Annotated in this window: 177 protein-coding genes, 6 tRNA genes, 3 rRNA genes, 3 pseudogenes and 2 riboswitches (2 of these 191 cut by a window edge); of the genes and pseudogenes, 87 read left to right on the top strand and 102 right to left on the bottom strand. The window is 43.7% G+C overall.

The genetic code is table 11. The features are described from left to right. Together Q5H80_RS18940 and Q5H80_RS18945 are read right to left on the bottom strand one after the other, a co-directional pair. Positions 1-1,106 carry the 5' portion of a hypothetical protein gene (locus Q5H80_RS18940; protein WP_304569636.1) on the bottom strand. It extends 613 nt beyond the left edge of the window, so only the first 1,106 of its 1,719 coding nucleotides appear in the window; it begins with the start codon at positions 1,104-1,106; its stop codon lies off the left edge, out of view. An 836-nt stretch (positions 1,107-1,942) separates the two neighbouring features. Then, a complete protein-coding gene (locus Q5H80_RS18945) occupies positions 1,943-11,971 on the bottom strand; it encodes a tandem large repeat (protein WP_304569637.1) in 10,029 nt (3,342 codons plus the stop codon). 258 nt (positions 11,972-12,229) lie between these two features. Here Q5H80_RS18945 and Q5H80_RS18950 point away from each other — a divergent pair, with 258 nt between their 5' ends. After that, entirely contained in the window at positions 12,230-13,189 is a 960-nt protein-coding gene (locus Q5H80_RS18950; RefSeq protein ID WP_304569638.1) for a peptidoglycan DD-metalloendopeptidase family protein, read from the top strand. A gap of 139 nt (positions 13,190-13,328) precedes the next feature. Here the strand turns inward: Q5H80_RS18950 and Q5H80_RS18955 are convergent. Together Q5H80_RS18955 and Q5H80_RS18960 are read right to left on the bottom strand one after the other, a co-directional pair. After that, positions 13,329-13,522 (bottom strand): annotated as a pseudogene (locus tag Q5H80_RS18955) (hypothetical protein); the annotation flags it as partial. A 74-nt stretch (positions 13,523-13,596) separates the two neighbouring features. Beyond that, positions 13,597-16,209: a molybdopterin oxidoreductase family protein gene (locus Q5H80_RS18960; protein ID WP_304569639.1), complete on the bottom strand. Its 2,613-nt coding sequence runs from the start codon at positions 16,207-16,209 to the stop codon at positions 13,597-13,599. Between the two features lie 471 nt (positions 16,210-16,680). Here Q5H80_RS18960 and nirB point away from each other — a divergent pair, with 471 nt between their 5' ends. The 4 genes from nirB to Q5H80_RS18980 all read left to right on the top strand — a co-directional run bounded on the left by nirB (position 16,681) and on the right by Q5H80_RS18980 (position 23,319). Continuing rightward, entirely contained in the window at positions 16,681-19,263 is a 2,583-nt protein-coding gene (gene nirB, locus Q5H80_RS18965; RefSeq protein WP_304569640.1) for a nitrite reductase large subunit NirB, read from the top strand. Between the two features lie 140 nt (positions 19,264-19,403). Next, positions 19,404-19,748, top strand: coding sequence for a nitrite reductase small subunit NirD (nirD, locus tag Q5H80_RS18970; RefSeq protein ID WP_060981505.1), 345 nt, complete (start codon positions 19,404-19,406; stop codon positions 19,746-19,748). Between the two features lie 142 nt (positions 19,749-19,890). Beyond that, positions 19,891-21,360: a NarK family nitrate/nitrite MFS transporter gene (locus tag Q5H80_RS18975; RefSeq protein ID WP_304569641.1), complete on the top strand. Its 1,470-nt coding sequence runs from the start codon at positions 19,891-19,893 to the stop codon at positions 21,358-21,360. Positions 21,361-21,528: 168 nt separating this feature from the next. Beyond that, entirely contained in the window at positions 21,529-23,319 is a 1,791-nt protein-coding gene (locus Q5H80_RS18980) for a bifunctional protein-serine/threonine kinase/phosphatase (RefSeq protein WP_304569642.1), read from the top strand. Between the two features lie 24 nt (positions 23,320-23,343). Here Q5H80_RS18980 and cra read toward each other — a convergent pair whose 3' ends face one another. Continuing rightward, positions 23,344-24,348: a catabolite repressor/activator gene (gene cra, locus Q5H80_RS18985; RefSeq protein WP_304569643.1), complete on the bottom strand. Its 1,005-nt coding sequence runs from the start codon at positions 24,346-24,348 to the stop codon at positions 23,344-23,346. 373 nt (positions 24,349-24,721) lie between these two features. On the opposite strand from cra, the gene fruB reads away from it, so the two are divergent. Genes fruB through fruA form a run of 3 tightly spaced genes read left to right on the top strand, consistent with a single transcriptional unit; the run spans position 24,722 to position 28,618 of the window. Beyond that, positions 24,722-25,855 (top strand): fused PTS fructose transporter subunit IIA/HPr protein, encoded by a 1,134-nt coding sequence (gene fruB / locus Q5H80_RS18990; RefSeq protein WP_304569644.1) that lies wholly within the window; start codon positions 24,722-24,724, stop codon positions 25,853-25,855. 9 nt (positions 25,856-25,864) lie between these two features. Continuing rightward, on the top strand, positions 25,865-26,842 hold the full coding sequence (gene pfkB, locus Q5H80_RS18995) for a 1-phosphofructokinase (protein WP_304569645.1): 978 nt from the start codon (positions 25,865-25,867) through the stop codon (positions 26,840-26,842). Positions 26,843-26,857: 15 nt separating this feature from the next. After that, on the top strand, positions 26,858-28,618 hold the full coding sequence (gene fruA / locus Q5H80_RS19000) for a PTS fructose transporter subunit IIBC (RefSeq protein WP_304569646.1): 1,761 nt from the start codon (positions 26,858-26,860) through the stop codon (positions 28,616-28,618). A gap of 101 nt (positions 28,619-28,719) precedes the next feature. On the opposite strand, the gene Q5H80_RS19005 is transcribed toward fruA, so the two are convergent. The 4 genes from Q5H80_RS19005 to Q5H80_RS19020 all read right to left on the bottom strand — a co-directional run bounded on the left by Q5H80_RS19005 (position 28,720) and on the right by Q5H80_RS19020 (position 34,972). Continuing rightward, the gene (locus tag Q5H80_RS19005; protein WP_304570780.1) at positions 28,720-29,652 is read right to left on the bottom strand and encodes a helix-turn-helix transcriptional regulator; all 933 of its coding nucleotides are present in this window, start codon (positions 29,650-29,652) and stop codon (positions 28,720-28,722) included. Between the two features lie 97 nt (positions 29,653-29,749). Next, positions 29,750-32,923, bottom strand: a complete 3,174-nt coding sequence (locus Q5H80_RS19010) for an efflux RND transporter permease subunit (protein WP_304569647.1) — start codon at positions 32,921-32,923, stop codon at positions 29,750-29,752. Then, a complete protein-coding gene (locus tag Q5H80_RS19015; protein WP_304569648.1) occupies positions 32,920-34,095 on the bottom strand; it encodes an efflux RND transporter periplasmic adaptor subunit in 1,176 nt (391 codons plus the stop codon). The genes Q5H80_RS19010 and Q5H80_RS19015 overlap by 4 nt, the downstream gene beginning before the upstream one ends. Further along, entirely contained in the window at positions 34,085-34,972 is an 888-nt protein-coding gene (locus Q5H80_RS19020) for an ABC transporter six-transmembrane domain-containing protein (protein WP_304569649.1), read from the bottom strand. Before Q5H80_RS19020 ends, Q5H80_RS19015 begins: the two co-directional genes overlap by 11 nt. A gap of 180 nt (positions 34,973-35,152) precedes the next feature. On the opposite strand from Q5H80_RS19020, the gene Q5H80_RS19025 reads away from it, so the two are divergent. The 5 genes from Q5H80_RS19025 to Q5H80_RS19045 all read left to right on the top strand — a co-directional run bounded on the left by Q5H80_RS19025 (position 35,153) and on the right by Q5H80_RS19045 (position 38,908). Further along, positions 35,153-35,773, top strand: a complete 621-nt coding sequence (locus tag Q5H80_RS19025) for a hypothetical protein (RefSeq protein WP_304569650.1) — start codon at positions 35,153-35,155, stop codon at positions 35,771-35,773. A gap of 11 nt (positions 35,774-35,784) precedes the next feature. Continuing rightward, on the top strand, positions 35,785-36,696 hold the full coding sequence (locus Q5H80_RS19030; RefSeq protein WP_304569651.1) for a sterol desaturase family protein: 912 nt from the start codon (positions 35,785-35,787) through the stop codon (positions 36,694-36,696). Between the two features lie 8 nt (positions 36,697-36,704). Beyond that, positions 36,705-37,379 (top strand): response regulator transcription factor, encoded by a 675-nt coding sequence (locus tag Q5H80_RS19035; protein WP_304569652.1) that lies wholly within the window; start codon positions 36,705-36,707, stop codon positions 37,377-37,379. Then, the gene (locus Q5H80_RS19040) at positions 37,376-38,668 is read left to right on the top strand and encodes a sensor histidine kinase KdpD (protein ID WP_304569653.1); all 1,293 of its coding nucleotides are present in this window, start codon (positions 37,376-37,378) and stop codon (positions 38,666-38,668) included. Before Q5H80_RS19035 ends, Q5H80_RS19040 begins: the two co-directional genes overlap by 4 nt. A gap of 87 nt (positions 38,669-38,755) precedes the next feature. Next, positions 38,756-38,908, top strand: a complete 153-nt coding sequence (locus Q5H80_RS19045) for a hypothetical protein (protein ID WP_304569654.1) — start codon at positions 38,756-38,758, stop codon at positions 38,906-38,908. A gap of 108 nt (positions 38,909-39,016) precedes the next feature. Here the strand turns inward: Q5H80_RS19045 and Q5H80_RS19050 are convergent, their stop codons facing one another. The 3 genes from Q5H80_RS19050 to yghU form a co-directional block, all read right to left on the bottom strand. Further along, positions 39,017-39,340: a DOPA 4,5-dioxygenase family protein gene (locus Q5H80_RS19050; RefSeq protein WP_048660369.1), complete on the bottom strand. Its 324-nt coding sequence runs from the start codon at positions 39,338-39,340 to the stop codon at positions 39,017-39,019. Positions 39,341-39,558: 218 nt separating this feature from the next. Continuing rightward, complete coding sequence (locus Q5H80_RS19055; RefSeq protein WP_304569655.1) at positions 39,559-40,785, bottom strand: NAD(P)/FAD-dependent oxidoreductase; 1,227 nt, start codon at positions 40,783-40,785, stop codon at positions 39,559-39,561. A 199-nt stretch (positions 40,786-40,984) separates the two neighbouring features. Further along, positions 40,985-41,842: a glutathione-dependent disulfide-bond oxidoreductase gene (gene yghU, locus Q5H80_RS19060; protein WP_304569656.1), complete on the bottom strand. Its 858-nt coding sequence runs from the start codon at positions 41,840-41,842 to the stop codon at positions 40,985-40,987. 275 nt (positions 41,843-42,117) lie between these two features. On the opposite strand from yghU, the gene Q5H80_RS19065 reads away from it, so the two are divergent. Further along, positions 42,118-42,462: a YajD family HNH nuclease gene (locus Q5H80_RS19065; RefSeq protein WP_304569657.1), complete on the top strand. Its 345-nt coding sequence runs from the start codon at positions 42,118-42,120 to the stop codon at positions 42,460-42,462. A gap of 180 nt (positions 42,463-42,642) precedes the next feature. Here Q5H80_RS19065 and Q5H80_RS19070 read toward each other — a convergent pair whose 3' ends face one another. After that, positions 42,643-43,023 carry a hypothetical protein gene (locus Q5H80_RS19070; RefSeq protein WP_012600906.1) on the bottom strand — a complete coding sequence of 127 codons (381 nt, stop codon included), beginning with the start codon at positions 43,021-43,023 and terminating at the stop codon, positions 42,643-42,645. A 594-nt stretch (positions 43,024-43,617) separates the two neighbouring features. On the opposite strand from Q5H80_RS19070, the gene Q5H80_RS19075 reads away from it, so the two are divergent. The 3 genes and pseudogenes from Q5H80_RS19075 (at position 43,618) to Q5H80_RS19085 (ending at position 47,534) form a co-directional block, all read left to right on the top strand. Continuing rightward, positions 43,618-44,856 carry an OFA family MFS transporter gene (locus Q5H80_RS19075; protein WP_304569658.1) on the top strand — a complete coding sequence of 413 codons (1,239 nt, stop codon included), beginning with the start codon at positions 43,618-43,620 and terminating at the stop codon, positions 44,854-44,856. Between the two features lie 55 nt (positions 44,857-44,911). Then, positions 44,912-45,083: pseudogene (locus Q5H80_RS19080) on the top strand (VRR-NUC domain-containing protein); the annotation flags it as partial. A 96-nt stretch (positions 45,084-45,179) separates the two neighbouring features. After that, positions 45,180-47,534 (top strand): fatty acid cis/trans isomerase, encoded by a 2,355-nt coding sequence (locus tag Q5H80_RS19085; protein ID WP_304569659.1) that lies wholly within the window; start codon positions 45,180-45,182, stop codon positions 47,532-47,534. A gap of 215 nt (positions 47,535-47,749) precedes the next feature. On the opposite strand, the gene torS is transcribed toward Q5H80_RS19085, so the two are convergent. Then, complete coding sequence (gene torS, locus Q5H80_RS19090; protein ID WP_304569660.1) at positions 47,750-50,761, bottom strand: TMAO reductase system sensor histidine kinase/response regulator TorS; 3,012 nt, start codon at positions 50,759-50,761, stop codon at positions 47,750-47,752. 92 nt (positions 50,762-50,853) lie between these two features. Between torS and torT the strand changes: the two genes are divergently transcribed. Both torT and Q5H80_RS19100 read left to right on the top strand, forming a co-directional pair. Continuing rightward, positions 50,854-51,882 (top strand): TMAO reductase system periplasmic protein TorT, encoded by a 1,029-nt coding sequence (gene torT, locus Q5H80_RS19095; RefSeq protein WP_304569661.1) that lies wholly within the window; start codon positions 50,854-50,856, stop codon positions 51,880-51,882. A gap of 60 nt (positions 51,883-51,942) precedes the next feature. After that, the gene (locus Q5H80_RS19100; RefSeq protein WP_009844869.1) at positions 51,943-52,398 is read left to right on the top strand and encodes a methylglyoxal synthase; all 456 of its coding nucleotides are present in this window, start codon (positions 51,943-51,945) and stop codon (positions 52,396-52,398) included. A gap of 185 nt (positions 52,399-52,583) precedes the next feature. On the opposite strand, the gene Q5H80_RS19105 is transcribed toward Q5H80_RS19100, so the two are convergent. Next, positions 52,584-54,146 (bottom strand): PAS domain-containing methyl-accepting chemotaxis protein, encoded by a 1,563-nt coding sequence (locus Q5H80_RS19105; RefSeq protein ID WP_304569662.1) that lies wholly within the window; start codon positions 54,144-54,146, stop codon positions 52,584-52,586. A 208-nt stretch (positions 54,147-54,354) separates the two neighbouring features. Next, a complete protein-coding gene (locus Q5H80_RS19110) occupies positions 54,355-54,822 on the bottom strand; it encodes an Lrp/AsnC family transcriptional regulator (protein ID WP_012600913.1) in 468 nt (155 codons plus the stop codon). A 151-nt stretch (positions 54,823-54,973) separates the two neighbouring features. On the opposite strand from Q5H80_RS19110, the gene Q5H80_RS19115 reads away from it, so the two are divergent. The 3 genes from Q5H80_RS19115 (at position 54,974) to Q5H80_RS19125 (ending at position 59,627) form a co-directional block, all read left to right on the top strand. Next, complete coding sequence (locus Q5H80_RS19115) at positions 54,974-55,939, top strand: hypothetical protein (RefSeq protein ID WP_304569663.1); 966 nt, start codon at positions 54,974-54,976, stop codon at positions 55,937-55,939. A 557-nt stretch (positions 55,940-56,496) separates the two neighbouring features. Continuing rightward, positions 56,497-56,823, top strand: a complete 327-nt coding sequence (locus Q5H80_RS19120; protein WP_304570781.1) for a hypothetical protein — start codon at positions 56,497-56,499, stop codon at positions 56,821-56,823. A 47-nt stretch (positions 56,824-56,870) separates the two neighbouring features. Then, a complete protein-coding gene (locus tag Q5H80_RS19125; RefSeq protein ID WP_304569664.1) occupies positions 56,871-59,627 on the top strand; it encodes an immune inhibitor A domain-containing protein in 2,757 nt (918 codons plus the stop codon). A gap of 213 nt (positions 59,628-59,840) precedes the next feature. Here Q5H80_RS19125 and Q5H80_RS19130 read toward each other — a convergent pair whose 3' ends face one another. Continuing rightward, positions 59,841-61,016: an MFS transporter gene (locus tag Q5H80_RS19130; RefSeq protein ID WP_304569665.1), complete on the bottom strand. Its 1,176-nt coding sequence runs from the start codon at positions 61,014-61,016 to the stop codon at positions 59,841-59,843. Positions 61,017-61,237: 221 nt separating this feature from the next. On the opposite strand from Q5H80_RS19130, the gene Q5H80_RS19135 reads away from it, so the two are divergent. Continuing rightward, a complete protein-coding gene (locus Q5H80_RS19135; RefSeq protein WP_304569666.1) occupies positions 61,238-62,128 on the top strand; it encodes a LysR family transcriptional regulator in 891 nt (296 codons plus the stop codon). 94 nt (positions 62,129-62,222) lie between these two features. On the opposite strand, the gene Q5H80_RS19140 is transcribed toward Q5H80_RS19135, so the two are convergent. From Q5H80_RS19140 to Q5H80_RS19165, 6 genes are all read right to left on the bottom strand, one after another. Continuing rightward, entirely contained in the window at positions 62,223-67,148 is a 4,926-nt protein-coding gene (locus Q5H80_RS19140) for a transporter substrate-binding domain-containing protein (protein WP_304569667.1), read from the bottom strand. After that, the gene (locus Q5H80_RS19145; RefSeq protein WP_304569668.1) at positions 67,141-68,166 is read right to left on the bottom strand and encodes a two-component system response regulator; all 1,026 of its coding nucleotides are present in this window, start codon (positions 68,164-68,166) and stop codon (positions 67,141-67,143) included. The genes Q5H80_RS19140 and Q5H80_RS19145 overlap by 8 nt, the downstream gene beginning before the upstream one ends. Before the next feature lie 319 nt (positions 68,167-68,485). Beyond that, positions 68,486-69,250 (bottom strand): ABC transporter ATP-binding protein, encoded by a 765-nt coding sequence (locus tag Q5H80_RS19150; protein ID WP_304569669.1) that lies wholly within the window; start codon positions 69,248-69,250, stop codon positions 68,486-68,488. 12 nt (positions 69,251-69,262) lie between these two features. Next, complete coding sequence (locus Q5H80_RS19155) at positions 69,263-70,213, bottom strand: iron chelate uptake ABC transporter family permease subunit (RefSeq protein ID WP_304569670.1); 951 nt, start codon at positions 70,211-70,213, stop codon at positions 69,263-69,265. Then, positions 70,206-71,159: an ABC transporter permease gene (locus Q5H80_RS19160; protein WP_304569671.1), complete on the bottom strand. Its 954-nt coding sequence runs from the start codon at positions 71,157-71,159 to the stop codon at positions 70,206-70,208. The genes Q5H80_RS19155 and Q5H80_RS19160 overlap by 8 nt, the downstream gene beginning before the upstream one ends. Before the next feature lie 99 nt (positions 71,160-71,258). Next, positions 71,259-72,191 (bottom strand): siderophore ABC transporter substrate-binding protein, encoded by a 933-nt coding sequence (locus Q5H80_RS19165; protein ID WP_304569672.1) that lies wholly within the window; start codon positions 72,189-72,191, stop codon positions 71,259-71,261. A gap of 969 nt (positions 72,192-73,160) precedes the next feature. Here Q5H80_RS19165 and Q5H80_RS19170 point away from each other — a divergent pair. Further along, the gene (locus tag Q5H80_RS19170) at positions 73,161-73,370 is read left to right on the top strand and encodes a hypothetical protein (protein ID WP_004731601.1); all 210 of its coding nucleotides are present in this window, start codon (positions 73,161-73,163) and stop codon (positions 73,368-73,370) included. Between the two features lie 230 nt (positions 73,371-73,600). Here the strand turns inward: Q5H80_RS19170 and Q5H80_RS19175 are convergent, their stop codons facing one another. Both Q5H80_RS19175 and Q5H80_RS19180 read right to left on the bottom strand, forming a co-directional pair. Beyond that, positions 73,601-74,194, bottom strand: a complete 594-nt coding sequence (locus Q5H80_RS19175) for a hypothetical protein (protein ID WP_304569673.1) — start codon at positions 74,192-74,194, stop codon at positions 73,601-73,603. A gap of 473 nt (positions 74,195-74,667) precedes the next feature. Then, positions 74,668-75,105, bottom strand: a complete 438-nt coding sequence (locus Q5H80_RS19180) for a PACE efflux transporter (protein WP_304569674.1) — start codon at positions 75,103-75,105, stop codon at positions 74,668-74,670. Positions 75,106-75,244: 139 nt separating this feature from the next. On the opposite strand from Q5H80_RS19180, the gene Q5H80_RS19185 reads away from it, so the two are divergent. Further along, a complete protein-coding gene (locus tag Q5H80_RS19185; RefSeq protein WP_304569675.1) occupies positions 75,245-76,147 on the top strand; it encodes a LysR family transcriptional regulator in 903 nt (300 codons plus the stop codon). A gap of 419 nt (positions 76,148-76,566) precedes the next feature. Then, positions 76,567-76,911, top strand: a complete 345-nt coding sequence (locus tag Q5H80_RS19190; protein WP_065104613.1) for a thiamine-phosphate diphosphorylase — start codon at positions 76,567-76,569, stop codon at positions 76,909-76,911. A gap of 128 nt (positions 76,912-77,039) precedes the next feature. Here Q5H80_RS19190 and thiE read toward each other — a convergent pair whose 3' ends face one another. Further along, positions 77,040-77,657, bottom strand: coding sequence for a thiamine phosphate synthase (gene thiE, locus Q5H80_RS19195; RefSeq protein ID WP_304569676.1), 618 nt, complete (start codon positions 77,655-77,657; stop codon positions 77,040-77,042). A gap of 259 nt (positions 77,658-77,916) precedes the next feature. Here thiE and Q5H80_RS19200 point away from each other — a divergent pair, with 259 nt between their 5' ends. Continuing rightward, complete coding sequence (locus tag Q5H80_RS19200) at positions 77,917-79,860, top strand: methyl-accepting chemotaxis protein (RefSeq protein ID WP_304569677.1); 1,944 nt, start codon at positions 77,917-77,919, stop codon at positions 79,858-79,860. Between the two features lie 135 nt (positions 79,861-79,995). On the opposite strand, the gene thiM is transcribed toward Q5H80_RS19200, so the two are convergent. The 11 genes from thiM to Q5H80_RS19255 all read right to left on the bottom strand — a co-directional run bounded on the left by thiM (position 79,996) and on the right by Q5H80_RS19255 (position 90,190). Continuing rightward, positions 79,996-80,781, bottom strand: a complete 786-nt coding sequence (gene thiM / locus Q5H80_RS19205; RefSeq protein ID WP_304569678.1) for a hydroxyethylthiazole kinase — start codon at positions 80,779-80,781, stop codon at positions 79,996-79,998. A 70-nt stretch (positions 80,782-80,851) separates the two neighbouring features. Continuing rightward, positions 80,852-81,520: a thiaminase II gene (gene tenA, locus Q5H80_RS19210; protein ID WP_304569679.1), complete on the bottom strand. Its 669-nt coding sequence runs from the start codon at positions 81,518-81,520 to the stop codon at positions 80,852-80,854. Positions 81,521-81,528: 8 nt separating this feature from the next. Beyond that, the gene (locus Q5H80_RS19215) at positions 81,529-82,485 is read right to left on the bottom strand and encodes an ABC transporter substrate-binding protein (protein WP_304569680.1); all 957 of its coding nucleotides are present in this window, start codon (positions 82,483-82,485) and stop codon (positions 81,529-81,531) included. Positions 82,486-82,576: 91 nt separating this feature from the next. Next, positions 82,577-83,392, bottom strand: coding sequence for an ABC transporter permease (locus Q5H80_RS19220; RefSeq protein ID WP_304569681.1), 816 nt, complete (start codon positions 83,390-83,392; stop codon positions 82,577-82,579). Then, positions 83,385-84,164, bottom strand: coding sequence for an ABC transporter ATP-binding protein (locus Q5H80_RS19225; protein ID WP_304569682.1), 780 nt, complete (start codon positions 84,162-84,164; stop codon positions 83,385-83,387). The genes Q5H80_RS19220 and Q5H80_RS19225 overlap by 8 nt, the downstream gene beginning before the upstream one ends. After that, positions 84,154-85,047, bottom strand: a complete 894-nt coding sequence (thiD, locus tag Q5H80_RS19230; RefSeq protein ID WP_304569683.1) for a bifunctional hydroxymethylpyrimidine kinase/phosphomethylpyrimidine kinase — start codon at positions 85,045-85,047, stop codon at positions 84,154-84,156. The genes Q5H80_RS19225 and thiD overlap by 11 nt, the downstream gene beginning before the upstream one ends. A 97-nt stretch (positions 85,048-85,144) precedes the next feature. Beyond that, positions 85,145-85,256, bottom strand: a riboswitch (TPP riboswitch). Between the two features lie 98 nt (positions 85,257-85,354). Beyond that, a complete protein-coding gene (locus Q5H80_RS19235) occupies positions 85,355-86,272 on the bottom strand; it encodes a DMT family transporter (RefSeq protein ID WP_304569684.1) in 918 nt (305 codons plus the stop codon). Between the two features lie 85 nt (positions 86,273-86,357). Then, positions 86,358-87,086, bottom strand: coding sequence for an AraC family transcriptional regulator (locus Q5H80_RS19240; protein ID WP_304569685.1), 729 nt, complete (start codon positions 87,084-87,086; stop codon positions 86,358-86,360). A gap of 174 nt (positions 87,087-87,260) precedes the next feature. Then, positions 87,261-88,289, bottom strand: coding sequence for a DUF4382 domain-containing protein (locus Q5H80_RS19245; RefSeq protein ID WP_304569686.1), 1,029 nt, complete (start codon positions 88,287-88,289; stop codon positions 87,261-87,263). Between the two features lie 422 nt (positions 88,290-88,711). Then, positions 88,712-88,963 carry a DUF2999 family protein gene (locus Q5H80_RS19250; RefSeq protein ID WP_004731647.1) on the bottom strand — a complete coding sequence of 84 codons (252 nt, stop codon included), beginning with the start codon at positions 88,961-88,963 and terminating at the stop codon, positions 88,712-88,714. Between the two features lie 129 nt (positions 88,964-89,092). Next, positions 89,093-90,190 carry an ElyC/SanA/YdcF family protein gene (locus tag Q5H80_RS19255; protein WP_304569691.1) on the bottom strand — a complete coding sequence of 366 codons (1,098 nt, stop codon included), beginning with the start codon at positions 90,188-90,190 and terminating at the stop codon, positions 89,093-89,095. 496 nt (positions 90,191-90,686) lie between these two features. Here Q5H80_RS19255 and Q5H80_RS19260 point away from each other — a divergent pair, with 496 nt between their 5' ends. From Q5H80_RS19260 to Q5H80_RS19270, 3 genes are all read left to right on the top strand, one after another. Continuing rightward, positions 90,687-91,361: a glutathione S-transferase family protein gene (locus Q5H80_RS19260; RefSeq protein ID WP_304569692.1), complete on the top strand. Its 675-nt coding sequence runs from the start codon at positions 90,687-90,689 to the stop codon at positions 91,359-91,361. A gap of 356 nt (positions 91,362-91,717) precedes the next feature. Next, the gene (locus Q5H80_RS19265) at positions 91,718-92,941 is read left to right on the top strand and encodes a hypothetical protein (RefSeq protein WP_304569693.1); all 1,224 of its coding nucleotides are present in this window, start codon (positions 91,718-91,720) and stop codon (positions 92,939-92,941) included. Beyond that, the gene (locus tag Q5H80_RS19270; protein ID WP_304569694.1) at positions 92,938-93,384 is read left to right on the top strand and encodes a DUF2079 domain-containing protein; all 447 of its coding nucleotides are present in this window, start codon (positions 92,938-92,940) and stop codon (positions 93,382-93,384) included. Before Q5H80_RS19265 ends, Q5H80_RS19270 begins: the two co-directional genes overlap by 4 nt. An 87-nt stretch (positions 93,385-93,471) precedes the next feature. Here Q5H80_RS19270 and Q5H80_RS19275 read toward each other — a convergent pair whose 3' ends face one another. From Q5H80_RS19275 to Q5H80_RS19295, 5 genes are all read right to left on the bottom strand, one after another. After that, a complete protein-coding gene (locus Q5H80_RS19275; protein ID WP_102280676.1) occupies positions 93,472-94,515 on the bottom strand; it encodes a GMP reductase in 1,044 nt (347 codons plus the stop codon). Positions 94,516-95,401: 886 nt separating this feature from the next. After that, positions 95,402-95,839 (bottom strand): PAS domain-containing protein, encoded by a 438-nt coding sequence (locus tag Q5H80_RS19280; RefSeq protein ID WP_304569696.1) that lies wholly within the window; start codon positions 95,837-95,839, stop codon positions 95,402-95,404. A gap of 1 nt (position 95,840) precedes the next feature. Next, the gene (locus tag Q5H80_RS19285) at positions 95,841-96,845 is read right to left on the bottom strand and encodes a response regulator (RefSeq protein WP_304569698.1); all 1,005 of its coding nucleotides are present in this window, start codon (positions 96,843-96,845) and stop codon (positions 95,841-95,843) included. A 382-nt stretch (positions 96,846-97,227) separates the two neighbouring features. Beyond that, positions 97,228-97,473 carry a hypothetical protein gene (locus Q5H80_RS19290; RefSeq protein ID WP_009844815.1) on the bottom strand — a complete coding sequence of 82 codons (246 nt, stop codon included), beginning with the start codon at positions 97,471-97,473 and terminating at the stop codon, positions 97,228-97,230. 221 nt (positions 97,474-97,694) lie between these two features. Then, positions 97,695-99,047, bottom strand: a complete 1,353-nt coding sequence (locus Q5H80_RS19295) for an MATE family efflux transporter (RefSeq protein ID WP_304569701.1) — start codon at positions 99,045-99,047, stop codon at positions 97,695-97,697. A 100-nt stretch (positions 99,048-99,147) separates the two neighbouring features. Here Q5H80_RS19295 and Q5H80_RS19300 point away from each other — a divergent pair, with 100 nt between their 5' ends. Both Q5H80_RS19300 and Q5H80_RS19305 read left to right on the top strand, forming a co-directional pair. Next, positions 99,148-100,158, top strand: a complete 1,011-nt coding sequence (locus Q5H80_RS19300; protein ID WP_304569703.1) for a LysR family transcriptional regulator — start codon at positions 99,148-99,150, stop codon at positions 100,156-100,158. Between the two features lie 42 nt (positions 100,159-100,200). Beyond that, positions 100,201-101,100, top strand: coding sequence for a DMT family transporter (locus Q5H80_RS19305; RefSeq protein ID WP_304569705.1), 900 nt, complete (start codon positions 100,201-100,203; stop codon positions 101,098-101,100). A gap of 226 nt (positions 101,101-101,326) precedes the next feature. On the opposite strand, the gene Q5H80_RS19310 is transcribed toward Q5H80_RS19305, so the two are convergent. The 8 genes from Q5H80_RS19310 to Q5H80_RS19345 all read right to left on the bottom strand — a co-directional run bounded on the left by Q5H80_RS19310 (position 101,327) and on the right by Q5H80_RS19345 (position 110,920). Continuing rightward, a complete protein-coding gene (locus tag Q5H80_RS19310) occupies positions 101,327-101,746 on the bottom strand; it encodes a VOC family protein (protein ID WP_304569707.1) in 420 nt (139 codons plus the stop codon). Between the two features lie 418 nt (positions 101,747-102,164). Further along, positions 102,165-102,551, bottom strand: a complete 387-nt coding sequence (locus Q5H80_RS19315) for a hypothetical protein (protein WP_009844806.1) — start codon at positions 102,549-102,551, stop codon at positions 102,165-102,167. 151 nt (positions 102,552-102,702) lie between these two features. Then, positions 102,703-103,467 (bottom strand): Fe(3+) dicitrate ABC transporter ATP-binding protein FecE, encoded by a 765-nt coding sequence (fecE, locus tag Q5H80_RS19320; protein WP_304569708.1) that lies wholly within the window; start codon positions 103,465-103,467, stop codon positions 102,703-102,705. Positions 103,468-103,469: 2 nt separating this feature from the next. Beyond that, positions 103,470-104,441 carry an iron ABC transporter permease gene (locus Q5H80_RS19325; protein ID WP_304569709.1) on the bottom strand — a complete coding sequence of 324 codons (972 nt, stop codon included), beginning with the start codon at positions 104,439-104,441 and terminating at the stop codon, positions 103,470-103,472. Beyond that, positions 104,441-105,475 carry an iron ABC transporter permease gene (locus Q5H80_RS19330; RefSeq protein WP_304569711.1) on the bottom strand — a complete coding sequence of 345 codons (1,035 nt, stop codon included), beginning with the start codon at positions 105,473-105,475 and terminating at the stop codon, positions 104,441-104,443. The genes Q5H80_RS19325 and Q5H80_RS19330 overlap by 1 nt, the downstream gene beginning before the upstream one ends. After that, positions 105,472-106,449, bottom strand: a complete 978-nt coding sequence (locus Q5H80_RS19335; RefSeq protein WP_304569713.1) for a Fe(3+) dicitrate ABC transporter substrate-binding protein — start codon at positions 106,447-106,449, stop codon at positions 105,472-105,474. The genes Q5H80_RS19330 and Q5H80_RS19335 overlap by 4 nt, the downstream gene beginning before the upstream one ends. Positions 106,450-106,536: 87 nt before the next feature. Beyond that, on the bottom strand, positions 106,537-108,660 hold the full coding sequence (locus Q5H80_RS19340; RefSeq protein ID WP_304569715.1) for a TonB-dependent siderophore receptor: 2,124 nt from the start codon (positions 108,658-108,660) through the stop codon (positions 106,537-106,539). A gap of 223 nt (positions 108,661-108,883) precedes the next feature. After that, positions 108,884-110,920, bottom strand: coding sequence for a TonB-dependent siderophore receptor (locus Q5H80_RS19345; RefSeq protein ID WP_304569717.1), 2,037 nt, complete (start codon positions 110,918-110,920; stop codon positions 108,884-108,886). A gap of 484 nt (positions 110,921-111,404) precedes the next feature. On the opposite strand from Q5H80_RS19345, the gene Q5H80_RS19350 reads away from it, so the two are divergent. Then, positions 111,405-112,043 carry a hypothetical protein gene (locus Q5H80_RS19350; RefSeq protein WP_009844799.1) on the top strand — a complete coding sequence of 213 codons (639 nt, stop codon included), beginning with the start codon at positions 111,405-111,407 and terminating at the stop codon, positions 112,041-112,043. Positions 112,044-112,248: 205 nt separating this feature from the next. Here Q5H80_RS19350 and Q5H80_RS19355 read toward each other — a convergent pair whose 3' ends face one another. Then, complete coding sequence (locus Q5H80_RS19355) at positions 112,249-113,442, bottom strand: acetate/propionate family kinase (RefSeq protein WP_304569720.1); 1,194 nt, start codon at positions 113,440-113,442, stop codon at positions 112,249-112,251. Between the two features lie 731 nt (positions 113,443-114,173). After that, positions 114,174-116,255, bottom strand: a complete 2,082-nt coding sequence (locus tag Q5H80_RS19360; RefSeq protein ID WP_032554996.1) for a DEAD/DEAH box helicase — start codon at positions 116,253-116,255, stop codon at positions 114,174-114,176. Between the two features lie 308 nt (positions 116,256-116,563). Here Q5H80_RS19360 and rnb point away from each other — a divergent pair, with 308 nt between their 5' ends. Both rnb and Q5H80_RS19370 read left to right on the top strand, forming a co-directional pair. Beyond that, positions 116,564-118,570, top strand: coding sequence for an exoribonuclease II (gene rnb / locus Q5H80_RS19365; RefSeq protein ID WP_304569723.1), 2,007 nt, complete (start codon positions 116,564-116,566; stop codon positions 118,568-118,570). A gap of 146 nt (positions 118,571-118,716) precedes the next feature. Next, positions 118,717-119,523, top strand: coding sequence for an AraC family transcriptional regulator (locus Q5H80_RS19370; protein ID WP_304569725.1), 807 nt, complete (start codon positions 118,717-118,719; stop codon positions 119,521-119,523). A gap of 220 nt (positions 119,524-119,743) precedes the next feature. Here Q5H80_RS19370 and Q5H80_RS19375 read toward each other — a convergent pair whose 3' ends face one another. Continuing rightward, a complete protein-coding gene (locus tag Q5H80_RS19375) occupies positions 119,744-120,106 on the bottom strand; it encodes a DUF3024 domain-containing protein (protein WP_012600988.1) in 363 nt (120 codons plus the stop codon). A 275-nt stretch (positions 120,107-120,381) separates the two neighbouring features. Between Q5H80_RS19375 and Q5H80_RS19380 the strand changes: the two genes are divergently transcribed. Continuing rightward, the gene (locus tag Q5H80_RS19380; protein ID WP_304569726.1) at positions 120,382-121,197 is read left to right on the top strand and encodes a phosphate ABC transporter substrate-binding protein; all 816 of its coding nucleotides are present in this window, start codon (positions 120,382-120,384) and stop codon (positions 121,195-121,197) included. A gap of 195 nt (positions 121,198-121,392) precedes the next feature. On the opposite strand, the gene Q5H80_RS19385 is transcribed toward Q5H80_RS19380, so the two are convergent. The 3 genes from Q5H80_RS19385 to Q5H80_RS19395 all read right to left on the bottom strand — a co-directional run bounded on the left by Q5H80_RS19385 (position 121,393) and on the right by Q5H80_RS19395 (position 126,712). After that, complete coding sequence (locus Q5H80_RS19385) at positions 121,393-122,079, bottom strand: MaoC family dehydratase (RefSeq protein WP_009844790.1); 687 nt, start codon at positions 122,077-122,079, stop codon at positions 121,393-121,395. 332 nt (positions 122,080-122,411) lie between these two features. Further along, positions 122,412-125,564: an efflux RND transporter permease subunit gene (locus tag Q5H80_RS19390; protein WP_304569727.1), complete on the bottom strand. Its 3,153-nt coding sequence runs from the start codon at positions 125,562-125,564 to the stop codon at positions 122,412-122,414. An 11-nt stretch (positions 125,565-125,575) separates the two neighbouring features. Then, positions 125,576-126,712 carry an efflux RND transporter periplasmic adaptor subunit gene (locus Q5H80_RS19395; protein ID WP_304569728.1) on the bottom strand — a complete coding sequence of 379 codons (1,137 nt, stop codon included), beginning with the start codon at positions 126,710-126,712 and terminating at the stop codon, positions 125,576-125,578. Positions 126,713-126,971: 259 nt separating this feature from the next. On the opposite strand from Q5H80_RS19395, the gene Q5H80_RS19400 reads away from it, so the two are divergent. After that, positions 126,972-127,415 (top strand): dCMP deaminase family protein, encoded by a 444-nt coding sequence (locus Q5H80_RS19400; RefSeq protein ID WP_004731749.1) that lies wholly within the window; start codon positions 126,972-126,974, stop codon positions 127,413-127,415. Between the two features lie 121 nt (positions 127,416-127,536). On the opposite strand, the gene Q5H80_RS19405 is transcribed toward Q5H80_RS19400, so the two are convergent. The 3 genes from Q5H80_RS19405 to pepT form a co-directional block, all read right to left on the bottom strand. Further along, a complete protein-coding gene (locus Q5H80_RS19405; RefSeq protein WP_304569742.1) occupies positions 127,537-128,379 on the bottom strand; it encodes a mechanosensitive ion channel family protein in 843 nt (280 codons plus the stop codon). A 165-nt stretch (positions 128,380-128,544) separates the two neighbouring features. Then, positions 128,545-129,012 (bottom strand): DM13 domain-containing protein, encoded by a 468-nt coding sequence (locus Q5H80_RS19410; RefSeq protein WP_304569743.1) that lies wholly within the window; start codon positions 129,010-129,012, stop codon positions 128,545-128,547. Between the two features lie 76 nt (positions 129,013-129,088). Beyond that, the gene (gene pepT, locus Q5H80_RS19415; RefSeq protein WP_304569744.1) at positions 129,089-130,321 is read right to left on the bottom strand and encodes a peptidase T; all 1,233 of its coding nucleotides are present in this window, start codon (positions 130,319-130,321) and stop codon (positions 129,089-129,091) included. Between the two features lie 348 nt (positions 130,322-130,669). Between pepT and Q5H80_RS19420 the strand changes: the two genes are divergently transcribed. The 3 genes from Q5H80_RS19420 to Q5H80_RS19430 all read left to right on the top strand — a co-directional run bounded on the left by Q5H80_RS19420 (position 130,670) and on the right by Q5H80_RS19430 (position 133,123). Continuing rightward, complete coding sequence (locus Q5H80_RS19420) at positions 130,670-130,816, top strand: hypothetical protein (protein WP_179946887.1); 147 nt, start codon at positions 130,670-130,672, stop codon at positions 130,814-130,816. 414 nt (positions 130,817-131,230) lie between these two features. Continuing rightward, positions 131,231-132,223 carry an aldo/keto reductase gene (locus Q5H80_RS19425; RefSeq protein WP_304570732.1) on the top strand — a complete coding sequence of 331 codons (993 nt, stop codon included), beginning with the start codon at positions 131,231-131,233 and terminating at the stop codon, positions 132,221-132,223. Between the two features lie 165 nt (positions 132,224-132,388). Beyond that, the gene (locus tag Q5H80_RS19430; RefSeq protein ID WP_304569747.1) at positions 132,389-133,123 is read left to right on the top strand and encodes an RNA methyltransferase; all 735 of its coding nucleotides are present in this window, start codon (positions 132,389-132,391) and stop codon (positions 133,121-133,123) included. Positions 133,124-133,220: 97 nt separating this feature from the next. Here Q5H80_RS19430 and fdxA read toward each other — a convergent pair whose 3' ends face one another. Then, entirely contained in the window at positions 133,221-133,544 is a 324-nt protein-coding gene (fdxA, locus tag Q5H80_RS19435) for a ferredoxin FdxA (RefSeq protein WP_017074827.1), read from the bottom strand. 254 nt (positions 133,545-133,798) lie between these two features. Between fdxA and Q5H80_RS19440 the strand changes: the two genes are divergently transcribed. Then, positions 133,799-135,430 carry an NAD(P)/FAD-dependent oxidoreductase gene (locus Q5H80_RS19440; RefSeq protein ID WP_304569753.1) on the top strand — a complete coding sequence of 544 codons (1,632 nt, stop codon included), beginning with the start codon at positions 133,799-133,801 and terminating at the stop codon, positions 135,428-135,430. A gap of 121 nt (positions 135,431-135,551) precedes the next feature. Here the strand turns inward: Q5H80_RS19440 and Q5H80_RS19445 are convergent, their stop codons facing one another. Both Q5H80_RS19445 and bluB read right to left on the bottom strand, forming a co-directional pair. Then, a complete protein-coding gene (locus tag Q5H80_RS19445) occupies positions 135,552-137,015 on the bottom strand; it encodes a hypothetical protein (protein WP_304569755.1) in 1,464 nt (487 codons plus the stop codon). A gap of 212 nt (positions 137,016-137,227) precedes the next feature. Further along, on the bottom strand, positions 137,228-137,884 hold the full coding sequence (gene bluB, locus Q5H80_RS19450; protein ID WP_304569757.1) for a 5,6-dimethylbenzimidazole synthase: 657 nt from the start codon (positions 137,882-137,884) through the stop codon (positions 137,228-137,230). 167 nt (positions 137,885-138,051) lie between these two features. Here bluB and Q5H80_RS19455 point away from each other — a divergent pair, with 167 nt between their 5' ends. From Q5H80_RS19455 to Q5H80_RS19465, 3 genes are all read left to right on the top strand, one after another. Further along, on the top strand, positions 138,052-139,251 hold the full coding sequence (locus tag Q5H80_RS19455) for a DEAD/DEAH box helicase (RefSeq protein WP_304569758.1): 1,200 nt from the start codon (positions 138,052-138,054) through the stop codon (positions 139,249-139,251). A gap of 109 nt (positions 139,252-139,360) precedes the next feature. Beyond that, on the top strand, positions 139,361-139,765 hold the full coding sequence (locus Q5H80_RS19460) for a PPC domain-containing DNA-binding protein (protein WP_304569759.1): 405 nt from the start codon (positions 139,361-139,363) through the stop codon (positions 139,763-139,765). Positions 139,766-139,831: 66 nt separating this feature from the next. Next, the gene (locus tag Q5H80_RS19465) at positions 139,832-140,455 is read left to right on the top strand and encodes a PolC-type DNA polymerase III (RefSeq protein WP_304569761.1); all 624 of its coding nucleotides are present in this window, start codon (positions 139,832-139,834) and stop codon (positions 140,453-140,455) included. 82 nt (positions 140,456-140,537) lie between these two features. On the opposite strand, the gene Q5H80_RS19470 is transcribed toward Q5H80_RS19465, so the two are convergent. Continuing rightward, positions 140,538-141,374: a DUF6279 family lipoprotein gene (locus tag Q5H80_RS19470; RefSeq protein ID WP_304569762.1), complete on the bottom strand. Its 837-nt coding sequence runs from the start codon at positions 141,372-141,374 to the stop codon at positions 140,538-140,540. A gap of 263 nt (positions 141,375-141,637) precedes the next feature. Here Q5H80_RS19470 and Q5H80_RS19475 point away from each other — a divergent pair, with 263 nt between their 5' ends. Continuing rightward, a complete protein-coding gene (locus Q5H80_RS19475) occupies positions 141,638-141,811 on the top strand; it encodes an RNA helicase (protein WP_304569763.1) in 174 nt (57 codons plus the stop codon). Positions 141,812-141,943: 132 nt separating this feature from the next. Here the strand turns inward: Q5H80_RS19475 and dbpA are convergent, their stop codons facing one another. The 3 genes from dbpA to Q5H80_RS19490 all read right to left on the bottom strand — a co-directional run bounded on the left by dbpA (position 141,944) and on the right by Q5H80_RS19490 (position 145,192). Next, the gene (gene dbpA, locus Q5H80_RS19480) at positions 141,944-143,323 is read right to left on the bottom strand and encodes an ATP-dependent RNA helicase DbpA (protein ID WP_304569766.1); all 1,380 of its coding nucleotides are present in this window, start codon (positions 143,321-143,323) and stop codon (positions 141,944-141,946) included. Positions 143,324-143,472: 149 nt separating this feature from the next. Beyond that, a complete protein-coding gene (locus tag Q5H80_RS19485) occupies positions 143,473-144,381 on the bottom strand; it encodes an aldo/keto reductase family oxidoreductase (protein WP_304569768.1) in 909 nt (302 codons plus the stop codon). 217 nt (positions 144,382-144,598) lie between these two features. Next, entirely contained in the window at positions 144,599-145,192 is a 594-nt protein-coding gene (locus tag Q5H80_RS19490) for a hypothetical protein (protein ID WP_304569769.1), read from the bottom strand. 217 nt (positions 145,193-145,409) lie between these two features. Between Q5H80_RS19490 and Q5H80_RS19495 the strand changes: the two genes are divergently transcribed. Next, a complete protein-coding gene (locus Q5H80_RS19495) occupies positions 145,410-147,257 on the top strand; it encodes a M3 family metallopeptidase (RefSeq protein WP_304569770.1) in 1,848 nt (615 codons plus the stop codon). Between the two features lie 88 nt (positions 147,258-147,345). Here the strand turns inward: Q5H80_RS19495 and Q5H80_RS19500 are convergent, their stop codons facing one another. The 3 genes from Q5H80_RS19500 to Q5H80_RS19510 form a co-directional block, all read right to left on the bottom strand. Then, the gene (locus Q5H80_RS19500) at positions 147,346-147,657 is read right to left on the bottom strand and encodes a hypothetical protein (RefSeq protein WP_304570733.1); all 312 of its coding nucleotides are present in this window, start codon (positions 147,655-147,657) and stop codon (positions 147,346-147,348) included. Positions 147,658-147,845: 188 nt separating this feature from the next. Beyond that, positions 147,846-148,880: a porin gene (locus Q5H80_RS19505; RefSeq protein ID WP_304569771.1), complete on the bottom strand. Its 1,035-nt coding sequence runs from the start codon at positions 148,878-148,880 to the stop codon at positions 147,846-147,848. 155 nt (positions 148,881-149,035) lie between these two features. Continuing rightward, complete coding sequence (locus Q5H80_RS19510) at positions 149,036-149,953, bottom strand: DUF3187 family protein (protein ID WP_304570734.1); 918 nt, start codon at positions 149,951-149,953, stop codon at positions 149,036-149,038. Positions 149,954-150,211: 258 nt separating this feature from the next. On the opposite strand from Q5H80_RS19510, the gene Q5H80_RS19515 reads away from it, so the two are divergent. Next, on the top strand, positions 150,212-151,006 hold the full coding sequence (locus Q5H80_RS19515) for a response regulator transcription factor (RefSeq protein ID WP_304569772.1): 795 nt from the start codon (positions 150,212-150,214) through the stop codon (positions 151,004-151,006). A gap of 40 nt (positions 151,007-151,046) precedes the next feature. Here Q5H80_RS19515 and Q5H80_RS19520 read toward each other — a convergent pair whose 3' ends face one another. Then, the gene (locus Q5H80_RS19520) at positions 151,047-151,880 is read right to left on the bottom strand and encodes a RecX family transcriptional regulator (RefSeq protein WP_304569773.1); all 834 of its coding nucleotides are present in this window, start codon (positions 151,878-151,880) and stop codon (positions 151,047-151,049) included. Between the two features lie 403 nt (positions 151,881-152,283). After that, entirely contained in the window at positions 152,284-153,888 is a 1,605-nt protein-coding gene (locus Q5H80_RS19525; protein ID WP_304569774.1) for a mechanosensitive ion channel family protein, read from the bottom strand. Between the two features lie 252 nt (positions 153,889-154,140). Here Q5H80_RS19525 and Q5H80_RS19530 point away from each other — a divergent pair, with 252 nt between their 5' ends. Further along, positions 154,141-154,389: a hypothetical protein gene (locus Q5H80_RS19530; protein WP_009844760.1), complete on the top strand. Its 249-nt coding sequence runs from the start codon at positions 154,141-154,143 to the stop codon at positions 154,387-154,389. A 504-nt stretch (positions 154,390-154,893) separates the two neighbouring features. Here Q5H80_RS19530 and Q5H80_RS19535 read toward each other — a convergent pair. Next, the gene (locus Q5H80_RS19535) at positions 154,894-155,058 is read right to left on the bottom strand and encodes a hypothetical protein (protein WP_304569775.1); all 165 of its coding nucleotides are present in this window, start codon (positions 155,056-155,058) and stop codon (positions 154,894-154,896) included. A gap of 219 nt (positions 155,059-155,277) precedes the next feature. Between Q5H80_RS19535 and Q5H80_RS19540 the strand changes: the two genes are divergently transcribed. From Q5H80_RS19540 to Q5H80_RS19550, 3 genes are all read left to right on the top strand, one after another. Beyond that, positions 155,278-157,341: a protein-disulfide reductase DsbD gene (locus Q5H80_RS19540; protein ID WP_304570735.1), complete on the top strand. Its 2,064-nt coding sequence runs from the start codon at positions 155,278-155,280 to the stop codon at positions 157,339-157,341. Positions 157,342-157,344: 3 nt separating this feature from the next. Further along, entirely contained in the window at positions 157,345-157,914 is a 570-nt protein-coding gene (locus tag Q5H80_RS19545) for a protein disulfide oxidoreductase (protein WP_304569777.1), read from the top strand. A gap of 122 nt (positions 157,915-158,036) precedes the next feature. Then, positions 158,037-158,765 carry a DsbA family protein gene (locus Q5H80_RS19550; RefSeq protein WP_304569778.1) on the top strand — a complete coding sequence of 243 codons (729 nt, stop codon included), beginning with the start codon at positions 158,037-158,039 and terminating at the stop codon, positions 158,763-158,765. 145 nt (positions 158,766-158,910) lie between these two features. Here Q5H80_RS19550 and Q5H80_RS19555 read toward each other — a convergent pair whose 3' ends face one another. Continuing rightward, the gene (locus tag Q5H80_RS19555) at positions 158,911-160,176 is read right to left on the bottom strand and encodes an HD-GYP domain-containing protein (RefSeq protein WP_304569779.1); all 1,266 of its coding nucleotides are present in this window, start codon (positions 160,174-160,176) and stop codon (positions 158,911-158,913) included. 224 nt (positions 160,177-160,400) lie between these two features. On the opposite strand from Q5H80_RS19555, the gene Q5H80_RS19560 reads away from it, so the two are divergent. Next, positions 160,401-160,946 (top strand): GNAT family N-acetyltransferase, encoded by a 546-nt coding sequence (locus Q5H80_RS19560; RefSeq protein WP_304569780.1) that lies wholly within the window; start codon positions 160,401-160,403, stop codon positions 160,944-160,946. Positions 160,947-161,079: 133 nt separating this feature from the next. On the opposite strand, the gene Q5H80_RS19565 is transcribed toward Q5H80_RS19560, so the two are convergent. After that, positions 161,080-162,429 carry a HAMP domain-containing sensor histidine kinase gene (locus Q5H80_RS19565; protein WP_304569782.1) on the bottom strand — a complete coding sequence of 450 codons (1,350 nt, stop codon included), beginning with the start codon at positions 162,427-162,429 and terminating at the stop codon, positions 161,080-161,082. Next, positions 162,422-163,108, bottom strand: coding sequence for a response regulator transcription factor (locus Q5H80_RS19570; RefSeq protein WP_304569783.1), 687 nt, complete (start codon positions 163,106-163,108; stop codon positions 162,422-162,424). The genes Q5H80_RS19565 and Q5H80_RS19570 overlap by 8 nt, the downstream gene beginning before the upstream one ends. Positions 163,109-163,648: 540 nt before the next feature. Here Q5H80_RS19570 and Q5H80_RS19575 point away from each other — a divergent pair. From Q5H80_RS19575 to Q5H80_RS19620, 10 genes and pseudogenes are all read left to right on the top strand, one after another. Then, complete coding sequence (locus Q5H80_RS19575) at positions 163,649-164,206, top strand: hypothetical protein (RefSeq protein WP_304569785.1); 558 nt, start codon at positions 163,649-163,651, stop codon at positions 164,204-164,206. A gap of 161 nt (positions 164,207-164,367) precedes the next feature. Further along, positions 164,368-166,311, top strand: a complete 1,944-nt coding sequence (locus Q5H80_RS19580) for a bifunctional diguanylate cyclase/phosphodiesterase (protein ID WP_304569786.1) — start codon at positions 164,368-164,370, stop codon at positions 166,309-166,311. 851 nt (positions 166,312-167,162) lie between these two features. After that, a complete protein-coding gene (locus Q5H80_RS19585) occupies positions 167,163-168,905 on the top strand; it encodes an EAL domain-containing protein (protein ID WP_304569788.1) in 1,743 nt (580 codons plus the stop codon). 226 nt (positions 168,906-169,131) lie between these two features. Next, positions 169,132-169,503: a GntR family transcriptional regulator gene (locus tag Q5H80_RS19590; protein WP_304569789.1), complete on the top strand. Its 372-nt coding sequence runs from the start codon at positions 169,132-169,134 to the stop codon at positions 169,501-169,503. After that, a complete protein-coding gene (locus tag Q5H80_RS19595; protein WP_304569790.1) occupies positions 169,500-170,354 on the top strand; it encodes an ABC transporter ATP-binding protein in 855 nt (284 codons plus the stop codon). The genes Q5H80_RS19590 and Q5H80_RS19595 overlap by 4 nt, the downstream gene beginning before the upstream one ends. After that, on the top strand, positions 170,354-171,211 hold the full coding sequence (locus Q5H80_RS19600) for a hypothetical protein (RefSeq protein WP_304569791.1): 858 nt from the start codon (positions 170,354-170,356) through the stop codon (positions 171,209-171,211). Before Q5H80_RS19595 ends, Q5H80_RS19600 begins: the two co-directional genes overlap by 1 nt. A 285-nt stretch (positions 171,212-171,496) precedes the next feature. Continuing rightward, complete coding sequence (locus tag Q5H80_RS19605) at positions 171,497-174,565, top strand: Ig-like domain-containing protein (protein WP_304569792.1); 3,069 nt, start codon at positions 171,497-171,499, stop codon at positions 174,563-174,565. A 932-nt stretch (positions 174,566-175,497) separates the two neighbouring features. Beyond that, positions 175,498-175,785 carry a putative quinol monooxygenase gene (locus tag Q5H80_RS19610; RefSeq protein ID WP_304569793.1) on the top strand — a complete coding sequence of 96 codons (288 nt, stop codon included), beginning with the start codon at positions 175,498-175,500 and terminating at the stop codon, positions 175,783-175,785. Next, positions 175,785-176,338, top strand: a pseudogene (locus tag Q5H80_RS19615) (nucleotidyltransferase family protein). The gene Q5H80_RS19610 and the pseudogene Q5H80_RS19615 overlap by 1 nt, the downstream one beginning before the upstream one ends. A 192-nt stretch (positions 176,339-176,530) precedes the next feature. Next, complete coding sequence (locus Q5H80_RS19620; RefSeq protein ID WP_304569794.1) at positions 176,531-176,989, top strand: bifunctional diaminohydroxyphosphoribosylaminopyrimidine deaminase/5-amino-6-(5-phosphoribosylamino)uracil reductase RibD; 459 nt, start codon at positions 176,531-176,533, stop codon at positions 176,987-176,989. Here Q5H80_RS19620 and Q5H80_RS19625 read toward each other — a convergent pair. Continuing rightward, the gene (locus Q5H80_RS19625) at positions 176,986-177,438 is read right to left on the bottom strand and encodes an NUDIX pyrophosphatase (RefSeq protein ID WP_304569795.1); all 453 of its coding nucleotides are present in this window, start codon (positions 177,436-177,438) and stop codon (positions 176,986-176,988) included. The two genes, Q5H80_RS19620 and Q5H80_RS19625, sit on opposite strands and share 4 nt — an antisense overlap. A gap of 291 nt (positions 177,439-177,729) precedes the next feature. On the opposite strand from Q5H80_RS19625, the gene Q5H80_RS19630 reads away from it, so the two are divergent. The 4 genes from Q5H80_RS19630 (at position 177,730) to Q5H80_RS19645 (ending at position 182,605) form a co-directional block, all read left to right on the top strand. Further along, on the top strand, positions 177,730-179,442 hold the full coding sequence (locus tag Q5H80_RS19630; RefSeq protein WP_304569796.1) for an RluA family pseudouridine synthase: 1,713 nt from the start codon (positions 177,730-177,732) through the stop codon (positions 179,440-179,442). A 157-nt stretch (positions 179,443-179,599) separates the two neighbouring features. Next, positions 179,600-179,980: a hypothetical protein gene (locus Q5H80_RS19635; protein ID WP_065105314.1), complete on the top strand. Its 381-nt coding sequence runs from the start codon at positions 179,600-179,602 to the stop codon at positions 179,978-179,980. A gap of 325 nt (positions 179,981-180,305) precedes the next feature. Further along, positions 180,306-181,466: a multidrug effflux MFS transporter gene (locus Q5H80_RS19640; RefSeq protein WP_304570736.1), complete on the top strand. Its 1,161-nt coding sequence runs from the start codon at positions 180,306-180,308 to the stop codon at positions 181,464-181,466. A 125-nt stretch (positions 181,467-181,591) separates the two neighbouring features. Then, a complete protein-coding gene (locus Q5H80_RS19645) occupies positions 181,592-182,605 on the top strand; it encodes a serine aminopeptidase domain-containing protein (protein ID WP_304569798.1) in 1,014 nt (337 codons plus the stop codon). A gap of 32 nt (positions 182,606-182,637) precedes the next feature. Here Q5H80_RS19645 and Q5H80_RS19650 read toward each other — a convergent pair whose 3' ends face one another. The 4 genes from Q5H80_RS19650 to Q5H80_RS19665 all read right to left on the bottom strand — a co-directional run bounded on the left by Q5H80_RS19650 (position 182,638) and on the right by Q5H80_RS19665 (position 188,131). Further along, positions 182,638-183,693 carry an AraC family transcriptional regulator gene (locus Q5H80_RS19650; RefSeq protein ID WP_304569799.1) on the bottom strand — a complete coding sequence of 352 codons (1,056 nt, stop codon included), beginning with the start codon at positions 183,691-183,693 and terminating at the stop codon, positions 182,638-182,640. Between the two features lie 146 nt (positions 183,694-183,839). Continuing rightward, entirely contained in the window at positions 183,840-185,207 is a 1,368-nt protein-coding gene (locus Q5H80_RS19655) for a Na+/H+ antiporter NhaC family protein (protein WP_304569800.1), read from the bottom strand. Positions 185,208-185,414: 207 nt separating this feature from the next. Further along, positions 185,415-186,179: a hydratase gene (locus tag Q5H80_RS19660; protein WP_304569802.1), complete on the bottom strand. Its 765-nt coding sequence runs from the start codon at positions 186,177-186,179 to the stop codon at positions 185,415-185,417. Positions 186,180-186,346: 167 nt separating this feature from the next. Beyond that, complete coding sequence (locus Q5H80_RS19665) at positions 186,347-188,131, bottom strand: SgrR family transcriptional regulator (RefSeq protein ID WP_304569803.1); 1,785 nt, start codon at positions 188,129-188,131, stop codon at positions 186,347-186,349. A 603-nt stretch (positions 188,132-188,734) separates the two neighbouring features. On the opposite strand from Q5H80_RS19665, the gene rimK reads away from it, so the two are divergent. Together rimK and Q5H80_RS19675 are read left to right on the top strand one after the other, a co-directional pair. Continuing rightward, positions 188,735-189,640, top strand: coding sequence for a 30S ribosomal protein S6--L-glutamate ligase (gene rimK / locus Q5H80_RS19670; protein WP_010428457.1), 906 nt, complete (start codon positions 188,735-188,737; stop codon positions 189,638-189,640). 32 nt (positions 189,641-189,672) lie between these two features. Then, the gene (locus tag Q5H80_RS19675) at positions 189,673-190,101 is read left to right on the top strand and encodes a RimK/LysX family protein (RefSeq protein ID WP_004733090.1); all 429 of its coding nucleotides are present in this window, start codon (positions 189,673-189,675) and stop codon (positions 190,099-190,101) included. Positions 190,102-190,176: 75 nt separating this feature from the next. Here the strand turns inward: Q5H80_RS19675 and Q5H80_RS19680 are convergent, their stop codons facing one another. After that, the gene (locus Q5H80_RS19680) at positions 190,177-190,965 is read right to left on the bottom strand and encodes an MBL fold metallo-hydrolase (protein ID WP_304569807.1); all 789 of its coding nucleotides are present in this window, start codon (positions 190,963-190,965) and stop codon (positions 190,177-190,179) included. A gap of 387 nt (positions 190,966-191,352) precedes the next feature. Here Q5H80_RS19680 and Q5H80_RS19685 point away from each other — a divergent pair, with 387 nt between their 5' ends. The 3 genes from Q5H80_RS19685 (at position 191,353) to Q5H80_RS19695 (ending at position 193,799) form a co-directional block, all read left to right on the top strand. Then, complete coding sequence (locus tag Q5H80_RS19685; RefSeq protein ID WP_017108287.1) at positions 191,353-191,955, top strand: 2OG-Fe(II) oxygenase; 603 nt, start codon at positions 191,353-191,355, stop codon at positions 191,953-191,955. A gap of 205 nt (positions 191,956-192,160) precedes the next feature. Continuing rightward, on the top strand, positions 192,161-192,880 hold the full coding sequence (locus Q5H80_RS19690; protein WP_304569808.1) for a glycerophosphodiester phosphodiesterase family protein: 720 nt from the start codon (positions 192,161-192,163) through the stop codon (positions 192,878-192,880). Positions 192,881-193,061: 181 nt separating this feature from the next. Next, positions 193,062-193,799, top strand: a complete 738-nt coding sequence (locus Q5H80_RS19695) for a sulfite exporter TauE/SafE family protein (protein WP_304569809.1) — start codon at positions 193,062-193,064, stop codon at positions 193,797-193,799. Positions 193,800-193,859: 60 nt separating this feature from the next. Here the strand turns inward: Q5H80_RS19695 and Q5H80_RS19700 are convergent, their stop codons facing one another. The 3 genes from Q5H80_RS19700 to Q5H80_RS19710 form a co-directional block, all read right to left on the bottom strand. Then, positions 193,860-194,633, bottom strand: coding sequence for a murein L,D-transpeptidase family protein (locus Q5H80_RS19700; RefSeq protein ID WP_304569810.1), 774 nt, complete (start codon positions 194,631-194,633; stop codon positions 193,860-193,862). Positions 194,634-194,635: 2 nt separating this feature from the next. Then, the gene (locus Q5H80_RS19705) at positions 194,636-195,118 is read right to left on the bottom strand and encodes a GNAT family N-acetyltransferase (protein WP_304569811.1); all 483 of its coding nucleotides are present in this window, start codon (positions 195,116-195,118) and stop codon (positions 194,636-194,638) included. Between the two features lie 210 nt (positions 195,119-195,328). Continuing rightward, positions 195,329-196,105: a glycosyltransferase family 25 protein gene (locus Q5H80_RS19710; RefSeq protein ID WP_304569812.1), complete on the bottom strand. Its 777-nt coding sequence runs from the start codon at positions 196,103-196,105 to the stop codon at positions 195,329-195,331. A 600-nt stretch (positions 196,106-196,705) separates the two neighbouring features. On the opposite strand from Q5H80_RS19710, the gene Q5H80_RS19715 reads away from it, so the two are divergent. The 3 genes from Q5H80_RS19715 (at position 196,706) to grxB (ending at position 198,955) form a co-directional block, all read left to right on the top strand. Beyond that, complete coding sequence (locus Q5H80_RS19715) at positions 196,706-197,686, top strand: Gfo/Idh/MocA family protein (protein ID WP_304569813.1); 981 nt, start codon at positions 196,706-196,708, stop codon at positions 197,684-197,686. Between the two features lie 163 nt (positions 197,687-197,849). Beyond that, positions 197,850-198,011 carry a hypothetical protein gene (locus Q5H80_RS19720; protein WP_009846296.1) on the top strand — a complete coding sequence of 54 codons (162 nt, stop codon included), beginning with the start codon at positions 197,850-197,852 and terminating at the stop codon, positions 198,009-198,011. A gap of 311 nt (positions 198,012-198,322) precedes the next feature. Beyond that, positions 198,323-198,955 (top strand): glutaredoxin 2, encoded by a 633-nt coding sequence (gene grxB / locus Q5H80_RS19725; protein ID WP_304569816.1) that lies wholly within the window; start codon positions 198,323-198,325, stop codon positions 198,953-198,955. A gap of 103 nt (positions 198,956-199,058) precedes the next feature. On the opposite strand, the gene Q5H80_RS19730 is transcribed toward grxB, so the two are convergent. After that, entirely contained in the window at positions 199,059-199,892 is an 834-nt protein-coding gene (locus Q5H80_RS19730; RefSeq protein ID WP_304569817.1) for a pyruvate, water dikinase regulatory protein, read from the bottom strand. Positions 199,893-200,070: 178 nt separating this feature from the next. On the opposite strand from Q5H80_RS19730, the gene ppsA reads away from it, so the two are divergent. The 6 genes from ppsA (at position 200,071) to Q5H80_RS19760 (ending at position 208,390) form a co-directional block, all read left to right on the top strand. Next, complete coding sequence (gene ppsA, locus Q5H80_RS19735; protein WP_304569818.1) at positions 200,071-202,443, top strand: phosphoenolpyruvate synthase; 2,373 nt, start codon at positions 200,071-200,073, stop codon at positions 202,441-202,443. A gap of 202 nt (positions 202,444-202,645) precedes the next feature. After that, on the top strand, positions 202,646-203,980 hold the full coding sequence (locus Q5H80_RS19740; RefSeq protein WP_304569819.1) for an MATE family efflux transporter: 1,335 nt from the start codon (positions 202,646-202,648) through the stop codon (positions 203,978-203,980). A 492-nt stretch (positions 203,981-204,472) separates the two neighbouring features. Then, positions 204,473-205,138: a transcriptional regulator gene (locus Q5H80_RS19745; RefSeq protein ID WP_304569821.1), complete on the top strand. Its 666-nt coding sequence runs from the start codon at positions 204,473-204,475 to the stop codon at positions 205,136-205,138. A gap of 25 nt (positions 205,139-205,163) precedes the next feature. Further along, positions 205,164-205,547, top strand: coding sequence for a RidA family protein (locus tag Q5H80_RS19750; protein ID WP_304569822.1), 384 nt, complete (start codon positions 205,164-205,166; stop codon positions 205,545-205,547). A gap of 37 nt (positions 205,548-205,584) precedes the next feature. Further along, positions 205,585-206,991, top strand: a complete 1,407-nt coding sequence (locus tag Q5H80_RS19755) for a cation:dicarboxylate symporter family transporter (RefSeq protein ID WP_304569823.1) — start codon at positions 205,585-205,587, stop codon at positions 206,989-206,991. Between the two features lie 76 nt (positions 206,992-207,067). Further along, the gene (locus Q5H80_RS19760) at positions 207,068-208,390 is read left to right on the top strand and encodes a CoA-disulfide reductase (RefSeq protein WP_304569824.1); all 1,323 of its coding nucleotides are present in this window, start codon (positions 207,068-207,070) and stop codon (positions 208,388-208,390) included. Between the two features lie 187 nt (positions 208,391-208,577). Here Q5H80_RS19760 and Q5H80_RS19765 read toward each other — a convergent pair. From Q5H80_RS19765 to Q5H80_RS19810, 10 genes are all read right to left on the bottom strand, one after another. Beyond that, a tRNA-Ser gene (locus tag Q5H80_RS19765) sits at positions 208,578-208,668 on the bottom strand. 104 nt (positions 208,669-208,772) lie between these two features. Next, positions 208,773-208,888: ribosomal RNA gene (rrf, locus tag Q5H80_RS19770) — 5S ribosomal RNA — on the bottom strand. 90 nt (positions 208,889-208,978) lie between these two features. Beyond that, positions 208,979-211,871, bottom strand: a 23S ribosomal RNA gene (locus Q5H80_RS19775). Positions 211,872-212,291: 420 nt separating this feature from the next. Then, positions 212,292-212,367, bottom strand: a tRNA-Val gene (locus Q5H80_RS19780). A gap of 31 nt (positions 212,368-212,398) precedes the next feature. Next, a tRNA-Ala gene (locus Q5H80_RS19785) sits at positions 212,399-212,474 on the bottom strand. A 25-nt stretch (positions 212,475-212,499) separates the two neighbouring features. Then, positions 212,500-212,575: transfer RNA gene (locus tag Q5H80_RS19790), tRNA-Val, on the bottom strand. Between the two features lie 25 nt (positions 212,576-212,600). Then, positions 212,601-212,676: transfer RNA gene (locus tag Q5H80_RS19795), tRNA-Lys, on the bottom strand. Positions 212,677-212,696: 20 nt separating this feature from the next. After that, positions 212,697-212,772: transfer RNA gene (locus tag Q5H80_RS19800), tRNA-Glu, on the bottom strand. A 91-nt stretch (positions 212,773-212,863) separates the two neighbouring features. After that, positions 212,864-214,418, bottom strand: a 16S ribosomal RNA gene (locus Q5H80_RS19805). The 16S, 23S and 5S rRNA genes sit together here with 6 tRNA genes alongside, the layout of an rRNA operon. Before the next feature lie 591 nt (positions 214,419-215,009). Next, on the bottom strand, positions 215,010-215,534 hold the full coding sequence (locus tag Q5H80_RS19810) for a DUF3087 family protein (RefSeq protein WP_304569825.1): 525 nt from the start codon (positions 215,532-215,534) through the stop codon (positions 215,010-215,012). 257 nt (positions 215,535-215,791) lie between these two features. Between Q5H80_RS19810 and trmY the strand changes: the two genes are divergently transcribed. Then, entirely contained in the window at positions 215,792-216,391 is a 600-nt protein-coding gene (trmY, locus tag Q5H80_RS19815) for a tRNA (pseudouridine(54)-N(1))-methyltransferase TrmY (RefSeq protein ID WP_304569827.1), read from the top strand. Positions 216,392-216,469: 78 nt separating this feature from the next. On the opposite strand, the gene Q5H80_RS19820 is transcribed toward trmY, so the two are convergent. From Q5H80_RS19820 to Q5H80_RS19835, 4 genes are all read right to left on the bottom strand, one after another. Further along, positions 216,470-217,543, bottom strand: coding sequence for an HlyD family secretion protein (locus Q5H80_RS19820; protein WP_304569829.1), 1,074 nt, complete (start codon positions 217,541-217,543; stop codon positions 216,470-216,472). After that, a complete protein-coding gene (locus Q5H80_RS19825; protein WP_304570737.1) occupies positions 217,510-218,826 on the bottom strand; it encodes a glycosyltransferase in 1,317 nt (438 codons plus the stop codon). The genes Q5H80_RS19820 and Q5H80_RS19825 overlap by 34 nt, the downstream gene beginning before the upstream one ends. Beyond that, the gene (locus Q5H80_RS19830) at positions 218,813-220,168 is read right to left on the bottom strand and encodes a diguanylate cyclase (RefSeq protein ID WP_304569831.1); all 1,356 of its coding nucleotides are present in this window, start codon (positions 220,166-220,168) and stop codon (positions 218,813-218,815) included. Before Q5H80_RS19830 ends, Q5H80_RS19825 begins: the two co-directional genes overlap by 14 nt. 375 nt (positions 220,169-220,543) lie before the next feature. Beyond that, positions 220,544-221,644 carry a permease gene (locus Q5H80_RS19835; protein WP_304569833.1) on the bottom strand — a complete coding sequence of 367 codons (1,101 nt, stop codon included), beginning with the start codon at positions 221,642-221,644 and terminating at the stop codon, positions 220,544-220,546. Between the two features lie 232 nt (positions 221,645-221,876). Between Q5H80_RS19835 and Q5H80_RS19840 the strand changes: the two genes are divergently transcribed. Both Q5H80_RS19840 and sigZ read left to right on the top strand, forming a co-directional pair. Further along, positions 221,877-222,173, top strand: a complete 297-nt coding sequence (locus Q5H80_RS19840; protein WP_010433077.1) for a helix-turn-helix transcriptional regulator — start codon at positions 221,877-221,879, stop codon at positions 222,171-222,173. Beyond that, positions 222,157-222,756, top strand: coding sequence for an RNA polymerase sigma factor SigZ (gene sigZ, locus Q5H80_RS19845; protein ID WP_304569842.1), 600 nt, complete (start codon positions 222,157-222,159; stop codon positions 222,754-222,756). Before Q5H80_RS19840 ends, sigZ begins: the two co-directional genes overlap by 17 nt. Positions 222,757-222,887: 131 nt before the next feature. Here the strand turns inward: sigZ and Q5H80_RS19850 are convergent, their stop codons facing one another. Both Q5H80_RS19850 and Q5H80_RS21160 read right to left on the bottom strand, forming a co-directional pair. Further along, positions 222,888-223,502, bottom strand: a complete 615-nt coding sequence (locus Q5H80_RS19850) for a YitT family protein (protein WP_017065874.1) — start codon at positions 223,500-223,502, stop codon at positions 222,888-222,890. A gap of 460 nt (positions 223,503-223,962) precedes the next feature. Further along, positions 223,963-224,112 carry a hypothetical protein gene (locus Q5H80_RS21160; RefSeq protein WP_369809719.1) on the bottom strand — a complete coding sequence of 50 codons (150 nt, stop codon included), beginning with the start codon at positions 224,110-224,112 and terminating at the stop codon, positions 223,963-223,965. A gap of 29 nt (positions 224,113-224,141) precedes the next feature. Here Q5H80_RS21160 and Q5H80_RS19860 point away from each other — a divergent pair, with 29 nt between their 5' ends. The 3 genes from Q5H80_RS19860 to Q5H80_RS19870 all read left to right on the top strand — a co-directional run bounded on the left by Q5H80_RS19860 (position 224,142) and on the right by Q5H80_RS19870 (position 228,600). Further along, the gene (locus Q5H80_RS19860; RefSeq protein ID WP_304569854.1) at positions 224,142-225,353 is read left to right on the top strand and encodes an MFS transporter; all 1,212 of its coding nucleotides are present in this window, start codon (positions 224,142-224,144) and stop codon (positions 225,351-225,353) included. Between the two features lie 226 nt (positions 225,354-225,579). Continuing rightward, on the top strand, positions 225,580-226,305 hold the full coding sequence (locus tag Q5H80_RS19865) for a sulfite exporter TauE/SafE family protein (protein WP_304569855.1): 726 nt from the start codon (positions 225,580-225,582) through the stop codon (positions 226,303-226,305). A gap of 390 nt (positions 226,306-226,695) precedes the next feature. Next, a complete protein-coding gene (locus Q5H80_RS19870) occupies positions 226,696-228,600 on the top strand; it encodes a methyl-accepting chemotaxis protein (RefSeq protein WP_304569856.1) in 1,905 nt (634 codons plus the stop codon). Between the two features lie 179 nt (positions 228,601-228,779). On the opposite strand, the gene Q5H80_RS19875 is transcribed toward Q5H80_RS19870, so the two are convergent. After that, complete coding sequence (locus tag Q5H80_RS19875) at positions 228,780-229,526, bottom strand: phosphatase PAP2 family protein (protein WP_304569857.1); 747 nt, start codon at positions 229,524-229,526, stop codon at positions 228,780-228,782. Between the two features lie 383 nt (positions 229,527-229,909). Then, a riboswitch (FMN riboswitch) is annotated at positions 229,910-230,060 on the top strand. A 347-nt stretch (positions 230,061-230,407) separates the two neighbouring features. Here Q5H80_RS19875 and ribB point away from each other — a divergent pair. Further along, positions 230,408-230,686: the 5' end (the start) of a 3,4-dihydroxy-2-butanone-4-phosphate synthase gene (ribB, locus tag Q5H80_RS19880; RefSeq protein ID WP_017054827.1), read on the top strand. It continues 378 nt past the right edge of the window; only the first 279 of its 657 coding nucleotides appear in the window; its start codon is at positions 230,408-230,410; the stop codon falls past the right edge of the window.

A 230,686-nucleotide genomic window follows, 5' to 3' on the forward strand; every position in this document is an offset into this window, starting at 1 on the left:
AATGGACTCAATTCGGTTTGAAGTAATTCTGTGTATGTTTCGCCTTCGTTAGGCCAATCAGCGACCACTACCTCAACTTCTTCTGCAGTAAGACCAAAAACACGGGCGCAAGCATATTCGTCCAACACACCCTCATAGACTTTTTTACCGTCTTGGTACAACTGAAATGCTTCCCCTGACAGAAATGCCTCGGAGTCTTCATCATATAAGCTAATATCGACCGATCTTTGAGGCGAGGACTTAGTGCTTTGGTAGAGTGATAGATCGACATCAGAAAAGCGTCCGTCGTTTTGAACTTGGATTTCTCGCCAAACTTTTGATTGCCAAACGACATTAATATAACCGCGATCAATAGATACATACCCTGAATCACTCTTATGGACTGGAACTACAGGCACCAACACGTTATCCCATTCATCCATCTGAGCTTCTTTATTAACGGGTTGCAGGTCTTCAGCAAGTTTAAGCAAGATTGGCTGAGGCTGGTCGGTACAAGGGATTTTGATATAGAGCGTCTTACCCTCAGCTTTGAGATCTTTAAAGGTCGCTAGGCTACGGTGTTTGTTTTCTGTGTCGGCCTTTCCTACGGTAACTTTTTCTTTTTGACCGTCCGTTTTACCTAACATCAAACATGCCGCATTGCTAGACCACTGCCCGGCAAACTCGACAACGATTTTATGCTCTGGGGAAGGTTCAACCGGCGAGAAGTTATAGTGACGTGCCAAAGGTACATCATCGACAACTTGCTTGTAGTTGGCTTTGTGAACGCGCTCTGAACTGCTATTACTCACCCTATCAACATGTATCTTCAGTTTAGGGAAGCTTGCTAGCTGTTTACTGGTTAATGGACTACGTCGCACATTGAAAGAAAGGCAAACCCAGTTTGCTTTTACGAGTTCTACTCGAGTCGCATTGAGCAGGCTGTGGACATTTTTTTTAGCCGACACAGTAATCTGCTGAAGCAGGTTACTTGGTAATTGAGCCAAGATATCTTTAGGGGTGCGCGCACGCGAAAATAGCCCGATACACTCATCTGGTGTTAAGACATATTGAAGGTCGTTCGTACTGAGGGACGAACTAGATATAAATTTGCAAACTAAGTGCATTTGGATTCTCCACAACCTACAGGTATCAATAGTTGCGGTGATAGTTAAGCTGATAAGACTTAAAAAAACGATTTGGTTAAAGAAATTCTACGCGGAATAATTATAAATTTCAACAAATTAGAAATGATAACACCCCAGACTAAAACACTAGCAAAACAGTCAATTAAACAGGAAAAATAGTCAATTTAACTAGCAAGCTAAAGGAGCAGATAATTACGCATCAACATCACGTAACATTCGTTGCAACACGTTAAAGTCAATGCCAACAAAACCGGAAATACGTATCTAGTGGCGACATATCTTCGAGTTAGACAGCTTGTATAAAGCATTATGTATTGATAATAAAAGAGTAAAAAAAGTGGGAATAAATTCCCACACAAACACAGCTAATAGACAACATGTTTTAATAAACAAATTAGCTAAAAATAGGGGGTAAAATAATTACCCAAAGCAGAACACCACACTAATTACAAAGTGTGATGTGGCTACTATATAGAGTCCCCATCTATTATCAAGATGGTACTTTTATGGGGCTCACATCAAAAAACACTATGCAAAATATCGATAAAATCAGCATTTTGATCACATCACTAGTTATAATAATTATCTTAGTTAAATTTCACCTAAATAATGAATTAATTTGAAAGAAAATATTTCAATAAAAATAGACATTAATTAAAAACAACATTCACACTGAACATTATATCGATATTTGTGGGAAAATTAGAGGCGATAGGGATATCGTACACTTCAATATTTATAGCCTGAGATATGTGTATAAAAAAGGTCTGCTCAACGGGCAGACCTTTTTCTCATTTCTTGTATAACGATTGGCGCTATGCTGCGAATTTTTTATTACAGTCTAACTCAAAAGTTTGATGAAATAGGTTTGGTTTAATAACCGCCGCGGATCTCACGCCCTTATTCAGAGTAAAAACCGATTCAATCACAGCTGCTTCAGCTCCTATCGCTTGATGCGTTGGGTTAAACGTCGCACTCGTTAACGTCGGCGCAGCTTGCGCGAGCGTAAAGTTTGCGCTTTCGGTGACTTGCACGCCTGAAGCGTTGGTGCCCTTCACAATGACGGTGTAAGTGCCGTTCGGTTGATCGCTGATGTCAACGGTACTGCTATTCCAAGCCCCACCGTTGGCGACAGTCGCAGAGCCACTTTTCAGCACCGCATCATTGCCCTGCGCTTTCACTTCTAGGCTAAGTCCTTGACCATCAAAACGCGTCGATGTGCCTGAGAAGGCCAATTTCACGGCATTGCTGCCATCCACACTGCTCACTGGCGTGATGACCAACGTTGGCGTGATAGGCAGAGAATGTGTGCTGTCTTGCGCACCCAAATTACCCGATAAGTCTTGGTAATCTTTCACCACCAAATCAACATTCAGATCAGACGACGCTGGGACCAATACATCCCCTGTCCACACGCGGGCATCCACACTCTTCGCCAGCGAGATGACCGTGCCTCCTAATTCTGCACTGGCCGCTTGCAACGCTTTATCGAACTTAAGGCTAACCGATACGCTTTGACCTATCGCTTGGTGCGTTGGGTTAAACGTCGCGCTCGTTAACGTCGGCATGGCTTGCGCAAGCGTAAAACTTGCGCTTTCGGTGACTTGCACGCCTGAGGCGTTGGTGCCCGTCACAATGACGCTGTAGGTGCCGTTCGGTTGATCGCTGATGTCAACAGTACTGCTGCTCCAAGCCCCACCGTTGGCGACTGTCGCCGAACCACTTTTCAGCACCGCATCATTGCCCTGCGCTTTCACTTCTAGGCTAAGTCCTTGGCCATCAAAACGCGTCGATGTGCCTGAAAATACTAAGCTAGTGGCGTTACTGCCGTCCACGCTGCTCACTGGCGTGATGACCAACGTTGGCGTTATAGGCAGAGAATGTGTGCTGTCTTGCGCACCCACATTACCCGATAAGTCTTGGTAATTTTTCACCACCAAATCAACATTCAGATCAGACGACGCAGGAACCAATACATCCCCTGTCCACACGCGGGCATCCGCGCTTTTCGTCAGCGAGATGACAGTGCCACCTAATTCAGCACTGGCCGCTTGCAACGCTTTATCGAATTTAAGGCTGACCGATACGCTTTGACCTATCGCTTGGTGCGTTGGGTTAAACGTCGCTCTCGTTAACGTCGGCGCTGCTTGCGCGAGCGTAAAGTTTGCGCTTTCGGTGACTTGCACGCCTGAAGCGTTGGTGCCTGTCACAATCACGCTGTAAGTGCCGTTCGGTTGATCGCTGATGTCAACGGTACTGCTGCTCCAAGCCCCACCATTGGCGACAGTCGCCGAGCCACTTTTCAGCACCGCATCACTGCCCTGCGCTTTCACTTCTAGGCTAAGTCCTTGGCCATCAAAACGCGTCGATGTGCCTGAAAATACCAAGCTAGTGGCGTTACTGCCGTCCACGCTGCCTACAGGGGTGATCTCTAACGTTGGCGTAATAGGCAAAGAATGTGTGCTGTCTTGCGCACCCAAATTACCCGATAAGTCTTGGTAATCTTTCACCACCAAATCAACATTCAGATCAGACGACGCAGGAACCAATACATCCCCTGTCCACACGCGGACATCCGCGCTTTTCGTCAGCGAGATGACAGTGCCACCTAATTCAGCACTGGCCGCTTGCAACGCTTTATCGAACTTAAGGCTGATCGATACACTTTGACCTATCGCTTGGTGCGTTGGATTAAACGTCGCGCTCGTTAACGTCGGCATGGCTTGCGCAAGCGTAAAACTTGCGCTTTCGGTGACTTGCACGCCTGAGGCGTTGGTGCCCGTCACAATCACGCTGTAAGTGCCGTTCGGTTGATCGCTGATGTCAACGGTACTGCTGCTCCAAGCCCCACCATTGGCGACAGTCGCCGAGCCACTTTTCAGCACCGCATCATTGCCCTGCGCTTTCACTTCTAGGCTAAGTCCTTGGCCATCAAAACGCGTCGATGTGCCTGAGAAGGCCAAGTTCGCGGCATTGCTGCCATCCACGCTGCTCACTGGCGTGATGACCAACGTTGGCGTAATAGGCAAAGAATGTGTGCTGTCTTGCGCACCCAAATTACCCACTAGATCTTTGTATTTCTCTACAATCAAAGCCACGCTTAATTCATTAGTATCAGGTACTTGAACGTTGCCCTTCCAAACTTTCTTATCAGCCGTAGCAGTGAGTGAGTTGATTTGATTTCCACCCAGCATAGCCGCTACTTCTTGTAATTCCTTATCAAATTCAAGGGCTACTTGTACATCTTTGCCTACTTGCTGATGCATTGGATCAAATGTCACGTTAGACAGGGTTGGCAACACACCCTCAACCCCTAAAACCAAACTATCCCCTGTACCGGGGATAGTGTTTACACTTTGATAGCTATCATCATCTACCCGTATCGTAATGGTTTTGTTCTGTTTTATTGGAGTTATGTAGTCAACAGTCCAAGTTATATTGTCTGTCGTTCTCCAAGAAGCCTGCTTCAAAATCCCGGTATCGTTGCCATCACTGGCGTTCACTTTCAAATCCAAAAATTCAAAATTGTTAACCTCTTCGGTAAAGGTAAACAATAGTGGAATTTCAACGCCACCAGCTAATGGCATTGACGCGGTTGTCGATATCGCGAGTGCTGGAATGCTTGCGGCTGCTACTTTCTGATCTATTAATTTATCAACTTTATGACCAACTAAATCTACCGCTGTTACTTTTAGCGAGTAGTTGCCCGGTGATAACAGATAACGTATCAAGTATGGGTCACCGTCATTGGCGGGTTTTACTATCGACTGAGGATTAACAAGGATACCCGTCCCATTATCTGCAGTCGAAGCGACACTACTTATGTTCTTATCTGAAAGGTATGCTCTAACATTCACATAATATTGACCGTTCACAGGAGTCATCGAATCCTGACGACCAGTTATACTTGTGATAACTGGTGCTTGGTAATCAACAATCGATTCAACCCCTTGAGCATTGTAACTTCGATTGAACATGTCAAAATCAGTGATGGTCCGCCCTATAGAGTCAGTCACCGTTACTTTGTACTTATACGGTAATTGGTCATCAACGCCAAAAGTCATAGTGTCTGAGCCTTTAGCAGACACTATTTTTCCAGTAAAGCTAATCGTGCTACCTGAATTAGGAATCAAATCGATAGAATAGTGCGAAGCCTTTACGTTCGCCCCCTCATTAGACGTAATGTTGAATACCTGGCTGTTATTGGTAAAAACAAGCTTGCCTCCTTGCAAGCTTGATATTCTATCAAAAGCCACTCCAATGGTTGGGGTACTTATATCTATATCGATTGTCTTGTTTTGAGCCCAACCAACATTATCCGTTGCTTCGACATTGACTCGAATTGAGTTTACTCCTTGTAAGTCAGTTTTTGGAAGCTCAAAATAGAGGTGTGAGCTGTCGCCAACGTCATCTTTATCGAAAACATGCTTAGGATTAATCACTGTATACTTAACGCTTGCCAAACCACTGCCATCATCCCAAGCAGAAAATTGAAATCTAATCAGGTTCGCATTATCAGGAGATTGGCTAAGAGTTACAGATCCATCAATATTTGGCTTACTATTATCTACCATTACACTGACTTCATCACTTTTTGACTCACCCCATACATCAATGACTTGAATTCGTGGCTTGATGCTCTGCCCATCAAGCTTATCATCTAATGGAGCGATAAATGTGGAGCAAAAATAACCATTGGCACACGTTGTAAAAGGATAAAATTTTTCCGGGTGATCATTTAAACTGTACGCAGTACCGTACAAGTTCGCGACGACATTTTCAAGATCAGAATTTTTCCTAACCTTGACCTTAAAGTTCATTTCAAGCGTCTCACCTCGAATAATAGAATCTGCAGTAGGACTGCTAATTATGACATCCAAATCACCTTGGGCTGGAAGCAATAATTCTAAAGCATGGTCCGAACCTAAATTTCCAGCAGAGTCAGATAAATTCTTAATAGTGTATAAATGTCGTAACGCCCCCGGAGGAAGAATGTCAGCATACAGCTCTGTATACGTGCACGTCGTTACGTCTGACACTGTACTACAGCTCTTTGGTTCAAAAGGTATATTTAAACGATTTCTCACCAATAAAGGCTTGTTACCATCAATAATATTTACACCAGAAAGATTGTCTTTAAAGCTCAAAGTCAAACTTAACATCTTCTCGCCTTTAGCGTTTAGGCCAACATCATTACCTGTAAATTGATATGTGTTTTGTTCAACCAAAGGCGCTTCGATATCCATCATATTAAAGCTGAATTTACTTACGGTTTCAGTGCCATTTGTTCCGACTGTTTTTGCTATCAAAACAACAGGAGAAACCGACATATTCACATTCGTTTTGACACCACATTTATAGCTCTCTTGTGGGTTAGTAATAACTCCTGAATAAGCATTGTTTGAGCCATCATTAGGCACCCCGTCAGAGGTGTAATTTTCTCTAACCCAACATTCTAGTTTTTTTGCTTTCACATTCCCTACAGGTGCGAATTCAACATTTAAGGTATCCCCCGCAATATGACTTTGAAAATCATTTGGCTTAGCGATTGAAAGCACTACACCCTGACGTTGAACATTGATACTTTCTGATCTTTCAGATGTAGGTCTATCTTGGCCTGAATTATAACGAACGTTGTTATAAACTTTGAATCTCAGCTCATAACTCCCGTCATTTGATAACTCAGCGGATGTTAATCTAGCTTGCCAGAGTCCGTCCTTCTGAGAAAATGAAATTTTGTTGGATTGCTCACCATATTGGTAAGTACCCTCCACCAACGGTATCCCGCTTTGATCTTCAGCATCAATAGTGATAATGACTGGATCATTACGAGTAATTTGGTTCCCTCCACCAGAGGAAATTGGTGTCCCATCTTCATATGTAAAGGTTACCGAATGAATTGTTGGTTCAGAATTCTGAACTTTAACCGCATAATCGACGCTTGTCGTATTCCCCCTAACATCCGAGCCAGCTAACCTTATTGTGCGAACGGCGCTATCGCCATCATTTTGGCCACCTAAAGGAACCTTCATATCTTCACCGACCGAGGTACTTGCATCAGAGGCGTTCTCTTTAAAGGTCCAATACTCTAATGTTGCTTTATTAACACCGTCAGTTGAAGCTGTTCCTCTACCATTTAAATCTTGTGCAGATAGATTGAATATATAGCCCCCCACATAATAGCTGTCAGGATCAAATGCATTAAGTTTTAGCGATGGCCCTTCACGATCCAACAAAATAGCTTTCATTTCCGTTTCAGATTCGAACCCATATTCGTCTACAGCTTTAAGATACAAATTCGCCTTGTTATCGTCGCCAATAACAATGTTCCTACTTAGATTTTCTGCAATTTCAATGTCAAACGGTTGCGTTGGATTTTTAGGGACAATTGAACGTATAGCGGCACCTTGACCTTGCTGCCAGAGCTCAACCTTAGATACGTCGGAATCATCAGATATAGAGTTGAGCTTCACAGTAAAGTGGGAACCAAGAACATAACTTTCACCAGAGTTGTTATCTACCACCCATGGTTCAGCTAATTCGATTACAGGCCCCTTGTTGTCAACTTGAAACTCGAATTCACCGTTATTTGTACCCGATGGATAAGAGCTGTCTGTTGCTGTTACGTAGAATACGTTTTTCTCATTATATTTGAATGCATCTGCCACCAACCTAACTTCTACGTTAGGTTGTGTACCTAATAAATAAGGTTCTGCACTCACCGCAGGTTCTGTTTCGTAATGTTGTAAAGTGAAGCGTCTCCCAGACTCTCGCTTCATATCCACTTCCACCAAACGACCAGGACTTAAGCTCCACGTTATATCTGGAACCCAACTTGAATTTCCGCCTAAATAACTAGCGATTTTAGCCCCATTAACAACCGGACCTTTTGAATCTAGCAAAACGTTAAATTTAGGTGCACTGGGTGTCTGCCGATTAACTCTATTAGACAAATTGTCTTCAGCGTTAACATATACCGCCCAGTTTCCATCTTCGGGACTAATAATTTTGCCCTCAGTACTACACTTATTCCCAGAGCACAGCTTTACCTTAAAATCATTCTCTGTATTACTTGAAAAGTGTGAACTAGCCTCATAATCATGCGTAACACCCGTTACCGAGTTATAGAACGTAAGGCCACGCATATTCAGCTTATCACCAACAATATCGTCAATTTTGAAAGTTAGTTCTTGGACATAATTGGTGTTTAAATAAACACTCTCGTCGATTGGTTGGCCGTTCCCATCGCTAGGAGAAATATACGTTGCTAAGGGAAATTCGTTATCAATGTACAATCTTACTGTGTGAGGAGCGTGTCCATTGTAGCCATAGCTATTTTGATGTTCATCCATAGCACTCGTTATAAGTGCAAATTCAACCATACCTTTGAGATCTGAAGACTCCGTATTAAGGGTAAATAAATACTCTTTTTTATAGTTATCACCACTACCTGACTCTTGAATATTCACATCAATTGGGATTCCCGCATTGGGCTTGTTTTTTTCATACCACATAGTAGAAAAAGAGGGCTGACTACCCGCTTTTACAACAATGCCAGACGGATCTTCCAAGACAACTCGAGAATCAACTACACCAGCCACGTAATGCTTGTTTCCGACCCATGTTTCTCGACCATTTTCGATGTTCAGGGATGGTTTAGGCGGTGATTTGTCAATACTTTCACCCTCGCCCTCAATAACTGATTTGTTATTTAAATCAGGGTTAGCCATTGATATATGGTCGGCGTACCTTTGAGCGAAGTTAGCTTCAACACCATATTTAACAGTCATAATGTCATAATATGACTGTGCTAAATCATGCCGATAAGAATCTGAACTAAATTCATAGGAGTCTAAAACTAGTTTTTTTCCACCACTACCAATGCCATTTGCTAGACCATCATATTGCAAATCATCGTAAATGGCGGAAGCAAAATCAACAGAGCTACTCAAAAGCATATTATGCTTTTGAGTCAGATCGTAAATAGCTTCCACTAAAAATCTGTGTATATAATTATTCGACAATTTTTCTGGAATTGCTCCTTGAAGCATCTCATTCGTTGCGTACGATACAAGAGTTGGGTCAAACCCGAAAAAGGACTGACTACCATCAGCTAGAGCATTTTGGACATCGCCTAAAATTTGGAAAGCAACCTCAGGTGTTTTATTTCCAGCCTCAACTTGATTCCATTGAGAGTCAAACAATCCGGTTTGGTATGCCGATAGTTCAGTAATATAAAATGTCTTGGAGCCATTAAGTTTAAAGTAAGCTCCTAAGTTTGTGCTATTTAAGTCAACTTTCTCTGACTGTGAGTCTGGATTTTTCTGCCATTTATAGTAATAGGGCTGTGTATTACCATCAACACCGATTAAACGTACCCGCATAAAATCGTAGTTCACGACATCAGTTGTCGTATCACATCCTGCAACATCAAGAGCTTTAGTTGCTCCATTGCTTTCTATATGTTGAATCGTGGTGCATCTGCCTAACGAAGTAAATTCACCCTTGGGATTTAACCCCTCTAACAAAACATTAGCGCCAATAAAAGGAGTAACGATCGTCATCGTTGGTAAATCGAAACTGCTTCGAAAATAAACACTTTGTTCAGCGCTTTCATTTTCAGATTCATCAATAGTTTGAATAACTAACTTTTGACTGGTGTTTTCCGACGTTGAATCGAAGTTATCGCCCAATATTTCTTTGACGAAGGGAACATAGTAGATCACTTCATTTACATGGCCGTCTTCATCCAGAATACTCTCATGTGGAATGTTAGCGCTAGAAGCTACAGTATCGGTCACCTTTTGAAGCACGTAATTATTATCATTATTTTGGCTAACGTAATATTTTACAACTAACTTAAGTTTTTCAGCACTAGTACCTAACCCGATATTGCCATTACCATCAGATACCCTTACGCGAATATATGGAATTTTATTTTCTTTTAAGAGATTTATATTGAAATTACTAAAATCAACACTCGGTATTGAACTTAAAATCCCTTTACTAGCGTAAAGGTAATCGATTTTCAGGTATTCACGAGTCGAGTTAACCGACTCTGATGTATACGTATCTTGTGTATATATATCTTCTTTCGTTACTCGCTCACCATCAACACCAACATTCACGTAATTCATTGGGGCATTTTCAGGGTAGCTAATCACTTGTGCTGGTACTTGATCATCACGAGCGACTTCGTGAATCTTCTTACCAACATTACCTTTGCTATCACTCGCTTTAATTAAAAATGTCGTTTGCGTTACAAATTCACTTGTTGAATATTCTTTACTGAATTCACAGGTATATCCTCCACAAGCAACGACTTCATCCAAGCCACCTTTAAATGAAACAGTAACTGATTCAACCAGTTGCGAGCCTTCTTTTACGATGCCTTTAAGTACATATTCTTGGGTACTATTATTTATTGAACTGCTTGAAGTGACTTCAATTACAGGCGCATAATTGTCCCATTTAAACTCGACGTAATGACCTGTATCACGTGTTTTAACTAGCTCATTGCCCAAGACATCTGTGGTATAAAAAGCCAAACGGGCGGCGGTAACATTTGAAATATCAGTTTTAGGGTCAATTTCCACAGCATCGATAGCTTTAGTGTTTACCCTTACTTTTACGCTTGTTTCACGAAGACCCGCCTGAAAGTCATTAAACTCTATAAAACAAAAATCACTACCCGAAGTCGTCTTATCGTCACACTTATGTCCATAAGACCACTCTCCATTCAATTGGTATTCTAGATACGCGGAGATACCTTGAACGCCGATTTCATCATTTATTTTTATATCCAGTCTATCAACCCCTGCCAACACATCGCTGTCTGTTCGAGACACAATAGGAGCTTGGGTATCAATTGCAGTTTCATCACGGGGTGGCAACACACCCTCGATTCCTGTGCTAGTACCAAGGTCGTTAACTTTATTACTGAACTCAACATAGTCGCCTGCGCCCGTGCCCGAAACATTTAAGTTGAGATCATTGACGACAATCAGAACATGCTGAGCTAAATCGTTAGTGTAAATATCACTAGAAACTTTTTGCTGACCAAAGGTTAAAGGGGTTACGCCTCCTGACACTGCACTTATTTCTTGCCCATCTAGAAGACCATCAGCAATCACATCTCGATACTGAATATCCGCTAAATGAATCGAAGTGTAAATATCACTTTGAGTTTCACCGTATTTTTGGATTAGGTCGTTCGCAAATGAAGAATAAGCGGTTAACAAGGCGCCATATTTATGTCCTGATGTAGCAAAGCTACTTTGACCGCCTTTAGTTATGTCAATTGGTTTGGTTTCGTTAACATTGAAACCATACATATCGTTAATGCTATTAATTGATTCAGATATAGCATCAGAATCGGATGCTCCCTTGCCAACCTTATATTTAGTTAAGCCCGATACGATGTTCGTCAAAGGGGTTATCATTAAGCTCTGGTCACCACCTTCCTTGTAGTTAACCATGGCCTCTAAACGGAGTGTCTTTCCGTTACTAGAAGACACCGTATTTTTTGTTAGAGGGTCAGTATAACTGCCTTCTTTTGCTACGATGAAAAGTGGCATCGATGAAGATTCAAATTCAACCTTATAGTCACCAAAGGCATCGGAAGTTGTACTTGCCAGCTTCCTACCTAAGTTTCCATCCTTGTATTCGAACACCTCTATCTTTGCACCACTTACAGGGGCATCATAAACGTTACCCGAGATGCTTCCTGTATTCCTTGCTGGCGGGATGTTATCACCACCACCTTCCCCACCACCACATGCACTTAAGAAAAGCGATGTAACAATAAGGCCTAATGTTGATTTGTGCGTATATTTAGTGAACATAGTATTCTGGCAGAGTATATTTTGTCGCGATTATATTATCGTCTGGAATTTTCTCAACATGACAGAATAACTACTTATAAAGTACAATTTGGCTAAATAAAAAGGTGAAAGGTTTGTTTTTTGTCGGTCTAAAAAAACACCCTACACCTTTAACCAGTCGTTACGAAGGAATTAACTAAAACAACATGATAAAAAAATGAATAAATATTATGATCTAATCCCAACTTTCACCCATTAATTGAATTTTATTGATAGCTTATGTACTTTAAAAGAGAGCGACATTTAAGTCTAAACGCCTTAAAATCCGGTTATCTGATGATTTTAGTTGTCATCCCTATCGCTATATACCTAATTGTAAGCCATTCAAATACTAATAAAAAACAAGCTCCTAACGTAACTAGTTCCGAAAATCGTCCGACTATAATACCTGTTACTACATCTGAAATGGTTTCAGGTGTTGTTGAATATACTTTTATCAGTTCTGTACTATCTTCTGGTTTGACGAATAACGAATTAAAATCACTATTGAGTTTATTAGGAGACAATTTTGACATTATAAAATCAGTTAATAACGGTGATAAGTTCTCAATAAAAACCCAAAATAACGGAATCAATCAAGAATATGTCAGTGCTTTTTACTATTTAGGTAGTGATATAGAGTTTTTCGCAATGAGAGGAGCTGATGATAATATTTACAATGAAAATGGCTATAAATTAAACAATGACTATGTATTCCCTCTTCCTCTGCATTTTCGAGTGAGTTCACCGTTCGATTTAAACAGAAAACACCCAATAACTAACCGTATTACACCACATTTCGGAACAGATTACGCGACCCCTATTGGTACAAAAATTCGTTCACTGTCAGATGGCGTTGTTTTGAAGTCTCGCTATAACCGTTTTGCCGGAAATTACCTAACCATAAAGCATACTGATGGAAACTACGCACGCTACCTGCACCTCTCAGAAAGACATGTTTTGACTGGGGATTTTATAACAAAAGGTCAGATAATCGGTTTGACTGGCAATTCAGGTAGAACAACGGGACCTCACTTACACTTAGAGTTGTCGGTTGCAGGAGTCCCAGTAAACTTTGAACAATATATCAACTCAGAGAAGGGCCATAGCAACCAATTCATATACATAGCTCAAACAGAACATAAACAACTAAAAAGAAAACTTGTTCAATTTATCCAATCAAATCAACCCTCAACATAGGCTTCATCCTGTTATAGCACTTAGTTTCCTTGTTTAGTCGAATCGACCTAATACGATTTAACATTCTAGAAAGACAACCGATTGTTTAAGTTTGACATTTTCAATTGCGAATTATTTTTCTCTGTCGCTGATTTTCGCATCTTTTTGACGGCATTACGTCCTCCATAGGTTTTATGGTTCATATAACGATAACTGTCGTGTAGCAGCAGCGACACCGACTTTGTCAGCTAACTTAAGCGCTTCGACTTTGAATTCATAAGCATGTTTGATTCGTGTTTTCTTGTTGTCATTGTACTCACTTAACTCAGTGCCCCAAACTGCTGGTCCGGACATTGTATTCTCAAATAAAAGCACCGACGTAATTGTCGGCGCTTAACTTTAAGTATGAATAGGTTAGAGGTAGTCAGCTACTTCGCCATAGTACTCAAGAACTCGGCTTCGAACTCTTCATCGGCTACTCGGGTTAGGCATTCCACCAGCCAATCGATGCTTTGATGGTCGAGCTTACTGTTCACTACGAACGCTTGCTTCACACCAAATTGATCCAGCTTGGCAGACCCGTAGTTCTTGAATGACTTATTACCGTGGTAATGGAGTGATTTAATCGCTTCTGTATTGGGTTCAGGCAAGGCATCGAGGGTGTTGGCAAGCTGGATCACCAACTCCATCGGGTTCTTAGATGATGAGATGCGATACAGAAAACCTCCCTCCACTCTTTGGCGAACCCAATAATCAAAGCCACTGCAATCCATCACTTTGTCGCTGACCAATGCGGCTTCACTGCGGTAGCCACACGGCTCTACGACAACAGGTGTGTGTTTGAATTCTGGTTGGCCTGATGCCGCATCGGTATGAGGTAAGATTAAGTCGCACGGTTTGCTGTCTTTAGCGGTCGGTGCATTCCAGTGAATTGGCATGAAGACTTGTTCGCGGCGCATCTCTTTGGTCACTACTAAGCGGGCTTTGCACTCCCCTTGTGCACTGCGCACTTTCACTACAGGATTAATAGTGGCGTGGTTGAAAGCATCTAAGCCAAATTCATCTAAGCCGAACTTTTCTAAACCAAGTGCAGCGACCGTATCTGGGTGCATGGCAACAAAAGGTTCGGGAGTATGTTCACCTAAGCCAGCAGCCAAGCCAGTTCGGCTCATGGTGTGCCATTGATCTCGGATTCGCCCTGTGTTCATGATGAGCGGAAATTCGATACTGGTATCGGCAATCGGCTTATCGTGTTCAACCGCAATAAACTGCGCCTTGCCAGATTCAGTAAAGAACTCGCCATTGGTGAACATGCGCTGTTCAATGATCTCTGGTTGATACTCAAGTACTGGCCACTGCTGTGGAGTCAGCTCGCCATAGCCTTTTTCGTCCAGTTTAGTTAATCCAATTAAGCACAAATCACGCGCTTTGCCCGTTTCATTACCGAGCGCTGTCATCTCGCTATACTCTTTGAAGATCTCGCCTTCGTGGCGGAAGTCAAACTGCTCTTTGAATCCCATTTTTTGCGCGACTTCTTTTAATATCCACCAATCAGGTTTAGCTTCTCCTGGGCTTGGTAATATGCGGCGCTGACGTGAGATTCGACGCTCAGAGTTAGTCACGGTGCCGGACTTTTCACTCCACCCCTGCGCAGGCAACACCACATCAGCCAAACGTGTGGTTTCCGTATCGGCAATGCAGTCCGACACCACCACAAACGGGCACTTTTCTAGTGCGGTTTTGATTTTCTCGCTATCAGGCAAACTCACGACTGGGTTGGTTGCCATGATCCACACAGCTTTTATCTTGCCCTCATTCATGGCATCAAACAGGTCGATCGCTTTCAACCCTGCATGTGTGGCTAAGCTGTCGGTCTGCCAAAATTCGCTCACGGTTTGGTGTGATTGTGGATCACCAAATTCAAAGTGTGCCGCTAAGGTATTGGCTAAGCCGCCTACTTCACGCCCACCCATCGCGTTCGGTTGGCCTGTGACAGAGAATGGTCCCATGCCCGGCTTACCGATTTTGCCAGTCGCTAAGTGGCAGTTAATAATGGCGTTTACCTTGTCGCACCCTTGTGTGGATTGGTTTACACCTTGGGAATAAATAGTCAGTACCTTCTCGTTAGATGCAAACCACTGGTAGAACTGTTCGAGTTGCTGCTCAGTAAGCCCGGTCAGTTTAGGAACGCTTTTGTCGCCGTTATTTGATTCGGTATAGTCTGATTCGGTATAACGGTAATCTGTGGCGGTTCGTATCGCTTCAGTAAAACCTTGGGTGTGTTTTTCAATGTAATCAGAGTCGATTTTGTCGTTGTCATCTAAGTAGGCTAATAAACCATTGAACAGCGCCACGTCTGAGCCTGACTCCAATGCCAAGTGTATGTCAGCAATTTCACAGGTGTCGGTGTAACGCGGGTCTATGACGATCACTTTCATTTCTGGGTTGGCTTGCTTGGCAGCACGTAAGCGCTGGAAAAGAACCGGGTGACACCAAGCGAGGTTTGAGCCAGTGATGACGACCACTTCTGCTTGCTCGAGGTCTTCATAGCAAACTGGTACTGTGTCTGCACCAAATGCACGCTTATGCCCAACCACAGTTGAAGCCATACAAAGGCGAGAATTACTGTCGATATTGCCGCTACCGATGAAGCCTTTCATCAGTTTATTGGCAACATAATAGTCTTCAGTAAGCAGCTGACCAGAAACATAAAACGCGACCGAATCGGCTCCAAATTCTTCGATCGTTTGATTGAATTTGTCTGCGACTAACTGAGTTGCACTGTTCCAATCCAGCTCTTGTTTTTGGTCATTCTGAATATGAGCTGGTTGTGTAAGACGACCTAAAGGCGTGACGGTGTCGCCAAGCGCAATCCCTTTAGTACATAGCTTTCCGTAATTTGACGGGTGGTCTTTATCACCACGTACTTCTAGTTTTCCTAGCGATGTCGGTCTCGCTTCTATTCCGCACCCCACACCGCAATAAGCACAGGTCGATTTTATCCAGCCGCTGTTTGAATCGGTCATCCGTTTCTCGCTCAATTATCCATAATTGTAATAACTTGAACCAAGCAAATAACACGCCACTTAACACCAATTGTCTAACTTGGAAAATTAACCATACAAAACAATAACTTAATAAATAGAGAAATATCAACAATGAATCCAGAAGAACTTAATCAAGATGGAAACTTAATTTTTGCACCACCTTGTAGAAAGTTGCACCACAAATGCTCATTTATGCCAATCTAACAAAAAATCAACACACCACTTTAGGGGTAATTGCGTGCCACCATGGAATTTTAAGAGCTTGAATTTTATATGTTAATTTTTATTTAAATGAACAAATCACAATCTGGCACCCTCCTTGCTCCACTAAAAACCAAGACTTAGAAAAAACATTTTTGTTTTTCTTGATGATTATGAATTGAGTGGAATCTCAACCCGGCATTCACTGCTAACGACTAGAAATTAGATGCTAGTAATGATGAAGCCGAGAATAAGGAATGGATTATGAGCAAGAAGAAAATCGTCGTTGTTGGTAACGGCATGGTTGGACACAAATTTATCGACAACATCCTGCAATCAGAGAGTGATGAGTTTGATGTGATTACTTTTAGCGAAGAGCCAAGGCTAGCGTACGACCGTGTTCAGTTAACCGCTTACTTTAATGGTAAAACCGCTGATGACTTGTCATTAACCAGTGAAGAGTATTACCAAAGCAACGGCGTGAACTACTTGTTGAACCAGAAGGTAGCCAAGCTAGACACAGCTAATCAACAAGTCATCACTGAGAGCGGTCATGTTGAAAGTTACGACAAGCTAATCTTGGCGACGGGCTCTTTCCCTTTTGTTCCTCCTATTCCCGGTAACGACCAAGAACACTGTCACGTTTATCGTACTATCGAAGACTTAGACGCCATCGAGCTTTCAAGCAAGGGCAGCAAATCTGGCGTAGTCATTGGTGGTGGTCTGCTTGGCTTAGAAGCCGCAAACGCAGTCAAAAACCTTGGCTTAGAAACCCATGTGGTTGAATTCGCACCTCGCCTAATGGCCGTTCAATTAGATGACGGTGGCGGTGCCCTACTAAGACGAAAAATTGAAGACCTTGGTGTGCAAGTTCATACCGAGAAAGCCACATCTGAAATAGTGGCAGGTGAAACCTCTCGCTACCGCATGAACTTCGCGGATGGCACCCATTTAGAAACCGATATGATCGTATTCTCTGCAGGTATTCGCCCTCAAGATGAGCTAGCAAGAAGCTCTGATATCGAGATTGGCGAACGTGGCGGTATTGTCATCAACAATCACTGTCAGACCAACATCGATAACGTCTACGCCATTGGTGAATGTGCTCTTTGGGACAACAAGCTCTTCGGCTTAGTGGCACCCGGTTATTCCATGGCAAAAATCGCGGCTTCGCATATTGTCTCTGACGGCACTGACGAGTCTGAATTCACTGGCGCAGACATGAGCACCAAGCTCAAACTGCTTGGTGTCGATGTGGCCAGTATTGGTGAAGTACACGGCAAGACGGAAGGCGCTCAATCGTATACCTATAACGATGAAATCGAACAAGTTTATAAGCGCCTGATCATCTCAGCTGACGGTACAAAGATTGTCGGTGCAGTATTGGTTGGTGATGCAGAAGCCTATGGCTCGCTACTGCAAATCAAGCAAAACGATATGCCACTACCAGAGAACCCATCGGTACTGATTTTACCTAACTTGGCGGATGATTCAGGTTCGGCAATGGGTGTCGAAGCTCTGCCAGACAGTGCTGTGATCTGTTCATGTTTTGATGTGACCAAAGGCGACATTAAAGACGCGGTATCTGCTGGCTGCACCACCATGGCAGCACTGAAAGAAACCACCAATGCCTCAACCGGTTGTGGCGGTTGTTCTGCTCTTGCTAAACAGGTTCTGGATAGTGAGCTAAGTAACCTAGGTGTTGAAGTCTCTAACGATATTTGTGAGCACTTTGCTTATTCTCGCCAAGAACTCACTGACATCATCCGCGTCAACAAAATTAAGACCTTTGATGAGCTGTTAGATTCTCACGGCAACGGTCTAGGTTGTACCGTATGTAAACCAGCGGTCGGTTCAATTTTGGCTTCTTACTGGAATGATTACATCCTCGAAGATCAACACATTGAACTGCAAGACACCAACGACATCTACCTCGGCAACATGCAAAAAGATGGCACCTATTCTGTAGTACCGCGTATTGCTGGCGGTGAAATCACACCAGATAAGTTAATCGTGCTTGGCGAAGTCGCTAAAGAGTTCGACCTGTATACCAAAATCACAGGCGGTCAACGTGTCGACTTGTTTGGCGCACAACTAAACGAACTGCCAATCATCTGGAAAAAGCTGATCGATGCAGGTTTTGAAACTGGCCACGCCTACGGTAAATCGGTTCGTACCGTGAAATCGTGTGTCGGTAGCACTTGGTGCCGATACGGTGTCGACGACAGTGTTGGCTTAGCGATTCGACTTGAGAACCGCTACAAAGGCTTACGCTCGCCACACAAGATCAAGTTTGCGGTTTCTGGCTGTACTCGTGAATGTGCAGAAGCGCAATCGAAAGACATTGGTGTTATCGCAACCGACAAAGGTTGGAACCTCTACATCTGTGGTAACGGCGGTATGCGCCCTCGCCATGCAGACCTATTCGCCACTGATTTGGACGAAACCACACTGCTTCAATACATCGACCGCGTTTTGATGTTCTACACACGCACCGCAGACCGCCTACAACGTACATCGGTATGGATGGAGAACCTTGAAGGCGGCATTGAATACCTCAAGCAAGTCGTGATTGAAGACAAGCTAAATGTTGCTGAAGAACTCGAAGCGGACATCGCACTCAACATCGAGAAATACCAGTGTGAATGGAAAACCACCATTGAAAACCCTGAAAAGATGAAGCGCTTCCAGCACTACATCAACAGTGAAGAAATGGACACTAGCCTGTCATTCATCAAAGAGCGAGAGCAACGTTTTCCTAAGCCAAGTTTGAGTGATTCTTCGAATGCAAAACGCGATGAAAAGCTGACTAAAGCAGACCAAATCGAAGTCACGGAAGTTTCATAAGCCTCATTGACGAGTGAGTGAATCCGTAACAACTAAACCCAATATAGATAGTCGGCAGTGGCGCAGCCCAAGAAAACAGCTGCCGGCTATCACCCTAATTAAATTAATGATTAGTTTTATATTTAGATCAGGAGAAAGTCATGGAAAATTGGACAACCGTATGCAGCACACGCGACCTAACTCCAAACGGGGGGATCTGCGCAAAAGTAGACGACAACCAAGTGGCTATTTTTTACTGCAAACGCAGCGACACGCTTTATGGGCTCTCTAATTTCGACCCTATCGGCAAGGCGAATGTGATGTCACGTGGTATTATTGGCTCACTAAGCGGAGAGCCTTACGTGGCCTCGCCCTTATACAAGCAGCATTACCACTTAGAGACTGGCGAATGTCTAGAGCAACCCGAGCTCAAGCTCGTGAAATTTGAAGTTCGCAAGCTAGGAGAACAAGTTCAAGTTCTCGCGCCGCTTGCTATTGCCAGTTAACTAAACCGCCGACACCATCATGCAAACGCTTATCGGCGTGAGCAATTTCGGCATAGGTTTTAGCCACATTAATGCGTTCGAGTTTCAGAAGTAACGCAGATGCTAAAACCGGGTAATTTTCCAGATTTAAAGGATTTAAACCATGGATAACACTAAGTTTTCGCTGCTTTCATTTACGGGTAAGATGAAAACCTTACACCTAAGTTGGATGGCCTTTTTCATAACCTTTGTTGTGTGGTTCAACTTTGCCCCACTACTGCAAATGGTAAAAACATCACTTGGTCTTTCTACTGAGGAGATCAAAACACTCCTGATTCTCAACGTTGCATTAACCATTCCGGCGCGTGTCGCAATTGGTATGTTGACCGACAGGTATGGCCCAAGATTAGTCTACTCTTCACTACTCGCTGTCTGTTCAATCCCTTGTTTTATGTTTGCTATGGCAGACTCTTTCATTCAAGCGGCGATTGCACGTTTCCTATTAGGTTTCATCGGTGCAGGTTTCGTTGTCGGTATTCGTCTTGTGTCTGAGTGGTTCCCACACAATGAACTGGGTACGGCAGAAGGTATTTACGGCGGCTGGGGTAACTTCGGTTCTGCAGCAGCGGCGTTTACACTTCCAACTCTAGCCCTAGCGTTTGGTGGTGAAGACGGCTGGCGTTATGCGGTCGGTATTACGGGTGTAATGAGCCTATTGTTCTCAGTGGTGTTCTACAAAAACGTATCCGACACACCAAAAGGTTCTACCTACTTCAAGCCTGCTCAAGTAACAGCAATGGAAGTGACATCAAAGGGTGACTTTTTCTTCCTACTTATTATGAAGATCCCAATGTACGCGGCACTGGCTCTGCTGGCTTGGAAACTGTCTCCATCAGGTATTGGCATGTTGTCTGACATGGCGATTTACGCTGTATATGCAAGTTTAGCTGCGCTGTATGTATACGAAGTTTCGCAAGTTTGGAAAGTAAACAAGAACGTATTTAAAGAAGAAGTGCCTGAAATTCACCAATATAAATTCAAGCAAGTCGCAGTGTTAAACGTGTTGTATTTCGCAACCTTTGGCTCAGAACTCGCCGTCGTTTCTATGTTACCGCTATTCTTTTCGGAGACGTTTGAATTAACGCCCGTTCTTGCGGGTATGGTCGCTTCGGCTTATGCCTTCATGAACCTGATGTCTCGCCCAGGTGGCGGTTGGATTTCTGACAAGTTTGGTCGAAAACCAACGCTACTGATTCTAACGGCAGGTTTAGCTGTGGGTTACTTCGCAATGGGTCAGGTAGAGAGCACATGGCCAGTATGGTTAGCGGTTGTTGCGGCAATGGCATGTTCATTCTTCGTACAAGCGGGGGAAGGTGCGGTGTTTGCAACAGTGCCACTGATTAAACGTCGTATGACAGGCCAAATCGCAGGTATGACTGGCGCTTACGGTAACGTTGGTGCGGTGGTTTACCTTACCGTATTGTCATTCGTGAGCTATCAAACATTCTTCTTAGTGATTGCTGCGACAGCGGTTCTTGGCTTTGTGACTCTGTTCTTTATGGAAGAACCAAACGGGCAAATCGCTGAAGTAAACGACGATGGCAGTGTCACGCTGATCAATGTTTCGAGTTAGTCCCAGCACTAATATGAAACACTGAATTATTGAATCGGGAGTGGTACTAAGGTGTGTTTCACCACTTTGGTACTGCGTTCAAAGGCTCTAGGTTCACTAGGGCTTTTGTTCTTCCTAGGATGTTCTCTCAAGGACGTGAGAGAAAACCAATTAAGAAGAAGAGCACTTATGACAATTTCATTCAACCAAGGGCAAGTCGTCACGCCAGAATCTAATAACCAGTTAACGCTCAAGTTTGGTGGTTATTCGAATAAAGGCATCCGTGATGAAAACCAAGACGCCATCATTGTAAAACACCCTAAAACTCGCGCGGAGCAAGAGTTGAAAGGCAGTGTTGCCTGCATAGCAGACGGCGCAAGTTGCAGTGAACACGGCCAGAAAGCCAGCCACACCAGCGTGATGCAGTTTATCGACGACTATTACGCAACGCCACAAAGTTGGAGCATTCAGCGCTCGGCTCAGAAAGTCTTAAAGTCACTCAACTCTTGGCTCTTCAATACCTCTGTTTCTAATATTCATTCCGCACAACAAGTTAACCACAACGCCCTAGTTTCGACTTTCAGCAGCGTGATATTAAAATCAAACACCGCGCATTTATTCCATGTGGGTGACAGCCGTATCTACTTATTAAGAAATGGTGAATTGCGCCAACTGACCCGCGACCATACTCGCAAGAATATGGGGCAGAAGCATTACCTAACACGCGCCTTAGGCATGGACAACCAACTCAACGTTGACTATCAGACACTTCCCATCAAGAAAAACGACTGCTTTATACTGACATCTGATGGCGTACACGAGTTTGTCTCTCCCAACACGTTCAAGGAACATATCGACAAACCCGGCGTTGATTTCGAACACGCTGCACAAACGATCTGTAATACCGCTTTAAGTCACAACAGTTCAGACAACGTAAGCTGCTTGATTGTGCAAGTTAACCACCTACCTAAGCCTTCGCTCATTGAATTCCATGAAAAACTGGCTAAACGTGCCATCCCACCCGCTTTAAAACTCGGGCAAAGTATCGACAACTTTATGGTACTTGATGTGTTGTATGCAGGCACTAGAAGCCATGTGTATCGTGTGATGCAGAAAGAGACACAAACCGAGTTCGTGTTGAAAGTCCCTTCTGTTCAATATCACGATAGTCCTTCGCAACTCCGAGCGTTCTTTAATGAACAATGGGCGGGGCTCTTGCTACACAACAAGAAAATCATGAAGGTTTACCCAACGCCAGAGCACTCGCAATTCTTATATCAAATCTGCGAATGGGTCGAAGGCATCACGCTAAGACAATGGATGTACGATAATCCAAAACCGTCACTAAACGAAGTGCGCGAAATCTTAGAAAAGATCACGCAAGGTATTCGAGTATTACAACGCGCTGACATGGTGCACCGAGACTTAAAGCCCGAGAACATCATGATTCAACGTGATGGTGAGATTAAAATCATCGACCTTGGTGCGGTGCTAGTGAGAGGCCTTGAAGAGGGAGAGCTCACCGACAAGGACGACACACCATTAGGCGCGGTCAATTATATTGCTCCAGAAACCATCAAGCACAATACGGCGACCACAAGTTCAGATTTGTTCTCTATCGCAGTGATCGGCTATGAGATGCTCACGGGTACATTGCCCTACTCTGAGATGACCGCACAATCGCTTAATCAATCTCGTCACCATCGATGGGAATATCAACCGATCACACAAAAGCGGTCTGACTTACCAAGTTGGGTGGATTTGGTGTTACAAAAAGCCTGTGCGGAATCGCCAAGCGAACGTCATCAAGTGTTGGGGGATTTTGTCGCTGACCTTTACACACCGAACCAAAGCTTGGTAAAAAGCAAAGCCAAGCAACCTTTGATAAACCGAAACCCAATCCAGTTTTGGAAAGTGTTGGCCTTGTTGCTCGGCATTGTTGCCATTGTAGAGTTTGGCTTATTGCTTAATTCTAACTAGACCTAAAGTTCTAGCTAACCGCGTTTAGCCTCGTTTTACTAAGCTTCTTGGCACTAACTCAATGCCAGCTTGATAACGTTTAGCTGATGCGTTCAAAGCAAGTGCAAAGGCACTATCGGCAATGACTTCGAATTGCTGTGGTAGCGAGTGGACTTTAAAGGGTAAGAAATCCAATAAGCGGTTATCACCAAAGGTTGCCAGTTTTACTTGCTTGATCAGTTCAGGCTTTTCGACCATTACATCCAGCACACCTTCTAACAAGGTGTAAGACATAGTGACGATCGCATCGGGCACCGTGCCTTTGGCAATCCAACCCTCAAAAATCTCACGTCCTGATTCTCTGTCAAAGTGCTCACCATAACCCACAACCATCGGCTTGTTTTCTGTTAGTCCTATTTGTTGAGTATGTGCTTTGTTTGCTGCTTCAAAACCCAAGTGACGTTCACGTGAAATGTTCAGATCTGGTAGTGCGCCGATTAAGCCAACACTATGAATGCTGTCATCAAGAATCGAGTGAGTCAGTTCAAATGCGGCTTCAAAATCTTCACTGAGTACGCAAGCAAAGTGCTCATCATCTAACGGACGGTCAATTGCGATCACTGGCGTTCCTGAGTTTTGCAGCTTTAAGTAGAACTCGTTGGCGTCTGGCATTGAGCTCGCAACCAGCAAGGCATCAATACGACGACTTACCAAAGCTTCAGCCACTTTTCGTTCGGTTTCAGCATCATCATCAGAACAACCAATCAATATCTGGTAGCCCACTTTGCGTGAATTCTGCTCTATCAATTTTGCCAAACGCGCGTAACTGCTGTTTTCCAGATCCGGAATAATCAAACCAAATGAACGGCTATTACCAGCGCGCAACGACGAAGCGGCGTGGTCTGGACGGTAATTATACTCTTCTACAACCGCCATGACTTTCTGTTGAGTCTTTTCACTGATTCTGTATTTCTGCGCCTTGCCGTTGATGACATAACTGGCCGTGGTTTTCGATACTCCAGCCAATTTAGCAATTTCATCAAGTGTCATATGGGTGACCTGTATTTTGTGCGTAGGATCATATAACCAATGATCTGATCCTCGGATTAGTTGAATTATATGCTGAATCGATTCAGTATAAAAGCTGAAAGGATTCAGCAAAATCTGAAAAGTGACTTCAATCATCCTTTTGAATGGATTGAGCGTCATTTGTTGTGATTCAACTTCTCGTTATTAACGAAACTGAAATTACGACACGCAGCAAAACTATTTTGAAAACCAAAATCGGCTTTGCTGAATTTTTTTACACTGAATGCTGAACCGATTCAGCAAGCATAAGGCAAAGAGTTAAGCTCCATGAATCTTGCTCTAGACTGAATCGTAGCGATACACAAATTCTCAAGCGATACGCTAAAGAGGCACCATGCTTAAATTATCAAAATCTGACATCACTCTTGGTCAAAAGGCCGATGACAAATTCAAAGCAATCCAACACATTGCTGGCGACCTTACCGCGAAAGGCTTAGTTGACTCTGGCTACGTTGAAGGAATGCTGAACCGTGAAAACCAGAACTCTACGTTCCTAGGTAACGGCATCGCGATTCCTCACGGAACGACTGACACTCGCAACCTAGTAAAAAAGACAGGCGTAGCGGTACACCACTTCCCTGAAGGTATTGATTGGGCAGACGGCAACCGTGTTTACGTAGCAATTGGTATTGCAGCTAAATCTGACGAGCACTTAGGCATTCTTAAGCAGCTAACGAAAGTGCTAGCGGCTGACGGTGTTGAAGAGAAATTAAAGCAAGCGAAATCAGAAGACGAAGTCATCGCCCTACTTAACGGCGAAGTTCAGCTAGAAGCAGACCTAGATGCTTCTTTGGTTCAGCTACTGTTCCCTGCAAGCGACATGGTTCAAATGTCGGCAGTTGCAGGCGGCCTACTTAAGAACACAGGTTGCACAGACAACGCATTCGTTGCCGACCTAGTAACAAAAACACCAACTCACCTAGGCCAAGGCCTGTGGTTGTTGGGCAGCGATAAAGGCGTAACTCGCACTGGCGTATCGTTTGTTTCAACAGCAAACCATTGTGAGTATGAAGGCACACCAGTGAAAGCATTGGTCGCATTCGCAGCTTGCAACAGCGCGCACCAATCTATTCTGGCAAACCTAAGCAAGATGGTTTTCGAAGGTAAACAGCAACAACTGTTAACTGCTGACGTTGCACAAGTGATTGGCCTTCTAAAAGGTGAAGCGGTTTCTACAGCTTCTCAAGACGATGACAACTGCGCAGTATTCAAAATCAAAAACGCACACGGCCTACACGCTCGCCCGGGTGCAATGCTGGTAGCAGAAGCGAAGAAATTCGAATCAACTATCCGCGTTTCAAACCTAGATGGTGACGGAAAAGAAGTGAACGCGAAGAGCTTGATGAAAGTGATCGCACTTGGCGTTAAACACGGCCACCAGCTTCAGTTTGTTGCTGAAGGTGAAGATGCAGCACAAGCACTTGAATCGATTGGCAAAGCTATCGCTTCAGGCCTTGGCGAAGGTTAAGGAAGCGATATGTCTGATAAACAAATCAAAGCCGTTACCGTTACGCTAAACCCTGCCCTAGACCTGACTGGCGCTATCGACGCACTTAACGTGGGTTCAGTTAGCTTGGTGAACAAAAGCTCACTGCATGCAGCGGGTAAAGGCGTGAACGTAGCAAAAGTACTTTCAGAGCTTGGTGCTAAAGTCACCGTAACAGGTTTTCTTGGTCGAAATAACGAAGAACCGTTCTGCCAACTGTTCGAACAGATGGGCGCAACTGACCGCTTTATTCGTGTCGACGGCGCAACTCGCATCAACGTGAAGTTAGTAGAAGAAAGTGGTCAAGTTAGCGATATTAACTTCCCTGGAGTAGCGGTAACACCGATTGCCATCGAGCAGTTTGAGCGCACTCTATTTGGGTTAGCTGAAGACCACGAATATTTCGTGATTGCTGGCAGCTTACCTCAAGGCGTTTCACCTATGTTATGCGCATCGTGGATTCAGAAACTTCACGATATGGGCAAGAAAGTATTGTTCGACAGCAGCCGAGATGCACTTAAGGCAGGGCTCGATGCACAACCATGGCTAATCAAGCCAAACGATGAAGAGCTGTCTCAGCTATTCAACGCAGAACTGACCACACGCGACCAATGCCAGCACGCAGGCCAAGCCCTAAGTGAAAAAGGCATCGATAACATCGTGGTATCACTTGGCGCTGAAGGTGTGATGTGGCTTAACCAAGATGAATGGTTACATGCTCAACCACCGCGCATGCAAGTAGTAAGCACAGTAGGTGCAGGTGACACACTAGTCGCAGGCCTATGTTGGGGTCACATGCAACAGATGCCAAAACCAGAACTTATTAAATTCGCAACCGCCCTATCTGCTCTAGCAGTTTCACAGGTAGGCGTGGGCGTAACCAGCCAACAAGAGCTGGATTCAGTACGACAAAATATCCAATTACAGGCGCTTAGTGCTCCAACTAGCCAGTTAGACACAAGTAAATAGGACAAAGGGATTATTATGAATATTACCATCATCACAGCTTGCCCAAGTGGCGTAGCAAACAGCATCATCGCAGCAGGCTTATTAGAGCAAGCTTCAAAAACACTGGGTTGGAACGCCGCTATTGAATGTCAATCTAGCGTATTACCTGACTCTCCAGTATCACAAGACACCATCGACAGCAGCGACGTTGTGGTTATTGCTGCCAACACAAACGTTGATAAAGCGCGTTTTGTCGGCAAAAAAGTGTACCAAGCGACTATTTCTGAATGCACAGCAGATGCAAAAGCATTCCTAGAGAAAGCGGTAGCAGAAGCAACCGTTCTAGATGCTTCTCAAGTTGAAGATTCTATCCAAGTTACTGCCACCTCAACAAACTCTTCTACAACAGCAAGCACAGGCAACAAGAAGATCGTAGCGATTACCGCTTGCCCTACTGGCGTTGCACACACCTTTATGGCAGCTGAGGCACTTGAAGCAGAAGGCAAACGCCTAGGTCATCAGATCAAAGTGGAAACTCGCGGCTCTGTAGGTGCGAAAAACCAACTGACAGACCAAGAAATCGCAGACGCTGATCTTGTTATCATCGCAGCAGACATCGATGTGCCTCTGGATCGCTTTAACGGCAAAGCACTATACAAAACGACAACGGGTCCTGCGCTTAAGAAAACAAAGCAAGAGATGGAAAAAGCGTTCGCTGAAGCTAAGCCATACCAGCACACAGCGTCTTCAAATTCAGCTCCTACTGATGAGAAGAAAGGTGTGTACAAGCACCTAATGACAGGTGTATCTCACATGCTTCCTGTGGTTGTTGCCGGTGGTTTGATCATCGCATTGTCTTTCGTATTTGGTATCGAAGCGTTTAAAGAAGAAGGCACATTAGCAGCAGCATTGATGACTATCGGTGGTGGTTCTGCATTCGCACTGATGATTCCTGTTCTTGCTGGTTTCATTGCATTCTCAATTGCTGACCGTCCGGGTCTGGCTCCAGGTCTAATTGGCGGTATGCTGGCTAGCTCAACAGGCGCAGGTTTCCTAGGTGGTATCGCAGCGGGTTTCATTGCGGGTTACGCAGCGAAATTCATTGCCGACAAGGTTCAACTTCCACAATCGATGGAAGCCCTCAAACCGATTCTGATCATTCCGTTTATCGCGAGTTTGTTCACTGGTTTGGTCATGATTTACATCGTTGGTGGTCCAGTTTCAGGCGTGATGAGCGCAATGACAGACTTCCTGAACAACATGGGAACATCTAATGCGATTCTTCTGGGTGTGATTCTAGGCGCAATGATGTGTTTCGACCTTGGTGGTCCAGTAAACAAAGCGGCTTACACGTTCGGTGTTGGTCTATTGGCTTCACAAACTTACGCACCAATGGCAGCAATCATGGCTGCAGGTATGGTTCCGGCTCTAGGTATGGGTCTTGCGACTTTCCTAGTGAAAGACAAGTTTGAAGCAGGCGAGCGCGAAGCAGGTAAAGCATCATTCGTTCTTGGCCTATGTTTCATCTCTGAAGGTGCAATCCCATTCGCAGCGAAAGACCCAATGCGTGTTATCCCAGCATGTATGGCAGGTGGCGCACTAACTGGTGCTCTATCAATGCTATTCGGTGCACAACTTATGGCTCCACACGGCGGCTTGTTCGTACTACTAATCCCTGGAGCTATCTCTCCCGTTCTTATGTACCTAGTCGCGATTGCAGCGGGTACAGCGGTAACAGGTTTTGGTTACGCAGCTCTTAAAAAGATGAGCAGCTCAAAAGTGGCTGCAGAAGCTTAATCCCCCCAACTCTGTTCAACAGCTAAGCCTGATGAACAGAGGCTCTTGATAAACTGTTCCTTGAAACAGAGCAAAGGCTCCTCATTTGAGGAGCCTTTTTATTATTCGCTATCTTGCGTGGTTAAAACCGGCAACTGAAAGGAGAATGTTACTCCTTCTACATCGTCATCATCTATATGGCAAATCATCTCCACCAAATAGCCGTTCACGTCTAACTGTAAGCCTTGTTGCTTAACCGCATTAAACAACGCTTCTAAAGCCGTGCTGTAAGCGACATCCGACACCAGATAAACATCGCTACACAAGTAGTATCCTTCTGGAATGGTCATATCGTAACGCTCTTTGGCGACTTGCCAGTTGCCGATTTCAGCGTCTATGTCGTCCCACTTGTTTCTCATTTGCTTAATCGGTGTTGTGCCCATGAGTTGTGTCGACTTCTGACCGTACATCTCAAACGCGGTATCCCAGTCAGGATCGTCTAATTTGAGCTTCTGCATTCCGCGCTCTGGATACCAAACCAATTCTGTCGGCATCGACTTAACCAGTTCTTTTTCCATCGAAGACTGCACACCCGGATGCGCCAATCTTTGGATAAAATCGGCCGTTTCCTTTGGGGTCGCGTTGTAACCCATTTCTCGAATGTGCTTTGCGGTCACCCCTAACTCACGCTTGAGCGCCTTGCCTAGCGACTGTGACGATGAGAATCCACAATACTGCGCTATTTCAATGACGCTCCATGGCTCGTCATTGATCAACAGGCTAACAGCAATCTGTAGACGTATTCGACTCAGGTATTGACCCGGCGTTTCATTAAACAGCTCAGTAAACTGACGATGGAAGTGGTATGGCGAAATCGCACTCTCGGTCGCTATCTCTTCCCAAGTACGACGCTCACCCCACTCTTCATGCATTAAGTTAAGCGCATGGCTAAAGCGTTTTTGAAGGTGTTCTGGTAAAGATTCAACCAACGCAATCTCAGGCACCAGTTTAAAACCAGGTACTGAGTGATAGTCAGGCTTGCTCTGTTGCGTCATACGGTCTTTGTTCTCCGGCATAAAAGCTCTTGTATCTGTCGTCTTGATTGAATTCGGTGCTTGGCTTCACTATCGTCTTTGTCCTTTATAAAATCAATCATGAGCGCTCCAAAGTGAGCTGTGCTGATAAATGTGGTTCTTGTTCGACCGGCTCTTTTTCAATTAGATCTTCAACTTGAGGCGGTTTTCGGCAAAACAAACCAAGCAACACAGGTATCAAAATCAGCGTTACCGCAGTGGCGAACAGTTCACCAAACACCAACGACACCGCCGCAGGCTTTAAGTATTGTGCTTGTTCCGCAGTTTCGCTTAGTAACGGCAACAACCCACACACAGTGGTTATCGTGGTTAAGAAGATCGCTCTCAATCGGCTGGTGCCCGCAATCACCAACGCTTTCTGTAATGGCACGCCTTGGCGATATTCAGCATTAAAACGCGTGATCAACACCAACGAGTCGTTAATCACGATCCCCGTCATGGCCATCATTCCGAACATCGAAAGAATGCTGATCGGCAAGTCCATCAAGTAATGACCAAAAATCGCGCCTGCGAATCCAAACGGTATTACCGCCATGATGATCATTGGTTGCCAGTAGGATTTCAAAGGCACTGCCAACAAGATGTAGATCATCAGCAGAGTCAGAATCATTGCTGATTTAAAGCCATCCGACACTTCCCCTATCTCTTCAAACTCGCCACCCGCTTTGATCGTCACACTTGGGTATTGTAGGCGCAGAGATTCAATCGTCTCTTCGAGCTGTTCTAGTGTCTTCTCTGGTGATTGCAGATCTCGGTTTTGCTTCCAATAGAGGTTGATCACTTGCTCTCGGTCACGGCGGTAAACCACTTGCGGCTCTTGCTCGTGACGGAACTCAGCGATATCTCCAATCATTACACTGCCACCGTTCGGCAACATTATAATGGCTTGTTGTAGCTGAGCTAAGGTTCTGCGCTCATCTCTTGGGTATTGCAGCAGCACCTTGGTCTCTTGTCCGTTTTCTAATAGGCGATGAACTTCCCTTTCGCCAAACGCTTCTCCGGCAAGCTGTGCCAGCTTCGCTTGAGTTAATCCAAGCTGCTGACCATATTGATTCAGCACTAAGCGAACTTGTGGTAAACCATCCTGACCATCATCGTAAACATCCGAAACGCCTTTTAAGGACGCTAGGGTATCTGCTAGCTGTTCACTCACACGAGAAGCCAACTCACGATCGTTGGAAGAGATCGTTAAGAATGTGCCACCAGCTGGCTCTTCTGCTGCGCTGAATTTGGCCGAGTAAGCCCCTTCAATTTGCCCAGTACTTTCTCGCCATCGCTTCAGCAGTAAGTTACCCGGCAATAAGCTTAAAGATTCATTAGTAAGTTCGGCAGTGACTTCAATCTCACCATAGCCATCTGACCATGCGAGTAGGTTTACCACGGGCTTTCCTTGTAATGGGTAATCTTCCATTAAGCCCTTCTCAACCTTTGTCATCGCTTGCTCTACTTGCAGCAAAGCTTGGCGCTGCAGTGGCAACGGCGCACCGTCTTCTAACTCAATAACCGCTGTGATGTAACGCCCCGGAATTTCAGGGAACAGAGCACTTCGAATCGCCCCATTTGACCACATGCCATAAGCCAATGAGATGACCGCTACAAACCCAAGCAAAGATGCCACTTTGTAGCCAAGTGCAAACTCCAATACTGGCTTATAGATGTTGAGATTGAACCACTGCAAACCGCCTTGAGCCGCATTCTGAACCTTGGCAAAAATACTGGTAGATGGCTTTTTCACAGAAAGCTGAGCCAAGTGTGACGGTAGAATAAATTTGCTTTCAATCAGTGAGAAGATCAAAGCGAAGATCACCACTGCCGAAAACCCAGCAAGTACTTTAGCTAACTCATTGTTAATCCATAGCATTGGAGAGAACGCTGCGATGGTTGTCAGCACACCAAACACGGTTGCCACCGACACGGAATGCACGCCCTGCCAAGCGGCTGTCTTTCCGTTTATATTAGAGGAGCCGTTTAGCTTTGAAGTACCGGGGTGACCCGCATTGCCAGTCCGTTTGTCGTATATCGCTTCCCCGACGACAACCGCATCATCGACCAACACACCAAGTACCAAGATAAAGCCAAACAAGGTAATGTCGTTGATGCTGTAGTTAAAAAGCTGCATTGCCGCTAGCGTTCCTGTGAGCGCAATCGGTATCCCCATCGCGACCCAAAACGCGAGTCTAATCTCAAGAAATATCCCAAGTAAGATCAATACAATTAGCAAGCCTTGCCAGGCATTTTCACTCAAACGAAACAGCTGTTCTTCAATGTAAGGCGCCATATCAGCCATGGTATTCAGCTCAATATCCGAAGGCAGAATCGCTCGTTGCGCATCCAGTGTTTCGCTGATTGCCTCACTGATTTTAAGCAGGTTATCGGTTTGGCTAGTACTGACTAGTAAAGCGATGGCGTTAGAGCCGTTGTTACGCACGATAGAGCCGCTGTATTGGTAGCCACGGGTTAGCTTGGCGATGTCTCCCAAGTGTATTTTTCCGTTACTTCCCGAAATTACGACAAGCTGATTGAGCTTCTGTAAATCATCGGCATAACCGTCACCACGAATTACCATTCGGCCTTTGTCACTTATTAGCTCACCGCTACGAGACTCAAGTGAACGCTGCTCAACTAAACCTACCAGCTCTTCCAAGCTAAGCCCTAACGCTTTCAGTTGATCTGGGTCTGGCTCGATAACCAACTGAGGCATTCGAGTTCCCCAATTTGATACCTTTGATATTTGAGCGTTCTTCTTCAGCGCTTGTTCGAGCTGCTTAGCGATAGGTTGTAATTCGTCATCGGTTCTTGGACCTGACACCACAACAAACGCAGCTAAGTTGGTAAATTCATTTCGCACCACTTGCGGTCTTTCTGCTTGCACGGGAAAGCCGTTGATAGCGTTAACTTGGTTACGAATGTCATCCAACAGCTTGTCTAAATCTGTACTGCTGGTTTTACGTACCACGACTCGTGACATTCCAGCACTCGACTGGCTGGTGATCTGTTTGATGCCAGCAATCCCGCTGATCGACTCTTCGATTCGTTGAGTCACACTCTCATCGATCTGTTGTGCAGTACCGCCAGGATAAGCCACAGTAATGCTGATTGAGGATGGTGCAATTTGCGGAAACGACTCGACACGCAGCTGACCAAAAGCCAGTACGCCACTGATAACGATCGCCATCATCAACAAATTGGCAGCGACTGGATTATTAATGAACCATTTTGTCATCCAACTCATTGGTTTGATTCCTTAACCTGTGCTGAATCAGATTGGCCAGCGAGCATGGCTTCAGAATGGATTTCATTGAATCTAGGCGCGACTTGTTTACCAATTAACATTGAAGAAAGCGGATATTGCACCACGCGACGAGCCTTATCACTTCGATCATTGAACCGAATATCAAGCTCTTTACTGCCTTGCCCTATAAGCGTTACCGACTCTTTTCGTAAACGATCTTCTGAGTCTAACGTCCACACATACCCGTCTCTCGTCATCGCGCTCAGAGGTACGCTAACTACTTCACCTTGTAGACCAAGGTTAACCACAGCCTGAACCTGCTGATTAGGGAAAAGCCTAGGCTTGTTTTGGTATGGATTTTCAACCGAGAGCACCACTTGCCTTTGACGAGTCACCGAATCGACTTCCGGAGACACATAACGCACTTTCGCGGGCCATTGGTTCCCAGAACGACTCACGACACGAATACTTGGCTTAACCAAGGCAACTTGCACTTGTTGCCAGTGCATTTCAGAGATTGGAAGCTCGATATCAATCGAATCACTGGCGGCTAACTCAAAGGTCACTTGCCCCGCCTCTACCCACTCTCTTGGGCTAATGTGGCGCTTCATGACGACCGCATCAAAAGGCGCGGTGATCACCGACTCTTCCACTAGCTTCTTCGCACTGACATAAGCTTGATTGGCTTGTTGCAGGTTGGCTTTCGCTGCAAGCACTTGGGGTTCTCTGCGCGCAAAGGACGAACTTGTTTTTGGGTTAAGCATTTTTAGAGCGACGGTTTGTTCATGCTTAGCCTGTTTCAATTCCAGCTCCGCTTGCTTTAACGCACTTAACGCTTGCGCCAAGTTCGCATCAACAGCGCTGCTATCTAGCCTCGCCAACACATCGCCCTTATTCACTAATTGTCCCGGTTCGATGCTTTCATTCAGCCATTTTAGTTGCGCACTACTCGAGGCTTTCAGTTGAATTGGCCAACGAGCAGCGGTTAAGCCTAGTACCGTTAACGTCGATTCGTGCTGCGAAGGTGTCACCTCCAATACAGAAACCGGTGCCAGTACTGCTTGTTTCTTCACAGGTTCCGCTGCCTCGGGTTCCAATTCATCGACAACAACCAAGGCGACAAAGATAGCCGCACAACCGACTAACACCGAAAGTGGCTTTTTAAACTTCATAAGGCATCTCCTTGGTAGCCTGTTGGACAGAGGTATGATTGAGTCGCTGACTGATTTCAGTAAGGCGAGAAAGGGTTTGCAGCGTAATTGGCAACATCACTGCAGTTTCAACAAACTCCAATGAATAGGTAACGATAGAGAACACTTGCCCTGCAGTCGGCTCGATAAGCTGACTCACCATCCACAAGTTGCCCACGACTGCGCCAAACAGAACGGTAAAGATCAGTCCGTAAACAATTGCCTCAGTGTCTGAAAGCTTGATTTCACACTGTTTAAGTAGCTCAAAGTGCCAACGAAGCGCAGACAAACGAACACCGCTCAACAGTTGAACCTGCTGTTCAACTTGATCGTTAAATTGGCCATTGAGGCGAGTAAAGGTTCGGTGAAACAAACCATAGATCGCGAGCATCGACAGCCCAGCAAACAACATGCAAAGCGCCAATGACAAATGGAATGCAGAAAGAATCACCACAGTCGCAACAAGCTGCACCACTGCCGTCATCAAAGCGGGTAAATCGTCTTCTAAGAAATCGACTAGCTCACGTGACATGGTGAGTCGAGCATCTTTGGTTGATACAGATAAGCCACGTAGGTTTCGCTCCACGATATTCGCCAGTTTTACACGAATCGCCCCATAGACACGGGTATCGTAGAAACGACGAACAACGCTGAGAATTACCAGTACAAAGAGGATCAGTGCCAGCATCATCAAAGGCTGGAAGCTTTGGTTTAACACGCCGTCGATGGCGTAACCAATAAACAGCGGCAGCAGAATAAGCATCACGTTTTCAGCCAAAACCATTAACCAAGTCGCAGCGACCTTTAATGGGTTAAGCCGAATAATCGTCAGCAGAGAGATGGGATGTTTGAATAGCATTATTGAGCCCATAAATGAATATGGCGTCAGTATTACCAATTCGGCATGGGAAAAAGTGTCCCAGATTGCTGTATTAGAAAATTAGGCGCTAGACTCGCCCAACAACCAACTCGGTTACCTTTTGTTTACCTTGGCTCCTTTACTGTCCTTGATAAGAAAAATGAAAAACAAGGAAAGAGCATGAAATTATTCGCTTCAATACTCACGACTGTCGGTATTACTGGCGCAGTTTGGGGGCTATTACATATTCAACCTGCGATTGCAGATGCATCAACTGAGCAACCAATAGCTCAGTCATCAGTAAGCAAGTCGTCAACAAATAAGTCGTCAATAAGCACGCCATCCATAGATAAGTCAGCAGAGGTAAAACAACAGGCGACTGCAAATACAACTTACCTGCAAGGTTTGAGCAAGACTATCCCTTTAGAGGATGTGCCAGAACTGTGGGTCGATTTCTACCAAAACCTAGAAGCAAATGATGAGGAGATCGCACTGCAACAGAAAGTGGTCGTGATCTATCAGGACATCAGTTCCGACTTCAGCAAGGCTACTGTCACCATTGGCTTCCCAACTAAGCAATCAACATCAAATAAAAACAATCACTTAATCCAAATTCCAAACAAAGCCAAAGGTACGCTTCTACTTAGTAAAGGCGAACATACTGAACAAGAATTAGCACAAGCATGGGAAGGGATCGCGATTCTAAAAGAGGTAGATAAGGTTATCGAGCACCACCAATTGAATCAGCATGGGTTGCCAGATTCTAGCGAGTTATACGTCTATTATAAGAATGATCAGTAAAGGATTTCGTTATGGATTTCACTATGGATAGCATTGGGGGTTTTCTCTCTCAAACGTTTTCAGAAACAAGCATCATCCTTACCGAAACTTGGGTAGATGACAATTTTGTATTGCTTGCTCTCGCTCTATTTATCTTTGAGCTTATCCGCTATGCCTTTAAGAAAAAGCTAAGCTGGAACATGTTGGGAGACAGCGCGACTAACTTTGTCACTCTGTTCTTCTTGTTAGTCACCGTTTTCTTGGTCGGCCTAGCTTATGTCGGTGCGTTCGTTTATGCCTACGAGAATTTTAGCCTGACTCAGCTGCCAATATCCGGCTGGACGATTCTTGGCTGCTTGATCTTGGCGGATCTCGCGTATTACTGGGAACATCGATTCCTACACAGCAACGGCCTAGCATGGGGAACACACTCCGTTCACCATAGCTCGCTTTACTTCAATATATCGGTCGCCTATCGCTTTGGGCCTTTGGATTGGTTCTTCCCGTTCTTTTTCCATTTACCATTAATTATGCTCGGCTTTAATCCGTTTGTAGTACTGATGTGTGAAACCTTTGTGCAGCTATACCAAACGTTATTGCACACCGAAACGGTTAAGCGGTTGCCACGCCCTATCGAAGCTGTGTTCAATACGCCCTCTCACCACAGAGTGCATCACGCGACCAATAAACAATACCTAGATAAAAACTACGCGGGAATATTCATCATTTGGGATCGTATGTTCGGTACGTTCGCCAAAGAAGAGGAAGAAGTCAGATATGGCGTGTTCCCTAGAATCAACTCTGTGAACCCATTTAAGGTATATTTCCACGGCTACGTTAAACTGTGCCAACAGCTATGGCACGCACCAAATTGGAACTACCGGCTACAACTTCTGATTCAGCCACCTATATGGGCTTGGAAACGAGAACGAGAGACAAAGTAAGGACACTTATGAGCATTAACGCCCTGTTGATTGAAGACGACAGTGACTTGGCAGAAGCCATTGCAGACTACATGGAACTCGACGGTTTCGAATTCGACTTTGCCTATAATGGCGCAGCAGGGCTAAACCTCGCCTTAGAAGGACGTTATGACATCATCTTAACGGACATCAACATGCCTAAAATGGATGGGCTCGATGTGTGCCAATCTCTTCGTCAGCAAGGCATTACTACGCCTATTCTCATGTTGACCGCTAGAGACACATTGCAAGATAAGGTCGCCGGTTTCGAAGTGGGTTCAGATGATTACCTAGTGAAACCTTTTGCGATGGAAGAGCTCAAAATGAGATTGATGGCGCTGGTTCGTCGTGCTCAAGGTACGGTGACGACTTTGTCTGTAGCCGATCTCAAATTGGACTTGGATAAGCACCAAGCTATGAGAGACGGCAAACTATTGAAGCTCTCTCCGGTATGTTGGCGAATGCTTATGATGTTAGTGCGAAACAGCCCCAATGTGGTGAGCAAAGCCAAGCTTGAAGAAGCCTGGGAAGACGAGATGCCAAGCTCTGACAGCGTGAAAGCGCACCTGTTTAAACTTCGCCAAGTGGTTGATGCTCCCTTTGATACCAAGCTAATACATACCGTTCATGGTATTGGCGTTGTCTTACATGAGGAGCCGTCATGAAACAGGTAAACATAAATCGAGTCAGCATCAAGCGCGACATCTACCTATATCTATTTGGCATTGTTGTGTTGCTTACCGCCATATACAGCTTAATGGTTTCACAGAGCTATCATATTGGTCTGAACGAATCAGCAAAGTATGGATTCTTGTATGAGCTAGAAGTTGCAGAGCAGCGTTACATTGAGACTGGAGAATTACCCAGCTACCAAAACCCAACCTTTCAAGCCTTTCTAAGCTACTCAGAAGTGCCGACTCGATTTCAACAAGCCTTTGATTGGGATACGTTTGATAACGACGCTATTTATGAACATTACGACTCTCCAGCCAGTAATGAGTCAGGGCAATACCTCTACGCCGCCAAGCATTCAATTTCTGGTACAGACAAATCGCTGTACATCATTTCTGAGTACGATGAGGCGATTTATCTGAAGCTATTCGAGCTCAACCCACCTGAATCCGTAAATCAGATAAACAGTGCCTTTATCGCCATTGGTGTGCTTCTACTCTTGGTGTTCTTGATCATTCGCCTTTTGATACACCGAGTCACGCAACCGATTATTACCCTATCAAAATGGTCAGAATCGCTTGATGTAAACAACACGCAAGGTCTGGCTCAGTTTCGATATCAAGAGATCGACCAATTAGCATCGCAACTTGTTAAAAGTGTACAAGGTGAACGCCAAGCCAATGAACGTGAAAGCTTTTTCTTAAGAGCAGCAAGCCACGAGTTAAGAACACCGATTGCCACCATTTCAGCGAGTGGCGATATGCTGGTTCGATTGTCTGATAGCATTCCAAACAATGGTCAGCGAGCTATCGCACGAATTCAACGTTCCGCCACCAATATGAAAGCCTTGGTGACGACGCTACTGTGGGTGAGCCGTAACAACGAGATAGAAACAAACTATGAGCAGATTGAGCTAACTCCCCTGCTCAATAACATCATCGAAAGCCAGCGTTATCTTCTAAAAAGCAAAGAAGTAGAAATCCATATCAACATTGAGCCTGAAGAACACCCCCTTCCCCGTGAGCTGACCGAAGTCGTTCTGACTAACTTGGTCCGTAATGCATTCCAACATGGCGGAAGCGGGGAGATTCGTATCACCCTGTCACAAGCTCAGTTTGAGGTCACCAACCGTTTAGAGGATGAAAACATAACCCACGACTCTGTACAGCAAACCTCATTTGGCATTGGCCTAGAACTCATTGATCGCATTTGTCAGAACCAAGGGTGGCGATTTACTCATGAAACTCACAGCAACGAGTTCAGCGTTAAAGTGATGCTATAGCGAATTTAGAGACTGGTACTTGATGGTGACCAAATGTTTACCTTCGTTTGGTTATGCTAGTCGCACAATCAAGTTAGGAGTCGTTTTATGGGTACTTGGATTTTAGAAACGCTATTATGGGCTGTAGTAACGGTAGCAGTGTGCGTCGCGATTTGGGGATTTAACTTGCCTAATATTTTAATCGCATTAGGTGTTTCGGTGGCGGTGTCTCTGATACTGGGGAATAGTTGGAGAAGCTAGTTATTCAAAAGGAAGATGGGGGAAAAGTTAGTGAGTTTTGGCACACCCGACAGCAGCTATGTTTATTAAAAACGTTGATTAGCTACAAACTGTCGGGCGCGAATTAAATTAGCTGCTTAGCGTGTCTTCGAATACACCTAGCTCACGGCCAAGCCAAATTGCACGCACTGTATGATCTAGCGTTTCTTCACCACCAGTTACTGGGTGAATAAGCACCGACATATCACCACGCTCTTGCTCAAGCCATTCGACAATGCCTGACTCTTTATTCGCAAAGTGAATCTCAAACATTGGCATCTTATGTGGGCCAACCAAACGCTGTATTAATGGGAAAGTCTCTAACACATCTTTGCGCTCTGAGAGGATTTTCTGACGCAGTGTTTCTGCTTGCTCTGCAAATCGCAGAGGGAAATAGATATGACCGTGGTACATGGCACCATCCTTTAGAATTATGATGTCGCAAGTTTATACCTAAATAGCCTTCAATAGCTAAGTCTAAATATTATAAGCCAGCCAAATCAGCACTCACGATTTTACGCGGTATCGCAGTTGTAGGCTGCCTTTTGCACAAAAGAAAAGCGCCATACATAACCTTATGTATGGCGCTCATTTACTTATCAACCTGAGGGTAAGCCTCAAACCTACCTACGTTAGATCTTTTTACTGTATGGATTTAGTGCGCATTTCAGTCTCTTTAATACGACCAATGCTGTCACACGCCCCCAACTAAACAACACTCGTTGATGTAAACGGAAAATAGTGTCGTAAAGGTTTCGTACAAATCTACCACGCAAAAGTACTCTGTCATTCATAAGTGCACCGACAGCATAGTCATGCCCTACCGCCACTAACATGCCTCCATCGTGGAAAACAAAGGGTTGTAACGCCTTACCTTTGGCTAAATGCTTGAACTGCTGAGCCAAATGACCCGCAGCTTGATTGGCAGCTTGAGCTCTTGGTGGAACAAAAGAACCATCTGGTTGTGGACACTCAGCACTGTCGCCAATCACAAAGATATCGTTGTCATTGGTTGTTCTTAATGTCTGCTCTACAACTAATTGATTAATTCGATTTGTCTCTAAACCGTCTAATTCACTTAGCCAATCCGCACATTTAATACCAGCAGCCCATACTTGCAGATCCGCTGAAATAATCTCGTCTTCTGAAGTAACTAATTCCCCCTCTTCAGCTCTTTGAATTCGAGTCTCAGTTCTAACGTTGATGCCTTGTTTTACCAAAGCTTCATGAACTCGTTTCGACATGCATTCAGGCGCAGCAGGCAACACGCGATCAGAAGCTTCAATCAAAGTAATTTCAAGATTGCCCTCCTGACGATAGCGCTGTAGCTTAGCGCTCACTTTTGCTAGCTCTGCCGCCAGTTCAACGCCCGTTGCACCTGCGCCAACAATTGAAATTTTACGCTGACTGCTTGCTCTCAGTAGAGGGTTGATCTCCTGCCAAGCTTTTTGTGCTTGCCCTGCTGAATCCAGGAATAAGCAGTGCTCACTCACGCCTTCTGTTTTAAAGTCATTGCTAATGGCGCCAACCGCAATAACAAGATAGTCGTAATCCAACTCTTGCGTCGTACCGCTAAAATGAGTCAGCTTGATCACTTTATTAGCTCGCTCTAAGCCGTTCATTGAAGCTTGAACATAGGTGTAGCCATTACAAGATGCATGTTGGAAGTAGCTGACAGCGTCGAGTTCTTCGTCAAACGTTCCCGCTGCAATTTCGTGTAAACGCGGTTTCCAGTAGTGGTGTGACGATGGCTCGACAAGTGTCACATCATAACGTTTATCACGACCTAAGCGCGTAACCAATTCAAGGCCAGCAGCGCCGCCGCCAACCACAACAATCTTTTCTTTCTGTTTCAACATTCGCTTACCCACCATGCCTAACGGCAAAATCTTTCTGATGGAGCGCATTATATTTATAACAAAATTAATGATAATCCCAACTTAAATCAAATCACCTTTACTAATTTGTAATAATAAACTTGGATTGATTAATTGCAGGATCAAAAAAGCGCCACATCCAAAAAGAACATGTGGCGCTTCTGGTTATCTTAAATAAAAACTAAGGCTTTAGTTTCAGCACTTTATCAATATCTTCTGCCGAGTGACGCTCGGGAAGTTGCTCCCACGCTTCGCCCCATGAGCGGTTGATAATGCGACCACGCAGAACGCCTTCGCGTGCTTCTAATTGCTTCGCCCAGCGAACTACATTGGTGTAAGACTCAACTTGTAAGAACTCAGCGGCTTCATATAAGTTGCCCAACACAAGGTTGCCGTACCATGGCCAGATTGCGATATCAGCAATGCTGAACTCTTCGCCCGCAACGAAAGTGCTGTTAGCGAGTTGCTTGTCTAACACGTCTAGTTGACGCTTCGCTTCCATTGCGAAACGGTTAATTGGGTATTCTTGCTTTTCATCAGCGTAAGCGTAGAAATGACCAAAGCCACCACCTAGAAATGGTGCTGAGCCTTGTGCCCAGAACAACCAATTGATAGTTTGCGTTCTCGCTACCCCTTCCTTTGGTAAGAAGTGACCAAATTTTTCAGCTAAGTGCATCAAAATAGATGCCGATTCAAAAACATTAACGTCTTCATCACCAGATTTGTCGACAAGCGCTGGGATTTTAGAGTTTGGATTCACTCCAACAAAGCCAGAAGAGAACTGTTCTGCCTCACCAATATTGATCAAGTACGCATCATATTCAGCTTCTTTAACACCCGCCGCTAACAACTCTTCCAGCAAGATAGTGACTTTTTGACCGTTAGGTGTGCCAAGAGAATACAATTGAAAAGCATGCTCACCAACAGGAAGCTCTTTATCAAACCGAGCGCCAGATTCAGGACTATTGATATTTGCCCACTTGTTACCACCATCAGTATCGTTAACCCAAACTTTTGGCGGTGTGTATTGTTCTGACATGATATTTCCTTATTAATATAGGGTAGCTTTAACTGATATTAGGTCACGCTCCCTTGGTTAAAACCCCTAAATACAATTTCTTTTCAAACTGTTAAGCATGGCTTATTCCAGAAAGACATAACCTGCTTTATGAGATAGCACACGTAAAAGATAAGTGCCCAATCAAACCTAAGCCACATAACGGTTAGTACGGAACATGATTTAGTCACGACATGCCTACAGGTTAAAGAAAGCTGTGATAAAATCGGGAGATTACAATTGATAAGGATTAGGCAATGTCTTCTGATTACACTGGCTCGAGTGCAGCGTACGCTCGCCAAGAGAAAGGCTACCGTGAAAAAGCACTAAAACTGTACCCTTGGGTTTGTGGTAAATGTGCGCGTGAGTTTGTTTACTCAAACCTGCGAGAGCTTACCGTTCACCACGTCGATCACGACCATACAAACAACCCTGAAGATGGCAGCAACTGGGAGCTACTGTGCTTATACTGTCACGATCATGAGCACTCAAAATACACGGATCATGACCGTTATGGCGTGGATGCAAAAGCGAGTTTAGATGATCATCAGTCAGCGACACACAACCCGTTCGCCGATCTCGCTAAAATGATGAAGAAGTAACACGCGTTAAGAACTGCATTTGCTAGATGATAGCTGCAGATAAATCACAAGAAACCCCAGTATGTCACCATACTGGGGTTTCTTTTATCCGCCTTATAGCTAGAGTTCACTCAAGTTAAGGCCAGATCAAAAGAGCCTTCCGAAGAGGGCTCTTTTTTAGAATTCTGTATTAGCTCTGAATTATACAGCTGCTTGTTTGCGTGACTCTTCTACCTGCTTAGCGCGCTTTTTAAGCGTCAACTTATCGCGGTATGCAAACCAAACGTAAGTCACTACGACCAAGAAGAAAAGGTATGACAATGAGAAAATGAACGGCGATTGAATGATATCGTTTGAGATACCCCAAGAAACACCGATAACGGTCACTGCAATTTTTGCAAAAAAGCCACACATCAATAGCATTAATGCCAACTGTGGGAAACGCGTGCTACGGAATGCCAGCCAGTAACAACTACCAACTGCTAATGCCGCAATATAGAAGCCGAATAGGAAAGAGTGAATATGGTCAGCTGCCGCTACACCACCAGAAATTGACATCAATAAAATTAAAAACAGTTTCATAATACTCGCCTCACCATAGGTTGGAAACGCATCCTTTCAAATTTGGAATCTCAGTTTGCGTACTATTTTCCCACTTTTTTTAGGCAACACAACCCCTCAAATTGAACAAAATGTAAGCAAGGGTGCTAATAAAAATTTAAGTTAACAATCATTTAACATACTGTTTTTAATAAACCTCCGTTAACCCTTGTCTCATATAAAAAAAACGTCACTTCAATTTGTTTTGTTACACAAAATTAACCTTAGAAAATATTTAAAATAATTCGTAACTCTGTGATATCCGCACGGGATACGTTGACAATCTGAAATGTGTATCGAAGAACCCCTTAAAAAATAAGCCCGCCACGCTAAAAAGAACAAAACAGAAAGGTATTAGACACAACTTCCAAACCAACAAAAAACAACCCATTAACAACTTTGAGTTTATTTACCAAAAACGGAAAAAGAGATTCCAATCACATTTTTATTGGTTATAATCCGCGCTCTTTTGCGCTATCTGTTGATAAACGCAAACTAATTTTTAAGAAACAATCACAATAACCCGTCTTTAGTTAAGTGGCTCACCACTTACCAACGACAAAACTGAGAATAAAAATGAGCAAGATTGATAAAGCATCACGTATCCTGCTAGCAGGCTTCTGTATCAACCTTTGTCTTGGCATCCTGTATGCTTGGAGTGTATTTAACAAGGCGCTAGTGACTGAAGCTGGTTGGAGTGCTGCTGAAGCATCTTCACCTTACGCTATTGCAACTATCACATTCTCTGTTTGTCTTCTTGTTGCAGGCATCCTACAAGACCGTATGGGTCCACGTAAGATTCTTATCCTTGGTACAGCGCTTACTGGCCTAGGTATGATTGCTTCTGGTTTCGCTACGACTCCTATGATGCTAAACCTAACGTTTGGCGTGATGACAGGTGCTGGTATCGGCTTCGGTTACGCATGTCTTTCTCCATCAGCAATGAAATGGTTCCATTCTTCTAAGAAAGGTATGGTTAACGGTCTAATCGCTGCAGGCTTCGGTCTTGCTGCTATTTACCTAGCACCACTAACTTCTGCGCTAATCGATAGCATGGGTATCCAAACAAGCTTTATGATTCTTGGTGTTGGTGTACTTGCAATCGCAGTACCTCTGGCGGCAACAATCAACAACCCACCAGCGGATTACACGCCAGCTGAGCCTAAAGTAAAAGAAGGCCAAGCACCTAAAGCGGTTAAGAAAACTGAAGACCTAACATGGAAAGTAATGCTGAAGACTCCTCAGTTCTATTCTCTATGGATCATGTACGCATTTGCTGCTTCTGTTGGTCTTATGATCATCGGTAACATCACTACGATTGCTAGCGTTCAAGCGAACCTACCAAACGCGGTTTACCTAGCGTCTATCCTTGCTGTATTCAACTCAGGCGGTCGTGTTGCTGCAGGTATGCTTGCAGATAGAATCGGTGGCGTACGTACTCTACTTCTAGCGTTCATCCTTCAAGGCGCTAACATGGCTCTATTCGCTACGTTCAACTCTGAATTCACGCTAATCATTGGTACGGCTATCGCAGCTGTTGGTTACGGTACGCTTCTAGCAGTATTCCCAACACTAACTGCTGAGTTCTACGGTCTGAAAAACTACGGAACTAACTACGGCGTGCTTTACACTGCATGGGGTATCGGTGGTGCTATCGGTGCTGCGGTTGTTGGTTACTCAATGACGAATGGCGAAGGTTACGGCCTAGCTTACACAATCTCTGCTGCTATGATGGCCGTGTGTATTGTTCTAGCTATCGTGACTAAACCAATCTCAGAAGCGAAAGCAACAGAACTTAAGCAAGCAAGCGCTTAATTCAGTTCTCGATTGATTAAAATCGAAAGAGCTTAACCTTAGGGTTAGGCTCTTTTTGTATCAAGCGACTAACCCATTGACGATAGAAACCACTCCTCAGCTCTCCCCTACTTATATACCTCGACAACTTCAATCGATTGGTCGAACACGCTCAAACACTCTATCCAGATCTGCTGAGTGACGATGAATGCCGTTGGTTGTCTGAATACAAATGTCTTTCGGTTACTCAGTACCATCAAGTTCTTGTCTACAAAACTGTCAGAACATGAGCTTTTTCAATCATTTTCGATATAATTAGAGAAAATGCCTAATCTTTAATACGTATGAATTTGAAAAAACTCTTCATTTTAGCTTTTGTTAGCGTCTTCTCAGGTTGTGCCGTCTACGCGGGGTTGAACTTCGATCAGCTCTTTGGTGAACAACAAGTCCGTGATCGCCAAGCGCCTATTCTTTCATCTCAAGCACAGCATTTCATTGACGAAGTAAAGCCTATCATTGATAACCGCTGTGTAGTTTGCCACGCTTGTTATGATGCACCTTGCCAACTAAAAATGTCTTCAGTTGAGGGCATCGACCGAGGTGCGAGTAAGGCACTCGTTTATCAAGGCACCCGTTTAACCGCCTCAGCCCCTACCCGCTTGTTTGAAGACGCTTTAACCACACAAGAGTGGCGTGATGCGGATTTTCATCCAGTGCTGAACGAGCGTATGCAGAATTCAACGGCTAACCTTGATGCTGGACTTGTTTCTCGTATGTTGATGCAAAAAGAAAATCATCCTTTACCTGATCAGACCCAGCTTGAAGGTTTCGACTTTTCAACCGATCGCGACCAACAGTGTCCAACGATTGAAGAGTACGCTCAATACGAAAGAGATTACCCGACGTGGGGAATGCCTTATGGAATGCCGAACTTAGATAAAACGGAATACGCGACTTTGATGAGCTGGTTGGAAAATGGCGCGTTAATGAACGACCATATTCCACTGAATGATGCGGAACAAGAGCTCGTTGATATCTACGAGCGCTTTCTCAATAAGAACGATAATAAAAGCCAACTTTCAGCACGTTATATCTATGAACATCTGTTTCTATCACACCTCTACTTCTCTGATTTAGCTCAGCCAACACGCTTCTTCACCTTGGTTCGTTCTGCGACGCCTCCAGGTGAAGCGGTTCAACGCATCACGACTCGTCGACCTTATGACGATCCAAAAGTGGATCGGGTTTATTATCGCCTGATTCCAGAGCAAGGCACCATCGTCCACAAAACACACATGCCTTTCGCATTAAATGAAGAACGCCTGAACAATTGGAACACATGGTTTGTTGAGGCTCGTTACGTGGTCAAACAGCTTCCTAGCTACGCCATTGATGTCGCGGCTAATCCAATGACTTCGTTTGAAGCACTGCCGGTGAACTCACGCTTCCATTTCATGTTAGACAATGCGCAGAACACCATCATGGCCTTTATCAAAGGTCCAGTGTGCCGTGGGCAGCTCGCACTTAACGTAATAAATGATCGATTTTGGGTGGTATTCATCGATCCTGACAAAGCGGACCTACCTGAAATCAATCAATTTTACGCCAGCCAAAAGCAAAATCTAAAGCTACCTAGTGAACTAGAAAGCAACGCTGTCCCAGTGACCAGCTGGGTGAGCTACGCGAAACAACAAGCACGATACCTAAATGCGAAATCAGACTTCACTAATAAATGGTTTGAGAGCGGAGTAAACCTAGACACTGACATCATTTGGGATGGTAACGGTACCAACCCTAATGCAGCCCTTACCATCTTTAGACATTTTGATAGCGCTTCAGTTGTTCAAGGCCTGGTTGGCCCACAACCCAAGACAGCGTGGATTCTTGATTACACTCTTCTCGAGCGTATTCATTACCTTCTTGTAGCTGGCTTTGATGTATACGGTAACTTTGGTCATCAACTCATTACTCGTATGTTCATGGACTTCTTACGCCTTGAAGGCGAAAGTAACTTCTTAACCCTTCTTCCTAAAGATGTTCGACATGTTGAACATTCAAGTTGGTATAAAAACCAAAGTGCTCAATTGAGTGACTACTTACAGCGAAACATTGCACCTTTTGATCAGCCAATAAGCGTGGTTTATAAAACAGCCGATCCTAAACGTGAACTGCTTAATATGATCAAAGATAGGCTCACGCCCATCCTCAATAATCGCTTTGATATTGTTGAAACGGGTTTTGGTAAAGAGAGTGAAGCGCTGCTTAAGCAAGTGAATTTGATTAAGGGTGAAGGGTTACGTCATATACCTCAATTAGTAATGATCATGATTGAAGGCAAAAACGGTGAAGAACAGTTGTTTACCATGATTCACAACAACGCTCACAGCAACATTTCAAGCATGTTTAATGAAGAGGATAACCGAGATTACGCCAATGATGACTTAACGCTGGTAAGAGGCGTTGTGGGTAGCTACCCTGCCGCTTATCTGTCATTAACGGAAAGCGAGATACCGACCCTGGTTAAGACACTGCAAAGCTTGAACACAGAAGAAGACTACGTGGCACTACTGGATAAGTTTGCAGTACGACGCAGCTCGCCCGAGTTCTGGCCGTTCAGCGACCGAGTTCATCGTTGGTATCAACAAGATCAACCGATTGAGTTTGGTTTATTGGATTACAACCGCTTTGAAAATAGATAGTAAAAATAGAGTCAGCGAATAGCCTTGCTTATAGCTCTTAAGCTTTATCTATAGCTATTGAGCTTTGGCTTTAAGCCGAGATTACTTTTGAATGGTTAGCCTTTCTTAAAAAACACGGGTATAGACGCGATAAAAAAGTCCTCTGACGAACATTCGCCCAGAGGATTTTTTTGTTTTACTGATTCGGGCGTGTTGAGCAAAATAGACTCACACCATTAAGCGGAAACATATGGAATGAGAGCCTCTAACGAGTCTTTAACCAATTCAGATAAAGCTTGGTCGTTATCTCTGTACCGCAATAGTGGCTCTTCACTTGCTTCAATGCCCTGACACAAGCGGTACAGCGCTGACAGACCTAAGCTACCCGCAGACCCTTTGAGTTTATGCGCCAAAGACTTCACTTCTCGTCCATTATCGGCCTCGCTCGCCTCGGCTAATTCATTCAAGGTAAGATTACTGCTCTCCTCGAACAGCACAACAATCTGTTTCATTTTCTCTAACCCAAGAATCGATAGGTCACTCTCTATCACTTTGGAATCAATCAATTTCACCGGAGCATCTCCTTCATCTTGGGAATTAGTTGTCGTCGTGCGCCTAGCTAAAACATCAGCCATCAGCGTAGAGTGCAGTGGGTCACTGTCACTCTTAATACCGCGATTGTAGTTTTGCTTACAAACAGCATCGTTCGGGTCAGGCTGTGGTAACAACAGTGCTTTACCATCGAGTTGAGTAACGATGAGCTGAGAAAGAGCCTCTTTCTCCAACGGTTTAGGCAAGAAACCATCGAACCCTGATGCTAAATAGCTCTCTACTTCTTCATTGAATACATGCGCCGACACCGCCACCATAGGAGGTATATTTAGCGGCTCAGCCGTGGACGTTTGTTCTAGAATCGCTTTTAGCTGCTGAATCAACTCTACGCCATCACAGTCTGGTAGATTAATGTCTACGAGTGCGATATCGAACGCTTGCTCACTGAATATAGCTCTGGCCTCTTCCCCTGTTGTCGCCATCACAACGTCATGGCCTAGGTTATTCAGAAATCCTTCAGCAACAATGCAGTTAACAGGATTATCTTCAATCAACAGTACTTTGGCACGGATACAAGCTTCAATAATCGGTGCTTTCATTTCAATCTTCTCACCCGCGAACAAAGGTACTGAGAACCAAAATTGGCTCCCTTCACCTTCTTCGGAATGAACCCCAATATCACCGTTCATTGCCTGCATGATACTTTTGCTGATCGCTAGTCCGAGCCCAGTGCCGCCGGTTTTATTGCGACCACTACCGGTTTGGGTGAATGCATCAAACAGACAAGCTTGCTCTTTGCTATCAATGCCAACCCCCGTGTCTGATACTTCAAACATCACTCGATTTTCATCTTCTATATCTAAGCTGATAAAGATATCGACTGAGCCTGTTTCAGTAAACTTAATCGCATTGCCAACCAGATTGTTCAAAATTTGGCTGATTCGTGTTACATCACCACGCCAATAACGTTGCACGTTACTTTCAATATGGAAATCGAAATTAAGTTTCTTCTCAGCAGCACGTCCCTCCATTAGTTGGTAGGTATCTTTAACCATTTGGTAGAGATCAAACGAAGCCGTGCGTATTTCTAAATGCCCCGCTTCTATCTTTGAATAATCAAGCACGTCATTCAAAATGGCGAGAAGATTCTTGCCGCTGCGGTTAATGATATCGGCATAACCCGATTGCAAAGGATCTAGCCCAGTATCTTTAAGTAATCGAGCCGTACCTAACACACCATTCATCGGTGTTCGTATTTCATGACTCATCGTCGCTAGGAAGGCGGACTTAGCACGGCTTGCTTGTTCTGCGGCATTACGAGCCTTAGCGTGATTTTCCACCTCGACATTCAACTTCTCATTGGTTTTTTGCAGCTGATAAGTTCGGTCGGTGACCAATTCTTCTAAGTGCTCTTTATGTTCTTCGAGCTCACGTTTCGCCTTCGCTTCTCCAACGGCAACCACTTGTAGCGCCTGAGCCGTGTTTCTCGCTGTAATAATAGCCTCACCCATATGAGCCAGTTCATCATTCCCTTTAACCGAGATATCGATATTCAGACGCCCCTGAGCGATAGACATCAAAGCTGAAGAGTATTCAGTAAGACGTTTAACCACCGAGATATAAACAACTCGCCACACAATAACGGCAACGATAACCAAGCCAATAACCGAAATCACCGACAACGACCATTGAGCTAGATTTAGCGTGCTAGTCAGCTCATCAACCGCTTTTTTGGTACTTAGATTCGAATCATCGATCAATTGGTTAACCGTTGTATTCAGTTGCGAAAACAGCTCCAGCGTATTTTGCATCAGAAATTCAGATTTTTTGGTGTTCTCATATTGTTCTAGCGATATATCGAACACAACTTGGCGTTTTCTTAATTCTTCAAGAAGCTGAGACATCTGCGCTGAACGAGTCGGATCTTCGACCGCTTTAACACGGCGCGCCATAATTCTTAGATTAGATTCAAACTCAGATTGGATTTGATGAATACGTTCAACGTTAGTAACAGTCTGCGTTTCTTCAATTTGATTAAGCATTTTGTACGCCAACAAATGTAATTCATGCAAGCGTTCAGACAAATCAAGGTCAACCTCAACAAGCGCATCTAAGGCTTGGTAGGCTTTATCAGTTTGCTTGGTTTCTAGTAGATCATAAATGTGCGTAACGTTGGCAACTGCGATGGTGGCCGTGTTCAACACTTGGGTTCGGGTTAGCTGCTCTAGCTCTTCCGCAAGTAGACGCATCTCTTCAACACGAGAAGACAGTTCCTTGTTTAACCAAAGCTTACGTTCAACTGACACGCCCAACTCAGCCAGTGTATTAATAACACTTTGGACATTGTTTTCGAGTTTATTAAGAAGTTGGGAATCAAAGCTGTCGACGCCAAGTTCTTTGATATGCTGAAGAAGCGACTCAAGTTGACCGAACAACATAGTGCCCGCCTCTTTTCTTTCTGCTTCATTTCTCGCATTAGAAAGTGTTTGTACAGACGAAATAATACGGTTACTTAACTCAGACACTTGACGAGCTTCGATCATGGCAGGAAGAGCAGAATCGACGACGTTTCTTTCAGTCTTTGCTACAAAGCTAAAACCAGAAACACCGATCAATGCAGACAATAAAACCAACAGGGCCATCACTAAGAATGAGGCCAGTAGCTTGCGTCCAATACTCGCTGAAGCTAACAACATAAACTCTAAACCTTAAAACGTTCTTCTTTACCCATGCAGAATACGCTATATTTTGCAGTGTTTCTTATCTAAAACCAATAAAACGGCAATTCATGCTATCTAGACCTATAACTTCAAAAATTCTTCTCTCATTACTAGCATCAGTCACCACTGTAGCAAGTGCTAGTGAGCCTTTGAGCCCAATAAAATCGTCAGAAGCCACATCACAAAAAGAAAAAATTTGTGCCATTTATCCGCACTTAAAAGACTCTTATTGGTTATCTGTTAACTACGGAATGGTCTCAGAAGCAGAAAAGCAACAAGTCGAACTTAGAGTTTTGGAAGCTGGCGGTTACCCCAACGTAGCCAAACAGGCCTCACAACTGGTGCTTTGCACGCAATGGGGGGCTGATGCCATTATTTTAGGCACAGTTTCGCCTGACGCTTACCATGAGAACCTGACCAACTGGGTCGGAGCAACCCCTGTGTTTGCCACAGTCAATGAGTTAACCGTCAATAAAGAGCAACAAAGAGTATTAAAAGGCACGGTCGGTGTCGACTGGTATCAAATGGGCTTCCAAGTCGGAGAGTTTTTGTCGAAAAGACATCCAAAAGGGTCAGGAGAAACACCTATCGCCCTATTACTTGGCCCACAAGCAAGCGGTGGCACTAAGCCTGTGGCTCTTGGGTTTTATGATGCAATCAAATCGAGCGATATCAAAATCGCGATCAGCTATTGGGCCGACAACGATAAAGAACTGCAAAGAAACTTGGTACAACAAGTCATCGAACAACCGGATATTCACTATATTGTCGGAAGTGCGGTCGCGATTGAAGCTGCGATAAGTGAACTAAGAGCTGCGGGTAAAACCAAAGACATTGGGTTAATTTCAAGCTACTTAAGTCACGGAATCTACCGCGGCTTGCTTCGTAACAAAGTGCTTTTTGCACCAACAGATAAAATGGTTGAACAAGGTCGCTTGTCGGTAAAGCAAGCCACCAATTACTTGCGTGGTCAACCTTATGAAAAACATAGTGCACCCATGATTGAGGCACTGACACCAGCAACACTCAAAGATCAAATTATCGCTGACTCATTGTCACCTTCTGAGTTTCGCCCGGTATTCAGTGTGAATCCTTAGTGCTATATTGACTAAATAACTCAAAACAATAAAAACGAATCAATCATTTAGGGAACATCCATGCAAAAAACGACGCGTACTATGCCAACGCATAAGAATATCGCTTTGGTCGCTCATGACCATTTCAAACCTGAGCTACTAAGATGGGTCAAAGAGAACAAAGAAAAACTACAAAAGCACTTCCTTTATGCAACGGGCACGACAGGTTCTCTACTCAGTAAAGAAACAGGCTTAGCGATTAAGAGCATGATCAGCGGCCCCATGGGCGGAGATCAGCAACTTGGTGCGCTTATCTCTGAAGGCAAGATCGATATGATGATTTTCTTCTGGGACCCATTGAATGCTGTACCACACGACCCGGACGTAAAAGCACTGCTTCGTATCGCAAGTGTTTGGAACATCCCTGTAGCCACCAACCGCGCTACCGCTAACTTCCTGTTTAACTCTTCACTGCTTGAAGAAGAAGTGATCATTGAGATTCCAGACTACGAAGCATACTTGGCAGAACGCACATAATCACACGTTAAATTAGCCCTTTACTGAACACACTAAAGAGCCTGCATTATGAACTGCCCCCCCAATAGTTGGACACCAATTATTGGGGGCTTTTCTGTTTCTGTCATCTGCTCTTTTGATCCACAAAAAAGCCTTGCTAATTTCGCAAGGCTTTCTCTGATTTTTCATTTTCTAAAATCTAACCGCTATTTTTCTTCGAAGCGCTTCGCTAAATGATAGAACTCATTCACTTGCTCTTTTAGCTCTGTGGAGTGGTCTTTCACGGAATGTGTTGCAACCAAGTTTTGCTCTGCGGTAGAAGCGATAGACTGCATATGCAAGTTTACTTCGCTCGATAATTCACGTTGTTTATGAGCAGAGCTTTCAACAGATTGCATCAGTTCATTCATCGATTGCATTAGGTTTTCAACTTCAGATAAACGCTCTGCGCTTACCTTTGCAACATCACCACACGCGTCTGTTTGGTCTCTGTTCGCCAGAATATCTTTCTGCCAGCTTTCAATCGTCGCCAGCATGGTATCGATGCTCTCTTTAATCTGAACTGTGGCCTTTGACGTTCGCCCAGATAGCGCACGTACTTCGTCGGCAACAACTGCAAAGCCTCGTCCTTGCTCGCCTGCTCTAGCCGCTTCAATCGCAGCGTTAAGTGCCAACAAGTTAGTTTGCTCAGCGATTCCACCAATCTCTTCCATTATCTTGCTCACGCTTTGCGCTTGGTCGCTCAATTGGTAAGTCGTGTGCGTCGCTTTCTCCGCCTGAGATGCCAAGTTTTCAAGGTTACGGTGGGTTTGATCAATGCTCTCTTTAGCACCAGCACAAGTTTGCAAGGTAACATCGACAATTTGGTGAGCTTCTTCTGTACGAGAAGAGACTTCATTGGCAGTCACTTCAACCTCTTCAGTTGCTTCACGCACCTGAAGAATATCTTTTGTCTGCTGATCGAGCGCTTCAGTGACTTGGTATGACGTCGCATTAAGGTTATCAGCTAAATCTTGCAATGGTTTCGCTGAGTCTGTCATACGGCCTAATACAGTGCGGATTCGGGCAGACAGCAGCTTGAGATGAAAATCGGCAACAGAGAACTGACTATTACCTGAATAGACAAGTCGACTGACGCTATCGAATTTAGATTGCAGTTTTTTTAACTGTAATGGAGTATCAATGAGCTCTTGTCGGAAAAGCAATGCGAGAGCAGAAATAGGAAGAAGACTCAATATCCACTGAGATGCTTGCCCTACTTCTACAAGATTTGAAATCAGAGGCGCAGCCAAAGAGCCGAGTAACACTGCGTAACGAACACTGTCACTGATCTGTAGTGACCATTGGCGACCTGACCTCTCTGCTTTCAATAAGCTTTGATAAGCCTTGTCTGCGACTTGTACCCATTCGTTTTTTGGCTTAACACGAACAGACTGATAACCACTTACCTTCCCGCCATCATAAATAGGGGTAACGTAAGCATCAACCCAGTAGTGTCCACCGGATTTAGTCTTGTTTTTTACGATCCCGCGCCAAGCCTTGCCTTGTTTTAGATTCACCCACATATCGGCAAAAGCCGCTTTTGGCATATCATCATGCCTAACAATATTATGGTGTTGCCCTAGTAATTCATCTTGACTGTATTCCGCAATACGGCAAAAAGCGTCATTACTATAAGTAATCACACCTTTAAGGTCGGTAGTCGAGACAAGTTGTTCGTTTTCGCTTAGAAGCGTTTCACGTGATTGAGAAGCTGAACTGACAGTCATTTGGTATTAACTTCGGTTAATTATTATTGTAGCGGAGGAATATATACAATTATTAAAGTTATGACAAAATATGAAAGTAACATTTTGTACAGATGACTAGTATTTATACAAAAATAACCTATGCATGTCACAAAACTCTGAACGCTACGTCTCTTCCCTAACTATTATGCCTTTGATCTAGTTATTCACACCTCTATCTGACTAAAGGTCATGACTCATCTAAGTTAACTGCAGTGGTAAATTTCACGGTTCTCATAGAGACAGAGGTATGGAACTTGCGAATATTCAGATCTTTGCGCAATACTCGCTCAACAAAGTCTTCGTAAGCTTGTATATCTTTCACCGTAACAATCAACATAAAGTCAAAGCTACCTGAGATCTGATAGCACTGAGTGACCTCTGCAGCCTTAGAAATAGAATGGCGAAAAATTTGATAGATATCCCCTCGATCGCGCTCCATTTCAACGGACACGACTAGGGTCATCTTGCTGCCAGTAAGCTCAGGATTAATGATCGAAACATCACCGACTATCACGCCCTCTTGCCTCAATCGTTTCACTCGCTTTAAGCAAGCAGGAGGTGATAGCCCTACGATCTCGGCCAACGATTGATTCGGGATACGGTTATTCTTCTGAAGCTCAATCAATATACTTCTATCTATACGATCTATTTCCATAATTTCTTAAACTAAGATTTTTTGATTGATAATTTCTTACTCTAAGACAATTTAAAAATTATAGGTAACTTTATAGGTTATTTTTGAAATCATAATCACAACAATCGCGGTAAGATCTTTTTATACAACAGAACGAGTTATGGTAGTAACAATGAAATCAACCTATCAATTTTTCAAAGAGCTCCTCAAAGAAATCCTCGATGTCACTTCAACGCTTTTCCGTATCATGATTCCAATCATCATATTGATAAAAGTCATCGAAGAGCTTGGCGGCATAATGATTCTTAGCGAATGGCTAAGCCCTATAATGGAAAGCGTCGGATTACCGAAAGAAATGGGTCTAGTATGGGCAACCACCATACTCACCAACATCTATGCCGGGCTAATTATTCTTATTAATTCCGATGTTCCCTTAACGGTTGCTCAAGCTTCAATTTTAGGCAGCATGATGCTCCTTGCTCACTCATTGCCAATTGAAGGCGCAATTGCCAAAAAAGCAGGTGTTAGCTGGCTGGCTACCCTATCGGTGAGAGTGGGTGGAAGCTTAGTGCTGGCATGGCTACTAAACCTCAGTTATCAATACGGAGACTGGCTCAACTACCTAGCAACCGTGCTTTGGCAACCGGAAGTATCTGGAGACACAAGTTATCTTGGTTGGGCGCTTGAACAGTTCAAGAACTTTGCGGTTATCTTCATGGTAATCTCAGCACTATTACTGTTACTCAAGATCTTAAAGATTCTAGGTATTGAGAAACTCATGGCAGTATTACTGAGACCATTCTTAAGAGTACTGGGAATCAGCAAAGACGCAACGAACCTAACAATAATAGGAATCACGCTTGGCCTTTCGTTTGGTGGCGGCTTGCTGATCAATGAAGCCAAGAAAGGGCATATCTCAGCAAGAGACATATTCACCGCAATCATGTTGCTCAACTTGCTCCACAGTTTAATTGAAGATACGTTGTTGATCCTACTCATCGGGGCCGATTTCTACACGATATTTTGGGGAAGGCTTGTATTCTCGGTGTTGGTTGTCGCTGTGATATCAAACGTCATCAAGCGCATGAATCCAAGCACTTGCGAACGGTATTTTTATCGCGATGTCTCTCAGTCATAAGTAAATCACCAACAAGAATACAAAGAAAAGAACTCAAATACGGGTTCTTTTTTACGACTTGGCACTCCTATCACCTCCGCTATTGTTAAATTTCACGCCCTTGAAACACTGAAAATCATTCTCAACACCCTAATTATTGATATTTCGTGTGAAAATAATTTCAGCACAAGTATTTACTAATAACTCAATTATTAAATGCAATATTCAAACACAGAGAATATAAAATGCATCTTATTACTTATAACTCCATACCTTGTATAAAGTACTCTCAAGATAATAATCACTTCCCAAACAATATTATTAAAATCCAAACTATCAACTATTCATTCAACAAAACCCATTAAATAGCTGATAATAAAATAAATAACGACCATTATTTGATATTAACTTTAAATGTTGAAATCGGAACGAACAATTGCTTGTAATAATTATCCATTTGATTGGTTAATTTTATAAATATATTTTGTTACATAATCAAACTGATGGCTCTTTTGAATATGCTCCTTATAACAGCGCCTCTCACAACCGAGGCTCGCACAGCTAAGATTCTTACAAAAATGCCCATAAAAGCAATGACTTTAATGGTTCTAACTTTGTCATCACTGTCACAGGCTTCCACTATTGAGAACGATGAACTATTGCTGAAGTCATTGATTAAACGAGGTGTTATCTGTTCTGGTTTAACCTATGAGGAAAATCAAGAAGCTTTACGTATCTATCTCAACGCTAAAAAAGCGAAGAGCACTCCGTTTGATTCAAAAAGTAGAAAAGAGACAACCAATACAAAGGAGATCGAAAGTAAAAAAAACACAACAAACACACGTCAGTTAAATAAGACACCACAAGAGTGTATTAGGCCAAACTCGGACAACAGATCCGAATAAGGCAAGTTGATACTGATATCGACATGGAAATATAAAAGGAAAATATAATGAAAATGATGAGAAAAACATTGTTGGCTTCAGCAATGCTTACTCTATTTAGCGTCAGTAGTTATGCAAAAACACCTATTGATTTAGGCGTTGTTAATGAAGACAAACTCATTGAAATGCTAGTTAGACAAGGCTTAGTCGACCAAGATGCAACCGATATGGCAAAGCACGACGCACTTGACCGCTACTTGAAGAATAAAATCAATTCCGGTTTTAAAGGTGACGCTCAATTCGGTAAAAAAGCACTTGAGCAACGAGCGAAAATACTTAAAGCCATAGAAAAAGGATCTGGTGCTAAAAAGACGAGCGTCTTTGCGTTAGAAGTAGGCACCAAGCGTACCGATAAAGTACTCGCTCTGTTAGTCGATTTCCCTGATTTGAACTGGGATAACAACAAACTGACCGAAGAGCACACGCAAATGCTCTACGAGAGCTACAACCCAGAACATTATCAAGAGTTGTTGTTCTCAAATTCAGGCTACACTGGGCCAAATGGCGAGAACCTAATCTCGATGCGCCAATATTACCAAAGTGAATCAGGTGACAGTTACAGTGTTGCTGGTCAAGCTGCGGGTTGGTATCGCGCCTCTAAGCCCGCGTCATTCTATGGTGGCAACTCACCTACCACCGACAACGATCTCAACGCGCAAGAACTGGTTCGCGAAGCACTGAATCAATTGGCTCAAGATCCTAGTATCAACCTAGCCGATTACGATATTGAAGATCGTTACGATTACGACGGTGACGGAAACTTCCGGGAACCCGATGGTGTGATTGATCACCTAATGGTGTTCCACGCATCTGTGGGCGAAGAAGCCGGTGGCGGCGTATTAGGCCCTGATGCGATTTGGTCTCACCGATTCAACCTTGGTCGCACTCATGTACTTAAAGGCACCTCTAGCTCGCTTCCAGACCGCTTTGGTGGCCAATACGCTGCGTTTGATTACACCATTCAACCGATTGATGCCGCAGCTGGTGTATGTGCTCACGAGTATGGCCATGATTTAGGCTTGCCAGACGAGTACGACACGCAATACACAGGCAAGGGTGAACCTGTCTCTTACTGGTCAATCATGTCTTCGGGTAGTTGGGCTGGTCAAATTGGTGGCACACAGCCAACGGCATTCAGCTCTTGGGCAAAACACTTCCTACAGAAGTCGATTGGTGGTCGCTGGGTTAACGATGATCAAATCTCGATTAATGATCTAGAAGACAACCCACAAGTTTACACGCTGTTCCAAACAACGGATAACAGCCGTCCGAACATGATTAAAGTGGATCTTCCAGAAAAACAGATCGAAGGTTTAAAACCGTTTGCTGGTAAGTATTCGTTTCATTCTCAAAAAGGCGATGACCTGAAAAACAGCATGACACGCAAGTTGGTGATTCCAGCCGGTGATTCTGCACTGCTTTCGTTCAAAACTTGGTATGAAATTGAGAAAGACTACGACTTTGCGCGCGTACTCGTGAATGGACAAGCCATTGCCGGCAACATCACCTCAATGGATGACCCATACAATACTGGCCTCGTTCCTGCTATTGGCGGCAAATCTGGCGGGTGGATTGACGCTGAGTTTGACGTTTCACAATGGGTAGGCCAAGAAATAGAGCTTTCGTTTGAGTACATCACCGATGGTGGCTTGGCGATGGAAGGTTTCTATTTGGATAACCTCAGTGTGGTCGTTGATGGTAAAATCACCTCAATAGACGACGGTGAGAGCAACTCCACCTTCGCCCTAAATGGCTACAAACTGAGTAATGGGTTCCACCAAGCGCAACACTACTACCTGTTGCAATGGCGAAGCCACATGGACGTTGATGAAGGCCTAGCCAACATCAAACGCATGGGTCAACTGATCTCATTCGATCCGGGTTTGATCATTTGGTACGTAGACGAGTCGCTGACTGATAACTGGGTAGGCAAACACCCAGGTGAAGGTTGGTTAGGTGTGGTCGATGCCGACCAGAATGCAATGACTTGGGAAAAATCCGGTGAAGTCGCTCAAACTCGTTACCAAGTTCGTGATGCGGCGTTCTCACTCAAAGATCATACTCCAATGCGTCTTGTAAACAGCGACAATGATGTGCTCGAAGATACCAGTTTAGTTGGTAATGCTAGCTTCTCGGATGACCAAAATTACACTTCGCCTCAAGCACCAGACTCAGGACGTATCCTGACGGAGTTTGGTTTAGCGGTCGATATTGTGAATCAGAGTGACAACAACGAATACGGTGTGGTGCGTTTGTCTAAAGTAAGCCGACACAACGTCGCTCCTACTGCGAACTTCGAGCTTAATGTGACTGGCCTGAACGTTTCAGCACGTAACTTCAGCTCAGACCAAGACGGTGAGATCACCAGTTATCTATGGGACTTGGGCAACGGAACTACAAGTAACGAAGTGGCACCAACTTGGTCTTATGTACAGACTGGTGAATACATCGTTAATTTGACTGTTGTCGACGACAAAGGCGCTACTGATTCATTTAGCTCCGTAGTGAGTGTTGAATCTCCAAACGCCCTACCGGAAGCAAGTGCGAAGTACATCCACTTGGGGCGCTGGGTAACCATGTGGTCAACAAGCTCAGACAGTGACGGTCGTATTGTTGATACTGAGTGGGCGCTTCCAAATGGAAAAGTAAAACGAGGTCGCACATTCACTTCTATCTTCCCTTCATACGGGAAACACGAGGTGACCTTGAAGATAATCGATGACCAAGGCGGGATTACGACTAAGACCATTATGGTCGACCTATAAGTCATCGCAGGCTCTATCATGAGGATTTACAAAATAAGCTTAAGTATTGTTGTCACAGGATATAAACCACGACAGCAGTTTTAAGAAAACGTCATTATTTAAGCCATGAGCAAAAGCCCTACCAATTTGGTAGGGCTTTTTATTTTTAGCAGTTCGAGATAATAGCGCTTTAATTCCGGTGACAAATTTGCTGAACCACCATTCGATGAACCATTACACGGGCTGCTTTTGAATTCGTGATTTACGCGCACTGAATGCAAACAACAAAATTACGGCCAAAACGAACGGTAAAACGTAAACGTTAAGGTTTTGCCAACCTACTGTTGACTCCAACCACCCAGACAGTAGCGCCGTGACAGTTACACAACCAAACACAATAAATTCATTGAACGCTTGTGCCTTGGCTTTATTTTGAGCTTGATACGACTGGCTGAATAGGCCAGTTGCAGCGATGAACATAAAGTTCCAACCCACACCAAGTACAACTAAAGCCGCCCTGAAGTGCCAAATTGATACGCCATGGATATTGATGGCAATACTCACCACAAATAACACACCACCCGCAAGGATCATCATTCTTGAACCGAACTTCTCGATGAGGGAACCCGTAAAGAATGCAGGCACAAACATGCCCAATACGTGCCACTCAATCACACCAGCAGCTTTAGTAAAGTCGAACCCACAACCAATCATCGCTAATGGTGTTGCCGTCATCAAAATATTCATTACGGCATAAGCAACCATGGCTGCGAATACAGCACCGATGAAGTTAGGCGCTTTCACAATCACACTGAGAGGATCGGCTTTAGGCGCCTGACTATTAAAAGAGACTTTTGGAAACTGAATGGTTTGTAAGATGAGTAACGCAAGAATGTTCAATCCAATCAAAGAAGCAAAAGCACCAATGTACAAGCCATCTTGCGACCACTGTTGAGACATAATTGCCAAGTTGGGCCCCAGTACCGCGGCTAAAACGCCACCAGCCATAGAGATAGATATCGCTCGATGACAGGCATTTTTATCACACACTTCGATAGCAGCAAATCGATAAAGCGTGCCGAAACCTATGCCTATCCCAAGAAGGAAAGTGGCGAAACAAAACAGATAGAAATGTTGTTGAGATAGCGCGTAAGTGGCAAGGCCAGCCCCTGTAATGCCAACCACATTACCGATACTAAACCCTCGTTTTCGTCCTAACTTACCTGAAATTAAAGACGCAGGAATGGTGGCAGCCATTAAGCCCAAAAACTGCAGTGCAACCGGCAAAGTAATCATGCTGACACTGGGAGCAATCTGCTTACCTATCAAACCAATCACCGAGATCAGTAATATGTTACCCGTCATCAATAAGGCCTGACACAGTGAGAGCAGCCAAACATTTCTATTCATCTTCGTTCCTAAATATGAGCGCAGTTGGTCAATAGACCAAAAATCCAACAACGTCGCAACACTTTGTTACTCATAGGAACTCGACACCGCGGCCAATAGACCAATAGACCAATAGCGGTATATAGCAACACATTGACTTTGATTGGCGTTACTTTAGACATCAGAGTTGAAATTATTATTACTAGAGATAATAATAATTTTTTGTTATTTGGACGCTGGACATGATCAATCCACTTTGGCTCAATACATTTAAAACTCTGGTTGAAGTTGGACATTTCACCCAAACGGCAGAAAAGTTGTACATGACACAGCCTGGAGTCAGCCAACACATCAAGAAGCTTGAACAAGCTTGTAATTGTGACCTGTTATCGAGAGAAAATAAGAGCTTCGAGCTGACCGAACAAGGTCGGATTATGTATCGCTATGCGCTCAAGCTAGAGAAAGACCAAGAAGATCTTTTTGAGTCTCTAAGTTTTGATAATCCTTATGCTGGGCAATGTTACCTATCCTGCTCTGGTTCACTCTCTTTACGCCTGTACCCAAAACTTCTTGAACTACAGCAACAATACCAAGAACTCAGCATTAACTTAGAAGCGGCGCCAAACAAAAAGATATTGAATGACCTACTCCAAGGCACTACCGATATAGGCATTGTGAGGCACTCACCCAACGACAGCTACTACCAAAGCCAAGTCATTGGCAAAGAGGCCTTATGTCTTATCGTCCACCACAGCCTTGCTAACTTAGAGATTACCCCTGACGCGCTGCACAATATCGGCCTCATAGCCCATCCAGACTCTGCTCATTACCTGTCTTTGTATTTTGACCTATGGGGAGATAAAGACTTAGCGAACATCAACATCAATGAAATACCGAAGTCTGGCTACATTAATCAACTTCACCAAATTCTATTACCTGTATCAAAAGGGCTTGGGTTTACCGTGTTACCCGAAGGTGCTGTCGAAAACTTTCCAGACAGAGATAAGCTGCACGTTGTGACACCTAAAGTGAAGGTTGAAGAAACACTGTATTTGGTTCAGAAAAGAAATCGAAAACTTCCGCACCGATACAACACCCTTATCGATCTCATCAAACAACACGTCAGTAACTAATCCGAAACACAGATAAAATTAAAGCCTTTAGCTAGTTCGTTATTTCGCAGCAATAGGTAAAGGCTTTAATGTGGGTGTGATGTTCAAAAGACAGCTACTCAGAAGCGCTCAGAACCTCTTTGGCTCGTTCAAAATCGTAATTATCTAACGCACTTTGGACATCTTTAAGAACTGCTGAATGTGGATACTGTGCCAGTAACTCAGTCACGTATTGGGTTGCATCGTTGTCATAGGCTTCCAGCAGCGAGAGTAGCTTAAGCCTTTGTTCTTCTTTGACCGCAGTTCCCATCGCACTCGCTTCACTCATCACCTCTGCATGTGGCTTAACAATCTTGCTGTCCGTTGCTGCAATGAGATCAACTAACCGCACCTCACCTTCTCTGAGGTCTTGCTCATCACACAAACCGTTGTGAGCTTTATCTTCTAACTCTCCCATTAAATCAGCCAACTGGAGTCCACCAATCGACACTGCCATGCTTTTCAAGGTATGCAAGTTTCTTTCAAGCGTAATCCAATCGTCTTGTGCCAAATTATCAAACGCATCAACCATCATGCTTGGCGCACAACTATGGAACTTCCCAACCAGTTTATTTTGTAGTTCCGAATCATGAAGAGTGAGTTGATCGAACCGCTGCTGAGAAAATACACTGACAGCATCATTGCTATTGGGTTTACTTGTTAGACATTCAAGTTGCTCTGCTTGCTCATCTAACAGAGCCGCCTTTCCTTCCACCATCACCTCCGGCACTATGTATTTGATGATCAAAGAAGTCGCTTTATCGATAATAATCGGCTTGTCTAAGAAGTCCGTTACACCTGCGTCCCTTGCTCTTTGCTTGGCATCGGCAAACACATTGGCAGACATCGCTATAATAGGGATCTGCGTATCAAACTCACGGATCTGACGCGTCGCTTCAAAGCCATCCATAACGGGCATTTGAAGGTCCATTAGAATCATTTCATAGCCATTATTTTTGGCTAGCGCGACGGCTTCTTCTCCGTTCTCAGCCAAGTCAGCATTCAAATTCGTACGCTTGAAAAATGCCAACGCTAAGTCTTGATTTAACTCATTATCTTCTACCAGTAATACCTTTTGCCCCTTAAACTCGATGTGATAATCCAGCTTGAGCTCCTGAGATTTAAAGAGTGCTAGTTCCTCTGCGTCTGACCTAGGCAGAGTGAGAACGAAAGAGAACTCACTCCCCTTACCCAATACACTCGCAACTGAAATTTCACTACCCATGGCTTGCACGAGTTTTTGACTGATATTTAGCCCCAAACCAGTACCTCCGAACTTTCTCGTGGTAGTACTATCTGCCTGACTGAATGCTTGAAAGAGTTTGTGCTTATTCTCTTCTGAAATTCCTATTCCTGTATCTGAAACAACCACCTTCATACTCACAGTGCTATCATTGGATTCGAGATGAATAGCATTCAAAGTCACATGTCCATGCGAAGTGAATTTAACGGCGTTACCTATCAGGTTCAGAATGACCTGAAACAATCTTAATGGGTCACCAATCAACGGAGTGTTTAGCTCTGGATCTATCGACATAGACAATTTAAGTCGCTTCTCAGCCGCTTTGGGTTCCATCAATTCAATGACATCTTGGAAGTTGGTCATTGGGTCAAATGGGATATGATCAATAACAAGCTGTCCCGCCTCTATCTTTGAGAAATCGAGGATGTCATTAATGATGCTTAACAGTGAATGCCCTGAACGGTGCACTTTCTCGATATAGTTTCGAGCAACAGGATTAGATATTTCGCCAATTGCCAAATAAGACAGACCAATTATTGCATTCATTGGCGTTCTAATTTCATGGCTCATATTGGCTAAGAATTCAGATTTCGCTTGGCTTGCAAGATCCGCTCTCTTTTTCTGTTCTTCTAATTGCTCGTTCAGACGCTTCATTTCAGAGATGTCGAATGCCCAAAATAGTGTTGCTATCTCGCCGTCTAACTCGAATAAGTAGTAGCTGACTAAAGCAACGAAACGGGTTCCATCAGATTTTCTAAGCACCAACTCCCGATTTACCACCTTGCCATTGAGCTTGAGCTCCTTATGTACATCATCCCGAACGGATAAAGAGTCATGAATAGAAGCCACATCGATAGAATCAAGATCAAGACCTTCAACCCCAAACAGCTGTTTCGCAGTGTCGTTGGCATAACGAACCTTCTCTTCAAACACAACACTCGCGGCGATAGGAGAGCTGTTAAGCATATTGTAGAGCTGCTCCTGAGCCTTCTTAAGCGCCTCTGTTGCATCATTGGCAATGCTTATTTGTTTCGAGAGTTTTCGATTCCAGAAAACGATAAGTAAAACGATCACCAAAGCAAAACCTGAAATGGTATAAACCAATTCATAGTCGACTCTTTCTATCGCTTTTGGCGCAGCCCACTTCGCCGATATCTTTTGACGTTCTTCAGCAGAAATGCTCTCAATCGCCTTATTCACAATGGAATAAAGCAAAGGTTCAGACTTAATGACGTGTAAGGTTGGAGAAAGGAAAAAATCAAGTCGTCCGATAATTCCGACCTCACGATGACCAAATGAATCAATGAGGTAATTTAGGACTTCAACAGTATCGATCATGCCATCTAGGGTTTTATCATCCAGTCGGTTAAGCCCATCTTCAGTGGATACTACTTTCACCCATTCAACATTCGGGTATTTCTTGATAATCGCGTCGGTATTTGCTGCGTTCTTCAAGATACCGATTTTCCATCCTTCAGCTTCCTCAAGCACCAAGCTACTTATGTCTCGTCTCGATGCAATAGCTAAACGGCTTGAAAACAGGCTCTTGACTGCTTTAACGTTGTCGCCTAACGAACGATTCTCTTGAGCTGCGGAGACCAGTTCTACTTCATGATGGTCAACCAAGCTACGGGGCTCTGACCAACTTGCAACGTCTACATGGTTGATACTTAACCCTGTTTTCTGCTCAATGAGCGTTAGATAATCGTCAACCATACCGATGTATTCACCGGTATTGGATATCGCCTCATAAGGCAACGAGTTCGGATCTATACCTATCCGAACATCCGGATTGTCTTTGATCCACTTCCTCTCTTTTTGGCTTAGATTTAAGATCTCTCCAGTCAAATTACTCGCTTGATAAACATCCGCAATATAGCGTTTCGCCGCATCTCCGAATGAACTAAATTGTTCGACCGATGGAAAATAAACATGGTTCCGCTCTAACGACTGAACATCAAAGTAGAAAGTCATCGAACCAGAATTGGAGCTCCCTCCTTTGGTTTGATAATTTGCCACCTTGGTGACAGACGAAAAATGAGAGGTGTTTTTCTTCTCTCCATATTCATCAACTAGGTTACCGATGTACCAAGATTTGATTGGGCGATTACTATTATCCGCCTGCGCGGTGATCACCTGAAATGAACTGTCCGTATCGAAAATTTTAAACACTTCGGTTAACTCTTCAAAGCGGTCATTGACGATAAAATACGCGGATATTTGCGCTATAATATTTGCTTTTTTAAGCACTTGGCTTAGATCATTCTGAACCTGCATCTCGATAATTTGGCTTAAACCATCATCGGTCTGTTTAAGTTTGTTAATCGCGGCATTGAAGCTGTCTCTGATTTCCTCACTCTTAAAGTCAACATAGATCGGATACTCAACTTTATACTCGTCATGTAACGTTAGCTCTGCCATTTCAATAAAACGAGTATTGGTGATAAACCACTCCAGCACTCTTCGCTCAACCATTAACAGGTCAACATTTTGAGCCCTCAACTGTGAGAATGCTGATTCAAGACCTTCATAATCTTCGACACGAACAATGTCCAACTTACCCTTCAGCACTTCAACAGAATTTTTAATTGGTGAGGTCTCGTCGAACAATAACGCCCCTAGTGACAGGTCGTTCTGGGATTGAAGTTTGAGCTTGCGGCGAGTCAGTGAAACAGGAACAAACTCAACATTAAGAACGTTATCACTTAGGAAATGTGCATTAGGGTCATCAAACTGAACGCCAGAAACAAAGGCAATAGAATTATTGTTATCGATGGCTCTTCTAGCGGCACTAGGAGGAAGAGTGACAACGTCACCCAGCTTATACCCCATATCATTAAGAGCACGTTGAATAATGTCGTGTTCTAGCCCGACCGCAGTGCTGTCTGGATACATATACGGAGGGTTACCAAAGCCAAATACGCCTTTTAATGGCACTCGATAGGGAGAGGTATCTAGCCACTTTGATAGGATCTGGTTCTTATTATTAACGTCAAAGGTTTCAATTTGTTTGTTGATTAACGTCAGTAGTTCTGGTTCGTCAGTTCGAATCACCATCGACGCTTCTAATTTTTTCCAATGCTCCAAAACATAGTTGACCGCTAGATCATGCACGCCAATCTTTTTCGCAAGCTCCATAGTGGTGATCGGTTCACCGACCATGCCTTCAACATCTCCTGCCCCTAACGCACGCACCGCATCAATAACGTTGTCAAAGTCCACTCGTTCAATAGAGCTCAACTGGACGCCAGCTCTTTGTAAGTCTATGTTTTCATTAACCATAGCAATGCGGCGTTTATTATTTTGATCTAGATTCCCATCGAGTTTTTTGTCGATAGGCACTATCACAGCCACCTGATAAGGAATATAGGGATCACTCGCAAGAAAACGCCCACCTTCACTTGGGTCGAACTGCTGGAATGGGAACACGTCGCCTCGCCCGTCTAACAAAGCATCTTTGGCCTTAACGCGTGAGTCCACGCTGATAAATCGAGTATGAACACCAAATCGACTTTCAAGATCTAATGCCCAGTCTTTTATGATCCCAGATACCTTTCCTTCATCATCAATAAATGAGTATGGGTAATGGTCGGTAAGGGTAACAAAGGTAATCGTTGGTTGGTTTTCTAACCACTGATTTAACGTTGCATCGGTCACTTCGCCGGCGTTTGCACTGCGAATGTCCAGTGGCCACACCAATAAGCCAATGACAAGAGATAATACAAAACGATTTAGCGACCACATCAAGCCATCACTCATCTCTAAACTTCTCTTTAATCGCAAGAATCTCGGGCAACTTAAGAAAGAACAGATCGACGATAGTTGGGTCAAAATGTTTGCCTTTTTGTTCCTCAAACAGATTCAGCGCCTCATCGATACTCCAAGCTTTTTTATAAGGGCGCTCTGCGGTCAGGGCATCAAACACATCAGCAACAGCCGCAATTCTTCCAACCAATGGGATATCTTCGCCAGCTATCTGGTTTGGGTAACCACTACCATCCCACTTCTCATGGTGATACTGCGCTACTTGAATGGCGGTACGCATCAGTTTGGAGTCGCTCTGCCTACCAAGAATTTCAACACCGTATTCGACGTGTTTCTGCATGGTATTCCACTCACCGGCATCCAACTTACCAGGCTTTAGCAGCACACTATCGGGAATGCCAATCTTGCCAATATCATGCATTGGTGCTGCATCACGCAACGTCTCGGCATCTTCGTCAGTCATTCCCAAGGCTTTAGCTAGCACTTCACAGTAGTGACTCATGCGCTTAACGTGCATGCCTGTTTCATTGTCTTTAAATTCAGCAGCTCTACCCAATATGTTCAGTGTTTCTAACTTACCGAGATTGATCTCTTGAGTTTTCTCTTTTACCTGACTAAACAACGCGCGTTGTTGGTCATAAAGTGCGATATGCGTTTTCACACGCTGGAGTGCAATAGCAGGGGTTATCGGTTTGGTTAGGTAATCGACAGCACCTAAAGATAACCCTTTCACTTCGGCTTCTGGGCCAATTTTTGCGGTCACAAATATGATTGGTATATGAGCTGTATTTGGCTGGGATTTGAGTTGGCGACATACCTCGTAACCATCGATATCAGGCATCATGATATCGAGGAGAATGAGATCTGGCTGAGGCATCATCTTGGCTATCTTAATTCCAATAGTACCGTTAATTGCGACCTTAACTTGATAGGTGTCTTTGAGTATTGCCGTTAACACATCCAAGTTGCTTGGTGTGTCATCCACAACTAACACTATAGGCTTCTGACTCATTGACACCTCATATAGAAATCAAACAGTTATAACCATAGTGTAGAACGATTTTTAGAGGTTAATCAGAAAAAATAGCAATTGATTTTAGAAAATGAAGAGTAGATCTTCGAGTGACATCAAGCCAACACCAGTTGAAGTATGACCAGTCAACATTACGTCGATTAAGTCATTATAATACAAAGGAAATTATACAGATTACTTTTGAATCCAGACCTTTTATTAACAAAATACAAACTGGCAAAAACAAAAAGAGCTCCTCATTTGGGAGCTCTTTTCATTTCGGTAACTAGGGATTTAAGCAGGCTAGAGACCCTGTAATCTAACGACCTGAATAATACATACAGATTCGAACACCATCAAACTCACGAATCTCAAATGGGATCTCGTAGATCGACTCCATCACTGACTTTTCAACCACTTCAGAAACCTTACCCGACTTAACCACTTTGCCTTTTTTCATCGCGACAATGTTATCTGAATAGCAAGAAGCGAAGTTGATGTCGTGAATTACGATCACTACCGCTTTATTAAATTCATGAGCTAAACGACGCAGCGTCTGCATGATCTCTACAGAGTGCTTGATATCTAGGTTGTTCAGTGGCTCATCCAAGAACACATAGTCGGTATCTTGCGCCACAACCATTGCGATGAACGCCATTTGACGCTGACCGCCACTCAACTCATCAAGGTATTTGTTTTGAATATCGGTAATACCAAGGTGCTCTAGCGCCGTATCAACGATCTTATGATCTTCGTCTTTCAAACGACCTTGTGAATGTGGGAAACGACCAAAACAAACCAATTCGCGAATCGTAAATCGCATATTGATGTTGTTTGACTGTCGTAATACCGCAAGGTGCTTAGCCAACTCTTTGGTATCCCATTCAGCCAGTAGCTTGTCGCCAATAATTACTTCACCGGCATCACTTTCTGTTAAGCGACTCGCCATAGAAAGCAGCGTACTTTTACCCGCACCATTTGGGCCAATAATAGAAGTCACTTCCCCTTTCGGGAACATAGCGCTGGCATCATCCACCACGAGTGATTTGCCATACTTCTTACTTAAACCTGTTAATTTAATCACTACTTACTACCTTTACTGAATTCTGGTGCGTAACAACAAGAACATAAAATACAAACCGCCGACCAAGTTAATGATCACGCTTACTGTGGTTTCAAACGCCATTACTTTTTCGATAAACCATTGGCCTGAAACCAATAGAACGACCGCTAACAAACTGCTTGCGATGATAAGTACACGATGTTGATAAGATTTGAATATCTGACGAGCTAAGCTCACGGTGATTAAACCAAAGAACAGCACAGGGCCAACCAAAGCCGTAGATACCGCGACCATCACTGACACAATCACCAAGGTAATCTGAGTCAGTCGCTTGGTGTTCACGCCCAAGCTTGTCGCGTTATCAACGCCAAGCCAAAGTACATCAAGCTTAGGAGCTAACAGCCACAAACCTAGTAAACTCAGTCCCAATGGAATAAGGCTGAGGTAAACCAGTTCGCCTTTCACATTATTGAAGCTTGCGAACATCACATTCTGCAGCACCGCAAATTCGTTCGGATCAATCAACATCGCAAGGAAGTTCGCTAAGCTCGAGAACACGCTGCCACACACGATGCCAATCAGAAGCAGTGTGAATACGTTATTTCGCTTGCTCTTAAAGTAGAAATGGAACAGAGCAAACGAGAACAAGATCATCACAGTTACAGACATCGAAAAGTTTGCGATTGAATCAATCACCCAAAAGCTGGTACTGCCAAACACAAACAGAAGTACCGTTTGCACCAACATATACAAGCTATCAAAGCCCAGGATGGATGGGGTTAGAATTCGATTATTAGTGATGGTTTGGAACACCAATGACGACGCCGAAATCGCCACCGCCGCCAACACAATCGACAGCAGTTTTGGTAGTCGCAAAGACAAGAAGAACTCGTAGTTATCCCACGTAAGTCCCTGCCCCACAAATACTGCCGCCATACCCAAAGACGCGATAGCCAGAATCGCAATTTTTACTGAATCACGCATTCGACTTGTCTCTCATGATCAGGTAGATAAAAATCAAGCCGCCAAAGACACTGATTACCATTGAGATTGGAATCTCGTAAGGGAAGATAACGATTCGAGCTAACAAGTCGCAGGCCAATACCAAGATCACGCCCCAATAGGCAGTCCAAGGTAGGATCTTCTTCATGTTATCACCCATCATCAGCGACACGATATTCGGCACGATAAGGCCAAGAAATGGGATAACACCAACGATCATCACCACAGAAGAGGCGCAGATAGCAACCAATGCAACACCAATGAAGACGATCTTCTGATAATTGAGTCCGATGTTTTTTGCAAAGCTTTCTCCAATACTTGCCGCACTGAACTGGCTCGCAAAGTAGTATGCCAATACATAAGCAGGAACTGCGAGGTAAAGGATTTCATAGCTGCCTTGCAACACACTCGCAAAGTTCGCCATTGTCCAAGCCGACATGGTTTGCACTAAATCGTATTTGTAAGCAATAAAGGTTGTTAGAGAGGAAATAACGTTGCCATACATGATGCCAATCAAAGGTACCAACACCGCATTCTTGAACTTCAAGTGTTGTAGAAAGCGGACCAATAGCATGGTCCCGAAAACCGCAAACGCGAAAATGAAACCTAAATAGCTCCATTGCGCTGCATTGCCCAGCACCAGAATACCGACTATATACCCAAGCATGGCACAGTCAATCGTGCCCATCGTCGAAGGCGCAGCAAACTTGTTCTGAACAATCTGTTGCATTATCAAGCCTGCAACACTCAAGCCAGCACCAGCAAGCACAATCGCGAATAGTCGAGGGATCCGACTAACAACATAAATAGAGTTGGCGTGTTGGTTGCCATTGAAAAAATCGCTAAAACTAATCTCAGCGACTCCAATCATTAATGACGCAACGCATAACACAACAAGAAATACAGCAGCTGCAATGGGTTTCAACATAGAAGTAATACTAATGGTAGGATCGGGGAGACCGTATAAAAAAGGGAAAAAGGGCTTATAAGAACACTCTTATAAGCCCAAGAATCTGATGATTAGTCACTATTGAATCGTACGTTCAATGTCACCCAACATTCTGTGAATCGCTGTGACGCCACCAGCTACCAGATACCAAGCACTTGAATCAAGGTAAACGATTTTGCCTTGCTGCGCTGCAGGTGTTGCCGCAACCAGTGGGTTATCAAACAGCTCTTGTGCGCGCCCTTCTGACCTACCGATCGCTTTTTCACGGTCAAGCACGTAAAGCACTTCAGGTTTTGCGTCAGCAATGTATTCAAACGAGATTAGATTGCCGTGATTCCCTTTAATCGGAGCCACTGTCGCACTCTTTGACTCCACAAAACCAAAGTCGTCAAAGATGATTGAGAAGCGGCTGCCCTTATTGAACATCGCAATGTTGTTGCCGTTGTTCATTAGCATCATTGCTGAAGTTTCTTCAGACGCGACTTTGTCGTTTACCGCCGTGATAGAAGCTTGAGTATCTTTAATGATCGCTTCTACTTCAGCTTGCTTACCAAAGATATTGCCTAGCACGCGCCAGTTTTGCTGAGCATCAGCCCAGTATTTATCACCGTCAATAGAGAACATGATGGTCGGAGCGATTTTTGCTAGTTGATCGTAAATCTTAAGCATACGGTTTTCGGCAATGATGATGTCAGGCTTCAGCATGTAGATAGCTTCAAAATCAGGTTCATTCAATGATCCCGTATTTGCCGTCGTATCTTTGTACGAAGCTAGGTAGTCAGGCAGCAAGCTGTGAGGTGCGCCAACTGGTTGTACACCAATCTGATCAAGCACATCCAAGCTACCAAAGCCAAGTACCACAACGCGCTGTGGTACTTCGGTAAACTGCGCTGTGCCCTTTACGTGTTCAATGGTGATTGTTTCCGCTTGAGCGATCATTATCAATGATGATGCAAGAGCGATAGCAAGCCCACCCAATAACTGGCGAACTAAATTGATTGTTTTCTTCATGTGTCTTCCTTTGCCATTGGTACAAACCACCACTCATGACAATAAAAGTCACATTACTCATAGATGAGTATGGGGCGTACACAACGGCTAAATAACGATAATTTAAAGTCTGTCATTGCTTTGACAACAAACTTGTAACGCAAGTGAGAATTATTATCAATTATATTTGCGTTAAATTGGCGGCACAACAACTTTATTATTCAGAAACGTAAAAGTGAGTATTCATGTTTTGCGTAGTCAGGAGAGACATTAGGAATCAGAAATAACAAAAAACACGGAGAGGAGAATGCTCATCAATCTAAAGAAAAAAACTGATGGGGGAAAGTGCCCGAAAACCCTGTAATTACAACGCTAAGTCCCAGAGTTACAACGCTAAACCTCCTAATTACAACGCTAAACCTCAGATTTACGAATTGTAATTTACAATGTAAACACTATATATAACAGAGGCTTAATTACCACCAAATTAGCGAAACAAATAAAACCACCAATGACAAAGAATACGAAGCGGTGCAAAGCCAAACATCACTCAGGCATCATGGTAAGTCCCCTGACCTTCGCTCATTTAACCTTCAGTAAGCGATGACAAATCACTCAAAAATATTTTTGAATTTAATTTAAATAGGGTTGTAATTTTAAAAACTAGGCGTATAGTTCGCCACCTGGCTCTAATCTATAGAGCTGTTAATGCTAAAGTAAGTCCAAGTTCCACAAAGACAGTTCTCGATTCCTCGTTACACCATCTCTGCGTCAGCTTTCACCCAGATAGTCATTCAATAGCTTTTAAATTAGATCCCACTACCGTTCTATTCGTCATTTGCTTTCTTTTTAGCGAATTCAAAATAGATCGACTTATTAAATATAAATGTAATAAACACAAGGCACAGTTATGTCACGCAGAACAACACGACAAACCCATTGGTACCAACTATCACGCGAAAAAACAGTCAATAAACTAAAAGGTAATAAATGCTCAAGATTAAAATAGACTTACACAAAGAAGAGATTTCATGGGTCACCGAGATTCGACAGCTCAATAGCGATATACTACACCGCCACATATTGCCCAAGCTACAACATCACAGTTATCTCATCGACTTTGAATTTAATGAACGAGAAAGCATCGGAACTATCGTTTCAGGCAACGGAAACACCCTAGGACATTTCACACTCCTATAGCATTTCCCAAAGGCTACAAAAGAAACACCGTCTAGTCCCAAAGATGTAAAAGATGTCACCCTCAATTCGCTCTAGCAGAACAAAATAGAGTAGAAGTAAAACAGACCAGAAACCTAGCCCTTTTTGCATTTCACACGCGGCTAACGCTAGCTAGGTTATCGTGCTTCTATTTAAAACAACTTATATCGAACTCTGAATCACCAATGCGTCATTATCAGTGCATTCATGGACTAATAAGTTAACGGCATCGACCTTAACTTCTGATCGAGAGTATATAAGTGCTCTGCAGCTTGCATGTGTTGAGGGTAATCACTGAATTTCTCACGATTCTCCTCATTCATCTTACAGGTCTCATCCACCAGCATTAACTTCCAATACAGCTTTGTTGTATGCAGCATCGCCAGTAAAGGTTTGAACACCTCTTTCTCATAAGCTTGAATCAACTCTTCAATCAACTCGTCACGTTCGTCTTCACTTGCGATTGAACCTTCGGTTGCCGACAACACTTTTTGATACTTCAGGTTTTGTTGCAGCTTATCCATAACCGTTTGGTTTTCTTCCGCTAACTCAACAAGCTTCGACTTAATGATATTTACCCAATTCGCTTGGCTCAGTACTGTGTCATCAACACTGTTAAAGTCTTCTCGTATCTGTCGTTCAACATCTTTTTGAGCTTTCTTTAAAACCGCACGCACCTTTTGGAAAGGCAGCTGATATTCCTTACTTAGCTCGATAATCAGTTTATGAAAACCACCATTTGGAAGGTGTAAGTTTTCCTTAAACGTCGCCATTGCAGCTTCTTGCTGTTCGGTAAGGTGAGTCATTCTGTTTCCTATTCTTTATAACTTATGGTGCTGAGCCCGCGATCATACCATTATTAACCTCGTTTTTTCGGTAACTTGTTAGGTTACATCTAAGTACGGACTTAATTTCACTCAACCCTTTATCTTTTGGCTGGTTATTAATCCATATGGCGCTAAATGCTAAAACTGACAATCGAATAAAAACCATACTACACCTGTTCCAACGAAACAGACTTCTAACTTATATAGGTACTAGATGAAAAGGATTGTACTTAAGATTGAGACTGTGCAAGTCGAATACTCACCAAACTCGCGACACATAACGGGATAAGAGATAATCATCGCACGGAAAGCCGATAACGTTGCATCACTAAAAAGCAAAACGCTTCCCGAAGGATCGGTTAAAAGCGTTTTGCGCTTTTTTGAGGGAGTGTTGACGGAGATGAGCTTAGAATGACGAGGTTACTTCTCCCTCGCCACGATTAAGACCACTTTTAGCTCGCTCCAAATTTAACCGCGAAAGATCTGTGCACTAAGAATGCTCGCACATGATCGTAAATCAGATTAAACACAAACGCGTAAATGGTAATAAAAATGGTCACGCCGATGTCCATTAAAAATGCCTGCCAAATCCCCACATCAAGTAAGTAAGCCATCACAGGGATCGTCGCCACCAGCAAGCCTGCCTCAAACAAAACGACATGGAATATTCTCAGCTTAAGTGAACGCTGAGATTTTTCACCCGTAAAGTAGCGATCAAAAATGCGGTTAAAACAGTAATTCCAAATCATCGCGATGGTCGCAACAACTATCATGGTTCCTGATAAGGCATTCACATCATGATCGGTAAATATCGCTAAGCCTATAATTGATAGTGTTACGGCCAAAACTTCGAATAACACTGAGTGAAACACTCTTTCTAAGGTACTCATACATTCCTCTAAATAATCTAGTATGTGTTGGATTAGGTAGGATTATGTCATCCGAAATAATAAGAGAAAGTTAACAGCCATCACGAATAGTGATAACCTAAGCGTTATCACCCTTATTTGATATTGAGCGAGAGATAGCATGTACAGTTTTGAGCAACTAAAAGTCTTCGTCACCGTGTGTGAAAGTGGTTCTTTTTCGGCGGCCGCACGCAAGCTAAAACGCGCTCAATCCGGGGTCAGTCAGTCGATCGCCAACCTAGAAATTGCCATCGACCAAGAGTTGTTCAACAGAGAGAAGAACATCCCCGTTTTAACCTCCACAGGTAAAGCCTTATTGCCTGTCGCTAAGTCGATTCTCGACCAACAAAAGTACTTCGACCAAAAAGTAGAATCGCTGACCCAAGAAGATGAACACGAACTGATCATTGCCATTGATGAGAGCATCATAGATAAGAATTTTATTAAGATAATCAGCTCACTAGCCGATCAATTCCCAATCACACACTTCGATATTATTACCACCTCAACCTTTGATGTTGAGGACCTAGTGAGACGTGGTAAAGCTCAGATTGGTATCATCTACGCGGACGGAGAACTTAAGGTAGACATGGATTTCTTCTTGCTGGGTCAAGCACGTTTTCTTACGGTTAGCTCCGCCACTCACGAACTGAGCCAAATGCCCGTCGTTCAAGACTCAGATCTAAAGCGCTACCGCCAATGTGTGCACCGTAGTTCGAAGCAGCGCGAATTGTGGTTCACCTATGGTATCAGCTCGATGCTTTGGTATGCCAACAACCACAAAACGATCATCGATCTCGTTGAACAGAACGTAGGGTGGGCAAATGTGCCTGAAATGATGGTGATGGAAGGGATTCAGAAAGGTGATCTCGTAGCACTACCAGTGGCACACGAGCATGGTGGTTGGATTACTCCAGTGGGTTGCTTAGTGTCTCGCAGCCATATCAATGGCCCAGTGTTAACAAGTTTACTTGAAAAACTAAAAGGCCACTCATTAGAGAACAATCAGTGGCAAGCCAACTAATCTCCCCCCAATTCTTGAGTTCAGCCTATTTCAGCAACTGAATCGTAAGTCAGTGACGGTGGTGTTTTCTCCAGCACTACCTCATTTCCGCTTTTCGTGCCGATAATTTTCTTTGTCGTGTGGATAAAACACCCTAGTTGATATCCCAAAGTGACATAACTAGTATGCGATCCCAAAGGGTTTGTCTTATCAAACTTATATCGACAAAACCAAATCGCTCTTTAACACCACTGACCCAACTTCAAATCTCCCACATAAGTGCCCCTGCCCTGCAACCACTTGTGACAGCTTCAAATAGATCACTTTTGAATATTGATTCGCATCCAGTTTATGAGCCCTCTTCGAGTGCTTTTTTATATCTAAATGAACCTTTTGGGAAATTTGTCGTGAACGTTTTAGGAAATATTTGCCCTGAGAAAATGGGGAAAGAGCGTAACAAACGAGAGTATGATTTACGCGTACTTAACTGTGTCAGTGAAAGCGAATATGAATCGCGTATGGCAGTTTGGAATAGCTTAACTTTGGTTGCTACTCCGTCTGTTTCAGAAACAAAAGGCTTCATCGATGAGGCTTTCAACAAACTTCAGCAAGATTTGAAAGAAGCGAGCCGCGAGTTGTCGATTAACTACACGGACTTCATTGCAATGGCGCATGAAGAACTCAACTACATTAAGGTGTTTGTTGCTAATAAGACCGCACAATACGGTTGGTATGCCGCAATCGTTCTTATGATCATCGGTACTGTTGCTCTATGCGCTCAGTAAACCAAACTGTGTATTCAATAAATTGTCTTAAAAGCTCAATCGATAGGTCAATTTAGCCTTTCTATGAGCCTGTTGTTTAACTAGAAAACAAATGGTTAACCTCATTTGTTTTCTAGTCTATAACCCCTTCACTCTCCCATTAGAGACAACAGAACTTGCGTCGCTTGTTTTGGATCTTCAGCGTGACATATCGCAGATACCAGTGCTAACCCATGAATACCACTCTCAACTAACTGTGGGATGTTCGATTCGTTAATTCCACCAATACCGACAATCGGTAACTTCGTTGTCTCCAACGCCATTTTAATGCCGTCATAACCCCAATGTTTCTTAAGATTTGTCTTAGTCGGTGTTGCAAAAAGCGCACTGAGGCCAATGTAATCGATCGGCAAACTATCGGCCTCTTGTAGCTGCTGTTCAGTTTCAATTGATAACCCAAGAATCTTATCTGGGCCAATCAACTGACGCGCTAACTGAGCAGGTATATCTGACTGTCCTAAATGTAAGCCGTCAGCATCCACAGCCAACGCAACGTCTACCCGATCGTTAATGATCAGCGGGACACCAGAACCAGCCAAAATCGACTTAACAGCCTGCGCACGTTCAATAAAAGCTCTGACATCTCCATGCTTCTCTCTTACTTGAACCATAGTGACGCCACCAGCGATCGCTTGTTCAACCACGAACTTAAGCGTTTCTAGATCTTGCTGGTCATCAGTAACCAAGTAGAGCTTATAAGGATTCATATCGTACCTTTGGAGTCGGAGTCTAAATTGCGTTGCTACTATTTTACCGACAATTTGCATCATGTGCATGGAAGTTAATAAACAATTAGCTCAATTAAGCATGCTCTAACAAATATGCAACCCATTGAAACGATACTAAAAAACCGGATTTTTTAACGAAAGCGTTACTTATTACACAAACTATTCACTTAAGCCTGCCCAAAACACTGTTTTATGGAATACTTCGCAGTGAAGGAATCAGGTAAATATAGGGATAGTTATGCGCCACCTTTCTATAGCATTTAAGATCAAGCTAGGTTATGCCATCTGCTTGCTCTTTTTCGTCATTTCAGGCTTTGTGAGTTACAAAGGTATCCAAACCTTGTCGAACGGCTTTAGTCAATACAGTGTACTTAGCCAGAAAGCGACACTGTCAGGCAACATTCAAGTGCATTTTCTGCAGATGCGCTTAGCCTCTGAACGTTATTTAAAGTCATTGGATGAGCAATACGAAGTAAATTATCAATCCAGTAAACTCGCGATTGATGATCTTCTGAACAACCTAATTCAAACCACTACCAAAACCGATAGCCTAGCTAGCCTGCAATTAGTGCAAGACAGCGTGGCGGCATTTGACACGGCTTATGGCTCAATGAAACAGAGCCAGCTGCTCATCGACCAATTGGTGAATGTCGAGATGGTCAAACGAGAAACCAACGCACTCAAAGCCGCTCAGAGCTTATTGTATGAGTCTTACAACAACAACGATCCAAACGCGAGCTTGTATGCCGGTATGTTGATGGAGAACTTCCTCGCAGCCAAGATCACTGTACTGAGTTACTCAAACAACAACGACCTAAAAACCTATGAAGCGGGTAAAGATATCTTTGAATACGCGTTGCCGGGTATTGAAGGTGACATTGAGTCTCTCAAATCATCCCCTTACCAAAGCGAGTTGATTGAAGATTTCTCTAACCAGCGTGAAGCGTATGCAAAAGGCTTTGAACAAGTTCATCAGCAGATGATTGAGAACACGCAAAGAACTGCAACGCTTGCCTCGATTGGTGACAGCTTGGCTATCGCGGTCGCGGATGCTCAAAGTATTCTCGAGCAACAAAAGCAAGCACTCACACCAGTACTGCAAGCCAGTGAAAAACGTTCAGTTCAAATCATCTTCTTGCTAACAGGTGTGGCTTTGGTGATTGGCATGACGAGCGCTGTGTTGGTGACTCGCTCGATAACCAAAGGTATCGCACAGGTTAAACAGATCACCAACGAGCTTTCTCAAGGTAACTTAAATGTTGAAGTGAACATTGAGAGCAAGAACGAGATTGGCGAGCTACTAACGAACATGGAGATCACCATTGAATCTCTACGCGATATCGTAGGACAAGTGAACCGCTCTAGTGTGCGTATTGGTGAGATGTCTGAATCACTTAATCAAGTGACCAATAACAGCTCGACCAACGCGACCCAGTTGAACAATGAGATGATCAATATCTCGTCAGCCGCAGATCAGTTGGCTTCTAGCACATCAGAAATTGCTGCAAGTGCTAACCACGCCTCTCAAGTTGCAAACCAAGCCACCGAGAATGTGGCGATGGGACTGAAAGAAGTAGACAAAACACTGCACGAAATTGGCAGTGCCGATGAAAGCATGCAGGTCAGCAGCCAAAAAGTGACTGACCTACACAAAGAGTCGATGAATATTGGTGCCATTCTTGAAGTAATCAAAGGCGTTTCTGAGCAAACTAACCTATTGGCATTGAACGCTGCCATTGAAGCTGCTCGTGCGGGTGAACAAGGTCGCGGATTTGCTGTGGTAGCCGATGAAGTAAGAACGCTCGCTAAGCGTACCCAAGATTCTGCAAGCCAGATTGATGAACTCATCACCTCACTGCAACGTGGCGCTAAAGATGCGTTAGAGTCGATCAAAGAGAGCCACAGCACGGTTTCAGATGCTTCAACTCAGGCACAGCAAGCTTCTCAGAACTTGCATGTGATTAACCAACACATCCAAGATTTGAATCAGGCCAACAGCCAGATCGCAGTATCTGTCGACGAGCAAGATTGCTTAACCAAGTCACTGGGTGAAAACGCGCAAGGTGCAAATACCATCGCGCAGAGCAACCAAGAGTCGGTCAGCAGCATTTCAGGTGCAGCAAGTGACTTAACCGAAGTTGCTCATCACTTAGAGAGCCAAGTGAATCGATTTAGAACCTAGCTGACTTTAAGTCTCTGTTATTTAGAGCCTCGCTTATTAAAAACATAGCGAACACGGTTTATATAATAAGAAAGCCCCTAGCACATTCGTGTTAGGGGCTTTTTAGTGAGCTAAATGCTTATAGCCAGATTGAATCTACTGAACCTTCAAACGTTGGATCAACGTCTCTTCATCCAATTGATATAACTCATCAAGTAAGTTCATTTGCAAGCTACCTGGGCCGCGTGAGTTTTCCGCCGCGATTTCACCAACCACACCCAATACCGCCGCAGCAGCCAAACCACTGTCATCGCCGACAGCCGCGAAAGCGCCCGTCAATGCAGTTAAGGTACAACCCATGCCGGTCACATACGGCATCATTGGGTGCCCGTTGTTTAACGTCACAACACTGTCTTTCGTGACAACGTAATCCGTCTCACCAGAAATCACCACATTCGCACCGTATTCAGCGACTAAGCATTGCGCTGCGCCTAATGCAGCGTCACTGCTATCTAGTGCATCAACGCCTTTGTTCTGTGCTTGCTCACCCGCTAGCGCAATGATCTCAGACGCGTTACCACGAATGATCAACTTATCCGCTAAACGAGCGATTTCACGAGAAGTCTCGGTACGCAGCGTACTTGCGCCACAACCCACAGGGTCAAGCACCACAACCTTGCTATTGGCATTCGCTTGTTCAACCGCGAAAAGCATTCTTGGCGTCCAAACACTGTCTAACGTGCCAATGTTAATCACAAGCGCGCCAGAGAAAGACATCATCTCAGCCAGTTCTTGTTGTGAGTGCGCCATGATAGGCGAAGCGCCAATCGCCAATAATACATTGGCAGTATTGTTCATCACGACGTAGTTGGTGATGTTCACAACCAGTGGTTTTTGCTCTCGTACTGCGCGCAACGATTGGATGATTTGTTCAGTTAACATGGATAAATCCTTATTCGTGAAAGTCGTTTTAAGCCGCTGCAGGTTGGCTAGCGACAAGGTTTAGCCGTGATTACTCATTAAGTGAATTCAGCCCTTGCTGCCAGAAAGCTACTTCCATACGCGTTGCGGTTTTGAAGATATGAACGATGTTCTGACCGCGCTCGCTGTTAATATCAATTTCAGCCAGTAGTTGATTGAAGTATTCCGCGCCCGTTGCCACGCCAGACTGGAATTCTTCACCGCCGTAAAGCTGTAACCAGCTTGCGTATGGGTTGCCTTCCAAAACAGTATCACTGCTTTCTAACAGCGCTTTACCAATCACGGCATAACCGATTGAACACGGAGCCAATGCCGCATATAAGTCGACAAGATCACCCGTCATACCCGCATCTAGAACATAGCGCGTGTAAGCAACTGTACCGAAATCTTCAGGTTCATTTTCCAAATCCGATTCCGTTAATCCCCACTGACCACAGTAAGTCACATGGTGAGAGATTTCAGAATCTAGCAGAGCATGAACACTTGGCAGTGCACGGCGCATATCAGCCAAGGTTTTCGCCTTGTAAATTGCCAATGCATAAGCACGGGCATACTGCTTCAAAAACAGAAAATCTTGCTTCAGGTAATGCAGAAAACACGGCTGAGCGAGAGTGCCGTTTGCCAGAGTTTTAACAAAATCATGCTCGGTGTAGTCTTGCCAATCTTGCTGACAGGCTTGGATTAAGTCTTGGTATTTCATGAGATTCCTTAGTCAAAAGTCGGTACGTAATCTGCGGCTTTTGGTAGTGATTTGATGATACCTTTGTCGAACATGAACTCGGCATAATCGTCGTAACGTTTTAGATCAACAGCTGAAGGGCGAAGTGCAAAACGAGTCAGCGTGTCATTCCATGCGCGTTGGTTAAGTTCGTTATTCAACGTATCTGGTGAATACGCGACAAACTCGCTCCACGAGTCTTGTGGGTGGTTCACGATGTAAGTTGTTGCTTGTTCCAATGCTTTGTTGAACGCTTTGATCGCTTCATCATCGTGCTGCTTTGCGTTCGCCACAAAGATAAGCTCATCGTAAGCAGGAACACCGTGCTCTTCTGGGAAGAACGCTTTAGCTTTAAAGCCTTCAAGGGCTAGCTGGTTAGTTTCGAAATTACGTAAGCCACCCCAAATTGCATCTACCTTGCCTGATGCCAATGAAGACGAAAGTGCCCAACCGACATTGATGGTTTGCACGTCTGTAAACGCAACATTTTCTTGAGCTAGCATGGTGCCTATGGTCGCTTCTTCGTTACCCGCAATCGCAATACCGATCTTTTTGCCTTTCAGATCCGCTAGTGAATCGTTCTTGCCATTATCCAAAACCATCAACGTATTCAGTGGCGTTGCGATAAGAGTAGATGCACGTACGAGAGGTAAACCTGCCGCTACATCCATGGTTAAACTAGGTTGGTAAGTTACCGCTAAATCGACTTTACCGGCAGCAACCAATTTTGCTGGCGTGCTTGGGTCAGCTGGCTCTTGGATGTCAACCTCTAGGCCCTGGTCAGCAAAGTAGCCTCGCTCTTGAGCGATCACTATTGGGCCGTGGTTCGGGTTCACAAACCAATCCAACATCAGTGTCAGTTTCTTTTGTTCAGAATCCGCCAATGCATGGCCTGAAACTAGCGAAGCAAGCAGTGCCACTGCACCTACCAATTTGGTATTTTTCATAGTTAACCTTTCCTTTTGAATATTATTATTGTGTTTGTAGATCTAGTTTTTAACGAGGTGTTGCTTGAGATAGACAACACTGAACGAACCATCACTGGTTCTCCCAAGGGATAGCTTTTTTAAGTAATTTATCTGTAACGAAATAGAGCGAGATAGACAGCACCGCCAAGATGAACAAGGCAGCAAACATCTCATCAATGATCATGCGCGCGTTAGCTTGTAGCATTAGGTAACCTAACCCTTCACTCGAACCAACCCACTCCCCGACGACTGCGCCAATTGGAGCAATAACCACAGCCACACGAATGCCAGATGCCAGTGTTGGCAGCGCAGCAGGTAGTTGGATATAACGCAGTAGTTGCCATTTCGATGCCCCCATCGTCTTAGCGAGATCAAGATAACCTGTTGGTGTATTACGCAGGCCGTCGTAACAACAAGTGGTCACGGGGAAGAAGATTATGATCGCCGCCATGACGACTTTTGAGGCAATGCCATAACCAAGCCACAGCATCAACACTGGCGCGATCGCAAACACAGGAATCGCTTGGCTAGCAATTAAAATAGGCAACAACCAGCGTTTCAGCGGTTCGAACATCAACATCTGCAGGGCGAAAAACAGCCCCATGGATAAACCTAGCAATAGACCAAGTAAGATCTCCTGCGCAGTAACCCAAGTGTGCTTGAGTAACACATCGTAGCGTTCGATTAGCTTGATGAAGACTTCTGCAGGCGCTGGCAGAATGAAGCTTGGCATCTCGAAAATAACCACCACCATTTGCCATAAGCCCAGAATCACAGCACCGCTGATAAGCAAACGCATAACGGGATTCATCTGACTTGGACGTGTAGTAGTAGTCTGCGCGTTGGTTGAACGAGCCACCGCTTCGCTTCGCGTTAGATCACTCATAATCACGCTCCAACTGATCTAAGATGGCTTGTTGTAACTCAGCACATTCACCATCTAACACTCTTGGTGTGAGGGTGTTAGGCACAGACAATGACTGAGCACTCGCAGGCGTGCCTTGCAACACATACAAGTTATCCGCCAAACGCACCGCTTCTTGTGGATCATGAGTGATCAACACAACGGTTTTATCTCTTAACAGTCCACACGCTAAGCTTTGTAGCTTATGCCTTGTTACTGCATCCAGCGCTGAGAAAGGTTCATCCATCAGCACGACTGGCTTGTCTTGCATTAAGGTTCGAGCCAAAGCCACACGTTGACGCATACCACCAGACAATTGATCCGGCATTGCATTCGCGTAATCGGCCAAACCAACCGCTGCTAACAGCTCTAGCGCTTGGTTAGTTTGTGCTGCTTTATCAGAAGCTTGGCTTTGATGCTTATCTGCGGAATTTTGAAAGCGATGGCTCAAACACACATTGTCGATAACCGACAACCACGGCAGTAACAAATCTTGTTGCGCCATGTATGCGATACGATCGGTTAAAGGCAGTTCATCGGACGTTGCCAATGTGCCCTGCCATTCCACCTTGTCATCCAGTAAGCCTGCTAGATAACGCAACACAGTCGTTTTTCCGCAGCCACTTCGACCCAGCAATACCGTCCACTTACCCGCGTTTATACTCAGTGATAGTCCCGATAAGGTGGCATATTCACTATCGCGATAACGCAAGGTGGCATTGCTGAGTTGAACCCCAACCGTATTAACGAACATTACCGTGTCCAGCGAAGAAGTGATTTACAGGGCCGTGGCCTTGACCGACTTGCAACTCATCAGCATGAGCAATCGCGTGAGAAATGTATTGTTTGCCTAGGTCGACAGCTTGCGTAAGCGTGTTGCCTTGAGCCAAGAAAGAAGCAATGGCAGAAGAGAGCGTACAACCCGTACCGTGAGTGTTTTTAGTCGGGAAACGCTTAGCGCTAATCAAGGCAGACGTCGTCGGGAGAATCAGTAGGTCATTACTGTTCTCATCCTTCTCCAAGTGACCGCCTTTTAGTAGGACTGCTTTTGCACCTAAAGCGCGTAGATCTTCAATCATACCCTGCATTTCCGCTTCGCTTTCAGGTACGGCTTTGCCGGTAAGTGCCGCGCCTTCTGGCAAGTTAGGGGTGATAATGTCTGCCAGCGGAATCAGTTCTTGCTTTAGCGTCGTAATAGCAGAGTTTTCTAAGAGAAGATCACCACTTGTCGCGACCATGACAGGGTCAATCACTAGGTGTTTAGGTTGGTACTGCTTAATTTTGTCTGCAACGACGTTGATGATTTGAGAATCAGCCAACATGCCGACTTTTACTGCCACGATATTGAGATCAGTAAAAACCGCATCTAACTGGCTAGCGACATGGTCGAGCGGGATAGGAAAAATGGCTGACACGCCTTGAGTGTTCTGGGAAGTGATAGCGGTAATCACAGAACAAGCGAAACTACCGGTAGCAGACATGGCTTTAATATCAGCTTGGATACCTGCACCGCCGCCACTGTCAGAACCTGCGATAGTCAATACAATCGGAGTGTTCGTTCGAATCGAACCATCAGCAGAGTGCTGTGAAACTGAAGCTTTTGGCGTTAAATCTTTTGAAATAGAACTGTGTGTCATTGTCGCTCCTACTATCTTACAAGACGCAGGAGAACGAACACTGATCGAAGGAGAAGTCGCATTAGGCTCATGAAGGGGCTTCATGGGTGCAGACGTAGATCTAGTGCTTATAGTTCCCTACGCCAGTGTTAACTGAATCAGGTTCAACGGGTCTCGACTAACGATCTCAGCAAACACCAAATAAGGTATATGCCCCCCGACTATTGATAGCGATAATAACAGCACTCTTAAAACTGAGATACTCATTTTATTCAATTATACTAATTACGCATGAATAAATTTCAATTAGGCTCTATAAAACAAATGTTTACAACACTCTTTTAGCTGGCTTCGACTGTATCAACAAGCACAGCACAATCAGAGACATACCTAGCCAGCCTGTAAAAGGAATCAGCTCACCGACAACACAGACGGCAAGCACCGCTGCAACTACCGGTTCAAACAGAGTCAGCAGATTTGCGCTACTCGCTGTGACATGGCGTAAACCAAAACTGAAGGCGACATAACCCAAACACTGCGGAATTAACGTCAGATAACTAATGACTAATACGTTGGTCTGCGAGGAAAACAGGTTATCACCAGTAAACCAGAGCGTTGGCAGCAACAACATCGCACCGAGGCCAAAAATACTGCCCATCGCCGCTTGTGACTTAATCCCTTTATCGATCAGTGCTTTGGTCGCCCAAGAATAAATGGCGTAACACAACCCAGCGAGCAAACCCAAAGCAATACCTAATAGCTTGAGATCATCACCGGATTCATTCGTCGTTGAAGATTCGGAAAACACCAACAGCCCAATACCCACCACACCAATCGCAAAGCTAGTGAGCCAACGTCGGTTGATATTATTTTTTTTGCTGATAAGACACTCTAACAGTGCCGAAAAGAAAGGCGCGGTAGCAATCGAAACGACTGTACCAATCGCAACACCAGATAACTTCATGGATGAATAGAAAGCCAAAGGATAAACCGCCAAAGCCAGTGCACTCACCGCTAGCAATTTCTTGTTCAGCAAAAGCTTGTCGAATGCGGATAGGATCTTTCGAAACGCTAAACCCGCTTGCATTAGGCCACCGACGCCCATAGAGAAAGCACCAATCGCTAATGGGCTGAGATCAGGCGCAAAACTTGCGGCGGTGCCTGTCGTGCCCCATAAAATAGAAGCAAACAAGATAGCTAAAGTGCCCGTTTGGAATTCGTTAACGCGATTGATGGCAAGATTCATTTCTATTACTCAATTTTCAGTTCTGAAATAGATAATAGTGAAGATTGATATAAGTTAGTTTGCCGAAAGGACGCTATTATTGTTTCTAAAGACTTTCTTTCATGGAGCCTAGAAACGCCCTTGGAGACATTCCAAAGTGCTGAGAGAAGCGTCGACTGAACGCAGACACATCAGTATACCCAACGTTTTCAGCGATCAATTGGACAGGCAAATCGGTATGGGTTAACAAGGCTTGAGCTTTCTCCATACGATAGCGAGTGATGTATTTAAGCGCACTGATCCCCAGGCATTCTTTGAAGCGTTTTTTAAATTGAGTGGGACTCAAACAGGCCGTTTCAGCAAGTTGTGAAATGGATAACGGCTGGGTGTAGTTATCCGCAATCAACCTTTGTACCGCACGGATTCGAGGGTCGATGCTCTTGCTGACTTGTTGTTGCTCTAACAGCAGTGAAAACACATCCAAAACTGATGACTCAATGCCACTATCGACCTGATACTCCAGCTGCTTCTCAACAAACAGCAAGAAGCTCATCAAAGGTGGCGTTATCGTGAAAACCGAGAGCTCATGCTCTAACAAGTGCTGCGGCAACTCTGCCATATCTGCGACAATAAACCGCGCGGCTTCATCCGCCTTAAACGCATGCGCTGTGGTTACCGGAATCACCACACATTCTCCCACGGCCACTTTGCCTACATACCCCACCATTTCGATATTAATACTGCCTTGGATCGGCAATACCAATTGATGATGGTCATCATGAGCATGAGTATTAAATTGCTTGGTGTAAGATCGAATGCTTAAGCTAGATTTCATGAGCAACGCCGGAGTACATTTCGCTAGGTTAAAGTAAGAGATACAAAGTTACATTATCACTTCCCTTGAGTCACACTCAATGCTCATCAAATTCATGCTAGCTAGGTAACGTGATCAAAAACGGCCTCCAAATAAGAGGCCGTATTTATTCGAATGCTAAATCACGTTAAAGATTTAAAACGATACTTGGCTGTTCTGACCAATAACTACCTGAACACTATTTTCAACAGCATAGATTACAAAACCATCAGCAACCGGATCGGCATTGTCTTCATCACTGTCATGTTGTGCTGTACAGGTATAGCCTAAAGAGTAAGTACCTGGATCAATGAAGCCCAGAGAAAACTCATAGTTCGTCTGCGCTTTATTCAATGTCACTGACGCTGAAGTGATCGGTTTTTTCTCCGCAGGACCACCAATTGGTGCCATGTCAGCTTTAACGATGTCACCTTCATACAAATAAACCGATTGAACGAAGGTATTGTCATTTGTAGGGTTACAAGCTCCAAAAGTTGTTGTCGCTACAGTACCTTCAATGTTTCCTGTCTCAACCGTATTGATAAGGCTCACAGACGTTCTTTGAATGGTGTAATCAGGGAGACTTGAACTGTTCTTTAAGCCGCGTCGCAGATCGAACTCAACAACAAAATCGTTACTCTGTTGGTTCACATTGAATGAGTTGTTAAAATACAGCACACCAGTGCTATCTTCTTTACCCACACCTTGCGGACACGCACCTTCACCTTTCACAGTTAACTGACGGTTCGTATCATCGTTTTCTATAACGTAAGAAGGTGTTGTTGGGTGGTCACCATCATGGGCAAACACACACAACTTATAACTGCCAACCGGGATGACCTCATTTTTGATCAAAGGAAGTGCATCGCTACCTTGGTAATCCAATAAATTAACACTAAGTGGAATAGGATCCTCACCATCTGGCAATGGGTCACCGTTTTTGTCCACGTAGTTACCGTTTTCGTCCGTTTTATACACGTCATAAACCAATGGCGTACCTCCCTGCCCCGGAAGTAAAGCCACCTTACTGAATGTCACAGTGACGTCTTTCACATTATCAATGGGCGCATCACTTACGCTCAATGTAATGGGTGTCGTGCTGCTTGATGAACCTGAATCACCGCCACAACCAACAAGCCCAGCCAGCACAAGGCTTGCTAAAGCGGTTTCCTTTAAATACTTCATAATCAATTTCCTATAAATCACTGCTCAATAAAGGGCTTATTTGAGTGCCCTCTTATTCTTTTCCTTAATGTGACTCATAGATAAACCGCGCTTATGGCCAAAATCAGTTAGCCCTGTTATTTAAGGCTTTCTTCATCCAAAAACTCTGTTCATCAAGGTGCACATATCAGGTCGCACATAGGTTAATTAAGTCTAGTAAGTAAATTGTCAGTAGTCGCACGTATTTGGCAAGGTTGCTGTCAATTGTGTTGAAATGATCGGTATGTATAGGGTCGGAGAGGATGATTTTAAGTAACTTGATCAAAGTGAATAATCGCCACCAAGATCAAAAAAGGTCGTTAAGACAGCCTATTGCTGAACTTAAACGACCTTTTCATTGAATTTTGATGAAGCTAAGACGATATCAGCTCAGTCAAACTCACTTATTTTTGAAGTTGCTCTTTAGCGGCTTCAACCTTAGAAAAATCTAGGCCAAGCTCTTCAACTGCTTCTTTGATTAGCGCAGGGTTTTGCATTACCTGACCCATCAGCATTTGAAGCTTATCTTGTGGTAAACCAAGTTGGCTGATTGTCGCCATTGCTGCAAGAGGGTTCTCGGTCAACGTTTTGAATAGCTCGCTGATCTGCTCGTCGCTAATATTGTTCTCTTTCAACATTGCTAAAATCGGGTTCATTTTTTTGCCTTTGAAACACTAAATTAAGTAGGAGCACAGCATACCATCTAGCTGTGCTCGATTGTACTAGCAAGTGACGCTTTGGTTTAACGCGAGCTGCGCTTTCTCAAACCCAAATAATGCTTGGGCTTAACGAGATTCCAGTGGGTAAGAGCGGTAGCTCCACATGCCATACGTTCTAAGAGCATCACGGTAGATGCCTAGAAGCTCACCACTGCTCGCTTTCTTAAGATCTTCTAGCGGCTTGTCTGGGTAAGAGACCGTATCGAAGGAAATGCCCTGAGGGCCCGTTTGCCAGCTAGCAATTTCAAACAGAGTTTGACCACGACGAACATGGCTTGCCGAGCTAATAATAGTCGCGTGTTTAATATCATGACGAGCAAGCGCATAGCTACTGAACAAGGCATTACCTACCGTGCTGGTCGCGTAGTTCTCTTCAATGATACGATCTTTGCTTACCCCTTTTTCGATAAGCCAATCCGCCATTAACTTGCCTTCTGTCTTATGGTTCTTAGGCACGCCGCCGGTTAACACGATCATCGCGTCTGGGTTAGCTTTCGACATTGCTAATGTCGTTTCAAGACGTTCAATCAAGATTTCATGCATAGAACCATCAGGGTTAAGCGCGTAACCCAAAGTGACGATGGCACCGTGGTCACTCAACAGTCCCTTATCTGCAGACTCTTTAAGCGGTGTTTCTAACACGCGGTCGACCGTTGCAAAAATACGTTTGATGTCTTCTGCTTTACCTTTGTTCAGGCTTTCCAACTTCTCCATGTGCTTATTCGATTCACTTTCATTGCCTTCAAATCGCTGCCAAACCGCTAGATACGCATGAAGGTCGACATCGTCTGGCGCAACCGTCAGTGCTTGTTCAAACAACTCAATAGCGCGTTCTGCGTTCTTGTTGTAGATCTGAGCGTTCGCAGCCGAGATCAGCAAGTCCGTACGGTAAGGTTCCAGCTTGTACGCTTCTAACAATCGGTTAGTCACAATTTCCATGTTGCTTGGCATTTTAGCCGTGAAGCCCGCGTGAGAAATTCTTGCCGGAGACTTAAACGCCTGCAACGCATCAAGAAGTAATTGGTCGACAACTTGTCGCTTAGTCACCAACTGCGCGTAATCTGCTGAAGCTTGTACTGCGCCATCGTTAGCGGCAAAAGAATAAGGTGTTGCGCCAAAAGCGAGCATGCCACCAAGAGCGAGGGCGATAATGTTCTTTTTCATGGAAAGATCCTGTGTCGTTAAGTGTTCACATCAGATTTGCTCCCCAATGTAAGCCCCCAAGATTAAAAAACCGTGAAGCACACCTGAATCTACAACGTTTATATTCATTTGTTGCATAAGGTATGGCAACAGATCACGATTTTGAACTTACCAATAAGCCTGTGTATTCAGATAATTCTGGTTTAAACCAGTGCTCAACGTTTTGTTGGAATATCTGACTGGGGATTTCATACGCCCTATCCCGCCACAAACCACCCATAACAAATCCGAACTCCACATAAAACAACGTATCAAAGAAGCAACTCTAAGCTAATTTTTTCAACAATTTAAAATTCAACACACTGAATCGCGCGATTTTACCCCTCGTTCAAATAACGAGGTCTTCAACACATAGATTTGGAATGTGAGTCTGCAGATTTTCAAATAACTCAAAACCAATCATTAAACGATCGTTCAAGTGGTGCTTTAATGAATTACCAATACAAGGAGTTACCCCATGCTTAAGTTCTATTTTCACCAAACACCAAACCCAATGAAGATCGCTCTGTTTCTAGAAGAGACAGGCCTAGATTTTGAACTTGTTCCTGTTGATACCTTAAAAGGCGAGCAACACACGCCAGAATATCGTTTAATCAATCCAAATGGCAAAACGCCTGCGATTGAAGACGAAGGACAACGTGTATTCGACTCTAACGCTATCCTACTGTACCTATCTGAGAAAACAGGCAAGCTTGGGGGACAACCAGAAGACAGAGCCGAACTGCTATCTTGGATGATGTTTATCGCGAGCGGCCTTGGCCCTTATTCAGGTCAATCGGTACACTTCCGTCATGCTGCTCCAGCAGGGTTAGATTACGCTGTGAACCGTTACCTACGTGAAGCGCAACGTCACTACGAAGTGCTAGAGAAACATATGGAAGGTCGTGAGTTTATCGTCGGAAATGAGTACACCATTGTCGATGTCGCGGCATGGGGTTGGATTGATAAAGCACCTTTCGTGCTTGGTGAAGAAGGCCTAGAACCTTACCCGAATTTGAAGCGCTGGTTCGATGCAATCAACACTCGCCCAGCTGCACTTCGCGCTCGCGAAACCAGCAAAGACGTTGAATTTAAAACCGAACGTGATGAAGAAGCGAAACGAGCACTGTTTCCTTCGAATTATGCGAAGTAGAAAAATTGAACGTTAATAGTTTAAGTCTCAAATAGAGAGAGCCGTTCACAATGCGGCTCTTCGTTATAAAAATTCAAAATTCATGCATATTGGATTTAAGAACAGCTATGAACGTAGGGTTATAAAAGCATAAAGATCTTAGCTGGAGGCTCCGTTTCATTTTCCCAAACCCTTTATCTACGATTTATGGATTTATACCTAACAAATCCCACATATCAACGAGCCCAATTAGCCCATGAAAGGGATGTGAGATCCTCCTCACTCATAATGATTTAGTTAAAATCACTATTCATTTAGTCTATTTTTTTTTCTTACACCAGTAGAATTTAAAACAAATTAAATCGGGTGTTAAAACAATGAGTGACAAGAAAAGTATTTTTCCAGAAGGTTCAATGGCTCATGAGGCTGAACTAACTAACAGATCAGCGATTAACTCTAATGCTGATGAGGACACATTTTTCCCAAAAACTTCTATGGCTTACCAGAACGAAGTCACAGCATCTCGTATTACACCAGGGATGGGGCAAGGCTTTTTACCACCCTTAAAGAAGTCTGGTTACATGCAGGCAACAACACAACAAAATGCGCCGACTCAAACTGCAAACATCGCCCCAGAAAATATGTATTGGCCTCCATATAATTTTACTGAAGGGGAATACATTAATACTAAGGTACTACCTGACAACACGTTAAGGACGCAATTACAAAAAAATCACACTGAAGTGATGCTTTTGACGTTAGAAGAAGCGTTTAAAGTACTCCAAAGTTGGGGTTGGATGGACACTAAAGATACTTGGAAATCAATCACTACCTCAACCGGAGCGCAAGTGATGATTAATTACGGAGTAAATGGAAAAGATGTTGTGACCACTTCAATGGTCATCGCACAATTTAATATTCATGGTCTAAAAGCTACGAAATTAGGATTAAAGGCTACTTTTGGCATGAAGATGTCAATGTATTTTAACAAAATCGGCACAGAGATGATCAGCCTGTCTGGTTACTCAGGTTTAAGGAGGATACTGACCGGGACAACTTACAGATTAGACAACCCCAAAATAGTACAGCTAGGAATTGGAAAATATGGTCTCGCTAATTCAATTAAATCAGGTACGATTCTAACGTTTTACGTAGCTGCTGGCTTTAGGGTTATTGACTATATATTTAATGATGAGGTTTATTTGACGACTCTTATTGGCTCCTTGGCTACTGATATTGTGAAAATTGGAATAGCTTCGTTAGTGGCTAGTATAGCTGGAGCGATTGCATTAGCAGCAACATCTTTCGTTGCGGCTCATTTAGCCGCAGTGGTAGTTGTTGGCACTCTCGCTGCATTTGCACTTAATGAATTAGATGAACACTATGGAATAACTCCACAGGTTATTGAGTTGTTGGAAAAAGCTCAACAAGAAGCAGTAAAAAAAGGCAGAGAGCTGCAAAGGGAAATAAAGAACGGAATATTAGACACGACTGAAATGCTTATCGAGGGTACTCTAGAAACGGGTAAAAAAGTCATCGAAGCTGAGCTAAAGCGTTTCATCAAAAGATCCATTAACGAGTTAGTTTTTAAACCAATATGAATATAAAACCCTTTGTAAATAAACTTAAAAGAGTTTGCACCCTCGTAGCAGGAGTCATAATTTTTGCGACTATCACTGTGTACGCACTCTATACGGGATGCTTAAATATTTTAGAGTTTGGGCAGCCTATAGGTGAGGTCGAAACATACTCACGATTCAACTTATCCCTTTTTCCTATGGGAATTTTTACACTTGTAATGACCATTATAAGTATTTTCTATATTATTACAGGGGAACGTTGGGAAGACAGATATGGTGGAGTGCTACCATTATCTTCATTAGTATTCGTCGGAATTGCGTTAATTTTAACACTCATGACCCCTTCGATTTACGAGTCAAAGTATGAAGAGGCAGGCCTCAAAGCATGCTCTGGTATTCCAACGTCTTACCTTCCTTTTTTGGGTAAGAAATTTGCCGTTGAACCATCACTTTGCAGAAAATAACGATACGTATTGAGCTGTCTAACAACCACACAAAAAAAGAGCCGCAAAAGCGGCTCTTGATTTTCAAACTATTCGAACTCGTTCAGATTACTCTTTACCGAATACGTTGTTCTCTTGCTCTTGTACACGGATGAAAGTCGTACGCTTAGTTAGCTCTTTAAGCTTTGCTGCGCCTACGTATGTACAAGTTGAACGTACACCGCCAAGGATGTCAGAGATAGTGTTGTGAACTGAACCACGGAACGGAAGTAAAACAGTTTTACCTTCTGCAGCACGGTACTTAGCAACACCACCTGAGTGCTTGTCCATGGCCGACTGTGAAGACATGCCGTAGAACTTCATGTATTGCTTACCGTCTTGCTCTACTACTTCACCGCCTGACTCAGAGTGACCAGCTAGCATGCCGCCTAGCATTACGAAGTCAGCACCGCCGCCGAACGCTTTAGATACGTCACCCGCACATGAACAGCCACCGTCACCGATGATCATGCCGCCAAGGCCGTGTGCTGCGTCGCCACACTCGATGATTGCAGAAAGTTGAGGGTAACCTACACCTGTTTTAACACGAGTAGTACAAACAGAACCAGGGCCGATACCAACCTTAACAATGTCTGCGCCAGCTAGAATTAGCTCTTCAACCATGTCACCCGTTACAACGTTACCTGCAGAGATAACTTTAGTCGGGAATTCAGCACGTACTTTTTGTACGAACTCAACAAGGTGCTCTGAGTAGCCGTTAGCGATATCAATACAGATAAATACAAACTCTTCGCTAAGAGCCATGATTTTCTTAACTTTCTCGAACTCAGCTTCAGACGTACCTGTTGAAACAAATACGTTGTTCAGTGTTTTCTTGTCTGCTGTTTTAGCGAACTCAGCCCACTGCTCTACTGTGTAGTGCTTGTGTACTGCAGTCATAACACCGTGCTCTGCTAGAGCAGCTGCCATTTCAAAGCTTGCTACCGAATCCATGTTCGCTGCAATTACTGGAGTACCAGACCATTGACGACCACTATGCTTGAATGTAAAATCGCGGGTTAACTCAACTTGAGAACGGCTTTTGAGAGTAGAACGCTTCGGGCGGAATAGTACATCTTTGAAGCCTAACTTAAGTTCTTGTTCGATACGCATGATAATTTGTCCTGTAATCATATTACGTGTCGTGCGTTTTCGGTAAGCGTTGGCAGACGCTTTACTGAGTTTCGGACACAAAAAAACCGGAGCGTTGGCAGACGCTCCGGTTTTCAGCATTATAGGTCGTAATTTAGTAACAGCAAGTCTGATATTTCACTTTTTTTTATGCTATCCTCTCGAAGATTCCATACCTGCTAAAACCTCCCTTTCGCTACTTCCCTACTAAATTCTTACTAATTAATAACTTAGCCAAACATTCACGCAAACGCTGTCGGTTTGTTGCGCAATCGTTTTCTTCCATATATCACTCAATACCCACCACGTTACTCAAAACCGCAAAGAAAGTGCCTCGAAATCACATAAAAATCACACTTTTATCCAACAAAAAAATGTCTTTTTTCTTAAATAAATTCGTTTTTTTCCAAAAATTTATTTGTTTTCGAGCAAACCCGGCAATCTCATCACCTTGTCAGTTAGTCCTAACTTGGAAAAGCATGATGTCATTGGTTCAATCTAGAGGTCGATATTCACTTAGTTTCGATAATTCACAGCGAACGTTCTACTAAATCCCACACTAAAGTCGGCACTTTATAAACTACCCACTCTCAAAAACGCGCTGCTTTATTGCATTGTTGTCCATCAGGTTGGATTTATTCAGCAAAGAACTTCGAACAAATTGAATGGGGTAACCTGAAAAACTGCGTAGATACGAGAGTTAGCGTTATTGAGAGTTGGCGGTACATAGACTTAATAGTTCAAAGCCTAAAATGACTGATTTGAAGAGTAGACAACAAAAAATGGCTAAGGTGATTAACCTTAGCCATTTTTATTCGATGTTTTGAATTGTTCTTTACAAGCTATGAGTATCGAATTAAGACAGGTGCTAATTCTTTTGAGAGCCTAACGCTTCTGCGGTCGCATCTTGAATAGACAAGAACAATGACGTGATTTGGCCAGTAGGCGAACGCATCGGGTTTAGCGTCACATTCTGGTACATGAAATCAGCTTGTTGAGTAACAGGGCGAACATTGCGGCACTTGAACAGGTAAGGTCTTTGTGGCCATGTAATAAAGCTGCGACAACCTAAATCATAGACTGGCTTGGTTTTCAGCCTAAACCACTCTTCTGGGATTTCAGGGAATAACTCAAAGATCGACTTACCGATAGCATCATGTGATTGCTTACCGCTATGGTGAGTCATGAAGCCATTCCAAACTTGCACCTCAAAATCGCGATTAATCACCACCAGCCCCATGTCGACGTTCTGAACCATGTCCACCATCCAGTGGAACTGTTCAAATTCAGCAGGAAGATTCAACATATTAAAACTCCTCCATTAGGTAGGCCAATTTATTATCTAGAAGTGGCAAAGATTCATCAACAAACATGAATAGAAGGTCACAACGGATTGAAGTGCCGTCTATGTTATAGCTGACTTCGAAAGTCATCGTTTTCTTGAATGAGCCGCCGGTATTTTCAATAACGGAATCGATTGAGATGTGTTGACCCAGCAACACCGGAGAGCTCTGGAAGAAACGAACTTCTGACTGCTCACCTAACCCATTCAGGAATGAACCCACAAGGATGTTAGATACATCCATCAACAGCTCTAGTTCTTCTAACTGTTCGCTTTCTGTTGGCACCTTCATGAGCTTTTTAAGATCGCTCACACTGGAATCACTCAGCAAGACTAACGCTTCACCTGCAATACCTTCTCCACTAAAGCCTTGGCAAACACCCGACACTTGGTCGTTGTCTGCTAAGTCGCGAAGTGCCATGTGCAATTCACTCACTTCCAAAATATTCACGTTCGGTAGTGGTAAATGGACAAATACATCAAAATGGCGCGCCAGTGCATCGGCGGCGCGGCCGATTGCTACGTTCGCCACTTCCATGTAGATATCGCGTCTACGTAGTATTGGAAGATCTAAAGCGGTAGGGGTAACCACCTGAGGCTGCGTTGGCGGCTCAACAAGTTCACGTAAAATGCCTTTTAACGCTTCTTTATCGATCGGTTTTTGTAAAAACGCTTTAGCACCAAGCTCCATAACCCTCTGCTGCGCTTTTGGCTGGATGTCACCAGAAACAACGACAACTGGTGTGTTATCACCTAAGCGTTGCATCTCTTCCAATGTGCCATAGCCATCTAGCTCTGGCATGGTCAAGTCGAGGAACATCAGTTTAAACTGGTTTTGAGCTAACTCTTCAAGTGCATTAAGCCCATGAACAGCAAAAGTTATATCTGCATTTAGAGAACTAGGCAGTGATCGAGCCATCTGCTTCCTTGCTAATGCAGAATCATCACATATAAGAACTGGGAACGACATAAATGCACCACCGACAAATTAAAGCTAATTTCGAGGAGTGTAACAGATCATTATCGTATCAGGTACGGGGTGAATGAATTTATATGTAGATTATTAGTCAGATTGATGGGAAAAGCGGATATTCGATTATCTCTGATTATTCTTTATGAAAAACAATATGCTACAGAGATAGTAACAAGCCATTTTATAAAGTAATTGCACTATTTCATGAAATGACTGCGGTAATTTATAGAATAACAGCCTTAATAAGTAGCCTATTAAGGCTAGACTTGCCGATTCACGCAACAGCCATACATGTTTGCTCAACTATACGTGTTGATCGCCTACTACGCGTTTATCAGGTTGACGTTTTTATCCGTTTTACATAATGAGTACAAGGGAGCTAAAACTGATATGTAGGCCATAGAATCAGTAATGCGAAACGAATAACCACAGCAAACACCAGTAAAGCGATGCCCAGACGGTACCATTTGTATTCCGCAATATTCATTGGGATACGCTTATAAAACATAGTAATCACGCCTTTCCAATCACTACTGCGTCTTCCGTACTGCATCATGCTCGTCAAAACAAACAGAGCACCAAGTACTAGCATTCCTTTCTCAGCCCAAAACAATCCAACTTCCATTTGTATTTTCCTTGATAAAACGGTGAGCGACTTAAATCATTCTAGCTACCTTTGCTTACGGTTTCTGTAAGACCAAGGTCTAAATTACGAAGTACGCAATTCAGGGCTTATAGCCCATTGTTGGTAATTAGAAACTGGTAACTGATAACTGGTAATTGATAGTTCTCGGTCAGCATTACAAAGTTCAAGGTTCCATGGTAAAGGCGAGCATCACAAGCAGATCACGAATAAACATGAGTCGAGAGATCCGGAGATTTACTGTTCTTTTGAATGACACGCATCAGTTGGATAAGCAGCAGAATACCTGTCACACCTAAACCAACACCGATTCCGCCCCAGATCCCTGCCAATTCAAACTTAGACATCAAATACCAAGCCGCGGGCAAACCAAATACCCAGTAACCAATGGCTGTCATTACGGTTGGCATTGAGACAATCTTCATCCCTCTCAACAGATTAATCGCCAATAACTGCCAAGCGTCTACAATAAAGCACAACGCAACCACCCAAATAACAGAGGCCAATAGCGAAGTCATTGCGCCCGTACCATCGTCTAGCTTGAAGATAGACGCGATCATTTCCGGCCAGAGGATGAACACGGCAGACAAGGCTACGCTCAACACCGACACCAATATAAAGCTTAGAATCGAGGTTCTTTTGATGCCTTCGTAGTTACCCGCACCGAAATCACGGCCAACCAAAATCGCCGCTGCTTGTGAGAAACCGAAATTGAAGTTCCAAGTAAAGCTTAAGCATTGCAGCAGGATTTGGTGCAATGCTAGAGAAGCAATACTGATCGTTCCCGCCATCAGAGTTCCGCCGTATATCAAGCCATGTTCAAGTAACGCAGCGAGCCCAATAGGCAAACCCATCATCAATAAAGGGCTCATTAACTTGATTGAATACTCTTCTGTGTTTAACCAAGGGGCGAACTGCTTAAACTCATCTCGCTTGAATACCCACACCGTGTACCCAACCATCACGATAAAGGCCGCGATAGCCGTACCTAGCCCTAAACCGGTTAAACCCATGTCTAATTGGAAAGTTAAGAAGTAGCTCACTGGCACATTCAGAATTACGGTGATAATAGACATCACCAGAATAGAGCGCACATTACCAAACGCACTGGTTAATCCACGTAGTACCAACAAAATAAGCGAAGGCAGCATCACCCATTTCAAGGCATGCACATATTCCATAGCTAAAGTAATCACTTCTTGGGGCTGTTTTGCTGCCTCTAATACCAACGGAGCAAACCAAAAGCTAGCCATTAAGGTCACACTCAGCACAAATGCCAACATGGTGGCACCTTTAACGGCTAATCTAATTTGTGTGTTACCAAACTCAGGGCGAGCCACTCGCTGACCATAAGCGATCGCAATCAAGTTCGCGACACAACCCACGGTGCTGCTCGCAATAATAAAGATAAAAAAGTAGATAGAGGCGCCTAAGCCACCAGCCGCAAGGGCTGATACACTGATACGCGACATCATCCAAACATCAGTAAGGACTAAAGCCATGGAGATCAGCTGTGAAATGATCAAAGGGAATGCGAGTGTGAGTATTTTTTTCATGAGCGCCTCAGGTAATTTCGCCCAAAATACGATCGATGAGGCTGGCGTTCAATTGATAAATTTGCGACTCTAACATTCCATAAACTCATGCGAACGAATTATGACCCCATATCCTAGCTTGCCATCATCCCATAATGGCTTAAAAGCCTTCGAAGCTGCAGCAAGGCTGATGAGCTTTACTCTGGCCGCCGATGAGCTGCATGTAACACAAAGTGCGATCAGCCGTCAGATTAAACAGCTTGAAGATGAGTTAAACGCATCATTGGTTATTCGTAAGCATCGAGCGATTGAATTAACAGAACAAGGTCACGATTTGTATGTGGCTTTACGTGAAAGCTACGCCAATGTCGAAACGGTTATTGCTTCTTGGGGTGAGCCAAAGCAGAAACGTATTGTGATCAAAGCGACCTTGAGTTTCGCGACGCGCGTACTGATCTCTAAAGTCCGGGAATTAAACGAGCGTTATCAAGATTATGAGATCGTCATTGTGCCTGTGATTGAGGAAGACGAATCGATCAACAGCAGCGAATATGACCTACTGATCTTCCACACGCGCTTCAAAAAACGCTATGACAAGGCACCAAACATCACCTTCTTACGTGAAGAGTTTATGGCGCCGGTCTGTTCTACTAGTTTAACGAATTCTGCCAGCTTAAATAATTCTACCAACTTAACGAATAAAGATACTGACCTCGATTCGATCTTAACCTTACCAAGACTCCACCCGACCTTAGATCATCACGACTGGAAAGTGTGGCTGGCTGATGTCGAGTTCCCACCGAAAAAGCCCGTTAGAAATACCAGTTTCTTGTCTTTGGATATGGCACTCAGTGCTTGCTTGTCAGGTGAAGGCGTCACGGTGACGGATTTACTGTTAGTTTTGCAGGATCTACAACGGGGCTTCTTGTACTGCCCTAAGGATGCAAAGATTCAACACAGTGCTTGGACTTACTTCATGCACCAGCGTACACACACACCTATCATCAATGACCTTATTGAATGGCTGAGGGAAGAGACAGCCAAAGAGATCGAGTTGCTGAAATCACTCGCACAGCAATATCAGTGGTTTGGTGTAATAGAGCAAGACAAAGGCTTTGGTCGACTCTCTTAAATTAAGCTATGATTCCCCTTCCCTCACCCGATTGATATTTTTATGCCTTCTTTCTCTGTTTCAATGATCCCTGTTGGGGTTAGGTTCATGATCCTCTCCGCTTTTGGGTTCGCACTGATGTCTGCTTGTGTGAAATACATCAGCAACTACGGTATACCTGTATTTGAAATTGTTGCAGCAAGGGCATTGGTCTCTTTGATCATCAGCTATATCGATGTGAAACGAAAAGGCATTTCGATCTGGGGTAATAACAAACCACTCTTGTTTGTGCGTGGTGCTGTCGGTACTGCGGCGTTAATGTGTGTTTACTACGCCGTAACCACCTTGCCACTAGCAGAAGCGACCATTCTACAATACGTACATCCCGTGTTTACCGCGTTGCTTGGCGTGTTGTTCTTAAAAGAGCGCGTGCAAAAGTCGACCATGATCTGCATTGCATTCTGCCTCGCGGGATTGCTGGTGATGGTACAACCAAGCATGAACAGTGGCGCAAATAGTGAGTTACCCATGTTCAGCATTATGGTGGCGTTATTGGGCGCGTTTGGTAGCTCAATTGCTTATGTGATTGTGAGAAAGCTTAGCCAAACTGAAGATAGCTCGGTGATCATCTTCTATTTCCCGCTGGTTGCTCTTCCAATCTCAACAGCCCTGATCTGGAACGACTTTGTATGGCCGAGCTTATTCTTAACCATTATGTTGGTTCTAGTCGGGATTTTTACTCAGATAGGCCAATACGGTTTAACCAAGGCGATGCAAACTCAAGCTGCCGGTAAAGCTTCGGCTTACTCATACGTTCAAATCGTATTCTCAGCGCTGTTAGGCGTGTGGATCTTCAATGAGATACCATCAGTTTGGACTTACCTAGGTGGTGGTCTAATTGTCACGGGCGCACTCATTAACGTGTTTGGCAAACAGTTGTTAGTGCCATTCAAGGCTAAGTAGCTAAGTAACCAACTAAGCGACTAAGCAACTAAGCAACTAAGCAACTAAGCAACTAAGCGACTAAGCGACTAAGCGACTAAGCGACTAACAGAGTAAATATCAGTTAGCCAATCAGCTAATAGATCTAAAAGAGCATTGCGGAATATTCCACAATGCCCTTTTCTATAAATGTCCTAGCACGTTTTCATGCTGCTAAATCGCAGTTATTATCTGAAATCGGGCATAATTAGCTCGTGGCATTGCGCAGCTTGGGATCATCACTCAAGTACTCTACAAATTCGATTTCAAAGCCCGCAGGATCCACAAAGTAAACGTTTTTGCGATAAGGTTCGTCGGCGCCGGGTTTGGCTATTGGGAAACCCGCATCAATAAGGCGCTCAATCACGCTTTCGATATTGTGAGTCACATAAGCAAAATGCGCGAGGCCGACAGAATGCCCTGCCAAATATCTATTTTCACCCTCGCCGTGATCGCTCAACGCGATGTATTGGTATTCATCACCAAAATGTAGCCAGTTACGTGGCTTGCCAGACCATTCCCCTTTCCCCTCATCACGTACATACCAATGAGGGAAAGCCGCTTTATAGAAAGTCAGCATCTCTGGGATATCTTTAACCACTAAATTTACATGTTCAAGTTGGATCATTCTTCTCTCCTTAAAGTATTCTCTTAAGCAACGTTGCATATCCTAATACCTAAAGTTAAGTTGAGGTAAAGGACTAATTTGCATTTATTTCGAGAACGTTTTTAGAGCCCAAGTTGTTCTGCTTTGACTGCATACCAACCTTGAGTTTAGACGACCTAATCCAATGTGACTCTCTGCCTTGTATGTATTTAGGTACTCTATCCAAGCCACATCTACCACAAAGTGCCCCAATTAAATGAATATTGTATCTCGGCCTCCTTCGGTAATCGCAATGCAGAGCCTGCGAGTAAGAATAATCAGGGTCGAGATATAAAAAAGGCGCTAACGAACTTCAATCCGCTAACGCCTTTAATCATTTGAACATCACACTGTATTAATGGATGTATCTACATTAATACTAGTACTTTAATACGAGTGCTTAGTTTGACTCTTCTTCAACATCGCAATCAGCACAGCACTGAAGAGCAATTTCATGTTCGAAGGTGATTGTATCTTGGCCTTCTTCTAGAAGTTCTGCTATTTCATCCGCGACTTCTTGCTCATCATCAGCTTCAATTCCGCTCGCTAACTCCTCTTCTGAATAACCGAAGAAATTCAGCAATAGGTACTCGCGAGCTTCGTCTTTGGTACAAACCACATTTGCTGAAAGATCAGGCGTAACTTCACCTTCCGCAAGTGTCTTTGTCACTTGCTCTAGAGCTGTATCTTTCATCGCAGGCGTTAACCAACCAAGATCAGTACTTACTGTCGTTTTTTTACAGTCGAAGCAAGGCAGTTGGTGAAAGTAGTATTGAAAGGTAGTCATAGGTAATTTCTTCTTTAAGTTTGTATAGCGAGATTATGCGCGTTTTATAGCAAAATACTATCTCAATCAACACCAAAGATTGATTCGCTCTGATTATTTTAACCAGATGCACAGCAAACCATACTGACAACTTTAATCACCTGTTATTTGCTTAAATCGCCACACACATCGGCGTATTGGATATAGGGTCACGAAATACGCTCGCTTTGAGATCGAAAACATCATTCAGCAATGTCTCGGTCATCACCTCATCGGGTGTGCCTTCAGCCACTAAACCACCTCTTTCTAAAACGATCAAATGATCGCAGTAACGGCTAGCTTGGTTCAGGTCATGGAGCACAACCACCACCGTTTTTCCCTTTTCATTCATCTGCTGCATCAAGTTCATTAATTCAACTTGGTGAGACATATCAAGATAAGTGGTCGGTTCATCCAACATCACGACATCTGTGTCTTGCGCTATTATCATCGCTATCCATGCTCTTTGACGCTGCCCACCCGACAGTGACTCAATCGGTTTATCAGCAAACTCAAGTACGCCGGTATCACGCATTGCCTGTTCCACAATCGCTTGGTCTTCTTGCCCTAACCTTCCCCAATGGGACACATAAGGAGAACGGCCATATTCAACCAATTTTCGGACCGAAATGCCTTCGGGGCTGACCAATATTTGCGGCAGAAGCGACAACGAACGCGCGAGCACTTTATCACCATAGCTCGACAATGGTTTGTCTTCAAATAACACCTCTCCTGTCACCTGCTTATTGATTCTGACTAACGTCTTTAACAAGGTAGATTTACCACACCCATTGGGCCCAATTAAGGCCGTAATTTTGCCCTTAGGGATGGACACCGAAAGGTTCGGTATGATCATTTGTTTGCCGTACGCGACGGAAAGATTCTGCGTTTTTAGCATGGTTACCAACCTCGATAACGATAGAGAAGAAAGATGAAATAAGGCGCGCCAATGACAGAAGTAAGTACCCCTGCAGGTAATTCAATCGGTGGTTGTAGACCTCTTGCCAAGCCATCGGCACAAGTAACCAGAATCGCGCCAACCAGAGCAGACGCCGGGATTAACAACTTATGATTATGCCCAAACAACAAGCGCGCTAAGTGAGGCGCTAATAAACCCACAAAACTGATCGTTCCAGCCACTGAAACGCTGACACTGGCAAGTAACACTGCGGCCAATAGTGCAAGAGCTTGTATCTGTTTTGGCTTAGTACCCAATGTGGTGGCACTTTCCTCACCAAGCCCCATCACATCCAATCGCCAAGCAAGCCAAAATGCCATTGGCAACAACAAGAGCAATGCTCCCCAAATAAAGGGAACTTGCTGCCAATTTCGTCCCCATAGGCTGCCGGTTAGCCATACCATCGCAGTGTTGATCTCGATAGGGTTAGTAACAAGCAAGAAGTCGATGCAACTCGCCAGAAACGCACTCACTGCAATACCAATCAAGGCCAACTTGGCGGGTGTTGGCCTTGACCACCATGCCAATAGCGCAATCAACCCGGCAGCAATAATGCCACCGAACATCGCCACCACAGGCAGTACGCTAACTGCCGTATTAGGGAACCAAACTAAACTCGCAGTCGCGGCAAGCCCTGCCCCAGCACTAATGCCCATAAGATCAGGCGATGCTAACGGGTTACGTATCACGCCTTGCACTAATACGCCGGATAGCCCCAACCCTGCGCCCACGCTTATCGCGAGTAACATACGTGGTAGCCGATATTGATGGATAACAAAGTCGTCACTGGAAAAGGCGACCAAATGTTCGATGACTTGAGGAATAGAAAGTGACGCTGCACCGACAAACAACCCCGCAGATGCCACTAATATGAGAATCCCTGATAACCAAACTATCTTAGTGTGATGGTGCATTAAGATCTCCTCGTCGCAATCAAAATAAAACAAGGTGTCCCAAGTAGGGCTGTAATAACACCAACGGGCGTTTCAGTCGGGAAAGCAATAGATCGTGACAATGCATCTGACCAAGACACTAATGCTGCACCAGCCATTGCGGAGATAGGAATCAGTAGATGGTAATTATGCCCAACCATGGGCCGAACCAAATGAGGAACCAACAATCCAACAAAACCAATGGGACCTGCGATAGCGACACTGGCACCCGCAAGCAACACGATAGCCAATCCACTCATGAGGCGAGTAAGCCGGATATTACTGCCCAACCCCACAGCCACTTCTTCACCAAGCGCCAATAAGTTAAGGTTACGAGCAAGGCTAACAGCTAGCACCAAACCAATCACTGCTGGCGGCCAAAGCTGTAGCCACTGTCCATCATCCACGCTAGACAATGAACCAGTAAGCCAATGCAGCACGCTATAAGCCATATCATCAGCTAGAATCAGCGCTGCTCGAGTCAACCCAACCAATAAAGCAGTAATGGCGATACCCGCTAGAACCAAACGTAACGGATGAGAACGTTCGGAGAAGAAGCCACCGAGGAGCATCACGGCACCACCGCCTAGCAATGCACCAAGAACGGCATTAAGGATCGGGTTTAGCTCACTAAACACAGGAATGCCTATCGCAGCTAAAGCCATAAAACAGGCTGCGCCAGCGTTAATACCTAGAATTGATGGAGACGCAAGTGGGTTACGTGTTAACCCCTGCATCAATAGCCCTGCAACCGCTAAGCTTGCACCAATCAATAACCCGGCGTGAGCTCTTGGAGCTCTAAGTGTCGCCAATATTTGATGAGTCATATTGCTCTCATCAAACGCAAACCAATAGTGAACTAAGTCACTCAATGTTAGGGAGAAATTCGACCAACCTAGCATAGAGGCCACGTAACCAGACATTGCCAAACACGACACTAAGACCGTATATAACGTGACTCGCCACGACACTATAAGCGAACGTCGCTTACCTTTAGAGAGCAGCATCAAACTCATGAACGATCCAAGATCTGCTCTAGATTTTTCGCCATTTGTTCTGCGGCCAACATGCCTCGATTCAATGACCATAGTGCTGGTGACACTTCTACCACTTGTTGATTCTTCGCGGATGTTAATACATTAAACAGTGGGTTTTTCTGCCAATCATCAACGATATTTGGATCTGAGTAAGCACCAAGAAGCAACCAGTCAGGATTCGTTTTCAACAACAACTCAAAGCTGGTTGGCAAGTACGCCTTGTCTGTCGGCTCCACTATTGGGCTTGCAATACCTAATGTGGTGAGTACACCTCCGGCATAGGAAGCAGGGCTATGTAGCCACATTCCTTTTTCCGACACAACAGCAAATTGGACAGTTTGTTTGAGTGAGAAATGACTTTTAAATTCCACCATAGCTTGTTGATGTTGGTGAATTCTTTGTTCCATTGCCGATTGCTTATCGAGGGCGATACCAACCTTAAGCGCAGATTCCAAATTCTCTTGATAAGTTTCTCCACGGCTTTTGAGCAGCAGAGTTGGTGCGATTCGCTGTAGATCTTGATAAACCGTACGGTGACGCTCTGCATCGGCGATGATCAGATCGGGCTTTAATACCGCAATGGCCTCTAGACTAGGCTGTGAACGCATACCAACCGATTTCCATGGTTGCACTAATTCACGCACCGCCGGAATCACTCGCGAAGCATCATTGTCATCGGCAACGCCGACCGGAGACACGCCTACCGCAGCTAATGCATCGACAAATGAGAACTCCAACACCACAACGCGTTGCGGGGTAGTCGCGATCTCAAACTGACCTTGCTCATCTTGAATGATCCTCGTTTTTGCTGAACTGGAGAATGAGAACAAGCTTAAAGCCAACAAAACTAAGGCTATCGCTATCCTGCTGAATAAAAAATCCCTTTTGAATGACAGCAGTCCGTTCGGCAGCAGCAATTGATTCGAAAATGAAAGTCGAGAGCTGTTTTCCATATTTATTTTTCCTTAAACACTAGAACCGTGAAAGTCGCCAATAATATTGGCGACTTATATTCGTTATTATTTTTAATAAATTACCGATTAGAACTGATAGTTCAGATCCAAAGTGTATGAACGCCCTGGCGCTGGATAGCGGCCAACCGGACTGGTATCAATGCCGCGGAAGTAGTAGTCCTCAGCAAACAAATTGTTCACTGCAACATTCATACGTAACTTACTGTTTTCATCCTTATACAAGTCTGAGCCTAGGTTTAAGTTCCATACCATGTAAGCAGGTACTTTGCCTTTCGCACCCGTTGCATCTTCAGCACTGGTATTGGCATTGTCAGAATAAGACTCACTGAAATAGTAACCAGATAAGGTCGTATCTACCTTGCTAAAGGCGTAAGTCGCATCCCAGCTAAGTTGATGCTCCGATGTGTAAGGAAGTTGCTTACCTTTGTTTGCACCCTCTGCCTCTATCGTCGCATCCAAATAGTTATAACCCGCGCCTAAACTCAGAGCTTGCATAGCCTGCGGAACATAACGACCTGAAAGCTCAATACCTTGATGAAGCGTTTTACCAATATTGTCAAAGGTCTGCGTTCCGCTTTGCCATTGGAGTTGGTCTTCAAAATCAATGCGGTAGAGCGCGACATTAAAGCTAGTTGAATCTTGATTGTAACGAGCACCCAACTCGTAGTTCCATGCTAGCTCACTGCCCTCTTCACCCTTGCCTCGGATGTAAGCGATTTGTGGTGCGCGCAAAGATTTCTGCGCATTGGTGTACCCAACCCATTGCTCAGTTAAATGGTATGCCACGGTTAAGCCCGGCAACCACTCCGTCACTTTGTTGTCTGTACTCTGTGCTGTACCCTTATCATTAAAGGTCATATCAATCGATTCGTAACGAATACCTGGAGTAACCTTTAGCACGTCGTTAAACAGGCCAACTTCGTTGCTGATGTAACCTGCGAATGCATCGGTATTCAAGTTCCAATCACGTGGCACTTTTGTTACTCCGCCAGCAATTGGCGTTTGCGTTAGCTTGTAATCGATATCTTCATTTACATAGCGAGCACCTACAATCAAGTTTTGCGTCACCGTATTACCGTCAAAGTACATCGCTAACTTAGGTTCCACACCATAAACAGCGAACTCACGTGGTGAGGTGCGAATATCTGTTGATGGTAATGCTGGATCAGCCCAGTGACCGCCTGCGCTATTAAAGCCCCATTGGAAGAAACGCTCAGACTGGTGACCGAATGTCAGAACCTCTAACTCTGCGCCATCTGCAATATTCAAATCATGCAAATACTTCAGGCTCCAACGTGTTGATGTGCCTTTGTATTCGTCATATGGTCGCTTCGATTGAGTACGATCTTTCTGGTAATCTTTTGGCGATAAAGCGCCCGGCATTTGGGTGTCGGCATCGTAACGCTGAACGAATGCTTGTAGCTCCTGGGTATCGCTGAGTAACCATTGCAACTTCGCTTGGAAGTTTTTTACATCCGTGTCGGAGTGCTCGCGGAAGCTTTCACCTTTTAGGAAGTTACCTTCTACTTGAAGTGCAAGCGTATCGGTTAACCAACCACCCGTGCGTAGGTAAAAATCGTTAAGCGGTGTATTACCATCTTCAAATACGGTGAAACGATTACTGATTTCCGTTTGCCACTCGTGTGGAATGGGCTTAGTCACCAAGTTGATCACACCACCCACGTTATTTGGCCCGTACTGCACAGCCGCACCACCGCGTACGATATCAATTCGATCCAGCATCGATAGCGTTGCTGGAAAAATAGATTGTCCGGTATGACCATAAGGCGCAAGAGTCAGTGGTACACCATCCATTAGAAATTGAGCATGACCACTGCGGCTCGCTTTCAAGCCACGTACCGAGATGTTAGGTAGAACACCGGTACCGGTTTCATCTTGAACCTTAATGCCAGGTACACTTTGAAATGCTGAATCAATCGAAAGAGCGGCGGTCTTTTTAATTTGTTCGTTAGTTAGAACGGTACGCGCTCCCGGATACTCTTTAACATCCTCTAATTCTGAATTACCGATCAAACTTCCCGTCACTACAACCGTTTCCATGGTCGTCGTTTGCGGATCAGACGCTGCGAATGCACTCATGGAAGTCACTGAAGCGATGGCTGTTGCAAGTACGGTCAAGCGAAGCTTATGTTGCGCGTGGGGTTTACCATCCAAATTCTGGTAAGGCATGAAAATCTCCTAAGTAGGCAAATTAGGGTCAAAGGCTGTGCTTTTAGGTTATGCCAACGCTTTGACCCATTGGGCTAAACGACCTCAAAATGAGGCCAGCTGTTCACTCACTCGTAGCGAACAAATCAAATTTTTTGGAGTTGAAATAGCTCTTAGTCACGTACTAGCTCTTAGAAACGTAATAACGCTTAGAAATTAACGACTCTTAGAGCTGAACTCGCTTTTAGAACTGATAGCCGTAGCTGAGCATGAATTCAGCTGGCGCGCCGTAGCCAATCTGATTAGTGCCCGACTTACCACTGGTTGCCCCAAGAATGTATTTCTCGCCAAGTACGTTATAAGCGTTCGCTTGAACTTTGTGACGACCCGTGGTGTACGCTGCCATTAAGTCAACAGTGGTGTAATCGCCTAATGCGACAGCTTCATTGTTACCCGCGTAGCGGTCCCCTACGTATTTCACACCACCGCCCAAACGCCAGTTTTCGTATAATTGGTAAGTACTCCAGAGTGAGAACAGATGATCAGACACATCATTCGGCTTTTTGCCTGTATCTTTATCTTCTGCATCTAAGTAGCTATAACCAACTGAAATATCCCATAGCTCTGTAATCTGACCGCGAGCTTCCAGTTCAATACCTTGGTGACGTGCTTCAATCTTATTAATAACGTCGCCATTAATATTGGTTTGTGGTTGTTCTTGATCAATTTGGAAAATAGCGGCATTGAGCATCAAGGCGTTATCGAGTAAGTAAGCTTTCGCACCCACTTCTTTTAGATCGGTATGGAAGAATTCAGCCAGTTTAGGGTTGATATAAATACCGGAATAAGGCAATTGCCACGAACGAGCTAAGCTCGCGTATACCGACATATCGTTGTTGATTCGGTAGACCAAACCACCGCGGTAGCTCACTTTGTTATCGTCTAGGTTCTCTTGAGCTTTACCGGCTTTTTGCTGTTCAAGATCCATCGAGTCATAACGCACATTACCTATCACCGATAAATCACCCAAGGTGTAAACATCTTGAAGGTAGATACCCGTCGTCGTCGTTGTGTTATCACGGAAAGGCTTGAAACCCGGATCAGGCGTTGCTCCTACGACAGGGTTATAGATGTGCTTCGGAGGTAAGGTTTTATCGCTTGCTAGCGTTAAATCGATATTGATCTGGTTATAATCCGCACCAATCATCATTTGGTTAGAATCAGTTTCCCACACTAACTCGGATTGCATCGTCGTTGTGGTTCGAGGGTCATAACCGAAATTGTTCACGGTTTGAGAAACTTTATCCCCCGTTACAGTACCTTGACGCGTCCCCTTTTGCTCAAGTTCGATATGATTGTATGCCGCTCGGTTTGTCCATACCCACTCGCTATTCAAGCGCCATTCATAATTAATGCCAACACGCAGGCTATCGGACTCTTGATAATCGTTAGTGCCACCGTAGAAAGAACTCTCAGAGACATCAACAGGTTTGCCATTTTTAGATGGGACACCACGATATGGCACCAGCTCTTGGTGTGCATATTCGACATCTAAGTCAACGGTATGCCCTTCAGCTGGCAGCACTCGAATGGTTGGAGCGATAAAGAAATCATTAGAATCGACATGGTTTACATACGAATCAGCCTGTCGGTGTTCCAGGTTAATACGTCCATTTACCTTATCTGAAAACGCCATTGAGCTATCCACCTGCCCTACAAATTGGCTGTTACTGCCAACACTGCCGTTCACATTGGTAAAATTGTCACCATTCGCTCGTTTGGTGAGTAAGTTAATGATGCCGCCAGCAGAGCCCCTACCATACAGAGCACCTGCAGGGCCTTTTACCACTTCAACACGCTCAATATTGGATAGGCTTCGATACGACTGTAAAGTTCCATCATCACGCATGCCATCGCGATACATGTCATTCAGCGCATCAAAACCACGAATAACGAACTGATCTCGACTGCCTTCACCTAAGGTATTATTGACACCAGCAACACCATCAAGAGCATCCACTAAACGGACCGCACCACGGTCTTCCATCTCTGTTTTAGTGACCACTGATACTGCTTGTGGGACATCTAGCCATTCGACATCCGTTTTAGTACCCGACTGCGGCATATGCTCCGCGTAACCCTCATACTGATGACCAATAACTTGCAGAGTTTCATCCACCGTTACTTCTTCTGAAGCCATTACATTCGACACGGTAGCCACTGTGGTTAATGCACCTCCAATTGCCAAGGCGAGGGGGGTGAAAGCCAATCTAACGTTCATATTCTAATTCCGGTTAAGTTTATAAATCACAACGGACGCGAATAAGAACAAATATCATTTATATTTGCAATATATATTTTCCCGCCCACCCCTCCAGCACGATATGCAACATTGCTATTTACAAAATAATCAATAAAAACAAGACCATAAAAAAACAAACCTCCTAAGACATTGGATAATGTCGTATAAAAGTAGGTAAAAGCGAGGTTCGACGATTGAGAATACTCAGAAAAAAGACTTTTCGAGAGGGAGAAAGACAGCAAATAAATACAGGTTTGAGCAAGGTACGGATGGGATTAATACCCTTTAGTACGGTGTGCCCATTAACTGGTCACACCTCAAAATCAGGTTCAATAATTCAAGTCGACATCACTTAATGGCTAGCAAATATCGAAGTCTTAGATATGTTCATATATGCTTATAAACGAAAGCTTACTTTTACAAGCATTCATACATATCATGAATAATAACAAAGGACTGTTTTATGCCATTGACATTAGATCAAGCTGCTCAGCTAATGAATCGAAATTTAGAACAATTTTTACATCGTTGTCCGCTTTCCATTAGTAGTGCTGGCCAATCAAAAGGAGCACTTACCTTTTATTTATATAGCCTCGGAGATACGGCGCTTGGTATCAATCAAGGTGTTCAAATGCCAGAGATGCGTTTGCGCTTATCTAAAACGGCGCTGTCAAGTAGCGCTAAAGCTCTTCAATGCATCCACATACCGGTATCTCAGTTTGAACAACTTAAGCCTGAGTCCATTTCTAAAGTCACCCACTATGATTCTGCAAACTTCCTTGTTACCACTCAATTAACAGGTTGTACGTTTGCTATTCGCCCGGGGAAAGGAGGCGGGCTTGAGTTTTTGCATGTTCAGCCAAATAGGGACTTTGATGGCGCAAAAATACAGCAAGCGATAAAAAAGGAGTTTCAAGTGTCTTTCGGTAAAGGGAATGGCTCTAACGGTACTACTTATGGGAATAATACCCGGGTTACTGTTTTAGGGGAGAGGAAAAATGGCTTGTGGAAAGTTTATGCACAGTATCAAGACGGCAACGGAAATGTGACTGGAGTTGATTGCATCTACAAAGAACCAAGTTCAGTGGCCTATGTTGACTGACAAGCATAATTAGCAAAGAAGGCATGCCATATTCTCGTCATTTAGCGTTCTCGCAGAAACGGGCATTCAACTAACAAACATTCCCCTCAATAGAGATGATGATTAGCGAGTAGTTACATATAAGTAACCCCGAACAAGAAACTAAAAAGCGAGCCACCAGGGCTCGCTTTCAAATCGTATATGTTAACTTAAACAGTTACTTAAATTACAGAAGTTCTACCGACTGTTGAGCAATCACGAACTCTTCATTGGTTGGAATAACCATTGCTACTGCGTCTAACATCTCTGATTTAGCGATGATACCTTCTGCGCCAAAACGAGCGGCTTCATTACCTGCTATATCTTCAACAAAACCAAGAATCTTAAGGTTGTTTAGGATTTCACGACGAATTGGTAGAGAGTTTTCACCGATACCACCAGTGAAGATGATGCCGTCTAAAGAATCTAGCGTTGCAAGGTAAGAAGCAACGTATTTAGCAACGCGGTAAGTAAACACCTCAAACGCAAGCTTAGCACCTTCATGGCCCTCTTCCATTGCTTCTAAGATGCCACGAGCATCGCTCGTAAGACCAGACACGCCAAGGAAGCCAGACTCCTTGTTTAGAGAGTTAAATACTTGCTCTTGTGACCAACCTTTCTTTAGTAGGTACTCGATGATACCAGGGTCTAAATCACCACAACGTGTGCCCATCATAAGGCCAGAAAGCGGTGTGAAACCCATTGACGTATCAACGCTGTTGCCGTCTTTGATAGCACATACAGATGCACCGTTACCTAGGTGAACGGAGATGAAGCTAGCTTCTTCAACTGGCTTGTTGACCATTTTCGCAGCTTCACGGCTAACGAAGTAGTGACTCGTACCGTGGAAACCGTAACGACGAACACCGAAGTCTGTGTATAGTTCTTTTGCGATTGCACCCGTAAATGCACGTTGTGGCATTGTTTGGTGGAAAGCCGTATCAAATACAGCAAATTGAGGTAGAGAAGGGAAAGCTTCAATCGCAGCGCGGATACCAATAGCACCTGCCGGGTTATGCAGTGGAGCTAGGTCAGATAGGCTCTCAATCTCACTCGTTACTTCTTCAGTAATACGAACCGTTTGAGTGAACTTCTCGCCGCCGTGAACGATACGGTGACCGATAGCCACTATATCAGCAGTGAAGCCTAGCTCTTCCATCAACCCAACCAGTTTGCCAATGGCAATTTTGTGGTGGTTATCTTCACCTTGAATGGCAATTTCAGTTTTCTCGCCTTGATATTTCCAGCTCATACGAGCATCTTCAAGACCAAAACACTCCCCTAAGCCACTCAACACGGCTTCACCAGAAACAGAATCAATAACAGCAAATTTTAGGGATGAACTACCCGAGTTAATAACCAGAACAAACGAATTAGACATTGGATATGGATCCTGTTTCAGTACGAATTGGATGAAGTGTTTACTTCAATTTTAGTTAAGCCCATTATTCAATAATTTTTGAATCTTTCAACTTTTGTTTTGCAAAAAGCACCAAATGAACACAATTAAGTTGATCTGAGTCATTAGTTTATTTATTTCGAGAGCGAAATTAAAAAATAGTTGAATATGACAGTTGGCCAATAAACGAAGTAAAGGACTGCTCACATTAGTTTTTTACTCGATTAAGTTAACTAGAGTGAATCGAAGCAATGCACGTAATCCGCCTAGCCCCCTTCCCTTTTCTCTGCTTATCATTGCCGATAACTTTTTGCTCGACTTCTCAATTGCTCAATGTTTGCATCAAAAAGATCACAAGAGTTGGGAATAGTGAACGACGAAATCCGATCTTCTTTTAATTGCATTCGAGTACAACTCTACGAATAAATGAACTGTAACGTCGCTTAGATAGCCTTCACTCATTGTTTTAGTATCTTGTAGCACGTTATTTCAATATAGACTTAGAACGCGATACAGCTAAGTTAGGCACTAACATTAGATATAGGGACGAAGTTTAGTTGAAGTAAGCTGCCGCATATATAGAACAAACCAAAGCTAAAGTTCAAATAACAGGCACAAAAAAGCCGAGCATTAAGCCCGGCTTTTAAATTCACTGTTTAAGCTATTCGCCTATAAGCACTTGGCTTGTAAGTTTCACTTAAACTAAAGGTTGATTAACCTTCGTTGCGCTCTGGACGACGACCGCGGTTGCCGCCATTGCCTGCTGCGTTGCCATGGCCACGTTCGCCACGGTGGTTACCACGGTGATCACCACCACGGTTACGGTCAAAGCGACGTTCGCCATCACGACCACCAGCAGAGTTACCATCACGTGCACCGTCACGGTTGCCACGGTAGCCACCACGACCGCCATTGCCACCTTCACGGTTACCACCTTCGCGATTACCGCCTTCACGGTTACCACGGTAGCCGCCACCATCACGACCGCCACGACCGCCACCACGGTTGCCATCACGACCACCGCCACCACGACGAGGCTCACGGAAGTCGTTGAAATCAACAACTACAGCGCCAGCTTCTTTTTGACGAATGCGAAGTTTGCTTAGCTTACCAGCAGTTTCAGAGTTCATTGCTTTTGGCAGTTGAACGTAAGTAGAACCTTGGTCTAGTTTGATAGCACCGATAGAACCTTTAGTTAGGCCTAGTTCGTTTGCTAGTGCGCCAACGATGTCTTTAACCTGAACGCCTTGCTCACGGCCAACTTGTAGTTGGTACGTATCCCAATCTTGAGTATTGAAGTTACGACCACCACCGTCACGGCCATTGTCACGATCTTCACGACGCTCTTTGCGACGGTTCTTATCACGCTCGATAGCAGCGATCATTGGGTCTTCGCCAACGTAGAATAGAGGGCTCTTACCTTGCTGACGCTTAAGAAGCATTGCAGCTAGAGTAGCAGCATCAACTTCTAGAGATTCTTGTAGTGTAGAGATCAAACCTGCGAAGTTTTCTAGAGCTTTGCTCTCTTTCTCAGTTTCAAGCTCAGCACCAAGCTTAGCAACACGTGCAGCAGCAACTTCGTCACGTTGTGGAAGTTGGATTTCTTCCATTTGAGACTTAGTTACGCGCTCGATAGTGCGAAGCATACGGATTTGGTTAGTGCGAACTAGTAGGATCGCTTTACCTTTACGTCCAGCACGGCCAGTACGGCCAATACGGTGGATGTAAGATTCAACATCGAATGGGATGTCGTAGTTAAATACGTGAGTGATACGTGGAACATCAAGACCACGTGCTACAACGTCAGTTGCAACTAGGATATCGATAACACCTTGTTTGATGTGATCAACAGTGCGCTCACGTAGAGACTGAGGAATATCACCGTGCAGTGCAGCAGCTTTGAAGCCACGTGCAGATAGCCAATCAGCTAGACGCTCAGTGTCTTGACGAGTACGTACGAATACGATTGACGCGTCAGTTTCTTCAGTTTCAAGAAGACGAGACATTGCTTCGTCTTTTTCTACGCCTTTAACAACCCAGTAATTCTGCGCTACTTTGTCAACGGTGTGGTTAGTACCAGCAACGTCAACTTTAGCCGGGTTACGTAGGTAACGGTCAACAATAGTCTTAACCATTGGAGGCATAGTCGCAGAGAAAAGTACACGTTGTGCAGATTCTGGAGCTTGCTCTAGGATCCAAGTAACGTCATCTACGAAGCCCATTTTTAGCATTTCATCTGCTTCATCAAGAACAAATGTGTGTGCTTCATCTAGGTGTAGACGGTCACGAGTTAGTAAGTCTTTAACACGACCTGGAGTACCAACAACAATGTGAGCACCGCGGCTTAGAGCGCGCATTTGGTCAACAATTGAAGCACCACCGTAGATTTCAAGAACTTTAAGACCTTTGATATCACGGCCTAGGTTTTTGATTTCCGCAGCAACTTGAATCGCTAGCTCACGAGTAGGAGCCATGATGATTGCTTGTGGTTTATGTTGGTTCAGGTTGATTTTGTTAAGTAAAGGCAGAGAGAATGCTGCTGTTTTACCAGTACCAGTCTGTGCTTTACCTAGTGCGTCACGGCCTTCTAGAAGAAGAGGAATAGCTGCTGCTTGGATTGGAGTCGGAGAAACGAAACCCATGCTATCAAGAGCTGAAAGAATGTTTTCGTTTAGGGCTAATTCATTAAATTGAATTACAGATTCGGACATTGGGATCCCACTATATATAAGTAAACAAAAGGTCCCGGGAGCTCTATCAATTCCAATACTGATCCAATCAGATACTGATTCCATTCAGAGTTACGAAGCAGTAATAAAACACTTCAAGCCATTAGGGACGTCTAAGGGAGGCGGATTATTCCTTAAATGCATAAAAAAAGCCAGAAAAAATTGAAATACATCACATATTTTTCGGTTTTACATCAATAATGGCTATCATATCGTCAAAACTTGATGAATATCTCGTCACAGCACCAAACTTCTAGCAAATTGACCTAGTTAAATAAGAGGGCAATTAATTTACGCTCACTTCGCCTTTAAGTAGTAATCAAGCCTCGCAATGATTATAGTGTGCTCAATTGTCCTCGATAGATAAAAGTCAAATGTTTCAAGATAATCCTCTACTCGCTCAACTCAAACAGCAAATCCAAGAAACCCTCCCTAAAAAGGAAGGTACGATCAAAGCCACTGAAAAAGGGTTTGGTTTTCTCGAAGTCGATAGCAAAACTAGCTTCTTCATCCCACCGCCGTACATGAAAAAATGTGTGCACGGTGACAAGGTGATTGCCATCATTCGCACAGAGAAAGAGCGCGAAGTTGCAGAGCCAGAGGAGTTGATTGAACAGGGTCTTACTCGCTTTATTGCACGAGTTAAGCTTTTCAAAGGCCGATTGAACGTTGTTCCAGATCACCCGCAACTGAAAAAACTGCAGCTTAAAGCGAAAGCAAAGAAGGGTTTGAACCCTGAAACGCTTAAAGAAGGCGACTGGGTTGTTGCTCATATCGTTCAACACCCGTTAAAAGGTGACAACGGCTTCTTGGCTCAGATCTCTGAGAAAATCACAGACGCTGACGACAAAATCGCGCCTTGGTGGGTAACGCTAGCGCAAAATGACCTACCAAACAGCGAGCCTGAAGGTATCGATGATTGGAAGATCAACGATGACGCCGATCTTGAACGTGTAGACATGACTCACGTCCCTTTTGTGACTATCGATGGCGAAAGCACAAAAGATATGGACGATGCGCTTTACGCTAAGAAGAAAGAGAACGGTGATTTTGAACTGACTATCGCAATTGCTGACCCTACGGCTTACATCTCTCCAGATGATGCAATGGATAAAGTGGCTCGCGAGCGTGGTTTCACTATTTACCTGCCTGGTCGTAACATCCCAATGTTGCCTCGCGATCTCGCTGACAACTTATGTTCACTAATAGAGAACGAAGTTCGCCCAGCACTTTGCTGCACAGTAACGGTATCTAAAGATGGTGTTATCGGTGATGACATTAACTTCTTCGCTGCAAATATCAAATCTCACGCTCGTCTTGCTTACGACCACGTATCAGACTGGCTAGAAACAGGTTCATCAGAGAAATGGCAACCATCAGAAGAGATCGCTGCGATTGTTTCTGACCTTCACCAATTTGCACAAGCACGTTCAGCATGGCGCTCAACAAACGCTGTAGTGTTCCCAGATCGCCCTGACTACCGCTTTGAACTAAGCGAAGACAACGATGTTGTCGCTATCCACGCGGACATGCGTCGTAGCGCAAACAAGTTGGTTGAAGAGTCTATGATCAGCGCGAACATCTGTGCAGGTCGAGTATTAAAAGAAAGCTTTAACCAAGGTGTCTTTAACTGTCACTCTGGTTTTAAAGCTGAGAAATTAACAGACGTTCTGGAGCTGGTTAACCCAGAAGCCGAAACACCGTTTACAGAGGAGCAGATCATTTCTCTAGAAGGTTTTGCCACTCTGCGCCGTTGGTTAGGCTCTTTAGACAACAGCTACTACGATAACCGAATTCGTAAGTTCCAAGCGTACAGCGAGATCAGCAATGAACCTGCGCCACACTACGCGATGGGCTTAGACATTTACGCGACGTGGACTTCTCCAATTCGTAAATACGGTGACATGATTAACCACCGTATGCTTAAAGCACACATATTAGGCAAAGCGCCGATTCAAACACCAGACGAAACCATTGGTGATGAACTTGCTCTGCACCGCCGCCACCACGGTATGGCTGAGCGTAATGTAGGTGATTGGCTGTATGCTCGCACTCTAGCGAATGCTCCAGCAGAAGAAACTCGTTTCCAAGCCGAGATTTTCGATATTAACCGCGCAGGTATGCGTGTACGTCTACTTGACAATGGTGCAGCGGCGTTTATCCCAGGCTCTCTCATTCTTGATAATAAAGAGAGAATTGAGTGCAATGGTGATATGGGTACTGTATCTATTGATAAAGAAATGGTATACAAACTGGGAGACGTTTTAGAAGTAGTTCTCTCCGAAGTTAATCAGGAAAACCGTAACTTAGTAGCAAAGCCGACTCAAGTTTTTGCGGACTTGCCTAACGAGCCTGAAACGACAAACGAAACCGAAGCTTAAGAGCTTTAACAGCTACGGCTTTCAAGGTCAAAAGGTTCTAAGTTTTACTTCTAAAGGCGCTAATTATTAGCGCCTTTTTTGTAAATGTCTCATGCTTAAACAATACTTAAAAAAGCAATCAATCTACAACGCCAAAGAAGCTCACTATGCCATCAATCACGGTCACTCAATTTAGAAACTTTATTCCCAGGAAACGCGAACGCTACCCCGCCTCTAAAAACGGTATCTTTATGGTATCGAAAGGAAGCATATCTTTTATGCTGCCCAATGGCACCCAAGCCTCGTTAAAAGCGGGAGATTTCACGCTTTACAATTCTGGTCAGATTAAAGACATAACGGTCGACACTGAAAATGGTGAGTTTAGTGCGATTTGCTTAGACTTTGATTTAGCAATTTTCCAAAAGTTCATCAACCAATTCAGCGATCTAGAATCCACTCGAATCCCAGACAAATACATCAAGTTCAATCAAACCGATACTGAAATCTACCAGTTGAAAGAGCTCATCATGTCGCTCGCTAATTCTTCGACTCAGAATGATTACGCTCTGACCCAGCTAGGCTTAGGTTTGCTGTCTTTAATGATCGAGCAGTATCCGGAACTATTAGCGATTATTAGCCGAATTTCTAGATTGACGGTGACACAAAAGGTCATCCATTACATTGAACAGAACATAGAAAATAATATCTCACTCGACACTCTAGCCAGCTATATGGGGATGTCACCAGCCACACTCAAACGCCGTTTATCGGCGGAAGACCTTTCGTTTTCAAACCTCTTGAAGATAAAGCGAATCGCCCACGCAGCCACACAGCTCAGAACATCGAACAAATCGATTACTCAAATTGCTTATGAATCCGGGTTTAAAAGTGCGGCACATTTTAGTACCGCCTTTAAAACCTATCACGGCAAAACACCAAAAGATTTCCGGTCTTTGGTTTCAAAATCTTATTAATACCAATCGTAGTAAATAACTAATCACTTACTCACTGTGATTGGTATAACTACGCAATCTTAATGGCATAATTTGGAGTAACATCCATCGTTTTACTGACGCATATAAGCTTCACTAACATAGACCCTTTTTAGTGACGCAGATAGGTTGCGATGTGTTGAGTTTACAAAAGTCGTTCGTTTTAGGTATCAAGCCCCTCGCAAACATCTCAACAGAATAATCACGACCAGAAGTACGATTTAGGATCTTTTTCTATTTCAGACAAAATAGCATCAAGATCCTTCGATTGTGGTAGGTAGGGATAAGGCCCCCAATTTACTGAGTCGGTTTCTACATCGCCTTCTAGCGGCACCATTACCAACCAACATGATAGTGACTCATCAAAACTAACGCAGGCGATCTCATTTGTGTAATCGCTATGAGATGAGTCGAGCAGATAATGAGCCTGAGAAAACAGCACACCACCCTCACACTCTTCATAAAGGGATTTACCTAACTCGACAGGTAAACTGCGATTTCGAGATGTACAGAGCTTCTCAGCTCCAATTAAAAGACGATTCAGTTCGATATGAATGACGGACATAACACCCCTTGTAATTTCATAGAAACTCCATAGAAATTCTATAGAAACTTCTAAGTAGTGAATTCCTCTACTTAGCTTAGGACTCAACCAACATTTTAGCGAACAAGCGCAAACGAAATACCCGACCAGCTCCCAGAAACGAACCCTGCTTTTGTCAACCCAGCTCGCTTTCACTCATCAAGCTAATAGCGACACATTGAGCGGATAGAGTTTCACAAAATTGTCATATAACCGACCTATCATAGCCGGCAAATGTTATTAACTAGGAGTTGTTTATGTTACGAGTCGCGCTTGCCTCTCTTCTATCCTTAGCCCTGTCTTCTCACGCTGCTTTTGCACAAGAAACCAATATTTCGGGCTCCACTTCGGTATCACGTGTGATGGATGTATTAGCTGAGGAGTACAACAAGACTCACCCTGATAACTATATTGCTGTTCAGGGCATCGGTTCTACAGCGGGTATTACCATGGTCAATAAAGGTGTCGCTGATATTGGTATGAGCTCGCGTTACTTAACTGACCGCGAGCAGGGCGAAAAATTGAAGGTATTTCCAATTGCCTTTGACGGCCTAGCCGTCGTAACTAACCGTTCAAACGGTGTAAGCAACGTTACACGTGAACAGCTATTCGATATATATAAAGGCAAGATCACGAACTGGAAAACCATAGGCGGTGCGGATCAACCTATCGCAGTTGTAACTCGTGAAGCTTCTTCTGGTTCACGTTACAGCTTCGAGAGCTTGCTTGGTTTGACAAAAATCATTAACGACCGTCTAGTGTCTGACATCAACCCAAATAATTTGGTTGTAAACAGCAACAGCATGGTAAAAACGATTGTTAACCATAACCCACACGCAATTGGATTCATCTCTGTTGGCTCTATCGACCACTCGATTAAGGCCATTAACTTTGAAGGCATAGAGCCAACATCAAAGAACATTGCTAACCACAGTTATGAATTGGCTCGCCCGTTCTTATTGCTGCACAAAACTGACTCCGTTTCTGACGAGAGCAAAGATTTCATTAAGTTCGTGAAGTCAAAACATGGGCAAGATCTTATCGAAGAGTACGGCTACACACGTATTAAATAGCGACACGGATATCAAGTAGTTACACACGTATCAAGTCGCTATACGCGCGTTAAGTAAGATAAGTGCTTTTAGTGATGTTATTAGGATACTGATGATATCGTCTTGATAGACACAAACAAAAAGAGAGAGCCTTAAGCTCTCTCTTTTTTTGAATCTATAATCTTCGCTAAAAATAATTCTACTTATAAAAAAGCTCTAGAAGTGAAGTTGAATCACCGAAACAATCACAGCACCAGGGCGACGGATGCCTTCGATTTCTACACGGATTTCACGTTCAATCTCTAAGCCTTTTTTAATTGGCGTTACTTTTGTCAGTGTACTTTTAGCGCGAACGTTACTGCCCGATTTTACAGGGTATGGGAAACGTACTTGGTTAAGACCAATGTTTACAACCATCTTCGCCGTTGGGAATTGAGATTTGTCAGGGTCAACACTGTCTGTCAGCCGAGGAAGCAGAGACAAAGTCAAAAAACCATGTGCAATGGTTGTTTTGAACGGAGAATCTGTTTCAGCCTTAGAGGGCTCAGTATGAATCCACTGCATGTCTTCAGTAACAAGGCCAAACTGGTTGATTCTGTCTTGGCTTACATTGATCCAATCACCAGTATGTATCACTTCACCGATCTGCTGTTCAAGCTCATCAAATACAAGCTGTGCTTCTGGCTTAAGTACGATCTGTGGTTCGACAGGCATCTCTGGTGCATCTTCATTGACAGCAGGTTTATGGTGATCACGAACCCACGCAAAGAAATGACTATTTTGCGTGCGATTCAGAAAGTCTCCCCAGTAATCTCTAAGAGCTGGAGACATCCATTGCATAAACTCTGAGTGTTGCGAAGACACGCTGTCGCCTCGGTGTTTAAATAAATCAATGACTTTCATAAGAACCTCAATGCACAAAATATTTCAATATAACTTGGTAATTTTGAAACACTTCACACTATTGTGCAAATACTTTCGAGCATACAAGTGTTAGCTGAACACCTACATATTCAACAAAAACAAAACCTTAGCAATAAAACACCATTTTATTACAGAGCCTTAATTGGAGTGTTAACTCTACCTTATAATGAAGATTTAATTATATAAACAGATTCTTTATTCACAAGTGGAATAAAAAAGGCTTAGCACAATGCTAAGCCTTCGTTTTTACAAGAAATTAATTACCAAGGAGGAACCTTGTAAAGGGCTCATTCTACAAGACACGAACTTCCCTATTCATCGTCCAGTGGAATCAACTTGGTATTGCCACCGTGTGCCTTCTCACGTTTGCGTTGCACGAATGCATAGAAGCCAGGGATTAGGAACGTACCCGCTAACAACACACATAGCAGACCACCAATCAGAGAAATACCCAGAGAGTTCTGGCTCACGTGACCTGCGCCCGCAGCGAAGATAAGTGGGAAGATGCCCAATATGAATGACCAAGACGTCATGTTCACAGCACGGAAACGCAGCGTACCGCCCTTCACTGCTGCATCTTCGATTGATGCGTCCTTGTCTTCACGCTCCACCTTAGCAAACTCCACAATCAAGATTGCGTTCTTAGCGGCCAAGGCTATCAAGAGAACCAAGCCAATTTGCGCATAGAGGTTCAGCGGTGTACCTGTCAGGTTCAACGCCAAGAAGGAACCCAAGGTTGCAACAGGTACCACTAAGATAATCGCTATAGGGATTGTCCAACTCTCGTACTGAGCCACCATAAACAGGTAGATAAAGATCAGCGCCAATGCGAAAGCAAAGATCGCTTGATTGCCTGCCAAGACCTCTTGGTAAGCCATTCCGGTCCATTCGTACTGGTAACCCTGAGGTAATACTTCTGCGGCTACACGCTCCATTGCAGCAATCGCATCACCACTTGAGTAACCCGGCGCTGGTTGGCCTTGAATCACGGCACTACGGTACATGTTGTAACGCCATGCTACATCCGGCTCGAAGATCTGGTCGTAAGTCACCAATGTGCTTAACGGGATCATCTCGCCATTAGACGAACGTACGTGGAATCGTTGTAGGTCATCCATGCTGCTACGGTGTTCACTGTCAGCTTGCATGGTTACACGGAAGTTCTTACCAAACATGGTGAAGTCATTCACGTACATTGACCCAAGATTGCCTTGTAGCGTTTGGAATATTTCCGACAGCGGAATACCTAGCTGTTGCGCTTTCTCACGATCAATATCGACATAGTAGTGAGGTACATTCGCACGGAAGGTACTGAAGGTATGTGAAATCTCAGGCTGTTTGTTCGCCTCAGCAATCACGTCATTCATTACCATCGCCAGATCAGTGCGGCTACGACCTAATGTATCTTCGAGAACAAACTCAAAACCAGACGCAGCACCCATGCCCGGTACAGCTGGAGGTCCCATTGCAAATACGATCGCTTGAGGCAGTTCTGTTGCTGCTCGACCATTAATACGTTGTGAGATAGCTTGCGCTGAATGTTGACCGTCCAATGCGTTACGCATGTCCCAATCATGGAGCTTGATGAACATCGACGCGCCATTCGAAGCTGAAGCGCCCGTCATGAATGCATAGCCGTTAACCAGTGTCACACCATCAACGCCCGGCTCTTGCTCGACCATCTCTAGCAACTGCTCTGTCACATCTTCTGTACGAGACAGCGATGCCGCATCAGGAAGTTGCACATTGACCAACAAGATGCCTTTATCTTCTTGAGGTACGAAAGCCGTAGACGTGGTTTTCGCGAAGTAAGTTACCGCCGCTAGTGCCACAACAAAGAAGGTAAACAGCAGAACACCCTTTTTCACAAGGAAGCCTGCAATTTGACCATATTTGTTGGTTACTGACTCAAGACCACGGTTAAACGCTTGGTACCAACGTGCTGTGTTACCACCGCCCTGCTTAAGAACCAATGAACACAATGCTGGTGACAGCGTTAGAGCGTTAATAGAAGAGATCACAACCGCAATACAGATGGTCAGAGCGAACTGACGATACATGATGCCGGTAATACCTGGCAGCATCGCTACTGGGATGAATACCGCTAACAGAACCAAGGTTGAGGTAACAATTGGACCCGTTACTTCTTTCATTGCGATAAGCGTTGCTTTTCGCGGTGAAATCGTAGGATCTTTGGCCATCGTAGTATCGACGTTCTCGATAACCAAGATCGCATCGTCTACTACGATACCAATCGCCAAAATCAAACCAAACAAGGTTACTGTATTAATGGTAAAGCCCGTCATCTGCATGACCGCAAAAGTACCAATCAAAGATACCGGAATCGCAACCACAGGAATCAAGGTTGCACGTGCACTGCCCAAGAACAAGTACGTTACTGCGATAACCAGCAAAATTGCTTCGATGAGAGTTTTAACTACGCCTTTAATCGATTCAGCAACGAAGAGTGTGGTGTCATAACTCGCCTCGTAAGCAACGCCTTCAGGGAAATTTTTGCTTAGGTTGTCGAGCATCGCCATGACTGCTTTACCACTTTCCAGCGCATTAGCGTCTGACTGAAGAGACAGCGTTACGATTGAAGCGTCTTGACCACGGTATTTACCGTTACCATCGTAGAACTTTTTACCTAGCTCAACACGTGCAACGTCTTTTAAATAAACCGTTGAACCGTCTTGATTTGCACGAAGCACTACATTCTCAAACTCATCAGCCGTTTCTAATCGGCCTTTTGTTACCAAGTTGAATTGCACTTCTTGCGCGTTGTTATAGGGTGCGGCACCAATACGGCCAGCTGCGACTTGAACGTTCTGTTCTGCCAAGGCGCGATTCACATCAGAGGTGGTTATATTGAGGTTAGCCATTTTTTCAGGATCTAACCAAACACGCATCGCGTATTCACCACCACCCAACACGTTAACTTCACTAATGCCCTTTACACGAGCCAATTGGTCCTTAATGTTCAAGTTCACGTAGTTGATAAGGAATTGGTCGTTGTACTCTCCGTTCGGCGAGTAGAAGTTCAAGACCATCAGCAAGTCAGGAGAACGCTTCTTGACCGTCACACCCACCATTCTTACTTCTTGTGGAAGTTTCGATTCGATCTGAGCAACGCGGTTCTGAACGTTGACCTGAGCCATATCAGCATCAGTACCGACATCAAAGGTCACATTAAGGTTGTATGAACCATCGTTAGCACTTTTAGAAGACATGTAGATCATATCTTCCACGCCATTCACCGACGTCTCTATGGGGTCGGCTATCGCCTGTTCCACCACTTCAGCACTGGCACCCGTGTAGAATGCCGATACACTGACCGATGGTGGGCTAATTTTTGGATATTCGGCCACTGGTAAGATAGCGAGAGAGATCGCCCCCGCCAACGTTAATATTATGGAGATGACAAGGGCAAACTTAGGCCTTTGAATAAAGAAACGACTTAACATAAATAGCCCCCTTACTCAGCTTGTTCAGCAGAAGCTTGAATACGAACAGACATACCATTACGTACACGCTGTAAGCCTTGAGTGATCACTGCGTCGTTCTTCTCTAGACCAGAATGAACGATCACACCACCTTCAACTTGTCGCCCCATCTCAATGTTTCTGCGCTCAGCAACTGGTGCGGCTTCACCTTCAACCAATACCATCACAAAGTCACCTTCTAGGTCGGTTTGAACTGCACGACGCGGAATAGTCACAACATCAATAGATTGCTTTTCACGTAGATCAACGCGAACGTGTTGGCCTGGAAGTAATTGCTGGTTCGGGTTATCAGCAATTGCGCGCATCGCGATCGTACCAGTATTGAGGTTGATACGGTTCCCCAAGAAATCAAGCTGACCTAGATGTTCGAACGCTTCACCATTCTCAAGCATGATCTGAACTTCAACACCTGCAGAGTCGCTACTGCCATCACCTTCAATGCGATCCATACCTAACTCAATCCGCTCACGCTCACTGATGCTGAACGATGCATGGATTGGATCTAGGCTAACCAAGGTGGTTAATACGCCTGAAGACGGTGAAACCAGATCACCCGTGCTCACTTTGCTGTCACTAATTCGTCCAGAGAAAGGCGCAATAATTTTGGTATGAGAAAGCTGAACATTGGCTGCATTGAGCTGTGCTTGACTTGCTTCAAGCTGTGCCTGAGAACCCAATAAGTTTGCTGTTAATGCATCAAATTCCGATTGAGAAATACTGCCCTTAGGGAGAAGGTTCTTACCACGGTTAAAATCAAGTTCGGCTTTTTTAAGATTCGCATTCGCTTGAGCAACAGACGCTTTTGCGCTTGCTACTTCAGCCTCAAATGAAGATGGCTCAATAGAATAAAGTAATTGGTCCTTTTCGACCATTTGACCTTCATTAAAATGACGGCTTTGTAGATAGCCAGAAACTTGCGCTGTGATGGCCGTATCTTCAACGGCTTCAATACGACCGATATACGACTTACTTTGCTGGTGAGAAACAACGCTAACATCCTGTACAGCTACGAGAGGTAAAGGCGCTTGCTTGGAATTTTGAGCATCTTGCCCACATCCAGCAAGAATAAGAGAGCTTGCAAGAGCCGTAAGGATCAACTTTTTACGCATGGTTATACCGTCACTTATTAGTATTTGAACAGCATAAAATTTACGTAACACGCTCGTTACTATTGTCCGAGGAATATCAATTATAGCGAACCAAAGTGTATCAATATGTTAATTGAAACTAAGTGCTTATATAGTAGTTACAAACGCGTTACAATTTCTAAGTAAATCAATCTCTCAGCTTTTGTTCTCTATGGATATTGTCTAACATAATGTATTGTCAGGCAGATAAGCATTCACATTTAATTGTTAAGGAATTCTCATGATTTCAAAATGGGCTAAACGTTTCTATCAAATGGCGGAATTGGTCGGTTCTTGGAGTAAAGATCCTTCAACTCAAGTCGGCGCCGTAATCACTAAGCACAACCGTATTGTTTCCGTTGGTTTTAATGGCTACCCGCATGGCGTGTCTGATAGTGCGGATACTGACGATCGCGAGATGAAATACCTCAAGACACTTCACGCTGAAGAAAATGCAATCTTGTTTGCTAAACGTGATTTAGACAGTTGCGAAGTTTGGGTAACTCACTTCCCTTGTCCGAACTGTGCAGCAAAAATCATCCAAACTGGAATTTCAGCGGTACATTGCCCAGAGCAAAGTGAAGATTTCCTTTCTCGTTGGGGTGATAAGATCAAGATAAGCCAAGATATGTTTGAGCAAGCAGGTGTCGAAGTAGACTGGTTGCCACTCGCTGACCTGGATTAATCATTTACAAATAGCGAGCCCCAAATACAAAAAAGCCGAGAATCGATATATTCGATCTCGGCTTTCTTTTTATTCGGACTTGCTAACTTTTAGCCTTTAGCCTTTAGCCTTTAGAGCAGTATTAGTCACTTGAAGGAAATGCCGCCGCGTAAGCTTCCATGAAGTCCTTGCGAATATCTTGCTCTAGATGAATCGCTTTTTCGGTCGGACAGAAGATCATAAAATGCACTTCTTGCTCACCCGTCGAACTGCTCGTGATATGGATATGAGGCTCAGACCCCGGAAGGTCAACACCAGCGTGCTTTTCGATCACACCGTTATATCGGCGGGCAACATCAATAAACTCTTCACAATGCTCTTCAATTTTCACAATAAGACCCGGCACCATAGGGTATAGGTTTACAAAGTCTTTCACAGTCACAAAAAAGTTATGATAAACGTAGCGCTTCATGAAATTGAGGTTCTTTACCGGATAAGTGAAGAACATGCTATTGGGCAGCGTAGCGGTCTTTCCTGTGAAGTGATATTGCCCATGATATAGGTCGATTTCCTGAATCACAGTCGCCATCAAGTTGTGCTCAATCACCTCACCGCTGATTTTACCCACTTCGATCCAGTCGCCAATTCTAAATGAGCGAGAACTCGCACGTTGAATAGAACCAGTGAAACACAAAATGATCTCTTTAGACGCGACGACTATCGCAACAGCAATAGCCGTAACTGAGAGTGCAAATTCGCTGATTTCGGATTTCCACAACACGAATAACGTCACAACAATAATCGCGAATGTGCCGTTTTTGGTACGTGACATCCAGTTACGTTGGTCTTCACTAAGAAAAGCGACATCACCACGGATTCGAGACAAAGTGATTCGTCGGATTATTAAAATAATGCAGATGATCAGCACACTAAAAATAAACTTATTAGCGAGTAAGAAATCTATTACTTGCCACATCTTTTCCATTACTTATTCCTTTGTATTACAACAATTAAGCTTTATAACGACGAGCATTCAAACAATTAGCCTATACAACGACGAACTTTACAGCGACTGACTCAACCCAATAAACGCATTATGAAAAAACGATCAAAAAACGAGCGCCTTTCATACTTAACTCTGTCTAGGCTATCACTTTATCTTGGCAGAAGTAATAAATTGGCCAAAAGTTTCACACCAAATCACAACGGTATTAAATCGATTAAGATCAGTACCTTTGGGAAGCTCAACCATAAACCGGTCGAATGTTTTCACATCTCCGATTATCAGTAACTCGTTCTTGCTGTCATTGAAAGCTTGCTCGGTTTCAATGAACTTAGGCGAGAGGTAAACCTTATAATCAGGCCCCGGCGCCAATTCACCTTCAAAAGCTATCGCACTTTCAGAGACAGAGACGATGCCTTTTCCCCAGTGTAAGAAGTCACTGTCTTGTCGATCTTTAGTGAACTCACCTGTATAGATAGCCTGCTGACTGATCGCTTCAACAGAACTTGAGGAAGGAGAATCAGGCTCAATCAAGATAGGTAGTGCATAGACACCAAGCCCAAAACCAAAAGCACCCACGGCTAAGTGGGTGCAAAGTAAAACTAACTTTTTCATCGCGTACTCCCTTATGCTTAAAGAGAGTATTAATGAATACTCTCCAAAATACAAAGAGATATCGCGTTTTAGGCGGCTATTTTTGATAGTGAATAGCGGTACGTTGAGACAGTTCGACGATCACTTTTACCGCTTGTTCCATGCCTTGAATGGTAATGAACTCATGAATACCGTGGAAATTGTAGCCGCCAGTGAAGATATTCGGACATGGTAGCCCCATGAAAGATAAGCGAGCACCGTCTGTACCGCCTCGGATTGGTTTAATCATAGGCTCTACATCACACTCAATCATCGCTTGCTTCGCTAACTCGATAATGTGCTGATGCGGTTCAACCATCTCTTTCATGTTGAAATAGCTATCGGTGAGCACCAACTCAACACGACCTTTCTCTAGGCGCTCGTTCAGCTCATCCACTTTCTGTTGCATGAATACCTTACGAGCTTCTACACCCTCACGCTCAAAATCACGGATGATGTAACCCAGTTCAGAACGCGCCACACCCATTTCAGCCGACTTCAGGTGGTAGAAACCTTCATAACCTTCTGTGCACTCGGGTGTCTCTTGCGCTGGCATCATCAATTGGAATTGCGCCGCAATATTCATCGCGTTCACCATTTTGCCTTTTGCGGTACCTGGGTGAACATTTACGCCATGACAGATAACATCGGCACTCGTTGCATTGAAGTTCTCAAATTCCAACTCACCGACTGGACCACCATCAATGGTATACGCCCACTCAGCGCCGAACTTCTCAACATCAAACAAGTTCGCACCACGGCCAATCTCTTCATCCGGAGTGAAACCAATGCAAATGTCGCCATGTTTAATGTCTGGGTTTGATTTAAGGTAAGCAATCGCGCTGATGATCTCAGCGATACCCGCCTTGTTGTCGGCACCCAGTAAAGTCGTGCCATCGGTCGTGATAAGATCATGACCATGCAGAGTATCAAGATCTGGGTATTGGCTTGGGTTTAAGCTTTCACCACTTGTACCTAACTCAATCGTTCCACCTTGGTAATCTTTAATCACTTGCGGTTTCACGTTCGCCCCTGATGCATCAGGAGCGGTATCCATGTGCGCCACAAAGCCAATAGCAGGTACAGGGTAATCGACATTCGACGGCAGTTTCGCCATCAAGTATCCATTTTCATCTAAAGAGACATCAACTAAGTCTAATGCAACCAATTCTAACTTTAAGGCTTCAGCAAAAGTAATTTGCCCCGGTGAACTTGGGCATTGCTGATTAGAAGGATCGGATTTGGTATCAAAAGTAACGTAATTCAGAAAACGTTCTACAAGCTTTTCCATAATTCATCTCACCATGGATTAAGTAATTGATTTACTGACTTAATTATAAATGTAGATAAGTAATTTATTGTTAGGGAATTACCTACATTTAGTCAGTAGCGAGGTTTTTCATCTTACGCCCCTGACCATGTATGTAATTGCTCTAAATCATTATTGTGCGAAATTAGACGAGCTTCCTATACTTGAAACAGAGGGTTTCGTCAGTTCAACATTGCATACGGATGATAAGAGATCGCTTTGTACGCATTCTACGCCCTCCGCTCTCAGCCTAAAAAAAGTACAAAGTGGATGATGATCACTATTTATCCTTGATGCAGAATCTGTCATACGTTACACGGAGACACTGTTATGACGATTAATAAATATTTCATTTTCTCTCCTCAAGCCTCTGAGGAAACGCTCCAACCAGTATTAACTGAGAAAGAAGTTCAAAGGCAGGAAGCTCTAAGACAGGCGCAGACCCAGGGTGGGTTTGATACCAACGCGACCTCGTAACTTGATAATACTCAGTACGTATTTATAGAACCCCTAATAAAGAGCTCTACTTCTCTATGATGTAGAGCTCTTTGTCTATAGACCTTTCTTCTCTATTTCCGATAAGCCCTATCTAGCCTTCAGCCTATTCGAACTCGTTTACTTTCCGACCTTCGCCTCTGTATCTATAGTTACTCGAGTACATCGCCATCTCATTCGTCACGCTGAGAAATGACTCATTAAACTTCCCCAAGCCATACCTTGTCGTGCCATTTTGTGCTAATAATTCATATTCGTTTTCATTCCTCACTCGCCCTCTTTTCAAATACTTTTATGCGAGTACCAGAGAACTTAACCACAGGAATCCCGAATTCAATGGAATATTCAAAACTAGGATGTAGTCAAATTCCCGTTTCCCGAATCTGTCTTGGTAGCATGACTTGGGGGCTGCAAAATACGCAACAGCAAGCCGACCAACAGATCGAATACGCACTAAGCCAAGGTATTAACTTTATTGATACGGCAGAAATGTACGCGGTTCCGCCTTCTCCAGATACCTACGGCAAAACAGAAGCGATTATCGGTAACTGGTTGTCTCGTAACCCGCAACGCCGCCAAGAGTTAATCATTGCGAGTAAAATAGCAGGGCCAGGATTGCCTTGGGTTCGAGATGGCGGGCCAATCACGGGTGAAGCTGTAATTGCAGCGGTTGACGCTTCATTAGCGCGTTTACAAACAGACTATATCGATCTTTACCAACTTCACTGGCCAAACCGAACAACACCACACTTCGGTAAACATTTCCCAAATCAGATTCGTTTCAGCGACATCGACCGAAAGCAGCATGAAGCGGAAATGTTGGAGATCCTTCAAGCATTAGCGAGTTGCATTAAGGCGGGTAAGATTCGTCATGTCGGCCTTTCAGATGACACGACTTGGGGCATTAACACGTACCTTAAGCTGAGTGAAAAGCATGATTTGCCACGCATGGTCTCAATTCAGAATGAATTCAGCCTACTGCACGCGAAAGATTGGCCATATTTGATTGAGAACTGTGTGCATGAAGATGTCGCTTACCTACCATGGTCGCCTTTGGCTGCAGGCATGTTGAGTGGAAAGTACATCGATGGCGCAAGACCGGAAGGCAGCCGTTGGACTTACATGCAACGTAAAGGCATTTTCCGTGACACTGGATCTGCCAATGAAGCGGTTAAAGGCTATGTTGAAGTGGCGAATACTCATGGATTTACTCCGAGCCAACTGGCATTGGCTTGGTGTAATCAAGTCGACGGTGTTACCTCGACCATTATTGGCGCAACCACCATGGAACAGTTAAAAGAGAACGTAGCAGCTTTCAGTAAACCGTTATCAAAAGAGATCCTTACCGATATCAATACCGTCTTTAAGCGCTATCCTGCTCCGTATTAAGCTGTCAGTTCAGCTTAAGTAAATCCTATAAGAGCGTGCTATTTAGTGCGCTTTTCTTTTTTAAGTGGGTTGCTTTTGCTTTTTAGTGGATCGCATTGAGTTATCACGCTTTTGGTTATCCAACCTTTGCTCTATAATGCGCGGGCTTATATCTAGGATAAAAACATGATTTCAAAAAACCAATTAAAACTCCTTCGTGCTTTGGGCCAAAAGAAGCAACGTAAAGCCCACGGCCTGTTTCTAGTTCAAGGTGAAAAGAACGTTCTTGAACTGTTCAATAGTGACTTAGTCGTAAAGAACGTCTTTGCTACTGCTGATTTTCTATCTGAAAATCACGCATCACTGATTGAGTTTGATTGTGTTGAAGCCTCGCTAGACGACCTAACCAAAGCAAGCACTCTAGTAAGTAATAATGCAGCGATTGCTGTGGTTGAAATTCCAAAGGTTGAGTTACCAGATGCGACAGGCTTGATGATTGCGCTTGATGGCGTTTCAGACCCTGGTAACCTAGGTACGATTATTCGCGTGGCAGACTGGTATGGCATTAAGCATATCGTTGCGAGCAGCGATTGCGCAGACCCATACAACCCTAAAACGATCAGTGCAACTATGGGTAGCTTTGGCCGAGTACACGTAAGCCAAACAGACTTACCGGCTTATTTAGAGCAAGCGAACCTACCGGTTTACGGCGCATTTTTGGAAGGCGTAAGTGTTCATAAGACTGAGTTTACTGCCAACGGCATTTTACTAATGGGCAGCGAGTCTCACGGTATTCGTGAACATGCGGCTAAATTCGTGACAGACAAGATTACGATTCCAGCTTTTGGTGGCGCAGAGTCTCTGAATGTAGCAATAGCGACGGGTATTATTCTCGACAACATGCGTCGTCAGCATAGCTAGCTCTCATAAGCTAACGAGCCAGTCGACAGTGCTCAGACATTAAAAAAGGCGTATTGATTAAATCAGTACGCCTTTTTATTTGAGTTCTTTTCAACAATTACTTTTCTAGCATTGCCAACTTATCAGACACACCATTCCACTTTTCAGCGTCATCCATCGGTGCTTTGACTTCAGTTTGTACCGGCCAGATTTCGGCGAGCTCGGCATTCACTTCAATAAAGATCTTTTGATCTTCTGGTAGATCATCTTCTTGGAATATCGCTTGAGCGTCGCATTCAGGTACACACAAACCACAATCAATGCATTCGATTGGGTTGATTACCATGAAATTCGGGCCTTCATGGAACGCATCTGCGGGGCATACCGCCACACAGTCTGTGTATTTACATTGAATACAATTATCGCCTACGACAAATGCCATGATGCTCTGCTCTATAAGTTAGTCAAAATTGAAGAATGGAGGATAATACTCATCCCAAGGCAAAATTCAACATCATACGGCGCTAATATCGTGTCTATTTGCTCCATGTTTCCAAATTAGTATGACAGATAAATCAATTTCTCGTAAAATGCGCGCCATTGTGAGCTTATCGCATCTTTCAACCTCAGCGTTTTCATCAAACTCTGCGTTTAGAAGCGGTCTAGCTAAGACACCTATAAAGACGAGACATCGAAATGATACGTTTAACCGAAATTAAACTCCCTCTAGACCACGAAGAATCAGCCATTCAAGACGCTATTGAAGCGAAACTTGGTATTAACTCTGATCAGGTACTTTCTTTTAATATCTTTAAACGTGGCTACGATGCTCGTAAGAAATCAAAAATCTTACTTATCTACACGCTTGATGTTCTCGTTGAAAACGAAGCTGAGTTGTTAGAGCAATTCATTAGCGACCCGCACGTAAAAGTGACTCCTGACATGGAGTACAAATTCGTGGCTAAAGCGGTTGAGAACCAAACTGAGCGCCCTGTGGTTATCGGTTTTGGCCCTTGTGGTCTATTCGCTGGCCTAGTGCTTGCTCAAATGGGCTTCAACCCAATCATCGTTGAACGTGGTAAAGAAGTTCGTGAACGTACGAAAGATACCTTTGGTTTCTGGCGTAAGCGTACTCTGAACACTGAATCAAACGTACAGTTTGGTGAAGGTGGCGCAGGTACATTCTCTGACGGCAAGCTATACAGCCAAGTAAAAGATCCAAAACACTACGGCCGTAAAGTAATCGAAGAGTTTGTTGCTGCTGGCGCACCAGAAGAAATCCTATACGTAAGTAAGCCACACATCGGTACCTTTAAACTGGTTACCATGATCGAGAAGATGCGTGCTTCTATCATTGAGCTAGGTGGCGAAATCCGCTTCAGCACTCGCGTAGACGACGTTCACATGGAAGACGGTCAAATCACTGGCTTAACGCTTTCTAACGGTGAGGAGATCAAATCTCGTCACGTAGTACTGGCTGTTGGCCACAGTGCTCGTGATACGTTTGAAATGCTGCATGAACGTGGCGTTTACATGGAAGCTAAACCTTTCTCTGTTGGTTTCCGTATCGAACACAAGCAAGCGATGATCGATGAAGCTCGCTTCGGTAAGAACGCAGGCAACCCTATCCTAGGTGCTGCGGACTACAAACTCGTTCACCACTGTAAAAATGGCCGCACTGTATACAGCTTCTGTATGTGCCCAGGTGGTACTGTTGTTGCTGCGACTTCTGAAGAAGGTCGCGTTGTAACTAACGGCATGAGCCAATACTCTCGTGCAGAGCGCAACGCAAACAGTGCAATCGTTGTGGGTATCGACCCAGAGCGTGATTACCCAGGTGATGCGCTAGCAGGTATCCGTTTACAGCGTGAATTAGAAAGTGCAGCTTATGTTCTAGGTGGCGAGAACTACGACGCCCCTGCACAGAAAATCGGTGACTTCCTGAAAGGTCGCGATCCAAGTGCCATCGGTGAAGTACAACCGTCGTTCACGCCGGGTATCCACCTGACTGATATTTCAAAAGCGCTGCCTGATTTTGCTATCGAAGCGATTCGTGAAGCAATCCCAGCGTTCGAGAAAAAGATCAAAGGTTTCTCTACGCCAGACGGCCTACTAACGGGTGTTGAGACTCGTACGTCTTCTCCTGTCTGCATCAAACGTGGCAAAGACTACCAAAGCATCAACCTTAAGGGCTTCTTCCCTGCTGGTGAAGGCGCAGGCTACGCGGGTGGTATCCTATCTGCTGGTATCGATGGTATTAAAGCCGCGGAAGCGCTAGCACTGTCTATGGCAGAACAGAATCAAGCTGAGAAGATTGAGATCGCTTAAGCGCTTTCGATAAACCAAAACCAAATAGCAGCAAGCGAAACCTAAAAGCCCAGTATCTTATAGACACTGGGCTTTTTATTACATTGTGGTCATCTAGAGTTAATCAATACTTGATATAATTTTACTTACAGCCTTTTTTTGACCAATTAACTCCATCGCTAGAACATTGACGCGAACTTGTTCCGTTTCGGTAAAAATATTCTTTTCCCCATTTACCGTTTGAATCTTTAGATGTTATCGTTTGTGCAACATCTGATGATTTATCTAAAATATACTCATATTTAAAACGATTCCAACTGTGCGAACCATGGCCTGTGTTTTCATCAAAGTTACTTGAAAGGTAGTTCAATGCATCAAGATCGTCGCGGGATAAACTGGATAGCTTTGCGCTTAAATTAATCAACTCAGGATGAGGAATATTTCCTGAGAAAAAGTGATAAGCAGCCTGCGTTTTAGTCATTTGATTTTCGTAATCACCATAAACAGTTACCTTCAAGCTTTGATTGTACCCATTAACCACGTTTTTGGCTAAGCAACTTGGCCAATCAGGCTCTTTAGACTCCCCACGGTTCGCTACGGTATAAACAGTAAGGGAATTGCGTTGTGCCTGCTGTGTCAATGTCTCGGTAGACAAGCACTTATAATCCACACCATTATCGTTCAATAAGAACCAAGCTTCCTTGTCATACACCACACCACTCTTAGTCTGACTATTTCTCTCAATACGCTTGCTCAAAGCAAGCTCTGTATTTAAATCAGAAGACACTTCGTGTTCAGTTTCCACCAGTTTACTATCAGTCGACACTGACTCGACTTTATACCATTTATCGATTGCTGTTTTAGTTGATTCATCCCAATATTTCCAAAAATAATCGACGTACGCATAGTATGCATTCGGGTTTGCTTTCTGGATGACTTTAGTCTCTTGATACGATTTTTTTATCGCTGGCATCATTTTTTGTGCAAGATTATAAACCTCTGTATTTTGATCTTTAACAAAATCGCCATAAAGCTCTTCAACCGAAATGTTGTAACGCCTTGCAATCCGGTGGTCATGCTCTCGGACATTATCAATGATCTTATTTTGTGTTGTCACCGCTGTCTTCAAGTCTGAGCAGCTATTTAAACCACCTTTATATAAATCCGCTTGAATCATACCCCATAGCATAGTAGTCAGGGGCGTCGTCGATTTAATATCTGGATTAGATTTCAACGCCATGACAGGAGGGAATACTAGTTTGTACGGTTCAGTAATCGGCGAGTTTGGACTATCAGCATCAATTGCGCCTACCGGCACATTTACCACGATTGGTGCATAATCCAAACACTCATCGGTCTTCGAATCAATGAAAGGTAGTTCATAACGACCTTCATCATCCGTGATGCTTTTTGGTTCCCCTGAATCCCACACACCATTGTAATTGATGTCCAAAAACGCGGTCGCCCCTGAAATATAACCGTCAATGGCTACACCTTTTAAGGTTTTCGATGGAGTAGCTTTGGCAGGAGCGCTGTTACCGCCTCCTCCGCCACAACCGACAAGGCCAGCAGCGATAAATCCGATAGAAATAAGCTTTAGTTTCATTCCATGAACTCCTATGAAATAAAAAAGGTATTATAGGTACCTAAATAAGGTCAATTGAATAAAAGGCTCTTCGGGAGTCAACATCACATCAAGCTTGTTAGATAATTATTATTAATATCAATGTAAATAATTAAGATCAAACAAATATCAAAATAAGTTAATCAATGTAAGATCTTGATAACAATAATTCGTATTTGCAAACACCTCTTCGCTCACTGAGCTTTAATCGGATCCCACTTCCCTTCATGAATCGCAGAATTGACATCTCTTCTTGGCAACCAACCCATAGTTTCTAGTTCGGGTTTATCTTTGAAGTGGTCAACGTAACCAATACACAGGTACGCCACAATATCGATGTTTTCTGGTATATCTAACGCTTCTCGCAGTGTTGAGTCGTGGAGAATGCTCACCCAACCTAATCCTAGGTTTTCGGCTCTAGCTGCTAGCCACAAGTTTTGAACCGCACACACGGTGCTGTACAGATCCATCTCTTGTTTGATGGTTCGACCTAGCACGACCTTTCCGGTTCGATTACGGTCGCAAGTCACGCAGATACCGATAGGGGATTCGACGATGCCTTCAAGCTTTAGACGCTTATACATTGCCTGCTTTTCATCGGTGAACATTTCCGCTGATTCGGCATGAGCCTGATTAAAACCGGCTTTGATTTGTTGCTTGGTTTCGATATCACGGACAACGACAAAATCCCAAGGTTGCATAAAACCGACACTAGGCGCATGGTGCGCGGCGGTTAACACTCGCATCAAAACGTCTTCTGGGATCTCATCAGGAAGAAACTGACCACGAACATCTCGGCGAGAAAAAATCGTTTTATATACTGCATCGCGTTCATTCGGCGTAATTTCCATACATCTCTGTCTTATCGTCGTCTTATTGAGCCAGTATTATCCAACTAAAGTGTCTATGTTACTAGCGGTACACAAGCAACATGGTAGAATGCCGCCATTAATCTTATCCTTGTATAAGATTGTTGAACCTTTCCATCGCTATTTAGCCAAATCATACCGAGAAACTTATGCCATTTTCCAAGCTTGGATTAAGCTCACCTATTGTTAAAGCCGTTGCAAAACAAGGCTATGAAAAGCCAACCTCTATTCAAGAAAAAGCAATTCCGATTGTGCTTTCTGGTAAGAACCTTATTGCTGCTGCACAAACAGGTACAGGTAAAACTGCGAGCTTTGTTCTCCCTATCTTAGAAATGCTAAGTAAAGGTGAAACACAACGTAAAAAACGTATTCGTGCCGTGATTCTTACACCTACTCGTGAGCTTGCGATTCAGGTTGAACAGAACATCACTAAGTACGCGAAATTCCTAAACCTAACTTCATTAGCGATGTACGGTGGTGTGTCTTACCAACATCAAAAAGATCGTCTGATTGAAGGTGTTGATATTTTGGTTGCAACGCCTGGCCGTTTGATCGACATGTACGGACAACGTGCCGTTCACTTTGATGAAGTTGAAGTTATGGTTCTTGATGAAGCTGACCGTATGCTAGACATGGGTTTCATTGAAGACATCAACAAAATCATCGCTCGTTTGCCACAAAACATTCAAAACCTGTTGTTTTCAGCAACGCTATCAACGCCAGTTCGTGCGCTAGCGAAAAGCGCAATCAGTGAAGCGGAAGAAATTTCTATCGCCAAAACTGACGCTTCTAAAGCGAACATCGAACAATGGCTAGTTACTGTAGATAAAGACCGTAAGTCGGCGCTATTAAGCCATATGATCACTGACGGTGAGTGGGATCAAGCGCTTATCTTTATCGAGACTAAGCACGGCGCGGCTAAGTTGGTTGCTCAACTTGAAAAGCGTGGCATCCAAGCTGAAGCTTTCCACAGTGGACGTAGCCAAGCGATTCGTGAAAAGATTCTGGCTGACTTTAAGAAAGGTCGTCTAAAATATCTAGTTGCAACAGGGGTTGCTGCTCGTGGTATCGATATCGATAACCTAAGCCGCGTAGTCAACTACGACATCCCATTCCCAGCGGATGACTATGTTCACCGTATTGGTCGTACAGGCCGTGCTGATGCGTCTGGTGAAGCGATCTCTTTCCTATCGAAAGACAACTTCAAGAACCTGTGCATTATCGAAAAACGTCTTGGTCACTTAATTGAGCGTCGCGTTGTTGAAGGTTTCGAACCACGCAAAGAAGTACCGATTTCAGTGCTGAACTTCGTTCCTAAGAAGAAAAGAGACCTACAGCAACCTGAGTAATTTCAGGTTTAGAAAATGCGAAAGTCGCGTTAGCCAAAACAAAAATAAGACGAAGCCCAATGTGGCTTCGTTTTGTTCTTTGAAATACAAATAAAGTTGAGGCAATAAGATGATAACCCCTATCGTAACGAGATTAACTAGAGGCCAAGATCTAAAGCTTGAGCTCCAGAAGCTTGTGACAGCGAACAATATCGCGGCTGGCTCTGTCGCGTCTTGTGTCGGGTGTGTTTCTCAACTCAATATTCGTTTGGCCAATGCGAACAACACCAAGCTAGTTCAAGCTCCATTCGAAATAGTCTCGCTAATGGCAACGCTAACGCCTAACCACCAGCACGTTCATATATCCGCTGCTGATGAAAATGGCAATGTGATTGGCGGGCATTTGCTTGAAGGGACGATTATCGCAACCACCGCTGAATTGATTGTTCACCGCTACGATACCTTGACCTTCAACAGAGAGCATGACGTTTCGACGGGTTACACTGAGCTCACTATCAGCAACAACGCGCAATAGATCGCCCTGTAGCAAGACTAAGCGCTCCATATAAAACGGTACAACCCAATAGTAATAGGAAACACGATGGCTCCAAACTCCGCAGACTCCGTTATCGTTCTCGATTTCGAAACCACAGGCTTATCACCAAACATGGGTGACCGAGCGATTGAAATCGGTGCGGTTAAATTAGTTAACGGCGAAGTCGTCGACACCTTCCAACAACTCATGAACCCAGGGTTTCGTGTTAGCGGGTTCATTGAAAGCTATACTGGAATCAGTAACCGTATGTTAAGCACAGCGGCCAGTTGCAGCGAGGTGATGGATGAGTTTGCAGACTTTATCCAAGGCAGCCAACTTGTTGCTCACAATGCGTCGTTTGATAAGCGCTTTCTCGATGCGGAATTAGACTTTATTGGACGTGATTACAACGGACAGTTTGCTTGCTCAATGTTGATTGCTCGCCGTCTAATCCAAGATGCACCGACTCATAAGCTAGGCGATCTTGTGCGTTTTAAGAATATCGACAACGACGGTACTTTCCACAGAGCGTTAGCCGATTCAGAAATGACAGCACGGTTATGGTTATTAATGATTGATGAACTGCAAAGTAATCACGGTATTCAACAGCCGAGCTTTCAATTGATGCAGAAAATATCTAAGACGGCCAAAGGTTCAATTCCAAAACTTCTGATGAGCAACAGAAATTAAATATCTAAACTCTCTCCCCTTCAAGTTTGATTGACAGGCGAGTCGCATTGATAACAGCTAGCCTTTAGAACGAAAGAGAACTTTACTCCTGCAGTGATTCAAATGTTCCTTTAAGGCTTGCTAATTCACTCATGAAATAAGCCCACTGCTTATTATTGCTGCTTTCTACGATATCGACTAAAAAAATGGCTGACGTTTCCATGTTCTTGTTAAGCTCAGGCTCAAGTCCTTCAGGGTAATAAGCTTCATTGTTCAGAAGCAGGTTCATAATAATCGACTGAGCGATACGTAAATCACTTTTCTTTTCCATCAATGTCGATAAATCTTGATAGGTATTATTTTGATATTGGCGCCAGCTATCGTTGGTATTTACCCACTCTTGGGACCAAGCAAGAATAATCTTTTTTTGCTCTTCGGATACCGATCCTAACCACCGCTCTAGCCTATCTCCTATTCGATTTCGGTATCGTTCTCTGGAATCTATATCATTCAATGACAATCTTTCTTCGTAATACTCTTGCTGCTTTTCTCTCAAGTTCTTTAAGAATTCGTTATCTTGTTTAGGGTTAAACTGCATGCTTAAAGCGTAAATATCGGGAGAGAACTTACTAACAATTGAGCGAATATGGTCTTTAATTTGGTCACTTTGTTCAGTGACAAAAGCAGAATTCATATTAGAACGATCTGTATTTTGGATCACTTCTAATTGCGAAATATACAACGGCAGTTGAGTTTCTTTGTGCCATAGCTGCAATAAGTCGAGGCGCTCTTCGAGCTCTGATTCCTGACTATTGGAGAGAGTTACAAAGTCTTCAATATAGCTAACGGCAAACCAACTGATATTGTTATAAGCGAATTTGGTCCCACAGCCAGTGAATAGAAAACAGCTTAATAAGACTAACCAACGACACTTTCTCATTACACCCTCTCACAACATTTTACTCAACGACGAACCTCAATACGATCTTATAACATTAGCTACAAAATCGGGTTCTCGTAAAACTTTCGGATAAATTGAGGCTTTGTCTTGCTAAATAGGCAGTTTCGGCAAATGCTTAAAATAAACCCATTCACAGTGGTGATGTTATTCATTTTTAATTACTCATTAAAAAGCAACACAATACATATTAAACGGTATATGTTTTGCATAACTTCAAATGATTAGTATTTGGGAGGCAAGCTATGTCCGCAATTCCTCATCATACAAGTGAATTAGAATATGAGCTTTGCTATTTTGACGATGGGAAAATAATCACAATTGCGATATTTGCTAATAATCGACAGGAAGCGATGGCTTGGTATCTTAGCGAAGGAAAACATATCAATGATCTTTATTCGATCAGACCGGATGAATAGATCTATGGTTAGCAGCTTGGGTGAATTAGCTCAGGTAATAACCAATTAAGCTAAGGTGATAACCAATTGTGGAACACCCTTTACTGCATTTTTATTAGAGTGACACTTGCAGTAAAGGGCTACATTCTCGAATTATTTCAGAATTCGGGCGCGGAATTGACGACCCTTCATTTTACCTGATTCGATTTTACCTAATGCTTTCTTAGCCATTGATCTTTCTACAGCAACGTAAGCGCGCATCGCGAACAAGTTGATCTTACCTACTGATTTACCATCAATACCGCCTTGGCCTGTCAACGCACCAAGAATATCACCTGCGCGAAGTTTCGCTTTCTTACCACCATCAATCTGGATAGTTACCATGTTTGAGTAGTACGGCTTAGCAATTGGTTTAGCTGGCAACTGAGACGGTTCGATTGGCATATCCATGTACTCATCAATTTGAGCAACACGGTGCATCTCTTTTTCGCTAAAGAAGCTAATTGCGACACCTTTACTTCCTGCACGACCTGTACGACCGATGCGGTGCACGTGTACTTCAGGATCACGAGACAACTCAAAGTTGAACACAGCATCTAGGTTATCAACATCAAGACCACGAGCGGCAACATCTGTTGCAACCAAGATAGAGATGGTTTTATTCGAGAACTGAACCAAAGCTTGGTCACGTTCACGCTGTTCCATGTCGCCATGAAGCTCGATAACACTGAAGCCACGGTGGCTTAGCTCGTCGTTTACGTTCTGAACTTCTTTCTTAGTGTTACAGAACACAACTGCTGACTCCGGTTGATGATAAAGAAGCATTAGCTCTAGTGCGTCATCACGAGCTTCAGTACCTTCAACCTTATAAAAGTGTTGCTGGATGCTTGAGTGATCATGCGTTGATTCAACCTTCACCATTTCAGGGTTATTCATGATGCGGTCTGCAACAGATTTAATCTGTTTAGGGAAAGTTGCACTGAACAATAACGTTTGACGATCTTTTGGTGCTGCTTCAATAACAGCATCAAGTGCATCTTGGAAGCCCATTTCCAGCATGCGATCGGCTTCATCTAACACAAGTGTGTTCAACTCAGACAGGTCAATACGCTCTCTCTCTAGGTGGTCCAGAATACGACCAGGAGTGCCCACAAGAATGTGCGCGCCATGCTCTAATGAACCAATTTGTGGGCCCATTGGCATACCGCCACAAAGTGTCAGCACTTTAATGTTGTGAATACCACGAGCAAGAGTACGAATCTCTTTTGCTACTTGGTCTGCAAGTTCACGAGTCGGACATAACACTAAAGACTGAACACGGAAACGCTTAACGCGTAGGTTTTGCAGCACGCCTAAACCAAAAGCAGCTGTTTTACCTGAACCCGTTTTACCCTGACCGATAACATCCTTGCCATCCAGAATAGTAGGAAGACTTAACGCTTGAATAGGCGTCATTTCAGTATAACCAAGAGAATCTAACGTATTTAGAAGCTCTGGTTTAAGGGCGATTGAAGAGAATTTTGAAGTGCTCAATGGAAATATCCAACTGGTGAAAAACAGAGTGCATTATGAGTGTTTTTGAAAATTATTCCACCTTAATCACAGTTTTGAGGAAACATGTTAGGGGCACACAAAAAAGCCAGCTTTGTTAGCTGGCTTTTACTTCTATTTTGAGTCGCTTTCTATGGCACACCGTGGCCTTTAGATGCGACCCATACGCGATACCACTGCTCACGAGTCAGTTCGATTTTCAGTGAATCAACAGCCGTTTTCACACGTTCAATCTTACCTGAACCAATAATAGTAATCGGGTGAGACGGTAATCGACGAACCCAAGCGTAAATTACTTGGTCAATGCTATCTGCACCCACTTCTTGGCGAATGGCTTCTAGCTCATCACGAACACGAATTGCTTGCGCTGAATCGCCACTGAAGATGCTACCGCCACCGAGACAAGACCACGCCATCGGGCGAGTACGGTTCATCTGCAATTGATCTAGCGTGCCATCATGAGCCACTTCGAAGTTCAATGGGTTGATTTCAACTTGGTTAGTCACCAATGGCTTGCCTAGTCGAGATTGCAGTAAGTCGAACTGGCGCGGTGAAAAATTAGAGACACCGAAGTGCTTCACTTTACCGACCTTGTGTAATTCTGCGAACGCTTCTGCCACTTCATCTGCGTCCATCAATACGTCAGGGCGATGAATCAGTAATACATCAAGTTCGGTTACACCCAAACGCTCTAGAGAGTTATTTACCGATTGGTAAATATGATGCGCGCTGGTGTCATAGTGGTTGATCTTGCGGTCTGGAGTGTGATCACCACACAAGTTGATATCGCACTTGGTGACGATTTGGATATCATCACGAAGACTTGGCTCAAGCGCTAATGCTTCACCAAACAGCTTTTCACATTGGTAGTCACCATAAATATCTGCGTGATCAACCGTTGTGATGCCAAGATCAATGTGCTGCTTCAGAAAAGTCAGACGCTGTTGCGGGGTCATACCCCACTCTGCTGTACGCCAGTATCCTTGCACCAGCTCAGAAAATTCTGGGCCTTGTGGCGCTACCGTTACTTTTGCAACCATGGGTTGTCTCCTTTATCAATACTGAACGTATCCTAAGCTCGTTTTACCGAAGGCTCAACGTATAACAAATGGCAAAGTTAAACGCTTCCTAAAAATGTGAGAGCCACAGAAAAACGAACACTTAAATGAATTATAACTTGCTGTCTGTCCCTCAGCCGTTCTTCTGAAAGGCCTGTTTAGCCTAATAAATAACGAAACCATCTATAAATTTGAGCAATTAAAGACGATTTAGTTCAACCGTTAAGTTATCACCATCACTATGTAACTGAATCCAAGGAGCTGAAGAACTAGAAGAAGATAAGGAAGAACTAGGCACGTTCCATACACTCATTTGCTCAGAGGAACGATGTGGTGAGTTGATGAATTCGACGAGTTGTTTATCTACCTTGTCGTAACCAATGCCCTCACGCTTCGCTTGTTCAAGTTGAGCGACAACATCGAACTCATCCTCTCCAATGCGAATTGAACTAAGAGCAAAGCCATCTTGGCGAAGATATGCCTGAAGCTTTGTGTAACTAAGGTTCGAATATGGCAGGTTTAAGCGAACCACTTCAATGCTTGAGTCACCCAACTCCAGTTCAACATAAATATCCAAATCATAATATTGGGTTAGGTCACTGCACAACAGAGTGCCTTCAACTTCGCCACAATCCATAAGATCGATATCGTTGATATAGTTTTGGGAACTCGGTTGAGTTGGGCTGCTATTAAATACCGTTCTCAGCCACCAGCTTTCACTCGCTTGCACAGAAAATGAAAGGGTATTCAGAGCTAGTAACAAAGGTAATATTAGGATAGGAAGAGTTCTCATTAATTGTGCTTATTTCGCGCGGCATGAAACACCCATTATACGTTACCAACAAACAACCGCTCGATTTACATCTATAAAACTAAAAATATTGCTCAAAGATAATATTAACAAACTTGATACTAAGAAGAGTTGCACTCTGTTATATCTGTCGTCACACAATACACCCCGCGAATGTGTCATAATGTTGAAATTAATGAATAATTTACAAGGAACGTCCATGACTGCAACGAACTATCTCAACCAATTGAACCAAAAGTATCTTGCGACTCATAAAGCGAAAGAAGACTTCTTTTGGGATACTTATATGGGGATCAGTGACGACCATGATGGCTCGACGCTCGCGCAGACCCAATGGACTGAATTTCTTAGCTCTGCCAAGCAAATTGCTGCTATCGAAACGCAACTAGCTACTATCGAAGAAATTCAAGACCCTCAAGAAAAAGAGAGCACACTTACTGGGCTAAATGGTTGGTTGGCGACCTTTAAATCTCATGCTATTGAGTCTGAGCAGTCACAAAAACTTAAGGCTGATCTCATCAAGTTTGAAGCCGATCTGTTTGAGAAAAAACAGAATCATGTAATGACTTACGTGAATGAAGCGGGCGAAGACACAGAAGGGTCGTTACCGGTTCTAGGTTCAACAGTAAGAACCAATAATAGTGAAAAAGTTAGGCTTTCAGCTCACCAAACACTACTAGGTTTAGAGCAGTGGCTGCTGGCTAACGGCTTCATTGAGCTCATCAAAAAACGTAATCAGTTTGCTCAGTCACTGGGCTTCAAAACCTTTTTTGATTATTCCGTCGTTAAAACCGAGCAGATGACAACTGAGCAACTGTTTACAATCTTGGATGATTTTGAAGCTCGCACGCGAGATAACCATCAAAAAAGCCTAGAAAGCTTAACTGAGAAAAAAGGTCCGAGTACTCTAGAAGCTCATAATTTCACCTACTCTTTCGCAGGTGACGTTATGAATGATCTCGACCCTTATGTTCCCTTTTCAAAGTCACTAAGACGCTGGGTTGAGTCTTTTGGTCGCCTTAATATTGAATACTCACAAGCAACACTTAAATTAGATCTACTCGATCGTAAAGGAAAGTATCCAAACGGTTTCTGTCATGGCCCTATCCCTTCTTTCTACGATCAAGGTGCTTGGGTAGCTGCACAGGTTAACTTCACAAGCAATGCCAAGCCCGACCAAATCGGCAGCGGATACGATGGTATAAACACGCTGTTTCACGAGGGCGGCCACGCTGCGCATTTCGCTAATGTTAAAATGAACGCGCCTTGTTTCTCTCAAGAGTTTGCACCAACATCGATGGCATATGCCGAAACTCAATCCATGTTCTGTGACAGCTTGTTGAATGACGCTGACTGGCTCAAACAATACGCCCTGAATGCGGAAGGCCAAGCAGTACCAGATGAGCTAATCAAAGCCATCATCGATAACAAACAACCTTTCCGAGCCTATCAAGAGCGAAGCATTCTTGTGGTCCCATACTTCGAACGAGCACTTTACGAATTGGCAGATGAAGACCTCACGCCTGAAAAGATCACTGCTCTTGCTCGTAGCAGCGAGAAAACGATTCTTGGTTTGGCTTGTAGCCCTCGCCCATTAATGGCGATCCCTCACCTATTGTCGGATGAAGCCTCTTGCGCATATCAGGGTTACTTATTAGCTCATATGGCCGTGTATCAAACTCGTGCATATTTCACCGATAAGTTTGGCTACTTAACGGATAACCCAGAGATCGGCCCTTTGTTAGCTAAGCACTATTGGCACCAAGGCAATAGCGTGAACCATAACGGGACAATCGAAAGCTTAACTGGGGAAGGTTTTAATGCCAAATACCTCGCTGACGAGTGTAATCTGTCACCAGAAGAAGCTTGGGCTATCGAAGAGCTAAAAATCAAACAACTGTCGACAAGAGAACGTGCGCCAGTCACTGATTTAAATGCGAAGATATCGATCGTTGATGGAGCGACAGAGTTGGCGAATAACGACAAATCAAATTCTCAAATGTGTGATGAGTTTGAGCACTTTATCGTAGAGCAATACGGCCGGTAGATTGTATGTGAGTCTCAGTGACAAAGACTCAAGCCTAAAACTCAAAAAGGACGATAGTTTATCGTCCTTTTTATTTACAGCTTTGGATCTACTTCATGACACCAGCCAAGCGAATTTTAGCATCAAGAACAATATCGACAGAATCAACACTTCTTAGTGATTTCCGATGGATACCACATACCTGCCCCGTCAGCACGATATAAAACTTTCCTGTTTTGAGTAAATTCCAAGCTTCATCAAGAGATCTAGCATAAACCTTATTCTTGAGATCTTGCGGACGGGTACCTGCAACTCTTCCATGTTTACGCGCCAATTCAAATAGCCCATTTCGATTCGGTTTACATGTAAACAGAGTGTCATTTCCGTAAATAACACCCTTGGCAGTAATGCTCTTAACCATTACATTCTCCAGATTATCATTCCACTCATAACACTGAGTGCCAAACCACATATCGGCTGGATCCTTAAACGGCAAAAAGAAGAGAACATGGTGTAACGACCGGGCATGCGATACACCAAAGTAATCAGATTTAAAGTTCTTAAGCTCTAAAAGCTATTAAGCTATTAAGCTATTAAGCTATTAAGAGCTTAGAAGTAGTAGTAAGCAGCTGCGAATACGTGTGTTTCTTCATCGTACTGTGCGCTAGTTGAACCAATACGAGCGCCATCGATATCTTGCTTGATTTCAATACCCATGTCAGCGTTGTCTGCAATACGGTACATTGCCGCGATGTTGATGTAAGAAGCATCTACGTCCGCTTGGCCATCAAGTTCATTGCTGTTAGAGGCGTAACCGGCTGCTATTGTTAGGTCTTCAGAAACCGCGTAACCACCTGAAACGTAGTAACCAGTATCCTTTTTCGAATCACTCTCATCAATCCAAGAGTTCATACCTAATGTAAGATCACCAACTTTTACGTTACCAGACACTGTGTATACTTCGTAATTAGAGTCGTTATCACGAGATTCATAGCCAGCGTATAGGTTGAACACCTCTTGCTCTAGGCCGATGTAACCGTTAATACCTTTGTCTGCATCGTTATGATCATCGTCGGTTTCAAAGTAAGAAATACCGTAAGCAATGCCGCTGGTCGCGCCTTGGAATTTAACAACGTTGAAGCCGTCAGAGGCATCACCAGCAGAAGCTCCAAACTCGTAAGTGTTGTCACCAGCACCATCAACTTTGTCTAGCGCCGTATCGTTCTCCCAACCGAATGAAGCAATACCGAAACCAGTGTCAAAGCCAAGCCATGCTTTATCTACATTAGTTGCAGGGCCAGTATCGATACCGTTTGTCCAACCAGCGGTTGCTGCGTCATTAGCTAAAACATTGTTGTCTGCTGTGTAGTTCACCATTAAGTCAGTTTCGAAGTAACCAACAATACGGTTGTTACGGTAGTTTACGGCAAGAGTAAGACCAGTTGCCCAGTCATCGTAGAACGCTTTAGAACCAGTATCGTAGTAACCACCAACACCGAAAGAACCGGAGACAGAAAATTGATCTTTATGCATTGAATCAAATGCGAACATGTCTTCATTTTGGCTGTTTTGGCTGCTTGTATTTACAGCAAAAGCTGAACTTGAAATGCTTGCAATCGCAAGTGCTACTAATGTCTTTTTCATAATAACCACTACCTATATATTGATTCGGCCTTATTAGTCCGGCCTTTTGGAGTAGCGCTATTGTTCAAAAAAACAGGTTATTGATATACCGTAAATTTACTGAAATTTTATAGCTTTGGTGAATTTCATGAAATAAGAATATATTAATGTGTCGTTTATATTGAAAAACGTAATCCCAGAGTAAAACCGATATCGGTACTGTTATCCATATTGCGAATATTCTCTGTCATCAAGGCTTCTAAACTAAACCTATTTAATCGGTACCGATAACCGAGCACCACTTCATTAGACGGTTCTGAAAAATCAGGGTCGTCTTTCCCCCAACCTTGATAATTCAACGATTCAATGACCAAGCTATGATGAGCATCGAATAGTAATTCATAGCCTACAGCCCAACTCGAACTGTAGTCTTCTAAGAGCGCAGAATAGTCATCACCATTGCGGTGAACTAAACCAAGGGTGACAAACATATTGTGACGCACTGATAAATAGCTGTAATTCAGCTGAACACCTTGCTCAAAACTATTCCGCTCAAACTGCCCTTCACGAACATTATTGAAAAACAGAGAGCTACTAGCAGAAATAGAAGAAGGGCCGTCGGAATACAACAATAATTCATTGTATAACGTGACAGCATTGGTCAGTCGATCACCTTCGAAATCAGAAATATGAACACCCGAGTTATTAAAATCCATAGTGAATTGGTCTTGAGGAACTTCATCCCGACCATTTTGACCGATATTAAATAGGTCATGAAAGCCCATAACAAAACTATCAAGTCCATTATCTTTGGCTATTACCACTCGATAATCCAACTCCACCTTCCATGTAGAGGATGCCTGCCATTGAACAGCAATATTCGATTGATTTTGATAATAGTCGAGAGCGTAAGCGTCCGTGTGTGCCCATATACTGGCCTGTGTATAAGAAGACTTGAATTCAACCGCCCCTACCTTTGCGGGTTGAGTACTACGAAGCTGCGTAGTGAGAACGTTTGAGTGGATAGGCGACTGTGCATACACAAACATTGGAGAAGAATGCGCATGTGTGGTGAAATGAAAGAAGGTCAATATCGAAACTGAAATAGGCAATAACGTCCTTAAATTTATCACTGTGTTTACTCGGTTATATAAATACCCGAACTTATTAAAAACACCGTTCAATTAATGCAGTAGATATACGGCTTATCATCTTAGAATCTAGATTAAATAGTTATTAAAAAGCGAAGATTAGAACCTCTCGACAATATAAACATCTTACCTTGCACTGTGCTTCGCGAACACATAACCTTCTGGTCATTACCCTGATGAATATATTGATAGAGGAAAGGTATGTCGGCTACTAACCTAAGTTTTGAACAACTGTTGATGAAGCAATCAACGACTCTCATCAATAGCGATCCTAAGTGTTTTCAAGCTACTTGGTCAGAAGCGAGCTTTGACGTACTCGATTGGTTTGGGATGGATCGTTTAACACTCTACCCTAACTCAATGGTCTTACTCGAAGACGGAAAGACTTGTTCAGTATCGAAAGCGAACATACCTCCGGTTAATAAACAGAGTCTCATTGGTGGCAACTATCTTGATTATTTAAAGCTGCTAAAGACCAAAAAGACTTATCTCGCGTTTTCGAAAGACGACCTCGAAAACACTCAGAATTACGTATTAAAACAGTTGTACAAAGAAGGGGGACGATGGCACTGCATCATTCCTTTGCAACTCTTTAACCAACGTTGGGGGGCACTGTCTTTTACTAATTTTTACGACAACGATACCACTTTCGATCTCGAAGACATCCAGCGCTTAAAATTAGTCTGTGAGCTTTGGCTCTGTTACTGGCAGCACTCAACGCTAGCTAGAACATTAAAGCAAAATGAGAACCTGTTAGAAGATGACAGTGAGAAATTACTCTTACTCACCAAGAAGCAGACTAAAGTGTTGGCACTTATTGCTCAAGGCCTAAGTGCAAAAGAGTGTGCGGAACAGCTCCATCTAAGCTCTCGAACTATAGAATCGCATAAGTACAGAATGCTTGGATTGCTCGATTTGAACAACCACAATGACCTTCTTCAGTTCGCGTTGCGTAATGGGTTAGGTCTTACAGAAAACCTACACACGACACGTTAAAGCAAGGCTATGCACACTTCTTTACGCATAATATTGGTTGTTATTCGTTACCTTCACTCAGAGCAAATTTGATTTCATCCGACGAAAAGCCTTTTCGACTTAACATAGCGTACGCCTTTGAACGTTCTTTGTGATCGTTGAGGTCATATGGTTTCTTCTGCAGCTGTTCCAAACAAGATGAATAGAAATCCAGTTGCTCCTCGTTAATTAACCGATCGACTAACGATGACAGTTCGCTCGTGTCTATTTGTCGCTGTCTCAATTCTTGCTGAATGGCGGTCAGGCCCTTGCCTTTACGAGCATACTTAAGCACCTCTTTTTCCAAATCAGCTTTCTCGGCCTTAATTTGAATATTACTCTTCAGTTCATGCTCTTGTGGGTGCTGGTCAATCGCAACCTTAACTTGTTGATAGCTAAAGCCACGCTTTTGCAGTGTCGCAACCAGTTTTTCACGGCTCATGGTAAAACTTGTATAATAATGGTTGATCCTGTCTGTCAGGATGGTCTGTTCATCAATAGACTTTTCGAAAGACACCTTATGGATTGCATCAGAAATCACTGAATCCGTCAGGCCCTTCTTTTTCAATTTTTCAACAATATATCGAGAACCAAATTCACCTGAGAACGCTTGTTCTACGAATTGTTCAGCAAACACTTGGTCAGACTTGAGATACCCAAAGCCCTTCAAAGTATTCAACGTTTCATCGATCCATTCTTGATTGTCGGTTTTCACTTTGAGCTTCGCTACCAACTCACTTTCCGTCATATCTCTCTGAGTTAAATGCCACATCGCAGAGTTCATAACACTTTCAATTCGCGTCGCTTTTCTTACCGTTGTATTTCTACCATTCGTTTTTCGCTGTGAATCATCCATTCGCTTTCAACTGTCCAGATTGAGCCTACCCCATCATAACTTAATTCTAAGGTGGTTGAGTTACCTAAAAGAGTGAAGCTCAATATCATACCAATCGTAGTAAATAACTGTTCACCCTAGCTGGTTAAAACGCTCGATAACTGCGTTAGAACTTTTGATTGTAGAATAACTACTTATCAAAAAGTTCTGCCTTGTTCTCAAGCCTTTTTCCTGCGCTATTTCTGATCACTTACTTACTGTGATTGGTATAAACTGACAGCCAATAAAAATGGACGCTTATTCAGCGTCCATTTGATATCACATTAAGAATGCTTGCTCGAGCTTGAAGCTACGCTTAGCCATTTGTATTAGCTTTTTACGTAATAACTCTTTTCGAAATTGCTTTTCGTATTAACTCTTTCGTTTAGCTCTCTTCGTGATTGTAAACATGTACGTCTCGTTGAGGGAATGGAATCGTGATGCCTTCTTCATCGAAGCGTTTCTTCACGGTTTCCGTCACATCCCAATACACCTCCCAGTAGTCATCTGTCTTAACCCAAGGCCTTACAACAAAATCAACTGAAGACGTATTCAAGGTGTGAAGCTTGATCATATGCTCTGGTTTTTTCAACACTAGAGGGTGCGCAAGAATGATGTCGTTCAATACCGATTTTGCTTTATCGATATCATCTGAGTAACCAATACCAAAAACCATATCAACACGTCTCACACGCTCTGCTGTGATGTTGTTTATCACGTCACCCCAGATCTTATTGTTTGGGATCACCAAGCGTTGATTATCGATAGTTTGAACGGTTGTCGATACTAAGCTCATGTCTTTTACAGTGCCTTGAACACCAGCGACTTTGACCATGTCGCCAACATCGTATGGACGGTAGATCAAGATCATCAAGCCCGAAGCAAAATTAGACAACGTATCTTGTAATGCAAAACCAATGATGACACCCGCTACACCAAAACCTGTTAATAGTGGCGCTAGTTCTATCCCGATTTGAGACAGAGCGATCAGCAAACCTATAAAAACAACCGCTTTCGATGCGATTGAAACAAAGAAGTCCTGCATCAATACACTGAAGTCCATCTTCGAGTGCGAGACACTCTTACGAACGGTCTTGCGAGCCACGTTAGCAATCAGGCGAGTTACATACAAAATCCCGAGAAACAGAGCAAGTTTAACGATAAAAGAAGGGGTGTTTTCAAAAGCCCATGAGCTGAACGAACGTAACCAACCATCCAATAGATCTAACGCAACATCAATATCCAATACATCAGCATTTATATCACCAGTGGTCGCTAACAGAATACGCTTATATGACGTTATATCTACCCCAAACGGTTCCATCAACGAGATCGTGTTTTCTAAGCTGGCAACCATAACGCTAGTTCGTTCGCTGAAACGTATTAACTCAGTTTTTATCGTCGCCTTTTCTTCTTCACTAACAAAAGACAAACGACGCTCTAAATCTTGACGCTGCGTGTCTGTATAGAGAATCGCATTTGTCAGATATTGAGAACGAGAAACTAGTGCGGCTTTTAACTGACTTTCCGCAGCCGATACATCAATGCCTCGATCTTTTGACCAACTTAAGGTCTTAGAAAGTTGCTGATAGTAGTCATCCATCATTCCAATTCGTTTTTGAATCAACAATTCAAGACGCTTTTTTGCATCCCCTTCAGCCGAACGGTTGTCTTTGCTCATAGAGACAATTTTAACTTCGTTCAATGACAGTAAATGCAGTAAAAGCTCTACCTGCTGGGCAAGAACAGCGTCTAAGCCTTGCTTCTTATCGGATGATAACTGAGAGGAGATCTCTTTACGTAGTTCTTGGTTCTTTCTTCGCAATATGTCTTCAAGAAACGGCTTTTCAGCATCGTGCGCTGTTTCTAATGTGGCTAGGTCCAGCATTAGCTGGTCTTGTACTTCTGCTATTTTATCGACGCTTTGCGCAAAACTTCCAAATGCGACAAGCGCCAACATTAACAATAGACAACGCCAAACCTTCATCATACTAATTCCTATTATTGTCTAAATTGACCCTATAAATAGTAGTAAAAAGAAGATGGATAACAAGCATTTAAACGTATGTTGTGTTAAAACTTTGCAAATTATCAGCCTGTATCTAATATTTGAGAGTTCCAATCCCCTCTTATGACCTGTAGAGTACGCAACCAACAAAGAACAACAGCCAATATCGTCATTTAGGTGCATGTACCAAATCACCTTAAATCCTATGTTGGCTCACAGCAAAAGAGCATAAAAATGAACAACGAACTTGATGTTATTGAGTCTCTAGAAGAGCTAGAGCAATTCCTAATTTCAGTAGAAGCCGGGGGCTTAGGTCTTGAAGACGTTGAAGGCGTAGGTATGGCCACCAATAATTCTGATGGTCGTCATTTCGTTGCAGTATTCAACAGCAGTCACAAGGTTTTGCTCGCTCGCTGGATCACTAAAGAAATCTTTGAAAATGGTAAAGACCTTGTGCGTAACGGCCCTCGCCGTTCTCACTAAACCTTTCCAATAGCACCAATGGTTAAAGCCCAATACGTCCATCTGCGATCTGTTGGGCTTTTTTGTCTCTCCTGATAATGAATAGAGCACTCTATACAGGATAAATTAGCGATAACTTCCAGTTGTTGTGAACTTTATCTAGAACTCAATGTCGTATTCGCGTGAGTTGGTGTTTATACATCGTTTCACTTTAACAATTTCATGACTTGTGACTCGAAGAGAACTTATTTAAGCTAACCGCAATTCAATGAGCTCGCTTTAGCTATTAACTATTAACTATTAACTGATTAGATTACTGACTAACTTGCTGAACACATCGCTACTTTTCTTATCCACACAGAACCGCCGACAAAAGTATTCGCTTTGGGCGCTCTTCCTTACCGGACTGGTTATCGTAACCTGTCTGGCGAGTACTCTGTCTGCAAACAAAGTAACCTCTTCAGCTTCCTTAATTGGACAATCAATACTTGTCGGCGCAGAAAGTCACACAGAAACCAGTAACCCTCAAACCGACATCGCTTCCTCAGAAAAAATGGCCGCTCTATACGCCAGCGTTTTTGGTTCACAAGCATCTAAAGCCCTAACAACACCAAATTCAAGCTCATGCAGCCTAAGTTCAAAAATGCTGACTTTTGCTACGCCTAAAACAGGCTGGCTGATTCCTTTCATTTTACTTATCGCTGTTGCATTCAGCTTATCTCCTCACATCTCGAGATTATCCAGAGACAATCATCGCTCTTCTCGACCAACAAAACTTCGCTTACACCTCAAGCACTGTATATTTAGAGAGTAAATAACTGGGAAATTACACCCTTTTATTTATTTTTTGGAGATACATTTGTGTACAACACACTACTAACTAAGTCTGCCGACTCTTTGGCATTCTGCATGCGTACATGCGCAAAAACGCTAGTCACTGCCCTTTTGGTTATGACGTCATTTACCGCTTTGGCACAAACTACGGGCTGGATAAGCGTGCCTGAGCATCCGCCAGTAAAAATGCGAATGATGTCGACAGGTGAACAGTCAGATAACGGCAGTACCGTTCAAACTGTATTGGACGTTACACTCGACGGCGACTGGAAAACCTACTGGCGCAGCCCCGGTGAAGGTGGCATCCCACCAAGCTGGGATTGGTCTGATTCGACTAATATAGAGTCCGTAGATTGGCATTGGCCGATTCCTAAATATTATGAACAGCTGGACGTAATGACGTTAGGCTACAAAAAACACGTCAGCTTTCCAATTACGTTGACACTGAAAGACAATACGAAACCTGCAATATTCAAGGCGTCGCTTACCTTTCCGTCGTGTACCAATATCTGTGTGTTAACCGATTACGACATCGAACTGCCCATTGATCCGCAAACATTAGAGCTCGATGAAGAAGCGATGTTCTTGTTCAATCAAGGCATGAGCCAATCTCCACGAGAAGCTAACCGCACTTCAGTGAACGACCTGTTCTGGGATAAAAGCAAACAACAACTGGTTACTCAGCTAACAAGTAAGGAAGGCTGGGATAAACCGATGGTATTGATTGATGGACAAGAAGTACTTGATGACTTCTTCTCTCAACCCACCGTCCACATCACAGACAATACAATGACCGCAGTATTCGATGTGAGTAACTGGATCGGCGAGGTCGACTTAACGGATCGTACAGTGAGTATTACCGTTTCAGATACTAACTTTGCCGAAGAGATGTCCGCGCAAGTCGGGTCAGACCCGATAGCTTACCAAACAAGTAACAACAGCTTTCTAGTCATGCTTGGCTTTGCGTTAGTGGGCGGTTTAATCCTCAACATCATGCCGTGTGTTCTACCCGTGTTAGGGATGAAGCTAAACAGCATAATTCAGAACCAAGGTACATCAAATCGCCACATCCGCCTCTCATTCCTAGCGTCTGCTGCCGGTGTTATCACTTCGTTTGCGCTGTTAGCTCTAGGCATGACCGTTCTAAAAATGGGTGGTAATGCGATTGGTTGGGGAATCCAGTTCCAAAATGTTTGGTTCATCGGGTTCATGCTGATCATCACCCTACTGTTCTCAGTTAACCTACTCGGTCTATTCGAATTCAGGCTTCCGTCAGGTTTAAACACTTGGATGGCAACCAAAGGCGACGACTCACATTCAGGTCACTTCATCCAAGGCATGTTTGCGACACTATTGGCGACGCCTTGCAGTGCTCCATTCCTAGGAACCGCAGTGGCTTATGCTCTGGGCGCAAGTTACCAAGAGTTGTGGGCTATCTTTATCGCACTCGGCATTGGTATGAGCGCACCTTGGTTGATCTTTGCGTTATTCCCAAGCCTAACTAAATTGCTGCCAAAACCGGGCGCGTGGATGTTCAAAGTTAAGTTAGTATTCGGCTTAATGATGTTCATCACCAGTCTGTGGCTAACAAGCCTACTGAGCCCATTCATTGACAAGTTCCCAACCATCTTGTTGTCACTGTTTATCGTCGTTTCGGTGCTAATTTGGATTGGCATGAAATTAGGGCGCAAGGCACTGATTCCTATCATGGCAACCACAACCTTGGTATTTGGTGCTGCATTGATCGTCGGCAGTGTTACCGCTGATAACTGGGCAACGCCAATTGTCGATAACCTTGATTGGCAGAAACTGGATGCGAAACAAATCCCTCAGTTGGTCGAAGAAGGAAAAACCGTCTTTGTCGACGTGACTGCTGAATGGTGTATCACCTGTAAAGCCAACAAAATTGGCGTCATTCTTCAAGATCCTGTCTACAGCCACCTACAGCAAGAAGACATTGTTTTGATGAAAGGCGATTGGACCACACCAAGTGAAAGTGTCACTCAATACTTACAAAGTAATGGGCGATTTGGTGTGCCATTTAATATCGTTTATGGCCCGAGCTATAAAAATGGTATTCCGCTGCCTGTCATTCTCGACAGTGACACTGTTATTCATGCCATCGACGCTGCGAGATAATTGATGAAGACACCCAACCATGAACAAAAACCTAGCTCTGCTGAAGACAACGCTGTAAAGGCTGAAACCAAAAAGCCAAGTCGTCTTAAGAAATGGGGAAAGGAACTCGTTTCAATGATGCTGATCGTTGGTGTGGTTTCGTTTGCCATGGATTTTTACCACAGCAGAAGCATGCCTCAAGGAGACGCGATACCAATCGTAGGTCAGTCGATCCAAGGTGACGATATTGATGTTATCGAGCTAAGCAAAAGCGGTAAGCCCGTTATTGTCTATTTTTGGGCGACTTGGTGTAGCGCGTGCAAATTGGTGAGCCCGACGGTTAATAGCTTCAGCGACTCCCATCAAGTAGTTTCTGTCGCACTTTCATCTGGCCCAGACGAACGTGTTCAGCGCTTCTTAGACGCCAAAGAGTATGACTTCCCTGTTATCAATGATCTCTCTGGATCGATCAGCAGAAGTTGGGGAGTCAATGTCACGCCAAGTATTGTCATCATCAAAGATGGAAAGATTAGCAGTATCGCAACCGGCGTTACTTCCCCTATCGGCCTATGGTTAAGAACCTACTTTGCATAACTCGCTACTAAGAAAAGCAGAGCAAAGTGAATGAACAGATTTAAGCCAGTTTAACAAACAATAATACCGTGAGCGCAACCCAAAACGTGCTCACGGTTATCAAGAATTAGAGAATAAACAACATGAAAAAACATCTGATAAGCGCACTGATTTTAGGCTCACTAATGAGCACAAGTGCCTTCGCTGAGTTAAGCACAGAGCAGACCCAGCAACTTGAAGAAATTCATCAATTCCTAAAGGAAAATCCTTCTACGATTTCAGGGCTGCATACCAGTTTAGAGCAGTATGTCGCAGGCCAAGCGCAAGCAAAGAAAGCTCAAGCAGAAAGCCATGATTGGTTATACAACAATGACGCTCACCCAATCACGGGCAACCCAGATGGAAAATCAGTCATCGTTAACTTTACCGACTATAACTGCCCTTACTGTAAGCGCTTGGAAAAAGGCTTAGTTAAATTAGCGTCTGAAAATAGTGATATCAAAATCATCAATGTGTACTTATCGTTTAAGCAGCAACAAGTAGATGGCCTTGATACCAATGCGGCTCTGTACGCGATGAAAGTATGGAAGGATAATCCAGAAGCCTTCCCTGAAGTCGATAGATTACTGATGGCGAAAAGCGGTATTCACTCGAAAAGCTCACTAGAAGCCGTTGCCAAGAAGACGGGAACAGAAGCGGAACTAAAAACAACTCAAGAACAAAACCAGGTTCTAACCACTAACCATCGAACCTTCAGCGCACTCGGCTTAACGGGCACGCCAACCATGATGATGAACGGAAATATTTTACCAGGATATGTGCCTTACGACCGACTTAAAGATATCGTGGATGATGCTTTTAATCGTGCGTAGATATAGATAAAGACTCGAAAGAGAAGTGAATAAAAGCCGACTCGCGCACCCCGCAGTCGGCGTTTTCATTGTTTGAATAAAGTAGATAGTCCATTTACCTTCAATCTAGATTTAAAGGTGAGTTGAATCCTAAAAACGACCAAAGTTAAAAGGCGTACATTCTTTTGTCCGTTGATAGTTCAAAACAGTACTCTGCGTGCTTTCTAAGGCATTCAAACACTTCTCGGTCCAACTTATAACTATCAACTTGGCCCGTTAAAATTGTTAGAGTTTCCTCTAGTGTCATACCCTTACGATAGGGGCGAGACTGGGTTAACGCTTGAAACACATCGACTACAGCAACAATTCTACTGGGTTGATCTAAATCTTCAGCCGTTTTACCCATCGGATAGCCTGAACCATCTAACCTTTCATGGTGATCGGAAGCCCACTGACACACCTGAGGCGAACTAAATAACTCCTGCAGCGCGAATCTAGTGTCGGTCGCATGGCGTTTGATACAACAGTACTCTTCGTCAGTGAGCAAATCTGGCTTATGAAGAATGTCACCAGGGGTTTGTAGTTTGCCAATATCGTGAACTAAACCAGCTAAATAGAGCTTTCTCTGCGTTGTGTGTGAATAACCAAGTTGTTTAGCTAGATATTCAGAAAGTTGCCCTACCTTCAACGAGTGCTTGAAAGTAAAAGAACTTTTAGTATCAACGACATTAGCAATAAACTCGGCAAAGGCAACGGTCTCATCCAGCGACATTTGTTGAGAGAAAAATGGTACAGGCTCAAAGTTATCTCTCATATTTTCGATGTAAGGGATTTCCATCGAGAACCAAAAATCATCCAGATCGACCAACTCACACATGTGCTGTACAAGGTTGGTTTCAAACATCTCATCCGCTTGTTCAGTCAAACGTTCAATAATGTTCGCTTTACTGTCTGGGGTTAGGTTTCCATAACGATCAGAAGCAGTTATGCCATATAGATAGTCGACTCTATCGGCAAGCATCACAATGGCGGCCAGCTCCTTTTCTAACTCACTGATATGCATAGCCTTTAACTCTACCCAAGGGGTATGATGATAAAGAACTGGCTTAGCGAAAATAGAAAGAACAGGGCACTCCTTTAAAATTTGGTAGCCCTTTTGACAATGGTGATAAGTCGAGTCGGGAAAAAAACCGGAATTTAGCCGGCGTTGCTCGTCAATTTGCGACACTCCACAGTCGTGAATGAGTCCTAACGAAAACGCGAGCTGCGCCTGCTCTTCCTCCCATCCCACGCTCAAAGCACATCGATATGCGATGTAACCAACCCTCTGCCCATGATTTTTGCTTTCAAAACCGACGTTATCAAGCGCCTTAGCAATACCAAACAGAGCTTTTCTTAGATCTACAGTTACCTCTTCACAATTTTGATTCATTAACTAAGCCTAGATTTTTATAGTTTTTATATATTTAGGCTGCTAATAGTAATGCATAGCTAACGAATATACGCACAATTATTGTAAGGTTTAATGAGTTTCGTGATAGATCTAACGTATGACGAAAAACCCGTGCCACAAGTGGTTGCATATTAAAAATCATGCGACATTATAGCCTGCCGATTAAAAGGCTCTTAAATCATCAGCCAAAAGGAAAGTAATACATGTTTAAAAGGGTTATCGATGAAGAGTTATCCATCGCTCTGGTTGAAGAGAGTTTCGCTCCACATTACGCGGAAATTTCACAAAGCCAAAATGAGTATCTTAGCCAGTGGTTAGCATGGCCACCGCACTGCAAAACAGAGCAGGATTTTAGGATCTTCATCCAGCGCTCGCTACATGATTACGCGGAAGGCAAAAGCATGACATGTGCGATTGTGTACAAAGACAATATCGTCGGTAACTGTAGTTTTAACACCATTGACCACAGCAAACAGAAAGTCACGATAGGTTATTGGTTATCTGAGACTTACCAAGGTAACGGGATCGTTACGCGCGTAGTTGAGAAGCTCGTTGATATTGCTTTCAATGAGTTAGATATGGAAAAGGTGGAGGTTTCAGCTGCAACTGGCAACCAGAGTAGTCGCAAGGTTTGTGAGCGCTTACATTTCACATTAGAAGGTATCATAACTCGGAACGAGAACTTAAATGGCCGCATCGTAGATCATGCTATTTATGGCCTTCATCGTTTAAGCGCCAACAACATCTAAGCTTGATTTTCTACTTAGTAAATTTTGCAATTGATAGTGAATGATAATTGGTAAGTTAATTAAATTAGTAAGCCACGATATTAAACCGTGGCTTTCATTTTTAAGAGCCTAATTGGTCTCTTACTAAAATCATTTACGTAATCTTTGGGATTAAGATACAGAACTTAGCACCACCGCGATTGCTATCGCAGATCCTAATATCCCAAGAAAGCTTCTTAGCCGCTGAAATCGCTATCGCTAGGCCTAATCCTAACCCACCAGTTGCCGATGCTCTGCTAGCATCTAAGCGAGAAAACGGAAGGAATACTTCGTCACGCTTATCCACTGGTATTCCGGGACCATTGTCTTCGATGAGAACCAGCCAATTTTCTGAGTTCTCATCCAGAGTTACCCAGACTTTGTCTAGTGTGTAATTCCCAGCGTTCTTAATCACGTTATCAAAAACCAAACGCGCCATCGAGCAATCACACTTAATCTTGCACTCTAGCTTTACTTGGGACTCAAAAATAACATTGTCTAACTCCGAGTAACGGATTCTATCTAAACAATACTCGCGAAGGTCTGCTTTTACTTTAACAAGCTCGAAGAAAGAGTTATCCATGACATTCAATTTCGACAGCATGATAATTTCTGACGTGAGGTCGTTGATATCCCCGATGTAAGTATCAATATCATCGAAAAAAACCTGATGATGCTCTGGCGCTTCCCGCCTTAAGAGATCCGTCGCCAATTGAATACGGCTTAGCGGTGTGCGGACTTCATGTGGAATTGCTTGAGCAAATATATGACTTTGTTTTACTTTGCTCTCAATCTCCTCAGCCATGATATTAAAACTATTAGCTAACTCAGACACTGGATGTATCTCATCTAACTCCGAACGAGTACTCAGCTTCCCCTTACCAAACTGCTTCTGTTTCTCAACAAGTAACTCTATTCTTTCTTGAAAACGCCTCACAGGTAAGTAAACACTTGCTCCGATAGCGAAGATAACGGCCAACAAAAGCCCTATAAAAAAGTTTCTTTCTGAATCTTCATACCATTCAATCTCAGGTGAGAAGAAATCACCTACCTCACTGAACACAAAGCTAAACTTAGAATTTGGTAGCTGAAATACTGCCGAATAGAGATTATTTTCACTTAGGTATATCGGTACACTATTTAAGATGGTAAATAACTCGCATCGTTGGCACGGAGCCTCTCCCGACCAATTCTCCAACAGGTGTAAATTAAAGATGTAAAATTGTTGGTAGCCTGTTCTGTCGAGTTCTTTATATAGCGAATTTTCTCGGTTGTGTTGACGAACATACTGCTCAGAAAAGTAGATGCCATCATTGAGGAACGTTTCGATCTCGGTTCGTCGCATGTGTCCTTCACCAAGGTTCCAAAACAAAAATATCGTTGCCGACATCCCAGTCACGATCCCAAGGTACAAACGAGTAAACATAGAAACAGAGCGAAGTTTCACCGCAATAGACTTATACAACCAGCATATACCCCTTGTTACGAACCGTACGGATCAACTGCTTATCTTTTGCATGCATACGCAGCTTCCGGCGCAACCCTGAAACACGCATATCAATAGAGCGGTCGTTAAAGGCATAATCAATACCTCTAAATAACTGGCAACATTGATCTCGAGTAACAACCTGACAAATGTTATTAACAAGAAGATTTAGAATTTCAAACTCGGCAGAGGTGAGCTTTAGATTCTGTCCATACAGAGTGGCACTTTGAGCTGTACTGTTGATCACAATTTCACCTGGGGTTTCAGCGGTCATGTCAGGCTCAGCAACAGGGGCTGCGCGACGCAATAGTGCTTCAATCCGAGCCAATAAAGCATGACCACGAATAGGCTTTGCGACGTAATCATCCGCGCCAAACTTAAATAAACTAACCTCGCTCATTTCATCGGCAGAGGCCGTCAAAACTAAGATCAATCCGTTGTAGAATTCGCGAGCCTGTCGACAAATCTGTGCACCACTCAACCCAGGAAGCATCAAGTCCAACAGAACGAGATCGGGTTCAATACTGCGGATCGCTTCAATTGCCAAATCCCCCTCATGGACAACGCTAACATTGTAGCCTTCAGCTTCGAGGTAAAGCGTAGTTAAACGCGCTATCGCCTGGTCATCTTCGACAATCAGCACTTTGGTTTTCGACATTTCTATCACCAGCATTTATTAAAAGCGAGGGCAGTATATATACTGTTCATATATCATCAATATTGTTATTAAAGTCACCAATTTACCGTACGCAAAACATATTAATCGCTTCTGTACATACACGTTTACAAACCATCGTTCAGCAACAAAAAATGCTCACTTGTTGATTGATTTTCAATCAAAATCGGAAAACTTAGACTCTTAAGCGCTTACGTTTGCTTACCTTCTTACGTACACTTACATTAAAATATTTTACAAAACTCATTCAAATCAACTTACCACACATTAATAACACAACAGTTAGTAACACTGCAAATGAACAAATTGATAGGCTTTATAACCACCATGTTAATTTTACCACCCAGCGAAAACGATTACTTAACCCACCAAATAGTGTTTTCAACCTTCAAGCATATGCCCACCTCTATAAAATAGAGTGTTCTTCAAGTAACATTTATTCGGTTAATCATTCACTCCAATAATAAACAACCGTGACTTACTGATTAAACAAAAGTCACTTTGTCACAAGGCCACTTAAAGATGAATAAATCGCTTTTAATGTTACTGACCATGACCGCTTTGTTGGCAACACGAGTCACCGCTGCCCCTAATAAACATGAGGTGATGAATCAAATCAAAGCGCAAGTAAGCTCTTGGATAGATATTCAAGTCAGGCCACAAAATAGTATTATCCAAAAGATGGTCTTCAACTGTAATTTCTACCTAACAACCCCAAGCATTAAATCTCCAGATGGCAACGAGAGTAGCTCTGGTTCATATCGCTTCTATTCACATAATGGGGTCGTAGGCGCGATGACTGAACCTTTCACGACTCAACCCCTTCCAGAATTAACGATGTGCCTTAAAGAAGACTTCGTCGTTACTAGCCAAGATCAAGCTCAGCTATTATTTGAAGCCATTGAAACGGTATACACAAGTCATTCAATGTTCGACGATAACTTCCCTAAAGAGATCATCAAGACACCAGATGGTTGGAACTTCATCAATGGGGAGGTTTTTGGTGACAATAAAGGCTATGTCATCGAAAGCACCCCGGAAGGAAAAGTGACCAAAATTATCCGTTCATTGAATCTTTAAACGCTATTTTTTTCGCTAATTTATCTTTAGCGCCTGATTTTTCTTAAACACATAGCTCCTTCATGGCTGTTAAAGATCAGAGTTCAATTTGATAGACGCACTGCCAAAGCACGACATCTGTCTACATAAATCGATTAAAGTATGAGTTCCCCGAATTTATTATGATGACCAGCTACCAACCTTTCGAACATCTAAAGTGTCCTATCTGGATATATGACATTGATAATAAGCGAATAACCTGGGCAAACAGCAGTGCCCTCCCTCTTTGGGAGTCTGAATCTCTATTTGAACTGACCTCACGCGATTTTGGTGTTGAAATGTCAAAGGCGATCGAAGCAACGCTTGAAGAATATCAAAGACAATTTCTGCGAAATCAAAGTGTAAAGACTTGGTGGAACTTCACACCAAAATACATTTCTAAACGCGCACTATGTCTTTTCTCTGGAATCCCATTACCCGATGGCCGAACAGGGATGCTAGCGCAAGTCATCGCAGAAGAAGAGAGCTTAAAACGCGATCTCACTTACTCTGATGGTTCTAATCTCTCTCTTTTATTTGACAAAGTGGGAGGCGTAGTGAGTGCAAACTCCGCTTTTTCTAAAAACTACGGCTCACCGTTTAGTCGCCTATCCGATTTTGTTTCAAGCGAAGAAGTTGCAGACCAATGGTTATTTTCAGCTCGTAAAGGTCGAGACATTTTGGAGGAAGTCAGCTGTCAAATTGAAAATAAAACCCACTACTTTGATGTCCATGGGAAGTGGTTGTTTGACAAAAGTGAATTGCTATTAAACCTAACCTGTACCACGAAGCAAAAAGAAAATTTGATTAAAGCTCGATATAACGCAGAGCACGACTGTCTCACTGAGCTCTACAACCGCCGCGGGATCACCAAAAGACTAGAATCTAGTATTGCCTGTCGCTCGCCCTTTGAATTGATGTTTGTTGACCTTGATGGCTTTAAGTTGGTGAATGACACTTATGGGCATAGTGTTGGTGACCAACTACTCAAAAAAGTTGGCAAGCGTCTTAAACAGATCCTCGACGAAACATGCACAATTGGTCGCTTTGGTGGTGATGAGTTCATCGTTATTGCTCACGCCCGAAAAAATCAAAATATCCCGTTACTCTGCTCTCGCATTATCGATTCTTTGAACAAAAGCTTCCAAATAAAAGGAATTGGTACCTTATCTGTAGGTTGCAGCATAGGTTCTGCTCATTATCCAGATAATGCCACGGATAAAGAATCATTGTTAAAACAGGCCGGAATGGCGATGCATATTGCCAAAGCCAATGGTCGAAACCGCTTCCAAACCTTTACTCCAAATTTAGCGCAGATTCTGCATCGGCAAGTAGAGATACGCCATAGGTTAACTCTGGCACTAGAATGTGATGACCTCAATCTTCATTACCAACCGATAATGGACACCAATAACGACAAAGTTAAAGGGTTTGAAGCCTTACTAAGATGGTCGGACAAAGATCTTGGCAACATCAAGCCTGATGAATTTATTAGCCTAGCGGAAGAAACCGGACAGATAGTTCCACTCGGAAAGTGGGTTCTTAATTCTGCACTTAAGCAGCTGTCGATATGGCACCGAGAATTTGATGACGAATTGATAATGAGCATCAATATCTCGTGTATTCAGATGCACACTACTTTTGCAGAGCAGCTATCGGCAATGCTCAACTTCTACAACATACAACCTAAAAGTATCGCCCTTGAGATCACTGAATCCTCAATGATCTTCAAACACGGTGAAGTCAGACAAGCATTAGACGATATTTCAGCGCTAGGAGTTGAGCTACACCTTGACGACTTCGGCACTGGCTACTCCTCACTCTCGATGTTACATGACTTGCCAATTAGTACCGTTAAGCTAGATAAGAGCTTCGTCCATGGTACCTATAAAGGGAGCAAAGCGATTGTCCAAGCCACCCATGCTATCTGTGAAAAATTGGGGCTTAAGGTGGTTGCGGAAGGCGTAGAAACTGAAACACAAAAAGCTTTCTTAACCAGTTGCGGATATCAATATTTACAGGGATTTCTGTTCAGCAAACCTATCCCACCCGATGAAGTCGAAATGCGATTTTTGTCTAGTAGATAACTCGGCTCTAAGGGGTTTACTTACCAAAGGGGTTTACTTACCAAAGCAATTAAATTCCCCAAGCGCAATATAATTATGTAAATGCTTAAATGCTATCAACTATACCGATTACGTAAATTTTACAACTAACCAAAGTCTAGACAGTTTACACTTTGGTTAGTTGTAATTAAATTACTCCCCAATACCACATTAATATAACTATCAATATTAAACCAGCCAAAGTATACCCACTTACAATATGCCCTGAAAAATAACACTAGATATTACCTTCTCTTGTTGACTGGGTGCTCTTGGGTTTATTTCCTTTATTTACATAAACTTAAATAACACAAACTTAAGTGACATTAAAATAAAATCAAGCCATCCTTATATAAACAGTCCTATAACAGAAGTAAAAACAAGTTCAATAGAAATTAAAACTATATTATCAAAATTAACAATAAGGGACCATGTCGAGATAATCATAAAAAAAACCGGGGTTAACTGACATATAAATAATTTAATCGTATAAAACCAAAAGCTAAATTAGCTTTCCAATGGGAAATCACAAAAATTATAGAACAAGACAAAAAGTTAAAATCCAGCCCCTAGAAATGGATAAATACCAAAATAAATGGATAAATCCACTTTAACCCTTGTAAATCATCGACTTTTATTTATAAATTCAAGTTTTGGGTGAACATCTCTATAACCTGTCATTGACCCCAAAAATCTGCGATTAGTATCACCATCTTGAGAGAAATAGTGACATTTTAGTTATGTTATTTAGAAAGGACTCTTAGGTTGAATGAAAATCCCAGCATCACATATCAATCACGTAAATATAATAACTATCGCTTAGGAGTTGAGCTATGCATTGTTCTTTCAATATAAACAATAACTATGAGAGCTTGCAATTAATATATAATGAAGAAAAAATATACATTAAAAGAAACAGCAATAAGATATCAGAGGAAAGTCTTAATAGTAAAGAAAGTTTTGTTTTTAAATATCTTATTGAACACTCATCAATATCAAACCCTCAATCTGCTAGAGATGTTGAAAAGTCATTTAAATTACACTTCGATGAAGAGTTCAGCTTGTACGCTTTAAAGAACATTATTGCTTCGATAAGAAAAAAGTATAGGAATCTGTGTAAGAAAGCAAAAATTAACCATAATAGTGAACTTATCTCGAACCTTTATAAGGTTGGTTATTTTATCGACCTAGATAAAAGTACAACCAACCGTATAACACCAAAATACAACATCAACCAATTCAAGCTCAGCCATATCGAGATGTTGAAGCTGATGCTCAACACTTACCAAAAAGAGTTGATCAGAGGCTTTATAGCTGTTTGTACCGTTTCTTCATTTTTTTTGTTCGTTGTCTACTTCTTCCAAATCCTTTATACAACGAAAATTGCAGATGAATACAGTAAAAACGCAAAGCAAATAGTAGAGGAAGTAATGAACTATGGCTGTGATAGCGAAGTCGCAGTGTACGCATTGAGGCACTCACTTAACCTTGATTCTGTTTTGATGACAACGCCTTATGGTTCATGCTACATATCAAAAACGCAATCAAAAATGGTTGAACTAGACCAAATTGAAAACTTTGACGATAGCCTAGATTTTGCTTATTCACACTTTTCAGACCCCAAAGAGGACATCGAACTCATTGCGCGCATTTCTAAATGGTCTATTGAAGCTAGATATAAGAACTCATTACTCCCTCTTTTGGTTGATTCAGTTTCCATACAAAAAAATGGTCACTACATATTAAACCTAGGCGAAAACAGTCAGCCTATTTATCAAGCCCCACTTCCAACAGGTGCAACCATCACTTTCTACAGTGACGATATTGTGCTTCTGTGGGTAATTTTTTCTCTGGTGATCGCCACGCTACTTTATCGCGCATATATTCTTGGCTTTGGTATTTACCTGCTTCGTTGGCGACACATATCCTTCGAGGAAGAGCCTATAATCAACACTGATGACAATAGCGTTTTATATTACGAGTTATTGTCTAGAGTGCGTAACGTAGGCGTTCTGAGTTTCATCAACACCATGAGACGTACTAATTTGTTGACCTTTCATACTATTTTAATCATTGAAACAGTAAAAAAAGCGAAATTAGACAACAGCCATGATATCTACGGTGTCAATGTATGCCCGAGTGCGTTGGTGGGATCTAACTTTACGAAGCTCAAAGAGCATTTAGTCACGATGGAAGCGAATGAGTTTGTCGTAGAAATAACAGAGTATTCAAATATTGGCTATGGCTATGAGGTCATCGACAACATCAAAATGGTCAAAGATCTTGGAATCACCATCGCGCTAGACGACTTTGGTACAGGTAACAACAACATTGAGATCATTAGTGCTATCTCTCCGACCTACCTAAAGCTGGATCGCTGCTTTGTTAAAGATATCGAGTCAGGAGATTATCATCAAGGAGTATTGCTTAATATATCGGAGATTGGACGCTTATCAAACATCACGATGATTTATGAAGGTGTCGAGACGCGCAGGCAGCAATATATCCTGTGTCAGTTAGGCTACAACCTACACCAAGGTTATCTGTACAGTAGACCTAGTCACTCCGAGGAGTAATTATCTCCCACCCCATTTAAATATTGATGACCTCCCTTTTCTTGTTTAATTGCAATTAATCATACAACGACTTGAGAGCCCACAAGGAAGTAGGCTTCAAGTGTTCTCATAACCCAATACATTTCTCCCAAACATAAAAATATACTCTTCATTTTTATAAAAACCTTGCCAATCTGAATAAAAAGTTTAGTGTTGTACATATGTATATCACCATGCAATTTTAATTATGACCGAATGGAAAGACGACCAGCCGATCTTTAGGCAGCTAGCTGCAAAGATCAGTGACCAAATTCTTCAAGGTGTTTGGTTAGAACAACAAGCATTGCCCTCAGTGCGTGCTGTTGCCGCCGATCTTAAAATCAACCACCTTACTGTCATGAAAAGCTATCAGTTACTGGTTGATGAAGACTTAGTCGAGAAAAAACGCGGCCAAGGTATGTATGTCGCAGAAGGGGCACTTCAGAAATTGAAAGAATCTGCACACCAATCATTCATCAACACACAGATCCCAGCCATCGCTGAGACGCTAGGCATCATTGATATGAGTGTCGAAGAACTCGTGAAACAGCTAGAACAATATATAAAGGACAAGTCATGAGTACTTTACTTTCAGTGAAAAACGTAACCAAAACCTATTTAAATCAAGTGGGTGTAGAGAACATCAGCTTTGAGTTAAAACCGGGGCAAGTGCTTGGCCTTCTAGGCCACAATGGCGCGGGTAAATCGACTCTGATCAAATCACTACTTGGCGGACACAGCTATCAAGGTGAGATAGAAGTTAACGGCTACCACCCTATCCACCAGCATGCAGAACTCATGTTGCACCTGTCGTACATCTCAGACGTTAACGTACTACCCGAGTGGATGACAGTAAAACAACTACTTCGATACACCGAAGGTGTACACCCGAGCTTCAACAGGCCAAAAGCAGAGCAAACACTAAGCAGCACCAACATTAAGCTGTCTTCAACGATCAAACAGCTTTCTAAAGGGATGAAGGTACAGCTTCACCTTGCAATCATTATCGCGACCGACACTCAAGTGTTGATCTTAGATGAGCCAACTCTAGGTCTAGATCTGCTCTACCGCGATACTTTTTATCGCCACCTCCTAGAGTGGTTCCATGACGGCGAACGCGCGATGATCATCGCCAGCCATGAGGTTTCAGAGATTGAACACCTATTAACGGATGTCTTGATTCTGAAACAAGGCCATTGTGTGCTGCAAAAGAGCATGGAAGACATCGAGAACGACTATTTCATTATCGATGTCGCAAACAACCACTCAAGTGAAATCCAGAAACTCAATCCACTGAGCTCACAGCCTGGGCTAGGAACCACTAAATGGTTATTGGAAGGTCAATACAAAACGCAGGTTGAATCACTCGGTAACATCTACAACGTTGGTCTGGCCGACCTATTCCTTGCAACACAGATGGAGAAGGCATAATGCACCCAAGTTTTTACATGCTAGAAAAAGAACTGATTGAGCACAAAATTAACACTCGATTGCCTCTGTTTATCGCGTTATGTGGTTTCTTGCTGTTCGTCAGTCTGTTCTTTAATGGCGCAGCGCAGCATGAGTTTTTCTTCGAAATGCAAGTGAACGGTGACGTGAGCGATATCCACAGAGAATTCGCACAAGATCTCAACTCAGTGATCTATTTTGGTGCGGGCCTTATTTCACTCATACTTTCGACGCTTTACATCCCTAAAACGCTGCGTAAAGAGCGACAGGAAGGCAGTTCGATGTTTTGGAGAAGTATGCCAGTATCCAATGCTATGACTCACGGCGTGAAGCTAGGCTTCGGTTTAATGGTTATTCCAGCTATCTGTGCGTTGTTGGTGCTGTTCGCAGATTTCCTATTCTGGGTATTGAACATCTCAAGCGAACAACAACTGGCGCTATTGGTTGAGCAACAATCTCTGTTTTATGTGTTGAGCAACTGGGTCGTGTTCTTTGGCCGAATGATGTTAGTTGCACTGGTTCTATTACCACTGGCAACTGTTACCCTAGCGATTTCACAGCTAGTGAACTCGCCATTGCTTGTCATTTTTATCTCAAGCTATGCGATTAAGTTCCTCTCTGTCGCCGTGTTTGGGTTCTATGGCATCAACGACTTCCTATCTCTCATTGCATCACTGCCAATGAAAGTGCTCACAGCAAGCAACCCATTCAGCGCGCTCACAGAAGCGCCTGTTTTGTCTTTAGGTATTTACGTACTGATTGGTGTTGGCGGTTATCTACTGAGCTTGAAGCTAAACCGAACGGACGATGTCAGTTTGAAAACACTCTTCCAACGTTAGAGTAATCTTCCTGACGTTGATGTTATCTCTCATGAACAGGTAACAACTGCAGATATCAAAATCCAAATCAAAGCTCCCAAGAAAACGGGAGCTTTTTATTATCAGGCTCTTTCATTGTCGGCACGTTATTACCCTGTACTTTTTGTCAAATGACTTTCAATCTAAATACAGATTTGAAACTAAATACGAAGATTGTCATTATTGTAAGCACACGACGTAAACATACAATTATCATATACTTAATGATATAATTATTGATACCCCCGACTTTAAAGTAAGTTAAGAATGATTAAAAAAAACATCATTATCTCTACCCTATTTTCTATTTTAGCCACGGGCTGTGGTGGTGATTCATCACCGGGTCCGAGTTCTAACGACATAGCACAATATGAAAAACTCCCTTACTCTTTTTCGAAGACAGTTAAAATGGCAGGTGAGTCCCATGTTATTAAATTAGAAAAATTCTCTGTCAGACAAAAAGATGCCAAGTTTTATATCCTCAATGCAGGCCAGTCCACACAAGCTCAAGCACTAAGCTACACCCCTGAAGTCAGAAGTTATCGTGGTAAAGTGGTTGGCCAGCCCGAATCAATGATCATCGGCTATGTTGACGGTAACAACAAATTCTATGGCCGAGTCTTTTATGGCGGAATAAAAAGTTGGGAAATCAGCGACCTCCCTATAGCGCAAAAGGCTGCGCATTTAGGCAACAAGGTTGATATCAACCGTTCACCGGCTGATTTACAGCTTACCTCTGACTCTCATCAACTGCAGGCACCATCCTTAGCTAGCCCAATCCCTAGCAACAGTGACTTTTACCTTCAGCGAGCGGATATCGCTTTTATCGCGACAGAAGATGCCTATACTCGCGCCTTTGGGAACAACTTAGAGTCGACCATTGGGGCTCTAGATTATATGGCAAACTTTTTAGATTACGTATTTACACGTGACGCTCTTATTCGATTTAGCTATCCCGGAGGCTTAATTGTCCAAAAGGCTGGTTCCGTAACTAAAGGCTCTCAAAATCAGCAGCTGCGTGAAAAACTCAAAGGGAAATTTTCGTTATTACACACTCTAGAAGGTGCAAGAAATTCGGGTAGTAACGCAGGTTTAAGTAGCCTTTGTGGATTTAGTCTTTCTGCTTGGTGTACATTGCATGAAGTAGGTCATGCTTTCAATCTAGGGCATAACATTGGCCCAGAAACCAACAGTGTAATGGGAGCCGTTGAACTCATTCCAACGAACGCAATCTCTGTGATGAAGTCCTCTCCAGGAGCAACGAAAGGGACGATTGTTGGCGCACTACAATCGCCGATCAGCCCTAATGCTAATATCGATCATTTAGATATCACCAGAGATCAAAAAGCCACCATCAATGTATTAGACAATGACTTTGACGCCAATGGACCTTTGCCCGGCGGAAAGATCAAAGTTCATAGTGTAGATAGCCACTCTATTGCTTACGGTCGTATTACTTGGGAAGAAAATGGTAATGTAACTTACCAAGCCCCGAAAGGCTTCGTCGGAGACGACCACTTCAATTACACCATTATTGATGATTCCGGAATGAAAGATGAATCTGAAGTACACGTAAAAGTACTTTCTGATTCTCGCGTAGCTTTCTTTAAGAAAAATCAATACACGACAAGACATGACCTGAAAAATTATAGCGGAGATAACCACAGAGTCGACCAAGTGCATAACTTAGCCGGTAAAGAGTCTTTTGTTTCATTAACGCATCAAAACTCAAAGTACCAAAATTTAGGCTTTGTTCAGCAACTCCTTATGGAAGGCTCTTACGATACTGTTTACGAAAAAAACAACACGATGAGCCTTCGTGATTATATGCCTCATGAGCTTGTTCCTGGTAAGTCGAGCTTCTCAGTATCATTAGTTTTCACTCAAGACGGTGACTTTATCTCTCGACTTAGCTCTGGGGAGCTTGACTCGACAACACAAGAATTAGCCCTTATTGGTCAAGGTAAATTAGATGACGGCTACGCGCTTTCCTATTTCAACGGAAACCGCCACCGAATAGAAGCCAAAGGCGCGCCAGCAAAGGGGTTAGGCTGGACATTAGTGAGTCGACAACTCTTCACTCAGCAGAACTTCGGGCAACGACCACATGAGATTCATGCCTACGCGGCTCCTGATGCGGTAACCGTCAACGATAATAAACCTCATATCGTTACTTGGGTCATAGACAGACAAAAGAACACCGTAAGCACATATGTCGATGGCACAGTCGTACCCATGGTGTTAGACGATAATCCCACTCATTTTTACGATCATGTCCCTCTACCTGCCGATTTTGGTGGTGTATACCCTGGTGGAACAAACTACTGGTATAGCGCAGGGAGAGACTTATACACTGAATCCTATGGCCCATGGTTTATGAGAACATTAGGTGGCAGTAATAGTATATGGGACACATCGACCCGATTTATATCCGATAAAATGGACGTCGATAACGTACAGATGTTCACCTACGCTCTGTCTGAACAGCAAATTAAACAATTGGCAAAAGGACACTACCCAGCCTACTCGACTTCGCCGATCAATGGACAAGAAATCAGCTTTGATACACCTATTTTGTTAAAATGGGATAATGATGCAGCCAGTGAATTCCGAGTCACTTACGGGCAAGACTCTTCTTTAAGCAGTCCATTGTATTCTAAAAGCGTTGGTACAAGTAAAAGCCTATCCGTTAATATTAATAATGCTACCGACGTTTTGTATTGGCGAGTAGATAGCAAAATTAATAACCAATGGGTAAATGGTCATGTTTGGTCAACTCGCAATCAACTCCATATTGGTCCGATGCTTTCACTAACATTTACTAACGACGAGCTAACAGGTTCAAACGCTCCTGATGCGAGCCCTTGGCCAGTGAATACCTCTAAAAGCTTTGGTGATGTACAAGTTAATGTCAGCAAGCAAAAAGAGACAAACGGACGCTCCACTCTACTACTAAGAGGAGAAGAGGCCAACATCACTCTGACCAGTCAAGGTGGACGAGAGATAAAACAAATGAATATCGCTTTAAGCGGTTATGATACTAAAACATTAGGCGAGCTAGCGATCCAATATAAGGCTGGAAGTCAGTGGAAAGATGCAAAAGTGCTATACAAAGATGGCGTGCCGACGGGGCAAAACTTCAACGGGGATTACACAGGTAAACCCGCTATAGGAAACAGGAAAAATGGCCCAAGTAAATCGCAATACGCGCCGGAAAGAATCGATAACATTAGTACTTATCTAGTCACATTTCCTTCAGGCGTTTTTGACGTGAGAGTAATAGTTCGTGGTGATTCTAATGTGGTAGCTATGATAGATCAGCTCGATATCATCTAACCAACAAACGAAACGCATCTTTGAGGCGTTTCGTTTACTCTCCAATTTTAGTTGACCACAACAACTGCTCTAAAAACCTAAATCAAAGCTTCTGAGAAATCAGGAGCTTTTTTATTATCACGACTTTGCGATACAGGAATGGGTGACAAAGACAAAGGGGTTTTACTTGGAAGTAACAGAGTGAAGCAACAAGAGAATCTAGAGGAGGTATTAATGAGCTGACATTGAATTGCATTATTGTTAATGCCTGTCAGCTCTTTAGGGGATGATTTCTTTAGTCGCCGACCAGATGAAGGTCCTTGAGAGTACTATTGAAATCGGTTTGTTGCGTTTTACATTTGATTAAGCTTTTCAGCTTTTTTATTTTAAAGCTTTACGATTTAAAGCTTATTTCTTTGAAGCTTCTTTCGCTGTGTCTTTCCAGTATTGGATGCGAACGCGATGAAGCTGTGCTCTTCTCATTTTTTTCATAAGGGATATTTCCTTTTCTTTAACTGCTCTTCATGAGCTATTTTTATTGCCAACTATTCGAATCTAACGGTGTTTGATGGCTAGATCAATGACACAAGTCACAAAAGACATAGAGATTCGAGTACCATTTACATCAAAGTATGACCTAGTTATCAACTATGACTCAGTTCAATCCGATGAGCCGCTGTTCGAAATTAAGGTTAGTTCTCTAAGATGACAAATTCATTTCAGTATCAATACAGTTCAATGATACTGATTTAATAGACCGGACTAACACGGATTTAGTTCCCAACATTTACCTCCCCCCTACAAGGTTACACCGTAACTAAGGTCACATTCAAAATGGTCATTTTTTCTCCACACTGGACTGTACGGCACAAACTCAAAATGGGATTATGCTTGTGACGGATAGAGCTTTTGATAGAAAAAGCCGTAATGAATAAAATGAAATGGATGTAATAATGAGTAAAGTAATTCTACAAGGGCATATTCTTGTGCCAGACAACGACCTCGAAGCAGTAACCCAAGCCTTGGTTGTGCATAGAGAACTGACACTGGAAGAACCTGGCTGTATTGTGTTTCGAGTCAGCCAAAGCACGCTTCAACCTAATCGTTTTGAAATTTACGAAGAGTTCACCAATCGAGAAGCGTTCGAAGCCCACCAGCAACGCGTCAAAGCTTCTGAATGGGGTGAAATCTCCAAGAACGTGACACGTCATTACCAAATCACTGGTGTTCCGACATCATAATGATTGACCCGCTAGCCAACCGCATCGTCACGTTGATCAAACAAGATCCCTTACGAATGCAGGTTTTAGACTGTGTCTCCCAGTTGGATTTACCGCTATGTTATGTTGCTGCGGGCTTTGTGAGAAACCTCGTTTGGGATCACCTACATGGTTATGCCTCCCCTACTCCACTCAATGATATTGATGTGATCTACTTTGATCCCATTGATACCTCTTACGAATCGGATCTTGGATATGAGGCTCTACTTCAACAACGGTTGCCTGAATTGAATTGGCAAGTTCGCAATCAAGCCAACATGCATACTCGAAACAAGGATGAGCCTTATCAAAGCTCATTGGATGCGATGAGTTACTGGCCTGAAAAAGAGACGGCGATCGCCGTAAAACAAAACCGCGATGGAGACATCGAGTGTATTTCGGCTTTTGGTTTAGAGAGTTTGTTTGATTTAAAGATCACACCGAATCCCAATCGCAGCAAAGACGGTTTGATCAACGAGTTCAGTCTAAAAACTGGTTAACTCATTGGCCCAAGTTAACGATTGGTCACAGTTAACGATTAGCCACAGTTAGTTAATTAGCGGTTACTGTCAACTAGCGGCGGATTCAAAATGAAAACCATTGACTAACAGCCCAATCAGATCGAACATGCCCCACTTGTTAGCTTATTAGCTTTAGTAATTAATCAACTCATCAACCGCGCGTGACGACTAACTGCTACGCCCTCTCGTCATACTGAGTAACGACCATGAACCAACAATATATGCTTCAAGCTCTTGAAGCTTCGCACCAAGCCCTACCTGATTGCCAACCAAACCCGCCAGTAGGCTGCGTTTTGGTGAAGAGCGATAAGGTGGTGTCTGTTGGGTACACGCAAAAAGTCGGTGGAAACCATGCCGAGGTTGAAGCACTGAATGGCTATGACGGCGAAACGGACGGAGAAATGGAAGGCGTTACTGCTTACGTAACTTTAGAGCCATGTTCATTTGTTGGCAGAACACCCGCTTGCGCCAATACATTGGTTAAAGCAGGTGTAAAACACGTAGTGGTGGCGATGCTAGACCCTGACCCTCGCAATAATGGCCGTGGTGTTGCGATCCTTGAATCGCACGGCGTGAAGGTGGATGTGGGGTTATGCCAAACACAAGTGAGCGCCTTTTTAACCCCTTACCTTGGTAAGCCCTCGCTCTTAAACAACCAGTATTAGTTCAATTTCACTCGGTAAAGCGGATTGACTGGCTTATCGACAAAATACGACCAGATATGATCGTAGACGGCATGTTGGTTAGGGAATGGCGCTAACGCTTTTGCTTCTTCTAAATTGCACCAACGGTACTCCGTATGCTCGTCATTCAGTTCAATCGCTTGGTTGGGTGGGCATAGCACCGCAAACACAGGGATTAGCTGAATCACATTCACGTGCGCCTCGTAAAACTGCTCCAGAAACTGCGCGTTATACAAAGCTTCCACTTTAATTTGGGTCTCTTCTTCAAACTCACGCACGATAGCCTGCCAGCCTGTTTCTCCCGCTTCAATCGAGCCTGCGACGTGACACCAAAACTCGCCCTTCACACGCTTCATTAGTAGCATTTTCGTTTGTCCGTCGATCTCAGAAATTGCGACACCAGATACAATCGAAGTATTGAGTGGAATCATAACGTTACCTTAGTTTCACAAGAGGGCGGCAAGGCTACCACCCTTAATTTACGAAGTTACCTTCTATGATTAAAAACGAGAGGTCACTCATTAATTTCTGACTTTCAAGTGAGACTCTGGGGGGGTTATATGTTCAACAACAATTTTTGTATCCAGTCATTGAACGATTTCTTATTTGAGGCGTATTTCGATAAAGAGTAGAATCGCCGCCTTGTACTGTGTTTAAAGTATCTAAACATACACAGTAGACTCACAACCATTTATCACCACGATATAAGTATTAAGACGACTATGCACTCATCAAAACCAACGCACGACTCAGAAAACAGCCACACACCTGAGCACTGCTTCACTCGCTTTCAACAGCCGATTGAGTCATATTCGTTGCCAGATCGCTTCACCTTTCCGTTCTATTACGAACCGCACCCATTGTGTGAAATTGCCGCTCATCAGCTTCAACAGCACCTAGAAACACAAACCGATTGGCAACATGACTTCGGACTGGATTCTGATGCAGGGCGCGGCAAAATGTTTGGTGTGTTACTGGTAAAAAGCCCTGACGGTGAGCTTGGGTACTTCTCTGCTTTCTCCGGGAAAATCGCCGACCAAAATCTATGGCCTCACTTTGTACCGCCCGTATTCGACATGCTGAGCAGCGACAGCTTTTTCCATCAAGACACGGCCGACATGATGGCTGTGAATGCGAAATTTAAAGCGCTGCAAGCAAACGCTGAATACCTTGAACTGTGCGAGCAACTGGCACAACAAAAAGCACAAGCTGAACAAGAGATTGAAGCTCAGCGTTTATTAATTATAGAACGCCGAAAAACACGTAAAGAACAACGTGAACAAGGTAAAGAAAACCTTGATGAACAAGCCTTCGAACAGCTAAATAACGAGCTAAACAGAGCCAGTGTTGCAGACAAGAATCAGCAAAAATATCTTAAGCTCAATTGGGAACAGACCCTGCAAGTGCTGCAGGCTAAAGTTGATGTGTTCACCACTCAACTGGCAGAACTCAAAGAGCAAAGAGCACACATTTCTCATCAGCTTCAGCACAAGCTGTTTTCACAATACGCTTTCCAAAATGCGGAAGGAAACGTTGAAGACCTTAACCAGATCTTTGAAAACACGCCAAACAAGATTCCACCAGCTGGCTCTGGCGAATGTGCTGCGCCTAAATTGCTGCAATACGCGTACTTAAATGGCTACACACCATTGGCACTGGCTGAATTTTGGTGGGGTCGTTCTCCAAAGTCGGAAATCCGCAAACACAAAAAATACTACGCCTCTTGCCAAAGTAAGTGTGTACCGATTTTAGGCCACATGATGAAAGGTCTGGAAGTCGACCCCAACCCATTGCTAGAAAACCCAGCAGAAGGTAAAGACCTCGATATCTTGTTCCAAGATGAACACATCGTTGTGGTACACAAACCCGCAGGCTTTCTATCCGTACCGGGTAAAACCATCAAAGATTCGGCTTACACACGCGTTCAAGAGATGCACCCAGATGTTGAAGGGCCATTTGTTATCCACCGTTTGGACATGGCAACCTCTGGCATTCTAATATTTGCGCTTACACGACGTGCGAACAAAAGCTTACAGAAGCAGTTCATTACTCGTGAAGTCGAGAAGCGTTACGTGGCAATGATTGAAGGCGTTCTAACCGAAGATGAAGGCTATATTCGACTACCATTGCGTGGTGATTTGTATGACCGCCCTCGTCAGATTGTCTGCTTCGAACATGGCAAGCCTGCAGAAACCAAATGGGAAGTGATTGAGCGAAACGAGCAAACCACTAAGGTTTACCTGTACCCTAAAACAGGGCGTACACACCAATTGCGTGTTCACTGTTCACACGAAGAAGGCCTTAACATGCCTATCGTGGGTGATGGCCTATATGGCAATAAAGCCGACCGACTGCACCTACACGCAGAAAGGCTAGCGCTGCACCACCCTGTGACCAAAGAGTGGATGGAGTTTCAGTTCGACGCTGAATTCTAAAATCTCTCATTAATAACGATTCTTAATTAAAGGGGTCACAACCGTTTGTGGCTCCTACCTCTTTTGGGTATTTCTCCACGCTTATTGCACTACATCAAGATTCACTTTGTTGTGAGGAGTAGCATGCGCCTCTTCTTCTTTCCTTGAGGCCTTTGATATGTCATCAGCTGCTTTGAATATACAACCCAACACAACTACTTCTTCCGTGATCGCTTCGCAAGCACTAAGCTTGAAACCACTCACAGACAAAAAGCCAGACTTAAACTCGGCAATGCTCAATCTAATTGAAGAAGTGAAAAACGAACTCCCTCTTTACGAGTCGGAGACGTTTATCTGTGGGCCAAAAGGAAACTGCTCCGGTTGTTCTAAGAAACTATTGGAGATGGTCGACAGTGAGTTGATGTATTGGGAACACAGCATTTCAATTGGTCAAGGCCCTAACTTCGAAGAGCTGCGTCGCTTTGGTAAGCTATGCAGCAGCGTTAGACGTGGCTTAGAGCGAAACGGGTTAGTCGAAAAGCGCCCAAAGAAAAGGTAACAGTCCAACTCGATAATCATTACAATGTGTCGTAGGCTGTTGCAAGCTACCCTCGATTAACTGATTGAACTCGTTAGCTATAAGGGTGATAGTACTTTGTATTACAATTCAGAGTACAGACCGATTCATCGAAACTCATTCATAGGTACGAATTCATAGAAGCTAGTTCATAGATATTTTTCACCATTGTCTTGAGCGACTCTAACCTTCATTTCTGCTTAGCTTTGAGCCTTCGGAAAACCAAAATCACATTCATTTAAAGCCCTTTATTGGATAGCGGGGAAATACCTTGAAGAAACCACAACCAGTACTGGGTAAGACAGGTATGCTATTTTTCCTCGTCATCATCAGTGCGTTTCCTCCATTGACCATCGATTTGTATTTGCCAGCCCTTCCGCAAATGGTTGAAGTGTTCAACACCGACCAATCGATGGTCAACCTAACCCTGAGCAGCTACTTCGTGACCTATGCGGTTGGCCTGCTGTTCTGGGGGCCGCTCAGCGAAAAGTTCGGGCGTAAGCCGATTCTACTCATTGGCATCGCAAGCTATATGGTGGCGAGCGTATTATGTGCCATGACCAACAGCATTGAGCAGTTGATTGGTGCTCGTATATTCCAAGCCTTTGCGGGCAGTGCCATCACCGTTATCGCAACCGCCATTGTCAAAGATCTTTATGATGGCCGAGAACGTGAAAAGATCATGGCGACTATCATGTCACTGGTGATCATCGCGCCAATGGTTGCTCCTGTATTTGGTGCCTTCTTACTGAAAATTGCGTCTTGGCGAATGATGTTCGTCACCCTCGCGATTTTTGGTGCGTTCGCCTCAGCATTGGCACTTTGCTACCGAGAGACACTTGAAACTAAATATCAAGGTTCTATGTTCCGCTCATGGGGCAGAATGGGCGTGGTGATGAAAAACCGATCGTTCATAAAACTGCTAGTCATTTTCTCTATTACACCAATGGCGCTAATGAGCTTTCTTGCCGCTGGTTCTTATATCTACATCAATCACTTTGGATTGACCGAACAACAGTTTAGTTACGCTTTCGCATTCAATGCATTGTGCGCCTCATTTGGCCCAACAATTTATATGAAGTTGTCCTACAAAATATCGGTTCAAAAGGTCATCTCTGGATGTTTTGCTCTATTAGCGATTGCCGGAATCTTTACGCTGACAGTCGGCGGTTTGTCACCTTGGTTCTTTATGTTTATCGCAGCACCAGCGACGCTGATGGTTATCATCATGCGAGTACCAGGCACCAACTTAATGTTAAATCAGCAAGATCAAGACACAGGTTCTGCCGTCGCATTGATTCAGTTCTTTAGCATGATTTGTGGTTCACTTGGTATGGTTTTGGTTTCAATCCGACCAGATTCGCTAATTGAAAACCTAGGCTTTATCCAATTAGCGGTGGGAATTCTAGGCGGCTTGATGTGGCTGATGGTCAGAAACAAAGAGTATGTGACTAAGAAACTGAATTAAGCTCTTCCCAAATAGCTAAGTTTTGTACTCAAACACGATTTAGGGCGTCCTCGATCGTGTTTGAGGTCTCGCCCTCACTGGCTTTAGCGCATATTAGCTCCAATCACCTAAATTGGAGTTAAACCATGAAATGGACACATTTACTGTTCACATCCCTACTATTCCTTTGCAGTTCAGCCATCGCTTCCGATGTCGGGTTCACTCAAGTCTCCTTAACTGACGATCCTAATCGCCCGCTAAACACTGCCATTTGGTATCCCACACAAGATGCATCAGACACAACCTTAATTGGCGATAATCCAGCCTTCATCGGTACGCAAGTCATCAAAAATGCTGAGATCCAATCAGGTAAATTTCCAGTCGTCCTCATATCGCATGGTTATCGTGGTAACTGGCGAAACCAAAACTGGTTGGCGACCGAACTTGCGAGTCGTGGCTACATCGTAGCGACCACTGACCATCCGGGAACCACTTCTTTCGACCAATCCCCGAAGCAAGCGGCGAAATGGTGGGAGAGACCACAAGATATGTCACGTATTCTGGACTACTTGTTATCCGAAACTCCGTGGAACAATTCGGCTAACGCCAACAATGTTACCGCAATCGGGCACTCACTAGGTGGTTGGACCGTAATGCAATTAGCTGGTGCTAAATTGGATAGACCAACCTTTGAGGCCAATTGTCTGGTATACCAGAACCCACGAACTTGTGGACTATCAGATGAATTAGGGCTATCACAAGTCCAACCCCCAGAACCAAGCAATAAAGACCTTTCAGACCCTCGAATACAGCGCGTGGTTAGCCTTGATTTGGGGCTTGCTCGCAGCTTCTCAGTCGGCAGCTTAAATGACATTACAGTGCCAACCTTAATATTGGCGGCTGGGATTGATATTGGGGATCTACCTCAGGCATTAGAGTCTGGCTACATTGCTGAGCACATGCCTCTTAGTTTAAGACGCTATAAGCTCTATGAAAGCGCTACCCATTTCAGCTTCATTCAAAGCTGTAAATCTGGGGCAATACCAATACTTGAAGAGGAAGTTCCGGGCGATGGCATTATCTGTAAAGATGGCGTTGGTACATCACGCGACAGGCTGCATCAATTGTTCTTAAGCGACATCGTTAGTTTTCTGAACTGATAAACGGAAAGCAAACACACTCAATCTAACACTTATGGCGAGCTTCGAAACTCACTCGGAGTTTGCCCAGTTATCCTTGAAAACTCTCGATTGAAATTGGACTTGGTCTGAAAGCCAGAACTAAGGAAGATGTCAGTTATCGCTTCATCACTTTGCTTCAGGAGAGTCTTAGCGTGCTCAATTCGATAGGCATTGATCACCTTCGAAATATTCTCATTATGAGTTTGGTTAACCGCAGACGATATTTTTCGAGCTGGGATACCTAGCTTTCTCGCCACTCCATTGAGGGACAAATCAGGATCTTTGAACACCTGATGATCCTTCATTAATGCATCAAACTTAGCGACGATCTGCGTAACTTCTTCATCGACTTCTAAGCTTGTCGACGATGCCGCAGATACACCAATGTCTTCAGGAGAATAGCTTGGCGTTATCAGTTCACTCTGCTGTTGGTTTTGTTCCTGAATCGGTGCAGTGCTAGTACTCACAACGACTACAGCCCCAACAATTGCGGGAATAAGAACTAGGTAACCAATAGACAGAATTAAGTCGGTGTGCTGTGCGTTGAGCAGCAAAATATCATACGAGATAATGCTATCCACGAGAGCTGAAAACAGTAAGGCTATACCAGCCGTACTCTCAGCATACAACACATTCGATACATCACTCAGCCTGACGTGCTCGGGAAAGTTAAATGATGACTTCAACAGCAAGCAGCCATAGCCGAGGTACAATGAGATCAACAACAGATCAATCGTTCCATCCCAAATATGCGAATAAAAAAAGGAGCCAACCAGAACAACCACAGGGCCCAAGCAATGCAAAAGGGATAAAGGTTTACTTCGATGAGCTCCTACAAAGCAGAGCCATGCCGCCACAGGTACACTTGCCCCTAGAACCGGTTGTAAGAAACGGAACAGTGCAATATCAAACGTCCAACGAAGCCCAACGACAGTGATCATCAACGCACACAACATAATAAACCAAAATGGTTTTTGGCTTGTTTGTGGGTAACGATATCGAAGCAAAACGGCCGTGACGCATAACAGCAGAGATGCAACAAATGGCAGGGGAATGGCGAGCATCAAAATTCCATTTTAATAACTGAGTACATAGCGTCGATAGCTCAATAAGTATCGATGATAATTTGAAATCATGGTAATTCATTCGCCATATATAATAAAGGCTCCTAGTCAGGAGCCTTCTTATCAAAATCAGTGATAACTAAGTTTGGTCAGTTGCTATTAAGCGTTACCACTTGGCGTGCCGGGTGTTTGATAAACACAGCAACCACAGCCACGACTGCAAGAGCAAAACAGTAGTAAGAGTTAGACACAATCTCTAACGGAGATAGGTTGAATACAGAACCTAATAGCAATACCTGAGCACCGTAAGGCAACACGCCTTGAATCACACAAGAGAAGATATCCAACAAGCTTGCTGAGCGACGCGGAGACACATTGTTTTCTTCCGCTAATTGACGAGCCACACTACCAGACACAATAATCGCTACTGTGTTGTTTGCAGTACATAGATTCACCATTGATACCAAGCCAGCAATACCTAGCTCACTCGCACGGCCATTCGCTTGCTTAGAGTGTGAAGAGCCAAACGTACGAATCACACCACTTACTAAGTTAGTCAAGAACGCCAATCCACCTTGACGACGCATTAGCTCACTCAAACCACCAATCAGCATCGACAGTAAGAAGATCTCTTGCATGTTGCCGAAGCCTGCATAGATATCTTTAGCGTAATCCGTCATACCGTAGTTATCAATAGAACCTAGGCTCACGCCACCCGCCAGTAAGATACCAATCGTCAGCACGACGAATACATTCATGCCCGATACCGCAAGAATCAGGATAGTGATGTACGGCAGTACTTTGAGCCATTCAATTGGGCCCGTTTCAGGCACTTGAGTTGCCGTGCTGTTGAAAGCAAAGATAACAATCGCAATCAATGCAGCAGGAAGTGCGATACGGATGTTCTCTTTAAACTTGTCTCTCATTTCACAGCCTTGCGAACGTGTCGCGGCAATCGTGGTATCAGATATAATAGAAAGGTTGTCACCAAACATAGCACCACTTAGCACCACGCCAGCGGTTAGTGGAATGCTCATGCCTGCTGAATCTGCAATGCCTAACGCCACAGGTGCAACCGCAGCGATGGTACCCATCGACGTACCCATTGCTGTCGCGATGAAAGCAGAAATTAGGAAGATACCCGGTAGAATCATGCTTGTCGGAATCGCCGATAGACCAAGATTTACGGTCGCATCAACGCCACCAGACGCTTTAGCCACAGCCGCAAAAGCACCCGCCAATAGGTAGATCATACACATTGCGATAATGTCTTTGTGACCTACTCCACCTAAGAACTGTTCGATAGCACGGTTCAATTTATCTTTGCTTAGCAACAACGCTAGCATCACTGCAGGCAAAGCCGCAATCGGAGCTGGAAGCTGATAGAAAGCAAAATCGACGCCTTGCAGTGACAAGTACGTACCTACGCCAATAAACAGCGCTAGGAACACGATCAGAGGGATAAGCGCAACTGCCGAAGGGGCAATTACCACATTAGAATTTTTTGAATTGGACATGGAACATCAACGCAATAGAACAGGAAGATGAGCAGACTAATGTCACACTTAAGGCTTGTCAACGTCTAGACGTCTAAACGCCCAATTTAATGCAAGGTAATAAGCATACCATTGAACATTACATAATAGAAAAGGCTACTTACTAACCAAGTAAGCAGCCTTTAGATAACAGATCATGTGGGTAACAGATCAATTAGATAACAAGCTTTATAACTTTTGTTTGAACGTCACTTGGTATTCGCCTAGCTCGTCATAACGTACTGTCGTTAGTTTATCGAATTCGACTTCAACAACACCACAATATGACCCGGTAATAATGGTCTCACCCGCTTCGAAGCTAACACCGCGTTGAGTCATGGTGTTAATCAGCCAATAGATAGGAGTTTGTGGTAGTGAGTTTGGGTGCTTTCCAGAGAAGGCTTGCACTTTCTCACCTTGAGTAATAGCAATCTCAAAGTTCGCCGCTGCAAAAGCGCTCTCTTTACTCAGCTCAGGACCAAGAAACAAACCTTGATTAGCTAAGCCATCGGCCAATACTTCATAGAACTCTACGCCACTATCATCAGCAAAGCGGGATTGAATAAGCTCTAAAGCCATGCGACACGAACCGATAGCCTCATTAACTTGCTCTTCAGTGTAACCATTGGAATTTGCTGGTAAAGGCTTGACCAGGACAAAAGCAATTTCAGGTTCAATACGAACTACTCCGTTATCCGTAAAAGCCTTGCATTCAGAACCAAACTGAACGCTATCTTCGAAAATAGGCGCAACGATCAATTTCTCTTCGCTCAATGGCAACAGACATTTCCAACCACCAACGTTACTGCGGTGAAGGTCAACCATTGCTGCTTGAATTGCTAACGCATCATCTAAACTGGTTGGGCGGTACCGCTCGCTTAACCTTGGCGCTTTAGTTCCCGCTATGCGACGACTTAACAACTCTTTAGCTGCCTGCTCAAATACATTTGTCATAAAATACCACTATAAGTAATAACCAATTTAGCACCAGATCTCTGAAGAGTGAGTAGAACGCTCATGACGATATAGCACCAAGATTTTAAACAACAATTTTGACATATCCTAAGTTTGAACACATGAAGAGATATTACTTTTACCAAATAAAAGCTAGGCGACTGAAACTAATCAGCTGACCATACATTCTTGAAGTCTGGCCATCCCCAGTTGGTGATGGCCACGTTTTTTAGAATCCCCTGGAAACGTACAGTTTGTAGGTGATGGAACATAGGCACTAGCCAATAATCAGAAATCAACGTGGATGCAACGGGCTCCAACTCTGCCAAGTAATTCGGTAGTTCAACGGATGCTTTGTGATGATCTAAGCGCTGTTTGAGCCAATCACTGTTCATCTCTCCTAGTGCCGAGTGCAAAACAGGGTCATTCATCAACCACGAGAACAATGAAGAAGGGGCATTGTCATCAAGGTTGAGGTTACACAACACCAAGTCTTCTTTTAAATCGCCACTTTGAGAGAGCTGTGCCAGTTCTCGAAAGCTGTAGGTATTCACCTCAACTTCCACACCATATCGTTTGAGTATGTCTGATACGCAAATAGCACATCGATAGAGCGCGTAATAGTTATAAACAGCGATGCTCATCTTTTTCGGCAATTGCGTCTCTTTCGGAGGGGTTCGATACAGTTTCTGCCAACTTGGCAATATATTCTGAGCAAAAGAAACACTGAACAAACCTTGGTTTTGTTCCAGTTGAGACAGTACCGCTTGTGGGTTAGCTATACCAGCGATGTACTTACGCTGCTCATCAGTTAACAGACTAGCCGCTGAATTCTGATTGAAAAGGATAAACAAACAGCCATCTTCAACTCGGCTACGAAGGCCATCAGTTTCAGCCGATACCAGCTTCGCATCACTTTTCCCGAGTTGATGAAAACAAGATGAATCTTCATAAGGCGACACCTGCATTTGGCTGTCGTCGAAACGAGCACTGCCTGTCATCGACTCTTCAAACTGCCAGATGGTCACCTCATCAGTCAAAGAACGACAACCATAATAGAGCTCAAATGCCGCGAGCTTGATACGTTCATTATTGCTCTCAACCACTTTGAAGGGGCCGGTTCCAATCACGGCATGAGACACCGAATTTAATGTCGATGGCTCACGGGTCACTTGCGCAGCAGGTTGAATCGAATACTTAACGCCAGCAAGTAAGCCCGCGAAGCCGGTATCTGCTTTGGTCAGTTGAAAGCTGATCCTTAACGGCTGCTCACTGTAAACCGAAGCAACATGAGCTAACTCTGTCTGATAGAAAGGTAGCGGTTGTAAAGCGGTAAACAACGAAACTAGCTGTTTGGCGTCAACGGGTTGGCCATCGTGGAAAGTTAGGCCAGGGCGCAAATAGAAAGTCCAAACCAACTTTTCAGCATCATATTCCCAATGGTGCGCCAGTTCAGGCTTCAACTCGCCCTTGCCATTACAAGTGACGAGGCAACTGAACACTTGCCTGATCAAAAATCGTTCGCTACTACGGTGAATATGGTGTGGGAATAGGTCTTCAAACTTACGTTTATAGGTTAATTGAACGTGCAGTAGCCCTTCACGCATCGTCGCGCCAGAGGTTTCTTGGAGGAGAGAGCCAAATACAGCGCGGTCATTGTCTAGAATTGACAGTGCTTTTTCGTATTTGCCCTGCTCAATCAATTTACTAGCAACATGTTGAGTCAATTCTTGATGGCTAAAACGTAAGGTCAGACTAGAGCGTTGATTCCTGCCGACTTTTGGCTCCCACACCACCCATTCAGCTTGATGCATTTTACCTAACAAGGTTCGTGCATGGCGCAAACTGGTGAACAGCTTGTCTGCAACCTCAGTCAAGGTAACCGAATGTGAGAGATTAGGCTCGAACGAATCTAGCCTTGTGTAGTAACGCATCATGTTTAAATCAGACAAATAATGAACCTTTTTAGAAACAACCCTTCCTCATAAGGCCCATTATAAAACACATTGGCCATAAAGTTACGATAAAAGACAAAAACAGGAACAACTTAATAAAAAACCATCTGTTTATTACTTCCTATTAAATGACCATAATTAATGGGTCAGCAAGGAACGACGAGTTCCTACCAAAGCCTAATACAAGAGAAGTAATCATCATGAGAAAATACTATCTTAATAAGTTAAAAAGCACCTGTAGCAAGCTCGAAAGAGAAGCACTACGAACACTTATAGAGCTATGTAACTGGCGTTATTAGTACACTTTTTAGCACCGAGTTAACGCGAGTTGAGTACAACCTAATATGCTCCTACCCCCAATATGAGTTAGGTCTCAACTCGCTTTTCCATCCCAAACACCCTCTCAACCCTGCCGTACCAATCACTCACCCATTCGATAACTTTCTGTTGTCGACTCGACAAATTTAATTCGTTTTCTTAGTTAAACGAAAAGCCTTAAGGTTCGCCCCGAAGCAAGCAAGGAGCCTCAGAAAAACTGAAAGCTCAGCTAACAACTAATTTATTTGCAGTTACCAATCAGGTATTAACTAAGGAAACGCCATGCGTATCGCAATTCTTTCTCGCAACGAAAATCTATACTCTACTTCTCGCTTAAAAGCGGCAGGAGAAGCTCGTGGTCACCAGGTCGATGTTATCGACACGCTGCACTGTGATATAGATATCGCGAGTAACAATCCGAAGATTCGCTACATGGGTGAAGAGCTACCTCAATACGATGCTGTTATTCCACGTATTGGCGCTTCCATTACCTTTTACGGCACTGCGGTTGTTCGCCAATTCGAAATGATGGGCACTTTTTGTATCAATGAGTCAGTAGCAATCAGTCGTTCTCGCGACAAACTGCGCTCACTACAACTGTTGTCTCGTAAAGGTATTGGCTTACCAAAAACAGGTTTCGCTAGCCGCCCAGACAAGATTCAAGACTTGATCAAAAACGTAGGTGGCGCGCCACTGGTTATCAAGCTTCTTGAGGGCACTCAAGGTATCGGTGTGGTTCTAGCAGAAACAAACAAAGCAGCTGAAAGCGTTATCGAAGCATTCATGGGCCTAAAAGCGAACATCTTGGTTCAAGAGTTCATTGAAGAAGCTAATGGCGCAGACATCCGTTGTTTTGTTGTGGGTAACAAGGTTATTGCAGCAATGAAGCGCCAAGCTGGTGAGGGCGAATTCCGCTCTAACCTACACCGTGGCGGCACAGCTCAACTAGTTAAACTAACCAAAGAAGAGCGCGCTACAGCGATCAATGCAGCTAAAATCATGGGGTTAAACCTATGTGGTGTCGATATTCTACAATCTAAGAATGGCCCTGTTGTAATGGAAGTGAACTCTTCTCCAGGCCTAGAAGGTATCGAGAAAGCGACAGGTAAAGATGTAGCAGACATGATTTTCGGATTCATCGAGAAAAATGCAAAACCAAACGCTAACCGTACTCGTGGCAAAGGCTGATTAAACGCCGTTTACTCATGATTGGAAAAAACATGAACAATAAAATGATCATAGGGAATACAGAAGCACTTTGCTTACCAGAGTTAGGGATAACTGGACTACATACGCGTGTTGATACAGGGGCTCAAACCTCTTCTCTACACGTAGACAATCTACTATGTGTAAAAACAGATGGTGAAAACTTCGTTGAGTTCGATCTTCACCCAGACGTTTACCACCTAGAAGAGACAGTGCGCTGCAAAGCGAAGCTGAAAACGAGTAAAAGAATCAAATCATCTAACGGCGAAGTTGAACACCGTTGTGTGATTGAAACCATGCTAAAAATCGGCGGTCAGGAATGGCCTATCGATATCACACTAAGCAACCGTCAAGATATGACTTATATGATGCTGCTTGGTCGTCAAGGCATGAGTGACAAAGTGATTGTTGACCCTGCGGGTGAATTTCTAATTTCTCACTAATTGAACTGCTCCACAGCTCAAATAGTGAGTCAACAACGCGCATTAATTAAGGCCAGTCTTTGAGACTGGCCTTAATTATTTGTGGCGATTTTTTTTGTCTTTAAACCCAAATCGCCAAACAGATTTAACCAAACCTTTAAGTTTGATTTTAGTCACTCGCCAATGTGTCACTGGCCTTCTTGGCGCACTCTTCAGCAGATGTTCAAACGCTTGCTCACTCAAATTCACTTGTCCCCCATGCGCCACCAGCAAGGTGTCGACCTGCATTTCATAGATACGAGACACCGACTCTCGGTACTTATTGGGATGAAAAATAGGGAAAGGCGGAATCAGCTTTTTTTTGACCTCAACTATTAAATCCGCAACATAGGCGACACTGTGAGATGGGCAATAAACGGAAAGATCTCTGTCGGTGTGACCTGGTGTTTCTAGAACTAACCAATCATCAAACCCCGGGATACTATCCCCATCAGACAGCTTATAGTCCGGCTTTAACTTTCTTGAATACCACAGATTTGCTTTAGGCTTGCCCAATCGATTCGCCATCCATCGAGCCAATGCGAGATCGGTCAAATGCATCAATATGCCATCGATGCCGTGGTACCAATCCTTATCTCGGTTTGCTGCCACCAAATTACAATTCGTCAGCTTTCTGAGCTTGTGCGCGGCCCCTGCGTGGTCTGGATGCATGTGTGTAACCACAACCGTATGTAAATCAGCAAAATCACGCATCAGCTCGGTTTCGATGAAATCCTTCAAATGCGGGATGTCGGCTCGACACGCGCCATCAAGCAAGAGTAATTTGTCGGGATACTCCACCAAGTACATGTCTTGGATGTAGCCTTTAATGGTATGCAGCTGCAAACCCACTCCTTGAGATAAAACAACTGGTCAGACCTACACCATAGCAAACTCACGGCCAATTGTGACTATTTTGTTAAAAACAACAGTCTAAAACCGGATAGATAGCTCGCATCAAGATTTCCATTGGTATCCACTACATTACTCAAATCCAATGTTACTCAAATCCAATTAAACTCAGAACAATGGGTACAGATTCCAAAGATGATCATCAATTTGTTTCGATATTTTTCAGCATTATCGAATGCTCACATTACAGAAAACCTTGCTCAACAAGCCTTACGCTTTAAGCGCTCAGCACTATTTATCGTAACGACAAAACACGTGATTTGGTGACCTGAGTTATTCGGACTATATATGCGCCTCTAATTTATTGTCTGAGTGCTATACATGAACCAACTTATCGATGCTCTTTCTACCCAAGGTTACTTTGTTTGGGATGACTTCTTAACTCACGAAGAAGTAGTGGCATTGAGGGATTGCATTCCAGAGAACTGGAAAAAGGCTAGGATCGGCCGTAACGATGACGTAGCACGAGAAGCAACGATTCGTAGTGACAAAATTCAGTGGGTACGCCGTGATATGGGCGAACCAGCGTCTCTGTTCCTAGACAAAATGGAACAAATTCGTTTAGAGGCAAACCAAGCGTTCTTTTTAGGTCTGTTCGAATACGAAGCGCATTTTGCAAAATACGAAAAAGGTGACTTTTACCAGAAGCACTTAGACTGCTTTAAAGGCAACGAAAACCGCCGCCTGACTACCGTGTTCTACATGAATGACGAATGGTCTGAGGAAGACGCAGGGGAGCTCGTGGTTTACGATCTAAAAGACAACCACATCGCGACTATTCCACCAAAGTCAGGCCGCTTATTTGTGTTCTTGTCTGAACAGTTCCCACACGAGGTACTACCGACAAACACAGAGCGATTCAGTATCGCGGGTTGGTTTCGCATTAACGGCGTGAAAGACAACCAATTGGACATCGCACACTAAAACTGTTTCCACATCGAACCTTATTCTTAGCCTCTCCATCGAGAGGCTTTTTCATAGGTGATAATCACAATGAGTGACAAATCCAATCGACTGCTTTCATTGGCAGAGTCACATCACGGCTATTCGGCTTAACGATTACTCTGGCGTAATCAGGAAAAGTGATATTTAATAAATATTTACGATGCGCATTCAAGAGGGATTAATTATGTCGTCTATCATCGTAGGTCATAGAGGTGTAGCAGGTACTCACCCAGAAAATACCAAAGCAAGCATTGAACAAGCGGCGAAACTCGGCTTGAAATGGATTGAAGTTGATATTCAGCCCACTCAGGATGACCAACTGGTCGTTTGTCACGACCACACGCTTGAGCGCTGCAGCGATGGCAAGGGTCGAGTTGATGAACACACCCTTGCTGAACTGCGTCAGCTCGATTTTGGCAGTTGGAAGTCTGAGCAGTTCGCTGGAGAAAAAATACTGACGTTGGAAGAGTTGCTCGCGCTTGTTGAGCAATATAATCTCAGCGTCAACCTAGAGGTCAAAGTCGATAGCCGACATCAAGCACCTCATGTCGTTGATTTGCTGCACACCGAGTTGATTCATTCAAATCTAGACACCGACAGAGTTTTGCTTTCAAGCTTCAGCCATCAAGTCGTTGCTGAAATGGCTCATCATTTGCCTAGATACCGTGTCGGTGTAATCACAGAGCAACTGAATCATGATGATCTTATGCTCATCAATGAGGTCAAAGCGTTCAGCTGTCACATGAACTATGAACACGTTGATCAGAGCGATCTTGACACTCTCAACGAAGCAAACATTCAAACATGGTGCTACACCGTCAATGATCCGTCTCGCTTCAAACTTCTATCAAAAGTGGATGCTGTATTTACTGATTTCCCGAATCAGTTCAACTCTATAAATTGAGCTCGTAAATACCGCAAAATAGCCCCGATAAACTTTAAAATAAACTCCCGGGATGCCTTAAAATTAACTCTCGGGAAACCATAAAATTAAGTAGCAAACACAAGTGAGTAGGAGTACATTCCGCTACTCGCTTGGTTTCATCGCTCGCTCTATTTAGACAGCTTCATTGGTTACTTAATTTATGGATCTCATCTTTAGTCCAACCTTCCCTATTTTGGGTACAATCTTCATTTTTGCCGCTATTGTTCGTGGCTTCTCAGGTTTCGGTTTCACCTTAGTGGCACTGCCATTGAGTGCGTTATTCGTGCCTGTTATCGAACTAGTTCCCGTTTTCATGCTAATCGACCTGTTAGGCAATATCCAATTACTGCCGAAGGTTAAACATCATGTAAATTGGCGCTGGGTTTCAAAGGTATTTGTCCCTTGTTTGGCCTTCACTCCGGTCGGCCTACTTCTGCTAAAATCCGTTAGCCAAGACACGATCATCTTGATCATCAGTGCCTTCATTTTTGCGTCTGCACTTATGATCTACAAAGGGTTCCAGTATAAAAGAGAGCCTAGATTTGCTCCCTATATTCTAGGTAGCCTTGCTGGAATAATGAACGGCGCAGCTTCAATGTCAGGGCCTCCGATTGGCACACACGCATTGGCAAGCCCAGTTGCTCCGCATATAGCCAGAGCTGGCCTGATTGCATTTTTTGTGTTGGCAGATTCCAGTGCGTTTGTATCGGCATCTATCGCTGGATTAGTCGATCGTGATGTGGTCTGGCTTACTCTAGCACTCTTACCAAGCAGCATGTTTGGCGGTTATGTGGGTTCTAAACTATTCGAGAGATTTGGTGGAGCGAAGTTTAAGCCTGTCACCATTGCATTGTTGATCGTGATTGCAACATTCAGTGCAGGGCGAGTTTTACTATAACGAGCTTGAGGAGGTTTAAAGTCACTCTATAAAAAGAGTTCTGGAAATGGGTGCCAATATCTACCATTCGATATGGATAGGGGTGCCCATTTTTACGAGTTGGATGAACTCATCCATATCTTGATTGGTTAGTGCAATACAACCATCCGTCCAATCAAAGCTTTGAATAAAGCTCGGTGAACGACGCTCACCATTTTTAATACCGTGGATCTTGATGTTCCCTCCAGGGTCGACATCATTTTCTTCAGCCCACTGCATATCCGAAGGTTGCGGGTAGCTGATATGTACCGAGCGGTGAAAATCCGATTCTTCCATCACATAATCGAGCTGGTATTCCCCTTCAGGTGTTCGGTTGTCTCCTTCAAAACGTTTATGCCCTTTCGGTTGTTTGCCTAATGCAATACGAAACTCCTGAATGACCTCATCACCCTTAAGTAGGTACATTCTACGTTTCGATTTATCAACTTTGACTAAAGTAACCACTTGCGACAGAGAGTCTGCCTCAGAAGAGGGACCTATTAGAGTGTAAAACTGTTCAGAAGAGCTTTGAGGGGGACGTTTAGGTGAACCTTGAGAAAGCTGAGCAACCTTTTCATCAGAACCACTTTTAAGAACATCATCCACAATAATCACATGTTTGGAATTTGAGATCACTGAAGAGCTTGAGTTAGAAGAAGACGTTGAGACACGCTGAGAGTGAGCAGGTTTCGACTCGAATACAATGGTTTCGATTGCCGTCGCGTCAGAAATTATCTTTTCAACCACAACCTTTTCAGCTTGCACACTCGAAGCGACAAACAGTAAACACAGTGATAAAGGCAACAATAGACGCACCTTTAGCTCTCCTCAAAGCGCATGGACATGGTTCGTGATTGAGTTTCCATGCCTAACGACTCATAGAAACCCTTAGCTTGCTGATTAAACTCCATCACTTCTAACCTAAGCTCAATAGCACCGCTTGCTTGCGCCCACTGATTAAACGACTTCATCAACGCTCTGCCGACGCCTTGACTCTGAACCTGATCGTTTACCACAATCGTATTCACTCGTGCTATTTTGTGGGACTGAATGAAGCTTACCCCTTTATTCTGCGTTACCTTCCCCGCCAAGAAGCCAACAACCTGTTGAGCGTCAACCGCAACTAAGAAAGTGCCAACCGGATCAAGCATCAATCCCAACCAATATTCTTCACTATCAGCCAAGCCATGAGAAGCGGGAGCAAATACCATAGGAGCACCAAGATGATGTTGACGATTTATTTGCATAGAGAGCTCTAAGATCGAGCTAATATCAGTTACCTTGGCGTTCCGGATTTGCATATCACTACCTTTTAAATTCAATAACACCTTAGCAAAAATAGCTTAGCTGTGCACCGTCCTACTCTTTTAACAAAATTTTCGAGCTAGAACTTGATGCCACTAATTACATGACACGATAACGAAGAACAGCTCCCAATTGGGAGCTGTTCTTATATCTAAATCTTGGTTCGTTCTAAACGAATGAAGTAAAATCAATCAGATAAAAAACGATCAAAAGCCGTTAAACATTTTAGGTCTGCTTTTTTTGATTATTACGGTATAGGTCAAATTGAACAAACCATTCATAGCGACATCTCTAAACTTACTTAAGAATTTTAGAGTTTTAATACGGAGTGATTTTTTAATACGGAATGTTCTTTCTCCGATCACAGAGTCTGCAGCCCCTCCAGTTAAACCAGCAGGAGAGACACCATAAGTTGGTTGTTTATGAAGCCATACATTTCTAATGAAGACATCAACTGGGTAGAGGAATCGATCGCTTTTTTCTATAAATGTTTTTGCCACATGAGGGGTGATCATATAGGCAGTCATACATAGCGGTGTTTTAATATGTCGCACTAGACTTTGTTCGTCATCTAGGTTTTCAACAACATAGTTATACTCTCTTTTGTTAGAATAATTTTCTAACCGAATATAACCACACTCTTCAATATGTTCACTGGCGTGTTGGACCGTTTTTTCGAATACATCAACATCAACCATTACATCATCTTCAAAGATAATAATCGGCTGATTTAGTTCAATACACTTTTCCCATGCCAAATAGTGGCTACTGTAACAACCGATTTCACCAGGAACAGCGACCCTTCCATTCAATGCATAAAAGGCTGCTTCATCATAACGATTCATCAAAGGGTGGTCTTTAGATAAGCTAGCATCAACGCCACTCAGCTTTTCTATTTCTAATTTCTTAATATTTAAAAGTTGTTCTTGGCTAGATAAAAATCGCTCTGACTTTCGCTCCAACGAAATGATGATAGACTTCACAGTAAAAAACACCCACTAATAATTTAACCCATAAGAAATTAATATAAATATCAACAAAAGTAACCCCCCTATTTCTCATAATTCGAACCAATCTAAAACAAATGTTGTTCATTATTCCAATTATGTTCAACTTCGTGACTCTGTAACGTAAATTGGTCCCAATCGATAACATTTTATTGTCTTAAAATGTTATCGATTACTAAACACAATGATATTAAAGCACCATAGGTTAATTACGCGACTGCATATAAATACAATTGCACAGCTATTCAACTTGTATAATATTCCTTAAGAATTGACGAGAAAATATAATCAATAGATCTTCATTCTTTGGATATTGAATCTTTTATATTAAAACACTTCCAATAAACCACCAATTGAGAGAATACAATCGTTCTCTGAAACTAACCTGCACCTCTCACCTCCTAACCAGCACAACAAAAGACTTTATTACGGAGCTCCGCATGCTCAGGTATGGACGAGTTCATATTAATATTAGGCAAAAAATTTTAGGGAATTGTTCCGCAAATCTCAGAAACAATGCTAGCCATTGAGTGCTACTATCTTCATAGAATTAATATACTAACTATTGGATACCTTATGATTAAGTTCGCTGTAATTGGAACCAATTGGATTACACAGAAATTTGTTCAAGCTGCTCATGAATCACAATCGATGCAATTGGTTGCAGTTTATTCACGGAACTTAGACAGCGCGGCACAGTTCGCCCAAGAATTTGACGTTGAAACGACGTATGACTCACTCGACTCATTGGCAAATGACAACACAGTTGAAGCCGTGTACATCGCTTCACCAAACTCACTGCACTGCGAGCAATCTATCTTGATGATGGAATACGGCAAGCATGTCATCTGTGAGAAGCCTGTCGCATCGAATATTGAAGAAGCAACACACATGTTTGAGGTCGCTCAGAAGAACGGTGTGGTGCTGTTTGAAGCGTATAAATCTCAGTTTCTACCGAACTTTGAGCAAGTTCAGCTCGGCTTAAAAAAGATAGGTAAAGTGCATAAAGCGCACATCAACTACTGTCAGTTTTCATCACGTTACCAGAAATACCTAAACGGAGAGAACCCAAACACCTTCAACCCAGCTTTCTCTAACGGTTCATTAGTCGATATTGGCTTCTACTGCGTAGCCGCGACTGTTGCTCTGTTTGGTGAACCTGAGAATGCGCAGGCTTCGGCAAAGCTACTTGACTCAGGTGTGGATGCGCATGGTTGTGCGATCTTCCAGTATCCAGAATTTGATGTAACCCTTGCGCACTCTAAAGTCAGCGACTCTTACGCACCAAGCGAGATCCAAGGCGAACAGGGAGCGATCATCATCGATCACATTGCAGAATGCACCGACGTTAAGATCTGCTATCGTGATGGCACGGTAGAAAACCTTACTCAAGCACAAAGCGAAAACTCCATGAGTTACGAGGCCCAAGCCTTTGCAAACTGCATTGCTGGTGACAAAAACACACAAGCTCAAGCCCAACTGCGTGCTTTAACCGTTGCCAAGTTAATTACGGAGATGCGTCAACAAGTTGGTGTCGTTTATCCTGCCGATAAATAACATCACTGCTAGCTTAACCAACTGATTTTTAAGAAATGCCTATTTATACATAACCAAATTTAATCTTTACGACAAATAACCGGATTAGTTGATTGAGGTACCATCTGTTTAAATCCTCGTTCGATATCTGTCGTATTTATTTATTTTATTGAAGGTGTGTAAAGTGTTTTCAGTTGATGATCGCGTTGTTGCAACAAAAGGTGTTGAGCTAGGTGAAATGGTAGTAATTGGCCTAAGTGCTGGTGGTGGCTACGTTCATGTTACAACAGTAGAAGGCGCAATAATGACGCTTACTTACCCAGCAAAAGACCTTAAAAAAGCATAGTTTAACCGCTCCGCTCTTTTAGTAGTCACTCTGCTAAAGGTAACAAAATTGAGGCTTTGGCTGACTTCATTCTTCTGCATTAGAGTGAGCAGCCAGAGCCTTTTTTGTGCCTGAAATTCCTCTCCGCCCTCCCGTTAGTTTACTCATCACAGTAAAATCGAATCCAACGAACAATCAATTTGTCAAAGGGTAACGACACCACATACTTATTATTGCCAAATACTGATTTTGAGCTAGCGCTTATTGTCAGCGGCAGTTTCTGGTATATTAGCATTATCTTATACTTGTAATGACCATAAATGAGGGAAGCTATGAAGCTTTACATTTACGACCACTGCCCTTTCTGTGCAAGAGTTGCCTACATTGCTCAATATCTCGGCTTGAACATCGAACTTGTTTCTGTGGATTATGATGACGCCCAAACCCTTATCGATCTGATCGGTAAAAAAATGGTGCCTGTATTACAAAAAGACGATGGTTCTATCATGGCCGAAAGCCTAGACATCATTGCTTATTTCATGGATTTGAAATCAAATGATGAGCAACGTGAACCTTCAGAGCAGGCTACTCTTTTCCAAACCCGCTCTTTCCCTCTAACTCAACAGATTGGACGCCCACGTTGGTGGAACCTCGACTTGGCTGAATATCGCTCGGCTGGAGCCAAAGAAGCTTGGCGTATCAGTAAAGAGACCGAAGGCTTTAACTTTGAAGAGCTCTTAGAAAAGACCCCACAATACGTTCAGCTGATTAACCCATTACTGAAAGATGCAGAGCTTCTATTGGAGCTAGAGAATGGTGAATCATCGCTACCTTTGGTTGATCAAGCTCTTTATTTCTCAATGCTTCGCGGTTTCTGTGTCGAACCAAGTATTGCTTGGCCACCAGCACTTGAACATTGGATCGAAAAACAAAGCAAAACGCTTAGCATCATGCTGCTTCGCTAATTTGTTGAGTCGTTAACAGTTAACAACCAGCTAAAAGAAAAATCGAAGCTCTCCGAACCATTGTCCGTACGAGCTTCGATTCTTATGACTCAATTGTCTTTTTCTACAACAAGCGCCTTCTCAACCCTGTACGTTCCAAGATTCGTGTCGAAATCTCTTCAACAGACAGTGACGAGGTGTTGATGTATGGAATGGCTTCACGTCTGAACAAACCTTCTACCGTTTGCAGCTCATACAAACATTGAGAGTCACTAGCGTACTCACTGCCTGCTAAACGGTTCTCTCGAATTTCGGTCAGCCTTTCCGCATCAATCGTCAAACCAAACAACTTATGGCGATATATCTCAAACTCCGGTAACAACCTTAAGCGAGCAATGTCATCATGGATGAATGGGTAATTTGCTACTCGCAAACCAAACTGCATTGCCATGTACAAGCTTGTTGGGGTTTTACCGCTTCGAGAAACACCCAACAAGATGATATCGGCTTCTTCCAGCCCTTTCAGCGTGATGCCATCATCATGAGCCAACGTGTATTCAATCGCAGCAATACGGTCGAAGTACTTCACTGAATCTTTATTAACACTACGTGAGCGCTGCAGCTTCGGTTTAGGCGCCATTTTCGTATCATCTTGCACTTTCTGCACGATGCTCTCTAACACGTCATAACAATGCGCAGGCGCATCTAATAACTTAAGTTTTATCTCCGGAATCACAATCGAGAAGAACACCAAAGGCTCATGCCCTGTTGCTAGATATGAAATCTCGATCTCTTTCAATAACTCAGAAAGTTTGTCTTCACTTTCGACAAACGGGAAGGTTTTTTCATTAGCTTCGAATGGGAATTGACCTAGAACAACATGCCCTAAAGTCTCACATGTTATGGCCGTTCCATCAGAAACATAGAATACATCACGACTTTGGATATCAATTTGCATTTTTTATTTAATGTTTAAAATTATTTTGAGTAGGATGGGAACCATAATATATATAACGAAACCCTGCTGACTATTACGTCCCCCACAGCTTTAGAAAATAATTTACATTTTTTTAAACTGACACGTAATCGTTTGCCTTTAAATCCCTACAATGCTTGCTATGTTTCTGGAGAAATAAATGCAAAATAACACCCTATGGTTCAATGGCCTTTCCATGGAAGATGTCGACAAAGTCGGCGGTAAGAATGCTTCACTTGGAGAGATGGTCTCTAACCTAGCCAACGCTGGCGTATCAGTACCTAATGGTTTTGCTACCACCTCTTATGCGTTTAATAACTTTCTTGACTACAAAGGTCTTGATGAGCGCATTCACCAACTCCTTGATGAACTTGATGTTGAAGACGTTGACGCACTGCGTAAGACAGGTGCAACAATTCGACAATGGGTTCTAGATGCACCCTTCCCAGAATCACTAGAGCAAGACATCCGTGATAACTACCGCGAACTGATTGAAGGCAACGAAGAATTGTCTGTTGCGGTTCGTTCATCGGCAACGGCAGAAGACCTTCCAGATGCTTCTTTTGCAGGCCAGCAAGAAACCTTCCTTAACGTGAAAGGTATCGATGCGGTTATCGAAGCGACCAAACACGTCTTCGCTTCACTGTTTAACGACCGCGCTATCTCTTACCGAGTACACCAAGGTTTTGACCACCGAGGTATTTCACTGTCTGCGGGTATCCAGCGCATGGTTCGCTCAGACAAAGCCTCTTCAGGCGTCATGTTCACTCTTGATACTGAATCAGGCTTCGACCAAGTGGTCTTCATCACCTCTTCTTGGGGTCTAGGTGAAATGGTTGTACAGGGCGCTGTGAACCCAGATGAGTTCTACGTTCACAAGCCAATGCTAGAAGCAGGTCACTACCCGGTCGTTAAAAAAACGTTTGGTTCTAAGTTGATCAAGATGATCTACTCAACCAATCAAGAGATCGGCAAGCAAGTTGATATCATCGACACCGATACTCAAGAGCGTAACGAGTTCTCACTGAACGACGAAGAGATCAAAGAGTTAGCGAAACAAGCGATGATCATCGAGAAGCACTACCAGCGTCCGATGGACATTGAGTGGGCAAAAGATGGCATCGACGGCAAGCTGTACATTGTTCAGGCTCGTCCAGAAACCGTATGTTCTCAAAGCGACCAAAACGTTATCGAGCGTTACGAGTTAAACAACAAGGCGGATGTCTTAGTTGAAGGCCGCGCTATCGGTCAACGTATCGGTTCTGGCCCTGTTCGCTTAGTTGACTCTCTAGACCAAATGTCACTGGTTCAAGAAGGCGATGTACTAGTAACCGACATGACAGACCCAGACTGGGAACCTGTGATGAAGAAAGCGTCTGCTATTGTGACAAACCGTGGTGGCCGTACTTGTCACGCGGCAATCATTGCTCGTGAGCTCGGTATCCCTGCAATTGTTGGCTGTGGTACCGCGACAAGCAGCCTGAATGACGGCAACACCGTAACAGTGTCATGCTCAGAAGGCGAAACAGGCTACGTTTACAACGGTGAACTCGATTTTGAGATCAAACGTTCTGAGGTTGATGAGCTACCAATGCTGCCAACCAAAGTAATGATGAATGTGGGTAACCCAGATCGCGCCTTCGACTTCGCTCAAATCCCGAACGAAGGTGTTGGCCTTGCTCGTCTTGAATTCATCATCAACAAGATGATCGGTATTCACCCTAAAGCTCTGTTGAACTTCGATGAGCAAACGGATGAGATCAAAGCAGAAATCAACCAGCGCATTCGTGGCTACAAAGATCCGATCGATTTCTACGTAAGCAAGCTAACGGAAGGCATCGCGACAATCGCTTCTGCATTCTGGCCTAAGCGTGTGATCGTACGTATGTCTGACTTCAAGTCGAACGAGTACAGCAACCTTGTTGGCGGTAAAACGTTTGAACCACATGAAGAAAACCCAATGCTGGGTTTCCGTGGTGCATCTCGTTACATCTCTCCAGTATTTGAAGACTGTTTCGAGCTTGAAACTCAAGCACTAAAACGCGTTCGTAACGAGATGGGACTGAAGAACGTTGAAATCATGATCCCATTCGTGCGCACCCCGAGCGAAGCAGCATCGGTTATCGACATTCTGGCTAAGTTTAACCTACGCCGTGGCGACCAAGGTCTGAAAGTCATCATGATGTGTGAGCTGCCATCCAATGCGATTTTGGCTGATGAGTTCTTGAAGTACTTCGATGGCTTCTCTATCGGTTCAAACGACATGACACAGCTGACACTTGGCCTAGACCGAGATTCAGGTGACGTTGCGCACTTATTCGACGAGCGTAACCCAGCGGTTAAAGCGATGCTGAAAATGGCAATCGATGCAGCAGCTAACGCAGGTAAGTACGTGGGTATTTGTGGCCAAGGCCCATCTGACCACGACGACCTAGCTGAGTGGTTAATGGAGCAAGGCATCAGCTCTGTTTCGTTGAATCCAGATACGGTTATCGACACATGGCTGAAGCTAGGCAACGTTGCTAACAAGTAACGCTTAGCGTCAACAAGTAGATATAGAGTCAACAAAGCCAGTCATCGCGACTGGCTTTTTTGTTCACCGAAAACCAACAAAGATAACCTGCCTATCATAACAAACATTGGTATCGAGCTGACCTTACGTTATCCTTTACGCAATTCTTCATTGAGAGGTTTGTCACCACAACAAGCCTAACTTCAAGACCGATAAGAGTGTTATGAATTCTACTACCGCAACTCCCTCGACTTCTCTTGGCAGACAACTCTATACAATGACATGGCCAATGCTGTTTGGGGTACTTTCCCTAATGAGCTTCCAGCTTGTAGACAGTGCTTTTATTGGCCAGCTGGGCGTGCTACCGCTCGCTGTTCAAGGCTTCACGCTTCCAATTCAGATGATCATCATTGGTATTCAAGTCGGGCTAGGAATCGCGACGACCGCGGTAATCGCTAGAGCCATTGGCGCGAATGAAACGCGCTACGCTAAGCAGCTTGGTGGATTAGTGATTGCGATGGGCAGCGTGAGTGTCGCGCTTTTCTCCGTCATCATTTACCTGTTGCGTGGGCCAATTTTACAGTTGTTGGATGCGCCACCAACGGTATTGCCAATCATTGACTCTTATTGGATCTATTGGCTAGTCAGCTCTTGGACAGGTGCACTGCTCTACTTCTTCTACAGTGTGTGTCGTGCCAATGGTAATACCATGCTGCCCGGCTCAATGATGATCGCGACCAGTATCATCAACCTAATATTGGACCCGATTTTTATCTTTACTCTCGACATGGGCATAAATGGAGCCGCCATTGCGACCATCTTGGCGTTTGGTGCGGGCATCTTTATCGTGGCGCCCAAAGTGACCAAGAAACATTGGATGACGTTCGACTGGCACGATCTCGATATTGGTAAGAGTGTTCGTTCCATTGGTAACATCATGGGGCCTGCGATGATCAGTCAGCTGCTGCCACCTGTTTCATCAATGTTCGCCACTAAGCTGCTTGCTGGCTATGGCACAGCTGCCGTTGCAGCTTGGGCACTGGGTTCGCGTTTTGAATTCTTCTCGATTGTCGCCGTGCTAGCACTAACGATGTCGATGCCTCCGATGATTGGCCGCATGTTGGGAGAGAACAACCTCAACAATATACGTAAACTCGTTAAGATTGCGGTAATGTTCGTATTGGGTTTCCAGTTGGTGATAGCGCTGTTGACTTGGTTATTCTCTGGCGGACTGGCAAGCCTAATGACCAGTGAAAGCGAAGTCTCGACGATTTTAAACTATCACCTACTGATCGTACCTATTAGCTTAGGGCCATTAGGAATCTGTATGCTGATGGTTTCTGTCTCGAACGCTCTGGGTAAGTCTTACACCGCCTTGACGATTTCAGTGCTGCGCCTGTTCGCTTTCTTCTTGCCTTGCTTGTGGGTTGGCTCTCAACTTGCTGGTATTGAGGGCCTATTCTGGGGCGCTATGGTAGGTAATGTGCTTGCCGGAACATGTGCATGGTTTATGTGTCAGCACGCGCTAAAGCAAGTCGAGCTTAGACTGCGAGACTAATAATCAAACTGAACACTCAAAATAAATAAAGCAGCGACTTCAGCTGCTTTTTTATGATCTACGCTCTAGTTTACATCCTAACGAAAAGCTATTTTGCCAATTTAATTCTCTAATACGACCTTGTTTTAATTAACCACCTACCTTTACTCACCATTACATTTCCCAAGTAAATGCCTGGTTGTCATACATTTAAAATGCTAATCAATCCAATTTTTTGACTCTCCTTATAATTTGTCCTAGATCATCAAAGAGTTCAAAAATGCAATCTTTGGTTTTAAATATGTAAACCTTGATGGGGTTTAAGAAATTAAACCATATTGAGGATGGTTTGGTGATCCTGTTCAAATTTCACTCTTGATTTCAGTCGCATTTCCGTTATTTGTTGATGTTTTAGACGCTTTTTAACGGTTTACAGAAGTTTACTACACCTTGCTCAAATACCACCAAAGAGGTAGATTTCAGTCATCAAGTTCAAAAATGTAAACCGAAACTATGAATGTAAAACAAGTTAGATTCACCGATGAAGACAGAGAATGTTTAAGCAATTACTTCCGTTTAGCAGACACGCTCGCTGATTTGATTGGCCCCTACTGTGAAGTAGTCATTCATTCATTTGAAAGCTTAGAAAACTCGGTCGTGAAAATCGTCAACGGTCATCATACCGGTCGTAAAATCGGCTCTCCTATCACAGACTTAGGTTTACGTATGTGGAGTAAATTCGAGAAAACTGGCGAAGTTTCTCCAAAGAGTTACTTCACCAATGCAGCAGACGGTTCCCTACTTAAATCAACCACCTGTGTGCTTGCCGGACCACAGCAAAAGCCGATTGGCATGCTGTGTATCAACATGAACTTATCTTTCCCATTCCCAGAAATCGTCAAAACGCTGATGCCGCAGTGCAATGTACCGCAAACCATTGTCAGCGAGACATTCAGCAACAATGCAAACGACGTGATTCAACAAGCATTGAGTTCAGCCATTAACGAGGTTGACCAAGACGAGTCGGTTTCCTGCAAAGGTCGTAATAAAGCCATCATCCGTTGTTTATTTGATAACGGCGTCTTTGAGCTAAAAGAGACGACTACACAAGTATCAGAGCAGCTTGGGATCAGCCGTCAGGCGGTTTACAAGTTTATCCGTGAATTTAAATCAGAATAAAACCAATAAATTTAGGAGTTACATCGTGAAACAGATCATTGCCACTGAACAAGCACCTGCAGCTATCGGTCCTTACTCACAAGGTACATCTTACAGCGACATGGTTTACACCTCAGGTCAATTACCTCTTGTTCCAGAAACCATGAAGTTTGTTGAGGGCGGCATCAAAGAGCAGGCTCGTCAATCTCTTGAGAATTTGAAGGCTGTTTTAGAAGCAAGCGGGGCTGGCTTAGACACAGTATTGAAGACTACCTGCTTCCTATCAGACATGGAGAACTTCGTTGCCTTTAACGAAGTGTATACCGAGGTGTTTGGTACTGAGAATGCACCTGCTCGCTCTTGTGTTGAAGCAGCACGACTACCAAAAGACGCACTGGTTGAAGTTGAAGCCATCGCATACAAAAAATAACCGAATTAGGTATTAATGGGTATCATAGGAGATTCTCATGAGCGTTTCATTTATCGCATTAAGCGTACTGTTCTTTGGGTTCTACGCACTGCTGTCGAACTTCAAAAAGCAAAAGAAAAGTTTTAACTTCCGCGTACTAAGTGCGCTTGCTGCTGGCTTGTTGTTCGGCGGCGCAATTCAACTTGTTTTCGGTGTCGGCAACGTTGCGACGTCTGGCTTTGCTGAACTGATTTCAGTGTTCGGTAAAGGCTACATCAAACTTCTACAAATGATCGTTATCCCACTTGTATTCGTGGCGATGATCTCTTCGATCATGAACGTTGAAGGCGGTGGTGCGCTATCTCGAATCGCACCAAAGATCATCGGTATTCTACTTTTCACTTGTGCAATCTCAGCGGCAGTTGGTATCGCAAGTATTTACCTATTTGGTATCGATGCAAACGCGCTAGTAAGCACTATCGGTACAAACAGTGCGATTGAAGCTCGCGGTGATTCACTGGTAGCAACACAAGATGCGATGGCGAGCAGCGGTCTGTCTGGTATGGCTCTGTCTATCATTCCAACCAACATCTTCGACATGCTAACGGGTTCTCAGCGTACTTCTACGCTATCAACTGTACTGTTCGGCATGTTCCTTGGTTACTGCATCCTTCAAGTGAAAAACCGTAAGCCTGAGAAAGTGCAAAACTTCGTTGATTTCATCAACTCTGCAAAAGAAGTGGTGCTTTCAATGGTTCGTGAAATCCTGAAGCTAACGCCTTACGGTGTATTTGCTCTGATGACCACGTTCATGATGACCAACGACCTGTTCGCACTTGCAGAGATGGGCCGCTTCCTTCTAGCAAGCTACGTAGCAATTGGCGTTATGTTCGGCATCCACTTCGTCATGGTGTCAATGTTCGGTCTTTCTCCGGCTAAGTTCATGAAGAAAATCTGGCCAGTACTCGTGTTCGGTTTCGGCTCTCGTTCAAGCATGGCAGCTATTCCACTAAACGTTGAAACACAAACTCAACGCCTAGGTGTAGACGAAGAAACAGCAAACATGTCAGCGACATTTGGTACCAGTATCGGCCAAAACGGTTGTGCAGGTATCTACCCAGCAATGCTAGCAATCATGGCGGCACAGGTCATGGGCATGCCTGTAGACTTAAGCTTCATCCTACAGCTGATAGCTGTTATAGCAATTGCTTCATTCGGTATCGCTGGTGTAGGTGGGGGTGCGACGTTCGCAGCAGTAGCAGTACTGACCATTATGGGTCTAGACATCACAGTAGTCGCGATTCTCGTGTCTATCGAAGCGCTAATTGACATGGCTCGTACTGCGCTGAACATCTCAGGCTCTATGTTGTCTGGTGTTCTAACGGCTAAGAAAAACGGCTCTCTAAACACAGTACAATACGACGCTGACGTTACAGAGACTGTATCAAAGGAAGCAGCAGTATAATTCTCAAACTTAATTAAGAGCACTCCGCGTGAGTGCTCTTCTTTTTTCCTGAGTTCAGGTTATTTAGGTAGTAAATATGAAAGTTGTTGTTATAGGCGGTAGCGCCGCTGGTATGAGTTTCGCAGCAAAGTACAAACGTAATCAGCCATCAGACGAAGTCATCGTTTTAGATAAACGTAGCTACATATCTTTTGGAGCATGTGGCTTACCTTACTTTGCAGGTGGCATGTTTGATGACACCGAGCGAATGATCTCTCGAACACCAGATCAAGCCATTAAATCAGGCTTAGATGTGCGTGTAGACACAGAAATGGTGTCGTTCGACCGCACTGAAAAACAAATGACAGTACGTCACCAAAATGAAGAAAGCGTCATCGATTACGATATGTTGGTCATTGCAACAGGTGCGCGACCAATCGTTCCATCATTCGGTGAGTTCAATCCAGAGCACGTATACACACTAACAAGCATGGAAGACGGCTTGGCGGTGAAAGAAGCGCTAAAGGATGTTAACAAGCAGCGTGTGTGTGTTATTGGAGCTGGTTTTATCGGCCTGGAAGTATTCGATGCAGCGCACGGCTTAGACAAACACGTGACGATCATCGAACGTGAACAACAAATCATGAGCCGTCAGTTCAGCCCAGAAATCATTGAAGTAGTCGAAGGTGCGATTCGTGAATCAGGTGCAGAACTAAAAACAGGGTGCAGCGTGTCGGCGATTCACGATGCAGAGCAAGGCGGTTACATCATAGAAACCGATAACGGCAATGTAGAAGCCGATGTCGTTATCCTATCACTCGGTTTCAAACCAAACACGGAAGCATTCGAATTACCAAAAGCTCAAAATGGCGCGTTGGTGGTGAATGAATATGGTGCCACTGAAGACGCTTACATCCATGCTGTAGGTGACTGTGCAGTGGTTCATCACATGGCATTAGGCAAACCGGTATATGTGCCACTTGCAACCACAGCTAACAAACAAGCGCGCATGATGGCGGACAAACTTGCAGGCAAAGACACTTACATGACTGGATTCTTAGGCTCGTCTTGTTTGAAAGTGTTGGATTACGAACTGGCGTGTACTGGCGTGAATGAACTTCTGGCGAAAGAACACTGCTTAGATGTGAAAGTATCAACAATTTCAGACAAGAACCAAACCGATTACTACCCTGGGCAAGAAGACATCAAGGTTAAACTGGTTTATCACCCAGAAACAAACGTTCTACTTGGTGGCGAGATCGTAGGTAAGAAAGGAGCGGTTGGTCGCATCAATGCACTTGCAGTTGCTATCACTGCGAAGATGACGACTCAACAATTAGGCTACATGGACTTCTGCTATGCGCCACCATTCGCACGGACTTGGGATGCTCTTAACGTAGCAGGCAACGTAGCAAAATAGGCGATGACTAGTTAGCTACATTCAAAAAAACACTAAAGCAGAGCCTAAACGCTCTGCTTTTTATTACCTCAACTCGAATAACCCTCTCACTAAAGTAGATAACGATGTATCCAATGTATTTTGGTTTTCTTTTAGCAAATTCAAAACGAAAAAAGCCCGCTGGATTTCTCAGCGGGCTTTTCAATGGTGGTGGAGGGATAGGGATTTGAACCCTAGAACCGCTATTAACGGTTGCCGGTTTTCAAGACCGGTGCTTTCGACCACTCAGCCATCCCTCCAACAAATTGTCATCAACAGATTAGTACACTGTAGATGTTGTTACTTGCTATGCAAATAACGATATCTTTTGTCTTCACTTTTTAAAAAGTGAAAATAAATAGGAGCCTGGCGATGTCCTACTCTCACATGGGGAAGCCCCACACTACCATCGGCGCTATTGTGTTTCACTTCTGAGTTCGGCATGGAGTCAGGTGGGTCCACAATGCTATGGTCGCCAAGCAAATTTTAAAATTCGGAAAGCTAATTTAAAAGTCTCTTCAAACTCATTCAAGGTCTGTCTTTGAGTCCACAAAACCCCTTGGGTGTTGTATGGTTAAGCCTCACGGGCAATTAGTACAGGTTAGCTCAATGCCTCGCAGCACTTACACACCCTGCCTATCAACGTCGTAGTCTACGACAACCCTTTAGGACACTTATAGTGCCAGGGAAAACTCATCTCAAGGCTCGCTTCCCGCTTAGATGCTTTCAGCGGTTATCGATTCCGAACTTAGCTACCGGGCAATGCCATTGGCATGACAACCCGAACACCAGAGGTTCGTCCACTCCGGTCCTCTCGTACTAGGAGCAGCCCCTTTCAATTTTCCAACGCCCACGGCAGATAGGGACCGAACTGTCTCACGACGTTCTAAACCCAGCTCGCGTACCACTTTAAATGGCGAACAGCCATACCCTTGGGACCGACTTCAGCCCCAGGATGTGATGAGCCGACATCGAGGTGCCAAACACCGCCGTCGATATGAACTCTTGGGCGGTATCAGCCTGTTATCCCCGGAGTACCTTTTATCCGTTGAGCGATGGCCCTTCCATTCAGAACCACCGGATCACTATGACCTGCTTTCGCACCTGCTCGAATTGTCATTCTCGCAGTCAAGCGGGCTTATGCCATTGCACTAACCACACGATGTCCAACCGTGTTTAGCCCACCTTCGTGCTCCTCCGTTACTCTTTGGGAGGAGACCGCCCCAGTCAAACTACCCACCAGGCACTGTCCGTAATCCCGATTCAGGGACCAACGTTAGAACATCAAAACTACAAGGGTGGTATTTCAAGGACGACTCCACCACATCTAGCGACGCGGTTTCATAGTCTCCCACCTATCCTACACATGTAGGTTCAATGTTCAGTGCCAAGCTGTAGTAAAGGTTCACGGGGTCTTTCCGTCTAGCCGCGGGTACACTGCATCTTCACAGCGATTTCAATTTCACTGAGTCTCGGGTGGAGACAGCGTGGCCATCATTACGCCATTCGTGCAGGTCGGAACTTACCCGACAAGGAATTTCGCTACCTTAGGACCGTTATAGTTACGGCCGCCGTTTACCGGGGCTTCGATCAAGAGCTTCGACCGAAGTCTAACCCCATCAATTAACCTTCCGGCACCGGGCAGGCGTCACACCGTATACGTCATCTTACGATTTTGCACAGTGCTGTGTTTTTAATAAACAGTTGCAGCCACCTGGTATCTGCGACTCTCGTCTGCTCCATCCGCAAGGGACTTCACTGATAAGAGCGTACCTTCTCCCGAAGTTACGGTACCATTTTGCCTAGTTCCTTCACCCGAGTTCTCTCAAGCGCCTTGGTATTCTCTACCCGACCACCTGTGTCGGTTTGGGGTACGATTCCTTACAATCTGAAGCTTAGAGGCTTTTCCTGGAAGCATGGCATCAATGACTTCACTACCGTAGTAGCTCGACATCGTATCTCAGCGTTAAGAAAGTCCGGATTTACCTAAACTTTCCGCCTACGTACTTGAACCTGGACAACCGTCGCCAGGCCCACCTAGCCTTCTCCGTCCCCCCATCGCAATTGTAAGAAGTACGGGAATATTAACCCGTTTCCCATCGACTACGCCTTTCGGCCTCGCCTTAGGAGTCGACTTACCCTGCCCCGATTAACGTTGGACAGGAACCCTTGGTCTTCCGGCGAGGGAGTTTTTCACTCCCTTTATCGTTACTCATGTCAGCATTCGCACTTCTGATACCTCCAGCAGCCCTTACAGACCACCTTCAACGGCTTACAGAACGCTCCCCTACCCCACATACCCTAAGGTACGTAGCCGCAGCTTCGGTGTATAGCTTAGCCCCGTTACATCTTCCGCGCAGGCCGACTCGACCAGTGAGCTATTACGCTTTCTTTAAATGATGGCTGCTTCTAAGCCAACATCCTGGCTGTCTGAGCCTTCCCACATCGTTTCCCACTTAGCTATACTTTGGGACCTTAGCTGGCGGTCTGGGTTGTTTCCCTCTCCACGACGGACGTTAGCACCCGCCGTGTGTCTCCCGGATAGTACTTACTGGTATTCGGAGTTTGCAAAGGGTTGGTAAGTCGGGATGACCCCCTAGCCTTAACAGTGCTCTACCCCCAGTAGTATTCGTCCGAGGCGCTACCTAAATAGCTTTCGGGGAGAACCAGCTATCTCCAGGTTTGATTGGCCTTTCACCCCTAGCCACAAGTCATCCGCTAATTTTTCAACATTAGTCGGTTCGGTCCTCCAGTTGATGTTACTCAACCTTCAACCTGCCCATGGCTAGATCACCTGGTTTCGGGTCTAATCCTAGCAACTGTACGCCCAGTTAAGACTCGGTTTCCCTACGGCTCCCCTAAACGGTTAACCTTGCTACTAAAATTAAGTCGCTGACCCATTATACAAAAGGTACGCAGTCACACCACGAAGGTGCTCCTACTGCTTGTACGTACACGGTTTCAGGTTCTATTTCACTCCCCTCACAGGGGTTCTTTTCGCCTTTCCCTCACGGTACTGGTTCACTATCGGTCAGTCAGTAGTATTTAGCCTTGGAGGATGGTCCCCCCATATTCAGACAGGATATCACGTGTCCCGCCCTACTCGTTTTCACTGATTATGATGTGTCGGTTACGGGGCTATCACCCTTTATTGCGAGACTTTCCAGACTCTTCACCTGCATCATTAAAAGCTTAAGGGCTAATCCAATTTCGCTCGCCGCTACTTTCGGAATCTCGGTTGATTTCTCTTCCTCGGGGTACTTAGATGTTTCAGTTCCCCCGGTTTGCCTCCTGTTGCTATGTATTCACAACAGGATACTTACTTATGTAAGTGGGTTTCCCCATTCAGGAATCCCAGACTCAAAAGGTTATTACTACCTAATCTGGGCTTATCGCAAGTTATTACGCCTTTCATCGCCTCTGACTGCCAAGGCATCCACCGTGTACGCTTAGTCACTTAACCATACAACCCGAAAGGGTCTTGTGTATGATACAAATTTGCTTTCACTTTAAAAAAGTGAAGACAAAAAGCAACCAAGGTTTTTGGTTGTCATCAAGAAGGGTTAATTCTTGATAACTGTTTGCCGGACTCAATTTACTTTTTGTTTCCACTTTTTAATAAAAAGTAGAATCAAAAAATGAACAATCATTTCTGATCATTCGAATACAAGACACTTGAATGTGTTTGTTGTGTTTATACCGTTCTTATTAAATAAGAGCAGATAAACATTGAGAACTTTTAAATTTGATTTAAATAACTTCGTTATTTAAATCAGTCAGCTTTCCAAATTGTTAAAGAGCAAGAGTTTTTAAAGTGTTAAACTTTCAAAACCATTTTTAAATACACTCAGCTTTCTATTACTAAGAAAAGTGTGCTTAAAGATGGTGGGCGATACCGGGCTCGAACCAGTGACCCCCTGCTTGTAAGGCAGGTGCTCTCCCAACTGAGCTAATCGCCCACGAAAGTTTTAATTCCTTCGTGAGAAAGAATGGTGGAGCTATGCGGGATCGAACCGCAGACCTCCTGCGTGCAAGGCAGGCGCTCTCCCAGCTGAGCTATAGCCCCATATTTTTATTTCCTTGGGAGGAAATGGTGGGCGATACCGGGCTCGAACCAGTGACCCCCTGCTTGTAAGGCAGGTGCTCTCCCAACTGAGCTAATCGCCCCAAATTTTATTTCCTTGGGAGGAAATGGTGGGTCGTGCAGGATTCGAACCTGCGACCAATTGATTAAAAGTCAACTGCTCTACCAACTGAGCTAACGACCCTTTTTACTTCTTGAGGGAAGTGGTATCCCGTAGGGGAGTCGAACCCCTGTTACCGCCGTGAAAGGGCGGTGTCCTAGGCCTCTAGACGAACGGGACACTGGATATTGAAGAACTTGGGAGTTCTTCGTCTCTTTACTTTTCTAAACCTAATCAATCTGTGTGGACACTCATCGTGACTATCTTCGTATAAGGAGGTGATCCAGCCCCAGGTTCCCCTAGGGCTACCTTGTTACGACTTCACCCCAGTCATGAACCACAAAGTGGTGAGCGTCCTCCCCGAAAGGTTAAACTACCCACTTCTTTTGCAGCCCACTCCCATGGTGTGACGGGCGGTGTGTACAAGGCCCGGGAACGTATTCACCGTGACATTCTGATTCACGATTACTAGCGATTCCGACTTCATGGAGTCGAGTTGCAGACTCCAATCCGGACTACGACGCACTTTTTGGGATTCGCTCACTATCGCTAGCTTGCTGCCCTCTGTATGCGCCATTGTAGCACGTGTGTAGCCCTACTCGTAAGGGCCATGATGACTTGACGTCGTCCCCACCTTCCTCCGGTTTATCACCGGCAGTCTCCCTGGAGTTCCCGACATTACTCGCTGGCAAACAAGGATAAGGGTTGCGCTCGTTGCGGGACTTAACCCAACATTTCACAACACGAGCTGACGACAGCCATGCAGCACCTGTCTCAGAGCTCCCGAAGGCACACCTGTGTCTCCACTGGCTTCTCTGGATGTCAAGAGTAGGTAAGGTTCTTCGCGTTGCATCGAATTAAACCACATGCTCCACCGCTTGTGCGGGCCCCCGTCAATTCATTTGAGTTTTAATCTTGCGACCGTACTCCCCAGGCGGTCTACTTAACGCGTTAGCTCCGAAAGCCACGGCTCAAGGCCACAACCTCCAAGTAGACATCGTTTACGGCGTGGACTACCAGGGTATCTAATCCTGTTTGCTCCCCACGCTTTCGCATCTGAGTGTCAGTGTCTGTCCAGGGGGCCGCCTTCGCCACTGGTATTCCTTCAGATCTCTACGCATTTCACCGCTACACCTGAAATTCTACCCCCCTCTACAGCACTCTAGTTCACCAGTTTCAAATGCAGTTCCGAGGTTGAGCCCCGGGCTTTCACATCTGACTTAATGAACCACCTGCATGCGCTTTACGCCCAGTAATTCCGATTAACGCTCGCACCCTCCGTATTACCGCGGCTGCTGGCACGGAGTTAGCCGGTGCTTCTTCTGTTGCTAACGTCAAGAGATGTTGCTATTAACAACACCCCCTTCCTCACAACTGAAAGTACTTTACAACCCGAAGGCCTTCTTCATACACGCGGCATGGCTGCATCAGGCTTTCGCCCATTGTGCAATATTCCCCACTGCTGCCTCCCGTAGGAGTCTGGACCGTGTCTCAGTTCCAGTGTGGCTGATCATCCTCTCAGACCAGCTAGGGATCGTCGCCTTGGTGAGCCATTACCTCACCAACTAGCTAATCCCACCTAGGCATATCTTGACGCGAGAGGCCCGAAGGTCCCCCTCTTTGGCCCGTAGGCATTATGCGGTATTAGCCATCGTTTCCAATGGTTATCCCCCACATCAAGGCAATTTCCTAGGCATTACTCACCCGTCCGCCGCTCGACGCCCATTAAATCCTCCGAAGAATCAATAATGTCGTTTCCGCTCGACTTGCATGTGTTAGGCCTGCCGCCAGCGTTCAATCTGAGCCATGATCAAACTCTTCAATTTAAGATTTTGTGACTCAACGAATACTGACTTCAAAACTATTCTTTATAAATAAAGAGTGTAATTTTAAAGCTATTACCATTCCAACAGAATGGTAATGAATTGACTGTGCTCTTTTTGGTTTTCACTTTAAAAAGTGAAATCAAACAGCTCAAGGCTGTACCAAATTGAATTGGTCACTCAGTTCATTGAAATCAATTTTGATTCCGAAGAATCTGTTTTATCCAAAGGATAAAACGTTTTGATATTCATCAACGAGTGCCCACACAGATTGATAGGTTTAAATTGTTAAAGAGCTTTGCTTGTCGAAACTTTCTTTTTACAAAGAAACCTTTGAAAGCGGACGTGAATTCTAGCGATTTAATTTTAAGTGTCAAACACTTTTTAAAATTAATTTCTTTCGAATTTTCCGTCTCACTGATTCCCGCTGAAGCCTTGTAGCGCCTGCCGTGTCAGTGAGGCGGCATTATAGAGATCATCGAAAACATGGCAACCCCTTTTTTGATGAAAATTCAAAAAAATTGCTTAAGCGTCTACTTTTACGTCAAAACCCGCTTTCACAGGCTAAATCTCATACAATCAAAAGCATATAACTTAGAATTTCGCGACTAGATCTTTCGAAAATGCCTCTATATCCAGTTCTATACTCCACTTTTCACCCAGCTCCACTATGTTATCTAGCGATTGCTGAACCGTTTTTATCGTCAAAGTATTATTGTCTAGGTCGTAGACCTGTTTTTGCGTCGTGTAATAGAAGTAAAGGATGGTCAACGCGTCTCGGTCGCCTTGTCCAGCTTTGGGTTGAATACGCTTGAGCTTACGATAGATTTGATTATGGATTTGCTTAAGGTTCCATACATAAAGCGCTTGTTTGAAGTAATCATGCCCTTTTACACGACTCGCGATAAATGCATTCAAGGCGACTGATAAGATCACACCTAATACGTTTAAGTGGAAGTTACCTGTCGATTCGCCAGCGATTGATTGTCCTGAACCGAATAGGTCAATCAGTATGGTTCCGAATACAATGGAGAACACGGCGAGTGATCCAACCAATGACACCAACAGTAGGTTCATCTTCTTTCTATATTCTTCTTTATTGATCTTCTGTAACTTCATCGACTACTTCCTTATACAAGTCACCTAATAATTTGCGCATACTATCTATGTAAACCTTGGTTCGCTTCAACCTTTACCATCTTGTAATGTGGTCACTCTCTATTTAATACGCAAAGTTCTTATGGTCAGTACTATACATAACTCCATTTGACTTCATTAATAGAAAAGAGTTACATACCGCCATAATTTTAGTTATTCATCAATTCATGTTGATAAAGTCTGTTTCCGCTTTATCACATACTGACAAGGTACATTCCATGCGTTCATTTGTATTACGCGCTCGCGCAGCCCCTACAGAGAGCAAACTTATCTTAGAAGGTGTTGGGCAAGATGCTCATACTGAGATTCTGGCTCATACTCTGATGAACACGATCTTCGTTGCTCAATCTCACCGTGAGAATGTCACCGTGCACCTTGTATTAGAAAGTACTAAAGACTTTTCACGCACGATTACATTCGATTCAAACGAGATCACCAACATTGGTGGCTTCCATGAGTCTGCATTATTATCAGCGGTAGTAAAAGCGGTTGACGCATCTCAAGGTATGACAAAAGAGCAGACACGTCAGGTTGAACCAGGTATCACAGTTCGTACTATGAGTTTTGAAAAGTTGGTTAAAGAACTGGCTGAAGACCACCAGCTGTACATGATGGATAAGAAAGGCGACTTTATCCGTGATGCAGAGATTGCGGAAAACCCATGTTTCCTTCTAACTGACCATATCCCTATGCCGAAGAAAAGCTACAACAGCTTGAAGCGTTTAGGGACTGAGAAAATCAGCTTAGGTCCAAACATGTTGTTTGCTTCTCAGTGTGTTGTGTTGATCAACAATGAGCTTGATTTAAGAGATTTCTGATTCGACCCAATAGCTGTTGAAATAAAAATGGAACGATCATCGCTCCATTTTTATTCCTTTGGTCAGTTAGCATCCGCACTAAAAACGAGCTTCAACTGTCATCCCTTCAACCCAATACTCTTCTGGCGGTGCTGTAATAAAGTCCAATACGACTTTCAAATACGCCGGCTGCCCCTCAAACGGGCTTACTAACTGGCTTGGTAATTTACTCACAACTTCTACCGAATCGGACACTTCAGCTTCAAAAGAGCTACCGTTAGGAAACTTTACCAACGCACTTGCTCCTTTTACCGCATCTTCTAAATATTTAGGGTCTAGATAAGCCACTATATGAGGAACTGTATTTTTTGCTATCGTCACTAGCTCATCGCCTTCAAAAACACGCAGCCCTTCGACAACATGTATATCTACAACGCGACCCGCGTAGGGAGACTTTATCGATAGCTCTTGCTCTCTTACACGCTTAAGAGCTAAGTCTTTCATCAATGAACGTCTAGCCTGACTAACTGGTCCAGCCAACTCCCGTTCCTCTTCAGCTAATTTCGCGCTTTGATAATCAAGCTTTTGTTGGTTCAACTGGTTGTTCAGCGAGTTACCCATTCCAACAATACTGGCATAATCTACATCCGATACTTGTCCTTTTTTACGATATTCTTCATAACGTTTTTGAATCTGCTGTACTTTACTGAGGTTTCGACGTGTTTCTGCGATACCGTTTAAGTACAGTGTTTCCATATCGCTTGCTAAATTGACATTCAACCCTAACAGCTCCGCATGTATAAACTCGATTTGAGCTTCAATTTCCAAATTCGTCAATTGAATTGCAGTCTGTGCTCGCTCCACTTGAGTTCCGTCTTCTATGGGAATCGGCCCAACAATACCTGCAACCTTAGCAGTCAGAGTAACTGGATAAGACGTAACAATTGCCGGAGCAATCACGAAAATATTTGTCTTCAAAAAAAAATACGCTACAAATAATAGAGGGCTAACCACTAAGCTTAAAATTAAATACCAACGAAAGCGGTAGCCTCCTCTTTTCGCTTGTCCGTAAGCAACTTTGACACCATCATCCGATTGAGGGTTATTCTTTTTATCAAGATGAAATTTCACTTTCATTGTTAGAACCTTTTGCCTTTTTTCAATACCCACCAAGGAGCCATACTGGATTCTTCATGACTTCTTCTAAATAACTCATTCACCATAGAGAACGCAGTAATCAATCGCATAAAGAACTGATAAAACGGATACAAGATTAGCCATTTTGCCATCTTAATATCTTCTTTCACTCTTTCGGAAACCAACCCAATATAGACAGTAAAAAACAACAACACTGTCGACAAATAGACGCAGTAGATAAGGATCAGAAGTGCAGCAACAAAATCGAAGGGATAAGCCCAAAATATATAAAACATGAATAGCGAAACTAGAATGGGCAGCAATACGTTTTGTAGAACGCCATAAATTAAAGTAAATATAAAGTTTCCCCAACCGAGTAATCTAGGGGTTAGACCTTCATTGTGTTTCCTTAAAAACAAAAACAGTAAATCTCCATCCCATCTTAGCCTTTGTTGTACCAATCCTTTCAGTGTATCGGGTACATCAGTATGACCCACTGCTTTAGGTGTAAAAGCCAATCTATTGTTGGGATAGCGTCTCTTGTATTGCTTAAGTCTCATAGTTAAGTCGAGATCTTCAGCCGTATGCGTATCCCAACCTCCAACTTGTTTTAATACATTTTTTCTAAATGCACCAAATGCTCCTGATATATTATTGAGAACACCCCAGTTGGATAGCCCAGTCTTACCAGCTTGCATTGATAACATATACTCAAGAGACTGCATTCGCGTAAGCAGATTTTCTTGCCAGTTTCTAACGCGTAAAGCACCTCCAGAAGCAATCACATTCTTATCAGCAAATTGCTTCATCATTTGTAACGCCATGTCGTTATCAAAAGAAGTATCACCATCAACATTAATAACAAAATCACCGGTAGCGTTATCTAAACCAGCATTTAACGTTGATACTCGCCCTCCTCTTTGCCACTTAGGAATGACACGCACATCTCTGTTTCTTACCGTTTTATGTCTTTGCTCCCCTCGCATTGCAGCTAAGTAGGTATCTTCATTTTGAGTTGCTCCATCGACTACTGCTAAAATCTCAATCTTTCCGGGATAAAGCTGTTCAACAAGCGTGTCGATCGTTATCTCAATTGCATCTCCTTCTCCATAACAAGTAATTACAAACGAGATGCTTGGGTATTCTTTTATCTCTATATCACTGGCCGAATAAGACCAGCGAAAGATTCCACTTAACACAAGCAGAAAGAGTGGGAGCTCCACTATAATCATCATGGGGAAAAGCATTAGCCAAAGCTCAGAGTTCTCTAGAAGCATCCCCCAGAAGTACTGTTGGAGATCAAGGCTAACTGATAGCATAGATTTCACTGACTTTACTTTCTAACCAATAACCAACATCTTCTTTCATCGTTGGATCGGGTATACCCCATGCAAAGACATTCAGCGTGAAATCGTCATCTTCGATTAGAGAACAAAGTGCTTCTATTTTCCCGCGTAATACTTCTATATGTTCCATCTTAGCTTTAGGCATAAATACAAGAAGAACATCGCTTTTAAACTGACAACAAATATCAGAATCTCTAAACAATCCGTTTAAACGCTCTGTAATTTGCTCGATTAAAGCAAACATTTTTGCGTCTCCATTTTTAGACACATACTGCGTTAAATCAGGCAGGTGTAACCCCAATAATAGGTGCTCTTCTTCGTGGCGAAGTGCAATCCTATTAACCCAGCTAAGAAGATTAGAAAAATACCCGCCGTCTACTTTCCCGCTTAAGGTCAGTTCAGGCGCCGATAGCTTCACTCCATGACGGAATATATACTCTCCCTGAACTCCAAGTTTCAGCGAATAAATCTTCCTGACAACCAACTTTGAAATATCGTTTTTTGTACCACACTCGAAACAAGAAGCTAATGTCTCCGCCTCAGAAAAAGAGTGAGAGCATGAGTTACATGTATGAGTTTCTAAAGGACGATCATAATCCACTCCAATATGTCGAAGCTGTGTCAAACATTTCGGGCATTCTAATTTTTGATTGCGTTTGAACAGCCCTTGTTCAGCAACATGGCCACACGTGAAACAATGGAGAGAGGTACGCTCAGTAATATCAATGTCTTTGCAAGAAGGACACGCTTCGATGTAGTTTAAGTGGGCACTGGCACATTCATGACACACTCTTACTCGATCAATTAAATCCTCAATTTCAAAAGTGTCTCGCTTGGTCTCTGATAATACAAAACGATAAGTTGAACTTAACTCCGGATAGTAAAGCTCTACTAACGGATATGAATAGATCGATTTATGAGACAAATATTTGTGAGGTGATAATCGACGTGTTTGGTCCAAGCCTAACCACCCAACAAGAGGGTCTAATGTATCCGAAGAGTCGATAATACTTTCTAACGTTCTTCGGTGTTGAATCACCTCTTCTTCAACACTTTCTGGATTTAAAATGCCGTCTGATAAACACTCTGATAATGCACTATCTTCTAAAACATAAACCTTCCAAGACCAAAATTTCCTGCTACGGTGGAGTTGGCTCATCACGTCGTCTTGCGAACTAAGATCGCCATTTAGAACTATGACGCCGCCCAAGAATTCAGGGAGTTGATTAATGTCACTGACTGGCACGAGCTCAAATGGTTCTCTGGTTTCAAGTGTAGGGGTTCCAAGGCAGTAAATTTTCAACTTATCTTTCATTCATTAACTCCAATTTCTTGACGCCATTACCGTCAAATAAACGTAACATTTGAAATTTCAAGCGATGCTATTGCATTATTTCACCTTATACAAATACTAGATATCGATATGAAAACCGTCCAATCATTAGCCAAAAATATTAAATAAGCTCACCAATTGATTAACACCAACGAAACATGAATATTGTTAATAATTGGCATCAAAGCGGTTACATTCAAATCTAAAAGTAGGTGTTGATGAATGTTAATTTCAATATCAGCACTTCCGGAATAATCGCGTTCTCCAACAAATTAAGACTAACGCCCATGCTTTTTTGACCGCCTAAACAAAAAAAGAGCTCTACTAAGTGAGCTCTTTCTATTGCTTATTTTAGGATTAACCAAAGATGAAACTGTATAGGAAGCCTGCACCCATCGCCATGCTTAGGATAACGAATAGGAATGCTGCAATCATTTGGTTCTTGAAGATTGATTTAAGCAGGATAACTTCTGTCAAACTTGCACCTGCACTACCAATGATCAATGCCATTACTGAACCCAACGCCATACCTTTCTGAACTAGAGCTGCACTTAGTGGAATTACCGCTTCAGCACGAATGTACAGTGGAATACCAATCACAGCCGCTACAGGAATCGCATACCACATACCTTCACCAGCATACTGTGCAATTAGGTCTGTAGGAATGAACCCGTAGATGAATGAACCAATCGCAATACCCATCATTAGATAAGGGAAAACTTGTTTGAAGTCTTTCCAAGTTGAGAACCAAATTCTCATCCAACGGCTAGCCTCTTTCTTCTCTACGATTTCAGCTGTTGCGCTTCCATCCGTTGCGCAGCATGAAACCGTGACTTGTGGCTCTTCTTTTTTCGAATCACAGCAAGATGTCTCTTTCGCCATTACTGGTGCAGGTTCACCGCATACACTTGTACTACATGAAGATTCTGCCTTCGCAGGTGCTGCTTTCTTAGGAACAGAATCACCACAGCTAGTACCACAGCTTGAAGCTGAACCTGTTGATTCATACGCTTCAGGTTTTACGTAACGCTCAAAGCCAAGTTTCTCAAGTGCGTAACCTGCCACTACCGATACCGTCATTGCTACTAAGAAGTAGAACACAGCCACTTGCCAGCCGAACGTAATCACGAACAAACCAATGATCACCGGGTTCAATAGTGGGCTACCGAATAGGAACACCATCATTGGACCAAAACCTGCTCGTGCACGCAGCAACCCTTTAAGGAAAGGAATCGTCGAACATGAACAGAAAGGCGTAATTGCACCCAATAATGCTGCCACCACATAGCCCTTACCATTACGTGAGCTCAGGATAGATTGAATCTTTTCTGGTGTAAGAAACTCTTGAAGAATCCCAACAATGTAGCTGATCGCCAAGAAAAGGATGATTAGCTCTACTGCTAAGAAAGCGAACATATCAAGTGCGTCTTTTAGCATTGTTAACATTTCATTGCTCATAATTAACTCCAAACTGGATTTGAGGTCGGACTCTATGAGGAAAGTAACCAACCCTTAATTTCGAATATTCTCGAATTATAGAAATATCCCGCCACAGATCAAGCATTATTTCGACAAAGATCGAAATGTTTTGCAAAAGATACATTTTTCAATAACTTAAGAAATGTGGTCTTTATATTTGTATTTAGACCACATTTCGACTAATATCGAAATTAAATCTTGAGGAGTTAATATGAACTTAGAAGTCGTAGCGAAAGCACTTAAAGAGTTAGGACATCCTGTTCGTCTAACTATTTATAAGAGTGTTGTTAAAGCTGGCTACCAAGGCATTGCAGTTGGCGGCCTACAAGAAGAGCTAGGTATCCCTGGTTCCACCCTGTCGCACCACATTTCAAGCCTTGCATCGGCAGGCTTAATCAGCCAAAGACGTGAGGGAAGAACCCTATTCTGCGTAGCAGAGTATGAATGCCTAGAAGGCGTGATTGATTTCTTACAAGATGAGTGTTGCGTGAATGAACAGTGCAACTAAGGCATCTTTGAATAGGGCATCTTTGAACTTGGAACAAGTTTGGGCTGAGTATCAGCAAGCGTTAAAGTCATTCTTGCATTCCAAGGTCAACAACACCGCCGATGTAGACGATTTGCTCCAAGAAATCTTAATCAAGACATATCAGAACCTTGATAGCGTGCAAGATGCCGCTAGCGTTAAATCGTGGCTGTTCCAACTCGCAAATCATACGATTATCGATTTCTATCGAAAGCGTGCTCGACACCAAAGAGACGCCGCAATTGATGAAGCAGATCTGTGGTTTTCAGAACTCGATCAAGATAGCGAATTCAAAGATGAGCTATCCCACTGTATTGAGCCCTTCATTCAAGCGTTACCAGAGAAGAATGCTTCACTGTTGCTTGCTGTTGACATTGAAGGCAAAAGTCAAAAAGAGATAGCGCAGAGCAACAACATAAGTTACTCAACAATTAAGTCTCGTGTGCAAAAAAGCCGTGATGAATTGAAGAAGTTATTTGAAGAATGCTGCAACCTATCTTTGGATAAAAACGGCAGCGTTATCGACTGTGATTTAAAGCCAGAGAAGTCATGCAATAAGTGTTGATTGATGTTTCTTTCTTATGGCAGGAAGTGAGCTTTCAATGGAACCCACATCGAATAAAGCACAAAGCCAGCAATTGATGCTGGCTTTGTTGTTTTCATAATCTGCAAATCACTTTGCTTAAGCGAACCAAACTATGCTGCTTCCGCTTTTACCACGGGTTGATAGCGTCCCGGTTTATGGTTCATCGCTAGAATCAAGTTAGTGACTATCGCACCAAGCACAGATAGTAGAACCAGTGACACATCAACAATAAACAGTGAAAGCACAACAATAGTGCAATCTAATGCCATCTGAACCTTGCCCGCACGAATCCCAAAACGTTCTTGTAAGAACAGCGCCAGAATGTTGAAGCCACCTAAGCTCATCTTATGACGGAAGATCACCAACATGCCGGTACCAATTAAGCCACCGCCCAGTAAGGCTGCATACAATGCATGAATTTCAGCAATCTGAATCACGTGATACAAATGATCCACTGCGAACGAAACAATCGAAACCGCGATAAAGGTATTGATGGTAAAACGCCAGCCCATACGAGCGACCGACAAAATATAGAAAGGTAAGTTAAGTGCGAAGAACACTTGGCCAAAGCTCAAATCTGTAACTTTGGTAATGAAGATCGCTAGACCAGCCGTGCCTCCGGTGAGCAAACCGACTTGATTGAAAAAGATAACGCCGAGTGACACTAGCGCACTACCTAAGATCAGTGCCAGTAAGTTTTCGCGAAGGTTATGATCTTTATCCATGTGAATGACTCTCCCTGAATCTTTTAACATCGCGTTTCAGTCCTGTTGAAACGATTGAAGTACAAATTTACGATGTTTAACAGATAAGTCGAGTAATTGCGCAGTGTTACTGAGTGATTAATTTGTATACTAGTTTTTACAGGCTTTAAATACTTCACTAAAGCAAGAAGTTATATATAAAAAATTAAATATCCATCCTAAATTCTCCGCTTCTACCACATAATCAGCGAGCTTCGTGTTTTCCTATTTTATTAGTCACGTTTCATCCCAATTCCAGCGATGCATAGATCTATGCATATAACGCATAGACTAAATCACAAAAGGTCATTTGATACATACCCTACTCGTCATTATGATGCGCGACTTCTTACAACATTGAGCGCATGTAAACACCTTATGTTTTCACAATCTCTTTTTGCCCAACTTGCCAGAATGACGCTATTCCTCGTCATTAGTTTGGTTATTGTGCATCACAGTCAGCCATTGATTGACCTCTTGGCCCAGCATGCCGTGAGCAGTGGATGCCACCAGCAGTCAGCGCATGAGCATTCTGGGCACGAACACCACCATAAGATGACTGACCAACACATGTCAGCGCAAGACCACTCACATCACCACCATTAATTTAAGAGTATTAGAATGAGCATTTTCCGTTTTCCTTTACTGGTATGGCTTGGGATCGGCACACTTATTATCAGTCTAGGGATCAGACAATCATTCGGCATTTTCATGATGCCAATTTCAGAGCATTTCGGCACCGGCCGTGAGTTTTTCAGCTTCGCCATTGCTCTACAGAACCTGTTGTTCGGTGTGTTCCAACCTTTTGTTGGTATGGCAGCTGACAAATGGGGAGCAAGACGCATCATTATTGCTGGCGCATGTGCTTACGGTTTGGGTTTACTTCTTACCTCTATTTCTACCGAATCAAGCATGCTTTACGTTTCACTGGGCGCACTCGTTGGCCTTGGGTTAAGTGCGACAAGTTATGTGATAGTACTTGGTGCAGTGGCGAAAGTTGTACCTGCAGAGCACGCGGCGAAGGCATTTGGTTTAACCACAGCAGCAGGTTCATTTGGTATGTTCGCGGTAATTCCGGGCGCGCAATACATGTTGAACGAATTCGACTGGCAGAGTGCAATGCAAGTGTTTGGCGTATTGTGTTGCTTGATGATCTCTTTTGCACTCTTCATGCGTGCGCCAAAAGCGGCATCAAACAAACAGGCACAAGCAGAAGAGAACCAAACATTGAAAGAAGCGTTGTCTGAAGCGTTCTCTAACAAAAGTTACTGGTTGATTCATGCAGGCTTCTTTGTGTGTGGTTTCCACGTGATGTTTATTGCGACACACTTGCCAAGTTACTTAGCAGACAAGAATTTACCTGCGAGCAGCGCAGCGATGGCACTGGCTTATGTCGGTATCTTTAATATCTTCGGGTCTTACTTCTGGGGTGTAATGGGCGATAAGTTTAGTAAGCGTCATGTAATGTCGGCACTGTATTTAGTGCGTACTGTGGTTATTGGTGCGTTTGTGACTCTACCAGTAACGGTATCAACCGCAGCTATCTTCGGCGGGGCAATTGGATTCTGTTGGTTGGGTACGGTGCCGCTAACGTCTGGCTTAGTTCGTCAGATCTTCGGTGCCCGTTACCTATCAACTTTGTACGGATTGGTGTTCTTTACTCACCAAGTAGGTAGTTTCTTAGGCGCTTGGGTCGGTGGTCGTATTTACGATTACTACGGGTCTTACGAGCCGATCTGGTGGTCAACGGTAGTACTGGCATTTGCGGCAGCACTTATCCATTTACCCATCAATGACAAGCCGATTGAGCGACTGAAATTGGCAATGGCTTAACGTTTAACGTTGACTCCCCCCAAGCAGCGAAAATCGCTAAGCAACCCAATAAGAGAGTGAACATTGAAAGGAGAACATCCTGAGATATTCGCTCTCTTTTTTATTGGCCGTTGTAAACGAAATTATAACTAGCGAAACTTGCATAAACCTCACTGAATAATAAGACTATTCTTTTCGTTTTAATTTATAGTATTCACTTGCTCCTTTAAAACTAATCCGTAGGCTTATGGAATACCTAGATCAGACCGCCCTTATAGCAATGGTACTCATTTTTGCAGGCTCATTTGTGCAAACAGCAATCGGCTTTGGTTTGGCCATTGTAGCTGCCCCACTGTTGTTTTTGGTTTCACCAGACTATGTACCTGCGCCTATCTGTTTAGTTGGCCTGTTCATCTCTTTATTCAACGCCTTTAAACACCGTGCAAACATTTCTATTGGCGGATTAAAAATCGCATTACTAGGACGCATTCCAGGCTCACTGGCAGGCGGTGCCTTGTTGGTGATGGTTTCAACGAGCGTGTTGTCACTTTGGTTAGGTTTATTAGTGGTATTTGCAGTGATTGTCAGCTTACTTCCGTTTAGGTTAGAGCCGACGCCTGCCAAAATGGGCATCGCGGGATTCTTCTCAGGATTCTTTGGTACCAGTTCAGGTATTGGTGGCCCACCGATGGCGCTACTGCTACAGCACCAAGATGCCAATCAACTTCGTGGCAACTTATCTGCCTTTTTTGTCTTTAGTTCAATCATTTCGTTGATTGTTCAGATCCCAATTGGCTTCTTCACTATGCACCATTTGATCATCACCATCCCTTTGCTGCCTGCTGCTTGGTTGGGTTACAAAGTGGCGTTAATGACGACGCAAAGCATTCCTAAAGAGAAGATACGTATTGGTTCTTTACTGTTATGTTCTATCAGTGGCTTTACTGCAATCTGGCAAGGCTTAGCTGGTTAGTATAGAGATAACGTAAGTGCTGAAGGTTGCTTACGTTTTGTAACTATTTTGATGACAGCTCACTCATCTCGATAAGCAAGCTCATATGACTGACTAGTGACGTTGTCCATTATGCTCAAATACCCTAATACGGCGCCTTATTTAAGCTTTAAAGTCAGTACCACACTGTCGTAAACATCTCTATCTGGCAGTAACGATTCCCTCTCATTCACCATCAATAAACCATTACTGCAAAAACCATTTTTCATAAGCTTTTTTGTATACAAAGCTGAGACTGTTCAAATTAGACTAAATGTTCAATTGAGAGCGTAGTTGCATTCACTATATCTCTATATACTCGCACAATCATTAGCTAGGTAGATGAGCACGCTCAGTATTAAGGACATTCATATGAAACAACTTGGATTTAAGCAAGTTCTTTTAGTCGCAGTATCAGTAATAATCGCAATAAGTGTTGGTTCAGCCAACTATTTATCATATCAGAGTAAGAAGGAAGCACTCACTGAGACTATTTATCAGAGCACACAAGACCGTATTCGCATTGAAGGGAATAAGGTTGAGACTTACCTAGAAGCGAAAACACAAGCAGTAGCAAAAGTAGCTGCTGATTATCGTCAACATAATTATCAAGATAGACACGCCGAGCGAATGCGCGTGGGCTCATTGGGTGCTGACGTTGCGAACCTAATGATAGGTTTTGACAATGGTGATGCTTATGCGTCATTCGATTACCCGGGCTGGGATAATCACAAAAGCCCAACAAGCTACGACCCTCGTAGTAAAGCTTGGTACAAAGAAGGTAAGCGTTCAGGAAGCCTTGTATATACAGACCCATATACAGATTCCACAACTGGTACCTTAATGGTGAGCATTGGTAAAGATGCTGGCAACGGTGTGGTATTGGCAGACATTCCACTCGATGTTCTAAGTGACACTGTCTCTGAAATCGACCTCAACGGTGCTATTTCGATGATGATGACCAATGACATGACGGTGCTGGCTAGCACATCCAGTGTGGTTAAAGTGGGCACCAAATTAACGGATTACGCTTCTTTGAAAGACGTAGCAAAAAAAGCACAAAATTCAGAAAGCACAATCGTTAATTATAGTATCAACGGCGTTGAAAAAGTGATGTTCAGCCATGCGGTTAGCTATGGTGACAAAGAGTGGTACCTACTTGTTGGATTAGACAAAAGCGTCGTATTCGCTGCGCTAGAAGTCGCTCAGCAACAAGCTATTATGATCACGATTGTCTACCTATTGATCAGCGTAGTTGTCACGTTATTCATTCTCAATATTCTTTACAAACCCATCCTAGCGTTGAAAGAAACCATTACGGGGTTATCAAATGGTGATGGTGATTTAACTCAGAGACTCGAAGTAAAGAAACACGATGATTTAGGGCAGATCGCATCAGGTGTAAACCAATTCATCGAACATATACAAGACTTGATGCTAAAAATTGACGCAGCATCGACTGAACTTAAAGAAAATGTGCAGCAGCTTGAACATAAATCAGATGAAAATAACCACATTTTAAATCAGCACGTGCAAGAAACGGAACAAATTGTCACTGCCATTGAAGAAATGAGTTCAACAGCTGACACCGTTGCGCAAAATGCTGGCGAGACGGCACAATCAACCAAAGTCGCTTCGGACATCGGGGAGCAATCACTCAATGCTGTCGGTGATGCACAAATGAAAGTTAATGCACTAGTTTCTGAGATAGAGAACACATCATCGAACCTAGAAAGCATGAGCCAAGAAACTAAAGGGATCAGTGATATTTTGACAGTGATTGGTGAAATCGCTGAACAGACCAATCTCCTTGCGTTAAATGCAGCTATTGAAGCAGCACGAGCGGGCGAGCAAGGTCGTGGGTTTGCAGTAGTAGCTGATGAAGTGAGAGCCTTAGCAAGTCGAACACAAGCGAGTACACAACAGATTGAACAAGCGCTGACTCGTTTGCTTTCAGTGAACAAGAATGTCGAAGAGTCTATGAATAAAACGAAAGGGACTTGTGACGAAACATTTAATAACACCGAGAAAGTGGGCAGCAGCTTAAATGAGCTAACGACACAAGTAACGGGAATCAATGACCTCAGCATTCAAATTGCAACGGCCGCAGAAGAGCAAAGCAGCGTAACTCAGGAAATTAGTCGTAACATGGTGGCTCTGAGTGACATTGTAAATGAACTCAACAAAAATGGAGATCAAGCCTTGGTGCAAACCAACAATATCTCCCAAGTAAACGAAAGACTGGCATCAATGGTCGGCATGTTCAAACTGCGTTAATTCCAACTAAAACAGTCATTTAGAACGAAAACCTGTAGTGTGTAGCGATTATAATTTCAAATAGCATCTATAGTTTTTCAATAGCAGTCATCGTTTAAAATAGCCGCCTTCTCCGAAGGCGGTTTTTTATTCCTCTCTTTCAAAAGCCCCACCAGTGCTCTTCTAGGCAAGTTTATTACTCATTTGCTATCTCTCAGAAACCTCGGTAACAAGGGTTCTATTCTTTGCGTCGGAATCAGTGGCACCAATAGGTAGATCAAACCGGCAAAGGCGATAGACGCTGCTAAGTCTTCAGGGCGGTGCATACCAAGCCAAACTCGGCTATACGCGACACCACCAGACCAAATCAGCAAACTGCCCACCACATAGTAGCGCTTCGCTTCTAGGAACAAGCCGCCAAAGAACGCTAGACACACGCCAACGAAAATCATGTGCCCAGATGGGAAAGAATAGTCAGTCTCACCTAGCCAATGACGTGTTCGCCACTCACTCACCTTATCTTTCACGGATGCAATCGCTGCGTTCTTTTCTACCAATGGCAGTTCGTAAAACAGCTCTGGCATTTCAACAACTTCTTGCGTCACCAAATACTCAGAATAAGGACGCGGGCTTTCCGTAGAATGCTTTAAGAAGGTTTTTGCTGCAAAACTGAGAACCAACAACAAGCCGAGCTGCAGACAAAGGCTGACCAGCTTAGCTTTAGAAAATTTCATCGTGAGCAATACCAAAGACAAAACAGCTAGCGTTACCAAAAATCCTTGATTACCCGCTGAGTAAGTCACAAACGTTATGAATGCGCCTTGGAAAGGCGAAACCGCAGCTCCAAGGTCAAAATTAGATCCAAAGATCAAAAACGGTACGAGAGAAGACAAACTTAGAACGAGCAGTAATAAGCCTTTGGATTTGTTAGAGAACAGAGAAGTCATGGCTAAGATCTTTTAGATAAAGTGGTCGGATGCTATCGCAGCTTAGCATCGTCAATATCAATTTTATGTCAAAACGGTCAGTCAGCCGTCATGGTGTAACAATATTCGATTAATGGACCTCTTGAGTATTGATTCGGTGAACAGCCACGCCAGCATCAATAATGTTCGACATCCACTTATGTTCATAGAGCAACAAAGACCACTCAAACCAGCTGAGACAAAGGCATTATCCCACTAAAGACTGCCGGACACGTTCTGCTGATAAAGTGAACACTTACCCGATTATAAGGCCGGAATCTGAAAAACTTTGCTGTCAGTCCTTTAAATCCACTATTGAAAGGATTACCATCTGGTCTGCTTTCAAAGCAAAACAGATTATTAATTTTTATTCTCAGGGCGGGGCGAAACTCCCCACCGGCGGTATGTTTTTAGCAAAATCTAAAGATAAGCCCGCGAGCGCTCGATTCGTCGAGGTCAGCAGATCTGGTGAGATGCCAGAGCCGACGGTCATAGTCCGGATGAGAGAGAATGAAAACACACTCGTTTAAGTTGGAAAGGTGTACCTATTTATTAGGTTCATGCCTCCAACTTAGGCGGGTGCATTTCGTTTTGGATAAAACCATAATGAGCTAATACCAATCACAGTAAATAAATGATCAGAGATAGCGCAGGAAAAACGCTTGAGAACAAGGCAAAATTTTTCGATAAGTAGTTATTCTACAGTCAAAAATTCTAACGCCGTTATCAAGGATTTTAACTAGCTAGAATGACCAGTTGTTTACTACGATTGGTACAAGCCTCTTGTAATGAGTAGGCTTTGTTGTGCTCGGTTGAGATCCCTCATACAGCCCTGATTCTGGTGATATTTTAGGAGTTTAACCATGAATCAGTCTTCACTACTTGCCGAATTTGGCGAACCAATCACTCGCGTTGAAAACGCACTACAAGCTCTACGTGAAGGTCGTGGCGTACTTTTACTCGATGATGAAGATCGCGAGAACGAAGGCGACATCATCTACTCAGTAGAACACCTAACTAATGCGCAAATGGCGCTTATGATCCGCGAATGCAGCGGTATAGTGTGCCTGTGTCTAACTGACGAGCAAGCGAATCAACTTGAACTTCCACCTATGGTTGTTGATAACAATAGCGCAAACCAA

The organism is Vibrio sp. SNU_ST1 (assembly GCF_030563405.1).
In the GTDB taxonomy this organism is placed as follows: domain Bacteria; phylum Pseudomonadota; class Gammaproteobacteria; order Enterobacterales; family Vibrionaceae; genus Vibrio.

What these genes read in the sequence shown, in the direction of transcription:
- Q5H80_RS18945 (WP_304569637.1), bottom strand. Translation starts at nt 11,971, where the DNA reads ATGTTCACTAAATATACGCACAAATCAACATTAGGCCTTATTGTTACA.
- Q5H80_RS18950 (WP_304569638.1), top strand. Translation starts at nt 12,230, where the DNA reads ATGTACTTTAAAAGAGAGCGACATTTAAGTCTAAACGCCTTAAAATCC.
- nirB (WP_304569640.1), top strand. Translation starts at nt 16,681, where the DNA reads ATGAGCAAGAAGAAAATCGTCGTTGTTGGTAACGGCATGGTTGGACAC.
- nirD (WP_060981505.1), top strand. Translation starts at nt 19,404, where the DNA reads ATGGAAAATTGGACAACCGTATGCAGCACACGCGACCTAACTCCAAAC.
- Q5H80_RS18975 (WP_304569641.1), top strand. Translation starts at nt 19,891, where the DNA reads ATGGATAACACTAAGTTTTCGCTGCTTTCATTTACGGGTAAGATGAAA.
- Q5H80_RS18980 (WP_304569642.1), top strand. Translation starts at nt 21,529, where the DNA reads ATGACAATTTCATTCAACCAAGGGCAAGTCGTCACGCCAGAATCTAAT.
- cra (WP_304569643.1), bottom strand. Translation starts at nt 24,348, where the DNA reads ATGACACTTGATGAAATTGCTAAATTGGCTGGAGTATCGAAAACCACG.
- fruB (WP_304569644.1), top strand. Translation starts at nt 24,722, where the DNA reads ATGCTTAAATTATCAAAATCTGACATCACTCTTGGTCAAAAGGCCGAT.
- pfkB (WP_304569645.1), top strand. Translation starts at nt 25,865, where the DNA reads ATGTCTGATAAACAAATCAAAGCCGTTACCGTTACGCTAAACCCTGCC.
- fruA (WP_304569646.1), top strand. Translation starts at nt 26,858, where the DNA reads ATGAATATTACCATCATCACAGCTTGCCCAAGTGGCGTAGCAAACAGC.
- Q5H80_RS19005 (WP_304570780.1), bottom strand. Translation starts at nt 29,652, where the DNA reads ATGACGCAACAGAGCAAGCCTGACTATCACTCAGTACCTGGTTTTAAA.
- Q5H80_RS19010 (WP_304569647.1), bottom strand. Translation starts at nt 32,923, where the DNA reads ATGAGTTGGATGACAAAATGGTTCATTAATAATCCAGTCGCTGCCAAT.
- Q5H80_RS19015 (WP_304569648.1), bottom strand. Translation starts at nt 34,095, where the DNA reads ATGAAGTTTAAAAAGCCACTTTCGGTGTTAGTCGGTTGTGCGGCTATC.
- Q5H80_RS19020 (WP_304569649.1), bottom strand. Translation starts at nt 34,972, where the DNA reads ATGCTATTCAAACATCCCATCTCTCTGCTGACGATTATTCGGCTTAAC.
- Q5H80_RS19025 (WP_304569650.1), top strand. Translation starts at nt 35,153, where the DNA reads ATGAAATTATTCGCTTCAATACTCACGACTGTCGGTATTACTGGCGCA.
- Q5H80_RS19030 (WP_304569651.1), top strand. Translation starts at nt 35,785, where the DNA reads ATGGATTTCACTATGGATAGCATTGGGGGTTTTCTCTCTCAAACGTTT.
- Q5H80_RS19035 (WP_304569652.1), top strand. Translation starts at nt 36,705, where the DNA reads ATGAGCATTAACGCCCTGTTGATTGAAGACGACAGTGACTTGGCAGAA.
- Q5H80_RS19040 (WP_304569653.1), top strand. Translation starts at nt 37,376, where the DNA reads ATGAAACAGGTAAACATAAATCGAGTCAGCATCAAGCGCGACATCTAC.
- Q5H80_RS19045 (WP_304569654.1), top strand. Translation starts at nt 38,756, where the DNA reads ATGGGTACTTGGATTTTAGAAACGCTATTATGGGCTGTAGTAACGGTA.
- Q5H80_RS19050 (WP_048660369.1), bottom strand. Translation starts at nt 39,340, where the DNA reads ATGTACCACGGTCATATCTATTTCCCTCTGCGATTTGCAGAGCAAGCA.
- Q5H80_RS19055 (WP_304569655.1), bottom strand. Translation starts at nt 40,785, where the DNA reads ATGTTGAAACAGAAAGAAAAGATTGTTGTGGTTGGCGGCGGCGCTGCT.
- yghU (WP_304569656.1), bottom strand. Translation starts at nt 41,842, where the DNA reads ATGTCAGAACAATACACACCGCCAAAAGTTTGGGTTAACGATACTGAT.
- Q5H80_RS19065 (WP_304569657.1), top strand. Translation starts at nt 42,118, where the DNA reads ATGTCTTCTGATTACACTGGCTCGAGTGCAGCGTACGCTCGCCAAGAG.
- Q5H80_RS19070 (WP_012600906.1), bottom strand. Translation starts at nt 43,023, where the DNA reads ATGAAACTGTTTTTAATTTTATTGATGTCAATTTCTGGTGGTGTAGCG.
- Q5H80_RS19075 (WP_304569658.1), top strand. Translation starts at nt 43,618, where the DNA reads ATGAGCAAGATTGATAAAGCATCACGTATCCTGCTAGCAGGCTTCTGT.
- Q5H80_RS19085 (WP_304569659.1), top strand. Translation starts at nt 45,180, where the DNA reads ATGAATTTGAAAAAACTCTTCATTTTAGCTTTTGTTAGCGTCTTCTCA.
- torS (WP_304569660.1), bottom strand. Translation starts at nt 50,761, where the DNA reads ATGTTGTTAGCTTCAGCGAGTATTGGACGCAAGCTACTGGCCTCATTC.
- torT (WP_304569661.1), top strand. Translation starts at nt 50,854, where the DNA reads ATGCTATCTAGACCTATAACTTCAAAAATTCTTCTCTCATTACTAGCA.
- Q5H80_RS19100 (WP_009844869.1), top strand. Translation starts at nt 51,943, where the DNA reads ATGCAAAAAACGACGCGTACTATGCCAACGCATAAGAATATCGCTTTG.
- Q5H80_RS19105 (WP_304569662.1), bottom strand. Translation starts at nt 54,146, where the DNA reads ATGACTGTCAGTTCAGCTTCTCAATCACGTGAAACGCTTCTAAGCGAA.
- Q5H80_RS19110 (WP_012600913.1), bottom strand. Translation starts at nt 54,822, where the DNA reads ATGGAAATAGATCGTATAGATAGAAGTATATTGATTGAGCTTCAGAAG.
- Q5H80_RS19115 (WP_304569663.1), top strand. Translation starts at nt 54,974, where the DNA reads ATGAAATCAACCTATCAATTTTTCAAAGAGCTCCTCAAAGAAATCCTC.
- Q5H80_RS19120 (WP_304570781.1), top strand. Translation starts at nt 56,497, where the DNA reads ATGCCCATAAAAGCAATGACTTTAATGGTTCTAACTTTGTCATCACTG.
- Q5H80_RS19125 (WP_304569664.1), top strand. Translation starts at nt 56,871, where the DNA reads ATGAAAATGATGAGAAAAACATTGTTGGCTTCAGCAATGCTTACTCTA.
- Q5H80_RS19130 (WP_304569665.1), bottom strand. Translation starts at nt 61,016, where the DNA reads ATGAATAGAAATGTTTGGCTGCTCTCACTGTGTCAGGCCTTATTGATG.
- Q5H80_RS19135 (WP_304569666.1), top strand. Translation starts at nt 61,238, where the DNA reads ATGATCAATCCACTTTGGCTCAATACATTTAAAACTCTGGTTGAAGTT.
- Q5H80_RS19140 (WP_304569667.1), bottom strand. Translation starts at nt 67,148, where the DNA reads ATGAGTGATGGCTTGATGTGGTCGCTAAATCGTTTTGTATTATCTCTT.
- Q5H80_RS19145 (WP_304569668.1), bottom strand. Translation starts at nt 68,166, where the DNA reads ATGAGTCAGAAGCCTATAGTGTTAGTTGTGGATGACACACCAAGCAAC.
- Q5H80_RS19155 (WP_304569670.1), bottom strand. Translation starts at nt 70,213, where the DNA reads ATGCGTGATTCAGTAAAAATTGCGATTCTGGCTATCGCGTCTTTGGGT.
- Q5H80_RS19160 (WP_304569671.1), bottom strand. Translation starts at nt 71,159, where the DNA reads ATGTTGAAACCCATTGCAGCTGCTGTATTTCTTGTTGTGTTATGCGTT.
- Q5H80_RS19165 (WP_304569672.1), bottom strand. Translation starts at nt 72,191, where the DNA reads ATGAAGAAAACAATCAATTTAGTTCGCCAGTTATTGGGTGGGCTTGCT.
- Q5H80_RS19170 (WP_004731601.1), top strand. Translation starts at nt 73,161, where the DNA reads ATGCTCAAGATTAAAATAGACTTACACAAAGAAGAGATTTCATGGGTC.
- Q5H80_RS19175 (WP_304569673.1), bottom strand. Translation starts at nt 74,194, where the DNA reads ATGACTCACCTTACCGAACAGCAAGAAGCTGCAATGGCGACGTTTAAG.
- Q5H80_RS19180 (WP_304569674.1), bottom strand. Translation starts at nt 75,105, where the DNA reads ATGAGTACCTTAGAAAGAGTGTTTCACTCAGTGTTATTCGAAGTTTTG.
- Q5H80_RS19185 (WP_304569675.1), top strand. Translation starts at nt 75,245, where the DNA reads ATGTACAGTTTTGAGCAACTAAAAGTCTTCGTCACCGTGTGTGAAAGT.
- Q5H80_RS19190 (WP_065104613.1), top strand. Translation starts at nt 76,567, where the DNA reads ATGGGGAAAGAGCGTAACAAACGAGAGTATGATTTACGCGTACTTAAC.
- thiE (WP_304569676.1), bottom strand. Translation starts at nt 77,657, where the DNA reads ATGAATCCTTATAAGCTCTACTTGGTTACTGATGACCAGCAAGATCTA.
- Q5H80_RS19200 (WP_304569677.1), top strand. Translation starts at nt 77,917, where the DNA reads ATGCGCCACCTTTCTATAGCATTTAAGATCAAGCTAGGTTATGCCATC.
- thiM (WP_304569678.1), bottom strand. Translation starts at nt 80,781, where the DNA reads ATGTTAACTGAACAAATCATCCAATCGTTGCGCGCAGTACGAGAGCAA.
- tenA (WP_304569679.1), bottom strand. Translation starts at nt 81,520, where the DNA reads ATGAAATACCAAGACTTAATCCAAGCCTGTCAGCAAGATTGGCAAGAC.
- Q5H80_RS19215 (WP_304569680.1), bottom strand. Translation starts at nt 82,485, where the DNA reads ATGAAAAATACCAAATTGGTAGGTGCAGTGGCACTGCTTGCTTCGCTA.
- Q5H80_RS19220 (WP_304569681.1), bottom strand. Translation starts at nt 83,392, where the DNA reads ATGAGTGATCTAACGCGAAGCGAAGCGGTGGCTCGTTCAACCAACGCG.
- Q5H80_RS19225 (WP_304569682.1), bottom strand. Translation starts at nt 84,164, where the DNA reads ATGTTCGTTAATACGGTTGGGGTTCAACTCAGCAATGCCACCTTGCGT.
- thiD (WP_304569683.1), bottom strand. Translation starts at nt 85,047, where the DNA reads ATGACACACAGTTCTATTTCAAAAGATTTAACGCCAAAAGCTTCAGTT.
- Q5H80_RS19235 (WP_304569684.1), bottom strand. Translation starts at nt 86,272, where the DNA reads ATGAATCTTGCCATCAATCGCGTTAACGAATTCCAAACGGGCACTTTA.
- Q5H80_RS19240 (WP_304569685.1), bottom strand. Translation starts at nt 87,086, where the DNA reads ATGAAATCTAGCTTAAGCATTCGATCTTACACCAAGCAATTTAATACT.
- Q5H80_RS19245 (WP_304569686.1), bottom strand. Translation starts at nt 88,289, where the DNA reads ATGAAGTATTTAAAGGAAACCGCTTTAGCAAGCCTTGTGCTGGCTGGG.
- Q5H80_RS19250 (WP_004731647.1), bottom strand. Translation starts at nt 88,963, where the DNA reads ATGAACCCGATTTTAGCAATGTTGAAAGAGAACAATATTAGCGACGAG.
- Q5H80_RS19255 (WP_304569691.1), bottom strand. Translation starts at nt 90,190, where the DNA reads ATGAAAAAGAACATTATCGCCCTCGCTCTTGGTGGCATGCTCGCTTTT.
- Q5H80_RS19260 (WP_304569692.1), top strand. Translation starts at nt 90,687, where the DNA reads ATGCTTAAGTTCTATTTTCACCAAACACCAAACCCAATGAAGATCGCT.
- Q5H80_RS19265 (WP_304569693.1), top strand. Translation starts at nt 91,718, where the DNA reads ATGAGTGACAAGAAAAGTATTTTTCCAGAAGGTTCAATGGCTCATGAG.
- Q5H80_RS19270 (WP_304569694.1), top strand. Translation starts at nt 92,938, where the DNA reads ATGAATATAAAACCCTTTGTAAATAAACTTAAAAGAGTTTGCACCCTC.
- Q5H80_RS19275 (WP_102280676.1), bottom strand. Translation starts at nt 94,515, where the DNA reads ATGCGTATCGAACAAGAACTTAAGTTAGGCTTCAAAGATGTACTATTC.
- Q5H80_RS19280 (WP_304569696.1), bottom strand. Translation starts at nt 95,839, where the DNA reads ATGTTGAATCTTCCTGCTGAATTTGAACAGTTCCACTGGATGGTGGAC.
- Q5H80_RS19285 (WP_304569698.1), bottom strand. Translation starts at nt 96,845, where the DNA reads ATGTCGTTCCCAGTTCTTATATGTGATGATTCTGCATTAGCAAGGAAG.
- Q5H80_RS19290 (WP_009844815.1), bottom strand. Translation starts at nt 97,473, where the DNA reads ATGGAAGTTGGATTGTTTTGGGCTGAGAAAGGAATGCTAGTACTTGGT.
- Q5H80_RS19295 (WP_304569701.1), bottom strand. Translation starts at nt 99,047, where the DNA reads ATGAAAAAAATACTCACACTCGCATTCCCTTTGATCATTTCACAGCTG.
- Q5H80_RS19300 (WP_304569703.1), top strand. Translation starts at nt 99,148, where the DNA reads ATGACCCCATATCCTAGCTTGCCATCATCCCATAATGGCTTAAAAGCC.
- Q5H80_RS19305 (WP_304569705.1), top strand. Translation starts at nt 100,201, where the DNA reads ATGCCTTCTTTCTCTGTTTCAATGATCCCTGTTGGGGTTAGGTTCATG.
- Q5H80_RS19310 (WP_304569707.1), bottom strand. Translation starts at nt 101,746, where the DNA reads ATGATCCAACTTGAACATGTAAATTTAGTGGTTAAAGATATCCCAGAG.
- Q5H80_RS19315 (WP_009844806.1), bottom strand. Translation starts at nt 102,551, where the DNA reads ATGACTACCTTTCAATACTACTTTCACCAACTGCCTTGCTTCGACTGT.
- fecE (WP_304569708.1), bottom strand. Translation starts at nt 103,467, where the DNA reads ATGCTAAAAACGCAGAATCTTTCCGTCGCGTACGGCAAACAAATGATC.
- Q5H80_RS19325 (WP_304569709.1), bottom strand. Translation starts at nt 104,441, where the DNA reads ATGCACCATCACACTAAGATAGTTTGGTTATCAGGGATTCTCATATTA.
- Q5H80_RS19330 (WP_304569711.1), bottom strand. Translation starts at nt 105,475, where the DNA reads ATGAGTTTGATGCTGCTCTCTAAAGGTAAGCGACGTTCGCTTATAGTG.
- Q5H80_RS19335 (WP_304569713.1), bottom strand. Translation starts at nt 106,449, where the DNA reads ATGGAAAACAGCTCTCGACTTTCATTTTCGAATCAATTGCTGCTGCCG.
- Q5H80_RS19340 (WP_304569715.1), bottom strand. Translation starts at nt 108,660, where the DNA reads ATGCCTTACCAGAATTTGGATGGTAAACCCCACGCGCAACATAAGCTT.
- Q5H80_RS19345 (WP_304569717.1), bottom strand. Translation starts at nt 110,920, where the DNA reads ATGAACGTTAGATTGGCTTTCACCCCCCTCGCCTTGGCAATTGGAGGT.
- Q5H80_RS19350 (WP_009844799.1), top strand. Translation starts at nt 111,405, where the DNA reads ATGCCATTGACATTAGATCAAGCTGCTCAGCTAATGAATCGAAATTTA.
- Q5H80_RS19355 (WP_304569720.1), bottom strand. Translation starts at nt 113,442, where the DNA reads ATGTCTAATTCGTTTGTTCTGGTTATTAACTCGGGTAGTTCATCCCTA.
- Q5H80_RS19360 (WP_032554996.1), bottom strand. Translation starts at nt 116,255, where the DNA reads ATGGAATCAGTATCTGATTGGATCAGTATTGGAATTGATAGAGCTCCC.
- rnb (WP_304569723.1), top strand. Translation starts at nt 116,564, where the DNA reads ATGTTTCAAGATAATCCTCTACTCGCTCAACTCAAACAGCAAATCCAA.
- Q5H80_RS19370 (WP_304569725.1), top strand. Translation starts at nt 118,717, where the DNA reads ATGCCATCAATCACGGTCACTCAATTTAGAAACTTTATTCCCAGGAAA.
- Q5H80_RS19375 (WP_012600988.1), bottom strand. Translation starts at nt 120,106, where the DNA reads ATGTCCGTCATTCATATCGAACTGAATCGTCTTTTAATTGGAGCTGAG.
- Q5H80_RS19380 (WP_304569726.1), top strand. Translation starts at nt 120,382, where the DNA reads ATGTTACGAGTCGCGCTTGCCTCTCTTCTATCCTTAGCCCTGTCTTCT.
- Q5H80_RS19385 (WP_009844790.1), bottom strand. Translation starts at nt 122,079, where the DNA reads ATGAAAGTCATTGATTTATTTAAACACCGAGGCGACAGCGTGTCTTCG.
- Q5H80_RS19390 (WP_304569727.1), bottom strand. Translation starts at nt 125,564, where the DNA reads ATGTTAAGTCGTTTCTTTATTCAAAGGCCTAAGTTTGCCCTTGTCATC.
- Q5H80_RS19395 (WP_304569728.1), bottom strand. Translation starts at nt 126,712, where the DNA reads ATGCGTAAAAAGTTGATCCTTACGGCTCTTGCAAGCTCTCTTATTCTT.
- Q5H80_RS19400 (WP_004731749.1), top strand. Translation starts at nt 126,972, where the DNA reads ATGATTTCAAAATGGGCTAAACGTTTCTATCAAATGGCGGAATTGGTC.
- Q5H80_RS19405 (WP_304569742.1), bottom strand. Translation starts at nt 128,379, where the DNA reads ATGGAAAAGATGTGGCAAGTAATAGATTTCTTACTCGCTAATAAGTTT.
- Q5H80_RS19410 (WP_304569743.1), bottom strand. Translation starts at nt 129,012, where the DNA reads ATGAAAAAGTTAGTTTTACTTTGCACCCACTTAGCCGTGGGTGCTTTT.
- pepT (WP_304569744.1), bottom strand. Translation starts at nt 130,321, where the DNA reads ATGGAAAAGCTTGTAGAACGTTTTCTGAATTACGTTACTTTTGATACC.
- Q5H80_RS19420 (WP_179946887.1), top strand. Translation starts at nt 130,670, where the DNA reads ATGACGATTAATAAATATTTCATTTTCTCTCCTCAAGCCTCTGAGGAA.
- Q5H80_RS19425 (WP_304570732.1), top strand. Translation starts at nt 131,231, where the DNA reads ATGACTTGGGGGCTGCAAAATACGCAACAGCAAGCCGACCAACAGATC.
- Q5H80_RS19430 (WP_304569747.1), top strand. Translation starts at nt 132,389, where the DNA reads ATGATTTCAAAAAACCAATTAAAACTCCTTCGTGCTTTGGGCCAAAAG.
- fdxA (WP_017074827.1), bottom strand. Translation starts at nt 133,544, where the DNA reads ATGGCATTTGTCGTAGGCGATAATTGTATTCAATGTAAATACACAGAC.
- Q5H80_RS19440 (WP_304569753.1), top strand. Translation starts at nt 133,799, where the DNA reads ATGATACGTTTAACCGAAATTAAACTCCCTCTAGACCACGAAGAATCA.
- Q5H80_RS19445 (WP_304569755.1), bottom strand. Translation starts at nt 137,015, where the DNA reads ATGAAACTAAAGCTTATTTCTATCGGATTTATCGCTGCTGGCCTTGTC.
- bluB (WP_304569757.1), bottom strand. Translation starts at nt 137,884, where the DNA reads ATGGAAATTACGCCGAATGAACGCGATGCAGTATATAAAACGATTTTT.
- Q5H80_RS19455 (WP_304569758.1), top strand. Translation starts at nt 138,052, where the DNA reads ATGCCATTTTCCAAGCTTGGATTAAGCTCACCTATTGTTAAAGCCGTT.
- Q5H80_RS19460 (WP_304569759.1), top strand. Translation starts at nt 139,361, where the DNA reads ATGATAACCCCTATCGTAACGAGATTAACTAGAGGCCAAGATCTAAAG.
- Q5H80_RS19465 (WP_304569761.1), top strand. Translation starts at nt 139,832, where the DNA reads ATGGCTCCAAACTCCGCAGACTCCGTTATCGTTCTCGATTTCGAAACC.
- Q5H80_RS19470 (WP_304569762.1), bottom strand. Translation starts at nt 141,374, where the DNA reads ATGAGAAAGTGTCGTTGGTTAGTCTTATTAAGCTGTTTTCTATTCACT.
- Q5H80_RS19475 (WP_304569763.1), top strand. Translation starts at nt 141,638, where the DNA reads ATGTCCGCAATTCCTCATCATACAAGTGAATTAGAATATGAGCTTTGC.
- Q5H80_RS19485 (WP_304569768.1), bottom strand. Translation starts at nt 144,381, where the DNA reads ATGGTTGCAAAAGTAACGGTAGCGCCACAAGGCCCAGAATTTTCTGAG.
- Q5H80_RS19490 (WP_304569769.1), bottom strand. Translation starts at nt 145,192, where the DNA reads ATGAGAACTCTTCCTATCCTAATATTACCTTTGTTACTAGCTCTGAAT.
- Q5H80_RS19495 (WP_304569770.1), top strand. Translation starts at nt 145,410, where the DNA reads ATGACTGCAACGAACTATCTCAACCAATTGAACCAAAAGTATCTTGCG.
- Q5H80_RS19500 (WP_304570733.1), bottom strand. Translation starts at nt 147,657, where the DNA reads ATGGTTAAGAGCATTACTGCCAAGGGTGTTATTTACGGAAATGACACT.
- Q5H80_RS19505 (WP_304569771.1), bottom strand. Translation starts at nt 148,880, where the DNA reads ATGAAAAAGACATTAGTAGCACTTGCGATTGCAAGCATTTCAAGTTCA.
- Q5H80_RS19515 (WP_304569772.1), top strand. Translation starts at nt 150,212, where the DNA reads ATGTCGGCTACTAACCTAAGTTTTGAACAACTGTTGATGAAGCAATCA.
- Q5H80_RS19520 (WP_304569773.1), bottom strand. Translation starts at nt 151,880, where the DNA reads ATGGATGATTCACAGCGAAAAACGAATGGTAGAAATACAACGGTAAGA.
- Q5H80_RS19525 (WP_304569774.1), bottom strand. Translation starts at nt 153,888, where the DNA reads ATGATGAAGGTTTGGCGTTGTCTATTGTTAATGTTGGCGCTTGTCGCA.
- Q5H80_RS19530 (WP_009844760.1), top strand. Translation starts at nt 154,141, where the DNA reads ATGAACAACGAACTTGATGTTATTGAGTCTCTAGAAGAGCTAGAGCAA.
- Q5H80_RS19535 (WP_304569775.1), bottom strand. Translation starts at nt 155,058, where the DNA reads ATGAAAGGAATCAGCCAGCCTGTTTTAGGCGTAGCAAAAGTCAGCATT.
- Q5H80_RS19540 (WP_304570735.1), top strand. Translation starts at nt 155,278, where the DNA reads ATGCGTACATGCGCAAAAACGCTAGTCACTGCCCTTTTGGTTATGACG.
- Q5H80_RS19545 (WP_304569777.1), top strand. Translation starts at nt 157,345, where the DNA reads ATGAAGACACCCAACCATGAACAAAAACCTAGCTCTGCTGAAGACAAC.
- Q5H80_RS19550 (WP_304569778.1), top strand. Translation starts at nt 158,037, where the DNA reads ATGAAAAAACATCTGATAAGCGCACTGATTTTAGGCTCACTAATGAGC.
- Q5H80_RS19555 (WP_304569779.1), bottom strand. Translation starts at nt 160,176, where the DNA reads ATGAATCAAAATTGTGAAGAGGTAACTGTAGATCTAAGAAAAGCTCTG.
- Q5H80_RS19560 (WP_304569780.1), top strand. Translation starts at nt 160,401, where the DNA reads ATGTTTAAAAGGGTTATCGATGAAGAGTTATCCATCGCTCTGGTTGAA.
- Q5H80_RS19570 (WP_304569783.1), bottom strand. Translation starts at nt 163,108, where the DNA reads ATGTCGAAAACCAAAGTGCTGATTGTCGAAGATGACCAGGCGATAGCG.
- Q5H80_RS19575 (WP_304569785.1), top strand. Translation starts at nt 163,649, where the DNA reads ATGAATAAATCGCTTTTAATGTTACTGACCATGACCGCTTTGTTGGCA.
- Q5H80_RS19580 (WP_304569786.1), top strand. Translation starts at nt 164,368, where the DNA reads ATGATGACCAGCTACCAACCTTTCGAACATCTAAAGTGTCCTATCTGG.
- Q5H80_RS19585 (WP_304569788.1), top strand. Translation starts at nt 167,163, where the DNA reads ATGCATTGTTCTTTCAATATAAACAATAACTATGAGAGCTTGCAATTA.
- Q5H80_RS19590 (WP_304569789.1), top strand. Translation starts at nt 169,132, where the DNA reads ATGACCGAATGGAAAGACGACCAGCCGATCTTTAGGCAGCTAGCTGCA.
- Q5H80_RS19595 (WP_304569790.1), top strand. Translation starts at nt 169,500, where the DNA reads ATGAGTACTTTACTTTCAGTGAAAAACGTAACCAAAACCTATTTAAAT.
- Q5H80_RS19600 (WP_304569791.1), top strand. Translation starts at nt 170,354, where the DNA reads ATGCACCCAAGTTTTTACATGCTAGAAAAAGAACTGATTGAGCACAAA.
- Q5H80_RS19605 (WP_304569792.1), top strand. Translation starts at nt 171,497, where the DNA reads ATGATTAAAAAAAACATCATTATCTCTACCCTATTTTCTATTTTAGCC.
- Q5H80_RS19610 (WP_304569793.1), top strand. Translation starts at nt 175,498, where the DNA reads ATGAGTAAAGTAATTCTACAAGGGCATATTCTTGTGCCAGACAACGAC.
- Q5H80_RS19620 (WP_304569794.1), top strand. Translation starts at nt 176,531, where the DNA reads ATGAACCAACAATATATGCTTCAAGCTCTTGAAGCTTCGCACCAAGCC.
- Q5H80_RS19625 (WP_304569795.1), bottom strand. Translation starts at nt 177,438, where the DNA reads ATGATTCCACTCAATACTTCGATTGTATCTGGTGTCGCAATTTCTGAG.
- Q5H80_RS19630 (WP_304569796.1), top strand. Translation starts at nt 177,730, where the DNA reads ATGCACTCATCAAAACCAACGCACGACTCAGAAAACAGCCACACACCT.
- Q5H80_RS19635 (WP_065105314.1), top strand. Translation starts at nt 179,600, where the DNA reads ATGTCATCAGCTGCTTTGAATATACAACCCAACACAACTACTTCTTCC.
- Q5H80_RS19640 (WP_304570736.1), top strand. Translation starts at nt 180,306, where the DNA reads ATGCTATTTTTCCTCGTCATCATCAGTGCGTTTCCTCCATTGACCATC.
- Q5H80_RS19645 (WP_304569798.1), top strand. Translation starts at nt 181,592, where the DNA reads ATGAAATGGACACATTTACTGTTCACATCCCTACTATTCCTTTGCAGT.
- Q5H80_RS19655 (WP_304569800.1), bottom strand. Translation starts at nt 185,207, where the DNA reads ATGTCCAATTCAAAAAATTCTAATGTGGTAATTGCCCCTTCGGCAGTT.
- Q5H80_RS19660 (WP_304569802.1), bottom strand. Translation starts at nt 186,179, where the DNA reads ATGACAAATGTATTTGAGCAGGCAGCTAAAGAGTTGTTAAGTCGTCGC.
- rimK (WP_010428457.1), top strand. Translation starts at nt 188,735, where the DNA reads ATGCGTATCGCAATTCTTTCTCGCAACGAAAATCTATACTCTACTTCT.
- Q5H80_RS19675 (WP_004733090.1), top strand. Translation starts at nt 189,673, where the DNA reads ATGAACAATAAAATGATCATAGGGAATACAGAAGCACTTTGCTTACCA.
- Q5H80_RS19685 (WP_017108287.1), top strand. Translation starts at nt 191,353, where the DNA reads ATGAACCAACTTATCGATGCTCTTTCTACCCAAGGTTACTTTGTTTGG.
- Q5H80_RS19690 (WP_304569808.1), top strand. Translation starts at nt 192,161, where the DNA reads ATGTCGTCTATCATCGTAGGTCATAGAGGTGTAGCAGGTACTCACCCA.
- Q5H80_RS19695 (WP_304569809.1), top strand. Translation starts at nt 193,062, where the DNA reads ATGGATCTCATCTTTAGTCCAACCTTCCCTATTTTGGGTACAATCTTC.
- Q5H80_RS19705 (WP_304569811.1), bottom strand. Translation starts at nt 195,118, where the DNA reads ATGCAAATCCGGAACGCCAAGGTAACTGATATTAGCTCGATCTTAGAG.
- Q5H80_RS19715 (WP_304569813.1), top strand. Translation starts at nt 196,706, where the DNA reads ATGATTAAGTTCGCTGTAATTGGAACCAATTGGATTACACAGAAATTT.
- grxB (WP_304569816.1), top strand. Translation starts at nt 198,323, where the DNA reads ATGAAGCTTTACATTTACGACCACTGCCCTTTCTGTGCAAGAGTTGCC.
- Q5H80_RS19730 (WP_304569817.1), bottom strand. Translation starts at nt 199,892, where the DNA reads ATGCAAATTGATATCCAAAGTCGTGATGTATTCTATGTTTCTGATGGA.
- ppsA (WP_304569818.1), top strand. Translation starts at nt 200,071, where the DNA reads ATGCAAAATAACACCCTATGGTTCAATGGCCTTTCCATGGAAGATGTC.
- Q5H80_RS19740 (WP_304569819.1), top strand. Translation starts at nt 202,646, where the DNA reads ATGAATTCTACTACCGCAACTCCCTCGACTTCTCTTGGCAGACAACTC.
- Q5H80_RS19745 (WP_304569821.1), top strand. Translation starts at nt 204,473, where the DNA reads ATGAATGTAAAACAAGTTAGATTCACCGATGAAGACAGAGAATGTTTA.
- Q5H80_RS19755 (WP_304569823.1), top strand. Translation starts at nt 205,585, where the DNA reads ATGAGCGTTTCATTTATCGCATTAAGCGTACTGTTCTTTGGGTTCTAC.
- Q5H80_RS19760 (WP_304569824.1), top strand. Translation starts at nt 207,068, where the DNA reads ATGAAAGTTGTTGTTATAGGCGGTAGCGCCGCTGGTATGAGTTTCGCA.
- Q5H80_RS19810 (WP_304569825.1), bottom strand. Translation starts at nt 215,534, where the DNA reads ATGAAGTTACAGAAGATCAATAAAGAAGAATATAGAAAGAAGATGAAC.
- trmY (WP_304569827.1), top strand. Translation starts at nt 215,792, where the DNA reads ATGCGTTCATTTGTATTACGCGCTCGCGCAGCCCCTACAGAGAGCAAA.
- Q5H80_RS19825 (WP_304570737.1), bottom strand. Translation starts at nt 218,826, where the DNA reads ATGCTATCAGTTAGCCTTGATCTCCAACAGTACTTCTGGGGGATGCTT.
- Q5H80_RS19830 (WP_304569831.1), bottom strand. Translation starts at nt 220,168, where the DNA reads ATGAAAGATAAGTTGAAAATTTACTGCCTTGGAACCCCTACACTTGAA.
- Q5H80_RS19835 (WP_304569833.1), bottom strand. Translation starts at nt 221,644, where the DNA reads ATGAGCAATGAAATGTTAACAATGCTAAAAGACGCACTTGATATGTTC.
- Q5H80_RS19840 (WP_010433077.1), top strand. Translation starts at nt 221,877, where the DNA reads ATGAACTTAGAAGTCGTAGCGAAAGCACTTAAAGAGTTAGGACATCCT.
- sigZ (WP_304569842.1), top strand. Translation starts at nt 222,157, where the DNA reads ATGAACAGTGCAACTAAGGCATCTTTGAATAGGGCATCTTTGAACTTG.
- Q5H80_RS19850 (WP_017065874.1), bottom strand. Translation starts at nt 223,502, where the DNA reads ATGGATAAAGATCATAACCTTCGCGAAAACTTACTGGCACTGATCTTA.
- Q5H80_RS19860 (WP_304569854.1), top strand. Translation starts at nt 224,142, where the DNA reads ATGAGCATTTTCCGTTTTCCTTTACTGGTATGGCTTGGGATCGGCACA.
- Q5H80_RS19865 (WP_304569855.1), top strand. Translation starts at nt 225,580, where the DNA reads ATGGAATACCTAGATCAGACCGCCCTTATAGCAATGGTACTCATTTTT.
- Q5H80_RS19870 (WP_304569856.1), top strand. Translation starts at nt 226,696, where the DNA reads ATGAAACAACTTGGATTTAAGCAAGTTCTTTTAGTCGCAGTATCAGTA.
- Q5H80_RS19875 (WP_304569857.1), bottom strand. Translation starts at nt 229,526, where the DNA reads ATGACTTCTCTGTTCTCTAACAAATCCAAAGGCTTATTACTGCTCGTT.